Here is a 171,251-nt window from a genome sequence, read left to right on the forward strand (position 1 = left end):
CGGTCGTCCTGCTGGGCACCTTCGGCGTGCTGGCGGCCTTCGGCTACTCGATCAACACCCTGACCATGTTCGGCCTGGTGCTGGCCATCGGCCTGCTGGTCGACGACGCCATCGTCGTGGTCGAGAATGTCGAGCGGGTGATGAGCGAGGAAGGGCTCAGTCCCGTCGAGGCCACCCGCAAGTCGATGAGCGAGATCACCGGCGCCCTGATCGGCATCGCCCTGGTCCTGGCCGCGGTGTTCGTGCCCATGGCCTTCTTCGGCGGCTCGCAGGGCGTGATCTACCGTCAGTTCTCGATCACCATCGTCTCGGCCATGGCCCTGTCGGTGCTGGTGGCCCTGATCCTGACCCCGGCCCTGTGCGCCACCCTGCTCAAGCCGGCCGCCCACGGCCACGGCGAGGCCCTGAGGACCGACCATCCGGGCCCGCTGGGCGCGGTGACCAATCTCGCCAACCGCTTCTTCAACTGGTTCAACCGCAACTTCAACGACACCAGCCGGCGCTACCAGGGGACCGTTCGCGGCCTGCTGGGCAAGAGCGGCCGCTGGATGGTGGCCTACGGCGTGGTCATCCTGGTGATGGGCTTCCTGTTCATCCGCCTGCCCAGCGCCTTCCTGCCCGAGGAAGACCAGGGCACGATGTTCACCCTCGTCCAGCTGCCGCCCGGCGCGCCGGAAGAGCGGACCCAGGCGGTGCTGGACCAGGTCCGTTCGCACTTCCTGGTCGACGAGAAGGAGTCCGTGCAGGCGGTCTTCACCGTCGCCGGCTTCAGCTTCGCCGGCGCCGGCCAGAACGCCGGCCTGGCCTTCATCCGCCTGAGGGACTTCGACGAACGCAAGGCCGCCAACCTCAAGGCCCCGGCCGTCGCCGGCCGGGCCATGGCCAAGTTCATGCAGATCCGCGACGCCATGGTCTTCGCGGTCGTGCCGCCGGCCGTGCCGGAACTGGGCACCTCGTCGGGCTTCGACTTCCAGCTGCAGGACGTCGGCGGCGTCGGCCACGACGCCCTGATCGCCGCCCGCAACCAGGTGCTGGGCATGGCCGCCCAGGATCCCGCCCTGGCCGGCGTGCGTCCCAACGGCCAGGACGACACCCCGCAGCTGAAGATCGACATCGACCAGGCCAAGGCCGGGGCGATGGGCCTGACCACGGCCGACATCAACGCCGCGCTCAGCGCCGCGTGGGGCGGTTCGTACGTCAACGACTTCATCGACCGCGGCCGGATCAAGAAGGTCTACGTCCAGGCCGACGCGCCCTTCCGCATGCGTCCGGAGGACCTGGACAGCTGGTACGTTCGCACCAGCACCGGCACGATGGCGCCGTTCTCGTCCTTCGCCACCAGCCGCTGGATCTACGGCTCGCCGCGCCTGGAGCGCTACAACGGCCTGTCGTCGGTCAACATCCAGGGCGCGCCCGCCCCCGGCAAGAGCTCGGGCCAGGCCATGGCCGCCATGGAGAAGATCGCCGCCCAGCTGCCGCCCGGCATCGGCTTCGAATGGACCGGCCTGTCGGCCCAGGAGCGCGAATCCGGCAACCAGGCCCCGGCCCTGTACGGCATCTCGATCCTGGTGGTGTTCCTGCTGCTGGCGGCCCTCTATGAGAGCTGGTCGATCCCGCTGTCGGTGATCATGGTCATCCCGCTGGGCATCGTCGGCGCCCTGCTGGCCACTACCCTGCGCGGCCTCAGCAACGACATCTACTTCCAGGTGGGCCTGCTGACGACCATGGGCCTGGCGTCCAAGAACGCCATCCTGATCGTCGAGTTCGCCAAGGACCTGCACGAGCAGGGCATGGAGCTGGTCGAGGCGACGGTGGAGGCGGTCCGCATCCGTCTGCGGCCGATCATCATGACCTCGCTGGCCTTCGTCTTCGGCGTGCTGCCCCTGGCGATTTCCAACGGGGCCGGCTCGGGGAGCCAGCACGCGATCGGCACCGGCGTGATCGGCGGCATGATCTCGGCCACCCTGCTGGCGATCTTCTTCGTCCCGCTGTTCTTCGTGATCGTCGAGCGGATCTTCAAACCCAAGCCGCGTCGCCAAGGCGAGGCTGTCGCGACCCCGGCCGAGAGCCACTGAGATGCTTGTGCGTAACCTGACCCTCTCCCTGCTCGCCGCCTCGGCCCTGAGCGCCTGCACCCTGGCGCCCAGGACCGAGCGTCCGGCCCTGCCGGTGGCCAACGCCTGGCCGGTGGCGACCGCCGACGCCGGCCAGGCGGCCTCCGCCGCCGACCTGGCCTGGCGCGACGTGTTCATCGATCCGCGCCTGCAGGGCGTGATCGACCTGGCGCTGAGCAACAACCGCGACCTGCGCGTGGCGGTGCTCAACATCGAGAAGGCCCGCGCCCAGTACCGGGTCCAGCGCGCGGCCCTGCTGCCGGGCGTCGCCGCCACGGCGACCGGGACCAGGAGCCAGACCACCGAAGCCCAATCCGCCCTCCAGGGCGGCGACCGGACCACGACGGCCTACACCGCCGGCGTCGGCGTCACCGCCTGGGAGCTCGACCTGTTCGGCCGGGTCCGCAGCCTGAAGGACGCGGCCCTGCAGAGCTACCTGGCCACCCGCGAGACCAGCCGCTCGGTGCAGATCAGCCTGATCGCCCAGACGGCCAACAGCTGGCTGGCCCTGGCCGCCGACCAGGACCTGCTGGCCCTGGCCCAGGACACCCTGCGCACGCGGGAAGAATCGCTGAAGCTGATCCGCAGCCGGTTCGACGCCGGGGCGGCCAATCAGCTGGACCTGCGCCAGGCCGAGACCCTGGCCGAGACCGCCCGCTCGGACGTGGCGACCTATGTCGCCCAGGTCGAGCAGGACAAGAACGCCCTGCGGCTGGTGGCCGGCGCCGACGTGCCGGCCGACCTGCTGCCGGCCGGCGGCCTGGTCACCGCCCAGATCCTGCCGGACCTGCCCCCCGGCATCCCGTCCGACGTGCTGACCCGTCGCCCGGACGTGCTGGCCGCCGAGCACGCCCTGGCCGGCGCCAACGCCAATATCGGCGCGGCCCGAGCGGCGTTCTTCCCCAGCATCAGCCTGACGGCCCAGGCCGGCGTGGCCAGCGGTTCGCTGAGCAGCCTGTTCGATGGCGGCAATGGAACCTGGAGCTTCGCGCCGCGCGTCAGCCTGCCGATCTTCGCCGGCGGGGCCAATGTCGCCAATCTCGACAGCGCCAAGGCCAGCCGCGACATCGCCGTGGCCAATTACGAGAAGGCGGTGCAGACCGCCTTCCGCGAGGTCTCCGACGGCCTGGCCGTGCAGTCGACGATCCAGGACAGGGTCGGCTCGCAGGAGCGCCTGGTCGCCGCCGCCAACGACTCGGTCCGCCTGTCGCGGGCCCGTTACGGCGCCGGGATCGACAGCTCCCTGACCCTGCTGGACGCCCAGCGGACGCTCTACACCGCGCAGCAGGGCCTGATCGGGGCCCGCCTGGCCCGGGCCGCCAACCTGGCCACGCTGTACAAGGCGCTCGGCGGCGGGGCTCCCGCCGGCCGCTGAGCCACACCGATCCCCCGTCCCCAGCGGGGGAGGCTCGCGGCGTCGCCCCCCGACGCCGCCAAGCCGGAAGGGGCGCGCCCTCCCCAAATCCCGCGCGCCCCTTCTACCTTGGCCAAGGCCGAAGCGAACAAGTCGAGGCTGGCTTCAATTGACGGCCCCCACAGTTGTCATCCCGGAAGCCCCGCAGGGGCTGTCCGGGATCCAGGGGACTGGGCTGACGCGGCGCGGCTGTCCTGGATCCCGGACACGCGCTGCCCGCTTTCCGGGATGACAACTTGCTTTAAACTCAAAACCGCTCTCATCGCTCGCGCCGCCACGCCGAGATCGGCACCGAGCCGTCCGGGCGCGGCGTGGGCACCTGGTAGCTGAGGCTGTCGGCGGTCAGGACGTATTTGCGCCGCTGCTCGGTCCCCTCCCAGTTGGGATAGGACGCGCCCTCGATCCGGAAGACCAGCACGTGGGCGGCCGGGTCGACGGCGACGGTCCCGTAGTGGGTGGACGAACCCATCACCGCGCTGGCGAACTCCTCCGGCGTGGACGTCGCTTTGTCGCCCGAGGCGACGCGCAGGCGTTCGCCGTTGAAGATCTGCAGGCTGTAGCGCCCCTGGGCGTCGATGATCAGCCGTCCCTTCGGATGCTGGCCGTAGTCGCGGCTGCGCGAACCGTCAGGGGCCAGGCGGTCGGCCGCCGTCAGGGTCCAGGTCCCGGCCAGCGAGGGCTCGGCCGCCGTCGCGGCCGTGGCCAGCAGGGCCGTCGCCAGCGCCAGGCCAGCGCCGAGGCGGCGCCCGTGGATCGATTTCATGTCGCTCTCCAGTATGTAACCTGTTTATCAGGTTAGCTTGCCGACCCTTGGCGAAACACCGTAACCTGTCAATACGGTTCGGAGCAGGGCATGACGGCGAAGGCGGAGATCCGCGACGGCTTCAAGTTTCGCGGCGGCAGTCCGGCCCTGGACTTGGCGGCGACGGTGGTCGGCCGGCTGGGCGCCGCGCCGCGCGACCTGCTGGCCACGCCCGCCGACCTGGACCGCTGGCTGGTGGCGGCCGAGCTGGCCCAGGTCGCGCCGGGCTCGACCGAGGGGAATCTGGTCCAGGCCCGGTCGCTGCGCGAGGCGCTCTATCGCCTGGCCTTGTCGCGCGCCGAGGGCGCGGCCCTGCCCGACGCCGACCGCGACCTGCTCAACGGCTACGCCGCCCTGCCCGCCGCGCCGCTGCAGCTGGACGCCGAAGGCCGCGCCCGCCTGGCCGGCGACGTCCGCGGCCTGCTGGCGGAACTGGCCCGCGAGGGCGTGTCGCTGCTGGGCGGAGACTTCTCGGACCGCATCCGCCAGTGCGAAGGCCCGCCCTGCGCGGTGCTGTTCGTCGACACCTCGCGCAAGGGCGACCGGCGCTGGTGCTCGATGAGCGCCTGCGGGAACAAGGCCAAGGTGGCGGAGTGGCGAAAAAGGGAGCGGTCTCTCCCATGATCTTTCGCCCGAAACCGCTGTCATCCCGGACAAGGCCCGCAGGGCCGCCGATCCGGGACCGCCGCAAGCTCAGAGTTCACGTCCCGGTCCCGGATCTTCGCGCTGCGCGCTCGTCCGGGATGACAACGAAAGTGGATAGCGGCCCCTACAACGGCAGCTGCACCGTGTTCTTGACCTCTTCCAGCACCGCATAGGTCCGCGTCTCGCGCACGCCGGGCATCTTGACCAGGATGTCGCCCAGGAAGCCGCGATAGGCCTCCATGTCGCGCACCCGGGCCTTGATCAGGTAGTCGAAGCCGCCGGCCACCATGTGGCATTCCAGGATCTCGGGCGCGCGGCGCACGGCGGCGGCGAAATCCTCGAACACCTCGCCGGTCGTGCGGTCCAGCACCACCTCGACGAAGATCAGCAGGGCGCGGTCGACCTTGGCCGGGTCGAGCAGGGCCGCGTAGCCGGTGATGAAGCCCCGCTCGCGCAGCCGCCGCACCCGGTCGAAGGTGGCGGCCGGCGACAGGTTGCAGCGCTTGGCCAACTCGGCGTTGGTGATGCGGCCGTCGGCCTGCAGGACCCGCAGAAGCCGGCGATCGGTGTCATCCAGAGCAGACATCGCCTTTTCCCGTTTCCGCCGAAGATAGTTCGGAATTCCATATCAACAAACAAAGCACCTTCGCTACAACCGGGACTATACCCTCGATCGTCCTAGCGAGCTCGGCCGCCACTCCCCCCCGGCGCCCCGGCGAGCCCAGGATCCGCCTCCGCCACTCCCCCCGGCGGAGCGCAGACGCGGCGCCCTCTCCCCCGTCGGCGCCGTGCGAGAGCGGAAGGGACGCGCGACCTCCCCCCGTATCGCGTTCCTTCCCACCTCTCCCCTTCCCCATCCTGTTCAGGCCGATCATGCTCGCCCCGCGCCGCGACAGGCTGTCGCGCGCCTGGAGCCGATCGCGCCATCCCGCGATTCCACCGAAGATCATACTGCCCGATTACAAAACAAACGAAGCACCTTCGAACAAGGCGGCGATATAGCGGCGATATCCATCAACGAGGCGACCATGACCGATTGGGATTCCCTGGACGACGGCAAGTATCGCGACGAGGCGGCGGTGATCGCCGACCTGCTGGCCGCCCAGCCCCTGGACCGCGAGGACCGCGCCGCGGTCCGCGCCGAGGCCGAGGCCCTGGTGCGCGGCGCCCGCCGCAGCGTCCGCAAGCAGGGCGTGGTCGAAAGCTTCCTGCAGGAGTTCAGCCTCGGCACCCGCGAGGGCCTGGCGCTGATGTGCCTGGCCGAGGCCCTGCTGCGCACGCCGGACGACGACACCCGCGACAAGCTGATCGCCGAGAAGATCGGCTCGGCCGATTGGGCCAGCCACCTGGGCGGCAGCGACAGCCTGTTCGTCAACGCCTCGACCTGGGGCCTGATGCTGACCGGCAAGATCGTCGAGCCCGACGAGGACGCCAAGCGCGACCTGCCCGGCTTCATCAAGAAGATCGCCGGCCGGCTGGGCGAGCCGGTGATCCGCGCCGCCGTCGGCCAGGCCATCCGCATCATGGGCGAGCAGTTCGTCCTTGGGCGGACGATCGAGGCCGCCATCAAGCGCGCCGCCGGCGACGGCGACATCTGCAGCTTCGACATGCTGGGCGAAGGCGCCCGCACCGCCGCCGACGCCGCCCGCTACGAGAAGGCCTATGCCGACGCGATCCTGACCGTCGGCAAGCTGTCCAACGGCGCCGGCCCGGAAGCCGGCCACGGCGTGTCGGTCAAGCTGTCGGCCCTGACGCCGCGCTACGAGGCCGTGCAGGAGGCCCGCGTCTGGGACGAGCTCTATCCGCGCGTCCTGCGCCTGGCCCGGATCGCCGCCCAGTACGACATCAACTTCACGATCGACGCCGAAGAGGCGGACAGACTTGCGCTGTCGCTGAAGCTGCTGGACCGGCTGTGCCGCGAGCCCGAACTCGGCGCCTGGACGGGCCTGGGCCTGGCCGTCCAGGCCTACCAGAAGCGTTGCCCCGAGGTGATCAGACGCCTGACCGCCCTGTCTCAGGAGACCGGCCGCCGCCTGATGGTCCGCCTGGTGAAGGGCGCCTACTGGGACAGCGAGATCAAGCGCGCCCAGGTCGCCGGTCGCCCGGACTATCCGGTCTACACCACCAAGCCGGCCACCGACCTGTCGTACCTGGTCTGCGCCAAGGCCCTGATCGACGCGGCCCCGCACCTCTACGCCCAGTTCGCCACCCACAACGCCCACACCCTGGCGGCCGTGGTGCGGATGTCGAAGAACGCCGGCGTCAGGATCGAGCACCAGCGCCTGCACGGCATGGGCGAGGCGCTCTACAAGGCCGCCGACGACCTCTATGACGGCGTGACCCTGCGGGCCTACGCCCCGGTCGGCGGCCACGAGGACCTGCTGCCCTATCTGGTCCGCCGCCTGCTGGAGAACGGCGCCAACACCAGCTTCGTCCACGCCTTGCTCGACGAGCGAGTGCCAGTCGAGAAGGTGGTGGTCGATCCGATCACCGCGGTCGAGGCCCACCCCGACCGCCACGCCAAGATCCCGCCCCCGATCGACGTCTACGGTCCGCGCCGCCGGAACAGCGCCGGCCTGGACCTGTCGATGAAGGCCGACCGCGACCGCCTGGCCGCCCACGTGGCCGAGCTGGACGGCCTGACCCTGTCGGCCGGCCCGCTGGTCGGCGGCAAGCTGACGGCCGGCGCCCCGCCGATGCCGGTGCAAAGCCCGACCGACCACGACCGCGTGGTCGGCGTGGTCTCCGAGGCCCAGCCGCCGCAGATCGACCTGGCCTTCCGCCTGGCCCGCGCCGCCCAGCCGGCCTGGGACCAGGCCGGCGGTCCCGTGCGGGCTGAGGTTCTCCGCGCCATGGGCGACGCCCTGGAGGCCAATCTCGAGCGCCTGTGCGCCCTGCTCTCGCGCGAGGCCGGCAAGACCCTGCCCGACGCCGTCGCCGAGGTGCGCGAGGCCGTCGACTTCTGCCGCTATTACGCCAAGCTGGCGGAGGAGCAGTTCGGCCTGGCCGGCGAGGCGCTGACCGGTCCGGTCGGCGAGACCAACAGCCTGCGGCTGGCGGGCCGGGGCGTCTTCGTCTGCATCAGCCCGTGGAACTTCCCCCTGGCCATCTTCACCGGCCAGATCGCCGCCGCCCTGGCGGCCGGCAACGCCGTGCTGGCCAAGCCGGCCGAACAGACCCCGCTCATCGCCATGGAGGCCGTGAAGCTGTACCACGCGGCCGGGCTGGACCACCGCCTGCTGGCCCTGCTGCCGGGGCGCGGCGAGACGGTCGGCGCGGCCCTGACCGCCCACGAGGGCCTGGACGGCGTGGCCTTCACCGGCGGCACCGACACCGCCTGGCGGATCAACCAGACCCTCGCCCAACGGCAGGGCCCGATCGTCCCGTTCATCGCCGAGACCGGCGGGCTGAACGGCATGTTCGTCGACACCACCGCCCAGCGCGAGCAGGTGATCGACGACGTGATCCTGTCGGCCTTCGGCAGCGCCGGCCAGCGCTGCTCGGCCCTGCGCCTGCTGTTCCTGCCGACCGACACCGCCGACCACGTCATCGAGGGCCTGAAGGGGGCGATGGACGCCCTGGTGCTCGGCGATCCGGCCCTGGCCGTCACCGACGTCGGCCCGGTGATCGACGCCGACGCCAAGGCCGCCCTGGACCAGCACCTGGTCCGCCTGAAGCGCGAGGCCAAGATCCTGCACAGCCTGCCCGCCCCGGAAACCGGCACGTTCTTCGCCCCGGTCCTGGCCGAGATCCCGGCCGCCGACTTCCTGGAGCGCGAGGTGTTCGGCCCGGTGCTGCACGTGGTGCGCTACCAGCCCGAAGACCTGGAGCAGGTCGCTGGCGCCTTGGCGGCCCGCCGCTACGGCCTGACCCTGGGCGTCCACTCGCGGATCGAAAGCTTCGCGGCCGACGTCCAGCGCCTGGTCCCGGCCGGCAACTGCTACGTCAACCGCTCGATGACCGGCGCTGTGGTCGGCGTCCAGCCGTTCGGCGGCGAGGGCCTGTCTGGCACCGGCCCCAAGGCCGGCGGCCCCCACGCCCTGCTGCGCTACGCGGTCGAGCGGGCGCTGAGCATCAACATCACCGCCCAGGGCGGGGATCCGTCGCTGCTGAACCTGTAGGCCGGCGCAATCGCATATGGGCTGGCTGAAAAAGCTGTCGTCCCGGACAAGTCCGGCGCAAGCCGGGCGCCGATCCGGGATCGCCGGAAGCTCTGAGTTCACGCCCCGGTCCCGGATCTTCGCGCTGCGCGCTTCGTCCGGGATGACAGCCGTTTTGGGCCTATGCGATAGCCGCCCCTATCCGGCCAGCGAGGCCTCGAACACCGCCAGCTGATCGGCGAAGGCGCGCTGGTAGGCCGGACGGGCCTCGGCGCGGGCGACGTAGGCGGCGAGGTTGGGATATTCGTCCAGCAGGCCCGCCCCCCTCACCCGCAGCAGCACCGACGCCATCATCAGATCGCCGGCGCTGAACGCGCCGTCCAGCCAGTCGGCGTCGCCAAGGCGCTCGGAAAGCTGGCCCAGCTGCGCGCGGATGCGGTCGTGGACCATCGCCAGGCGCTCCTCGTACCAGCTCTTGTCGCGCTCGGTGAACATGACGAACTGCAGTTCGACGATCGACTGCTCGACCGTGCTGAGCGCGGCGAACATCCAGGTGATCGCCCGCGCCCGGGCGTTGGCGTCCTCGGGCAGCAGGCCGGCGTGAGTCTCGGCGATGTGGAGCACGATGCCGCCGGACTCGAACAGGACCAGCTCGCCTTCCTCGTAGGTCGGGATCTGGCCGAAGGGATGACGCGACCGGTGGGCCGGCTGCTTCATCTCGGGGAAGGTGACCAGCCGCACGTCGTAGGGCTGGCCCACCTCCTCGAGCGCCCAGCGGACGCGCATGTCGCGCGCCAGACCCTGGCCGCGATCGGGCGACTGCTTGAAGCCGGTGATGGTGGGGTTCATGGGCGACCTCCTTGCGAATGCATGACGCTTTCCAGCGCGACACGGCGATGATCTCCCGCATCGTCCCCCCGAGGACGCGCCAGGGGCGGGCCTCCCGACAAGCGCCGTCGATTTATTCATGGCGGCGTCCATGGACGCCAGGCCTCCCACGCGAGAGGGCTCCGGACATTCTGAAATCGAATTTGTTTAATCCCTTCCCTCGCGCCGTCGCCCTCCGCTAGGCTGCGCCAAAATATGGGAGGCAAGCATGCTGTCGAGACGCCATCTGCTGGCCGCGGGCGCCGCCGCCATGGCCGCGCGCCAGGCCCGGGCCGCGACCGCCGCGCCCGCCTCCGCCTTCGTCACGGTCAAGGACGGCCGCCTCAGCCTGGGCGGCGAGCCCTATCGCTTCGTGGGGGCCAATCTCTGGTACGGGGCCTGGCTGGGCTCGCCGGGCGTGTCGGGCGACCGGGCGCGGCTGGGCCGCGAGCTGGACCGGCTCAAGGCCCTGGGCGTCACCAACCTGCGCATCCTGGGCGCGGGCGAAACCTCGCCGGCCAAGGTGGCGATCGCCCCCACCTTCCGCGGTCCGGGCGAGGACTACGACCAGGACCTGCTCAAGGGCCTGGACGTGGTGCTGGCCGAAATGGCCAAGCGCGGCATGAAGGCGGTGATCTACGTCAACAACTTCTGGGACTGGTCGGGCGGCATGCCGGCCTATCTGCGCTGGACCGGCAACGGCCAATGGTTCCAGCAGGGCGACCCCGCCCATCCGTGGCCCGAGTTCGCCGATTATTCCGCCCGTTTCTACGGCGACGCCAAGGCCCAGGCGCTGTTCCAGCACTACCTCCGCGCCCTGGTCGGCCGCGTCAGCAGCGTGACCGGCAAGCCCTATCGCGACGACCCGACGATCATGGCCTGGCAGCTGGCCAACGAACCGCGTCCGGGCGGCTCAGACGCTTTCGGTGTTCCGAACCTGCCCACCTACTACCGCTGGATCGCGCAGACCTCGGCCCTGATCAAGCAACTGGACCCGCATCACCTGGTCACCACCGGCAGCGAGGGGGCCATGGGCTGCCTGGAGCGCGAGGCCTGCGTGGTCGAGGCCCACAGGCCGGCCAGCATCGACTACCTGACCCTGCACGTCTGGCCCAACAACTGGGGCTGGATCGATCCCAAAAACCAGCCGGCCACCTACGCCGCCGGCGAGGCCCGGTGCCGCGACTACGTGACCCGCCACATCGCCATCGCCAAGTCGCTGGGCAAGCCGCTGGTGATCGAGGAGTTCGGCCTGGTCCGCGACGGCCGCGCCTTCACGCCCGGCGGTCCGACCAGCGACCGCGACCGGTTCTACGGCATGATCTATGGCCTGGTCCTGGCCGACATGGAGGCTGGCGGGCCGCTGGCGGGAACCAACTTCTGGGCCTGGAACGGCGAAGGCCGCGGCCAGCATTCCGACGCCTGGTTCAAGATGGGCGACCGCTCCTATGTCGGCGATCCGCCGCAGGAGGAGCAGGGCCTGTTCGGGATCTTCGACACCGACGCCTCGACCCTGGCCGTGGTGCGGGCGCACGCCAAGGCTGTGAGCGCGCTTTAGATCCTCCCCCAGGGGGACCTGCGCACCTCAAAGAAAAAGGGAATGTCACCGGTGTCATGATCCGTGGTAGCGATTCCGCCGAGCGCGAGCCCAACCGCGCCGGAGGAAGCCCATGGATCCCCTTCACCTCGATCGTCGCGGCCTGATCGCCGGCGCGGGCGCGGCCCTCGCCCTGGCCTCGAGCCCGGCCCTAGCCGCCCGGCCCGGCCCGGTCGTGGCCACCACCCACGGCAAGGTGCGCGGCGCGGCCGGCGACGGCGTCCAGGTGTTCAAGGGCGTGCGCTACGGGGCCGACACCGGCCCGTTGCGCTTCAGACCGCCCCAGCCGCCAAGGCCGTGGACCGGCGTGGCCGACGCCCTGGCCTATGGCGCGGCCTGCCCGCAGGGCAAGGGCGAAGAGGGCGAGCGCCAAGGCGAGGACTGCCTGTTCCTCAACATCTGGACCCCGGCGACCGGCAAGACCCCGGCCGACGGCGTGAAACGGCCGGTGATGGTCTACATCCACGGCGGCGCCTACAACACCGGCTCGGGCGCCAGCCCCTGGTACGACGGAACCAGGCTGGCTAGGCGCGGCGACGTGGTGGTGGTCACGGTCAACCACCGGCTCAACGCCTTCGGCTATCTGTACCTGGCGCGGCTGTTCGACGATCCGTCCGTGGCCGACAGCGGCAACGCCGGCCAGCTGGACCTGGTCCTGGCCCTACAGTGGGTGCGCGACAACATCGCCGCGTTCGGCGGCGATCCGGACAATGTAATGCTGTTCGGCCAGTCGGGCGGCGGGGCCAAGATCGCCACCCTGATGGCCATGCCGGCCGCCAAGGGCCTGTTCCACCGCGCCGCCACCATGAGCGGCCAGCAGGTCACCGCCGCCGGTCCGTTCAACGCCACCAAGCGCGCCAAGGGCTTCATCGACAAGCTGGGAATCAAGGACCTGGCCGCCCTGCGCGCCCTGCCCGCCGACCAGCTCCTGGCCGGTCTGAAGGCCGTCGATCCGATCGCCGGCACGGGCGGGGTCTATATGGGGCCGGTGCTGGACGAGCGGTCGCTGACTCGTCACCCGTTCTTCCCCGACGCCGCGCCGGGGGGCCTGGGCGTGCCGATGATGGTCGGCAACACCCATGACGAGACGCGCGGCTTCGTCGGCTACGACAAGACCTTGCTGGACATGACCTGGGAGCAGGTGATCGACAGGCTGCCGGCCCAGTTCAACGCCCGCATCGACATCGACCCGGCCATGGTGGCGGCGACCTATCGCCGGATCTATCCACGCTACACGCCCGCCGACGTCTATTTCGCCGCCAGCACGGCCGGCCGCTCATGGAAGGCGGCGATCATCCAGGCCGAGGAACGGGCCAAGGCCGGCGCGCCCGCCTGGGCCTACCAGCTCGACTGGCGCGCGCCCAAGGACGGCGGCGTCTGGGGGGCGCCCCACACCCTGGACATGCAGCTGCTGTTCGGCAATTTCGACGCCCCCGGGGTGATCACCGGTTCGGGTCCGGACGCCGTGGCCATGCACGAGCGGCTGGCCGACGCGTTCATCGCCTTCGCCCGCACGGGAAATCCCAACACCCCCTCGATCCCGCGGTGGGAGCCCTACACCCTGCCCCGCCGCCAGACCCTGGTGTTCGACACCGCCACGCGAATGGAGGACGACCCGCGCGGGGCCGAGCGCGAGCTGTTCGACAAGGTCCCGTTCACCCAGTTCGGGACGTAGAGGGCGCGAGCGGGCGGTTCGATTTCAGCCGCGCTCCCCAATGACTCGTCATTCTCGTCCTTGTGGCGAGAATCTCTCTGTCCGCCGCAGGTGCGGATGAGTGGCGCGCCAGCGCGCCAAGGCGCTTGCCCGTCGGCTGAACCAGGGATTCCCACCATAAGGGCGGGAATGACGGATCAAGGGGGAGGGCTCGGGTGTTGGGCGATCCCCCTAAGCCGCCACCTCGTCTTCGTCTTCCTCGTCCTCGTCTGGCCAGACGCCCAGCGCGGCGTCGCGCAGGCTTTCCGCGCGGTCGGCGATCTCGGCGATGATCTCGTCGCCGACGCCTTGGGCCTCCAGCGCCAGGGCGAGGTGGCCGACCATGTGGTCCAGGTCCTCGTCCTCGGGGCCGCTGTCCGAAAGCCAGGCCAGGGCCGGGGCCAGGCGGGCCTCGTCGTCGTTGTCGAGGTCCAGGGCCGCGGCCATGAACGACCGGGCGCCCGCCGAGATCACCGGCCCGATCAGGTGGGTCAGCAGGTCGTCGTCCTGGGCGCGATGGAAGAAGTCGTCGATGGCGGCGTTGGCGATCGCCTCGCCGCCGATGCGTTCGTAGGTCATGGGATCCTCGTCGAAGGGTCGCAAGGGAACCGGAACGCAAGGAGGCTATCACGCACCCCCGCGGGGACCGTGATGGGGGCGTGACAATCTGGTCGTCGTTTTGTGAACCCCGCGAACGCACGACGCCCGCGGCGGGGGCCGCGGGCGTCGAACGGGTCCGAAGCCGGAGAAAAGCCTACTTCGCCGCGTCCATCAGGCCGGCGAAGCGCTCGAACAGGTAGAGGCTGTCGGTCGGGCCGGGCGAGGCTTCCGGGTGGTGCTGCACCGAGAACACCGGCTTGTCCGCCAGGGCGATGCCGGCGTTGGTGCCGTCGAACAGCGAGACGTGGGTCTCGGTCACGGCCGCGGGCAAGCTGGCGCTGTCGACGGTGAAGCCGTGGTTCATCGACACGATCTCGACCTTGCCGGTGGTCAGGTCCTTCACCGGGTGGTTGGCCCCGTGGTGTCCCTGCTCCATCTTCACGGTCTTGGCGCCCACCGCCAGGGCCAGCATCTGGTGGCCCAGGCAGATGCCGAACACCGGCTTGCCGCTGGCGACCAGCTTCTGGATCTCAGGCACGGCGTATTCGCCGGTCGCCGCCGGGTCGCCCGGGCCGTTGGACAGCAGCACGCCGTCGGGGTTGCGGGCCAGGATCGCCTCGGCCGAGGTGCTGGCCGGCACCACCGTGGCCCGGGCGCCGACATGGGCCAGGGCGCGCAGGATGTTGCGCTTGACGCCGTAGTCCAGGACCACGACCTCGTACTTGGGCTTGTCCAGCTTGGCGTAGCCTTCCGGCCACGACCACAGCCCTTCGTCCCAGGTGAAGGTCTGGGTGGTCGAGGCGTCCTTGGCCAGGTCCAGGCCTTCCAAGCCGGCCCAGGCCTTGGCCTTGGCGACCAGGGCCTCCAGGTCGAACTGGCCGGTCGGCGAGTGGGCGATCACGCCGTGCGGCATGCCGGTCTCGCGGATCTTGCGGGTCAGGGCCCGGGTGTCGACGCCGGCCAGGCCGATCATGTTGCGACGCTTCATCCAGCCGTCGAAATCGCTGTCGGCGCGCCAGTTGGCCTGGTCGGTCGGGGCGTCGCGGAAGATCGCGCCGCGGGCCGCCGTCTCGGCGCCGCCGGCCATCTGCTCCAGATCCTCGACGTTCGTGCCGACATTGCCCACATGCGGGAAGGTGAAGGCGACGATCTGGGCCATGTAGGAGGGATCGGTCAGGATCTCCTGGTAGCCGGTCATGGCGGTGTTGAAACACACCTCGCCGACCGCGTCGCCGACCGCGCCGCAGCCGACGCCCTGCAGGATCGTGCCGTCGGCCAGGGCCAGAACGCCGGTGACGCCCTTGAGCAAAGAAGGCTTGGAGAGAAGGTCTTGGGACATCTCGGAAAGCGCCTCCTGAAACGCATGCTGTGGGTGCCGATGTTCGCAAAAAGGCGGGCCGGGAGTAACCCCTGCCCGCCGCGCAAACGGCGGCGTGTCTAGGGGGGTATGACGGGGGGGTCAACCCCTCTGATCACGCGAGTCGAAGCTGCGCCCCACATTCCCGTGATCGACGAACGAGTCCTCTCGCGCGCAAGCCGCCTCAGCCCCTATGCTGGAAGGGTTAAGCGCCACAATCAGCATAAGAACACGGGAGGACGGCCCATGCTCGAACTGCGTCCCAATTGCGAGTGCTGCGATCGCGACCTGCCGCCCGACAGCGCGGACGCGCGGATCTGCACGTTCGAATGCACCTTCTGCGCCGACTGCGTGGAGACGCGATTCTCCGGGGTCTGCCCCAACTGCGGCGGCGACCTGTCGGCCCGGCCGATCCGGCCCGCCGCGGCCCTGCACCGGTTCCCCGCCTCGCTGAAGCGCGTCTACAAGGCCCACCCGGCCTGCGCCGCCGTGCGCCCGCCGCCGCCCTCGGAAAGGCCGCAACCGCCGTCTTCCTGGGCCTGACCGCCCCCTCTAGCGCCGAAAGCTCGCCCAAACCGTTGTCATCCCGGAAACCTCGCAGAGGCTGTCCGGGATCCAGGGGACTGGGCGAAGGCCTTGCGGCGCTCCTGGATCCCGGCCTTCCGCTTCGCTACAGCCGGGATGACAACGGTGGGGAGACCTCCGCTGAAAGTCGGCGCCTCGCGCCCAGGCCGGCTCTCCAGCGCCACGGCTGAAACAACTTGTCGCGGGGGGTGCGGCCGTTCGCGCGGTCGACGCATCAACGCCTAGGGGCTCATGGTCGAGCTTCAAAGGAGTTGCTCCCATGAGCCCGCCGGTTACCCGCATCGCCCCCGCCGCCGCCGACTGGTTCGGCCTGGTCGAGACGGGCCTGCGCGTGCTGCTCATGGCCGCCGCGCCGGTCAGCGCCGCCATCTTCCTGGCGCAGACCTTCTAGAAAAACCTATCTTGGCCGTGGGAACGTCGGGCAGCCGACATCGTTTGGTTGGGCACGGGCGGGGGCGCCCTAACCGTGCCTGTGGCTTTGCATGTCCGATTTCTATGACGATCTCGCCGAAGAGCCGGCCTCGGCCGTCTCGGCGAACCTGACCGAGCAGATGCTCCACCTGACCAACCGGTTCGAGGAAGAACGCCTCAAGCTGGAGGAACGGACGTTCCGGACCGACGGCGAAGACGATCGCCAAGGCGGCGGCGAGGAAGGCTGACCGCGACGCGTCGCGCCTTGGCCTCGGCCGGCGACGCGTCGTATCACCGGGCGAGATCCGGAGAGCCTTCCATGCCCGTCACCACCGTTGGCGTCGACGCCGACGACACCCTTTGGCACAACGAGACCATCTTTCGCCTGACCCACAAGCGGTTCGTCGAGCTGCTGGCCCCCTATGGCGACGCCGAGCGGATCGACGCCAAGCTGGCCGAGACCGAGAAGCGCAACCTGCGGCTCTACGGCTACGGGGCCAAGGGCTTCACCCTGTCGATGATCGAGACGGCGATGGACCTGACCAACAGCCAGGTCAGCATCGGCGTCATCCGCCAGATCCTGGCCGCCGGCCGCGAGATGCTGACCGAACCGGTCGAGCCCCTGCCCGGTGTCGAAAAGGCCCTGGCGGAGCTGTCCCAGCGCTATCGTCTGGTGCTGGTCACCAAGGGCGACCTGCTGCACCAGGAACAAAAACTGGCCGCCTCGGGCCTGGGCGACCTGTTCGCCGCCGTCGAGATCGTCTCGGAGAAGGACGCCGACACCTATCGCCGGGTGTTCGCCCGCCACGGCTCCGGCCCGGAGCAGGCGGTGATGGCCGGCAATTCGGTCAAGTCCGACATCATCCCGGCGCTGGAGGCCGGCGCCTGGGCGGCGCTGATCCCGTACCCGCTGGTCTGGGCGCACGAGGCGGCGACGGCGCCGAAGGAACACGCGCGCTATGCGGAACTGGGGTCGATCGGGGAACTGCCGGGGTGGGTGGACAGGCTCTCTTGAACCTTCTCCCAGAGGGAGAAGGAGGGGCCCGCGCCGTCAGGCGTGGGAGGACGAGGGGTTACGCCGTCAACCGGCGTGTCGGCACGCCGTCAGACTCACAAGCCCCTCACCCTCCCACCGCTACGCGGCGGGCCCCTCCCTCTCCCTCTGGGAGAGGGTCTTCTTCAGGCCCAGCCCTGAAATCCAATCCCGCGCCGGCCGCTCGAACAGCACCAGCGACAGATAGGCCAGCGGGATCAGGGCCAGCACCCAGAACAGCACCCACAGCCGCAGGGCGTCGCCGTTCAGGCCGAAGCGGGCCACCCCGACCCAGTTGATCCCCATCTTCAGGGCGATCGGGTGCAGCAGGTAGAGGCTGAAGCTCAGCTGAGCCCAGGGCGCCAGGCGGCGGCTGACCCCGCCCTGGGCGCCGGCCGCATCGGCGGCGACGCCGGCCAGACCCGCGGCGTAGACGATCAGCAGCAGCAGGGTCCGCTCGATCCGGAAGGTCGAGGCGACCAGGAACGCCGCCAGCAGCCCCCACATCCAGAACCGGGCCAGCGGCAGGCGGCCCAGCACGTCGCGCAGCTGGAACGCCAGCATGCCCAGCAGGAAGCCTGGCACGGCGCGCAGCACTCCGAAGTTCCAGGTCCACTGGTGGAAGGGCATGTCGCCGTCGGGGTTCAGCAGCAGCACGACGAAGCTGGCGACCGCCGCCAGGGCGGTGACGATCCGCCCGCGCCCGGTGATCCAGAACAGCAACGGCAGGGCCAGGTAGAGGCCCATCTCGGCGCTGATCGCCCAGCTGACGAAGTTCCAGGTCTGGCTGTGGCAGGTATGCCAGGCGTGGACGAACAGGAGGTTGGGCGCGATGCAGGCCAGGTCGTAGCGCCTGGGGTCGACATCCCCGCCCCAGCCCATGACGCCCGCCGCCCAGACGCCGACGAACACCAGCATTGTCGCCCAGTGCAGCGGCCCCAGCCGCGCCACCCGCTTCTTCAGGAAGGTCGCGTACTTGCTCCAGCTGGTCAGCCGGCCGGTATAGATCGCCGCCATCACATAGCCGGAGATCAGGAAGAACAGGTCGACGATCAGGCTGAAGCCCTTGATCATGTCGTCGGCCACCGGCCAGCGCCCGTCCAGGTTGATGTAGCGGTTGAAGTGAAAGACCACGATCATCAGCGCCCCGACGATGCGCAGAGCGTCGAGGTGCAGCATGTCCTCGGAGTCGGGCTTCAGGGCGGGGAAGACTTTCATCGCCCTGGGATGGGATGCGGCGGAGCGATGGTCAAGCTCGGGCGTTTCCTGTCTTGAGCGACCAAGCGGCGCCTTATGCTGCGGTCGATAACCTACGCCTATCTCATTCTGTCCGCCCTGTTGGCCCTCGGCCTGGCCGCACGTCTCGCCTGGCCACGGATTTCGCGACGGCTTGGACGCGTGCCGGCCGCCGACCAAGCGGCCATAGAGCTGTTCCTGGCCAATCGCGACGAGACGGCGTTGGAGGTGAAGCGGGAGATTTGGGTACGTAGTCCGCAAGGCGGCCTCGCTTCGGCGAGGATCTACGGATGGCCCACGCGAGGTCGCTTCTATCAGGTGGTGTCGCCCATGACCCCGAAGGCGCTCGCTACAGCCACAAACTCGCCGTCGCCGGCGATCAAAGACAGGGCGACTTGACGCTCTTCCAGCAAGACCAGGCCGGATACTGGACCCAGGTCCTGCAGTAGCGCCCTGGGACGCCTCGCCGTCGCCAGGCGTCAGCCGAGGGTGACGAAGCGCACCGCCGTGCAGTCGGCGCTGTAGCCGGTAAGTATGACGCGCTGGTTTGAGACCTTGGCGGTCAGCAGCAGCGAGAAGACGGCTTGGATGTTCAGCGCCTGGGCGCCCGCGTCCGCGCCCTGGGGAAAATAGCGCAGAAGCGTTCCAGCGGCGCAGGCCCCAAACGGCGCGTCGATCTTCAAGGTGATGGAATTTGGCATGTAGGTGGCCTCCAGGAAGGTCACCTTGGTCCCCGCCGCGATGTCCGGCGCAGACTGGGCGGTCGCGAAGCTGGGCGCGACACAGACGACGACAGCCGCGGCCAGCGCGACGAGTTTCGAACGAGACAAGACTACCCCCGGGGATGCGCGCAACGGATGCTCCGCCGTTCAGCCTGCAGCGAGACCATGGCGAGATCAACCCCAGAATGTATCGCGCATCCTACCGCAGCGTCGGCCCCTTGGACTTGTCCAGGCTGGCCAGGGCCAGTTTCGGCGCCGACGGATCCTGAACCGCGTCGCCGCCCTGCGCCAGCAGGGTGTCGATGTGGGCGCGCTGGGCCTTGAAGCGCGACAGCTCCGCGCCCGCCAGGATGGTGCCCTGCGGCACCTTGGCGCCGATCGGGTTGACCCGCTGGCCGTTCAGCCAGACCTCGTAGTGCAGGTGCGGGCCGGTCGCCAGGCCGGTGGAGCCTACATAGGCCACGACCTGACCCTGGCGCACGTGGACGCCGGGACGGATGCCCGGGGCGTAGCGCGAGATGTGGCCGTAGCCGGTGTCCCACTGGCCCGAATGGCGGATGCGCAGCCAGTTGCCGTAGCCGCTCCAGCGGCGGGCCTCCAGCACCACGCCGTCGCCGGCCGCCAGGATCGGGGTGCCCGTGCCGGCCCCGAAGTCGACGCCCTTGTGGGCGCGGGTGTAGCCCAGCACCGGGTGCTTGCGCTGGCCGAAGGTGGAGGTGATGCGGGCCCCGTCGACTGGAGTGCGCAGCAGGAAGCCCTTGATGTTCTTGCCCAGCTCGTCGAAGAACTGCGGCTTGCCGTCGTCTCCGGAGCGCTCGAAGGCGTAGAACTTCTGGCCCTTGACCTCGGCGTATTCCAGGTCGCCGGCCTCGACCGTGCGACCGCTTTCCGTGACCTTGCGGTCGAACACCAGGCAGAAGCGGTCGCCCTCCTTGATGTCGCGCGAGAAGTCGATCTTGTGCGAGAACAGCTTGGCCGCCTGGCTGATCACCGCCGGGGTGCCGCCCACGTCGGCCACGCTCTCGTAGAACGACCCCTTCATCTCGCCGCAGGCCACCTTGGTCTCGTCGGTGACCTTTTCCTCGAGCTCGCGCAGCTTCATCGCGCCGTCGAAGGTGCGCGAGACGGTCAGGGTCGAGGACGGGCCGGTGCGCATCGACAGGCCGATCAGGCGGGCCGAGCCGGCGCGGCCATTGCGGCGCTCGGCGATAGCGGCCTCGAAGGCCATGCCGGCCTTGATGTTGACGGTGTCGATCGCGCCCTGCAGGGCGGCCACCACCTGTCGGGCGTCGTTGGGGGCGATGCCGGTGCGCAGCACCGCGCCTTCCAGGGTCTCGCCGGGCCGCACCTGGACGGGGATCGATTCCGGACGCTCGAAGCCCGGCTGGGCCTCGGCGCTGGCGAAGGCGGCGTGCTGCAGGGCGGCCAGGGCGTTGGCGTCCAGCGGGGCGCGGGCCATCTGCACCGGCGCGTCCGGCGCGGTCAGCTTCCACCCCAGGCCCAGGGCGGCCAGGCCGGCGATCGCGGTGAAGACCTTCGGGGCCAGACGCAGGGTCGGCCGTCTCGGATCGAATTCCTGCATCAAGCCCCCGACTGGTAGCGATGCCGCGTGCGTTCAGAAGGACACGGCTGGGACGCCCCCCAGCAAAACCTCGCGCCGGAAAATGGCGGATGACGCCATGTTCGAGCAAGGACTATTCGGTGCTTCGGGCGATTTGTCACGGACAGGGTTAACGCCCTGTTCCTACAAAAGAAAACGCCCGCCTCCGAAGAGGCGGGCGCTCAACTTTTCGAATTTGGAGCCGTGCCGGCTTACGCCGCGTTGACCTGTTCGTTCGGGTCGCGCAGCACGTAGCCGCGGCCCCAGACGGTCTCGATGTGGTGCTTGCCCTGGGCGGAGGCCGCCAGCTTCTTGCGCAGCTTGCAGATGAAGACGTCGATGATCTTCAGTTCCGGCTCGTCCATGCCGCCGTACAGGTGGTTGAGGAACATCTCCTTGGTCAGGGTCGTGCCCTTGCGCAAGGAAAGCAGCTCCAGCATCTGATATTCCTTGCCGGTCAGATGCACGCGGTTGCCGTTCACTTCGACGGTCTTGGCGTCGAGGTTGACGATGATGTCGCCGGTCTTGATCACCGACTGGGCGTGACCCTTCGAACGACGGACCACCGCGTGGATGCGGGCGATCATCTCGTCCTTGTGGAACGGCTTGGTCATGTAGTCGTCGGCGCCGCCCGAGAAGGTCTTCACCTTCGTGTCGATTTCGGCGCTGCCCGACAGGATCATGATCGGCGTGTTCACCTTCGCCACCCGCAGGGTGCGCAGAACATCCAGGCCGCTCATGTCCGGCAGATTCAGGTCCAGCAGGATGAGGTCGTAGTCATAGATCTTGCCCAGATCCACGCCCTCTTCGCCAAGATCCGTCGTGTAGACGTTGAAGCCTTCAGACTTCAGCATCAGCTCGATGGTCTGCGCGGTGGCGCTGTCATCCTCGATCAACAGTACGCGCATGCAGCCCTCCCCGCCCTTGGGCGGCATTATTCGACAGCTAGGCGGAATACCGCCGGTGAAACCCGTCCTGCACTCTGCCGGACAGTTAATTTAAGACAGGTTAATGGTGAATGATCTCGCTGAGGAAATGGTTAATCTGATTTGCGAATCGGGCGCAAGCGGCCAGCGACTCATTTGGCGCAAAGGTCGCAGGGGGCTGTGGACAGGTCGTCAAGACGATTCCTTTCGGCCCGAAAGCCCGGAAATCGGGAGTTGTAAAGGGCCTGATTGCTTCCCCTCGCCCGCGTCCGCTAGGCCGCGCCGTTCACCTGTAAGGCGAGATTGCGGCGTTCTGTCGCGAGAAATTTACAGCCTTGGCCGCGCGTTTCGGAGCGTGGCCGCAAGCCTGACCGTTCGAGGCCCGCGACGTCCCGCCGCGGCGGGTTTCATCGTCGTTTTCGCCGGAAGTCGCTCGCGTCGGCGAACGGCGGGATCGGCGGGGTCGAGGGCATGGTCATAAAGCCGCAGCCCCCGGCTTAACCGCAATCCTCAAGGGCCGATTAACCATGTCGGTCTACTTCACTCCCCATTAACGCGCGAGGCCCAAAGCTGGGCTTCGAGCCGTCGGGAGCCCCGCTTGCGAAGCCTGATCGCCGCCGTCGAACGTATCGATCCGCTGACCATCTTCGGTCGCGTCGCCGCCGTGAACGGCCTCCTGATCGAGGCCCGCGGCGGGCTGACCCGTCTCGCCGTCGGCGCCCGGGTCGAGATCGAGCGCCTGGGCCTGCCGGTGCTGCCGGCCGAGGTGGTCGGCTTCCGCGAGACCCGCGCCCTGCTGATGCCGTTCGGCCCCGTCGAGGGCGTGGCTCCCGGCGCCGAGATCCGCATCATGCCCGAGGGCGCCGTGGTCCGCCCGACCAAGGCCTGGCTGGGCCGCATCATCAACGCCTTCGGCGAACCGATCGACGGGCTGGGCCCGCTGCCGCAGGGCGACGTCCCCTACCCCCTGAAGACCCCGCCGCCGCCGGCCCACGCCCGCGGCCGGGTCGGCGAGCGCCTGGACCTGGGCGTGCGGTCGATGAACGTCTTCACCACCACCTGCCGCGGCCAGCGCCTGGGCATCTTCGCCGGCTCGGGCGTGGGCAAGTCGGTGCTGCTGTCGATGCTGGCCAAGGAGGCCAGCTGCGACGCCGTCGTGGTCGGTCTGATCGGCGAGCGGGGCCGCGAGGTCCGCGAGTTCATCGAGGAGACCCTCGGCGAGGAAGGGCTCAAGCGCGCCATCGTCGTGGTCGCCACCTCGGACGAGCCGGCCCTGACCCGCCGCCAGGCCGCCTACATGACCCTGGCCGTCGCCGAGTTCCTGCGCGACCAGGACCAGGAAGTCCTCTGCCTGATGGACTCGGTGACCCGCTTCGCCATGGCCCAGCGCGAGATCGGCCTGGCCGCCGGCGAGCCGCCGACCACCAAGGGCTACACCCCCACCGTCTTCACCGAGCTGCCCAAGCTGCTGGAGCGCGCCGGCCCCGGCCCGATCCGCCCCGACGGCACCACCGCCGCCCCGATCACCGCCCTGTTCACGGTGCTGGTCGACGGCGACGACCACAACGAGCCGATCGCCGACGCCGCCCGGGGCATCCTGGACGGCCACATCGTCATGGAGCGGGCCATCGCCGAGCGCGGCCGCTTCCCGGCGATCAACGTCCTCAAGTCCATCAGCCGGACCATGCCCGGCTGCCAGACGCCGGAGGAGCGCGAGGTCGTCAAGGCCGCCCGCCAGACCCTGGCGGCCTATTCGAACATGGAAGAGCTGATCCGCATCGGCGCCTACCGCGCCGGGGCCGACCCGCTGATCGACCGCGCCATCCGCCTCAACCCGGCGCTCGAGGCCTTCCTCGGCCAGAGCCCCGACGAGGCCACCAGCCTCGACGACAGCTTCGGCTACCTCGCCCACATCCTGCAAAGCGACGCCGCCTGATGACCAAGTGGGCCGACTCCCTGATCCGCATCTCGAACCACGAGGTCGAGACCCTGCAGAAGCGCCTGGCCGACATCGTCGAGCGTCGCCAGACCGCCGAGATGAGGGTCGCCACCCTGGACGCGGAGTCCGAGGCCGAGGCGATGCGGGCCCAGGGCGACGTCGAGGCCGGCTGGTACATGATCGGCTTCCGCCAGGGCTCGAAGATCCGCCGCGACCAGGCCCTGCTGGAGATCGACCAGATCCTGATCGAGGAGGCCGGGGCCCGTGACGCCCTGGCCCTGGCCTTCGAGAACCTCAAGAAATACGAGCACGTCGCCGAGGCCGCCAAGGTCGCCAAGGCCAAGCTGGTGGGCAAGCTGGAGATCGCCGCCCTGGACGAACTGGGCCTGCGGCGGGCGGCGGCCGGTGGGCGGTGACAGCCTCTACTCCTCACCCGTGAAACGGGGGAGGTGGCGCGATGCGAATACGCATCGTGACGGAGGGGGCGTCCCGACGCCGACCTCGTCGCCACTAGACGCCCCCTCCACCGCTTCGCGGTCCCCCTTCCCCGTTGCGCTTCGCTCCACGGGGGAGGAGATATCGCGCCGCACGGTCCTGGCCGGCGCCCTCGCCCTGTCCGCCTGCGGCCCGAAGGCCCAGGGCCAGCCCATCCCCGCCGACCTGCCGCCGCTGAAGGCCGTCGCGCCGTTCCGGGTCGGCGCCTGCGTCCAGGCCCTGCACCTGGACGACCCGGCCCTGGCCGGCCTCCTGGCCCGCGAGGTCAGCCAGCTGACCCCCGAGTGGCAGATGAAGATGGAATACATCGTCCAGCCGGACGGGTCCTTCCACTTCGAGGCCCCCGACCGCATCGCCGCCTTCGCCCGCGCCCACGGCATGGGCCTGCTGGGCCACACCCTGGTCTGGTACGCCCAGGCGCCGGAGGCCTTTCAGCGGCTCGACGAGAACCGCATCGGCTTCGCCGACGCCTATCGCAACTACATCCTCGCCGTGGCCGGCCGCTATCGCGGCCAGGTGGTCGGCTGGGACGTGGTCAACGAGGCGGTGGCCGAGGACGGCGACGGCTGGCGCGACAGCCTGTGGGCCCAGCGCCTGGGCGCCTTCGAGCACATCGCCCTGGCCTATCGCACGGCCCGCGAGGCCGACCCGCAGGCCACCTTGCTGCTGAACGACTACAATCTCGAATACTATCCCAGGAAGCGCGCCACCTTCCTGAACCTGGCCGAGCGCCTGCTGGCCTCGGGCGCGCCGCTGACCGGCCTGGGCACCCAGATGCATGTGGCGGCCGACATCGCGCCGGGCGAGATCACGCGGATGATCCGCGACCTGGCCGGCCTGGGCCTGCCGATCCACGTGTCCGAACTGGACGTGTCGCTGACCCGCGCCGAGAACAAGCTGCTGTCCCGCACCGAGCTGCAGCGCCGCCAGGCGGCCGTCTACGCCGAGACCGCCGAGGCGTTCATGGCCCTGCCCGAGCGCCAGCGCTTCGCCTTCACCCTGTGGGGCCTGCGCGATCGCGATTCCTGGCTGACGGCGGAGAACGCCGCCGACGCTCCGGCCGCCTTCGACAACGCCGGCCGCCCCAAGGCCGGCGCGGCGGCCCTGGTCGGGGCGTTCAGGGGTTAGGGCGGATCGAGATTCAGCTGTCTCGGGCGACTCCGTCAGCACCCAAGGCCTTCGCCTTGATCCGTCATTCCCGCCCGTGTGGCGGGAATCCCTGGTTCAGCTGACGATGAAATGCCTTGGCGCGCCGGCGCGCCACGCCCCCGCACCTGCGGCGGACAGAGGGCTTCCCGCCACAAGGGCGGGAATGATGGACTCGTTGGGAGCGCGGCGGAAGGTCGCTCCGCCCTAAGCCTTGCTCGTCCCGCCCGGCTGGTCGTCATCGTCTTCGGCGCACAGCGTCTTGGCCAGGGCCAAGATCTGCCGGCGCTGGGCCGGCGGCAGCTGGGGCACCAGCGAGGCCAGCTCGACCCCCTCTTCGGTGGCCATGAAGCGGCGCACGGCCTCGATGCGCTTGTCGCCGTCGCCGTCCACCTCGGGCGGCATGCCCTCGAAGAACCAGGCCACCGAGGTCTGCAGGGTCACGGCCATGCCGTAAAGCTTGGAGGCGCTGACGCGGTTGGCGCCGCGCTCGTATTTCTGCAGCTGCTGGAAGGTGATGCCCACGCTGTCGGCCAGTTGCGTCTGGCTCAGGCCCATGGATTTGCGACGCATCCGGATGCGCGCGCCCACATGGATATCGACGAGGTGAGGTTCTTGATCGGCCAACGTGCGTCTCCAGGCGGAGACTCGACAGGTCTCCTGCCGCTTAGACGCCGAGGATGATCCTCGCCCTCAAGCTTTGCGATGAATTTTCGTAAACCGCGTTATTCGGTCGCAGGGATCGCCAGGCTCAGCCGATCGGCTTCTGGGCCGTCGCCTGAACCGGCGGACGGGTGGCGACGGCCACGGCGTGGTCGGCGTCGCTGGCCTGGCGCAGGGCGCGCAGGTCTTCGCTGATCCGGAAGATGGCGACATAGAACTCGCAGAAGGCGCGCCACAGCAGCACCATGGCGGCGGCGACCAGCAGGCCGGCGATCAGCACGGGAAAGGCCAGCAGCAGCGACTGCAGGCCGGGCTCCTTCAGCGCCAGGCCGACGGCGGCGCCGACCACCGAAAAGGCGAACAAGGCCACGACGCCCAGCCCGGCCCAGTAGATCAGGTGAATCACCGGCCCCGTGACGAGACGGTCGAACGTCAGCAAGTCCCAGAACAGACCGTTCGAGCCGCGCGCCTTGGAATTTCTGGCCGGAGCCATCCGACACCCCTCATGTCAGCGGGAGCTCCGCCGGGTACTGACGCCATCGCTAGCAGCGCGAAGCCCGCTCGGCAATGCCGAGCGGGCTTCGGATCGTCAGACGACGATCGTTGGTTATTGGGGCTTGGCGCCGGCCAGGGTGGCGTCGATCTGCGCCTTGGTGGCCGTGGTCTGCAGGCCGCCGGTGGCGGCGGCGCTGAAGCTGGCCTTGGGCAGGGCGAACTTCTTGTCGCCGCTGGTCACGACCACGTTGGTCGAGCCGTCGGCGCCGGCGGTGGTGCCGGCGATGGTGCCGACCACGGCGCCGGAGGGATCCTTGACCTCGGAGCCGACCTTCAGGTCCAGGGCCACATTGGCCGAGGACGGCGTACCCGCCGCGTCGGCGTCAGCCGCCGTGCCCGCGGTCCCGGTCGCGCCGGTCGGCGCGCCCGCGCCCGTGGCGGGGCTGGCGGGCGTGGCCGGAGAAGCCTGCGTGCCGGTTGAGGGCGACGCCGGCGTGGCTGGCGTGGCCGAGGTCGTTCCGGACGGGGTGGTCTGGGCGGACGGCATGGTGTGGCCCGAGGGCGTCATGGCGCCGGCGGCCGGAGTTCCGGTCGAGCTCGTCGATTGGGCGAACGCGGCGCCCGCCAGCGAAAGAGTCGCGGCGGCGGCGAACATGGCGATCTTGGTTTTCATTAGTAGCGCTCCGTCGTGAAGGCCCCCGCCTTACAAAACCGAACGCGACCTCTCGGCAACGGTTCCGAAATAATCAGTAACAACCCGTGACCATTTCTGGGCGCTTCCAGGCTTTTTCTAGGCGAGAGGGCCGAAAACTTGACCGTTGACTGACCTAGACCATGCCGACGGTGCGCAGGCGCGCGCGCGGATGGATTTCGTTCTGGCTCATCACCACGGTCTGGCCGCGGAAGCGCTCGATGATCGAACGGACGTAGGGGCGCACGCCGGGGCTGGTCAGCAGCACGGCGCTGTCGCCGGCCATGGCGGCGCGGTCGAAAGCGTCGCGCACGCCGCGGATGAAGTCCTGCAGGCGCGAGGGCGCCAGAGCCAGCTGCTTGTCCTCGCCCGGCCCGACCAGGGCCTCGGCGAAGGCCTGCTCCCACTCGGCCGACAGGGTGATGATCGGCAGCGCGCCGTCCTCGCCGCGATTGGCCCAGCACAGCTGGCGGCCCAGGCGGGCGCGGACCTGCTCGACCAGCTGGATGACCGAGGCGGTGTGCGGCGCGGCCTCGCCGATGCCTTCCAGGATCTGCGGCAGGTCGCGGATCGACACGCGCTCCTTCAGCAGGGCCTGCAGCACGCGCTGGATGGTCGTGGCGCTGACCACCGAGGGGATCAGGTCGTCGACCAGCTTCTTCTGGCCCTCGGGCAGGTCCTTCAGCAGCTTCTGCACCTCGGCGTACGAGAGCAGGTCGGCCATGTTTTCTTTGAGGATCTCGGTCAGGTGCGTGGTCAGCACGGTGGCCGGATCGACGATGGTGTAGCCGCGGAAGGTGGCCTCCTCGCGCATGGCCTCCTCCACCCAGGTGGCGGGCAGGCCGAAGGCGGGCTCGCGCACGTGCTCGCCCGGCAGCTCGACCTGGCCGCCGCGCGGGTCCATGGCCATCAGGCAGCCCAGGCGGACCTCGCCGGCCCCGGCCTCCATCTCCTTGATGCGGATCGCATAGCCCTGGTTGGCCAGGCGCATGTTGTCCAGGATGCGGACCGGCGGCATGACGAAGCCGAACTCGGTGGCCAGGGTCTTGCGCAGGGCGCGGATCTGGTCGGTCAGCTTGCGGCCGTCCAGGTCGTTGATCAGGGTCAGCAGGCCGTAGCCCAGCTCGATCTTGACGTCGTCGATGGCCAGGGAGGCGCTGATCGGCTCTTCCTCCGGCTCGGCGGAGGCTTCGGCCAAGGCCGCCAGGGCGGCGGGATCCAGCGGCTGCGGCTCCTTGGCCTTCTGCACGCGGCGATAGGCCAGGAAGCCCGCGCCGGCGGCCAGGGCCGCGAACGGGATGATCGGCATGCCCGGGATCAGGGCGATGACGCCGGAAGACGCCGAGACCATGCCCAGGGCGACCGGGTTCATGGCCAGCTGGGTGGTCAGGGCCTTGTTGGCGCTGCCCTCGACCCCGGCCTTGGACACGACCATGCCGGCGGCGATCGAGATGATCAGGGCCGGGATCTGGCTGACCAGGCCGTCGCCGATGGTCATGATGGTGTAGGAAGCGCTGGCCTCGCCGATCGGCATCTTGTGCTGGACGACGCCGATCAGGATGCCGCCGACGATGTTGATCGCGGTGATGATCAGGCCGGCGACGGCGTCGCCCTTCACGAACTTGCTGGCGCCGTCCATGGCTCCGAAGAAGGTGCTTTCCTGCTCCAGGTCCTTGCGGCGCTGCTTGGCGGTGTCCTGGTCGATCAAGCCGGTCGACAGGTCGGCGTCGATGGCCATCTGCTTGCCGGGCATGGCGTCCAGGGTGAAACGGGCCGCGACCTCGGCGATCCGACCCGAACCCTTGGTGACGACCATGAAGTTCACCACCACCAGGATGATGAAGACGATCACCCCGATGACGAAATTGCCCTGCATCATCAGGTTGCCGAAGGCGGCGATCACCGCGCCGGCCCCGTGCGAGCCTTCCTGGCCGTGGCCGAGGATCAGGCGCGTCGAGGCCACGTTCAGGCCCAGGCGATAGAGGGTGGCGACCAGCAGGACGGTCGGGAACGAGGTGAATTCCAGCGGCTTCTTGATCAGCACCGCCGTCATCAGGATCAGCACCGCGCCGGTCAGGGAGATGGCCAGCAGCAGGTCCAGCATGATCGCCGGGACCGGGATGATCAGCAGGACGATGATGCCCACGACGCCCAGGGCCAGTCCCATTTCGCCGCGCAGGATCCCTTCCCACAGCGACTTGGCGCTGGGGATCGAGGAGGCGGCCTTGGAGACGGCGGCGTCGGCCATGAAACCTTCGAGGCTGTTCAAGCTCTACCGCGCATGAAGCGATTTGCGCGCTAGTGCCATGTGCTTAATCGAAATTAGCCATGTCGGGCGCCGGACCGATGGTCGCGGGCGCCGAACACGGGTCTTCCGGTCAGGCGGCGGCCACGCCCCCCTGCGGCGGCGGCACCGAAACGCCGGCGTCCGAATATTCCTTCAGCTTGTTGCGCAGGGTGCGGATCGAGATGCCCAGGATGTTGGCCGCGTGGGTGCGGTTGCCCAGGCAGTGCTCCAGGGTGTCGATGATCAGCTGCTGCTCGACCTCGGCCACGGTCGAGCCGACGAAGGTGCGCGACACGGCGTCGGCCGCCATCTGGGCGCCGCGGGCCACCGCGACGTCCGGGGCCGGGGCCAGGGGCTGGCCGTCCGGCAGGCGGATGGCGAACTCCTCGATCTCGGCGCCCGGCGACAGCAGCACCGCGCGGTGCATGGCGTTCTCCAGCTCGCGGACGTTGCCCGGCCAGCGGTGGGCGATCAGCCGGCGCTTGGCCTCGGCCGAGATCGGCTTTTCCGGCAGGCCGTTGGCGGCCGAGTACTTCTTCACGAAGTGCTCGCACAGGGTGATCACGTCGCCCGGGCGCTCGCGCAGCGGCGGCAGGCGCAGGTTCACGACGTTCAGGCGGTAGAGCAGGTCCTCGCGGAACGTGCCGTCCTTCACCGCCTGGGTCAGGTCGCGGTTGGAGGTGGCCAGGATGCGGATGTCGACCTTGACCGGCTTGGAGCCGCCGACCCGGTCGATCTCGCGCTCCTGGATGGCGCGCAGCAGCTTGGCCTGCAGGCGGGCGTCCATCTCGCTGATTTCGTCCAGCAGCAGGGTGCCGCCGTTGGCTTCCTCGAACTTGCCGACCCGGCGGGCCACGGCGCCGGTGAAGGCGCCCTTCTCGTGGCCGAACAGCTCGCTTTCCAGCAGGTTCTCGGGGATGGCGGCGCAGTTGACGCTGATGAACGGGGCCTTGGCCCGGCGCGACTTGGCGTGGACGTAGCGGGCCATCACCTCCTTGCCCGAACCGCTCTCGCCGGTGATCAGGATCGAGGCTTCCGACGGGGCCACCTGGTCGGCCAGGCGCAGGACGTTCTCCATCGCCGGATCGCGGACGATCATCGGGCGGTTGTCGTCGGTGACGGCGGCCAGGACCGCGGCGATCAGCTCGGCGTCCGGCGGCAGCGGGATGAACTCCTTGGCCCCGGCCTTGATCGCCGCGGCGGCCCGCATCGGGTCGGCGTCGACGCCGCAGGCCACCACCGGCACCCGGATCCGCTCGGACTCGTTGGCGGCGATCAGGCCCGCGATGTCGAGCGTGTACTCGACCATCAACAGGTCCGCGCCCTGGCCGGCCCGCAGCGCGTGGGTCGCCGCCTCCGCGGTCTCGACGTGCGAGACCTTGGCCCCGGTGTTCATCGCCATCTTCACGGCGACCGAGAGCTGTCCGTTCAGTTTTCCGACGACCAGGAGGCGCATCGTTTTCTCTCCGTTGGGGCCTAGCGCGCCCCGTATTCCAACCGGTTAAGCTTCACTCGACGTCGCAGGCGGTCAGCCGGCGGCGTCGCCGTCCTTGATGATTTCCGTCATGGTCACGCCCAGGCGCTCGTCGACGACGACGACCTCGCCGCGCGCCACCAGGCGGTTGTTCACATAGATGTCGATCGCCTCGCCGACCTTGCGGTCCAGCTCGAGGATGCTGCCGGCCGACAGCTGCAGCAGCTGCGCCACCGACATGTGGGCCCGGCCCAGCACGGCGGAGATGTTGACCGGCACGTCGAACACCGGCGCCAGGTCGGAGGCGATCTTGTCGCTGAGTTCGACGGGCATCTCGGAGGCCAGCATGCTGCCGCCGAATTCGTCGAGGGTGAGGTTGTCTTCGGTCATGGCGGTCAGCTTTCGCTAGGCACGAGGGGTTCGGCGTGGAGACCCTCGGCCGCGATGGCGGCTTCGAGGGCTTGGGTGACGCGGGCGGCCGCGTCGTCGGGATTGAAGGCCGCGCGCCCGTCGCCCCAGTCGAGGAGGAAGGCGGCGGCCGGCACGGCGTCGGCCCGGGCGACGATCTGGCCGGGGAAGCCGATGGCCTGGGCCGTCTGCTCCAGGGCCGCCTGGGTGCGCTCGACCAGGTGGGCGGCGACGCGGACGGTCAGCTTGGGGCTGGCCTCGACCTCGCGGGCCAGGGCGACCAGGGCCGCCTGGGTCGGGGCCTCCGGGAACTGGTCCAGGGCGGCGTCGGCGATGGCCCGGCCGCAGGCCAGGGCCAGCATCGCCGAGCCCTCGCGGTGCTCGTGGGCCACGGCGGCCAGGGTCGAGAAGGCGCTGTGGATCGCCTGGCCGACCGTGTTCAGGGCCAGGGCGGCCTCGCGCTCGGCCTGGGCGACGGCCGACTGCTCGCCGGCGGCGTAGGCCTGGGCCTTGGCCTCTTCCATCTCTTCCAGGGTGAAGTTCTTCTTCACCCGCGGCGGCGCGCTCATGCCGCCGTGGTCGTCGAACACGGTGTCGAAGGTGAAGCGCTTGTGGGCGATGTCGGTCATTCAGCCATCCCCCTAGTAGATCAGTTCGTCTTCGGCGCCGGCGCCGGCCAGCATGATCTCGCCCTTGGCGGCCAGGTCCTTGGCGACCTGCACCATGGCGACCTGGGCCTGGTCGACGTCCTTCAGGCGGACCGGGCCCATGCTTTCCATGTCCTCGCGCATGATCTTCGAAGCGCGCTCCGACATGTTGGAGAAGAACATCTCGCGCAGCTTGTCCGAGGCGCCCTTCAGGGCCAGGGCCAGCTGTTCCTTGCCGGTGGCGCGCAGCAGGGTCTGGACGCCGCCCGGGTCCAGCTTGGACAGGTCCTCGAACACGAACATCAGGGCGCGGATGCGCTCGGCGGCCTCGCGGTTGCGCTCTTCCAGCGCCGCGATGAAGCGGGCCTCGGTCTGGCGATCGAAGTTGTTGAAGATCTCGGCCATCATCTCGTGGCTGTCACGCTTGGACGTGCGCGCCAGGTTCGACATGAATTCGGTGCGCAGGGTCTGCTCGATCTTGTCGAGGATCTCGCGCTGGACCGGCTCCATCCGCAGCATGCGGGTGACGCATTCCAGGGCGAAGTCCTCCGGCAGCGAGGCCAGCACGCGCGCGGCGTGGTCGGACTTCACCTTGGACAGCACCACCGCGACGGTCTGCGGGTATTCGTTCTTCAGGTAGTTGGCGAGCACCGCCTCGTTCACGTTGCCCAGCTTGTCCCACATGGTCCGACCCGCGGGACCGCGGATCTCTTCCATCAGCTGGTCGACCTTCTCCGGCGGCATGAAGGCCGACAGCAGGCGCTGGGTCTGCTCGTAGGAGCCCATGATCGCGCCGGTCGAGCTCATGCCCGAGACGAACTCGACCAGCAGCTCTTCCACGACCGAGGCAGAGACCGTGCCCAGGCCGGCCATGGCCTGGGAAACTTCCTTGATTTCCTCGTCGTCCAGGGCTTCCCAGATCGCGGTGTGCTCTTCGCCCAGGGCGAGCAGCACGATCGCGGCCTTCTCGGGACCGGCCAGCTTCTTGACGTCGTTGACGGAGGTCTTCATCGCCTACTCCGACTCGTGCAGCCAGGAGCGGAGGATCGCGACGGACTCGTCGGGGTGCTTTTCGACGAACTCCGAGACCCGCTTGATCGACGAGGCCTTCACCTGGCCCTCGATCTTGGCGATGTCGATGCGCTGGTCCATGTCGGCGGGACCGGCGATGGCGATCGGCTCGCCCGCCTGATCGACGATCACTTCCTGGGTCGTGCCGTCCGACAGGGTCACCATGCGGGTGATCTGCGGCGTGTTCAGCGCCAGGCCCAGCGGGGTCGGCGGCGGGCTCATCAGGCTCTTCAGGAACGGACGGACCGCGAACAGCAGGATCAGCAGGGCCACGATGGCCAGCACGCCCAGTTCGGCGATGCGCATCAGGTCGTTCTTGTCCATGCCGTCCAGCAGGCCGGCCTTGCCCAGGCCCTGGTCCTCGGGCTGCGGGAAGCGGACATTGACCACCGAGACCTGGTCGCCGCGGGCCTGGTCGAAGCCGACCGCGGTCTTCACCAGTTGCTCCAGCTGGGCCATCTCGGCGGCGGTGCGCGGGGTGTAGGCGCCCGGCTTGCCGTCCTTGCCCGGAGGGGCGGTGACGCCGTCGACGGCCACGGCGATGGCGACCTTGCGGACCTTGCCCGGCTCCTGGACGGTGGTCGTGGTGCTTTCCGAGATCTCGTAGTTGGTGACGCTCTCGTTGCTGTCCTGCTTGGAGCCCAGCGGCTGGAAGCCGTTCGGGGTCTGGCCCGGAATGTTCTGGGTCGAGGTGACGCCGCCGGTGTCGTCGTTCTTGGTCTCGCTGGAATTGTTGGCGTTGGTGCTTTCCGAGCGGATCACCTGGCCGTCCGGGTCGAACTTGCGTTCCTGGGTGGTGACGCGGTTCAGGTCGAGGTCGGCGGTGACGTTGACGCGCGCCTTGCCCGGGCCCAGCACGCCGTCGATCATGTCCTTGACCGTCTTGGCGATGCGGGCCTCGGCCTCGCTCTTGGCGTCCTGGGCCAGCTTGCCGGCCAGGCTCTCGTCGTTGCCGGCCGACAGGGTCTTGCCGTGCTGGTCGATGACGTTGACGGCGTCGGGCTTCATGCCGGCGACCGAGCCGGCCACCAGGTTCTGGACGGCGCGGACCATGTCGGCCGACGGCTCGCGGCCGGTGCTGATGGTGACCGCGGCGGTCGGCTTCTCGGCGTCTTCCTCGAACAGTTGACGCTTGGGGATCACCAGGTGGACACGGGCGGCGCGCACGCCGTCCCAGCCCTGGATCGTGCGCTCCAGCTCGCCCTGCAGGGCGCGCTGGCGGTTCAGCTGCTGGACGAAATCGGTCTGGCCCAGGGCGTTGCCGGTGTCGAAGATCTCGTAACCGACCGAGCCGGAGGTCACCAGGCCCTTGGTGAAAATCAGCTGGCGCGCGGAATTGACCTTGTCGCGGGCGACATAGATCGTCGAGCCGTCGGCCTTGGTCTCGTACTTGATGCCGGCCTGGTCGAGCGCCTGGGTGGCGGCGGCGGATTCCTTGGGGTCGACGTTCGACAGCAAGAGCTCGTTGGGCTGCTTGCTCATCATCATCATCACGGCGGCGACCACGGCGATCGCGCCCGCGGCGACGCCGATCAGGGCGGCCAGACGGCCGACGCCAAACCTTTGAATCGCGCTGAGGAACTTGTCCAACCTACGCCCTACCCCTGAACGGCGTCCCGAGAGGGGACGCCAGCCGCTGCGCGCCGGAGCACGCCGTCGCTAGGCAGGATTTACCCAGTGCAAGGTAAACGGGTCGTTTACAAAGGCCCCCTCCAAGGGGGACCCGGGGGCGCCAAAAGGTCGCGGCCGCGCCCCGGGGGGACGCGGCCGCTGAACTGTTCGACTGGACCGCCGAGGGCTCGAAAACCCTGGCGCGCCTTGGACTTCTGACGCCGCCGACTAGCGGTACTGCTGAAGCCGCGTGGTCCGCAGACCCGCCAGGCCGTGACGGTCGATCGATTGCTGCCACGCGAGGAACTCCTCGTTGGTCAACTTGTACCGATCGCACGCCTCGTCGAGCGAGAGGAGACCACCGCGGACGGCGGCCACCACCTCGGCCTTGCGCCGGATCACCCAACGCTGGGTTTCCGGAGGCGGCAAGTCGGAGAGAGTCAGCGGCGCGCCGGTCGGACCGATCACGTACTTCTCACCCCGGCTGTTCGTGCGCTGCTGCTGCAACATGGCTTTACGCCTTTCCCACAACCATCACTGTTGGAGAGGAATATACGCGCCGGGAAATAACAGGCGCTTAATTCCAATAGTAAAGAAAGACTGAAACACGAGGCTTTCTCCCTACTCCCGTGATGTATCAATGTGACACAGGACAATTAAGGTCAGTTAAGACCTGTAATTACCGTTTAATGCTCAGAAGCTCTTCTAGCATCTGGTCCGCGGTGGTGATGATCTTCGACGAAGCCGAATAGGCTCTCTGCGTCGTGATCAACCCCGTGAACTCGGTCGACAAGTCGACCGTCGAAGCTTCCAGCGTGGACGGAGCGATCACGCCCGCGCCCCCCTGCCCCGGAGTCTTCAAGCTATAGGTGCCGCTTTCGTTGGTGACGCGATATGCATTTCCGTTCACCCCCTTCAATCCGTTGGGGTTCGAGAAGGTGGCGACCGCAACCTGTGCGATCCGGCGGGTCACGCCGTTGTCGAAGATCGCCGAGACGTAGCCCTGGTCGTCGACCTCGATGTTGGTCAGGTTGCCAAAGGCCGTGCCGTTGGTGTTGACCGACTGGACCACCGACTGGCTGTTGTACTGGGTCAGGCCGCCGGCGGCGCTGGCCAGGTCGATCTGGATGTCCTGGGAGTCGATGCCCAGACCGTCGGCCCAGCGCGGGGGGGTCACGGCCGGCGGGGCCAGGTTGGCCACGGTCGGGTCCGAGGCGCCGATGTTGATCGCGGTCGGGGTGACGCCGCCGAACAGGTTGCCGACCGAGTTCAGCTTGCCGTCGGTGGTGAAGGTGATCTTGCCCGAGCTGATCAGGCCGTTGGTGTTGTTGTCCAGGTCGCCCGGTTTGGCGCGCAGTTCGGCGAACCATTCGTTGGGGCCCGGACCCTTCAGCAGCGACAGGGTGACCGTGCGCTGGCCGCCCTTGGAGTCGGAGACCGGGATCTGGATCTCGAAGTCCGGCTTGACGCCCGTGGTCGGATCCTCGGCGTAGTCAGACATCGAGCGGGTCGCCGGGTCGTAGGCGCCGCTGGCGATGGCGTCGGCCTTGGTGTTCACGCCCAGCTGGGCCTGGGTCACCGTCACGGCGGGCGGGCCCGCGGCGATCTGCACGTTCGGCGCCGTGCCCGGCAGGGTGGTGCTGAGCAGCGCGCCCGTGGTCGGGTCGTAGGTGTTGACCCCGGTCGCCACGGTCACGCCGGCCTGACGGACCTCGACGGCGTACTGGTTGCCGGTCCCCGTCGGGCTGTAATAGACCGAGAAGTTGCTGGTGGCGCCGCTGCTGTCGAGCACGCCGGTCTTGGCCGACACCGCGTTGGCCGCGGCCGAGACGGCCTGTTCCGAACGCAGGTTGGCGTTGACGCCGACCCGGGTGGTCTTCTCGGCGGTGCCGCCGACCGTGCCGACATTGATCGACGACAGCTGGGTCAGGTCCGACGGGTCGGGCGTGATCGTGCCGGTCACCGGGTCGGCCAGCCAGCCCTGCAGATAGAGGCCGGCGTCGTTCTTCAGATAGCCCAGGTTGTCCAGCTGGAACGAACCGGCGCGGGTGAACGAGCGGGTGTCGGTGGCGGTCAGGCCTTCCGGCTTCTCGGTGCCGACGAAGAAGCCCGAGCCGGCGATCGACAGGTCCAGGTTCGAGGTCGTGGCCTGGGTCAGGCCCTGCTGGCTGATGAACTGGTGGGTCTGGGCCTTGACGCCGCCGGCGCTGTAGGTGGCGTTCTTGCTCTGGGCGGTGACCAGCGTCGAGAAGTTGGCCGAGCTGCGCTTGTAGCCGACCGTGTTGACGTTGGCGATGTTGTCCGAAATCGCGGCCAGGGCCGACGAGTTGGAGATCAGGCCGGAGACCCCGGCGAGCATGGCGCTGTTGATGCTCATGACTGCGATCCTGCGATGAAGTTCAAAAACGAAAGGGTTTGAGGTTCAGCGCGGTTTGCGTTTGGGTCTCGAAATCCGGCGGAGCCGGGGGAGACCGCGACGGCGTCGTTCTGACGCCCGTTCATCTTGTCGCGACGACCGTCAGGCGGTCGTGGGATTGGTGACGCCGATCACGGAGTCGAGCGGGACCTTGGTGTCGCCGATCCAGACCATGTTGACGCCGCTCTCGTTGGTGACCTTGGTGACGACGCCTTCGATGCGTCCCTTGGCCGTGGTGGTGATCTTGCTCCCTTCGGCATCGGTGGCGGTCACCTTGATGGTGTATTCGCCGCCGTCGGGCTGCTTGGTTCCGTCGGCGCTCTTGCCGTCCCACTTGAAGGTGTGGTCGCCGCTCGACATGTCGTCGGGCAGGATCGTGGCGATGGTCTTGCCGAACTTGTCGACGACCTCGACCTTGACCCCGGTGGCCGCGCGGCTCTGGGTGTAGCTCCAGGTCGCCTCGCCGCCCTTGAGCACCGACTTGTCGGTCTCGGCGGTGACCTGCTTGCCCATCAGGTTGACGCCCTCGCTGATGCCGCCGCTGGTGTTCATGCCCACCAGGGCCGTCAGCAGGTCGTTGGTCACCAGCTGCTGCTCGACCCCGGTCATCTGGGTGATCTGACTGGTCATCTGGGTCGTGTCGGTGGGCGACAGCGGATCCTGGTTCTTCAGCTGGGTGGTCAGCAGCTTCAGGAAGGTCTGCTCGTTGTTGGCGAGCGAGTTCCGGGAGTTGTTGATCTTGTCGAGGGTGGCGTTGCCGGTGCTGCCGGTGGCGGTGACCATGGCGGGCTCTCCTAGATTCTGACGTCGACGCCGCTGCTCTCGGCGACGCGGAGGCCGGGCAGCAGGGCGGACGGGGACAGGGTGGGGATTTCCTCGCCCAGCGCCGATCGGAAGGCGCGGCCTTGGAAAGCCTGACGGCCGTTCTCGCCGTCGTGGAAGTTGAGGAAGGCGTTCTGGCCCTGGCCACCGCCCTGGTTCTGGCTCGAGCTGTCGAAGCTCAGGGCGTTGTCGGCGACGTTGAAGCCGGCGGCCGCCAGGGCCTGGCGCAGCTCGCCCGACTTGCCGCGCATGTCGGCGGCGGCGGCCGGGTTGTCGAAGTTCAGGGCGGCGGTCAGCTTGCCGTCCTTGGCGATCTCGATGCGCACGTCCACGCGCCCCAGGCCTTCCGGCTGCAGCACGACGTCGAAGCGGCTGGTCTTGCCGACCACCGCCTTGCTGGCGATCTCGGTCGTCAGGTGGTTGACGGTCTCCGGTCCGGCCTTGGGCAGTTGAGCCGCGACGATCGGGGCCGGCGCGGCGGCCGTGCCGGGGGCGACGAAGGTCGGGGCGGCGGCGGGAGTCTCGGCGGCGACGGCGACCGGCGCGGCGTCCTTCGAGGCCGAGCTCCGAGCGCTGGCCTGGTCCTGGGCGCCGTCGCCCATCGCGCCTTCGCCCGTCGTCGCGGCGTGGGCCGGGGCGGCGACCTGGCCGTGGGCCGGCTCGGCCGCGGGGGTGGCCACGGCCGCCGCGACGGCGGTGGCCGTGGTGGAGGCGGCGGCCTTCGGTTCGGCGGCCTTGACCACCTTGGCGGTCACCGCGGCGACTTCCGGCGCGGCGGACTGGACGGCGGCGGCCTGGACAGGCGCGGGTTCAGCGAGGTCGGCGGCCGACGCGGCGGCGGCTTCGGCGGCCGGAGCCGTCGGCGTCGCCGCGGCCTGCGGGGCCTGGGCGGTCGGGGCGGCGTCGGCCTTGGCGGCCTGCGGGGCCCCGGTCGTCTTGGACTTGGCGGCGGCCGCCGCAGCGGCGGCGAGCTCGGCGGCCGAGGCCGCCGGCGTTTGCGGCAGGTCGAGGGCCGGAGCGGTTTCGGCGGCGTCGGTGGCCAGGGCGGCGGCGGGAAGGGCCGACGCCAGCGCCTGCGCATCCTGGGCGACAACCGGGGCTGGGACGGTTTCGGTCGCGACGGTCTGTATCGCTTGAGACGCCTGGGCGGTCTGGCCGGCGGTCGCGGCGGCGTCCGCCACGAGCTTGGGCGTCTCGGCCGTCGGCGCCTGCATGGCGGCGATCAGGGCGGCGGCGGCCAAGGCGGCGGCGTCGGCCTGGCCGGTGGCCGCATCGGCCGCTTGGTTATCGGCGGCGGCGACGGCCTGGTCCTTGCTGTCGACCTTGCCGTCGGCCGGCTGAGCGTCCGGGGTCTTGCCCGCGGCCTGGGCGTCGGCGGCCTGGGCGGGCGCCTTGGCGTCGACGGCCTTGTCGGCGGCGTCCGCGACCTTGTCGGCCTTGGCGGCGGCGGCGCGGGCGACCGTCTTGGCGCCGGACGCCTTGTTGTCCCGCGCCCGGTCCGCGGCCCTTTCGGCCGAGGTGTCGGCGTCGCGGGCGTCTTGCGTCGAGGCCTTGTCGTTCGAGGCGCTCGCGCTTCCGGCCTGGGCCAGCAGCGCGCCGAAGCCTTCGGCCGCGTCCTTGTCATAGCCGCCGGCGAGGGCCGGGGCCGAAGGCAGGACGGAAGCGGGGGCGGCGATCGCGGTCATGCGTCGATGAAGTCCACGGCGGATGGCGGCCCGAAAAGGACACGCCTTGATCCGGACTTCCCTGAGCAACCGCCGGGCCAACTCGCAAACTCGCACTAACTATTTGTTTTATTTGATATTAATCTTGCATTTACACCTTCGGATAGGCCGACCACGGCGCTTTTTGCCGGGCTGAACGGGGCGGAAAGGGCCAGGCTTGCCGCGTCGTCGCGCCCCACCCGCAGTTGGCGCCCTCCTTGCGCATGGGTTTCTGTCGCTCGCTCGACGTCAGGAACGGATCGCCATGAATTTCAATGGCTTGCACATCGCCACGGGGGAGCAGCCCCGCTACGCCCGGCAGTTTTCGCCGGGCAAGGTCGCGTCGCGCCGTTCGTGGTTTGCCGAGCAGGCCGGAGAATAGACCATGTCGTTGAACACCATCTTGAACGTGGCGACTTCGGGGATGATGGCGGCCCAGACAGGCCTTCGCGTCACCTCCGACAACGTCGCCAACATCAACACCGCCGGCTATGTCCGCAAGACGATCGCCCAGTCCAACCTGGTGTCGAACGGCATGGGCGTGGGCGTCAACATCGACGCCATCAAACGGGCCACCGACAAGTTCATGGCCGCCGCCAGCCTGAACGGCGCCTCGGACGCCGGCCGCACCAGCGCGGTCGCCACCGCCATGGACAACGCCCAGAAGCTGTTCGGCGACCCCAGCGACAAGACCAACTTCTTCGCGACCCTGGACAATGTCTACGCCGCCTTTTCCATGGCGGCGGACGACCCGTCCTCGACCCTGCTGCGCAGCAGCGCCATCACCAAGGTCGAGGACTTCCTCGGCGAGAGCAAGCGCATCACCTCGTCGCTGTCGAGTCAGATCAAGGACACCGACAACCGCATCGGCGCCGACGTCGACCGCGTCAACGACCTGCTCAAGCAGATCGACGCCCTGAACGTCGACATCACCCGCGCCAAGATGGCGGGCGCCGACGGCACCGGTTCGGAGAACGTCCAGAGCGGACTGATCAACGAGCTGTCGACCTACATGAACATCCAGGTCAGCGACCGCGCCAACGGCGGCGTCATGGTCCGCTCGGCCGAGGGCGTCACCCTGGCCGGCAACGGCCCGGCCACGGTCACCTACAACCAGTCGGGTCCGGCCAACGGCTATCTGACCGTCGTCACCGCCAACAGCGGCGGCCAGGTCATGCCGCTGGCCGTCAGCAACGGCGAGCTGCAGGGCCTGCTGGAGCTGCGCAACAAGGAGCTGCCCAACCTTTCCGACCAGCTGGGCGAGTTCGTCAGCCGGGCCGCCGAGGAACTGAACCGCGCCTCGAACGCCTCGAGCTCGGTTCCGGCGCCCAACAGCATGACGGGCAAGGACACCGGCCTGGACGCCAACACCGCCTTCGCCAACTTCACCGGCAAGACGACGATCGCCATCACCAACGCCGCCGGGGCCATCGTCCAGCGCGTCGACGTCGACTTCGGCGCCGGGACCATGACCGTCAACGGCGCCGCCGGCCCGGCCTTCACCAACACCAACTTCCTGACCCAGCTGAACACCGCCCTGGGCGGCACGGCCACGGCGGCCTTCGCCAACGGCCAACTGAGCCTGAACACTACGACCTCGACCAACGGCGTCGCCATCGTCGACGACGCCACCACGCCCTCGACCAAGGCCGGCAAGGGCTTCAGCCAGTACTTCGGGCTCAACGACATCGTCCGCTCGGACGGCTACTCGCCCTACGAAACCGGCATGGTGGCCAGCGACCCCAGCGGCTTCACGCCCGGCCAGACCATCACCCTGCGCCTGACCGACAGCGAGGGCAGCCGCATCCGCGACATCGAGGTGACCATCCCCACCGGGACCGGCTCGATGCAGGAAACCATCGACGCCCTGAACTCCCGCAATTCGGGCGTGGGCCTCTACGGCGCGTTCGCCCTGGGCTCGAAGGGCGAGCTGACCTTCACCCCGAACGGCGCCACCCCGGTCAGCCTGTCGGTGGTCGAGGACACCACCCAGCGCGGCGTCGGCGGTCCGTCGCTGAGCCAGCTGTTCGGTGTCGGCATGAGCGAGCGCAGCACCCGCGGCGGCCTGTTCAAGGTGGATCCGGCCATGGACGCCAATCCGGCCAAGCTGCCGTTCGCCAAGCTGGACCTGACCGTGGCGGCCGGCGTCCCGGCCCTGGCGACCGGCGACGGCCGCGGCGCCCTGGCCCTGGCCAAGGCCGGCGACACCGCCACCAGCTTCGCCAACGCCGGCGACACCGCCGGCTCGAAGAAGACCGTGCTGAGCTACGGCGCCGACTTCAGCGGCTCGATCGCCCGCAAGGCCGCCGCCGCCACCAGCCGCAAGGAAGCGGCCGACTCCGTCAAGACCGAGGTCGACGCCCAGCGCCAGTCGCAGGAAGGCGTCAACCTCGACGAGGAACTGGTCAATCTGACCACCTACCAGCAGGCGTTCAACGCCTCCGCCCGCCTGATCCAGGCGACGAAGGACATGTTCGATGTCCTCACCAACATAGCTTGAGGTTAAGCCATGACCCGCGTCTCCACCTCCGGCAATTTCGGCGTAATGACCAGCAACCTGATGCGCGCCCAGGTGCTGCAGAACGTCGCCGGCGAACAGGTCTCCAGCCAGAAGAACGCCAACGACCTGAAGGGCTACGCCAAGAACGCCGAGGTCCTGACGGCCATGAAGACCGCCCAGGCCAAGGTGGCCGGCTTCCTGGACCAGACGACCCTGGTCTCCAACCGGCTGGACGTGCAGGACATCGGCGTCGGCCAGGTCGCCGACGCCACCCAGGACGCCCGCGACGCCATCGCCAACGCCATCGCGGCCGGCAGCGCCGAGACCCTGATGCAGCAGCTGAACGGCGCCTTCGGCGACGTGGTCCAGGGCCTCAACAGCAAGTTCAACGGCCGCTACGTGTTCGCCGGCGCCAAGTCCGACACCCAGCCGACCACGGCCACCAGCATGGCCGACCTGACCGCCGGCCCGCCGATCGCCACGCTGTTCCAGAACGACCAGTACATCACCAGCAACCGCGTGGACGACACCACCTCGGTCGACACCGGCCAGCTGGCTGACAAGCTGGGCACGGGCGTCTACGGCGCCTTCCAGCAGGTCCAGGCCTATGTCGACGCCAACGGCCCGTTCACCGGCAAGCTGACCCAGGCCCAGAGCGACTTCCTCAAGGGCCTGCTGCCGACCTTCGACACGGTCAAGACCGGCCTCACCACCGCCCAGGCCCAGAACGGCCTGAACCAGAAGCGCTTCGAGACCGCCAAGACCGAGCTGTCGGACCAGGCCGACACCCTGAGCACCATGGTCGGCGGCATCACCGACGTCGACATGGCCGAGGCGATCACCCGCCTGGAGTCGGCCAAGCTGGCCGTCCAGGCCTCGGCCCAGGTGTTCGCGAGCCTGCAGAACTCGTCGCTGCTGAACGTGCTGAAGTAGGGGGCGGAACCCTCTCAAAGGGTCAAGGCGGGCCTGGCGTTTCGGCGATCGCACGCGCACTCTGGCCGCATGCTCAAGGTTGCGTGCTCCGTCATTCTTCTCGCCCTCGCCTGCGGGCCCGCCGTCGCGGGCGGACCGGCGCGCCACGTCGTTCGTCCCGAGGGCTGCGCGGTTCCCAAGGGCGATCAGGTCCAGCCAGCCGAGTTCGGGGCGACCGAATGCTTTCCCTCGCCGGACGGCCGCAAGTTGGTAGTCGTTCGCGGCGGCCGCATCAGCGTCGATGACGGGGTCAGGACGACCGCGGCCGGCGTGATCGACTATGGTCGTCTGATCTGGAATCCGGCTTCGACCGGTTTCATCGTCTCCGACAACGCCGGCTCCGGACAGACCAGCTATCTCAGCTATGTCGACCTTCGACAGTCATCGCCGCACCGGATCAAGGCGCTGCGATGGACGGCGGCCAAGCAGTATGTCCGGCGCTTCAAGTGCGGCGGTCCCGGCGTCTACGTCCATTCCTGGTTCGACAGCTGGCAGGACGCCGATCACGCGAGAATTTTTGTGATCGAGGGCGTTCACAGCGAAGGCTGCCGCTATCCGGAGGACGGCGAGATCGGGATCGGTGTCGTCGGCGACCCCGTGACCGGCCGGATCGATAAAATCCTGACCGAGACGCAGGCCCGGACGGCATGGTGCACGCCGGGCCGCCGCGACGAGAGCGCCCTTTGCAACACCGCCCCCTAGGGCGCGCGCTCGCGAACCGCGACACGCCGCGACATCCGCAAACCTCGCAAAACCAGCCATAACTCGCTATATGGCCGCGATGGACGCCGACACCGCCCTCTTCGCCCCTGCCCCCTCCGCCCTCGACCGCGCCGTCGAGCAGGCGCGCGCGGCCGTGGGCCTGCCGGTCGGGACGCGGATCGTCGCGGCGATGTCCGGCGGGGTTGACTCCACGGTGACCGCGGCCCTGCTGGCCAAGGCCGGCTACGACGTGGTGGGCGTCACCCTGCAGCTCTACGACCACGGCGCGGCGATCTCGCGCAGGGGCGCCTGCTGCGCGGGCCAGGACATCCTGGACGCCCGCATGGCGGCCGAGCGGATCGGCATCCCGCACTACGTGCTGGACTACGAAAGCCGCTTCAAGGAACAGGTGATCGAGGACTTCGCCGACGCCTATCTGCGCGGCGAGACGCCGATCCCCTGCGTGCGCTGCAACCAGACCGTCAAGTTCCGCGACCTGCTGGACGTGGCCCGCGACCTAGGCGCCGAGGCGATGGCCACCGGCCACTACGTGCAACGGGCTTTCGCGAGCGGCGGCAACCGCCCGCAGCTGCGTCGCGCCGCCGACCCGGCCAAGGACCAGAGCTATTTCCTGTTCGCCACCACGGCCGAGCAGCTGGACTTCCTGCGCTTCCCGCTGGGCGGCATGGACAAGCCGACCGTGCGCCAGGTGGCGACCGAACTCGGCCTGGCCATCGCCGACAAGCCCGACAGCCAGGACATCTGCTTCGTGCCCGAGGGCAAGTACACCACGGTGATCGACAGGATCCGGCCGCAGGGCGCCCTGCCCGGCGACATGGTGCACCTGGACGGCCGCGTGCTGGGCCGCCACGAGGGCGTCACCCGCTACACCATCGGCCAGCGCCGAGGCCTGAACGTCGCCGTGGGCGACCCGCTGTTCGTGGTCCGGATCGACGCCGACAAGCGCCAGGTGATCGTCGGCCCGCGCGAGGCCCTGTTGACCCGGGCGCTATCGCTAAAGGAAGGCAACTGGCTGGGCGTCGAGGACAGCCTGGAGGCCGCCGCCGCCGCCGGCGCGCCGGTGCTGGCCCGCGTGCGCTCGACCCGCGAACCCGTCCCGGGCCGCCTGGCCCTGGTGGACGGTGAACCGCGCCTGGTGTTCGACGGGCTGGAAGAAGGCGTCGCCCCCGGCCAGGCCTGCGTGCTGTACGATCCCGCCGATCCCGAGCGCGTGCTGGGCGGCGGCTTCATCGTCGCGACCGAGCGCGCGGCGACCTAGGGCGGCTGGGCCAACACCCAAGCCCTCCGCCTTGATCCGTCATCCTCGGACTTGTGGCGGGAATCCCTGGTTCAGCCGACGGGCAAGCGCCTTGGCGGGCTGGCGCGCCACACGCTCGCACTTGCGGCGGCAAAAGGGATTCCCACCACAAGGGCGGGTGTTCACCGAGACCGACAATTCCTCGCAGTAGCGATCTGAATGTCTGTTCGCCGACAGGACGCTGGGGCGGACTACGGCCCTACTCGGACCGTAGCAAGTGATCTGGAGTTACTGTGTCGGGAGTGATGGCAGGTCATTCGAACCCAGCAGCGCATCTACTGCAGCCTCCGGGTGGAGCGGGTTGTCGGGAATGAGCAGGTCGGGCTCGATATAGGTGGGCGTCGCCGTTCCCGAGGGGCGGTCGAGCACAAACCGGGGATAGAATAGCAGAAGGCCGGTGTTTGGCAGGCGGAGGCTCTGAACGCCGCCCGACTGGCGTGCGCGGACCGCACCACCTACCCCGGCGACCTTGGCGAAGCGGTAATCTTGGACCACGTTGCTGAAGAGCACGGCGGAGGAATAGGTAAGCGGGCCGACCAGCACATACACCTCTCCCGCGAACCGTAGCGGCTCATCGGCCGGCGGCTTGGCTGCGGTCTCGATCACGCCGGAGACGATCTGGCCGGCGACCTCGCCAGGCGCATTCGGTTGAAGCACCCGCTTGATGTATCGTGAGCCATGCTTGTAAGGCCGGTTAGCGATGTAGCGGAGCAAACCGTCGCGCCACATGTCATCATCCCCGCCGCCGTTCTGGCGGATGTCGATGACCAGCCGGGGCGCGCCCGCCTTGGCGATTCTCGCAAAGCAATCGTGAGTAAAGTCAAAGAACTTCCCCTTGTCCGGCCATGAAAACGCAGCGGCTGTCAGGACGGCTCCTTGCTTACTCACATCGCATTTGTACGTGCGTTCGAAGCTCGCCTCCTCCTGCAGGATGGCCGGCGTCTCGCCGCTGCCCACTATGGTCTGGCGGCCGGCGGCGGCCAGGTCGATGTCGAACGCGACCGGCGATCCGTAGACCTTGGCGTAGAAGAGCCACCAGCGCTTGGCCAATAGAGCGGATCTGGATGCGGGAGTGTCGCCATGCGCGCGCGCCAACAACTCCCTCACCAATGGGCCCACGTCCTGCCCGTTGATGCGCCGAATGCGTTGGCCGGCGAACGGCGTTGGCGCACCGCCCAGGGCGGAGACGACCCGCAAAACGCCATGCGTGTCGAGACTGACCTCGAAGGGGAAGAACACATTGCCTTCAGCCTTCGCCTGGGCGCTCTCCTTCCGCCAATTGGGCAGGCCAATGAAAAGGTGGCCATCCGCGAGCACCGGATTGAGCCGCGCCAGCGCAGACCAGGCCTGCGCTTGAGTCATTGGACGGCCCAGCTGGCGGTCGATCCGCCGCGCGGCGCGCTCCAGCTGTAGCTTACTCACCGAATGGGAGAGGTCTGGATGGTTCCGCTCGATTGTGTCGACCGCCAGCCGCAGGTCGGCCCGGAGACCGGCGACGGAGATCGGCGCCTCCGCCGCCATGGCCGAACCGCCCACCAGAGCCGCAGCGACCAGGGCCAGACCCAGCCGCCTGAAGAGATGTGTTTGCAAAACCCGTTCCTGATTCCGACGGCGACGAGCTTGCCGACACGCCCATGTGTTGAAATAATACCAGTGAATTTCAACAAGAGTCCATGACGTGGTTGAATCGTTCGGTCAGCGCGCTGTTCGCGACCCGGCGCAGATCCGGCTTCTGAGTTCGGCCGTGCGGCAGGAAATCGTCGACACGCTGGCGGCCCTGGGCGGCGAGGCGAGCGTTGCGGCTATGGCGGCGCATCTGGGCCGACCGGCGGACGGCCTCTACTACCATCTGCGCGCACTGACCGATGGCGGGCTGGTGGAGGAGGTTCCCGTCGCGAGCAACGACGAGCGCCGCTATCGACTGGCCGGCGAGGGGGACGGCCCATTGCGGCTCGCCTATGACCTAGGGCCACAGGGTAATGGACGCGAACTGGGCGCATTCGCCGACGCGCTCCTACAGATCGCCGCCCAGGACTTCGAGGCAGCACTGACGTCCGAGGAAGTTCTGACCGAGGGACCCGAACGCGAACTTTGGGTTTCCCGCAACAAGGGCTGGCTGAGCAAGGAGGATATACGGGAGGTCTCAAGGCTGCTGGAGCGGCTCAGCGCGCTGACCAGCCAGCCTAGGGCGCTCGGACGCGAACGGCTATTGAGCTTCGCCTTCGCCCTCGCGCCGCTCTGCCCACGCTCCAAGCGCCGGCCAAAGGCAGCCGAACGGCGAGATCCAGGCGCAGCAGGCTAGGCCGATATTTTGGATTCAAGGCGCGAACGTTCCGCAACCCGCCACCTCAAACAGATGATCACCATTTTCATTGTCGATGCCGGCGACCGACCTTTGCCGGTGTCGGTCTATCCCCGTCATTTCAGGGCGAGAATGACGGACTCGTTGGAGAGCGCGGCTGAATTTCGATCCGTCGCAGGCCCTGCCCCTCCCGACTCGCTCGGCCGGGCCTTCGCCCCCAGGCGGATTTCGCCCCTCAAAGGGCCTTATGCACGCTAAGGGTGCACAAAGCCCTCAAACGCCTGAAAGACGTTATTTCACGCGATTATTTGACATCGATGACAAAAAATCAGGTCCAACTCAGGACGTGCAGCAAAATAATCGCCGTTTACGGTGAAAAATCTCCGACTAAGCGAGTGACATACGAAACTTTTGTGGCATGCATACGTATCTACTGTACGTCCGCCTCAAGTTTTTGACGCGGTTGTAGAATTCGGAGTTAAGGGCCCATGACGACCGCCGCCTACACTTACAAGCACCGCCACGAACGCCACGTCTCGCTGACCCGGCTGAGCGTGATCCTGGCCAATCTTGGTCTGTGGGCCGGCCTGATCGTCGGCCTGGCGGTCATCGCGCGCTGAACCTGGAGCGCATGGGCGAAAGCGTGAGCGGTCTCGCCCTCGAAACGCGCTCCGGCCTCTAGTCGACGCCCTGCTCCTCGCGGAACAGGCCCTGGATCGCATAGAGGGCCGCGACCCTCAGATCCAAAAACACCGACCATCGGACCACATAGTCCAGCTCGGCGTTCCAGGACGGTTCGCCCTCGGCGCCGCGCGGCCAGATCATCCCCGGCCTCGCCTCCAGGCGACGTGCGTAATCCGACCGCCCCTGGCGCAGATAGGCGTCCTGCCCGGGTGAATGCGGCCTGGGCCCGATCAGCGACATGTCGCCCTCGATCACGTTGACGGCCGACGGCAGGTCGGCCAGCCCCGCCCGCCAGAGCACCTGATCGAACAGAGTCCCGCCCTCGATCGGCCGATACAGACGCCAGCGCCCGAACGTGCGGCCATGCAGCCCGACGGTCTCCACGCGCGTGAAGATCGGACCGCGCCGGCTGCAGCGGATCCCGGCGATCATCACCAGGCCGACGGGCAGGAAGAACACCAGGACCAGGACCGCGCCCAGCACGTCCAGCATCCGCTTGCTTACGCTTCTGGCGGGGCCGACCACGCCCATCCGCCCCGTCGCTTCCACCAACGCCAACCCCACTGCACCCTGGGCGCCCCGCCCGAGCTTCACGCGCTCGAGGGCTCAAAACGCGGGGGTTGCGTCGGAGTTCCGACACAGCCGGCCAAACCTGTGGATCAAATGATCTCGTCGAATCCCAGGCCGATCTTGAACAGGCAATGGCCGGTTTCATCGACCAGTCGCGCCACGTCGGGATTGGTGTCGGCGCGCTCGCGCAGCCGGGTGAAGCGCCAGTCGTCGGGGTCGGCGCCGGCCGGAAACCCCGCCCCGTCCGCCGTCACCAGCCGGTAGGCCGGCTTGGCGCGATGGACGTGGAAGCGAAAGCTCACTCGGCGGCGATCCGGGTCGAGGCCTCCAGGGCTTCGCCGACGGTCAGAGCCTGCTCGTCGTGCACCACCCGGCCCAGGTCGCGGCCGTCGACGATCTGGCCGCACGCCTCGCAGGCCAGCTTGGGATGGAAGTCGCAGCCGCAGGTCTTGTGAACGAAGTGCACCGGTCCCTTGCCCAGGCCATAGACGTGCTGGTCGCCCCATTCGGCCATGGTCAGCAGCACAGGCGACAGGGCCCGCCCCTTGGGCGTCAGCACATATTCCTGGCGTGGCGGACGTTCCGAATAGCGGCGCGGCTCCAGCACCCCGTGGGCGACCAGGCTCTTGAGGCGGGCGGCCAGGACGTTGCGGGCCACGCCCAGGCGCTCCTGCCACTGCTCGAACCGCTTCACGCCCTGGAAGGCGTCGCGGAGGATCAGCAGGGTCCACGGATCGCCGACGACCTCGAGGGTGGCGGCGATGGCGCAGCGTTCGTTGGTGTAGTCGGCGGTGCGGCCCATCGCGCGAAGGTGAAGCCTTACGCCGGGGAATGCAAGGGTTGCTTTTGCAGACCTACGCGGGTAGGTTTTTTATAGCAATTGACTCTCTCGGTTGCGCACTGGGGGTTGCGGCGGAATCATCCGCGTTTCGTCGCGACCCGCTTTTTGCGCGAAAGACTTGCACTGACCGCGCCGAAGGGGGTCTATTCCGCCGCAAAATCCCCAGGGTGGAGTTCAAGCATGTCCAGCGCCGCCGATCCGGTCGTCATCGTTTCCTTCGCCCGCACGCCGATGGGCGGCTTCCAGGGGGCGCTGGCCGGGGCCAAGGCCACCGAGTTGGGAGCCGCGGCGGTGAAGGCGGCGATCGAACGGGCCGGCGTCTCCGGCGACCAGGTCGAGCAGATCTTCATGGGCTGCGTCCTGCCCGCCGGCCTGGGCCAGGCCCCCGCCCGCCAGGCGGCGGTCGGGGCGGGCCTGCCGCTGTCGGTCGAGGCGACCACGGTCAACAAGATGTGCGGCAGCGGCATGCAGGCGGCGATCATGGCCCACGACGCCCTGGCGGCCGGCAGCGCCGAGATCATCGTGGCCGGCGGCATGGAGAGCATGACCAACGCTCCCTACCTGCTGACCAAGCACCGCTCGGGCGCCCGCATCGGCCACGACCAGATGCTGGACTCCATGTACCTGGACGGGCTGGAGGACGCCTACACGCCCGGCAAGCTGATGGGCGCCTTCGCCGAGGACAGCGCGGCTGCCTACCAGTTCGGCCGCGAGGCCATGGACGACTACGCCGTCAAGGGCCTGGCCAAGGCCCAGAAGGCCGTCGAGAGCGGGGCCTTCAAGGCCGAGATCACGCCGGTCAGCGTCGTCACCCGCAAGGGGAGCGAGGTCGTCGACACGGACGAGCAGCCGCTGAAGGCCGACGCCGCCAAGATCCCGACCCTGCGCCCGGCCTTCGCCCGCGACGGCGGGATCACCGCGGCCAATTCCAGCTCGATCAGCGACGGCGCCGCGGCCCTGGTCATGACCCGCGAAAGCGTCGCCAAGCGCCTGGGCCTGCCGATCGTCGCCCGCGTGGCGGCCCACGCCGCCCACGCCCACGAGCCGGGCCTGTTCACCACCGCGCCCGTGCCGGCCATGCGCAAGGCCCTGAAGAAGGCCGGCTGGGAGGTCGCCGACGTCGACCTGTTCGAGGTCAACGAGGCCTTCGCCGTGGTCGCCATGATCGCCCAGCAGGAGCTGGGCATCGACCCGGACAAGCTGAACGTCAACGGCGGCGCCTGCGCCCTGGGCCACCCGATCGGGGCCAGCGGCGCGCGCATCCTGTGCACCCTGATCGCCGCCCTGCAGGCGCGCGGCGGCAAGAAGGGCCTGGCGTCCCTGTGCATCGGCGGCGGCGAGGCCACGGCGATGGCGGTGGAGCTGGTCTAGGGACGCGCCCTCTCCGTTGTCATCCCGGAAAGCGCGTAGCGCTTGTCCGGGATCCAGGTGAACCGCAACGCGCCAGCCCAGTCCCCTGGGTCCCGGACAGCCTCTGCGAGGCTTCCGGGATGACAATCGCTGGGGTGTTGAAGCACTAGAACCCTATCCGCCCGACACCGCCTTGGTCAGCAGGTTGATCCGCCGGCCGCCGGGCATCTCGACGTCGCCGCCGCTCCAGCCGGTCGGGCAGGCGCCCGACCACTCGGCGGTCATGCTCATCTTGTGCTCGCCGTTCATCGCCGGCTGGGCCGCGCCCGTCGTGGTGCTGGTCATGTCCATCACATAGCGGGTGTCGAAATCGCCCGAGACGCGGATGGTGCTGTCGGTCTTGCCGGCCGGGCCCATGTCGCAGGCCGAGACGACCGTCCAGCTTCCGTCGGCCCCGCGCGTCATCGACTTGCGCTGGCAACGCTTGTCGTCGCCCTGGCTGTCCAGGCCCATCTTCTCGTCGCTGGTCGCGTCGACGCAGAAGCGGAAGCTGCGCGTGAAGCCCTGCGCCTTGAGGGTCATGGTCTGGGTCCACAGGCCTGGCTTGCGCTTGGGCCAGGCCGTCGGGACCGGCGTCGCCGCGGCGGGCGCCGTCGCCTGCGAGGCCGCGGCCGCGGCCTTGGGCGCCTCCGCCGTCCCGGTTTCAGACTTCTGGCCGCAAGCCGCCACGGCGGCCAAGCTTCCGAACGCCACAAACATCCACAGAGCCCGCATCGCCCACCTCGCTCGCGCGTTAGCCCCCAAAGCCATTAACACTCCTGGCGCGGCGCGCCGTCCAGCCCATATGCGAGTCATGACCGACGCCTTCAGCCACAACCCCGCCAAGAGCCGCTACGAACTGAAAGTCGACGGGCGCCTCGCCTTCGCCGACTACCAGCGCAGCGGCCACCGCCTGGTGATCCCCCACGTCGAGGCCGACCCCGCCCTGCGCGGCGCCGGCGCGGCTGGCCGCCTGATGAAATACGTCGCCGACACGGCGCGCAGCGAGGGCATGAAGATCGTGCCGCTGTGCAGCTACGCCTCGGCGTGGCTGAGACGGAACGATCCGGAGATGATCGCTTGATTTTTGATCCGCTCATCCCGGCGAATGCCGGGACCCAGATGGAATGGCGCCTGGGCTGACGCCAGGAATGTCGAGGTCTTCCAATCAGCCACACCGCTTCAGGATCTGGGTCCCGGCATTCGCCGGGATGAGCGGTTCTAGGAAGGCTGCTCGATCATCCAATCCCGGAACGCCGCCAGGGCCGGCGTGACGGTCCGCGACTTGAGCCAGGTCAGCCAGTACATCCCCGACCCGACCTCCAGGGCGAACGGCCGCACGAGGCGCCCCTGCTCCAGGTCACGGGCGAACATCATCGATGGGGCCAGGGCCACGCCGGCGCCCTGCATCGCCGCCTCGACCATCACCCAGGAGCTGTCGAACACCGGCCCGCGGATCGGCGGCGGGACCAGGCCGGCGGCGGCGAACCAGTCGGGCCAGTCGTCGGCCCGGTAGCTGCGCAGCAGGACCTCGGAGACTAGGGCCTCGGGGGTCTTCAGGCGCTCGGCCGCGGCCGGGGCGCACAGCGGCGTCATCGGGGCGGCGAACAGCGGCGCGGCCTCGGTGCCGTGCCAGGCCCCGTCGCCGAAGCGCACCGCGCAATCCAGCCCCTCGCCGGCGATGTCGATGCGGTTGTTGTTGGTGAACAGGCGCAGGTCGACGAACGGATGGGCTTCGCGGAAGGCCGGCAGGCGCGGCAGCAGCCAGCCCACCGCGAAGGTGCCGACCACCCCGACGCTGAGCACCTCCATCACCCGCCCGGCCGAGAACCGCTCCAGCACCGCGCCCATGCGGTCGAAGCCGTCGCGCACCGTCGGCAGCAGGGCCAGCCCCTCGTCGGTCAGGGCCAGGCCGCGCGGCAGGCGACGGAACAGGCTGGCCCCCAGCCGCTGCTCCAGGCCCTTGACCTGATGGCTGACCGCCGCCTGGGTCACGCACAGCTCGATGGCCGCCCGCGTGAACGACAGATGCCGGGCCGAGGCCTCGAAGGCCCGCAGGGCGTTCAGGGGAAGCTGCGCGCGACTCATCTCGACACCCAAAATTTTCTAGGGTTTTGGCCGAAGTATCATCGTTTGATCCGGGGGTCATCTCTCGCCCATCCTGCGGGCCATGGAGGACCCGATGATCGATCGACGCCAGGTGTTAACGGCTATTTCCGCCCTGCCCGCCCTTTCCCTCGCGCGTCCCGCCGCCTCGGCCGCGACCGCGCGGCTGACCAGCGGCATTAGCCGGGATATTGCCGCCCTGGAGGCCCGCAGCGGCGGCCGGCTGGGCGTCGCCGTGCTGGACACCGCCGACGGCAAGGCCTTCGCCCATCGCGGCGACGAGCGCTTCGCCCTGTGCAGCACCTTCAAGGCCCTCGTCGCCGGCTTGGTGCTCAAGCGCGTGGACCAGGGCCAGGAACGGCTGGATCGCCGGATCCGCTACGGCAGGGGCGTGCTGACGGCCCATTCGCCGGCCACCGAGAAGCACGTCGGCGAGGGCATGACCGTCGGAGCGCTGTGCGAAGCGACGGTCACCCTCAGCGACAACGCCGCGGCCAACCTCCTGCTCCACACCTTCGGTGGCCCGCCGGCCCTGACCGCCTTCCTGCGCGGCCTGGGCGACACGGTGACCCGCCTGGACGGCTACGAGCCCGCCCTGAACGTGGTGCGGCCCGGCGAGATCCACGACACCACCTCGCCCAGCGCCATGCTGGCCAGCCTGCGCGCCCTAACCCTGGGTCCGGTCCTGTCGCCGGCCTCGCGCCAGCAACTGGCCGCCTGGCTGGTCGGCAACCAGACCGGCGACAAGCGCCTGAGGGCCGGCCTGCCCCCTGATTGGAAGAAGAGGGGTTGGAAGGTCGGCGACAAGACCGGCAGCTGGGGCGACGGCAGGGTCGGAACCACCAACGACATCGCCATGATCTGGCCGCCGGGGCGGCCGCCGCTGCTGATCACCGCCTATCTGAGCCGCTCGACGCTGGACGACAACGGCCGCAACGCCGTGATCGCCGAGGTCGCGCGGCTGGCCGTGGCGGCGGGTTTCGGCTCGTAGAGGCCGGGCGCGACCTCGAGCACGCGGCGACGGCCCGCGCCGCAAGCCACTGTTCCTTAAGGCCTTCGACCTATCCCTGCTTTACGGCGTCCCCGACCTGGGCGGTCGGGCGCCCCGCGAAAGCAGCATGACAGAGACCACATCCTCCGCCCCGACGCGGCCGATCTCCAAATGGACGGGCGGCGACATCCTGAAGACCACAGCCTTGGCCGTGGGCGCGGCGATCGGCTACGCCCTGCTGGCCTATCTCTGCGTCGAATTCCCCCAGAACATCGGCCAGGTGGCGCCGATCTGGCTGTCCAACGGCTTCGGCGTGGCCTGCCTGCTGTCGTGCCGCAACCGCCACTGGCCGGCGGTGCTGCTGGGATGCCTGGCCGGCGGCCTGGCGGCGGGGGCCCATGCCGGCGACCTCGCGGCGGTCAATATCGCGCTGGTCAGCTGCAACATGGTCCAGATCTTCGTCTGCGCCTGGGGCATGCGCCGCGCCTGCGGCCAGGAGATCGACCTGGGCCGGGCCCGCGACATGATCGCCTTCGCCCTGATCTGCGGCCTGGCCGTCCCGGTCGCCACCGGCGCCGTGGCCGCTTCGATCCACACCGCCATGCGCGGCGGCGCGCTGCTGGCCAATATCGGCGTCTGGTCGCTGGGCGACATCCTGGGCCTGATGACCATCACCCCCTGCCTGCTGGCCCTGGTGCGCGTGCGCCACTATCTGCGCGAGCGCCCGTTGTCGGCCAGCGGCGTCGCCTGCCTGCTGCTGCTGCTGGCGGTGACCGTCGGCGTCTTCCTCCAGCACCGGCCGCTGCTGTTCGTGATCCCGCCGGTGATGCTGCTGGTCGCCTGGCAGCTGGAGGTGCTGGGCGCGGCGCTGAGCGCGACCCTGGTGGCGGTGGTGGCGGTGATCTTCACCATGGCCGGCCGTGGCCCGATCACGCTTCTGCAGGCGAGTTCGCCCGACCAGGCGATCGTGCTGCAGCTGTTCCTGGCCACGGCGATCTTCATCAGCCTGCCCGTGGCCTCGATCCAGCGGCGCCGGCGCCAGATGCTGCAGGACATGACCGAGGCCAACGCCGCGGCGATCCGCAGCGAGGCGCGCTTCCGCCAGCTGGCTGAAGAAGCCCAGGACATGATCGTCCACAGCAACCTGCGCGGCGTCATCCAGTACGTCTCGCCGGCCTGTGTGGCCATGCTGGGCTACGCGCCGGACGAACTGGTCGGCCGCGAGGGCATGACCGCCGTGCACGAGGATGACCGCGAGGCCGTCCGGGCCATCGTCATCGAACAGATCGCCCACATGGCCGCCCACCACGACAACGGCCCGGCCCGCGTCGAGTACCGCGCGATCCGCAAGGACGGCCAGGTGATCTGGCTGGAATCCCGCCCCGGCCTGCAGCGCGATCCCCTGACCGGGATCGTCACCGGCATCACCGACATCGTCCGTGACGTCACCGAGCAGAAGGCCATGGAGCGCCAGCTGCGCGAGGCCCGCAACGCGGCCGAGACCGCCGCCGAGGCGAAGGGCGAGTTCCTGGCCAATATGAGCCACGAGCTGCGCACGCCCCTGACCTCGGTGCTGGGTTTCGCCCGCCTGGTCGACGACGAGCCGGACCTGTCGCCCGACGCGCGCCGCTTCATCGGCCGGGTGCTGAGCGGCGGCAAGGCGCTGCTGACCACCATCAACGACATCCTGGACTTCTCGAAGCTGGAGGCCCGCCAGCTGGAGCTGAAGCTGGAGCCTGTCGCCCCCGCCCCGCTGATCGAGGAGGCGCTGGACCTGTTCTCGCTGGAGACCGACGCCTGGGGCGTGGCCCTGCGCGCCGAGGGCCTGGCCGGCCTGCCCGCCGACCTGCTGATCGACGGCGGCCGCCTGCGCCAGGTGCTGCTGAACCTGATCGGCAACGCGGTGAAGTTCACCGAGGTCGGATCGATCACCGTCACCGCCGCCTATGACGACGCCGCCGAACGACTGAGCGTCTCGGTGCGCGACACCGGCCCCGGCATCGCCCCCGAGGACATCGACCTGCTGTTCCGCCGCTTCTCCCAGGTCGACGCCGGCCTGACCCGCAAGCACGGCGGCACCGGCCTGGGCCTGGCGATCTGCAAGGGCCTGGTCGAGGCGATGGGCGGCCGGATCGGCGTCGTCAGCGCTCCGGGCGCGGGCGCCTGCTTCAGCTTCGACATCGTCGCCCCCTCGACGGCCCGGGCCGAGGCCCACGCCCCCGGGGAGACCGTCGTTTCGCCGCTGCCACCCGCCTGCCGGGTGCTGATCGTCGACGACAACCCCGCCAACCGGGAACTGGTCACCGCCATCCTGACCGCCCTGGGGGCCGAGGTGGCCGAGGCCGTGGACGGCGAGGAAGGCGTAGCCGCCGCCGCTGTCCGCCCGTTCGACGCCATCCTGATGGACCTGCGCATGCCGCGCCTGGACGGCGCCCAGGCCGCCCTGCGCATCCGCGGCGGGGGCGGCCCCAACGCCGCCACGCCGATCATCGCCTTCTCGGCCGACGCCCGTCCCGAGGGCCTGGGCGGGGTCTTCGACGGGTCGGTGTCCAAGCCGATGACCGCCGCCGGCCTGGTCGACGCGCTCAACCGCGCCATGGCCGCCGCGCCGGCCGAGAGGCTGCGGACCACGGCCTGAGCGGTTTTTCGAAGAACATCGATCGTCGAGATTGCACGGCGGGCCGCGCGCGCTAGGATCGCGCCACCCGAGAGCGTGACAGCCGAAAGTGGATGCCGGTTTCGGCGCCTGTCACGCTCTCCCTGCTTGAACGAGCCTGTCCTTCGGACGGGCTCTCGGAGGGCCAGCCATGAGCGACGAACTCGTCTTCTACACCAACCCCATGTCGCGCGGCCGCATCGTCCGCTGGATGCTCGAGGAGGTCGGCGCGCCCTACCGCACCGTCGTGCTCGACTACGCCACGTCGATGAAGGCGCCCGAGTACCTGGCGGTCAATCCGATGGGCAAGGTGCCGGCGATCACTCACCGCGGGGTGACCGTCACCGAGGGCGCGGCGATCTGCGCCTACCTGGCCGACGCCTTCCCCGAGGCGGGCCTGGCCCCGCCGACCACCTCGCCCGAGCGCGGGACCTATTATCGCTGGCTGATGTTCGCCTGCGGGCCGGTCGAGGCGGCGGTGACCAACAAGTCGTTGGGCTTCGTGGTGCCGGACGACCGCAGGGTCATGGCCGGCTACGGCTGCCTTGAGGACACCCTGAACGCCCTGGAACGGGCGGTGGCCGGCAAGGCCTACATAGCCGGCGACCGGTTCTCGGCCGCCGACGTCTATGTCGGCTCGCAGATCGGCTGGGGCATGATGTTCGGCTCGATCGAGAAGCGCCCGGCCTTCGAGGCCTATTGGGCCGGGATCAGCCAGCGCCCGGCCGCCAAGCGGGCGGCCGAGATCGACGACGCGCTGGTCGCCAAGGCGAAGGAAGCCGCGGACGCCTGACGCCCCCTCCGCCACGATGCGTATCCGCATCGCGGCGCCTCCCCCGTGAAACGGAGGAGGTGGCCGGCGAAGCCCGACGGGAGCATCGACGGCTGCAAACCGCCCCCGTCAGTCCGGGACACCCGGATGACGGGGGCTCAGGCCTAGGACAGGACCTGGATCACCACGCGGCGGTTCTGGGCCCGGCCGTCGGGGTTGTCGTTCGGCGCCACGGGATCTTCCTCGCCGTACGAGATCGTCGCCATGCGGTTCAGCGGCACGCCCTGCTTGCTGAGGAACTTGCGCACGGTCTCGGCCCGCTCATTGCCCAGGGTCTCGTTGTACTGCGGATCGCCGGTGGCGTCGGTGAAGCCCTGGATCTCGAGATAGACGTTCTTGTTGTCGCCCTTCAGCTTCGAGGCGAAGTCGGCGAGGCGCTGCTCGGCTTCCGGCGACAGTTCATGCCGGTTCAGCGGGAACTTCACCGAGTCGTCGCTCAGCACCACCGAGTACAGGAACTTGCCCTCGGCCAGCTTGCCGGCGTCGGTCGCGCGTTTCAGCGCTTCCTGGCTGGTCCGGTCGACCTCGGCCAGCTTGGTCTCCGTCCCGTCGACCCGCGTGTTCACCACGCCGACCTGGTCGTTGACATAGCCCTTGGTCGCGCAGCCGCTGACCGACAGCCCGCCAGCCACCAGAGCGCTCACCATCATCATTTTATAATTCATGCTAATCATGGCACACCCTTCCGTCTTTTTTGTTTCAACACCGATCGCCAAGCTGAACTGTTCGACAGCCCAGCAGCGGCGCTTCGTTGGTTAAAAATCGACATTCGAAAGAGGCGAATTCTGGGCCTGTTCTAGACAGACTTGGCCATGGTCGCGAAAGTCTAAGCGACACTTTTAAATAGCGCGCGCGAACGCGGAGCTAGGGCAAAGGTTCCCAATAAATATTTGCAATGTACGGAGGTTGAGTGGCCATCCTGGACCTGTTTTTCCGTCTAGGCCAGACAGAAAAAACGGGCGCGCCTCTTGGACGCGCCCGTCTGGGATTCGCCGCGGCCGGCCTTACTGCAGCGTCGCCTTGCCGATCTCCAGGCCGTCCGGACCGGCGCCGACGGCGATCACCCCGCCGTCCTCCAGCTCGCCGGCCAGCAACTTCCTGGCGATCGGGTCGATCAGGTCCTTCTGAATCACGCGCTTGAGCGGCCGCGCGCCATAAACCGGGTCGTAACCCTTGTCGGCCAGCCACTGCAGCGCCTCGGCCTCCAGGGCCAGGGTCATGCGGCGCTCGGCCAGCATTCTATCGACCCGCTGCAGCTGGATGCGGACGATGTCGCCCATGTTCGCGCGCGACAGGCGCTTGAACAGGATGATCTCGTCGATCCGGTTGAGGAACTCGGGGCGGAAGTGGCCGCGCACCGTGTTCATCACCAGCGGACGAACTTCCTCCACATCGGAGCCATCTTCCTGACTGGCCAGGAACTCGGCCCCGAGGTTGGAAGTCATGATGATCAGGGTGTTGCGGAAATCGACCGTCCGCCCCTGGCCGTCGGTCAGGCGGCCGTCGTCCAGCACCTGCAGCAGCACGTTGAAGACGTCCGGGTGGGCCTTCTCGATCTCGTCGAACAGCACCACCTGGTAGGGACGCCGGCGCACCGCTTCGGTCAGCGCCCCGCCCTCGTCATAGCCGACATAGCCGGGAGGTGCGCCGATCAGCCGGCTGACCGAGTGCTTCTCCATGTATTCCGACATGTCCATACGGGTGATCGCATGCTCGTCGGCGAACATGAACTCGGCCAGGGCCTTGGTCAGCTCGGTCTTGCCCACGCCCGTCGGGCCCAGGAAGAGGAACGAGCCGATCGGCTTGGACGGGTCGTGCAGGCCGGCCCGGGCGCGGCGCACCGCGTCGGAGACGGCTTCCAGCGCCTCGTCCTGGCCGACGACGCGGCCGCGCAGGGCGTCCTCCATCTTCAGCAGCTTCTCGCGCTCGCCTTCCAGCATCTTCTCGACCGGCACGCCGGTCCAGCGGCTGACCACGGCGGCGATCTGCTCGGCGTCGACCACTTCCGGCGTCAGGGCCTTTTCGGACCCGCCGCCGCTCTCGCCGGCCTCGGCCTCGGCCAGGCGACGCTCCAGGGCCGGGATCTCGCCATACTGGATCTGGCCGGCGCGGGCGAAGTCGCCGGCCCGCTGGGCCGTCGCCAGGTCGGCGCGCAGGCGGTCCAGGGCTTCGCGAGCCTGGGCGGCGCCGCCGACCTTGTCCTTCTCGGCCTTCCAGCGGGCGGTCATCTCGTCGCTGCGGAACTGCAGGTCGTCGATCTCGGTCTCGAGGTTTTCGAGGCGCTGCCTGGAGGCCGCGTCGGTCTCCTTGCTCAGGGCCTCGCGCTCGATCTTCAACTGCACCAGGCGGCGGTCGATCTCGTCCAGCTCCTCGGGCTTGCTGTCGATCTGCATCCGCACCCGGCTGGCGGCCTCGTCGACCAGGTCGATGGCCTTGTCGGGCAGGAAGCGGTCGGCGATGTAGCGGTTGCTGAGCGTGGCGGCGGCGACGATGGCGCTGTCGCTGATCCGCACCCCGTGGTGCACCTCGTACTTCTCCTTCAGGCCGCGCAGGATCGAGACGGTGTCCTCCACCGTCGGCTCGCTGACGAACACGGGCTGGAAGCGACGGGCCAGGGCCGCGTCCTTCTCGACGTGCTTGCGGTACTCGTCCAGCGTGGTGGCGCCCACGCAGTGCAGCTCGCCGCGCGCCAGGGCGGGCTTGAGCAGGTTGGAGGCGTCCATCGCCCCGTCGCCCTTCCCGGCCCCGACCAGGGTGTGCATCTCGTCGATGAACAGGATGATCGAGCCCTCGGCGGCGGTGACCTCGCCGAGCACGGCCTTCAGCCGCTCCTCGAACTCGCCGCGATACTTCGCGCCGGCGATCAGGCTGCCCATGTCCAGCGACAGGAGCTTCTTGTCCTTCAGGCTCTCGGGCACGTCGCCGTTGACGATGCGCTGGGCCAAGCCCTCGACGATGGCGGTCTTGCCGACCCCGGGCTCGCCGATCAGGACAGGGTTGTTCTTGGTGCGGCGCGACAGGACCTGGATCGTGCGGCGGATCTCCTCGTCACGGCCGATCACCGGGTCGATCTTGCCGTCGCGGGCGGCGGCCGTCAGGTCGCGGGCGTAACGCTTGAGCGCGTCATAGCCTTCCTCGGCGCTGGCGCTGTCGGCCGTGCGGCCCTTGCGCACGGCGGCGGCGGCGGTCTCCAGCCCCTGGGCCGAGGCCCCGGCGTCCTTCAGGATCTTGGCCGCGTCGCCGCCTTCCTTGGCGATGGCGATCAGCAGGCGCTCGGTGGTGACGAAGGCGTCGCCGGCCTTCTTGGCGCCCTCCTCGGCCGCGCTGAACACCCGGGCGGTGTCGGGCTTCATGTAGAGCTGGCCGCCGGCCCCGTCGACGCGGGGCGTCTTGGCCAGCAGGGCGTCGGTCGCCGCGTCGGCCGCGTCGGGCCGGCCGCCGGCGCTCTGGATCAGGGCGCGGGAAAGCCCGTCCTTTTCCTCGAGCAGGACCTTCAGCAGGTGTTCGGGCCCCAGCTGCTGGTGCCCCTTGGCCAGGGCCAGGCTCTGGGCCGACTGGACCGCGGACTTGGCGCGGTCGGAATAGAGATCGATCTTCATGCGGTATCCCCTCCATGGGCGGATCTGGGCCGTCCGCCTCCTTTGAGCACGGGCGACCCAGGACGGGATTTAGGTGTGGCCGTTCAGCCACACAAGGGCCGCGCCGCAGGAACCTGCGTTCCTCACCTCCCCCGCTCGCGGAGGAGGTGAGACCCTACCACCCCCGCTGAGCAATATAGGCTTCCAACGCCGCGATCCGCGTGGCGTCCGACGGGTGAGTCGAGGCGAACTGCGGGGTGTTGGAGCCGCCGTTGGCCTGCATGTGCAGCCACAGGATCACCGCCTCGCGCGGGCGGTAGCCGGCCCGCTGCATGAAGTCGACGCCCAGGCGGTCGGCCTCCAGCTCCTGCTTGCGCGAGAACGGCAGCAGGAAGCCGTACTTGGCCGCGCCGCCGCCGTAGCTGGAGATCGCCCGGGCCGCGTCGGACGAGCCGGCGGCGGCGCCCAGCACGCCCAGCACCAGGCTGGAGGTCAGAGTCTGCGACTGACGCTCGGCGGCGTGGCGGGCGACGACGTGGCCAGCTTCGTGGCCGATCACGGCGGCCAGTTGGTCGTCGTTGTCGACGATGGTCAGCAGGCCCGTGGTGACCCCCACGTGGCCGCCGGGCAGGACGAAGGCGTTGGGCGCGGCGTCCTCGAACACCGCATAGTCCCAGGGCCGCTGGCCCAGGCCGGCGGCGTTGACGACCCGCTGGCCGACGGACCGCACGCGGGCGTTGGCCGCCCGGTCGCGGCTGACGGTGCTCTTGGCCAGGGCCTGGCTCCACGCCTGCTCGCCGGCCTGAGCCAGGCTGGCGTCATCGACGATGGTCATCTGCTGGCGGCCCAGTTCGGGATTGTAGGCGCAGGCGCAAAGGGCCAAGGCGGCGAGGACGGGAAAGGCGCGACGCAAGGGGAAACTCCGGCGGACAGGCGGCAGGTCCCCAACATGAAAGAGGAGGAACCCCATTGTCTATCGCCCAACGGGGCCAGCCGGACACCTGAAACCTAATCGACGGCCTCGATCACCCGGGCCAGTTGCCGCGGATCGATGGGCTTGGACAGGACGGGCGCGTCGCGCAGGTCGGCGCGCACGCCCTGCTCGCCATAGCCGGTGACGAAGGCGAAGGGGATCTGGCGACCGCGCAGCACGTCGGCGGCGGCGAACGAGGTCTCGCCGTCGAGATTGACGTCCAGCAGCGCGAAATCGATCTGCGCCGTCCGCGCGACCCTCTCGGCCTCGGTCGCCGACGCGGCGGACCCGACGATCGTGCAACCCAGGTCGCCGAGCATGTCCTCGACCAGCATGGCGACGAACAGTTCGTCCTCGACGATCAGGACTCGCAGCGGCTCAAGCCGCGCCCTGGATGAAGCGGCTGGGCTGGCCAGGTTTTGCGAGCGCGGCGCTGATCGTGCAGACGACGCCGGTTGGCGGATATTCGAGCCGGACGTCGCCGCCCAGTTCCCGCGCCAGCCCCCCGGTGATGAGACGACTGCCAAAGCCCTGGCGGCTTGGCGTTGTGACCGAAGGGCCATCGATTTCCTCCCATCGCAGATCCAGCCGCTCGGTTTCTGCGTCCTTCATTCGCCCCCAGGTGAGGGCCACGCGCCCCGCCTCGTTGGACAGGGCGCCGTACTTGGTGGCGTTGGTCATCAGCTCGTGCAAGGCCATCGACAGCGACAGGGCCACCTTGGGGGCCAGGCGGAACGCGGGCCCCTGCACCGCGAACCGCGCCGCGTCCCCGTGGGAGGCGATCAGCGAGTCGACTAGGTCGCGCATCTCGGCGCCGTCCCAGCTCTCGCGGGTCAGCAGGTCGTGGGCGCGCGCCAGGGCCAGCAGCCGGATGGTCAGCGAGTCGCGCGCGCCCTCCAGGTCGGCGGCGTTGCGCAGGGTCTGGCCCGCCACGGACTGCACCGTGGCCAGGGTGTTCTTGACGCGGTGATTGAGCTCGTTGACCAGCAGGCGCTGAAGCTCCTCGGCGCGCTTGCGCTCGGTGATGTCGCGCATCACGCCGGTGAAGAAGCGCTCGCCGCCCTCGCGCCATTCGGCGATCGACAGCTCCAGGGGGAAGGTCGAGCCGTCCTGTCTCCGGCCCGAGACCTCGCGGCCGATGCCGATGATCCGCCGCTCGCCGGTTTCACGGTAGCGCGCCAGGTAGCCGTCATGCTCGCCGTGATAGGGCTCGGGCATCAGCATGCGGATATTGTGGCCGATGATCGCCTTGGCCGAATAGCCGAACAGGCGCTCGGCGGCGGGATTGAAGGCCTCGACGCGCCCGACCTCGTCGATCACCACGATCGCGTCGACCGCCGTGTCGACGATGGCGCGATACCGCGCCTCGACGCCGCCCGCGACCCGGGCCCTCCTGGGCCGATGCTTCTCTGCCTTGAGATCGTCTTCCCTGGTGTCGACCATGGCGGTCTCGCCCCCTGCGATGCCTGGAACACTACCTTCCTAGTTGCGACACATCCAGAGACTTATCTTCCGCGACAGCTCCCATTCTACCGCCCTACCGCCCGTCTGCGTACAGCTTGACCACTTCGTAGAGGAACTGGCGGCCGTTCATCAGCGCCCGGACCTGGATGCGTTCGTTCAGACCGTGGATGTGGTCGCCGTCGACGCCGGCCATCAGGCCCGACAGGCCGTAGGTCGGCACGCCGGCGGCGTTGGTGAAGCGGCCGTCGGTGGCGCCGGTCAGCATGGCCGGGATGAACGGAACCCCCGGCCAGATCCTGGCCGCGACCTTGCCGGCCGGGGCCATGATCCGGGGCGTCAGCGGCGGCGGCGGGCTGACCGGGTCGGGGTCGGCGGCCAGGGTGATCTTGATGGCCGGGTCGGCGACGATCGTTTCCAACTGGTCGCGGATCGCCTTGGGGTCGTTGCCCGGCAGGATGCGGCAGTTGACGTTGGCCTTGGCGCGCTGCGGCAGGGCGTTGGGCGCGTGGCCGGCCTCGACCATGGTGGCCACGCAGGTGGTGCGCATCATGCTGTTGCGGCCCGGATCGCGGGCCAGGATGGCGGCGGCCGCCGCGTCGGTCGGGTCCTTGACCATGGCCCGCATGGCGCCGGCCACCTCGGGGTCCGGCTCGATCCGGGCGGTCTGCTCGTAATAGCCCTTGGTGGCGTCGTTCAGGGCGATCGGGAAGTCGTAGGCGCCCAGCCGCGCCAGGCCGTTGGCCAGATGGTAGATCGCGTTGTCCTTGACCGGGCGCGAGGAGTGGCCGCCGGCGTTGGTCACTTCGAGAGTGTAGTCCATGTAGACCTTCTCGCCGACCTGGATGCCCAGCAGCCGGGGCTGGCCCTTGTCGTCCAGCTGGCTGTCGTCGCCCTCGTTCAGCGCGAAGTCGGCCTTCATGGCCTCGGGATGCTTCTCCAGCAGCCAGGGCACGCTGTTGAACTGGCCGCCCTCCTCGCCGCAGGTCAGGGCCAGCTTGAGGTCGCGCCTGGGCTTGAAGCCCTCCTGCTTGTAGCGCACCAGGCTGTCGGTGAAGATCGCGGCCATGGCTTTGTCGTCGCTGGCCCCGCGAGCGTAGAAATAGCCGTTCTCCTCGACCAGCTTGAACGGATCGCGCTCCCAGTCCGCGCGCTTGGCTTCGACCACGTCGATGTGGGCCAGCAGCAGGATGGCGCCGGCCTTGGGGTCCTTGCCGTGCAGGGTGGCCAGCAGGGCGCCGGCCTTGGGGTGCTCGTCGGGGAAGACCACCCGCACGTCGCTGTCGGGAAAGCCCGCCGCCTTCAGCCGCGCGCCCATGGCCTGGGCCGCCGCCGTGCAGCTGCCTTCCGACGCCGTGGTGTTGATCTCGACCAGCTCCTTGTAGAGCCCGCGGAAGGCGGCTTCGCCGGAGTCCGCGGGGGCGGCCACGGCGGAGGTCGCGGCCAGGGCCGACAGCGCCGCGGCCGTCAGGAGAAAGGTCTTGGTCTTGCCGCGCATGCTCGCCCCCTAATGTGTCGGGGCGAGGCTAGGCGGGGTTTGGCGGTCAACGCAATGGGGGCGCGCCACGACGCGCCGCAAAAGACTTGTCATCCCGGCCGAAGCGCAGCTTAGGGCCGGGATGACAGCAGGAGAGGTGATCGGAAGAAGCCTAGACCTCTTCCGACTCCGGCGCGGCGCTGCCTTCGAAGCTGCGCGGGGCGCGGCGGCGCTTGGGCTTGGCCGGGGCCTCGCCTTCGTCCGAAGCGACGGACGGAGCGGCCGGCGCGGCTTCGGCCGGAGCCTCGGCGCGGGTCGACTTGCGGCCCAGGAAGGCCGGGGCGTGGCTGACGTCGCCGTCCTGGCCGCGCAGCAGCGGCGAGGCCGGAGCCTCGCTGGTCAGCGGCGTGGCCTGGGGCTCGATCACGGCCATCGGATCGCGGTCGCGCGGCGCCCGCTCACGGCGCGGACGCTCGCGGCGGCCTTCGGCCTGGGGCTGCTCGGCGCCCTCGGCGGCGGCCGGGCGATCCTCGCGCACGCGGTCCTCGCGCGGACGCTCGTCGCGGAAGCGGTCTTCCCGCGGGCGATCGTCGCGGGGACGGTCATCGCGCGGACGGTCATCGCGGGGCCGATCGTCACGCGGACGGTCGTCGCGGGGGCGATCCTCACGCGGACGATCATCCCGGGGACGGTCGTCGCGCTGGCGATCGTCGCGGTCGCGCCAACGGTCGCGGCGGCTCTGGCCCTGGCCGTCGCGGTTCTGGTTGTCGCGGGGACGGTCGTCGCGCTGCCCGTCTCTGGGACGGTCGTCCCGGGAGCGGTTCTCGAACCGGTCGCGGCGCGGCTCGCCGCCCTGGCCCTCGCCGCCCTCGCCGTCGGCCGAAGCCTCGGCCTGGGCCGCCTCCGGAGCCTCGGGCTGCTCCTCGGGCTCGGCCTCGAAGTCGATCTCGTAGGCCGAATAGGCGTCCTTGCCGATGATGTCGCTGACGGGGCGATTCGGCTGGATGGCGCGCAGGACGCGGAAATAGTGCTCCGCATGCTGCAGGTAGTTCTCGGCCAGGACCCGGTCGCCGGACGACGTCGCGTCGCGAGCCAGCTGCTGGTACTTCTCGTAGACGCTCTGGGCCGCGCCGCGCACCTTCACGCCCTCGGGGCCGTTCGAATCGAAAGCCCGGTTGGCGTTGTGCTGCTGAGGCTTGCCGCCGCTACCCGCTCCACCGCGATTGTTGCGGCCGCGCTGGCGCTTCATGCCCTTGAAATCTCTCATCTTCTCTTCTGAACCTGTCCGGCGGCGATCTGCGCGTCCGGTGTTTGGCCTCTGGAGCGGGGTGAACCCTGGTAGGTCCTGCCTTCGATGTTCTAGAGACGCTGGTTTCCGTAGAGCCTCCGCCCGGTTCGGGCGCGGCGATCAGCCAGGTCGGCCGTTCGCGCCTGCCGGGGGAGTCTTACGGTCATCGAGACAACCGCTTTTCCCGTCACCCGGCGTTTTGGAAGGAGACCTTATCCGTCTACCGCCTCACGCCAGGGTTTCCAAGGGATTTTTCAGCTCACTATTTGGTACCGGTGACAACGCGGTCGTTGACCGACAGATCCTTGATGGTCCGCACGTTCTGGGCGCCGGCCTCCCTGAACAGAGTCTCGACCGCCTCGGACTGGTCGTAGCCGATCTCGACGGCGAACATCGCGCCGGGCTTGAGCACCCGCAGGATCTCGCCGGCCAGGAAACGATAGGCGTCCAGGCCATCGGGACCGCCGTCCAGGGCCAGGCGCGGCTCATGGTCGCGGACCTCCGGCTCCAGGGTCTCGATCACATGGGTGGCGATGTAGGGCGGGTTGGAGACCACCAGGTCGAAGCTGTCGTCGCCCAGGCCGTTGGTCCAGTCGCCGCGCAGCAGGGCCACCCGGCCGCTGAGGTCGAGGTTGGCGGCGTTCTCGCGGGCCACGGCCAGGGCCTCTTCCGACACGTCGATCCCCAGCCCCTTGGCGGCGGGGCGCTCGGCCAGCACCGCCAGCAGGATCGTGCCCGAGCCGACGCCCAGGTCCAGCATGTTGAACGGTATCTGCTCGGGGAAGGCCTTCAGCACCTCGTCGACGATGACCTCGGTCTCGGGACGCGGGGTCAGGACGTGCTTGTTGACCTGCAGCAGGATCTTCCAGAAACCCTTGCGGCCGATGATGTGGCTGACCGGCTCGCGGCGGGCGCGGCGGTTCAGGAAATCGTCCAGCGTCGCCATCTGGGCCTCGGTCAGCACCCGATAGGGATCGGTGATGATGTCGGTGCGGGTGACGTCGGCGGCCACCTCCAGCAGCAGACGGGCGTCGATGGCCGGCTGGTCGATCTGAACGTTCTTCAGACGGTCCTTGGCGGCGTTCCAGGCTTTGACGAGGGTCAGGGTCATGGGCGGGTTCTTACTTCGCCTTTTCGGCGGGCGCGACATTGTCGTGGTGGCGAGGTTTGCTACCCTCGAGGTCGGAGTCCCCGATGAGCAGACCCACCTCTGTCAGGCTCGACGAACATTTTCAAACCTTCATCGCGACATTGCTGCGCGAAGGACGATACCGGTCAGCCGACCAAGTCGTCCACGCGGGGCGGGCGTTGCTCGAGCATCAGACCAAGCTGGAGGCGCTCAGAACCGCGCTAGGCAAAGGCGAACGGAGCGGCTTCATCGAGAACTTCGACTTCGACGCCTTCATCGAAGAAAAGCTGCAAGGCGAAGGTGTGGAAGCCATCGAGCCCCGCCCTCCTCCACACAGGTAGATCGTGCTAGGCTTGTCCCCATGAAGCCCGAACCGACCAATTTGCATGACTTGGACGAAGACGCCGAAGCGGCGGCCGACGCTGAAGGCCTGGCCGATCTCGACGCTGGCCGCGTCGTTTCGGGCGAGGCGGTGAAGCGCTGGCTTCGTTCGTGGGGAACGGCCGATGTGTTGCCGACCCCACGCATAGGCGATTGAAACAGCCCCCAAGACAGGGCGTCGTGACGCCACAATCGGCGCATGACCACGAAGCCTCAAACCTACACAGTCACGGTCTCCGCGCTCGCGCTCCACCAACTGAAAGAGGCTTGCGCCTATATCCATGCGCAAGGCGCACCACTCGCGGCCCAACGGATGGCGGCCCGATTTGACGCCGCCATCGAAACGCTGGAACGCCACCCGGAGAGGGGAAGGCGGGTCGCACACGGCGTGCATGAGCTCTTGATCGTGCAACCCTACCTGATCCGCTACCGTATCCGCGCGAACGTGGTTGAAGTCGTGCGTATCCGCCATGCGGCTCAGCGGCCCACCTAGGTCTCAAGGCTAGACCACCGCCACCTCATCCCCCTCGGCCACCGCTCCGCCCGCCTCCACCTTCAGGTAGACGCCGCAGAACATGTGGCCGTAGTGGTCGAACAGGGCCTTCACCAGTTCGATGTCGCGCTCGGCCGTGACCGGGTCGACGTGGGTGGCGGCGCAGCGGACGATCGGCTTGAGCACTTCGGCCCTCGCCCCGCCCACCCGCATCGCCCGGCCCGTCCAGTCGTTCTCGACCCAGGCCGGCCAGCCCTCGACATAGAGGTTGGCGCGAAAGCGCAGGGGATCCACCGGCCGGCCCAGCCTGCCCTCCAGGTCGCGGACGCTGGCCAGGTTGACGATCGAGACATAGCCGCTGCGGCTGTCCATGAACCGGTGGTCGCCCGGCCCCTCGATCACGCGCAAGGGGCCCTTGATCTCGCCCTCCAGCAACTTCGCCAGCCAGGCCTCGAACCCGCGCCGCCCCTCGTCGCCGCGCAGGTCGCCGGCGAAGTCGGCCAGGCCCTCGGCCCTGGCGCTGAACATCCCGGTCGCCTCGTCATAGGCCGTCCGCGCCTTGGCCACGGCCGGGATCTTGGCCAGGACCGTGAACTTCATCTTCGAGATGTGGTCGGGCGCTTCGGGGTCGAAGCCGCTGGGCCCCTCCTCGACCGCGTAGAGGCGGTCGCAGGGGAAGCACCGGCCCGCGGCCAGCTCGGCCCGGCCCAGGCGTTCGGGCGTGAATCCCTTGACGGGGTGGCGATAGAGGCTGGCGATCCGGGCTTGCATGGCGCGCAAGGTCGGCGACGACTCGGCGCTTGGCAAGGTATGGCTTGGGCCGGCGGAACGGAGGCGCGGCCGACGTGTTCCCCCAGCGGAGGGCCCAGACCATGACCGACCCCGTGCCGCGGCGCCCGATCCGGTCGTGGATCGCCTCTCGGCCCTATCATCTGGCCCCCTGGATCGCGCTGCTGGCCCTGGTCCCCTTCGTGCTGCCCAAGCCCGGACGTCCGCACGGGCCGCACGAGACGCCGCTGGACCATCCGCCGGGCCTGTCCGAGGACCGGGCCATGCCGCCGCACGACTTCGACAGGGCCGAGCCGATGCGCGGCCGGGCGGCCCGGCACCCGCACCGCATTCCCGTCCTGGGCTGGCGCGACATCCTCTGGCGCACCTTCCGCGAGATCAGCGTCGACCGCCTGCCCGCCGTGGCCGGCGGCGTGACCTTCTACACCCTGCTGGCCATCTTCCCGGCCATCGGCGCCTTCGTCTCGCTGTACGGCCTGTTCGCCGACGTCGGGGCGGTCGAGAAGCAGCTGCAGGAGATGTCCAACGTCTTCCCCGCCAGCGTCGTCAACATCATCGGCGAGCAGATGCTGCGCCTGGCCAGCCAAGAGCAGACCAAGCTGGGCGTGGCCTTCGTGCTCAGCCTGCTGCTGTCGATCTGGTCGGCCAACGCCAGCATGAAGGCGCTCTTCGACGGGCTGAACATCGCCTATGACGAGGACGAGAAGCGCCATTTCCTGGCCAAGACGGCCTGGACCTACGCCTTCACCTTCTGCGCCCTGCTCTACGCCGTGGTGCTGGCCGGCGTGCTGATCGCCGCGCCGGTGCTGTTCGAGCGGATCGGGCTGAGCTCGGCGGCGGCGATCTGGATCCCGCTGCGCTGGCTGATCGTGCTGGCGGTGACGGCGGTCGCCTTCGCCATGCTGTACCGCTTCGCCCCTTGCCGGGCCCGCCCCCGCTGGCGCTGGGTGATCTGGGGCGCGGTGTTCGGGGCGGCGGCCTGGCTGGGCGGCTCGCTGGTGTTCTCGGTCTATGTCAACCGCGTGGCCCATTACGACGCCACCTACGGCCCGCTGGGAACGGTGATCGCCTTCATGGTCTGGATGTGGTTCTCGATCATGACCGTCCTGGTCGGGGCCGAGCTGAACGCCGAGATCGAGCACCAGACCGCCATCGACTCCACCACCGGCCCCGAGAAGCCGATGGGCCAGCGCGGCGCGGCCATGGCCGACACGGTGGGCCTGGCCTTCCACCCCTGGGAGATCATCCAGCGCGAGGCGGGCGCGGTGAAGCGGGTGTCCGGCCGCTACTGGGGCCACGCCCGCGGGCTGGGGCGGACAAAGCCGCCGCCGGAACCGCCCAAGCCCTGAGGCGGGACTATCGCCCTGGCCCACGCTCGCCTATGTCCAGGCGGTGGCGTTCGGGGAGCATGGCCTTGGCGGGAACGAGAACGGCGCGGCCGACGGCCGCGGGGGGCGAAGTCAGGACGCCGGTCAAGACGGCCTGGACCTCGTCGATCAGCGCGGCCGTGCTCGCCGCCTGCGCGATCGGCGCGGCGGTCTGGAACCGCCTGACGCCCGATGTTTACGCCGATGGCCTGACCGATCTGATCGCGGCGGGCTTTGTCCTGGCGGCGGCCTACACCGTCGCCGCCGTCCAGGTCGGCTACACTCGCCTGCTGTCCGACCGCGTCGAGCATCGCGAACTGTTCCGCGAACGCGTCCTACGCCGCGCCCAGGTCGCCGGCTATCGCCCGCAGCTGGCGACCAAGCAGATCCGCCTGGTCGCCGTCCCCGGCGAGGCCAAGGATCTGGTCGTCCCCCTCAATGTCGTCGAGAACCCGGTCTGGGCCGCCTGGCTGGAGACCTTGAAGGACCTCGACATCGAGGACCATAACGCCGTCATCGACGTGATGGCGGCCGATACGCGGCTGGGTCGCAATCCCGAGCAGCGGCTCCAGGCCCTGGGGTCCCTGCACCGCCTGGCCGCCTACCTGACCTGGGGCGGCCTGGCCCTCGCGGCCTGGATCTTCGTCTATCCCCGCCCCTATGAGCTGGCGATCCTGGCCGGCGTCCTGACACCGCTGATCGCCCTGGCCGCCGCCAACCTATGGCCCGGCCTGGTGGTGTTGATCGGAGGGGACGACAACGACCCGCACGTCAATTTGACTATGTTCTGGCTCGCGCCCAGCGCCGCCCTGGCGCTTCGCGCCCTGTTCGACATCCACACCGTGGACTGGCTGCCGCCGATCGGCGCGGGCGCCGCCCTGGCCGCCGCGCCTTTCGCCCTGGCCTGGCGCGTCGAGAAAGCGGCCGGCCATCCATGGCGCGCGATCACCTCGGCGTTCGTGGCCCTGGCCTGGGGTTGGGGCACGATCAGCCTGGCCAACGCCCTGTTCGACCGGGCCCCGGCCGTCGTACATCCGGCGACCGTCGTCGAACGAACCGGCTCGGCCGACAAGGATCCGGGCCTCACCCTGCGCGTAGCCGACGCCGCGCCGTCCTTGCCCGTCCTGAAAGAACTCGGCGTCTCGCAGGCCCGCTACCGCGCCGTCAGGGTCGGCGACCGCGCCTGCGTGGCCATCCACCCCGGCTGGCTGGGTTGGCGCCGCGCCCAGGTCGTCGACTGCCCCTCCGCCCGCTGACCCACGCCTTCCAGGACCACCCCATGATCTTCGCCCCCGCCCTGCCTTCCGAATTCCCCGCCATCGTCGACCTGGTCAATTCCGCCTATCGCGGCCAGGGCGCCCAGGCCGGGTGGACCACCGAGGCCGGCTATATCGACGGCCAGCGCATCGACCTGGAGAGCCTCAAGCAGGACCTGGCCGAGGCGCCGAACGCCGTCCTGCTGACCCTGCGCGACGCGGAAGGCGGCCCGCTGCTGGGCTGCGTCTGGGTCGTACCCGACGCCGAGGTTCCGGAGGGCGACGCCTGGTACCTGGGCATGCTGACCATCCGCCCCGACCAGCAGGACCGCCAGCTGGGCCGGGCCCTGCTGGCCCACGGCGAGGCCTACGCCCGGGACCGGGGCGCCCGGCGCGTGCGCCTGACCGTCGTCCATCTGCGCGACACCCTGATCGCCTGGTACCAGCGCCGGGGCTACGCCCTGACCGGCGAGACCAAGCCCTTCCCGGTGGCCGAGCGGTTCGGACGGCCGCAGCGCGCGCTGGAGTTCGTGGTGCTGGAGAAGGGGCTGTAGGAGGGTCGGAGGTCTAGAAACCCTCTTCCAGGCTCGCCAGCCTGGCCGCCTGGTCCTCGGCGATCAGCGGCTTGATGATGTCGTCCAGGGCGTCGCCCTCCATCACCTTGGCCAGGTTGTAGAGCGTCAGGTTGATCCGGTGGTCGGTGACCCGGCCCTGCGGGAAGTTGTAGGTGCGGATGCGCTCGGAGCGGTCGCCGCTGCCGACCTGGCTCTTGCGGGCGTCCGAGCGGGCGGTGTCCAGCGCCTCGCGCTGCATGTCGTAGAGGCGCGCCTTCAGGTTCTTCATCGCCCGGGCGCGGTTCTGGTGCTGGCTCTTCTCCGACGACGTCACCACCACGCCGGTCGGCAAGTGGGTGATGCGCACGGCCGAGTCGGTCTTGTTGACGTGCTGGCCGCCGGCCCCGGACGAGCGGTAGGTGTCGATCCGCAGGTCGCTTTCGTTGATCTCGATCTCGACGTCCTCGGCCTCGGGCAGCACCGCGACGGTGGCGGCCGAGGTGTGGATGCGGCCTTGCGCCTCGGTGGCCGGCACGCGCTGGACGCGGTGCACGCCGCTCTCGAACTTCCAGCGGCCGAACACGCCGTCGCCGGTGACCGAGGCGATGATTTCCTTGTAGCCGCCCATCTCGCCTTCCGAGACGCTGTCGATCTCGACCCGCCAGCCCTGCAGCTGGGCGTAGCGCTGGTACATGCGGAACAGGTCGCCGGCGAACAGGGCCGCCTCGTCGCCGCCCGTGCCGGCCCGCACTTCCAGGATGGCCGAAGCGTTCTCGTCCTTGTCGCGCGGGGCCAGCATCAGAGCCAGCTCGCGCTCCATGACCGGCAGCTTCTCGTCCAGCGCCGCCTTCTCGTCGGCGACCATCGCCGCCATTTCCGGGTCGCCGGCCATTTCCTCCAGCTCGGCGCGCTCGGCGCTGAGCTTGGCCAGGGCCTCGACGGCCTCGGCCACCGGGCGTAGCTCGGCGTGCTCCTTGGAGAGCTTGACGATCTCGGCCCCGTCCGTGGCCGCGCCCATGCGGGCTTCGACTTCGCGGAAGCGGTCGAGAACTTGGTCGAGGCGGGCCTGGGGCAGTCGCAAGGGGAAACGTCACGCAGTGGAGGAACGGGCGGTCTCTCTACCGCTCCGGACGCGCCGCGTCACCCCTTGGCGGGAGCACCTGTAAAGCGCGGCCATGCGCCCCTATCTCCCGCACGCGGCCGTCTCATCCCCCAGGCCGCGCCTCTCCTCGGAGCTCTCCATGCCCCTGTCGATGCATCGCGCCTCGGTTCCCGTCTTCGTCCGCGCCCTCAAGGTGCTGGCCACCCTGCTCGAAAAGGGCGAGGCCCACGCCAAGGCCCAGGGCCTGGATCCCGACGCCCTGGTCGCCGCCCGCCTGGCCGACGACATGCTGCCGCTGTCGGGCCAGGTCCAGCGCGCCTCGGACGCCGCCAAGGGCGCGGTGTCGCGCCTGACCGGGGTCGAGGCCCCCGCCATGCCCGACGAGGAGTCGACCTTCGCCCAGCTCCAGAAGCGCGTGGCCGACACCCTGGCCTACGTCCAGAGCGTCGACCCCAAGGCCTTCGAGGGCGGCGAGGACCGCACCGTCGAACTGAAGTTCCCCGGCGGGACCCTGACCTTCACCGGCGAGGACTACCTGTTCGACTTCGCCCTGCCGAACTTCTTCTTCCACGTGGTCACCGCCTACGACATCCTGCGCCACAACGGCGTGCAGATCGGCAAGCTGGACTATCTGGGGCCGGCGCAGGGCTAGATCGCGGCGGAAGCCCACACACCGTTGTCATCCCGGAAAGCGCGCAGCGCTTGTCCGGGACCCAGGTGAACCGCAAGGCCTTCGCCCAGTCCCCTGGGTCCCGGACAGCCCCTACGGGGCTTCCGGGATGACAACGATTTTGGGTTCACTGAACCGCCTTCACCTCCACCGACGCCAGCATCCGCGGCGACCGCCCTGGGCGCAGGTCGCCGTCGACGACCAGGCGGTAGGGTCCTTCCTTGGCGTCCAGCGGCTGGCCGTCCTTGCTGTCGGCGATAATCACCGGATTGGCGCGGTAGATCGGGTCGGTCTCGCCCAGGGAATAGGTGCTGGTGAAGCCGTCCGAACCCTTGGCGATCACCACCTGGTTCAGGTAGCGACCCATCAGCCGGTCGCCCGACACCACCCCCGCCCGGCGCAGGGCCGCGTTCAGCAGCGCGCCCTCGTAGGTGATCTGCTTGCCGTGGGCGGTGAAGGTCGCCTTGGCGCGTGGCAGGGCCTTCAGGTCGGCCGGGGTCAGCACCACGGTGTCGCGACCCTGGACGGTGACCTTCAGGTCCTGGGCCAGGACCGGCGTGGCGGCCAGGGCGGCCAAAGGGGCGACGATGGCGGCGAGGAGAAACGTCGGGCGCATGGCGGGGACCTTCTGTGGAGGTTCGATCTGGGGCCGATGCGCGCCGCCGAGCAAGCCCCTTCCGCTCACCCCGGCATTCGCCGGGATGAGCGGATTTCAGGGAAAAGCTCAGTACAGCAGCGTCTTCCCGATCACCCCCGACCCGTCCGGCAGGGGCGAAAGCTGCTTGATCATCACCTGGCTGCCCTTGGCGAACCAGAAGCGGGTGATCGGCATTTCCGGGTGGTTGTAGTCGGCGGTCACCACCCAGCAGTCGACCTTGCCGCCGCCCGGCAGGTTCAGCACCTCCGACCCCGCCACCTTGAACAGATAGGCCGCCGGCGGGCCGCCGCCCGGATGGGTGAAGACGATGCTGGCCTCGTAGCCCGCCGCCAGGGGCAGGGCCTGGAGGAACTCCATGTCGGTCTCGAAGTTGAAGCTGGGTTGCGGCGAGGCGACCTCGAAATCCTTGGCGGCGTTGTCGGCCAGATCCTTCAGGCCGACGATCTTGTCGGGCTGGAAGGCGTAGCCCTCGACCTTGGCCGCGCCGTCCTTCTGGGTGCGGCGGACGTGAGTCAGGGGCCGGAAGGTGCCGAGCTCGAACCAGCTGTCCAGCTGGCGGTCGGACGGCGCGGCGCCGACCCCGTCCCAGTGCTGGACGATGTGCAGGCGGCGCTGGCCGTCCTGGTCCTCGAAGCGGACCTCGCGGGTCCAGACGTCGGCGACGCGGACCGTGTCGCCGGCCTGCTTGAAGCGCAGATAGCGGTGCACGCCCGGCTTGAGGTTGGCGAAACGGGCCAGCGGCTGGCCGACCGGCACGGGGGTGACGGCGGCCTGGGCCGAGCCGGCGGCGAGCAGCAGGGCGGCGCAGAGGGCGGAACGGACGGCAAGCGACATGGACGGCTCCGGATTTTCGTCGCCGCACCAGACCCCAACCGTCCGCGCCGGACCACTTACGGTTCGGTAATGCGGCCCCTATCCCCGCGACGACCAGCGCGGCGTCGCGGGCAGGTCGGCCAGCAAGCGCGGTGCTTCCTTCGGGGCCCTGGCGGGACGGGCCTCGACCACCAGCGGGTAGAGCGACACGACCAGCAGGGCGGCCATGGTCAGGTTGAAGGCCCGCAGCACCGGCGGCCGGTCCAGGAACCGCCGCATCCCCTGGCCGAAGCCCGCCCAGGCGGCGCTGCACGGCGCGCCGACCAGCATGAAGGTCCCGGCCACCAGGAACACCCCGGCCGTCGAGCCGTCGGGCATGTAGGTGGTGGCCGCGGTCAGGGCCATGGCCCAGGCCTTGGGATTGACCCACTGGAAGGCGGCGGCCTGCAGGAAGGTCATCGGCTTGGAGCTGGCCTGCTTGTCCGTCACGCCCTTGGCCGTGGCGATCTTCCAGGCCAGCCACAGCATGTAGGCCCCGCCCGCCCACTTCAGCACCTCGTGCAGCACGGGGAAGGCCTTGAACACCCCGCCCAGGCCCAGCCCCATGGCGGCCACCATCACGCCCAGGCCCGCGCTGATCCCCAGGATGTGCAGCACAGTGCGGCGGAAGCCGAAATTCGCGCCCGAGGCCAGCAGCATCATGTTGTTGGGACCGGGCGTGCCGGCGGTGGCGAAGGCGAACAGCACGAAGGCGAGCAGCAGTTGAGCGGTCATGGCGGACACTCCAGACATGGAATGTCACGGTCATCTTGCCAATTGCATCATGTGTCAAAAGCTATATTGTTCCAGTGACAATTTTGGAGATCCCTGATGGCCGGCTGGACCCCGACCCTCCCCCCTGGCGAGAGGCCCCTGTACGAGCGCCTGCTGGACGCCCTGCGGGAGGACATCGCCTCAGGGGCGCTGGGCGACGGCGACCGTCTGCCGCCGCAGCGCGACCTGGCCCACCGCCTGGGCCTGGGGCTGGGCACGGTGACGCGGGCCTATGTCGAGGCCGAGAAGGCCGGGCTGGTGCAGGCCCATGTCGGGCGCGGCAGTTTCGTGCGCGGGGTCGGGGTCGCGTCGCGGCCGGCGGCCGAGGATCCGGGGCCGATCAATCTGAGCCAGAACATCGCCCCCGTCGGCCCGGGCGGCGAGCGGATCGCCCAGACCCTGGCGCGGCTGCAGCGCCGCCCCGACCTGCTCGACAACCTCGCCTACGCGCCCTCGGCGGGCCTGGAAGCCCATCGCCGGGCCTTCGCGACCTGGTTGTCGCGCACCGCCGGCGTCGAGCGCGCCGACTGGCGCCAGCTGATCTGCTGCGCCGGGGCCCAGCACGCCCTGAGCCTAGCCCTGGCCGCCCTGTGCCGGCCGGGCGACGAAGTGCTGTGCGAGGCCGCCACCTTTCCCGGCGCCCGGGTCCTGGCCGCCCACGCCGGCTATCGGCTGACCGGCGTGGCCATGGACGGCGAAGGCCTGCTGCCCGACGCCCTGGACCAGGCGGCGGCGAACGGGGCCAAGGCGGTGTTCGTCCTGCCCACCCTGCAGAACCCCACCGGCCGGATCATGGGCGCCGCCCGCCGCGCCGACATCGTGGCCGTGGCGCGCCGGCGCGACCTGTGGATCATCGAGGACGGCATCTATGCGATCTTCGGCGGCGACGCCCCGCCGCCGCTGGTCGACCTGGCCCCCGAGCGGACGATCCACGTCTCGGGCGTCTCCAAGGCCCTGTCGCCCGGCCTGCGGGTCGGTTTCCTGCTGGCCCCGCCCGGCGACCTGTTCGAGCGGGTCGTCCACGCCGTGCGCGCCCAGTTCTACGCCCCGCCCAACTTCGGCGCCCTGATCGCCACCCAGTGGATCGAGGACGGCTCGGCCGAGGCCATCGCCGGCGAGATCCGTGACGAGATGACCATCCGCCTGGCACTGGCCCGCCGGATCCTGGGTGAGGCCGTCGAGAGGCCGATGTCGGCCAGCGCCCCGCACGTCTGGCTGCCGATGTCGGAACTGGAGGCCGAGCGCCTGGCCGGCCGGGCCCTGCGCGGCGGCGTCGAGCTGACCCCGCCCTCGGCCCCGATCGTCGCGCCCGGCGCGACCGCCGGCGTACGCCTGTGCCTGGGCGCGGCCCGCGATCGCGACGAGCTGGAGCGGGGCCTGGGGATTGTCGCCGCCGCGCTGGCGGGCGTGGACGAGCGCTCGCGGGCGATGATCTGAGGTCGCCGCCGATTTGTTCTAGCCCTCGCCGCCAAGGCGCCCGACATCATCCGGTCCAGGACATCACGAGGAGCCGCCATGGCGACCGCCACCGCCCGCATCAGCGACGCCCGCTACGCCACCGCCATCACCACCGGCCGCCACGCCCTGACGGCCGACGAGCCCGAGCGCAACGGCGGGGCCGACGTCGGCCCCGCGCCGTTCGACCTGCTGCTGGCGTCCCTGGGCGCCTGCACCGCCATGACCCTGAAGATGTACGCCGAGCGCAAGGCCTGGCCGCTGGAGTCGCTGGAGGTGCGCCTGCACTACCACGGCGGCGAGACCCCGCCCCGCATCGAGCGCGTGCTGGTTCCCACGGGGCCGCTGGACGAGGCGCAACGAGCCCGCCTGGCCGACGTCGCCGAGCGGACGCCGGTGACCCTGGCGATCAAGGGCGGCGTGCCGATCCAGACGTCGCTGGGAGATGCTCCCCCTCCGGGGGAGCTGTCGCGAAGCGACTGAGGGGGCCTTCGCGGCCCCCTCCGGCCCTTCGGGCCACCTCCCCCTGAGGGGGAGGATCTATTCCGCCGCGATCGCCTTGGCTTCGGCGTCGGCCTTCAGCTGGGCCGCGCGTTGTTCGACCAGCTCGACGATGTGGTCGATCATGCCGTCGTTCGACTGCTTGTGGTCGGGCTTGCCGGCCATGTAGATCATGCCCGACCCCGCCCCGCCGCCGGTGAAGCCCAGGTCGGTCATCAGCGCCTCGCCGGGCCCGTTGACCACGCAGCCGATGATCGACAGCGACATCGGCTGGCTGATGTGGGCCAGCCGCTGCTCCAGCGTCTCCACCGTCTTGATGACGTTGAAGCCCTGGCGGGCGCAGGACGGGCAGGCGATAATGTTGACGCCGCGGTGGCGCAGGCCCAGCGACTTCAAGATGTCGAAGCCGACCTTGATCTCCTCGACCGGGTCGGCGGCCAGGCTGACCCGGATGGTGTCGCCGATGCCGGCCCACAGCATCGAGCCGATGCCGATCGACGACTTGACCGTGCCGGTGCGCAGGGCCCCGGCCTCGGTGACGCCCAGGTGCAGCGGGCAGTCGATGCGCTCGGCCAGCTGGTAATAGGCCGCCACCGTCATGAACGGGTCCGACGCCTTCACGCTGATCTTGAACTCGTGGAAGTCGTGGTCCTGCAGGATGCGGGCGTGGTTCAGCGCGCTCTCGACCATGGCGTCGGGGCACGGCTCGCCGTACTTCTCCAGCAGTTCGCGCTCCAGCGAGCCGGCGTTGACGCCGATCCGCATCGAGCAGCCGTGGTCTCGGGCCGCCTGGATCACGTCGCGCACCCGGTCGGGCGAACCGATATTGCCCGGATTGATCCGCAGGCAGGCCGCCCCGGCTTGGGCCGCCTCGATGCCGCGCTTGTAGTGGAAATGGATGTCGGCCACGAGCGGCACCTTGGCCTCGCGGGCGATGGTCTTGAAGGCCGCCGTGGAGTCGGTGTCGGGGCACGAGACACGGACGATGTCGGCGCCGGCCTCCTCCAGTTGACGGATCTGCTCCAGCGTCGCCGCCGCGTCGCTGGTCAGGGTGTTGGTCATCGACTGGACCGAGATCGGCGCGTCGCCGCCCACCTCGACATTGCCGACGCGGATCTTGCGCGACGGGCGGCGCGCGATCTGGCGCCAGGGACGGATGTGGGTGTGGTCTGCGGCCATGCCGTCAATCTAAGGGGTTTGGCGGCGGAACCCAAGTCCGTCACGTAAATGTCGCGGGCGCCACGATCCTGACGCGGGCGGATGGTCTCTAGGTCGTTCCCACAGGCGGCCCTGGAGTTTCGATGAGCGGGCGACCGCAGCCGTACGACCCCTTGGTTCCGACGCCGGTCCATCGCCGGCGGGCGAGGGCGGACGGCCTGGTCGCCGGCCTGTTCAGCCTCGCGGCCCACGGCGCCCTGCTGCTGGCGATCATGGCCGTGCGGATCCAGCCGCCGATGATGGCCGAGCCCGATCCGATCGCCGTGGCGCTTTATGAACCGCCCCCTCCCCCGCCCGAACCGCCGAAACTGGCGCCCGAGCCGGCCGGCGATCCGGCCCCGGTCAAGGTCTCACCGCCCAAGCTGCCCGTCCGCCCGCCGCGCCTGGTCCCGCCGCCCCGGGTCGAGCCCCTGCCCGCCAAGCCCGCCCCGGCGCCCCAGGTGACGGCCGAGCTGGGCGAGGCCGACCTGATCGGCGCGGCCACGGCCGGCAGCGGATCAGGCACCGGGGGGATCGGGAACGGCGCGGGCGGCGGCGGCTGCGACATGGTCCGGCTGCTGCAGGACGCCCTGCGCCGGAACCCGCGGGTGCGCGCCGCCCTGGCCCAGGTCCATCCCGAGGCCGCGGCCCGGGGCAAGGCGGTGCTGGTCTGGAACGGCGACTGGGTGCAGAGCCCCGGCCAGGAGGGCAAGGGCCTGGCCGGCGTGCGCGAGCTGATCATGCTGGAGGTGGCCTTCGCCCCCAAGGCCTGCCGCGACGACCCGATGCGAGGCCTGGTCCTGATCTCGCTCAGCGACGGCCCGGGCGCGCCGCGCCTGGCCCTGGGGTCCAGCCGGTGGAACTGGTCGGACCTGCTGTTCGCGAAGTCGGGCGGGCGGCGGGGGTAAGGCGATCTTGCCCCCGGATTCGATCTCTCCACACGCCCCAACAGTTGCCTGTGTTTAACCCTGTGGTTTGGGCGCGGGGACCGCTTGCGGCGCGGCCGGCTTGGGCTGCGCGGTCGCCGCGACCGGCGCGGCCGGGGCCGTCGTCAGCTTGCCCAGCGCCGCCGTCGGGCCGGGCATGCGGCTGGTCAGGGCGCCGGCGTTGTAGACCTCGAAGGCGGCCGGATCGGAGACCTCGGCGACCAGGCCGCCGTTGCGCGGGGCCCGGAACGCCTCGCCGGCCGCCATCCAGCGGGTGAAGTAGATCGCGCCGGACGCGTCGTGCACGGTCAGGGCGCCGGGCTTGCGGGCCTGCAGAATCAGGCCCGAGGCCTCGGCCGGGGCCGCGCCGTAGACCGCGCCCTTGGCCCGGAACGGCGCGCCGACATTGAGCACCTGGTTGGGATCGACGCCGCTCTTGGCCGCCTCGGCCGCGCGGGCCTTGGAGGCGGCGCTGACCGCGTCGGCCGAACCGCCGTTGGCGGCGGCGTCGTCGAGGCCGGGAGTCTTGTAGGGCTCGGGCGTGGTCGACTCGACCGGAGCCGGCAGGGGCGCGCCCAGCGACACCGAGCCGGGCGCGGCGTTGGGATCGACCGGAACCGCGGCCGGGGCGCTGACGGCGGCGGTCGCCTGGGCCTGGGCCACCTGGGCCGGCGGGGCGCCCTTTGAGATGGCGCGCTGGGCGACGTTCCACAGCACGATGGCGGCCACCACCAGCACGCCCAGCGCCAGGATCAGGCCCAGGCGCGGGTCGCGCTCGTGACGCACGCCGACCGGGGCGCGCAGCGGCTCGCTGTCGTCGGGCGCGTCCAGCTTGAAGCGGGCCACGGCGGCGTCGCCATCCAGGCCCAGCACCTTGGCGTAGGATTTCACATAGCCGATGGTGAACGGGCGCGAGGGCAGCTCGTCCAGCCGCAGATCCTCCAGCGCCTCGATATAGCCCTGGCGGATGCGGGTGGCGTCGGCGACGTCCCGCAGGGTCAGGCCGCGGAACTCGCGCGCGGCGCGGAGGGCCGAACCGATGTCGGCGCCATAATCGACCGAAGGCTGGTGCGCGGCCATCGGCGCGTCCTCAGGCTCGCCGTCGGCGACCAGATGCAAGTGCGAAACCCTGCCCGTATCCAGTGGCATGGCTGCCATGATACCTCAAATTCGCGTCGCTGGAGAATCCTTCCCTACCGAAGAGAAGCACCCGACGACTAGCCCCACCCGTCCTAGCCGGGATTTGTTAATACTTTATGGTCGATATCAAAGTAAGTCGCGGGATTCAATAAACTATAAGGCGGCGCTTGGTTAACCGGAGCCGTGTCTAGATGGCCACGTAAAGCTTGCGCGCCAGGGTTTCGATCTCGCCACGGAGCGATCCGGCCGAGGTCTTCAGCAGGGCCTCGACATTGCGCCGAGCGGCCTCGCGATCGCACGACAGCACCATCTGCTTGACCGGCCCGATGCCGGCCGGCGGCATGGACAGGCGGTCGAAACCCAAGGCCAGCAAGGCGAAAGCCTCCAGGGGACGCCCGGCCATCTCGCCACAGACCGAGACCGGCGTGCCGGTGTCGAAGCACGCCTGCTGGATGGTCTTCAGGGCGCGCAGCGCCGCCGGAGACAGAGGATCGTAGCGGTCCGAAACCCTTGGATTGCCGCGATCGGCCGCGAACAAATACTGCATCAGGTCGTTGGTGCCGACCGAAACGAAGTCGGTCATCGGCAACAGCGCGTCGAGATGCCACAGCAACGACGGCGCCTCGATCATGGCCCCAACGTCCAGTCGGGCCGGCTCGGGCCGGCCGCGCTTCAGGGCCCAGGCGACCTCCTGGTCGACGAAGGCGCGGGCGGCGCGGAACTCGTCCACATTGGCCACCAGCGGGAACATGATCCGCAGCTCGCGGCCCCGCGCGGCCTTGATCAGAGCGCGAATCTGCATGCGCAGCAGGGCCGGACGGTCCAGGCCCATGCGCACGGCGCGCCAGCCCAGGGCCGGATTGTCCTCGCGCTCCAGCTCCATGTACGGCAGCAGCTTGTCGCCGCCGAGGTCCAGGGTGCGGAAGGTCACAGGCATGCCGGCGGCGGCCTCCAGCACCTTCTCGTAGAGGCTGGTCTGAGCCTCGAGGCGCGGCATCTCCTCGGCGACCATGAACTGGAACTCGGTGCGGAACAGGCCGATGCCCTCGGCCCCGGTCTCGCCCAGGATGTCCAGGTCGACGGCCAGGCCGGCGTTCATCAGCAGGGTGACCTTGTCGCCGTCCTTGGTGACGGCCGGCGTGTCGCGGATGCGGGCGAACTCGGCCTTGCGCTGGGCGCGGACCTCCATCCGGGCCTGCAGCGACTTGACCACGTCGGCGCGCGGCCGCAGCCAGGCCTCGGCGGTCTCGGCGTCGACCACGACGGGATCGCCCTCGCTCACCCGGTCGCGCAGGCCGGCCAGGCGGCCGACGCACGGGATGTCCAGCGCCCGGGCGACGATGCCGGCGTGGCTGGCGGCCGAGCCTTCCTCCAGCAGGATGCCCTTGAGCTTGGTGCGGTCGTATTCCAGCAGGTCGGCCGGCCCCAGGTTCCGGGCGATCAGGATCGCGTCCTCGGGCAGCACCCGCACGGCGTGGACGTCGCCCGACAGGTGGCGCAGCAGCCGGTCGTTCAGGTCCTCCAGGTCGTGCAGCCGCTCGCGCAGATAGGGGTCGCGGGCCTGGCCCAGGCGGGCGCGATGCTCGGAGCGCACGCGCTCGACCGCGGCCTCAGCGGTCAGGCCCGAGCGCACGGCCTCCTGCAGCGACCGGTTCCAGCCCCGGTCGTGGGCGAACATCCGGTAGGTCTCGAGCACCTCGTAGGAGGCGCCGACCAGGCCGTGCTGGCCTTCCAGCATCTCGTCGATCTGGGTCTGCAGCGCCTCAACGGCCCATTTCAGCCGGGCCTCCTCGGCCAGGGCGTCGTCGGACAGCAGTTGCTCGGGAGCCACCGGCTGCTCGTGCAGCACGGCCACGCCGTAGGCCAGGCCCTCGGCGAAGCGCGCGCCCTTCAGCCGCTCGGGCTTGTGCGGCGCGATCTCGACGTCCTTGAGCTCGCCCTGGCCCAGCAGCTCGCTGGAGCTGACCATCTCGGCCAGCACCATGGCGATGATCTGCAGGTCCTCGACCTCTTCCTCGTCATAGACCCGCTCGGTGCGGTTCTGCACGACCAGCACGCCGATCGTGCGGCCGCCGCGCAGCAGCGGCACCGCCAGGAAGGCGTGATACGGGTCTTCGCCGGTTTCCGGACGGTACGAGAAGGCCGGGTGACTGGCGGCGTCCGACAGGTTCAGGGGCCGCCCCAGGCGCATGGTCTCGCCGACCAGACCTTCGCCCGGCTTCATGCGGGTGACGTGGACGGCGTCGCGCGACAGACCCTCGGTGGCGAACAGCTCCAGGTCGCCCGAGGCGCGGCGCAGATAGATCGAGCAAACCTCGGCGACCATCGAGATGGCGATGGTGCGCACCACCATGTCGAGCTTGGCCTGGGCGGGCCCTCCTCCGGCCATGGCCTCGCGAATCTGCCGAAGCAGGCTGCGTGGTCCCCGAACAGCGATCCCGGACGCCGCCATGTCTGCGCGCGCACTCCCCTGGCTCGATGCGGCTGGTCCCGACAGAACGCGTCGAAGGTTAAGAAGCCGCATCGCCCTCAGCCGGGCTATAGCAGATTTCGCGCGCCGCACAGCGTTCGCTCGCGGTCAAATCGTGGTTCGCGCACGAAAAAGGCGCCGCCCCGAAGGGACGGCGCCACATCGTTCGACCGGGAAAGCCGTTAGCGGCGCTGGCCGTAGTAGCCGTCGTAGCGCCCGCCGCCGTCTCGACCGTCATAGCGGTAGCCAGTATCGTAACGGTTGTAGCGGTCGCCGCGATAGTCGCGACTTTCGTAGCCGGAACGGCCGTAGCCATTGTCATAGCCCGACCGGCCGTAGCCGCTGCCGTAGCTCGAGCTGTAGCCGGACCGGTAGCGGCTATCACGATAGCCGCTGGAATAGCGGTGGTCGCGGTCGTAGCGGTCGCTATGGCCCGTCGAGGCGCCCAGGGCGGCGCCGGCGACGGCGCCGATGGCGATGCCGCCCCTGTCGCCGTCCGACAGCGCCGCGCCGGCGATGCCGCCGATCACGGCGCCGAGGATGGCGCGCTCGGTCTTGTTGCTGCGGTCGCCGGCGAAGGCGGCCGAGGCGGGCAGGACGAGGGCGCCGGTCACGGCCGCGGCGACGGCGATCCGGGTGAACTGACCAAAGGTCTTCATGGCGTTGCTCCTTGAGAGCGTCAGGCCGGAAGAAGTCCGGTGCGGCGCTGTTGGAGCCTGTGTCGCATTCTCGCCTTGAACCCGATCTGAACGGCGATGTTCAGCTGACAGTCATGTTTGGGAGCGGCCTGCCAGCCCTACTCCGCCGGATGCCCTTCCGCCTCCGGCCGATGTAGGTGCACCGACCACAGCACGCCGGCCAGCATCAGGACGATGGCGGCCGCCTCCAGCGGCAGCGGCCAGCGGGCGTCGTGCAGGAAGCCGTACAGCAGGGCGAACAGGGTCTCGAAGACGATCAGCTGGCCCGACAGGCTGAGCGGCAGCAGACGGCTGGCGGCGTTCCACAGGCCGTTGCCGATCACCGAGGCGCCCAGCGCCACGGCCAGGCTGACGCCCCAGAACAGCATCCAGCCGCTTGGCAGATGCGGCGCGCCGCCCCCGAAGGCCGGGATCACTAGCAGCAGCGACAGCAGGCCGGTGACCAGGCCGGTCAGCAGCGACCATTCGTGGCTGTTGAAGCGCGGGGTGGCGGCCAGGCGGCGGGCGTTCCAGACGGCGTAGACGGTCCAGACCACCAGCGCCCCGACCGCCGCCAGCAGGCCCAGGACCAGCCGCCCGACGCCGACGTCGCGGGCGGTCTGGAAGGCGGCGACATTGATGCAGGCGACGCCGGCGGCGACCAGCAGCAGCGGCGCGGCCAGCCGGCGCAGGGCCACGCCCTCCCCCGGTTTCGCGCCCACCAGGGTGATGGTCACGGGCAGGAGGCCGATGATCAGCGAGGCCGGGGCGACGCCGGCGATCTGCACCGACACCGCCAGGCACACGTAATAGACGATATTGCCCAGCAGGCTCAGGCCGGCCAGGTCGCGCCAGTCCGCCAGGGTCAGGCGCGCCGCCACCCCGCGGAGGCTGGGCGCCAGCAGGACCGCCGAAGCCAGGCCGTAGCAGAGATAGCGCCCGGCGGTCATCTGCAGCGGCGTGAAGGCGTGGAGCAGCTTGGGCGCCAGGAACACCCCGCCCCAGAACGCCCCCGCCACGAGGCCGCAGAGAAGTCCGATCAGGAGTCGCTGACGTTGGTCCATGCCGGGGCATTAGCAGAGCCCTGCGCGAGATGCTCGGCGAAAGCGTCGGTGGACCTGGTGGAAGATCTCGGACGACGCCGAGGGGAACACCCCAGTCGTCGACTCGACAAAAACAGTGTCATCCCGGACAAGCGCGAAGCGCGCCGATCCGGGACCAACGCCTGGGCGTCGCGCTTCCGGCGATCCCGGATCTTCGCTTCGCTACGTCCGGGATGACACCTTCAAGGGCTAACCGAAACTCAGGCCACTGCCTGCGCTTCCTGGTAGGACGCCATCTGCGCCTCCAGCGCCCGCTGGAACGCCGGCCGCGCCTCGCAGCGGCGGACATAGGCGTCCAGCACCGGGTTTGAGGTCACCAGATCGGTCTGGCGCGGGAAGCGCAGCACGGTGGTCATCATCAGGTCGGCGGCGGTGAACCGCTCGTCCGACAGGTACTCGCGGCCTTTCAACCAGGCGGCCAGGCTGTCCAGCCTGGCGATCGTCAAGGCCTCTGCGGCGGGTCGGCGGGCCTTGGCCCAGGCCTCGTCGGCATGGAACAGGTCGATGGTGGTCAGGTTCTGGATGGCCGGCTCGACCGAGTTGAGCGCCGCGATCAGCCAGGTGTGCATCCGCAGCCGCGCCTGCGGGTCGGACGGCGACAGGGCGGGCGAACGGTCGGCGATGTGCAGCACGATCGCCCCGGTCTCGAACATCACGAAATCACCGTCCTGGAGGTAGGGCACCTGGCCGAACGGCTGCATCGCGCGATAGCCGGCGCTGCCCTGCTCGCCCTGTTCCAGCAGGTGAGTCCGGTACGGAATGCCGGCCTCCTCCAGGGCCCAGCGCACCCGCAGGTCGCGCACGATGCCTTGGGCGAAGGGGGGCACCCAGCGGAAAGCACTGATCGTGATCATCATCCAGCTCCTCGTTGCGGGCCCCGCACGGGGCCGTCGAGGAGAAGTCGCGCCAGGGGGCGCGATATCGACATCGGATGTGAAATTATCTCCGACGCCCGCCCGTCCCCGTGTTCGCCGGGATGAGCGGGGGTCGGCCAGTTGGCGCTTGTCTAGGCCGCTTTCGGCGCCAGCCGCAGTTCGATGACGGTGACGGCGGATCCGCGCGACGACGGGGGCACGGATAGGGTGTGACCCTTGGCGTCGGCGGTCCATTTGACGACGTCGCCCGAGAGGTTCCTGGCGCTCACGACCTTCCTGGGCAGGGGCGGCAGCGACAGCTCGTCCGCGGGCCAGCCGACGATGTGGATGAAAACGCTGTCGCCGGCGGTCGTCGCGCCATAGACGCCGTCGACCGGCTGGAGCGGCCCCGAGCGCGTGCCGTAGACGGCCCGGCCGTGGCGTTTCAGCCAGAGCCCGACGCCTTTCAGCGTTTCGGTCTGCTTCGGCGGAATGATCCCGTCCCGGTCGGGACCGACATTGGCGAGGACGTTGCCGTTGCGCACGATGGCGTCGGCCAGGTGGCGCACGACCTGGTCGGTGCTCATGACCTGGTCTTCAGGCGTGTAGCCCCAGGCGCCGTTGAGGCTGAACGTCTTTTCCCAGGGGCGGGCGCGGATCGGACCCTTGATCGGCGCGCCGCCTTCCTCCTCCTCGTAGTCGCCCTGCCATCCCGAGCGCGGGTTGATGAGGATCTTCGGCTGATACCTGCGAACCATGCGGTTCAGCTTGTCCGGCTCCCAGAACCAGGCGGCGTCGGCGTCCGTGCCCTTGTGCGCCAGCCAGCCGCCGTCCCACCACAGGATGTCGATGTGGCCGTAGCGGCGCATCAGCTCCTCGACCTGGCCATAGGTCTGACGCTTCAGCAGGGCGGCGTTCTCGGGCAGCTCCTTGGGGTGGAAATAGCCCGGGAAGCGCCAGTCCAGCGGCGAATAGTAGAGCCCGACGCGAAGCCCCTGGCCGCGGACGGCGGTCACGAAAGGGGCGAGCAGGTCGCGATGCGCCGCCGAATGCATCGCGTCGAAATGGCCATGGCTGGCCGGGCTGTCCCATAAGGCGAAGCCGTCGTGGTGACGCGCCGTCATCACCATGTAGCGGGCGCCGGCGGTCTTGGCCAACTTGGCCCAGCTGACCGGATCATAGTGACGGGGATTGAATTCCGCGGCGAGCTTGGCGTAGGCCTCCGGCGAGACCTTCTCGTTGTTCATGTACCACTCGCCCCGGGCCGGAATGGCGTAGAGGCCCCAGTGGACGAAGACGCCGAACTTGGCGTCGCGCCACCAGACCATGTCTTTTTCGGGCAGCAGCAGGTCCGGCGCCAGGGTCGGATCGGAACGCGAGGTCTTCAGCGCTGACCGCTGCTCATCGGTCAGGACCTGGGCGTTCAGCGCGGACGGCGCGAAGGCGGCGGCCGCGACGGCCCCGAGCAAGAGATGACGACGACCCAGCATGAAGTTCCCTCCGATTTTTCGGGCACGCTAGGCGATGCGGGGGAATTTTCAATGGCGAATAGTATTTCAAATATGAATTCGAGCTGCTTCGGACAGCGCAGGGCGTCCGACCGGGCCGCGGACCCCGTCGGGGCGCTCCGATCGAAAACCCTAACCGTGTCCCGGCCGGGCCAACGGTTCGCTGATCGCTTCCACCAATTGCTTGGCCTGTTCGACGGCGCCCTCGATGTCGCGCTCGATGAACGCGACCTCGGCGTCCGTCAGGGGGTGGGGGGCGGCGATGACCTCGCGCAGATAGGCGCGCTTCTCGGGTTCGGTCATGGTCCACCAGCCGACGGTGTGGCCTTCCTCGATCACCGCGTCGCCCATGGCCAGGAGATCGTCCTCGTCGAAGATCGGCCGGCCGGGTTGCTCGGGGAACCACTGGCCGTCGTCGGGCAGGGCCTTGTCCAGCTTGCGCAGCAGCGAGGCCAGCCAGGGGCTGACCAGCAGGGGCTTTTCATAACCGTCGCCGAACTTGGCGCGCAGAAGCAGGTCGTACAGCAACTCCAGCCCGGCCTCGCCCTCGAAGGTGACGGACTTCTTCTCGGGATCGAAATGGAAGACCGACATGGAGGCTCCTGGAGGCTGACGTTTCGACGTCATAACGTCAGAAGGCGACGTTTTGCTAACGGCGGGACGCCCCCCTCCGTCACGATGCGTATCCGCATCGCGCCGCCTCCCCCGCTGCGCGGGTGAGGAGGATTCGCGCCCAGACTTCTCCTCACCCGTGAAACGGGGGAGGTGGCGGGCGAAGCCCGACGGAGGGGGCGTCCCTCCGGCGCTCGATCCTACAGCTGATCCAGCCCGTACGCCGCGTGCAGGGCCCGCACGGCCAGTTCGGTGTAGGCCGCGTCGATCAGGACCGAGATCTTGATCTCCGAGGTCGAGATGACCTGGATGTTGATGTTCTTCTCGGCCAGGGCCTGGAACATCGACTGGGCGACGCCGGCGTGGCTGCGCATGCCCACCCCGATCACCGAGACCTTGGCCACGTCCTCGTTGACGGCCACGTCCTCGAAGCCGATCTCCTTCTGGGCCTTGCGGACGATCTCGACGGCGCGGGCGGCGTCGCGCTTGCCGACCGTGAACTCCATGTTGGCGGTGTCGGCGCTGCGGGCGCGCGACTGCACGATCATGTCGACATTGACGTTGGCGTCGGCCAGCCGGCCGAAGATCTGCGACGACACGCCCGGATGGTCGGGCAGGCCCAGCAGGGTGATCTTGGCCTCGTCGCGGCTATAGGCGACGCCCGAGACGATGCGCTTTTCCATGATTTCTTCCTCGTCGCAGACGATCGTACCTTGGCCGGGAGCTTCCCCGGGTTCGACGAAACTCGACAGCACCCGCACCGGGACGCGATGGGCCATGGCCATCTCGACCGAGCGGGTCTGCAGCACCTTGGCCCCCAGCGAGGCCATTTCCAGCATTTCCTCGTAGGAGATCTTGGCCAGGCGCTTGGCCTTGCTCTCGATCCGAGGGTCGGTCGTATAGACGCCGTCGACGTCGGTATAGATGTCGCAGTCGCCCTTCAGGGCCGCGGCGATGGCCACGGCGCTGGTGTCCGAGCCGCCCCGGCCCAGGGTGGTGATGCGCTGGTCGGTCGTCACGCCCTGGAAGCCGGCGATCACGGCGATCTGGCCGGCCGCGAAACAGGCCTCCAGATTAGCTGGCGGGATGTCCTCGATGCGGGCCCGGCCGTGGGCGTCGTCGGTCAGGATCGGCACCTGCCAGCCCAGGAACGAGCGGGCGTTCAGGCCCATGTTGCGCAGGGTCATGGCCAGCAGGCCGGCGGTGACCTGCTCGCCGGACGCGACGACGGCGTCGTACTCATCGTCCGACTCCGGCAGGCCCTGAGCGGCGCGGCCCGAGCCGTCGGTCCAGGCCACCAGCTCGTTGGTCTTGCCCGACATGGCCGAGACCACCACCGCCACCTGCTTGCCCGTGGCCACTTCGGCCGCGACCAGGCGCGCCACCCGGCGGATGCGCTCCAGGTCGGCCACCGAGGTGCCGCCGAACTTCATCACCAGACGTGACACGCCCTACCCCTGAAAAACCTAAGGTCAATTCTTGCGCCGAGGACGGACGAACCGTCGCCGTCGCGCAAGCCGCGGTCTTCTAGCGGCGCGACGGCGCAACGGCAATGTCGCGGAGGTGTCTTTTTCGTCGAGTGTGGCGCCGCGCCCTGTGCCGCTGGCGATGTCGTTGCTACATCAAGGTCATGAGTCCGCCCGCCGATCCGCCTCCCTCCGCTGGAAACGCCCCGTCCTGGAGCATCGACCCCGCCGACGTGGCGCGGTTCTCGGCCATCGCGGCGGAGTGGTGGGACCCGCGCGGCAAGTTCGCGCCGCTGCACGTGTTCAACCCCTGCCGGCTGGGCTTCATTCGCGAGCAGGCCCTGGCGCGGTTCGAACGCGACGGTAATGCGCGCGCGCCGTTCGAGGGCCTCAGCCTACTGGATGTCGGCTGCGGCGGCGGCCTGCTGAGCGAGCCGATGGCGCGGCTGGGCTTCACCGTCACCGCGATCGACGCTTCGGAGAACAACATCAAGACCGCCGCCGCCCACGCCGCTGGGCAGGGGCTGGAGATCGGCTACCGCCCGGCCACCGCCGAACAGCTGCTGGCCGAGGGCGCGGGGCCGTTCGACGTGGTGCTGACCATGGAGGTCATCGAGCACGTCGCCGATCCCGGCGAGTTCCTGCGCACCTGCTCGCGGCTGCTGGCGCCCGGCGGCCTGATGATCGTCGCCACCCTGAACCGCACGCTGAAGGCCCTGGCCCTGGCCAAGATCGGCGCCGAATACGTGCTGCGCTGGGTGCCGCCCGGCACCCACGATTGGAAGCAGTTCCTCAAGCCCGACGAACTGCGCGCCTTCCTGGCCGGCGAGCCGGTGACGATGCACGGCCCGTTCGGCGTGGCCTACAATCCCCTGACCGGCCGCTGGGGCCGTTCGGCCGATGTCGACATCAACTACATGATGACGGTGACCAAGGCCTGACGCGCCCAGGGTGACGGCGCTCCTGCCCGCCTGCCCGCCGCCTGACGGAACCTGTACCGCCGCCGCGCTTTCTATTGGCAAGGGACATCCTGCCAGGATTGGCGGCTCGCTTCGGGGGCCGAACGTCGATCCGTTCGTTGGAACGGAGAGAACATCATGATTTTGAGACCCCCCATGTGGCTGATGGCTTCGGCCGTCGCCCTGAGCACGGCCGCGCCTGTCTTCGCCCAGTCGCCCGACGCGGCCTACCAGCAGCGCCTGGATGCCTATGGCGACCAGCGCGCGGTCTATGACGCCCAGAGCGCCGATTATCAGCAGCAGCAGCGCGACTACGACCGCGACCGCGCCCGATACCTGAGCGACAAGGCCGACTACGACCGCCGCTACGGGGCCGGCGCCTATGATCGTCGCTATCCGGAATACGCCACGCGCTTCGATCGCTCGCGTTATTCCGACAGCTCGGACTATTATCGCGAGCAGGCCGCGTTCGACCACGACCGCCAGATCTACGAGGACGCCCGCCGCGACTACGATCGTCGCAACGGCTATGGCGCCTATGACCGCCGCTATCCCGACCAGGCGCGGCGCTTCAGCGCCAGCGGCCGGGTCTACAGCTCCGACAGCAGCGACTATCTGAGCCAGCGGGCCCAGTACGACCGCGACCGGGCCGAGTACGAACGCGCGCGGGACGACTACGACCGGCGCTACGGCTCCGGCGCCTATGACCGTCGCTATCCGGACTACGCCACGCGCTACGGCGCGCCCTACGCCGGCCGCTACGGCGACGACGTCTCGTACAACGCGCCATGCCGGATCGACGCCCGCAAGAACGCCACGGCCGGCGGCGTGATCGGGGCCCTGGTCGGCGCCGTGGCCGGCTCGAACCTGGCCGCCCGCAACGCCAAGCCGGAAGGCACGGTGCTGGGCGCCCTGGTCGGGGCGGGGATCGGCGCCAGCATCGGCAACGCCTCGGCCAAGAGCCGCTGCGACGCCAACGGCCAATACTGGACCTACGACGAGACCGTCGCCTATCGCGAAAGCCGCCGCTATCGCGCCAGCTCCAACGCGGACTACAGCAACTATTCCAGACGCTGCCGCCTGGCCCCGGCCGACACCGACTACAACGGCCGCGTCGAGACCCGCTATGTCCGCGTCTGCCCCGACAGCCAGGGCCGCTATCGCGTCCAGGGCTAGCGGCTGAACGGGGATGAACGGCGTGGTCGGCGCCGCTTCATCCCCCGTTCAGGTCGCAATCCCGACAATCATCGAACTCATTTGAAGCTTGAGCGTTATCTAGCGTTCAAGGATCGCCAACAAACCAGGGAGGTCGCCATGCGCGCCCATCTGAAAACTCTCGCCGTCGTCGTCGCCCTCGGCTTCACGGCGTCCACGGTGGCCGTCACCGCCGCCGAAGCGCAGACGCGCACCCACAAGGTCTGGGTGTGCAAGAGCACCAAGAGCGCCCGCAACAAGGGCACGGTGATCGGCGCCGTCGGCGGCGGCACGCTGGGCGCCGTCGTCGCGGGTCACGGCAACAAGACCGAAGGCGCCCTGCTCGGCGGCGCGCTGGGCGCGGTCGCCGGCAACCAGATCGCCAAGAAGAACTCCAAGAAGAAGAACTGCCACTACGAGTACCGTCGCTACTAGACGGGGCTCCGGTCTCCACGTCACGGGAAGCGAAGGGGGCGTCGACAGCGGTCGGCGCCTTCTTTTTTGCCTGATCGCGCCGGTCCGCCGTCTTGGAAACGGCGCCGAAGGAGATGGCGGCGGCTTAGGGGAACGCTCCGTTCCCGAAGCTTTTATCGTTGTGAGACGATCCTCTCAGTTCACCTCGGTCTTCTTCGGCGGCGCCGGCGGCAGGGGCGCGATCTTGATGCCGTCCTCGACCAGGGCCTTGACCTCTTTCGGCGAGGCCTCGCCGTAGATGCCGCGCTCCTCGGACTTGCCGTCGTGGATGTCACGCGCCTCCTTGGCGAAGCGGTCGCCGACATAGTCGAAGTTCTCCTCGACCTGGCGGCGGACCTCGCCCATGGCGTTCATCATCATCTCGCGCATGGCGGCGCTGGGCTCGGGCGCGGCCTTCTGGGCCTTGGTCCCGGCCACGGCCGGGGCCATGATCTGCTTGCGCACCGCCTTGGAGGCGCACAGCGGGCATTCCAGCAGCCCGCGCGCGGCCTGGTCGTCATAGTCGGACGACGAGCCGAACCAGCCTTCGAAGGCGTGGTCGTGATCGCAGCTGAGCGCGTACTTGATCATGAAGCTTATATGGGGTCAGGGACCCGTGAATTCACGGGCGTTCTTGAGGGCCGGGATCGCCGCTCGAGCCTTGTCGACGGCCGCGAGGTCGAGGTCGGCGATCAACACGCCCGGCTCGTCGTGGTCAAGCTTTCCGAGCACCTCGCCCCACGGGCCGATGGCGATCGAACGCCCCCACGTGCCGCGGCCGTCCTCGTGGAAGCCGCCCTGGGCCGCGGCGATCACGAACGAGCCGGTCTCGATGGCGCGGGCCCGCAGCAGGATGTCCCAGTGGGCCTCGCCCGTCGGCCGGGTGAAGGCGGCCGGCACGGTCAGGATCTGGGCCCCGCCCAGCGCCAGGGCCCGGTGCAGGGCCGGAAAGCGCATGTCGTAGCAGATGGTCAGGCCGAAGGTCCCCAGCGGAGTCTCGACCACGGTCGCCCGGTCGCCCGGCTCATAGGTCGCCGATTCCCGCGCGGTCTCACCCTTCTTGCCGTCTCTTGGGGGAAGGTCGACGTCGAACATGTGCAGCTTGTCGTAGGTCGCCACGATCGCCCCGGTCGGGTCGATCACCGCCTGGCGATTGGCGGCCTTGCCGTCTTCCCGCTTCACCAGGGCCGAGCCGACGTCGATCCAGACGGAAAGCTCGCGGGCCAGGTCGCGCAGGCCGCGCACCACCAGGTCGTCCTCCAGCGAGACCAGGGTCGGCAGCAGCCGCTCGCGGTCCTTCTGCAGCACGTTGACGCCCTCGGGCGTCAGGATGAACCGGGCGCCCTGCGCCGCCGCCTCGCGGACCAGGGGGGCGACGTGCTCCAGCGCCGCGGCGTGGGTGGCGGGCGTGCGGGTCTGGACCAGGCCGACGCGCAGGGGCGCTTGGGGCGTCGTCATGCGGCCAGCAGCGGGTCCAGCTTGCCCTCGCGCTCCAGGGCCATCATGTCGTCGCAGCCGCCGATGTGCTGGTCGCCGACGAAGATCTGCGGGAAGGTGGCGCGGCCCGAACGGTCCATCATCTCCTTGCGCAGCGCCGGGTCCATGCCCGCCTCGATTTCCGTGAAGTCGGCGCCCTTGTCGTTGAGCAGCTTCAGGGCGCGGGCGCAGTAGCCGCAGAACGGGCGGGTGTAAATGGTGACCTTGGCCATGGGGAATCCGTAACAGAAGTCGTTTCCGTCCTCATATAGGACGCGCCTGCATTTCTGTAACGCGCGCGACAACGGCGAGCGACACTTGCGTGGCGCCGGCCGCCAGGAGCGCCCGGGCGCAGCCCTCGGCCGTCGCCCCCGTGGTCAGGACGTCATCGACCAGCAGCAGCTTGCGGCCGATCACCCGATGGCGACGCGCCTCGGGCACGGCGAAGGCGGCGGCGACGTTGCGGCGGCGGCCCGTGGCCGACTTGCCGCCCTGGCTGTCGGTGTCGCGCTTCCGCACCAGGGCGTCGGCCAGATAGGTCCGCCCCGCCATGGCGCACAGCGGCCGGGCGATCTCGGCGGCCTGGTTGTAGCGGCGCTTCAGCAGGCGCGAGCGGTGCATCGGCACGGGGACCACCGCCTGCGCCTCGTCCAGCAGGTCGGCGGCGCAGCGCGACAGCCAGCGGGCGAACAGGCCCGACAGGTCTGTGCGGTCGGCGTGCTTGAGCTTGAGGATCAGGTCGCGCGAGTGCTCGTCATAGAGGCAGGCGGCCCGCGCCCGCGCGAAGGCGCGGGGCCGGGCCTGGCACAGGGCGCAGCGGAGCTCGCCGGCGTCGTAGGCGAACGGCGCGCCGCAGCCGTCGCAGACCGGACCGTCCAGGAAGGTGATGCGGCTCCAGGCCGCCGCCGACAGGCCCGAGGTCAAGGCCGCCCCGCCGTCGAAGGCGCGCGGCGGCAGGATCAGGTCCAGCATCCCCTGGGCGAACGCCGTGACGCGAGCCGGCGGCTTCGCAAAAGGTTTCCATGGCGCGCGGGAAGGCCCATCTTGCACGGACATGACCGCCGCTCCCCAGCTCTTCGACCGCGCCCTGCTGCGCGCCCGTCTCGACCGCGCCGCCCCGGGCTTCGACGCCGCCGGCTTCCTAAAGGCCCGCGCCGCCGAGGACGCCGTGCTGCGCCTGGAGGCGATCCTGCGGGAGTTTCCGGTGGCCGTCGACCTGGGAAGCCGAAACGGCGCTTTCTCGCGAGCGCTGGAGGGCAGCGACGCCCGCGCCAAGGTCGGGCTGCTGATCGAGACCGACCTGTCGGCGCGGATGCTGGCCCAAGACTCTTCGGAAGGGCGCCGCGGCGCACGGATCGTGGCCGACGAGGAGCGCCTGCCGTTCGGCGATGCGACGATCGACCTCCTGGTCTCGACCCTGGCCCTGCACTGGACCAACGACCTGGTCGGGGCCCTGATCCAAGTCCGCCGCGCCCTCAAGCCCGACGGCCTGTTCGTCGGCGCCCTGTTCGGCGGAGCCACCCTGACCGAGCTGCGCCAGGCCCTGCTGGCCGCCGAGGACGAGATCACCGGCGGGGCCTTCCCGCGCGTCTCGCCGTTCGCCGACACGGTCGACGCCGCCGGCCTGCTGCAACGCGCCGGCTTCGCCCTGCCGGTCGCCGATAAGGACCGGGTCAAGGTGCGCTACGCCCACCCGATCGCCCTGCTCAAGGACCTGCGGGCCATGGGCGAGACCAGCGTGCTGATCGACCGTTCGCGCAAGCCGCTGGGCCGCAAAGTGCTGCTGCGGGCGATGGAGATCTACCAGGACCGCTTCGCCGAGCCCGACGGCCGCGTGCCGGCCACGTTCGAGATCATCACCGTCACCGGCTGGGCCCCGCACGAACGCCAGCAGAAACCCCTGCGCCCGGGCTCGGCCAAGATGCGGCTGGCGGACGCGTTGGGGACGGTGGAGCAGCCGGCGGGGGACAAGGCGGGGGGGTAGGGTTCTGGCCAAATCACCGTTGTCATCCCGGCCGCAGCGAAGCGGAGAGCCGGGATCCAGGAGACTGCGCCAACGCGGCGCGGTTCACCGAGGTCCCAAACAAGCGCTGCGCGCTTTCCGGGATGACAGCCGAGTGAGGTTCCGAACCCGCCCTACCCTCAGTTCGCGGCGTTGGCCGTGTCCAGCGTGGTTTCGACCTTGCCGAACGAGATCTTCAGGTTGCCCTGCAGCGCCGTGAGGATTCCGATCAGAGCCACGCTGATCAAGGCGACCAGGACGCCGACCTCGATGGCCGTGGCGCCGCGTTCGTCGCGCCAGAAACGCCTCAGAGCAGATCGCGCAGCCAGGCGATCAGCGGCAGGTCGGCCGGCGGCATCGGATAGTCCGCCAACTGGTCCGGCTTCACCCATTTCAGCGCCTCGTGCTCCTTGGCGGTCACCAGTCCTTCCCAGCGCCGCAGCAGGTAGAGTGGCATGAGGAGGTGAAAGGACTCGTAACCGTGGGATGCAAAAACGAACGGAGCGAGGCACGCCTGGGCGACCTTGATGTCCAGCTCCTCGTGGAGTTCGCGGATCAGGCACTGCTCCGGGGTCTCGCCGGGCTCGACCTTGCCGCCGGGAAACTCCCACAAGCCGGCCAGTTGCTTGCCTTTCGGGCGCTGGCAGATCAGCACGCGGCCGTCGACATCGATCAGGGCGGCGGCGGCGACGAGGACGGTGGGCTTGGTCATGGGGCGTTAGTCCAACGCGTCGCGCGGCTTGGCAACACCTGTCTGCGCCGCGCCCCCTCGGTGATAGCGCCGCCTCACCCCACCTCCGCCTGATACTCCCGCTCCACATAGCCGAACCCATCGAAGTCGGCCGGACAGGCCGCGCCCGACAGGTCCTGGCAGGCCATGCCGACGAAGGCGCCGGTGAAGTTGGGGGCGCCGGGGGCGGTGGCCTCGTCCGACAGGATCGAGGCGTCGAACACCTGCGGCAGCCAGGTCCAGGCCTGGCCGTCCAGGCTGAAGGCGAAGCGCAGGCGCTCGAAATCGACCTCGACCCGCAGGTGGATCAGGCCCTGGTCCGGCAGCGGGATCGGCGCGGTGAAGGCGTCGGCCTGGGGGCTGTCGGGCAGGGCCGACATCACCTGCAGGCAGCGGCCGTGTTCCTCGTCGCGCGACACGAACAGATAGTGGAACTTGCTGGCCCCGTAGTAGCAGACGAGCCCGGCCGCCTGCTGGAAGTGCTGCGGCGCGAAGTCCAGCACCGTGCGGGCGCCGTAGCAAATCGCCTGCTGGCGGCGGGCGACCAGGGCCTGGCGATGCTGGCTGCCGATCGTCTCGCGCCCATGCAGGCGCAACCAGCCGGGACGGGCCGTCAGGCTGAACAGCTCGTCCGGGAACGGCGAACGCAGCCACTGGAAGTCGAGGGGCAGGCCGGGGCCGTCGAAGTCCTCCCAGGCCGGCGGGGCGGGCCAGGGCGCGGGCGGCAGGCCGGGCGACGGCGGGGCCAGCTCCGGGTCGCCCGAGCCGTCGCGGGTGCGCAGCCAGCCGTCGTCGCCCCAGGCCATCGGCTGGATCGCCGTCTCGCGGCCCAGCACGCAGCGGCCGCGATTGGGCAGGGGCCGGCCACACAGATAGGCCATCCAGGTCGTGCCGTCGGGGGTCTCGACCAGATCGGCATGGCCGGCCCGCTGCAGCGCCACGTGCGGCCGGTCGCGGGCGGTCAGCGCCGGGCCGTCGGGATGCAGTTCGTAGGGCCCCTCCAGCGTCCGCGAGCGGGCCATGGTCACCGCGTGACCGAAACCAGTGCCGCCCTCGGCGGTGATCAGGTGATACCAGCCGCCCCGCTTGTAGAGATGCGGCGCCTCGGTCAGGCCCAGGGCGGTGCCGGGGAAGATCAGCTTGCGCTCGCCGACCAGCCGGGCGGCGAAGGCGTCGTATTCCTGAGCCACGACGCCGGCGAAGCGATTGCGGCCCGGCCGGTGGTCCCACAGCTGGTTCAGCAGCCACTTGCGGCCGTCGTCATCGTGGAACAACGACGGGTCGAAGCCGCTGCTGTTGAGGAACACCGGGTCCGACCACGGCCCCTCGATGTCGTCGGCGGTGACCAGGTAGTTGTGGAAGTCGCGCAGGGAGGCGCCTGAGGCTCCACCCACGGTGGTGCGGCCATAGCGCTTGACGTCGGTGTAGATCAGCCAGAACCGGCCGTCGGCGTGGGTCAGGCAGGGGGCCCAGAGCCCGCAGCCGTCGGGCGCACCCAGCATGTTCAGCTGGCTGGGTCGGGTCAGGGGCCGGGTCAGCAGCCGCCAGTTCACCAGATCCCGCGAGTGATGGATCTGAACGCCAGGAAACCACTCGAAGGTCGAGGTGGCGATGTAATAGTCGTCGCCGACGCGGACGATCGACGGGTCGGGGTTGAAGCCCCTAAGGATGGGATTGTGGATCGTGTCTTGCGGCATGACTCTACAGGGCGGGAACGGTGACGGGCTTGGCGGTCGGGGTGTTGGCCGGATCGCGGACCAGGGTCCACAGCAAGGCGGCGCCGGCAAGGTCCAGCACGCCCAGGGCGACGAAGAACGGATCGTAGCCGACCGTGGCCACGAGGCCTCCGATCAGCAACGAGAAGACCAGCACGCCCAGATTGGCGAAGAACCCGGCCATGCCGGCCACCGTCGCCACCTCGTTGCGACGGAACAGGTCCGACGACATGGTGATCACCGTCACCGACAGGGTCTGGTGGGCGAAGCCGCCCAGGCACAGCAGGGCGATGGCGACATAGGGGCTCTCGACCCGGCCGACGAACATCATGCCGGTCATCAGCACCGCCCCCAGGGTGAAGGCCCCGCGCCGGGCGTTGATCAGGCCGACTCCGCGCCTCTGCAGGAACATCACCACCGCCGGCCCGAACAGGCAGCCGAGGTCGGCCGCCACGAACGGCAGCCAGGCGAACAGCGCGATCTGCTTCAGCTCGAAATGCCGGACCGTGGTCAGGTACAGCGGGATCCAGAACGACAGCGTGCCCCAGGTCGGGTCGGCCAGGAACCTGGGCAGGGCGATGCCCCAGAAGTTGCGACGGGCCAGCAGGCTCAGCATCGAGGGCCGCGCCCCGGCGGCCTCCAGATGGGCCTCCTGGCCGGCGGCGATCAGCTCGCGCTCGGCGTCGGACAGGGCCTTGTGCTTGTCGGGCGACTGGTAGGCGAAGAGCCACAGCGCCACCCAGGCCAGGCCCAGGACCCCAGCCACCACGAAGGCGGCCCGCCAGTTCCAGACCAGGATCGACCAGGCCACTAGCGGCGGCGCCAGCACCGAACCCATCGAGGCGCCGATATTGTAGACCCCGCCGGCCAGGCCGCGCTCGCGGGCCGGAAACCAGGTCGACACCGCCTTCATCCCGGCCGGATGGGCGCAGCCCTCGGCCACGCCCAGCGCCCCGCGCAGGCCGAGCAGCGCTTGCCAGTTTCCCGCCAGGCCGTGGGCCATGGTGATCAGCGACCAGGCGGTGGCGAACAGGGCGAAGCCCAGCTTCAGTCCGATGGAGTCCAGCACGTAGCCGCACAACGGCTGCAGCATGACCCCCAGCTGAAAGGCGCCGGTGATCCAGGAATATTCCTTGGGGCCGATATGCAGGTCGGCCAGCACGGTTGGAGCGGCGACGCCCAGAGTGCTGCGGGTCAGGTAGTTGAGCACCGCGCCCAACATCACCAGGCCGATCATCCACCAGCGCAGCGCCCGGATTTTGCCGATCATACGTCTCTCCCGGTCCCGCCCTGTGTCCCGGTCGCGCCGATGACGGTAACGCTAACATGCATAGCCCGCTCCGGGGCGGCCGCAAACCCCGCCAGAGGTCGTAGTCCGTCGTGGATCGATCCGCGCCGCGGCCGCGTTTGTTTGCGGACAACCCAAGGGAGCCCCCGATGAGCCTCGACGATCGCCTGGTGAAGAGCGCCGCCCTGATCGGGGTGAAGGTCAAGGACGCCGGCGGCCACAGGCTGGGCGTGATCCGCGAACTGTTCATCGATCGCGACGCCGGCATCGTCCGCTACGTCGCCGTCGAGCCCGCGGGCCTGTTCGCGGCCGGCGGCAAGTTCCGCCCCCTGCCCTGGCGCCTGTTGACCTGGGACGACAAGGACGAGGCCTATGTCGCCGACCTGACCAAGGACCGCTTCAAGGAGGTCCCGGCCTACGACCGCGACCAGCTCAATAGCGCCACCTATGGCTGGGGCGCGCAGGTGGAGCGCTTTTTCGAGGCGCCTTGAACGTTTGCAACTTCCGCGCGAAACGAACACCGGTCTCATCACCAACCTCGGGTCGGACCGGCCATCGACGCGACTTTCAATCTCTCGCTCGGCAATGACGTGGGAGGCGTGATCTCGTCCGGAGGCCCGATCGCCATCCAGATGGCGAACTCGCAAACGATCTGGAACCGCGGGACCATCGTCGGCGACGCGCTGCTCGGCTCCATGGACGACACGCTGATCGCCTCGTGAACTTCGAGAGCTTCGAACAGATCGGCGGCGGCAGCCTCAACTATGTCGGCGTCTTCGGGGCTGGTCCGATCGTCCTGAAAGACAGCTCGGCGGTCGTCCTGGCCGGCGACGGCGTGGTCACCACCGGCGCCGTCGCCTTCGCCGGCGGCGCGGGTGACCGGGGGCGGGGAACCTGACCCTGGCGCTCGACCAGAGCTGGAACTCCATCAGCCTGGCCGGCGCGAACGCCTGCCTAACCGCCGGATCCTAAACCGTGGGCCGCCTCTCGGGCGGCGACCAGGACGAAGCCGTCCGCATCACGGCGACCACGCCCGTGACCCTCGCGGTTCGCTGAGCGGCTTCGAGACCATCGCCCTGAACGGCGGCCAGATGGCCGTGTCCGGCGTGCTCGGCGCGGCCGGCGAGACCACGACGTTCGAAGGCCAGGCCGGCCAGACGCTGTCGATCCTGCCGGGCGGCGCGCTGGCGGGCACGGCCGACCTGGGGGCCGGCGACGACGTGTTCCAGCTGGCGGCCGGCGGCCAATTGCTCGGCACGGTCCTGAGCGGGACGGGCAGCGACAGGGTCGACATCGACCTGATCGCCGACCTGTCGCTGCGCGGCGACCAGCTTCAGCAGTTCGAGACCCTGCAGGTCACCGGCGCGCCAGCTCCGCCCTTGACTTCGCACCTGCAATAAACGACATAGGCCTCACGCCATCTGGCGTTATTGGCGCTCCAGCCGCGTGAGGGACCTTTCCGGTCCAGCCTGTCGAGCGCCCTGAAAGCTTCTCATCAGACCGCCCGTGTCACGCGGGGCGCTCCCCACCGACCCGCCGCCAGGCGAGCCGTGCGAGGACCGCATGCGCCGTCTCGTGCGGCTGCACGAAAGACACTGAGTGACTCAATTCTCCGATCTCGGCCTCGCCAAGCCCCTGCTGAAGGCTCTGGCCGACAAGGGCTACACCCAGCCCACCCCGATCCAGGCGCAAGCCATCCCGACCGTGCTGTCGGGTCGCGACCTGCTGGGCATCGCCCAGACCGGCACCGGCAAGACCGCCGCCTTCGCCCTGCCGATCCTGCATCGCCTGGCCGAAGACCGCCGGCCGGCCCCGCGCCGCGGCTTCCGCTGCCTGGTGCTGTCGCCGACCCGCGAGCTGGCCACCCAGATCGCCGACAACTTCAAGGCCTATGGCGCGCACCTGGGTTTGACCGTCGCCACCATCTTCGGCGGCGTGAAGTACGGTCCGCAGATGAAGGCCCTGGCGGCCGGCGTCGACGTGGTCGTGGCCACCCCGGGCCGCCTGATGGACCACCTGGGCGAAAAGTCCGCCCACCTGAACGGCGTCGAGATCTTCGTGCTGGACGAGGCCGACCAGATGCTGGACCTGGGCTTCGTGGTGCCGATCCGCAAGATCGCCAGCCAGCTGCCCAAAGAGCGCCAGAACCTGTTCTTCTCGGCCACCATGCCGTCGGAAATCGGCAAGCTGGCCGGTGAGCTGCTGAAGAACCCGGCCCAGGTGTCGATCACCCCGCAGGCCACCACGGTCGAGCGCATCGACCAGTCGCTGATCTTCATCGAGGCCCAGCGCAAGCGTCCGCTGCTTGCCGAGCTGCTGGCAGACCGCGCCGTCGAGCGCGCCATCGTCTTCACCCGCACCAAGCGCGGCGCCGACCGCGTGGCCAAGTACCTGGTCGCCAGCGGCATCGAGAGCGCCTCGATTCACGGCGACAAGACCCAGGGCCAGCGAGAGCGCGCCCTGGCGGCGTTCAAAGCCGGCCAGGTCAAGGCGCTGATCGCCACCGACATCGCCGCGCGCGGCATCGACGTCAACGACATCAGCCACGTGTTCAACTACGAGCTGCCCAACGTGCCGGAGGCCTATGTCCACCGGATCGGCCGCACCGCCCGCAAGGGCAAGGACGGCATCGCCATCAGCTTCTGCGCCGATGACGAGCGTCCGCTGCTGAAGGACATCCAGAAGGCCACCCGCCAGACCATCCCGACCTTCGACCGGCGCAACGACAAGGGCCTGGCGGCCGCCGCGGCCGTGGCCGACAAGCTGGCCCCGCCGGAGAAATACGTCGATCCGCGCCGCGCCGACCCGCGCAACAACGTGCCGTCGGAACTGCGCCGCCAGCGCAACCGTCCGAACAAGGGCGGCGGCCAGGGCCAAGGCCACGGCAAGCCCGGCGGCCAGCAGAACCGCGGCCGCAACGGCGGCGGCGGTCAGGGTAACGGCCAGGCCCAGGCGCAAGGCCAGGCCCGCTCGGGCGGCGGCGACTTCCGCGGCCCCAAGCGCGCAGCGGCCCCGTCGGAACGCTGGAACCCGATCGACTAAAGAGCCCCGCCTGACCTCTTCCTTCTCCCCTTGCGGGAGAAGGTGTCAGCCGAAGGCTGACGGATGAGGGGTCTCCCAAAAGCAAAAGCCGCGTCCGGTCTTTCGACTGGACGCGGCTTTTTCGTTCTTCAACCCCTCACCCGACCTCCTTCGGAGGCCCCCCTCTCCCCCAGGGGGAGAGGGAAAGAGCGCCTAAACCAGCGCCCCGTGGCAGTGCTTGAACTTCTTGCCCGAGCCGCAGGGGCAGGCGCCGTTGCGGGCGGTGTATTCCCAGCCCTCCGGCAGGACCGAGACCGGCAGGGCCTCGCGCTGCTGCGGCGACAGGCCCTCGGGCAGGGCGCCGGCCGTGGCGGCGTTCTCGCCGGTCAGCGGATCCAGGTGGACCTGGGTCAGCCCCTCGGGCGCGTGCAGCGGCTCGGGCTCGGCATAGGCGATCTCGACCGTCATCAGCCAGCGGGTGGTGTTGGTGCGCAGATCGCCCAGCAGCTTCTCGAACAGCGAGAAGGCCTCGGTCTTGTACTCGTTCAGCGGGTCGCGCTGGCCGTAGCCGCGCAGGCCGATAACGTTGCGCAGATGGTCCAGGTGCATTAGGTGCTCGCGCCACTGCAGATCGATCATCTGCAGCAGGAAGTTCTTCTCCACCGAGCGCATCTGCTCGGGGGTGATGATCACCTCGCGCTCGGCGGCGTAGGCGTCGGCGGCCTTGGTCAGGCGCTCGCGCATCTCCTCGTCGCCGAAGCCTTCCTCGGCGGCCCATTCCTTCAGCGGCAGGGTCAGGCCCAGCACCGCCTGGACGCGTTCGTCCAGACCCTCGATGTCCCATTGCTCGGCATAGGCCTTGGGCGGCATGTAGCGGGCGACCAGGTCGTCCACCACGTCCTGGCGCATCTCGGTGATGATTTCCGAGAGGTCGGTCGCCTCCATGAACTCCTGGCGCTGCTCGAACACGGCCTTGCGCTGGTCGTTGACGACGTCGTCGTACTTCAGGAGGTTCTTGCGGATCTCGTAGTTGCGCTGCTCGACGCGCTTTTGGGCCGTCGCGATGGCGTTGTTCAGCCACTTGTGGGTGATCGCCTCGCCTTCCTGGACGCCGAAGGTGCGCATGATCGCATCCAGGCGCTCGCCGGCGAAGATGCGCAGCAGGTCGTCCTCGCACGACAGGAAAAACTTCGAACGGCCCGGGTCGCCCTGACGGCCCGTCCGGCCGCGCAGCTGGTTGTCGATGCGGCGGCTCTCGTGGCGCTCGGTGCCCAGCACGAACAGACCGCCGGCGGCCAGGGCCTTGGCCTTGGCTTCGCCGATCTCGACCTCCAGTTCGGCCTTCTGGGCCAGTTCGTCCTCGTGGGTCGGGGTGATCCCCAGGCCCTTCTGCTGCTGGCGCCAGTTGGCCAGGCGCATGTCGAGGTTGCCGCCCAGCTGGATGTCGGTGCCGCGGCCGGCCATGTTGGTGGCGATGGTCACCGCGCCGGGCACGCCCGCGTCGGCGACGATGCCGGCTTCCTGCTCGTGGAAGCGGGCGTTCAGCACCTGGTGCGGGATGCCCTTGTGCTTCTTGCCGTCATGTTCCCAGGCGTAGGTCGACAGCAGCTTGGACAGCTCTTCCGACTTCTCGATCGACACGGTGCCGACCAGGATCGGCTGGCCGCGCGCGTGGCAGTCGGCGATCTGCTTGAGGATCGACTCGTTCTTCTCGCGCTCGGTGCGATAGACCTCGTCATCGTCGTCGATGCGCTGGACCGGGCGGTTGGTCGGGATCTCGCTGACGCCCATCTTGTAGATGTCGTCGAACTCCTGGGCCTCGGTCGCGGCCGTGCCGGTCATGCCCGACAGCTTCTTGTAGAGGCGGAAGTAGTTCTGGATGGTCACCGAGGCCAGGGTCTGGTTCTCGGGCTGGATCGAGGCGCCTTCCTTGGCCTCGATGGCCTGGTGCAGGCCTTCCGACAGGCGGCGACCGGTCATCATGCGGCCGGTGAACTCGTCGATCAGGATCACCTCGCCGTCCTTGACGATGTAGTCCTTGTCGAGCGTGTACAGCACGTTGGCGCGCAGGGCTTGGTTGACGTGGTGCACGACCGAGATGTTGGCGGCGTCGTAGAGGCCGGCGGTGTCCTCGGCCAGGTGACCGCCCGCCATCAGGATCTCTTCGATGCGCTCCTGGCCGTCCTCGGTGAGGATGACCTGCTTCTGCTTCTCGTCGTGATCGTAGTTGGTCTTGTCCTTGATGAGCTCCTTCACCAGGACGTCGATGGTCTTGTAGAACTCGCTGCGGTCCTCGGTCGGGCCCGAGATGATCAGCGGCGTGCGGGCCTCGTCGATCAGGATCGAGTCCACCTCGTCGACGATCACGTAGTGGTGGCCGCGCTGGACCATTTCCTCGACGCTGTAGACGAGGTTGTCGCGCAGGTAGTCGAAGCCGAACTCGTTGTTGGTGCCGTAGGTGATGTCGCTGCGATAGGCGCGCTGGCGCTCGCCCTGCGACAGGCCGTTGACGATCACGCCGTACGACAGGCCCAGGAAGTTGTGGATCTGGCCCATCCACTCGGCGTCGCGCTTGGCCAGGTAGTCGTTCACGGTGATGACGTGGACGCCCTTGCCTTCCAGCGCGTTGAGGTAGGTGGGCAGCGTGGCGACCAGGGTCTTGCCCTCGCCGGTGCGCATTTCCGAGATGCCGCCGCCGTGCAGGACCATGCCGCCGACCATCTGGACGTCGAAGTGGCGCATGCCCAGCACGCGCTTGCTGGCCTCGCGGACCGTGGCGAAGGCCTCGACCAGCAGGCTGTCGAGCGTCTCGCCCTTGGCCAGGCGGGCCTTGAACTCGTCGGTCTTGGCCCGCAGGGCCTCGTCGGACAGCGCGGCGTATTCCGGCTCCAGGGCGTTGATCTTCGCCACCTGGGCGGACATCGCCTTGACCTTGCGTTCGTTGGAAGAGCCGAAGAACTTTTTGGCGAAGCCGAGCATGAAGTGAGGGTTCCGGAGCGGGTGTCTGTGAGGCCGGCGCTAGGGCTTGAAGGCCTTCACTACGGTAAATTCGAGGCGTCGAAGCGCGCGGAAATTCCACGTCCTGTACGCGCGCGGAGACTTAAGCACCGGCCCAGCGGGTGTCAACGCGAGGCGGGGGGCCGTAGTGACGGTTTGCGCCGGGTTTAACCGCTTGGCGCGTTTTCCGATCCACATCGCGAAGCTGTTTCCTCTTGGCGTTAAACCGCGCTAGAGCGCTCAGTGAGATTCAGCCGGAGATCGGCCACAGATGAATATTGGCAAGCCCCGCGCATACGGCCTCGCGGTCGTCCTGGTCCTGACCCTGCTGGTCGCCGCCTGCGGCCGCAACAAGGCCGACGAGCGCCCGCCCGAGCCCGGCGACACCGCCGTCGCCCGGGTCGACGGCCACACGGTCTGGGCTTCGGACGTCAAGCGCGAGGCCGTGGCCCAGGGGCTGATCAGCGAGGGCGAGCCGTTGGACATCGGCTCGGACCTGTTCCGCCAGCGCCTGGACGAGGTGGTCGACCAGAAGCTGCTGGCCGCCGAGGCCCTGAAGCAGAAGCTGGACAAGGATCCGGTGGCCCAGCGCCGCCTGGCCGCCGCGCGCGAACGCATCCTGGGCGACATGCTGGTGGAGAGCGTCGTCGAGAAGGCGGTCAACGAGAACGCCATCCGCGGCCTCTACGCCGAGCAGCAGAAGCTGTCCAAGCGCTCGGAAGAGATCCGCGCCCGCCAGATCCTGGTCGGCAGCCAGGCCGACGCCGAGGCGGTCAAGAAGCTGCTGACCGCCGGCGCCTCGTTCGACGCCCTGGCCATGGAGCGCTCGACCGATCCTGCCACCCGCTTCAACGGCGGCGACCTGGGCTATTTCACCGTCGACGTCATGCCGCCGGCCTACGCGGTGGCGCTGAAGGACGCCCAGAAAGGCGCCCTGGTCGGCCCGTTCCAGACCGAGGGCGGCTGGGCCGTGCTGCGCGTCGAGGACAAGCGCCTGGAGGAGCCGATCACCCTGGAGGCCGCCCGGCCGCAGATCGTGCGCTTCCTGACCTATGACCAGGTCCGCGACCTGCTGGAGAAGCTGCGCGGCGGCGCCAAGGTCGAGATGCTGACCGGCAAGCCCCAGGACGTGCCCGGCGCGCCCCAGGAGCCGGCCTCGGCCCCGCCCGGCGCCGCGGCCGACCAGGCCCCCTCCTCCGACCTCGACGACGCCCCGCCGGCGTCCGCCCCCGCTCAAGCTCCGGCCAAGAAATGACCCGCAAGCCCGCAAAGCCCGCCGCCCCGAAAAAGGCCAAGGCCGCTCCCAAGACCCCCGCCGCCGCGCCCCCGCCCACCCCGGCCGAGATCGTCGGCCAGGTCGGCGCCAGCGTCGGCCAGACCCTGGAACGGGCGCTGGTCGACCCGCTGACCGCCGCCCTCAAGCGCGCGGGCCTGCGCCGCGCCCAGAAGGACGCCAACCAGGGCTCGCCGGAGGCGGTGCAGGCCGCCAAGCCGGCCGCCGCGCCCGCCGCCGGGGCGCCGGGCAAGCCGGGCCTGGCCGTCTCGCCCCTGGCCGTGCCGTTCCCGACCATCCCGCCGATCGCCGGGGTCGAGATCGCCACCGGCCGCGCCGGCTTCTACAAGCACCAGCGCGAGGACATGCTGCTGATGCGCTTCGCCGAAGGGACTTCGGCGGCCGGGGTCTTCACCCGCCACGGCGTCGGCTCGGCTCCGGTCGACTGGTGCAAGCGGCAGCTGGCCGCGTCCGGCGGCCAGGACGTCCGGGCCCTGGTGGTCAACGCCGGCTGCGCCAACAGCTTCACCGGCAAGCCGGGCGCCGACGCGGTGCGCCGGGTGGCCACGGCCGTGGGCAAGCGCTTCGACTGCCGCCAGCGCGACGTGATGATGGCCTCGACCGGGGTGATCGGGGTGATCCTGGACGACAGCAAGATCATCTCGAACCTGCGCGAGGTGGAGACCCGCTTCACCGAGGACGCCTGGGCCGGCGCGGCCTCGGCGATCATGACCACCGACACCTTCCCCAAGGGGGCCTACGCCACCGCCCTGATCGACGGCCACGAGGTGCGGATCGCCGGCATCGCCAAGGGCTCGGGCATGATCGCTCCCGACATGGCCACCATGCTGGCCTTCGTGGCCACCGACGCGGCCATCGCCCCGGCCGCCCTGCAGACCCTGGTCAGCCTCTACACCCGCACCACCTTCAACTGCGTGACGGTGGACGGCGACCGCTCGACCAACGACACCCTGTTGCTGTTCGCCACCGGCCAGTCGGGCGCGCCGAAGATCCACCGGGCCGGCGACCGCCGCCTGGCCGACTTCCGCGAGAAGCTGGAGGCCGTGCTGCTGGACCTGGCCCTGCAGCTGGTCCGCGACGGCGAGGGCGCGACCAAGTTCGTCAAGATCACCGTCAACGGCGCCGAGAGCCCGCTGTCGGCCCGCAAGATCGCCCGCACCATCGCCGAGAGCCCGCTGGTCAAGACCGCCTTCGCCGGCGAGGACGCCAACTGGGGCCGCATCGTCATGGCCGTGGGCCGCGCCGACGAGCCGGTCAACCGCGAGAAGATCAGCGTCCGGTTCGGCGACCTCTACGCCGCCCGCGACGGCCTGGTCTCGGCCGAATACGACGAGGCGGCGATGAGCCGGTACGTCAAGCGCGCGGAGTTCGAGGTCAGCGTCGACGTCGGCGTCGGCAAGGGCTCGGCCACGGTCTGGACCTGCGATCTGACCAAGCAGTACGTGGCGATCAACGGGGATTACCGGAGCTAGGCCGTGGCGACGGTTCCTGTCGTCAAGGACGAGCATCGTCAGCGGCCTATTCCCTCCGAATGGCGCGAGACGTTCCGGTCCGTCGTAGAGGCGTTCCGTTTCGGCGACCTGAGACTGAGCGCCGGAATCGAGCAGGTGGCTCCGATCAACGCCGGCCTCGCCGACCATATTGCGGAAAATCTCAAGGCCTATGGCGGCAGACTGGCCAGGCTGCCGGAGGAAACCTGGGCCACGTCGGTCTGCCAGTGGCAGATCGGCTACTGGGAGGTGCTGGTCGATCTCTTCACCGAAGAAGAAGGTGCGGCCGATCTCGTGCTGTCCGCGCGCGTCCAGGAAAACGGAGCGCGCTACGCCTTCGAAATCCTGCTGGTGTACGTCCCCTGAACGGCGCCGATGGCGAAGAAGCGTCTCGCGCGCTATTTGGCGTCTTCATAGCGCGATTGGATCCGACCATGGCGGACGAAACCCTTCCTCCCGATTTGAATGAAATCGCCGACGTCTGCCGCGAGGCCGGCTATGTCGTCGCCGAGATCGATCGCGGCCTGGAAGTCTCGGGATCCGACGACGGCGGGGCCTTCTACCTGTTCCGCGAGGGCGAGTGGCTGCAGGCGCGCTGCCAAGTGTTCGACGAGGCCGACCTGGAGCGGGCCCGCGACCTGACCGCCCTGTTCGAGACCGTCGCCCGCGCCCAGTTCCGCATGATCGGCTGCCGGTTCGGTTTCGACGAGCTGACCGGCCTGTGGCTGGTCGCCGACCTCTATCCCGGCTTCGAGCCCGAGCGCCTGCCCGCCGTGCTGGAACAGCTGGCCTTCGTCTGGGGTTCGCTGGGCGAGGTGCTGGACGCCGCGCTGAAGGGAACCGTCGTGGACGAGATCACCCTCGACGCGGCGTTCGAGCTGGAGCCCGACGGGCGGCCGAATTAGCCCCAGCTCCCCCCCGCCATCTGGCGGATCGCCACGTTCAGGCGGTTCCAGACGTTGATCTTGGCGATCGACAGCACCAGCGAGGCCAGCTGGGCCTCGTCATAGTGCTGGACGGCGGCGTTCCAGACGTCGTCGGGCACCGGGTCGGCGCGGTCGGCCAGGCGGGTGACGGCCTCGGCCAGGGCCAGGGCGGCCCGCTCGGCCTCGGTGAAGTAAGGCGTGTCGCGCCAGGCGGCGACCGCGAACAACCGCTCGTCGGTCTCGCCCAGCTTGCGGGCGATCTTGGGGTGCATGTCGGCGCAGACGCCGCAGCCGTTGATCTGGCTGGCCCGCAGATGCATCAGTTCCAGGGTGCGCTCCGACACGCCGGTAGCCTTGATCGCGGCGTCGAGGGCCATCAGGGCCTTCCTGGCGTCGGGCAGGACGAAGACAGGATGGGTCATGCGAGCTTGCGGAGTTTGGCGGGCTTGCAGGGTTTGGGTCGCGGACATGGCTTTTCTCTCCTGGGCTGGTCACATCGGCCGCTCTTCGACCGTCACCTCCTTGACGGACGATCTCGAAGGAATGTGACCGTGAGCCAGCAGAATTTTCTCAGCGACCAGTTCGAAGCCCATCGCGCCCATCTGGGTCGGGTGGCCTATCGCATGCTGGGCTCGTACGTGGAGGCCGAGGACGCCGTGCAGGAGGCCTGGATCCGGCTCAGCCGATCCGACGTCGCCCAGGTGTCCAACCTCGGCGGCTGGCTGACGACGGTGGTCTCGCGGGTCTGCCTGGACCTGCTGCGCGCCCGCCGGTCGCGGCGCGAGGATCTGCTGGGGCCCGAGGCTCCCGACCTGGCGATGGACGAGGACGACAGCCTGTTTCCCGGCCGCGAGATGCTGCTGGCCGACTCGGTCGGCCTGGCCCTGCTGGTGGTGCTGGAAGCCCTGCCCCCGGCCGAGCGGGCGGCCTTCGTGTTGCATGACCTGTTCGACCTGCCGTTCGACGAGATCGCGCCGATCGTCGGCCGCACCTCCGACGCCACGCGCCAGCTGGCCAGCCGGGCGCGGCGGCGGGTGCGCGGCGCCACGACGCCGGCCAGGACCGACTTGGAGCGCCAGCGCAAGGTGGTCGAGGCCTTCCTGGCCGCCTCGCGCGGTGGCGACCTGGGCGCCCTGCTGGACGTCCTCGCGCCCGACGTGGTGTGCCGCGCCGACCCGGCGGCGGTGCAGCTGGGCGGGGCCGCGGAACTGCGCGGCGTCGACGCCGTGGCGCCCGCCTTCGTGGGCCGCGCCCGCTCGGCTCGGCCGGTCCTGGTCGACGGCGGCCTGGGCGCGGCGGTCATGGTCGACGGCAAGCTGCTGCTGGTCCTGCTGGTCTCCGTCGCCGGCGACCGCGTGGCGGCCATCGAGGCGGTGGCCGACAAGGCCCGGATCGCCCGGATGGACCTGGTGATGCTGGACTAGCGCCACTCCAGCCTTCGGTGGCCTCGCGGCCCGGGCGGGCGTAGCCTGGCGCGGTCGAACGCGCGGAGGACGTGATGGGCGACGGAAGCTCCCTCGCCGTCCTGGGGTTTCGGCCCCACACCTACTGGACCGCCGTCGTCGCGCTGACGGGCCGCCCCGATGCGCTGCGGGTCGTCGCGCGACGACGGATCGACTTCGCCGCCGGACGGGAGCGGTTCGTCTATCATCAGGCGCGGGCCCTGGGCCCGATCGAGGGCCAGGCCCTGATCGGCCGCGTGCGCGCGGCCGTCGAGGCCAACGCCGCCCGGGAGATTGGCCGGCTGGTCGCCGACCTGCGGGGCGACGGCGCCGCCGTCCGCGTCGCCGTCGCCCCGGCCGCCGCCGCGAGGCTTCCGGAGGCGCTGGAGGACATCCTGCGGGTCCATGCCCGCATGCACGCCGCGGAGGGCGACTTCTATCGCGACGCGGTCGCCCAGGCCTGCGCGGCCCTGGGGCTGCGGGTTCACCGGATCGCCGAACGCGACCTGCCGCCCGCCCTGGCCGAAGCCCTGGGCGTCGACGCCGCCGGCCTGGAGGCCCGCCTGCACGCCCTGGGCGCGGCGCTAGGCCCGCCGTGGAACGAGGACTACCGGCTGGCGGCGCAGGCGGCGTGGCTGCATCTCTGAAGAGCCGCGGGGTGAGGAGCTTGAACCCTCGCCCCAATCGCGTTCACATGACCTGACGCCAAACCTCGGGGATCCCGCCGTTGACCGAAGCCTTGATCGTCCGCGGCCTCGACAAGACCTTCACCAAGCCGGCGGTCATGGACCTGGATCTTACGGTCCACGCCGGCGAGCTCTACGCCCTGCTGGGACCGAACGGGGCGGGCAAGACCACCACCCTGCGGATGGTCGCGGGCCTGACCAAGCCCGACAAGGGCGCGATCAGCATCTTCGGGATCGACGCCCTGGCCGATCCGGCCGCCGCCAAGGCGATCACCGCCTGGGCCCCCGACGAGGCCATGGTCTATGACCGGCTGACCCCGCTGGAATATCTGGAGTTCGTCGCCGGCCTCTGGAACATCGAGCCCAAGGCCGCCAAGACGCGGGCTGAAGAGCTGCTCTCCAAGCTGGGCCTGGCGGCCGAGGCGCGGACTCGCTGCGAGGGCTTCTCGCGCGGCATGAAGCAGAAGGTGGCCCTGGCCGGGGCCCTGATCCATGACCCGCGCCTGCTGATCCTGGACGAGCCGCTGACCGGCCTGGACGCCGGCGCCGCCCGGCTGGTCAAGGACATGCTGCAGGAGCGCGTCGACGCCGGCGGTACGGTGATCCTGACCACCCACATCCTGGAGGTGGCCGAGCGGATGGCCGACCGCATCGGCATCATCGCCGGCGGCCGCCTGCTGGCGGAGGGCACGCTGGACGCCCTGCGCAGCCAGGCGGGCGAAGGCCAAGGCGGCTCCAGCCTGGAGGACGTCTTCCTGCAACTGACCGCCGGCGACGCCAACGGGAAAGCCGCGTGACCCTGGCCGCGCCCGGCTCGATCCCCTGGCTGCTGGCCCATGAGATGCGGCTGTACTGGCGCAACTTCCGCGCCGGCCGGGCGGGCAAGGGCGCCCGGGGCCTCGTCAGCCTGGTCGTGGTGGCGACGATGTTGCTGGCTGGCGGCGTGGCGACGGCGCTGGGTCTGCACGAGGTCGAGGTCCCGATCAATCCGATCTCGATCAGCCTCGCGGCCCTGGCCAGCGCGGTGATCTTCACCCTGATGCTGTCCCAGACCCTGAGCGCCTCGAGCGAGGCGCTGTACGAGCGGGGCGACCTGGACCTGCTGTTCTCCTCGCCGATCGGGCCGGCCAAGGTTCTGTTCGTGCGCTCGCTGGGCGTGGCCGGCGGGGTGATCACCATCTTCCTGCTTGCCGTCACGCCGCTGCTGTTGCCGTCGGTGATCTGGGGCCATCCCGGCTGGATCGGGGTGTTCGGCGTGCTGGGCGCCCTGGCTCTGGCTTCCACCGCCGTCGGCCTCCTGCTGGCCATGGCCCTGTTCGCCCTGATCGGCCCGCGCCGCACCCGCACCGTGGCCCAGGTCATGGCGGCCCTGGTCGGGGCGGCCTTCTTCCTGGTCAGCCAGGCCCGCACCATCCTGGGCGCCCAGAAAAGCAACAGCCTGTTCGCCGAGATCGCCCGCCAGGCCCAGGAAGGCCGGCTGCATCCGGCCCCGATCCTGAGCCTGCCGCTGCGGGCCATGCTGGGCCAGCCCGCGCCGCTGCTGGCCCTGCTGGCCGGTTCGGCGGCGCTGTTCGCCCTGGCCGCCCTGGCCCTGGGCCGGCGGTTCTCGGACGCCGCCGCCGCCACCCAGGGCAAGACCGCGGCCCGCCCCGCCAGGGCGACCCGGGGCGAGGCCCGCCGCGCCTTCGCCGCCGGGCCGTTCCTGGCCACCTTGCGCAAGGAGCTGCTGCTGATCGGCCGCGACGCGGCGCTGCTGTCGCAGGTGCTGCTGCGGGTGCTGTACCTGATCCCCACCGCCCTGGTGCTCAGCCGCAACGCCGCTCACGGAACCGCCGCGGCCCTGGCGGGCGGGGCCGGGGTGGTGGCGTTCCTGGCCGGGCAGGTGGCCGGGAGCCTGGCCTGGATCACCCTGTCGGCCGAGGAGGCGCCCGACCTGCTGGCGGTGTCCCCAGCCCGAATCCGCACCCTGCGCCGCGCCAAGATCACCGCCGCCCTGATCCCGGTGGCGCTGTTCCTGGTCCTGCCGATCGCCGCCCTGGCCTGGTTCGCCCCGGCCGCCGGCGTCTGGACGGCCCTGGGCGCGGCCCTGGCCGCCTGGAGCAGCGGCCTGATCAACATCTGGCACCAACGGCCGGGCAAGCGGTCGGAATTCAAGCGGCGCGGCGGCGCCTCGTGGATGGCCACGATCGCCGAAATGCTGGTCTCCGCCCTGTTGGCCGGGGCGACGGGCGTCGCCGTGGCCGGCTTCTGGCCCTGGGCCCTGATCCCGCTGGGCCTGGCCGGCGCGGCCCTGCTGAGCCTGCGGCGCAGCGACGCCCAGATCGCCCGCAACCTGCGAACACGGTAAAGCCGAGATTAGGGTTTTACCCGATTTTCGCGGCCGGACGACGCCGCTAGGGTCGATGTCGGGTCGGGTGGGGAAAAAGTTTGAGAGCGCCCATGCCCGCCGTGCACGCCACGTTCCGCTCCCCTCGGGGACACCGCAAGGAATCCAAGGCCCTGGTCGTGGCCACCAGCGTGCTGCAACTGGCCCTGGTCGTGCTGGTCTGGCTGCTGGCCCTGGTTCCGGTGGCCCTGATGGCCCTGATCGCGACGGTGGTCGCCGCCCTGAAACCCGCGGCCGCCAAGGCGCCGACGCCCGTCGATTCCTGAGGAACCGAAGGCCCCTACCCGTCCAGCGCCGCCTCGATCCGGCACACCACCCCGTCCGGCCTGAAGTCGATATGCGCCTCGCCCGACAGCTCGGCCGCCAGGCCACGTTCGATCAGGCGCGAGCCGAAGCCGCGCCGGGTCGGCGGCGCCACCGGCGGGCCGCCGGTCTCGGTCCAGGTCAGCACCAGGCGGGACTGGACGGACCCCGGGACCACGCTCCAGGCGATCCGCACCTGGCCCGGCGGCGTCGACAGCGCCCCGTACTTGACCGCGTTGGTCGCCAGCTCGTGCAGCGCCATCGACAGCGACAGGGCCATGCGCGGCGACAGCCGCACCGGCCGGCCGATGAGCGCGAAGCGCTCGGGGCCGCCGTGCACGGTCTCCAGCCGGACCAGCAGGTCCAGGAGGTCGGCCCCCTCCCAGTTCTCGCGGGTCAGCAGGTCGTGGGCCTCGGCCAGGGCGACGACGCGGGCCGAGAACGCCTCCTGAGCCTGGGGCAGCGAGCGGGCGGCGTGGAAGGTCTGGGCGGCGATGGCCTGGATCGTAGCCAGCGAGTTCTTGACCCGATGGTTCAGCTCGTTGACCAGCAGCCGCAGATGCAGCTCGGCCCGCTTGCGGTCGGTGATGTCGACGGTGGCGCCGACCACCCGCGTCGGCCTGCCGGCCTCGTCGAAGAAGCCGCGCCCCTTGGCCGAGATCCAGCGCTCCCGGCCGTCGTCGCGGCCGATCGTGCGGTACTCGACGTCGATGTCGCGGCGCAGCGCCGGATTCATCGCGGCCCGCAACGCCTGGCGCGTGGCCTCGCGGTCCTCGGGATGCATGGCGGCGTAGAAGTCGTCCACGCCGACATCCGCGCCCGGCGTGATGCCGAACATGTCGTAGCCGCGCTCGGACCACCGCAGCTGGCGCTTGGCGACGTCGAAATCCCAGGTGCCGACATTGCCCGCGTCCAGGGCCAGGGCCATGGTCGCCTCCCGCAGCATCAGGTCGGCCTCGGCCTCCTTGCGCTCGGTGACGTCGGAGACCACGCCGACGAAGCGCACGCACCGGCTGTCGTGCAGGAAGGCGCGGCCGAAGGTCTCGATCCAGCGCACCGCGCCGTCGCCCCAGCGCCGGATCCGGTATTCGCGGTTGATCGTGTGGTCGCCGGCCGGGTCCATGGCGCTCCGCACGGCGTCCATCAGGCCCGGCAGGTCGTCGGGATGGACCAGTCGCTCGAAGGCGCCCGGCGGATCTTCGATCACGCCCTCCGACCAACCGTAGATCTCGCGGCAACGCTTGTCCCAGAAGCGCTCGCCGGTCTGCGGATTGTGGTCCCAGCGGCCCAGGCCGGCGGCGTCGACGGCGATGCGCAGGTCGGCCTCGGCCGCCTCCAGGGCCTGCTCGATGCGCTTGCGGTCGGTGATGTCGACCATCACGCCGCGATGGCGGACGGCCCAGCCGTTGGCGTCTCGCTCGACCCGGCCGCGAGTCTGCACCCACCGGACCGAACCGTCGGCCTGGATCAGCCGATACTCCTCGTCGAAGTCGCCCGTGGTCTTCAGGTGTGTGCGGCCCGACTTCAGCAGCCGTGCATGGTCGTCAGGGTGCAGGGCCCTGCTGAATTCCGCCAGCGGCGCCCCGGCGGCGGCCCGTTCGGGATCAACGCCGTGGAACATCGCGTAGCGGGCGTCGGCATAGACCTTGTCGGTGACGATGTCCCAGTCCCAGGTCCCCACGCCGCTGGCCGCCCGCAGGGCCAGCTGGTAGCGCTCCTCGCTGGTGCGCAGGGCCTGGTCGGCCTGCACCTTCCGCGTAACGTCGGTCAGGGCGATCAGCACCCCGCCCACGCCCGACGGCGCTGCGGCGTCGGGCAAGGGGCTGAGGCGGATGGTGAAGTAGCCGTCGGTGGTCGAGCCGTCCGGATGGGTGGTGGAAAGCGGCAGCTCCTCGATGATCGTGCCGCCGCTGGCCCCGGCCAGGATCGCCCGCTCGGGCCCCTCGGACTCGGCGGCCGAACTCGGCGGCGCCTCGGCGAAGGTCGTGCCCAGGACGTGTGGATGGCGCTCGCCCAGCATGGGCGCATAGGCGTCGTTGTAGATCAGCACCAGCTCGGGGCCCCAGCGCAGGGCGCTGGGAAACCGGCTGGCGACGATCGTGTCGACAGCGAACCTCAGGCAGGGCGACCAGGTCGCCCGCGGCCCGAGCGGCGTCGCCGCCCAGTTGAACGTGCCGATCCGCTCGCGCATTTCGCCCGGCGCGAACGTCTCGACGGCGAGCCCCTGGTCACGGGTTTTCACCATGCCCGTGTTCCTTCCCGACCGCGATCACGGCCAAGGTGCAGCAGACCTCATGGCAGGCGACGTTTCAAGCCGCGGCGCGGGAACCAGGGCCTTTCGGCCGACAAAAAGCCCCCGCTTCCACCTCAGATGGCGAAAAAACGGCCGTTATTTCATTCGGTTGCGGTCGACTGGCAGACCGACGGGCGCGGTCGGCCCTCGCTGCGCCAGGCCACCCAGGCGGCGGCGAGCAACACGCCCGCCGCGATCAGGCCGGAGGTCCGCAGGCCGGCGGCGATCCGATCGGGTCCGCCGGCCGCCAGGGCGCCCATCACCGCCACCCCGGCAGCTCCCGCCGCCTGGCGGCAAGCGTTCAGCACGCCCGAGGCCGTGCCCGAGACATGGCGGTCGACGCTGGCCAGCAGGGCGCTGGTCATGGCCGGCACGGCCGTGCCCATGCCGGCGGGGATCAGCAGGAAGCCCGGGATCATCAGCCAGTATGGCGTCGATGGCGAAAGCCGGCTGGTCAGGGCGTAGCCGATCGCCGCCACCAGCACCCCGCCGGCCATGGTCCGCGCCGGGCCGAACCGGTGGGCGATCCGCCCGCTCAGCAGGTTGGAGACGATGAAGGTCGCCGTCAGCGGCAGGAAGGCCAGGCCCGCCTGCACCACGCCGTACCCCGCCGACCGCTGCAGGAAGAGGCCCAGCACGAAGATCACACCGTAATAGGTGAAGTTGACGCCGACCCCGATCACCACCGCCGACCACACCATGCGGTTCTGGAACGCTTCCAAAGGTACGACTGGATGCGCGCTGCGCATCTCGACCGCCAGGAAGGCCGCCGCCGCTACAAGACCCAACAACAGGGCGCCCGGCGCCAGCGGGTCGCCCCAGCCGCGATGGCCGCCCTCGATCACCGCCCCGACCAGGCAGGCCAGGGCGACGAAGGCCAGGGCCTGGCCGGGCAGGTCCAGCGGCCGCTTCTCGCGCGGCGGGACCTCGGGCGCGACGGCCAGGGTCAGGGCCGCGCCCAGCAGGCAGAGCGGCAGGTTGACCAGGAACACCCAGCGCCAGCCCAGGGCGCCGATCAGCAGGCCGCCGATCACCGGTCCGGCGGCGATCGACACCCCGCCCGCCGCCGTCCACCAGCCCACGGCCCAGGCCCGCGCCCTGTCGTCGCCCGCCGCCGCGTGGGTGATCAGGGCCAGGGACGGCGGCACCAACAGGGCGGCGGCCGCGCCCTGGACCGCTCGGGCCAGGATCAGCTGCGGCGCGTCCTGCGCCAGGCCGCAGGCCGCCGACGACGCCGCGAACAGCACCAGCCCCGCCAGGAAAGCCCGTCGCGGTCCGAACCGGTCGCCCAGCGCCCCGGCCGACAGCAGCAGCGCCGCCAGCAGCAGGGTGTAGGCGTCGACCACCCATTGCAGACTGGCGGTCGGCGCCTGGAACTCGCGTCCGATGGCGTCCAGGGCCACATTGACGATGGTCACGTCCAGCTGGACGATCGTGAAGCCGAAGCTGGCGGCGATCAGGATCGGCGGCAGGCCGGCGGGACGGGCGGAGGACGCGACTCGGACGTTGGTCATGGGTCGATCTTCGCCGGGTTTGACCCGCGATGTTACAGCAACGACTGAAGCATCCCGTCCGCCCTTCGCCTATATTCCGCTCATCCCGACGCAAGTCGGGACAAGCGGAGTTTGGATCGCCATGGAAGCCAACATCGCCTCCCCCGCCGCCCTGATCGGCGATCCCGGCCGGGCGGCCATGCTGCAGGCCCTGCAGGACGGACGGGCCCATCCGGCCGGCGCCTTGGCCTGGGCGGCCGGCCTGAGCGCCCAGGCCGCCAGCAACCACTTGGCCAGGCTGGTCGACGGCGGGCTGGTCAGCGTCGAACGCGAGGGCCGCCACCGCTATTACCGCCTGGCCAACGCCGAGGTCGCCCACGTGCTGGAGGCCCTGGCCGTGCTGGCCGCGCCCGTTCGCTCGCTGGAGCAGCCGCGCTCGCCCCTGGCCCGCGCCCTACGCGAGGGCCGCTGCTGCTACGGCCACCTGGCCGGCCGGCTGGGCATAGCGGTGACCGACGCCCTGGTGGCCCATGACCTGATCCGGCCGATCGACGGCAAGCTTTACGAGGTCCCGCCCGCCGGCCGCGTCTGGTTCGAGGACCTGGGCCTGGACCTGGACGCCCTGCGCTCCAAGCGCGGCGCCGCCCGCCAGTGCCTGGACTGGACCGAACGTCGCCACCATCTTGCCGGCCCGCTGGGCGTGACCCTCCTGAGCCGCATGGTCGCCCTGGGCTGGATCCAGACCGTCGCCGGCAGCCGGGCGGCGCGGCTGACCGCGTCGGGGCGCGAGGAACTGAGGAAGCGGCTGAGGGTCGAGCTGGACGGTCTGGAGGGGCGCGAGGCGGCTTGCCCCTCCCGTCTCCCCTTGCGGGAGAAGGTGTCGGCGGAGCCGACGGATGAGGGGTCGCGCAAACGGAAACCGCCGCGACCGGCCTTTCCGCTGATCATGGCGGACGGGCCCTTCAACCCCTCACCCGACCTCCTTCGGAGGCCACCCTCCCCCGCAGGGGGAGAGGGAAACGCTCAATCGTTGGGCGGATCGCGAGGGGGGCGCCATCTTCCCAAAAGTGTCCCAAGCCAAAACACGCCTCATGATTGATACTGCCGCTCCCCGCTCCGGAGCCCCCGCCATGCCCGACTTCAAGCTCGCCCTCGCCCCGAACCAGCTGACCCAGACGATCAATCCGTGGTCCTGGACCTTCGGCAATGTCAGCCTGTTCAGCATCAACCTGGGCAAGTCGGCCGCCCCCGACGTCGAGGCGCGGATCCTCGACGAGGTCGGCAGCTACGGCCGCCAGCTGGGCCGGATCGGCGAGGCGCTGTCGGTGATCGTCGACTGGGCCGAGGCGCAGGGCCTGCCCGAGCACAAGGCGATCACCGACCTCAAGCTCCAGCTGGAGCATGTGGACGTGATCCGACGGGAGGAGAAGGCGGCGACGCCCACAGCCACCGCCGCCGAATAGCGCCCTTCCTCCCCTCGCGGCGCAAAAGACTAGGCCGCGCCCCGCAGCTTGCGCAGGCGGTTGGCGCCGCGCAGGCCGTTGTAGAACAGCAGCAGGCAGACCAGGTCCACCACCACCGCCAGGACCTGGCGCCAGACCGGGATCATGTGGGCGTGCGCGGTCGCGGGGTTGACCATGCCCAGGATCAACATCAGCAGGCTGTACAGCGCCAGCAGCCCCAGCAGCAGCGGGATGACCGGGTTGGGCTTGCGCCACTGTACGGCGCCCAGCACCACGAACACCGCCGCGATCCCGACGCTCAGGGCCAGCGTGGTGTAGACCATCGCCGGGCCCATCATCGCCATGGCCGCCTGCCCCGCCTGGCTGTTCTCGCCGTACATGGTCGCCGTCACCGAGCGCAGCTGAGCCAGGTAACCGTCGATGTTCACTGCGATCAGCAACGCGCCGAACAGGCCGTGCGCGGCGGTGACGAACGCGCCCACGGCGCCGGCGCGGCCCGAGGCCAGGGCCTCGTCCTCGGTGGAGATGGCGGCGGCCGGATTGAGCCAGCGCGACAGGTCGGTCATTGGAAAGCCCCCAGGGTTACAAGCTTGACCGCACCATCGGCAGTTGCGGCCGGCCGGTCAACGGGCCCCTAGGCCGCCTCCACCCCGAACTGCAGGCGCGCCAGCTTGGCGTAGAGCCCGCCCTGGGCCGACAGTTCGGCGTGGGTGCCCTGCTCCACGACCCGGCCGTCCTCCATGACCACGATGCGGTCGGCCTTGAGCACGGTGGCCAGGCGGTGGGCGATGACCAGGGTCGTGCGGTCGCTCATGGCGTCGTGCAGCGCCTTCTGGACCAGGCGTTCGTTCTCGGCGTCCAGGGCGCTGGTGGCCTCGTCCAGCAGCAGGATCGGCGCCTCGCGCACCAGGGCGCGGGCGATGGCCAGGCGTTGGCGCTGGCCGCCCGACAGGGTCTTGGCCCGCTCGCCGACCGGGGTGTCGAAGCCCTGCGGCAGGGCGTTGATGAAGGTCGTGGCCTGGGCGGCGTCGGCGGCGGCGCGGGCCTGGGCCTCGCTGGCGTCCTCGCGGCCGAAGCGGATGTTGTCCAGGGCCGAGCCCGAGAACAGCGGGCTGTCCTGGGCCACCAGGGCCATGCGATCGCGCACCTCGGCCGGGTCGGCTTCGCGCAGGTCGACGCCGTCCAGCCGCACCACGCCAGCCTGCGGGTCGTAGAAGCGCAGCAGCAGGCGCAACACCGTGCTCTTGCCCGCCCCCGACGGCCCCACCAGGGCCACGGTCTCCCCCGGCTTCACGACGAGGTCGAAGCCCTTCAGGGCCGGCAGGTCCGGGCGGCCGGGATAGGCGAAGGTCACGCCCTCGAAGGCGATGGCGCCCCGAGCCGGGACGGGCAGCGTCCGGGGCTTCTCCGGCGCGGCGATGCTGGGGTCGGAATTGAGCAGTTCGGAGATCCGCTCCATGGCCCCCGCGGCCTTCTGGACATCGCCCCAGACCTCGCCCAGCGAACCGACCGAACCGGCGGCCATCACCGCCAGCATGGCGAACTGGGCCAGGGTGCCGCCGGTCATCTCGCCCTTCAGCACCAGGTGCGCGCCGACCCACAACAGCAGGATGATGCCGCCGAACGCCAGGCTCATGATCACCGCCGTCAGGCCGGCCCGGGCGTTGATCCGGCGGACCGAGGCCCCGTAGGCCGCCTCGACGGCGCCGCCGAACCGGGTTCCGGCCGTGGCCTCCCGCCCGAAGGCCTGGACGGTGTCCAGCGCGTCCAGGCTCTCGCCGGCATAGCCGACCGCGTCGGCGAACCTGTCCTGGGCGGTAACCGACAGCTTGCGCACGCGCCGGCCCAGCAGGAACATCGGCGCCAGCACCACCGGCACCATCAGGACGATGAAGCCCGCCAGCTTGGGGCTGACCACCGCCATGTAGCTGAGGCCGCCGATCAGGCTGAGGCTGTTGCGCAGGGCGATCGAGACGCTGGCCCCGACCAGCTGTTCGACGATGGTGATGTCGGTGGTCATCCGCGACAGCACCTCGCCCGTGCGGGTCTTCAGGAAGAAGGCCGGATCCAGGGTCAGGACGTGGTCGTAGATGGCCCGGCGCAGGTCGGCGACCACGCGCTCGCCCAGGCGGGTGACGAACAGGAAGCGCAGGGCCGTGGCCGCGGCCAGCACCAGGGCCACGGCGCCCATCATCAGGAAGGCGCTGTCGACCACGTGCCCGGCGCCCTTGGCGAAGCCCTTGTCGACCACGCCCTTGAAGGTGGCGGTCAGGCCCAGGGTCGCGGCCGTGGAGAACAGCAGGAAGAACCCGGCCAGCAGGGCGTAGATCTTGTGGCGCGCCACGAACGGCAGCAGGTGGGCCAGCGGACGGACGTCCTTGCGGCGGGGACGGCGATTGGCCGCCTCGGCCAGGCTCTGCACCAGCTCCGCGCCCGCGCTCGGCCTGCCTTCGGCCGAAATCTCGCCCGCGTTCACGTCGCTCATCAACTGTCCCTTGCCAAATTCGCGCGCTTTCTTTATAGCCGCGCGTCTCCGAGAGCCACCCGCAAGGTTTGGCGCCCGCCCACATTACACGCCGCCTCAAGTCGGTTGGATCGCCCGATGAAACAAGACATTCACCCCGACTATCACTTCATCACCGTCACCCTGACCGACGGTTCGTCCTATCAGACCCGTTCGACCTACGGGAAAGAAGGCGCGACCCTGGCGCTGGACATCGATCCGCGCGTGCACCCGGCCTGGACCGGCGGCAACGCCCAGATGATGGACCGCGGCGGCCGCGTCTCGCGCTTCAACGCCAAGTTCGCGGGCTTCACCGCCAAGAAGTAAGCGTTCCACGCTTCTCGCCGTAAGGGCGACGAAAGGCCGGTTCCGCGTCGCGGGCCGGCCTTTTCCGTTTCTGGTCATGGCACGAGCGCATGCCAGAACCCTCTCCCCCGGGAGTGGGCGGGGCCCGCGCCGAAGGCGTGGGAGGGAGAGGGTTTACGCCCTCGCCGACTTGTAAGAATTCCGATGCGGGACAGGTGCGACGCCGTCGGCGCCTTAAGCCCTCTCCCTCCCATCGCTACGGGACAGGTCCTTCCCTCTCCCACGGGAGAGGGTCTCAAAAAGCGATCAAGCCGCCCCGAACGCCGCGCTCAGGCGGTCGAACTGGGCCTGCACCGGACGGGGGGCTTCTTCGTCGGCGGCGGCTTCGAGGTACATGCGCTTGTCCAGGTGGCGGACGCGGTCATAGAGCCGCTCGGAGCGCTGCAGCAGGTTGACGAGGCCGAAGGGCAGGTCCTCGACCGGGGCGGACTCGCCGGCCTCCAGGCCCAGGCGGTAGTTCTCGGCGCAGGCGTCCTGCGCGGCCATCTCGCCTTCCTTGACCGCCCGCTGGACCAGCAGCCACGAGGCCACCTGCATCAGGCGCGTGGTCAAGCGCATGCTTTCGCTGGCGTAGGCCAGGGCCGCGTTGCGCGAGAGGATCTTGCTGTCGTGGCGCCCGGCCCCGTCGAGATAGGCGGCGGTCTCCTCGACCAGCGTCATGCCCTCCTCGAACGTCCGGTCGAAGAGCTCGGAGCGAGCGAAGTCCTGGATCACGCCAGCACGCCAGGGGGCCGCGGCCACGTTCAACTCGGTCATAGCTACTCAATGCCCCTTCGAAAGGCCGCGGGATGGTCCCGCCGGACAGGAGGACTGCAACCCCCGTGCCAGACAGGATCGTCCCGTTTCGCGACCGCCCCGCCCCAAGATCCGATTCAAGCTCATATCCGAGTCAGGCGGGTCCGAGAGTCCGCCTGTAGCGTAAACCGATCGTTAGTCCAGGCGACCAAACAGCGCATTGGCCGCGTCGCGCCCCGCCTTCTTCTTGCTCAGTTGCGCGCGGGTGCGGGCGATTTCCGCTTCCAGCGCCTCGATCCGCTCTTCCAGTTCCGCCACGCCATAGGTGTCCAGGTCCTCGTGCGTCGTGGCGTTGAGCGCATCGCCACGGAAGGCGCGCGGCTCGACCGGTTCTTCGATCATCGGATCGGTCTCCCTTTGCTCGACCCCTTTTCGATCTGACATCTGACGCCTACCAAGGGCGCGACGCAAGCCTCACGGGATGCTCCACCATGTCCGAGACCATGACCGCCATCGCCATCGAAGGCGGCAAGGGGGCGGCCGACGCCCTCCGTCCGGAGACCGTGGCGCGTCCGCAACCCGGTCCGGGCCAGATCCTGATCCGCGTGCGGGCGGCCGGGGTGAACCGTCCGGACCTGTTGCAGCGCTTGGGTTTCTACCCGCCGCCGCCCGGCGCCCCGGCCACCCTGGGCCTGGAGGTCGCCGGCGAGGTCGTGAGCGAGTCGGGAAGGTGGCAAGTCGGCGACAAGGTCTGCGCCCTGCTGGGCGGCGGCGGCTACGTGCAATACGCCGTGGTCGACGCCCGCCACGCCCTGCCGATCCCCGAAGGACTCGACTTCGCCCACGCCGCCGCCCTGCCCGAGACGGTCTTCACCGTGTTCGCCAACGTGTTCGAACATGGCGCGCTCAAGGTTGGCGAGACGCTGCTGATTCATGGCGGCACGTCCGGTATCGGGACAACGGCGATCGCCATGGCCAAGGCGCATGGCGCGCGGGTGATCGCCACGGGCCGCGGCGCGGACAAGAAGGCCCAGGCCCTGGCCCTGGGCGCCGACATCGCCGTCGACGCCAAGGCCGAGGACTTCGCCGAGGTCGCCAAGGCGGCCGGCGGGGTCGACGTGGTGCTGGACATGGTCGGGGCCAGCTATTTCGACCGCAATCTCGACGCCCTGAACACCGGCGGCCGCATCGTCTACATCGCCGCCCTGGCCGGGCCGGTGCTGGAGGTTCCGGTGATGAAGATCATGCAGAAGCGCGCCGTGATCACCGGCTCGACCCTGCGCCCGCGCTCGGCCGACGAGAAGGCCCGCCTGGCCGCCGAGATCGAGCGCGTCGTCTGGCCGTGGATCGCCGCCGGCAAGCTCAAGCCGGTGATCGACGCCACCTTCCCCCTGGAAGAGGCCGCGGCCGCCCATGCCCACCTCGAGGCCGGCGAGCATGTGGGCAAGGTGGTGCTGCTGGCATGAGCGACACCGCCGCCGACAAGATCGCCGCGCGCCCGCCTGGCCTCCGGGTGGGCGAACCCGCCCCATGGTTCGTGGCGCGCTCGACCGCCAATCCCCGGTTCACCTTCCACACGGCCGCCGGACGCTACGTCGTGCTGGGCTTCGTCGGCTCGTCCCAGCATCCGCTGGCGGCCGCGGCCCTGGCCGAAGTCGCCGCCCGCCGGGCGCTGTTCGACGACGTGAAGGCCTCGTTCTTCGGCGTCAGCATCGACCCGGCCGACGAAGCCCAAGGCCGGGTCGCCGAAAGCCTGCCCGGTTTGCGCTGGTTCTGGGACGGCGATCTGGCGGTCAGTCGACTTTACGGCGCCGCCGCGGCCGAACCCGTCGCTCCGGAGGGCGTGGCCTATCGCCCGTTCTGGCTGGTCCTGGATCCTCAGCTGCGTTGCGTGTTCACCGCGCCGCTTGCCGAGACCGGCGCGGTGCTGGACTTCGTCGCCGCCGCGCCCGCCCCCGCTGACCACGCCGGCGCCCCTCTGCACGCGCCCGTGCTGATCCTGCCCCGGGTCTTCGAGCCCGAGCTCTGCCGCCGGCTGATCGCGGTCTACGAGGCCGCCGGCGGCCACGCGTCTGGCTTCATGCGCGACGTAGACGGCAAGACGCGGCTGATCGTCGATCCGACGCACAAGCGACGCAGCGATCACGATCTGGTTGATCCGGGCCTGCGCGCCGCCGCGGCCGCCCGCATCCACGACCGGCTGATTCCCGAGGTGGCCAAGGCTTTCCAGTTCAAGGCCACCCGCATGGAGCGCTACCTGGTCGGCTGCTACGGCGCGGCCGAGGGCGGCCACTTCCGGCCCCATCGCGACAACACCACCGCCGGCACCGCGCACCGGCGGTTCGCCGTGACCATCAACCTGAACGCCGAGGACTACGAGGGCGGCGACCTGTCCTTCCCGGAGTTCGGCCCGCGTCGCTATCGCGCGCCGACCGGCGGCGCGGTGGTGTTCTCCTGCTCGCTGCTGCACATGGTCGACCCCATCCTGGCCGGACGCCGCTTCGCCTTCCTGCCCTTCCTCTACGACGAGGTCGCGGCGCGCGAGCGCGAGGCCCGCAACGCCGAACTGGGGGAAGAGCTGGCGCCGTACGTGGCAGGGCGGACGGCGTGAACCGGCCAGGACGGCCGGCGTTCCTTCCCCATGCCCCATCGCCCACGCATCGGTTGCTCAGGCTGGACCTATGACGACTGGAAAGGGCCGTTCTATCCTGAAACGGTGAAGCTGAAGGACCGGCTGGCCTACTATGCCAGCCGCTTCGACACGACCGAGATCAACGGCAGCTTCTACCGCCTGCCTACCGAGAAGGCGGTCTCCGCCTGGGTCGACCAGGTCCCCGACGGCTTCCGTTTCGCCTGGAAGGTTTCGCGCTACATCACCCACAACAAGAAGCTCAAGGACTGCCAGGACAGCGTCGACCTGGTGTTCGGCCGGATGAAGCCGTTGGGCGACAAGCGCGGCCCGGCCCTGGTGCAACTGCCGCCGATGTTGCACCGCGACGACGAACGGCTGAAGCGCTTCCTGGGCTGGTTGCCGAACGGCCAGCATGTCGTCGTCGAGTTCCGCCACGCCAGCTGGTACGACGAAGCCGTCTACGCGATCCTGCGCGACCATGGCGTCGCCTTCTGCGTCTCCGACCACCACGACGCCCCCTCGCCCTGGCTGGCCACCGCCGACTTCGCCTATGTGCGCGGTCACGGACCGGGCGGCCGCTATCACGGACGCTATTCCGACGCCGAGCTGAAGGCCTGGGCCGAGCAGCTCGCGGCCTGGCGCGCCGACGGCCTGGAGACCTTCAGCTACTTCGACAACGACGTGAAGAGCGCCGCGCCCCAGGACGCCGACAAGCTGATCGCGCTCTCAAAGTGATCGCGACAGGCGGGCCGCACCGGCCTAAGCTGAAGCATGACCTGGATCGACGGCCTGGCCATTCTGACTTTCGCATTGTGCGCCATGGGCGTCTGGATGCGGTCCATCGTGACCCAGCCGTCTTTCTTGCGTGAGTGGTTGGTATGGGGCGTGTTCACATCCGCCGCGATGGGAGCCAGCCTTTATCGGATCGAAGTCGAACCCCTCCAGGCCCTTGGAGGCGGCTTGTTCTTTGGCTTCTTCATCACTGGCATGGGACTACTTCGCTACCATTCATTTCCGTGGAGCGCGGAGCGAGCAGACGATGAAACCTATCGGCGCGCGTCACGTGATCTGGACTCGGCGCGACACGGCGATTGATCCCCGTTCCCTTTCCCGCAGAACCGCATTATAGCTCCAGGCTGAACATCCCGCCCGGCCGCAAGGTCGGGCGCCGTCATTTCTGGAGGACCGCATGTCCGACATCCTGATGCCCAAGGCGACGGCCGTCTGGCTCGTGGACAACACGTCGCTTAGCTTTGAACAGATCGCCGACTTCTGCGGCCTTCACCCCCTGGAAGTCCGCGGCATCGCCGACGGCGAGGTAGCGCGCGACATCCGCGGCGCCGACCCGATCGGCAACGGCCAGCTGACCCGCGAGGAGTTGGACCGCGCCCAGGCCAATCCGGACTACCGGATGAAGGCCCAGGTCAGCCGCCACGCCGAACTGCTGAAGCCGCAGAAGAAAGCCCCGCGCTACACCCCGGTGTCGCGTCGCCAGGACCGTCCGGACGCCATCGCCTGGTTCCTGCGCCACCACCCCGAGGTGACCGATGCGCAGATCTCCAAGCTGCTGGGCACCACAAAGTCGACCATCGAGCAGGTTCGCGCCCGCACGCACTGGAACGCGGCCAACATCAAGCCGGTCGATCCGGTGACCCTGGGCCTGGTCGGCCAGCTGGAGCTGGACGCCCTGGTCAAGAAGGCCGCCGAGAAGAAGGCCAAGGACGACCTGAAGAAGGGCATCCTGCCGGAAGACCCGACCCTGCGTCCGGCCTCGGAAACCAGCGCCCTGCCGGAGGACCACGAGGACGAAGAGGCCGCCATCCGCGCATCGCGCATCGAGCCCAAGGCCGAGGACGTGTTCGGCAAGTCGACCTACGTGGCCGACGACGAAGAGGACGACGAGGACTGATATCCTCGCAGCCAAGCAAAAGGCCCGCCCCGTGTGCACGGCGCGGGCCTTTCTGTTTTCGGCCTCCTCTGGCGGCCACCGCCGTGTTCGACGCGGCGATGGCCAGAGGGGGCTAGTGAAGTCGCGCCCTAAGGCCTTCGATCTCCTCCTTGAGCCTGAGCTTCTGCCGCTTCAACTCCCTGAGCAGGGTGGTGTCACTGACGGGACGACGGGTCTCCTCCTGGATCGTGCGGTCGAGGCTCTCGTGACGGGACCCAAGCTCGCGGATACGGGATTCGATGGCCATGGCTGTCGGCTCCTTGCTGGTGGAGCGGCAAGTCAACACCCGCTGTTCGAAGCTGTCAGATCACATATGATTGCAATCGGCGGCGCTTGACCTGGCGCAGCTTGCTCCCAAGACGGACGAAAATTCACCATGTCGGACCTGCTGGCCCCGCCCGAAAAACCTCGTCTGGTCGTCGGAATCTCAGGCGCGTCTGGGGTTGTCTACGGTCTGCGGGCGCTGGACGCCTGTCGCGAACTGGGGGTGGAAAGCCACCTGGTCCTGTCGAAATCGGCCGCCCTGACCCTGTCGCAGGAAACCGGATTTTCCGTCGCCCAGGTCAATGAGAAGGCGGACGTTGTCCATCGCGTGGGCGACATTGGGGCGGCGATCGCGTCGGGCTCATATCGCACATTGGGCATGATCATCGCCCCCTGCTCGGTGCGCACGATGAGCGAGGTCGCCACGGGGGTCACGGCCTCGCTGCTGACCCGCGCCGCCGATGTGACGCTGAAGGAGCGCCGGCCGCTGGTGCTGATGGTGCGCGAGACGCCCCTACACCTGGGCCACCTGCGCACCCTGACCAAGCTGGCCGAGATGGGCGCGGTGATCGCCCCGCCGCTTCCCGCGTTCTATGCCAGGCCGCAGTCGATCGCCGAGATGGTCGACCAGTCGGTGGGCCGCGCGCTCGACCTGTTCGGCCTGTCCTGGCGGCCGGTCAAGCGCTGGGGCGAGGACCTGGCGACGATCACCGGCGACGCCTGAAAGAGGCTTGAGGGGTTAACGAAGATGCGGCTTTGGCAGTGGGCCCTGGAGGTCTATGTGCGACCGTCTGTCGCAGGGGCGTGCCTGGCGCTGCAGGACGGGCACGGCCAGAACGTGCCCTATCTGCTGTGGGCCGCCTGGCGGGCCAGCGAGGGCCGCGCCGCCGACGCCAAGGCCGCCGCCCAGTTGGTCAAGCGCTGGGACGCCGAGGTCGGCTCGCCCCTGCGCGCCATCCGCCGCACGATCAAGCCGGCCTGGCCCGGGATCGACGACGGCGCGCGCGAGGATTTCCGCAACGCGGTCAAGGAGGTCGAGCTGCACGGCGAAAAGGTGCTGATGGAGAGCCTGGAGGCCCTCAGCGGCGAGCCGGGCCCGGCGCTGGACGTGTTCGACACGCTGCTGGAAGCGGCCCGGGCGTCCGGCGACCCGCCGCGCGAGACCGCCCTGCGCGCCCTTTCCGACGCGCTTTCGTGAGGCTCTTTACCGGCTGTCAGGCTTTGCTATCTATCACCGCCCTACTGGCCGGCATGGAGGAGCGTCCATGAACGACGACGATCCTTCCGAAGAAACCGACATCGCCATCGAGCGGCGTCTGGCGACCCTGCGCGAAGAGCACCAGGACCTCGGCGACGCGGTCTCGGCCCTCGAGGAACGCCCCCAGCCCGACATGCTGCAGATCGCTCGCCTCAAGCGCCGCAAGCTGGCCCTGAAGGACGAGATCGTGCGGCTCGAGGATCAACTGACGCCGGACATCATCGCCTAGACGGATCGACCTTCCGCTCTGGAGCCATCACCTCGGCCAGCCACGCCCGCAAGGCGCCGACGGCCTGGCCGTCGCGGGCGGCGGGCGGATAGACCAGCTGAAACCGTCGCCCTGCGAGCGCCGGCCCGAACGGCTGGACCAGCAGGCCGCCGGCCAGCTCGTCGGCCACCAGCGTCAAGCTGGCCAGAACCACCCCTTGCCCGGCCACCGCCGCCTGGATGGCGTGACTGTCGTCGGTGAAACGCGGCCCCGCCTCGACGTCCAGGCCCGCCATCCCCGCCTGTCGGGCCCAAAGTCTCCAAGTCGGAGCGTCGGCGCCGGGATGGCGCCATTCGGCGTGGATCAAGGCGTGCGCGACCAGGTCCCTCGCGTCGGTCAAGCCCAGGCTCGGACTGCACACCGGTGCGAAACGGTCGTCGACCAGGGGTTCGGAGACCAGCCCAGGCCAGGGCCCCAGGCCGTAGCGCACCGCCGCGTCGGCGTCGCCGGCCCGCAGGTCGACCGGATCGTCTGTGGCCAGCACGCGCAGGTCCAGCTCCGGATTGGCGGCGCGGAACGCCTCGACCCGGCCGGCCAACCGCCGGGCGGCGAAGGCCATGGTCGTCGACAGAGTCACGACTCGGCGCCCGGAGCCGGCGCGCAAGCCGGCGACCGCCTGCTCGAAGGCGTCGAAGCCGTCCATGAGGACCGGGAACAGTCGCGCCCCGGCGGCCGTCAGGCTGACGCTACGGACGCCGCGCACGAACAGCGCCTGGTCCAGGTACGCCTCCAGCTGGCGCACCTGGTGGCTGACCGCGGTGGGCGTCACGGCCAGCTCCTCGGCCGCTAGGCGAAAGCTGAGCCGGCGGGCGGCGGCCTCGAAGGCGCGCAGCGCGGAAAGCGGCGGGAGACGACGCATGGATGATTTCATCTCATCTATCAGCTGCAGATTTCGCGTTTGTAGCGGATGTTTCGGCGCGCGATCCAGGGTGGCACCGAAAACGGATGAGATCAGCTCATTCAAAAGACCCGAGAGCGCCGCCATGACCGCCATCCTGCATATCGACTCCAGCGCCCGCGCCGGCCTGTCCGGACGATCGCCACACGGCTCGCATAGCCGCCGCCTGACCGCGCGTTTCGTCGATCGCTGGCGCGCCGCGCGCCCCGCCGATTCCGTGACCTATCGCGACGTCGGCGCCGCTCCTCCCTCGCCGGTCACCGGCGACTGGATCCATGCGGCCTTCACCCCGCCCGAGCGCCGCGACGGCCGGATGGCGCGGGTCCTGGCCGAAAGCGATCGCCTGGTCGACGAACTGCTGGCCGCCGACCTGATCGTGGTGGGCGCCCCGATGTACAACTTCGGCCCGCCCGCCCCGTTGAAGGCCTGGATCGACAACGTCGTCCGGGTCGGCCGCACCTTCGGCTTCGACCGCGCGCGGACGGGCGAGCCGTACTGGCCGATGCTGGACGCGATGGGCAAGACGTTGGTGATCCTGTCTTCCCGCGGCGACCACGGCTACGGGTCGGGCGGGCGCCTGGCGCACGCCAACCACCTCGAGCCCGCCCTGCGCACCCCGTTGAGCTATCTGGGCGTCACCGACGTCCACGAGGCCGCCATCGAGTACGACGAATTCGCCGACTCCCGCCTGGCCGCTTCGATCGTCGCGGCGGAGGCGCGGGTCGACGAATTGGTTGAGGCGTTGCTGGCCGCGAGGCCCGAGGCGGTAGCGGCCTAACCCGGCTTCACCTCGACGCTCGCCTCGTGCGCCACCGGGAAGTTCAGCGAGTTGGCCACGAAGCACTTGGCGTTGGCCTCGTGGTGCAGGGCCAGGGCCTTGGCCGGATCCGAGCCGGCGGCGATCGTCACGTGAGGCCGCAGGGTCGCGCGCTCGAAACGGCCGCCGCCGGTCTCGTCCTCGACCATCACCGCCTGGGCCTCGTCGCGATAGGCGACCACCACCACGCCGTTCACGGCGCACAGGTGCAGGTACCACAGCTGGTGGCACGCACTGATCGAAGCCAGCAGCAACTCTTCGGGATTCCACCGCCCCGGATCGCCCCGGAAGCTGGGATCGGACGAGCCCAGCAGCACCGGCTTGCCCTCGGTGGCCACCTCGTAGGCTCGTTCGTAGGCCCGATAGCTGGCCGTGCCCTCGCCGGTGTCGCCCGTCCAAGTCAGGGTCGTGGCGTAGCGGTGCGACTTGGACATGGATGGGCAGGCTCCTTTGAGGGAACAACCTAGCGCCGTGCGTGGTCCTCGTCCTTCGACAAGCTCAGGATGAGGACCATTTCGGACGCCGCATTCGAAAAACCTCATCCTGAGCCCCTCGAAGGACGAGGTTTTCGCTCTCGAATGGCTGCCCTACGCTTCCTTGCGCGCCCGCTTCTTCAGGAACATCGCGGCGTCGGCCTCGGCCAGGGCGACCTCGGGATCGGCGCCGGCCTCGATCTCGCGCACGCCCCACGAGATGCGCAGCGGCACGGACCACTCGCCCACCTGCACCGGCATGCCGCGCACGGCCGCCGCCAGCGTCTCGGCCTTGGAGGTGGCGGTCTGCTGGTCGGCCTGGACCAGCAGCACGGCGAACTCGTCGCCGCCGATCCGGCCCACCACGTCGCTCTCGCGGACGTGGGCCTGCAGGCGTCCGGCCACGGCCTTCAGGGCCTCGTCGCCGGCCGCGTGGCCGAAGCGGTCATTGACGGCCTTGAAGCCGTCCAGGTCGAAGAACACCAGGCTGGCGGGCGAGCCGTAGCGCTGGGCGAAGGCGGCCACCCGCTTGATTTCGCGCAGGAAGGCCCGGCGGTTCAGCACCGGGGCCAGCACGTCCAGATCGGCCAGGCCCTGCGCCTCGCCCAGTTTGAACTTCAGCCGGGCGACCTCGCCCCGCAGGTCGTCGATCTCGACCATCAGGGTCTTCAGCGCCGCCTGCACCTGCGGGGTCAGGTCGGCCTCCGACAGGCCCAAGAACCCGGCCGTGTCGGCCGCCACCACGGCCCGCGCCACCGCCGGCCCGGCGGCCTCGGTCAGGGCGCGGCGACGGATCGCCGAGAAGGATTCGGTACGGACGCTGGTGATCTTCATGGGACGTCGGGAACCACTTGGGGAATCACTTGCGGTGAAGCTCCGACATTTCTGCGTTCTTTCATTAACCATGACAATGGCGACACCCATGTGTCGCAGCGTCGCGGCGCCGCAGTATCTGCCCGGACCGCCTGGGCTTTCCCGGTGAGAACGGGCTTTGGCGCCCGGACGCCAACGGCTATAAGGCCCGCGATTCACGGCCGTCAGGTCACGGAGCGCCTCCGTCGCGCCTCCGCCGCCATTAGGGAAATCGTCGCCGATGCCCACCGCCACGCCCCCCGTCGCCATCATCATGGGCAGCCGCTCGGACTGGCCGACGATGAAGAAGGCGGCCGACGCGCTCGACGCCCTGGGCGTGGCCTACGAGGCCAAGGTGGTTTCGGCCCACCGCACCCCCCAGCGGCTGGTCGAGTTCTCCACCGGCGCCCAGGCCGCCGGCTACAAGGTGATCATCGCCGGGGCTGGCGGCGCGGCCCACCTGCCGGGCATGGTCGCCTCGATGACCCTCCTGCCGGTGCTGGGCGTGCCGGTGCAGTCCAAGGCGCTGAACGGCCTGGATTCCCTGTTGTCCATCGTCCAGATGCCCGGCGGCGTCCCCGTCGCCACCCTGGCCATCGGCGAGGCGGGCGCCAAGAACGCCGGCCTGCTGGCCGCTCAGATCCTGGCGATCTCGGACCAGGCCCTGGCCGCGCGCCTGGCCGCCTTCCGGGCCGAACAGACCGACAGCGTCGTCGAAAGCGTTGAAGACTGATGACCCATCCTCCCGCCTCCCCCTTGCCCCCCGGCTCCACGATCGGCGTCCTCGGCGGGGGACAGCTGGGCCGCATGCTGGCCCTGGCCGCCGCCCGCCTGGGCTTCGACGTGGTGATCCTCGATCCCGAGGAGAACAGCCCCGCCGGCCGCGTGGCCGCCCGCCAGATCGTCGCCCCCTATGACGACCGCTGGGCGCTGAAACGCCTGGCCGAGGTCTGCGACGTCGTCACCTACGAGTTCGAGAACGTGCCGGCTGATACGGTCGCCGAGCTGACCGCCCAGGGCGCGCGGGTCGCCCCCGGGGCCAAGGCCCTGGCCGCCGCCCAGGACCGGGTGGTGGAAAAGACCTTCTTGGCCGAGATCGGCGTCCCGACCGTCGCCTTCGCCGCCGTCGAGACTGCCGAGGACCTGGCCGCCGCCGTGGCCAAGATCGGCGCCCCGTCGCTGCTGAAGACCCGCCGCGAGGGCTATGACGGCAAGGGCCAGGCCTGGATCCAGCGTCCGACCGAGGCCGCCACCGCCTTCGACCGGATCGCCGGCCAACCGGCCATACTCGAGGCCCCGGCCGACTTCGTGCGCGAGCTGTCGGTGATCGCCGCCCGCGGCCGCGACGGCGAGATCGCCTGCTACCCCCTGTCCGACAACCACCACGAGGGCGGCGTCCTGCGCCGCACCAGCGCCCCGGCCAAGGTCTCGAGCGCCACCCGCGACCAGGCCGAGGCGATCGTCGCCAAGATCCTGACCGCCCTGGAATATGTCGGGGTGATCGGGGTCGAGCTGTTCGAGCTGGCCGGCGGCAAGCTGCTGGTCAACGAATTCGCCCCCCGGGTGCACAACACTGGCCACTGGACCCAGGACGGCTGCGAGGTCGACCAGTTCGAGCAGCACATCCGCGCCGTCGCCGGCTGGCCCCTGGGCCCCACCGCCCCGCGCGCCCATGTCGAGATGACCAACCTGCTGGGTCCCGAGGTCGAGGCCTGGACCAAGCTGGCCGCCGAACCCGAAACCCGCATCCACCTCTACGGCAAGGGCGAGGCCCGGCCGGGACGGAAGATGGGGCACGTGAACCGGCTGCGGGGGCTGAAGGACTAGGGTCCTCCCCCCTTTCAATCGTCATTCCGGGCTTGTGCCCGGGCGTCCGGGCGCGCCGCAGGACTGACCCCTCACGCCATGGCGATGATTTCCAGCTCGACCAGCCAGTCCTCGGCCAGGGTCTGGACGATGATCGCCGTGGTCGGGATGCGCCGGTCGCCCAGGGCCTTGACCCGGGCCGCGCCGTTGGCCTCGACATAGGCGGCGTCGCGCAGATAGCTGGTCAGGCGCACGATGTTGTCGACCGTCATGCCGGCGCTGGCCAGGATGGTCCGCAGGTTCGACCAGACCAGCTCCAGCTGGCGCTCCAGGCTGGTCCCCGCCACGCCCCTCGCGTCCAGCCCCATGGTCCCGGCCACGAACAGCATGCGGGCGGGGTTCCGCACCTCGATGGCGTGCACATAGTCGTCGGTCGCGGCGTAGATCCCGTCGGTGGGATTGTGGATCACGGTGTCCATGGCGAGGCCTCCGGGCTTTCGTTTTCTTCCGGCTTGGTGTCCAAGCTTAGCGGAAGGGCGCGCGATCGGTGTGACGGCCTTTGGCGGAGCGCCCCATGGCCGAACAAGCAGTGATAGGCCTGATCGGCGGCATGAGCTGGGAAAGCTCGGCCCAGTACTACCGGCTGATCAACGAGGGCGTCCGCGACCGCCTGGGCGGCGTGGCCTCGGCGCGGACCCTGATGTGGTCGTTCGACTTCGCCCGGATCGAGGCCCTGCAGCACGATGGCGACTGGGACGCCCTGGCCGGCCAGATGGTCGACGCGGCCAAGGCCCTGCAAAGGGGCGGCGCCGACTTCCTGGTCCTGTGCACCAACACCATGCACCGCTGCGCCTGGGCCATCGACGCGGCGGTGGACATCCCCCTGCTGCACATCGCCGACCCGACGGCGGCGGCGATCCAGGCGGCGGGGATCTCCAGGGTCGGCCTGCTGGGCACGGCCTTCACCATGGAGCAGGACTTCTATCGCGGCCGGCTGGAAGAGAAATTCGGCCTGGAGGTGCTGGTCCCCGACGCCCAGGACCGCGCGGCGGTGCACGGGATCATCTATCGCGAACTGGTGGCCGGCCAGATTCTGGACGCCTCGCGCGAGGTCTACAAGGCGGTGATCGAAAGGCTGGTCGAGCGCGGGGCGCAGGGGATCATCCTGGGCTGCACCGAGATCATGCTGCTGATCGAAGCGGCCGACAGCCCCGTGCCGGTGTTCGACACCACGACGCTGCACGCGACGGCGGCGGTGGAGCGGGCGCTAGGGGTGACCTGATCCCTCTCCCCTTGCGGGAGAGCAACCATGTCGCTCAAGCGTGGCGGGTCGGGTGAGGGGTCGAAGACAGCCTCAGCCGCGCAGGGCGGAAAATTCTGCGCCACCTTTTCCCGCAAAGGGAGAAGGAAAGCTAACCCCGCCCATATCGCATCCGCGCCAAGGCCGCGGCCACCTCGGCCGCCAGGTTCATCGGCTTGATCCCCGCCTTCCACTTCTCGAAGGCCATGACGTTGTCGATGCGGCCGTCCAGGTGCTTGAGCGCCGACTCGCGGCCCGAGGCCATGTCGACCGCCAGGGTCGAGACCAGGATCCCCGACAGGATCGCCCGCTTGGAATAGTGATTCTCGTCGGTCGCCGTGTCGCCGGCCCAACGCCACAGGGCGTCGGCGCTTTCCCAGACCAGGGTCAGGGCCAGCGGCATGTGGGTCGGGAAGGCCAAGAAGGCCGCCAGCTTGCGCAGGGCCTCGGCGTCCTGCCGGGCGGCGTCCAGGCGCGCGATCACGCCCGCCCGGATCTTGTCGCGGATCTTGGCCGGCGGCGGGCTCAGAGCCCCCAGCGCGGCCAGGGCGGCCCTGTCGTGGCGGCGCGACAGCAGGGCGGCCAGGTCGCGCGGGCCTTGCGGCAGCAGCAGTTGCGCCTCGCCGGCGTTGAGGCCGGCGGCGACGGCGGCGGCCCGGGCCAGGCCGGGGTTCCACCCCAGGCGCGGCGCCAGGCGCAGGGCCTCGTCCAGCACCCTTTGCTCGGCGGCGTCGGCCCAGTCGCCCGGGTCCTGGCCCGGGTCTTGGGAAGCTTCGGCGGTCTTGTCGCTCATGAATCCGAGTCTACACGGGAGTTTAGGCCGCGTCGCCATGGACAGAGGCCCCTGCCTCTGCTATCAGCCGCCCCTCGTCGCCCGGGAGATCCCTTTCCGGGCTTATCAGGTTTTGTTCGCCCGCCCGGCCCCTGAGAGGGACTCGGGAAGATGGTCGGGCCGTCGAATGGAGAGAGACCCCTGGTCCAGATTTTCGTCCGCGACAACAACGTCGATCAGGCCCTGAAGGCCCTGAAGAAGAAGATGCAACGCGAAGGCTCGTTCCGCGAAATGAAGCGGCACGTGCACTACGAAAAGCCGTCGGAAAAGCGCGCCCGTCAAAAGGCCGAAGCCGTCCGCCGCGCCCGCAAGCTGGCCCGCAAGCGCGCCCAGCGCGAAGGCCTGCTGCCGATGCCGAAGAAGCCGGCCGGCGCGCGTTAAGCGACGCTTTCCAGCTTTCTGGATGCAACAAACCCGCCCGGAGCGATCCGGGCGGGTTTTGTTTTGCCTGAGAGGTAGGTGGCTTACGCACTTGCCGCCACCTGACGGCTTCGCCGTCTGTCCGCCCCCATAGGGGGCGGAGCCTTCGCGCTTTAGGCTCTTCCCTCCTGGGGGGAAGACGACCGCGAGGCGGTCCGTAGGGGGCAAGTCTCAGCCGCCCTTCCCCGCCCCCGCCACGAAGTCCACCGCCTTGACGATATGCCCGGCGAACGCCTCGCCCAGCAGCCGCGTGTGGCTGGCCGCCTCGACGTGATCGACATAGCCGTGCTTCGACCGCTCGGCCGGCAAGGCCTGCATCGCCTTGCGCCGCTCGCGGCCCTTGACCGGTCCGGCCGTGACCACCGCCACCGGCCAGTCGGGATCATAGGCCGGCACGGCGATCGCCTGATCCGCCGACTGGGGCCACAGCGCCACCTCGGCGGCGGCGGTGCGGTTGTGGCGGCCGTCGGCGAAGGCCCAGCGCTTCTCGGCCCCCGCGGCGGGCGGCAGGCCGATCTTGTCGCCCAGGTTGGTGTAGGCCAGCGGCTTGAACAGCCCGATCGACGCCCCGCGCGCGGCCCAGCGCGATGCGGTGGTGAACGCCTTGACGAACGGCTTGAACGCCTGGGTCTCCGACGCGTCGGCTGTGGCCGCGTCGACCAGCACCAGCCCCGCCACCTTATCGGGATTGCGCCCGGCGTACTCGCGCAGGCGCAGGCCGGCCATCGAGTGGCCGACCAGGATGAACGGCCCCTCTTCGCCCGAGGCGGCGACCAGCTTCTCGAAGTCGGAGACGATGGCCAGGCCGTCGCGCGGCGCCGGTCCCGGCGGCGAGAAGCCCATGCCGGCCCGGTCGTAGGCGCAGGACCGCCAGCCGGCGGCGCTCAGGGCCTGCTGGGTGGCGCCCCAGTCGGCGGCGAAGCCGAAGGCGCCGGCCTCCAGCCACACCAACGGGCGGTCGCCGGCTTCGCTACGAGAGGGCCCCTCGCAGACCAGCCGCAGCTGACGCCCCTCGCCGATGTCCACCATCCGACCCCGCGGCACGGGATGACCGGCCGCCGACATCAGGCCGCCCACGGCGATGAAGGAAACAAGGAGAAGAGCGAATCCGGCAACGGCGCGTCCGACGAACTTGAGCATGCGGCCACTTTAGCCGAGCGACCATGTCCGTCGAGTGACGGCGACTTCCAAATTCGGTGCAAGGCTTGGCCTGGCGAGGTTTCAGCCGTCGACGACGTTGATCCGCGTGCGGATGCGGCCGCCCTTGACGCGGGTGACCACGCCTTCGCCGTCGGCCGCCGTCTTGCTCGCCATCTGAGCCTTGACGCCCTCGGGCCATTTCGACACTTGGGCCAGGCGCACCGTGCGGCCCACCTTGGCGGCGGCTTTCAGCGGCAGGTCGTCCTTTTCGGCGAAGGTCTTGCCCATGAACAGCGCCGGGTTCAGCGGTTTGCCGGCCTTGTTGCGCAGCTCGAAGTGCAGGTGCGAGCCGGTCGAGCGGCCGCTGCTGCCCACATAGGCCACGGTGGTTCCGCGCTTGACGTAGGTCCCGCGCTTGAGGCCCGCGTCGCGGCCCAGGTGGGCGTAGAGGGTGCGGAAGCCGTCCTTGTGGGCCACCTCGACGAAACGGCCATAGGTCCCGCTGACGCCGCTCTTCATGACGATGCCGTCGGTGGCCACATGTACGGGCGCGCCGGCCGGGGCGGCGATGTCAACGCCCTCGTGCAGGCGGCCGTTCTCTTCCCACGGCATCTGGCGCAGGCCGAACGGCGAATTGATCACCCGGCCCGGCAACGGGGCGTCGAACACGAAGGCTGGGGGCGGAGGCGGGGGCGGTTCGGGCGCCGTGACGGAGGCGATCGCCGGGGCCGGCGCGGGCTTGTCCAGGTCGGCGTTCATCGCGCCGATGGTCGTGACGGCGTTGATCGCGCCCCAGACCACGATGGCGCCGCCCACGGCGGCGAACGCGGCGAGCGAGTAGGGAGACGACGTTGCGGCCAGGACTCGTGACGCCAAGAGCGATCCTCACAGACGGTCGGTCGACCCGAAGTGACCGCGCCGAAGCGCGCTTCCATCCCACAGGCGACCTTTCGGGATGATGAAGGCAGGCTCTATGCAGCGTCCATGCGGCGAAAAGGCGGCGCGCCTTAACCATTGATCAAGCATGACCATAAATCAGACGCCGGAAGATTGGCCGCACATTACAAGAAATTCAGAATATTACTTTCAGTACACTTCTTTAATTACACGTCATGAATGAGACGTAACGAGTATTCCTGAGAAATCGCGAATATACCTTTGGACATGGGGCGCAGGGACGCGCCAGGACAAAGGGATAACTCAAATGCGCAAGTTCATGACCAGCCTGACCGCCGTGGCCACCGTCACCCTGGCCGCCGTGCCCGCCCTGGGCCTGCTGCAAGCCGCCCATGCCGCTGAGCCCACCGCCACCGTCTCCCTGGCGGACCTGGACCTGTCCAACCCCGCCCAAGCCGCCGAATTCAAGGCCCGCATCGACGACGCCGCCGACCGTGTCTGCCGCGCGCGCGCCAGCACCAATCCCGGCGGCGACTTCACGATCGCCGGCTGCAAGGTCGCGGCCCGCAAGCAGGCCGACGCCCAGTTGTCCTCGACCCAGCGCCAGAACCTGCAGATGGCCGCCCGCGCCACGCCGGTCGCCTTCGCCGCCCGCTGAGCGACCGCATGCCGCGCCAAAAGGAAAGCCCCCCGGACGGGAACGTTCGGGGGCTTTTACAGCGCCAAGCACCACCATAAAGACGATAAAACTTAGCTATTGACGAAGCATAACCGTAGACAATCGATACTAAAAATCTTCCATATCATCCATAATACTCAATATTGTCTTTTTCTAAATTCCTTGTCACAAATGAAATGTGATGAGTATTTGCAATGATACGAGAGTATCACCCTTTGGCGCCGGGAGAAACAAGCGCCAAATCAAGGGACAACTCCAATGCGCAAGCTCATCATCAGCCTGACCGCCGCCTCCGCCCTGGCCCTGACCGCCGTTCCGACCCCGGGCCTGACCCAGACTCCCGCCGCATCGACCGCCCGCATCTCGGTCGTCGGCCTGAACCTGGCGACCCCCGCCGACGCCGCCAAGTTCGCCGCCCGCATCAACGCGACCGCCGAAGACGTCTGTCACGACATGGCGCGCGGCAATCCGCATGGCGCGTTCACCATGGCCGGCTGCAAGGTCGCCGTCCGCCAGCAAGCCATGTCGCAACTGTCCAAGGATCAGCGCCGAAGCCTGCGGATCGCGTCGCGCGCCAACGCCGTCGCGCTCGCCAGCCGCTGAGACCCGCACAACCTCTGCGACCCGTCAAAAAGCAAAGCTCCGGACGGGGTTCCGTCCGGAGCTTCTTCTTTTCGAAAACACGCCGCCGCGCATTTGAGTTGCCTTGGCCCGTCGGCGCGCCACCCCTCCGCACCTGCGACGGATAGAGAGATTCCGGGCCCAAGGCCCGGAATGACGGAGCTAGTTTGGATCGCCTTGGGACAGCGACGACCCCGCCCCTCGCCGCCTCACAGCCCCTTCACGATCCCCTCGACCATCTTCTTGGCGTCGCCGAACAGCATCATGGTGTTGTCGCGGAAGAACAGCTCGTTCTCGACGCCCGCGTAGCCGCTGGACATGCCGCGCTTGATGAACAGCACGGTGCGGGCCTTTTCGACATCCAGGATCGGCATGCCGAAGATCGGGCTCTGCGGGTCGGTCTTGGCCGCCGGGTTGGTGACGTCGTTGGCGCCGATCACGAAGGCCACGTCGGCGGTCGAGAACTCGCTGTTGATGTCCTCCAGCTCGAACACCTCGTCATAGGGCACGTTGGCCTCGGCCAGCAGCACGTTCATGTGGCCCGGCATGCGGCCGGCCACGGGGTGGATGGCGTACTTCACCTCCACGCCCTCCTCCTTCAGCTTGTCGGCCATTTCGCGCAGGGCGTGCTGGGCCTGGCTGACGGCCATGCCGTAGCCGGGGACGATGATCACCTTGCTGGCGTTCTTCATGATGAAAGCCGCGTCGTCGGCGCTGCCCTGCTTGACCGGTCGGGTCTCGACCTTGCCGCCGCCGCCGGCCGCCGCGTCGGCGGCCCCGAAGCCGCCCAGGATCACCGAGATGAAGCTGCGGTTCATGCCCTTGCACATGATGTAGGACAGGATCGCGCCCGACGAACCGACCAGGGCCCCGGTGATGATCAGGGTGGTGTTTTCCAGCGTGAAGCCGAGCGCCGCCGCGGCCCAGCCCGAATAGCTGTTCAGCATCGAGACCACGACCGGCATGTCGGCGCCGCCGATCGGGATGATCAGGGTGACGCCGATCAGCAGGGCCAAGGCGAAGATCCCCCAGAAGGCCCAGATGGCGTGGCCGCCGCTCATCACCAGCACCACCACCAGGGCGACGATGGCCAGGGCGATGACGATGTTGATCAGGTGGCGGGCCGGCAGCAGGATCGGCGCGCCGCCCATGTTGCCGTTCAGCTTGGCGAAGGCGATGACCGAGCCGGTGAAGGTGATCGCGCCGATGGCCAGGCCCAGCGACAGCTCGATCAGGCTGTTGAGGTGCACCTGGCCGTCAGCGCCCAGGATGCCGTAGGCCGCCGGGGTGTAGATCGCCGCCACCGCCACCAAGCAGGCGGCCATGCCGACCAGGCTGTGGAAGGCCGCCACCAGCTGCGGCATCGAGGTCATGGCCACCCGGCGGGCGATCAGCGCCCCCACCGTGCCGCCGACCGCGATCCCGCCCAGGATCAGGCCGATGGTCACGGGATCCAGCGCCCCCTGCTTCCACAGCGTGGCCAGGGTGGTCAGCACGGCGATGGCCATGCCGATCATGCCGTTGCGGTTGCCCGTCTGGCTGGTCACCGGGCTGGACAGCCCGCGCAGCGCCAGGATGAACAGCACCCCCGACACGATGTAGAGGATGGCGGCGAGATTGGCGTTCATGTCAGGTCTTGGCCCCCAAGAGCGGCGAGGAGAGAGCGGCGACGCCGCGACGAGAATTGCATGTCATGGTTTGGCCGCTTCCGGCGGATCAACGCCATCAGCGTCCCGACCAAAGGTTTTGAAAATCCGGTAGATCGCGAAAGCGGCGTTCAGCAACGACACGACAACGACGGCGATCCAAAACATTGAGTAGTGCGCTGGGCGCTCATTCCACGCCTGAGCCGAGGCCAACGCCGCATAGAACAATCCGCCGACCGCCTCTCCCGCGAACCTGACGCGCGGACTACGTCCACTTGCCCAAAGGCAGAACATCGTCAGAAGGAGGCAGCCTGCGAAGAAGCTTCCCATGATGACGGCGGTCAGAAGTGGCGAGGCGCTGTCGCTCACGACACCTCCCCCTCGATCACAGTCGGCGCGGCGTTGACCCCGAACCGTGGCGGATGGCCCGAAGGCAGGCCGGAGAGGTCGTAGCGCGGCGGCTCGTAGTGGTTGGCCGCCGTATAGGGCGCGGCGAAGCGGGCCTGGCCGTCGGCCCCGGCCAGTTCGTCCTCGCGCACGAAGAAAGCGTTGGCGCCCGACAGGTTGCAGCCGACCAGGGCGTAGCCCTTGGCGCGGCCCAGGGCCTCCAGGCTGCTGAGGCTGGCGCTGTGATAGTTGCCGCCGTCCCAGACCCGGTCGGCCTTGTACTCGGCGACGAAGGCCACAGGCGGCGGATAGGCGGCGTTATATTCTATGATCACCACGCGCGGCCGGACGGCGCTGATCGCCCGCCAGATCCAGTAATCGTTGCCGTCGATGTCGATCGACAGCAGATCGACGCTGGCGGGCTTTTCGGCGGTTCCGCCGGCCCAGGGCCCCAACAGGCCGTCGATGTTCTCGGCGGTCACGAAGGCCTTCTGCACGGTCAGCCGCCCCTGGCCCACGGCCACGGCCTGGTGGCCCTTGGCGGCCTCGACATACTTGTCCGAACCGTCCAGCCACAGGCCGCTCCAGCCGGCCATCAGCAGCAGGGCGGTGTTGCACTCCACCCCGGCCTGGACGCCGAACTCGATGAACCGCCGGTCGCCCTCGCCGATGCGGTTGAAGATCTCCAGGACGATGCCGTCCTCGTCGTTCTGGCTGTAGGTCTTGCGGCCATGGGCGATCAGCCGCCCGGGCTCGCGGGCCCGGGGCGAAGCGCGCAGCTCGTCCCACCACCGCTCCAGCGCGATGCGGTTGGCGACCTGGGCCTGCTTGACGATGCGCTTGCCGCCGAACATGTCAGCTTCCCGGCGCGAAGACTGAAGGGACGCTCACCGTGAAGCCTCCTGCTTGGCGAGTTCCGCGTGCATACGCTTGAGGAACTCGGCCTTGGCCTCCCGGCTGGACTTCGTCAGGGACAGCGCGATGACGGCCACGCACAGGACGATCCATGCGCCACCCGCGATGGCTTCCTTATGGAAAAAGGCGTTAGCGCCCATCGCCAGGGTCAGCACGACCAAGAGGGGAGCCGCCAGCAGCCGCGGGCGCTTGCGATCCTCCCGACCAAAATCGAAGAACAGGAATCCTTTGACCTTCAGGAGCAGGATAACGAACGCCGTGCCGACGATCGGAAGAGCCACGCTCAACAGCAGTATGGTGGGATCGGGGCGCGCCGCGCTCACTTCTTCTCTTTCTTCTTGTACATGGCCAGCATCCGGTTGGTGACCAGGAAGCCGCCGAAGATATTGACCGCGGCGAAGGCGGCGGCGATGGCGCCGGCCCCCTTGGAGATCCAGGTCGAAGCGGCGACCGTGCCGCCGTCCAGGTCGCTGTGGGCCCCGTGGGCGGCGGCGGCCAGCAGGGCGCCGACGATGATCACCGACGAGATGGCGTTGGTCACGGCCATCAGCGGGGTGTGCAGGGCGGGCGTGACGCTCCAGACGACGTAGTAGCCCACGAAGATGGCGAGCACGAAGATCGCCAGGCGGAACACGGTGGGGTCGACGGCTTCCATCTCAATCCCTCTTTTTGAGAGGCGGTGCGACCGCCCTCGTCCTTCGACAGGCTCAGGATGAGGGCGGAATGAACCGCCCGTTCCTTGAAAACCTCATGCTGAGCCTGTCGAAGCACGAGGTTTTCACGCAGTGAACTAACCGGCCAGCAAGCTCGGATGCACCACCGCCCCGCCCTGGGTGACCAGGGCCGCCTTGAGGATCTCATCCTCGAAGTCGGGGGCGAAGGCGCCCTCCTTGTTCAGGAACAGGCTGGACAGGGCGAACAGGTTGCGGGCGTAGAGCGCCGAGGCGTCGGTGGCCACGCGGCCGGGCAGGTTGGGGATGCCCAGGATCTTGACGCCGTTGGCGGTGACCGCGACCTCGCCCAGCTTGCCGCCCTCGACGTTGCCGCCGGCCTCGATGGCCAGGTCGACCAGCACCGAGCCGGGCTTCATCGAGGCGACCTGGGCGGCGTTGACCAGCTTGGGCGCCGGGCGGCCAGGGATCAGGGCCGTGGTGATGACGATGTCCTGCTTGGCGATGTGCGAGGAAACCAACTCGGCCTGCTTGGCCTGGTATTCCTTCGACATCTCCTTGGCGTAGCCGCCGGCGGTCTGGGCGTTCTTGAACTCCTCGTCCTCGACGGCCAGGAACTTGGCGCCCAGGCTTTCGACCTGCTCCTTGGTGGCCGGACGGACGTCGGTGGCGGTGACCACCGCGCCCAGGCGGCGGGCGGTGGCGATGGCCTGCAGGCCGGCCACGCCCACGCCCATCACGAAGACCTTGGCCGCGGCGACCGTGCCGGCGGCGGTCATCATCATCGGCAGGGCCTTGCCATAGGCCTCGGCCGCCTCGATCACGGCGCGGTAGCCGGCGAGATTGGCCTGCGAGGACAGCATGTCCATCACCTGAGCCCGGGTGATGCGCGGGATGAACTCCATGGCCAAGGCGCTGGCGCCGGCCTTGGCCAGGGCGTTCAGCGTGTCCTTGTCCTGGTACGGATTGAGCGCCGCGGCGACGATCGCGCCCTTCTTCAGGGCGGCGATCTCGGCGGCTTCGGGGGCGCGGACCTTGAACAGGACGTCGGCGTCCTTCAGGGCGTCCTTCGCCGTCTTGGCCAGCTTGGCCCCGGCCGCCTCGTAGTCGGCGTCCGGATACGAAGCCGCGGTCCCCGCCCCGGCCTCGACCACGACCGAGAAACCGGCCGCGACCAGCTTCTTGACGGTCTCGGGCGTGGCCGCGACCCGGGTCTCGCCACCGCGGGTCTCTTTCGTGACGGCGATAACGGCCATCGGCATACCCCTCCCAAGGACGCTGCTTGCTCCGACGAGCTTGCGCGTCTCTCTAGGGGATGTTCTTGCCCGATGTCGAGCCTTACGCTTACGGCATGGGCAAAAATATACCGATGTCTACCGGTGTCAGTGGGCGGAGGCGGGCTTTTCGCGCAGGAACACGACGCCCAGGACCGCCAGGACGATTCCCGGGATCACGCCGCCGACGAAGCCGGCCGAGGTGCAGAACCACAGGGTGATGGTCAGCAGCAGGACGGCGACGGCCAGCGAGCCCCACTTGGTCATCTTGCCAAAGGCTTCGAAGGTCGCGGACTGTTCGTGGATGTCCATTTCACCGCGTTGGTAGTCGCCGGCCATGTCAGTTTCCCAGGTGGAATTAAAAAACGCCCCGCCGCTTACAACGTGCGGGGCGCGGGCTCAAGCCGCCGGGATGTCGCGATTGGCCCAGGCCTCGTCGGTGAACCGCGTTCGAACAGCCGCGACGGCCTGATCGACCGAAATATCGGCGATCCGCCCCTCCCCGCCGTCGAGGCGGCTGAGCCAGCGCGAATAGGCCGGCACGGGGCTGGTGCCCATCAGGCCGATGGCCGGCCGCCCCACCGAGGCGGCGACGTTCAGCGGCCCGGAGTCGTTGCCCAGGAATCCGGCCGACAGGGCGATCAGGGCGGCGGCCTGGTCCAGCGGCAGGTCGCAGGCCAGGATGTCGCGACCGGACCCGAACCGGGCGGCCACGCTCGCCTCCAGGCGCGGGGCGTCGTTCGGTCCGCCCAGCCAGAAGACCGTCGGGAACAGGTCGGCCACGGCTTGCGACACGGCGGCGAAGCGCTCGGCCGGCCAAGTGCGGGCCGGTTCGCTGGCCCCGACGCCCAGCACCAGCCACGGGCCGGGCAGGCGGCCGAACCGCGCCTGGACCGCCGCCACGGCCTTGGGGTCCAGCAACAGGCCCGGCTCGCGGCTGTCGACCTTCAGGCCGTGCAGGACCTCGAACGCCGCCAGCTTGTCCAGCCGATGGTCGGGCCGCATGGCCTTGGGCAGGAATGGCCCCTGCAGCCACTGCTCCTGGCTTCCGTGACCCAGGCCGAACCCGCGCCGCTCAGGCACGCCGGCCAGCCAGGCGGCCTGGGCGGGGCGGCCGATCTTCTCCAGGATCCACACGGCGCGCGGCCTCACCTCGCGGCAGATGCGCCAAAAGTCGAGCACCTCCTTCACGCCCTTCAGCGCGCCGGAGAAGTGGCGGGCATAGACCACCCGGCTGACCGACGGCTCGACCGCCAGCACCTCGGCGGCGCGACTGGACGGCCGCGCGGCCAGCACCACCTGGCCTTCGGGCGTTCGAGCGGCGATGGCCCGGACGGTCGGCAGGTGCCACATCAGGTCGCCGATGCCGCGGTCGGGCGCGTAGACGAGGACGGAGCCGGCGGGCTTGGAGGCGGTATCCATGCCTCTGGGCTTAGCGGGCGCTCCGGCGGTTGTCATCCCGCACGCCCTTTCGGCCCGTCGGCGGCCCATCCTCCCGACACGGCCCGTGCTGGAAAGCGCGTCCATGAACGCCTCGGACCGCCCTCTCTTTCAGCAATCGCCGCCAATCGGAGGCGAGTGACAAATATCATTCACCCAAAAAGAGCATTGTGTGATCACTCTACCATTCGATGCGTCGGCGTCGCCGATCCCACCCAGACATGAACCCAGGAGGCGTCGATGCCTGAAACCACCACCCTGAACCTCACGGTCTACAAGCCCGTCGTCATGGCCGGCCCGGAAGAACAGGTCGGCTTCGACTATATTCTGACCATCGTCGTCCCGGATCTGAAGACCGCGGTGAGCGGCGATCCTTCGCAGGCGTCTTCGGCCCGTTGCGACGTCGTGCCGGTCACCGGCACGCTGGAGTTTCCCAACCCGGCCCTGCCCGTCATCTCGCCCTACACCGGACTGATGTTCATCTACGACAACGCCCCGCTTATCGGCTTTCCGCTCACGATCATCGCGCAGAGCGCCGGGGAGGACTTGAAGTTCAACATGAACCTCAGCTTTCCGGCCTCGCCGCTCTATTTCTTCAGCGGCGCCATCATGTTCGGCGACTGGCCCGGACCGCTCAGCGACGTGACGGCCAGTTTCCTCTGCCCTCAGCCGACCTAGAGCGCGTTGGGCGAAAGTATGAGCGGTTTCGCCCGCCAAACGCGCTCTAAACTTCTGAATCTGGCGCCTGTCGTCAAATCTGGCGCGTGGTCCTCGTCCTTCGACAAGCTCAGGATGAGGACCATTGCTCAGGCCCAGTCGCTACCCCACCCCGCCAGCAGTCCCCGCAGCCCCGCCACGAAGGCCAGCGGCTGGTCGACCATCACGTGGTGGTCGGCGTCGGGGATCGGCGCGCGCAGGACGGCGTCGGGCATCTCGCCGATCATGTAGTCCAGGGTCTCGGCGTGCATCAGGGCCGAGCGCTCGCCCCACATCAGGGCCGCCGGGCAGGCGATGCGCGGCAGCAGCAGGCCCAGGTCCGGCATCGAGAACCGCTGCCAGATCGCCGGATCGAACTTCCAGGTCCAGCCGCCCTCGACTTGCTTGAGAGACCCCCGCGCGATGTAATCGGCGATGTAGAGGTTCTCGCAGCCCTGCGGCGGGGCCAGGCGGAAGCGGGCCAGGGCCGCCTCCAGCGTCGGATAGACCCGGTTGGCGGCGTCGGGGCGCGGCGGCGGGCCGCGCCAGCGCTTTTCCGGCGGCTGGATGCTGCTGTCGACCATGACGATCCCGCGCAGGCGGTCGGCGTGCTCGGCGCCGCAATAAAGGGTGGGAAAACCGCCGAACGAATGGCCGACCAGGATCGGCTTCACGCCGCCCGCCTCCAGCTGCGCCGCCTCCACCGCCGCGAAGATCTCGGCCGCGAACAGTTCGGCGGAATAGGCCGGACGCCAGTCCGAGCCGCCCATGCCCGACCATGAGATCGCCGCCACCCGCCAGTCCTGGGCGAAGAACGGCGCGATGAAGCTCCACCAGTCGGCGTGGGCGCCGTTGCCATGCAGGAACAGCAGGCCCGGCTTGCCGACCTCGCCCCAGGTCAGGAGCTCGATCTCCGCGCCCTGGACAGGAATGCGCGAGCGTTCGGGCGCGAGCGCGAGCGCCGCCTCGAACCAGGCGGGGGCTGGCGGCTTCTCGCCGTGGAACGGGCCGAGCAGCGACAGGGGCGCGGGATCGTCGGCCATGCTCAGGCCTTTTCCATGTAGGCGATCTCGCCGGGACGCGGGGTGCGCGGGGCCAGGGCCTTGAAGACCCCGGTTCCGGTCATCAGCGTCCGCTGGCCGGCCCAGATGCGGCCGCGCACGGTGAACACCAGGTCCTGCTCGGCGATCAGTTCGCCCCGCCCCTCGACGAAGTCGCCGAGCTGGGCCCCGGACAGGAAATCGCAGTTCAGCCGCACGGTGACCCAGCTGTAGGACTTCCGCAGCGAGATGAGCCGGCCCCAGGCCATGTCGGCGAAGCTCATCAGCATGCCGCCGTGGCAATTGCCCAGGCCGTTGGTGTGGTGCTCCTCGACCCGGAAACCCAGGGTCGCCTCGCCCGGGCCGGCGCGGTGTTCGTACAGCGGCCCGATCTGCCGGCCGAAGCCGCGCGACCAGTTCAGCTGGCTGTAGCCCTCGGGGATGGCGGCGGCCTGGGCGTCGGTGAGATCGTCGGACATGGGCAAAGTCTAACGAGCGTTTGAAGCGTGGCAAGCGCGACGCTGGGGAAGCCTTTGGGCAAACTTCGACGGGACCTTGTAAGGACGGCGCGGCCGCCGGCGTCTAACCTTTCGAAAACGGGGCATTCTTAAGAAAAGGCGGCCATGGGCGCTGGACGGCAGGAGGACGAGGCTTTCGCGGCGTGGCTGGCGCCGCACCTGGGCGCCTTGCGCCGGACGGCCCGCGCCTTCGCCGAGCCGGCCGACCAGCACGACCTGATGCAGGAACTGATGCTGGCGGTGTGGCGGGCCCGCCCCCGCTTCCGCGGCGAGAGCGCCGACCTGACCTTCGTCTACCGCGTCGCCCACAACACCGCCCTGACCTGGAAGCGCGGCGAGACCCGCCGCCAGCGGCGGCGCGCGGCGATCGAGGCCGAGACGGCCTTGCGCCTGGAGGTCGGCGCCACGCCGGAGGCCGGCCTGCTGGACAGGCTCTACGACGCCATCCGCACCCTGCCGCCGCTGGACCGCTCGCTGATCCTGCTGTCGCTGGACGGCCAGCCCTATGCCGAGATCGCGCGCGTGCACGGTCTCAGCGAAACCAATGTCGGCGCCCGCCTCAGCCGGGTCCGTCGACGGCTCTCGGACCTCGTGGAGGAGCGCGCCGATGGAGTTTGAGCGTCTCGAACAGGTCTGGCGGTCCCGGGCCAACACCCCCGATCAACAGGCCCAGGCCTATCTGATGGAGCAACTGATGCACGCGCTGAAAGCCCGCCGCCGCGGCGAGATCCAGCTGCTGGCGATCCCCGTCGCAGCCATGACTATCTTCACGGCCATCGCCGGACGGTCGATCCTGGTCGGCCAGACCCATATCGGCCGCGAGTGGGGCGCCCTGGCCATGCTGGGCGTCTGCTGGATGATGCTGGCGGCGGTGCTGGTCGCCGGCCTGCTGGCCAGGCGGCCCCCGCGCGACGGATCGCCGGTGCGCCAGACTCTGGAGGCCCTGCTGGCCGCCAACCGCCGGGCGCGGACCAACTACCGGATCTTCTGGTTCAGCCTGCCGGTGTTCCTGGTCCCCTTGGTGGTCGCGGTCGTCCAGCTGAACGACGTCGGCAAGACCACCGACCGCGACATGGTGCAGATGCTGCTGGTGTTCGGCCTCGCCCTGGGCGCCAGCGTCGGCTGGAACACGCTGCGGTTCTTCCGGGTGCTGAAGCCGGAGCAGCGGCGGCTGGAGAAGTTGCTCAGGGAGTACGATCAGTAAGGTTGTCATCCCGGACAAGCGCGAAGCCCGCAGATCCGGGATGACAGGCTTTTGTCGAGGGTCGTCAGCCCGCCACCGCCCCGAACTTCCCGGCGTTATAGTCGTCGATCGCCTGGATGATCTCCTCGCGGGTGTTCATCACGAACGGCCCGTGGGCGAAGACCGGTTCGCCGATCGGCTCGGCGTGGCCCAGCAACACCACCGCGCCGGCGGGCGCGTCGAAGGCCACGGCGTCGCCGTCGTCGTTCAGCTCGACCAGGTTCCACTTCGGAGCCATTTGGGGCGCGCCCCGGCCGCCGACCGCGATCTCTCCGGAGACCACGTACAGGAACACCGCCCGCCCCGGGGCGACCGGCAGGGTCACCGCTCCGCCCGGCGCCAGGCGCGCGACGCTCATCTCGACGCCGATCAGCGACGGGAACGGACCGGTCACGCCGTCGACCGCGCCGGAGATCACCTCGATCTTCGCGCCGCCGGCCTCGACCTTGGGGATCGCGTCGCCCTGCAGGCCCAGGTAGTTCGGCGCGGTCATCTTCAGCCGGCCCGGCAGGTTGACCCACAGCTGCAGGATCTCCAGCGATCCGCCCGCCTGCTTGAAGCTGGCCGGCGACAGCTCGGCGTGGACCAGACCGCGGCCGGCGGTCATCCACTGCACGCCGCCCGGTCCGATCACGCTCTCGTGGCCGCCGCTGTCGAGGTGCGAAAGCTCGCCCTCCAGGATAAAGGTCACTGTCTCGAAGCCGCGATGCGGATGCGGCCCGAACGGCAGGCCGCGGTTGTGGGGCGGATAGACCTGCGGGCCGTGGTGGTTGAGGAACAGGAACGGATCCAGCTGCGAGATCGCCGGCCCGGGCAGCGGGCGGCGCGTGGTCAGGTCGGCGATGTCGTCGCGCTGGGCGGGGTGGAGGCGCTTGAGGGTGCGTGGGGTCATCTGTTGTTCCTTCTCCTCACCCGCATAGCGGGGGAGGTGGCGCGATGCGAATACGCATCGTGACGGAGGGGGCGCGTGCGGCGGCCGGCCGCCCCCTCCGTCCGCTGCGCGGACACCTCCCCCGTTTCACGGGGGAGGAGATCAAACCACCCCCGCCGCGCTCAGCACCGCCGCCTGCCGCCGGGCCAGCCCCTCCTCCGAGAAGCCTTCCAGCGACGCCTCGAACAGGGCCTTCCAGTTATGTCGCGCCCCCAGGTGCAGGAAGGCCGCGCCCAGGCCGATGGCGGCGCGATCCATGAACACGAACTCGCGCGGGATCAGCACCGGCCCCTTGGCCTTCAGGGCCTGGCGCACCTTGAAGGCCTCGCGGCGGCCGTATTCGCCGGGCGGCACGTCGTCGGCGACGCTGCGCACCCGATCGTCAAGCAGCGGGCCGTAGATGAACCGCGCCCAGACGTTCAGCACGTCCACGAGGTCGTCGTTCAGATTGGCGAAGCCCCAGCTGCGATAGGCCTCGACCTGCTCGGCGCGGTCGTCGTTGGACAGGGCGCGGTACAGCCGCACCACCCCGGCCACGAAGCGCGGCGGAAAGATGCGGATGCAGCCGAAGTCCAGCAGGTTCAGGTGCGCCGCGCCGTCGCTCCCTTCGGGGCCGCCGAACGTGTAGTTGCCCAGGTGGGGGTCGCCGTGGATGATCCCCAGGTGGGTCATCGGACTCCACCAGGCCTCGAACAGCAGGGCGGCGATGCGGTCGCGGGTTTCCTGCGGCGCGTCCTTGAAGGTCAGCAGGCCTCGGCCGTCCAGCCAGGTCATGCTGAGCAGCCGCCGGGTCGACAGCGACGCAACGGGCTCGGGCACGCGGATGTCGTCGCGGCCGGTGAAGAAGCCGCCATAGACGGCCATCAGCCTGGCCTCGCGCTCGTAGTCCAGCTCCTCGCGCAGCCGGTCGCCGACCTCGACGATCATCTCGCTGGGGTCGATCGAGCCGTCCATCCGCTTGAACAGGCCGATCAGGGCGCGCAGCTGGGAGAGGTCGCTTTCGACCGCGCTCTGCATGTCCGGATACTGCAGCTTGACCGCCAGGGCGCGGCCGTCCGGGCCGACGGCGCGGTGCACCTGGCCCAGGGACGCGGCGGCGGCGGCCTCGTGCTCGAAGCTCTGGAACCGGCCGGCCCAGTCCGGCCCCAACTCGGCGGCCATCCGCCGACGGACGAACGGCCAGCCCATGGCCGGAGCGTTGGTCTGCAGCTCGGCCAGCTCGGCGGCGAACTCCGGCGGCAGCAGGTCCGGCACGGTGGCGAACATCTGGGCCGCCTTCATCAGCGGTCCCTTCAGCCCGCCCAGGGCCGCCCTCAGCGCCTTGGCGTTGCGGGCGTCGGCGCTGTCGCCGCCGAACAGGCTGTTGGCGCCGTAGCTGACCGCCGCGCCGGAGAGGCCAGCCCCGACCTTGGCGAAGCGCGACATGCGGCCGGTAAGGCGGTTGCGCTCGGGGTCGCGGGGGTCAGCGGCCATGCGGCGAGCCCCCTCCGGCCCTCCGGGCCACCTCCCCCAGAGGGGGAGGAGCTAGCTCGGCGCAGTTGCTCCCCCTCTGGGGGGGCTGTCGCCCTCCGGACCGGCCTTTGGCCGGCCGCAGGATAAACTCCGCGACCAAGGGGGTCTTCACACCAGCGCCTCGAACTCGTCGACCAGGCGTTCCAGCTGGGCGCAGCCCGCGGCCCAGAACGCCTTTTCGCGCGGGTTCAGGCCGAAGGGCTTGAGCGCTTCGACATAGGTGCGCGTGCCGCCGGCGGCCAGCAGGTCCTCGTAGAGCGGGGCGAAGGTGTCCGGATCCTCGCGGCGCTTCTCCATCAGGCCGCGCACCAGCAGGTCGCCGAACGCATAGGCGTAGACGTAGAACGGCGCGTGCACGAAGTGGCTGACATAGGCCCAGTAGTGCTCGTAGCCGTCGTTCAGCACGACGGCCGGGCCCAGGCTCTCGGCCATCACCTCCAGCCACAGCCGGCCGATCTGGTCGGGCGACAGCTCGCCGTCCTTGCGGGCCTCGTGGAAGCGCCGCTCGAAGCGGTGGAAGGCGATCTGACGCACGACGGTGTTGAGCCCGTCCTCGATCTTGCCGGCCAGCAGCCCCTTGCGGTCCTTGGGCGCAGCCTCGGCCAGCAGGCGGTCGAACACCAGGCCCTCGCCGAAGATCGAGGCGGTCTCGGCCAGGGTCAGGGGCGTGTCGGCCAGCAGGGTGCCCAGCGGCGCGCACAGGGTCTGGTGCACGGCGTGGCCCAGCTCGTGGGCCAGGGTCAGCACGTCGCGCCGCTCGCCCATGTAGTTCATGAACACATAGGGGTGCCGCTCGGCGGTGACCGGGTGCGAATAGGCCCCCGACTGCTTGCCCGCGCGCGGCCGGGCGTCGATCCACGGCCGGTCGAAGAAGGTGCGGGCGGTGTCGGCGAACTTCGGGGCCAGGGCCTGGAAGCTTTCCAGCACGATGCCCTGCGCCTCGGTCCAGTCGTAGCTCTTGGGCGCGGCGGCGGTCAGCGGCGCGTTGCGGTCCCAGTAGTCGAGGGTCTTGCGGCCCATGACCTTGGCCTTCAGGGCGTAGTAGCGGTGCGACAGGCGCGGATAGGCCTCGACCACCGCCTGCTCCAGGGCGTCGACCGCGTCGGCGTCGACCTCGTTGGCCAGGTGGCGCGACTGGGCCGGGCCGTCGAACCGCCGCCAGCGGTCCTCGACCTGCTTTTCGAAGGCCAGGGTGTTGAGGACCAGGCCTTGCGTCGAGGCGCGCTCCTCCAGCGCCTTGGCCAGACCGTCGGCGGCGGCCTTGCGGCGCTTGCCGTCGGGGTCGGACAGGCGGTTCAGGGCCTCGGGCAGGGTCAGGGTCTCGTCGCCGACCTTGGCCTGGAGCTTGGCCAGGGTCTCGTCATAGAGCCGCACCCAGTTGCTGACGGCCGGGCCGCGGTCGACGATGTAGCGCTCCAGGTCGGGCGTCAGCTCGTGCGGGCGCGACAGGCGCAGGCGGCGCAGCCAGGGCGTCCAGCGGACGGCGGCCGGATAGGCCTTCAGCGCCGCCTCCAGCTCGCCGTCCTCCAGCTGGTTCAGCTCCAGCGAGAAGAACAGGCTCTCGGCGGCGATGGCCGACGAGCGGGCCCGCAGATCGGCCTCGAACTTGGCCCAGGCCGGGTCGTCGCGGGCGGTCGAGGCGGCCAAGCCCGCATAGGCCCCCACGCCCCACAGGCCGTTGGTGGCCTGTTCGTACAGCTTGACGCCGCGGTCCAGCAGCACGCCCAGGCGCTCGGGCTCGCCGCGGGCCTGCAGGAACAGCCCCTCCAGCGAGGCCAGCTCGTCATTGGCGGCCTTGGCGGCGGCCAGGTCGGTCTCGATCCGGGGGTCGTCGCGACCGGCGTAGAGGTCGGCGAGATTCCACTCGGGCAGGGCGTCGGTCTTGAAGGGCGCGTTCATGGCCAACGGATATGGCCCCGTCGAAAGACGCGCGCAATCGTCGCCTTGGGCTTTCCGCCGTGCGGCGATCGCGCCGTCCGCATTACCGCGAATTAAAGAGCGCGCAGGCGAGTCGCGCCCTAGGATATCGCCGGTCGGCGAGGGGCGTCGACGAGGGCGAATCCGATGATCAGGCAGGCCGTTTCCGTCGCTCTGGCCGTGGGCCTCGTCGCCGCGCGGCCGGCGATGGCCGCGGACAAATCCCAGCCGATGGGCTGGCTGGCCCAGACGATCCGCGGCGTCGTGGTGTTCCACGGCTGCACCGAGCGCCTGAAGGAAAAGTTCAATATCGGGCCGCTGACCGACATCGACATCACCCACATGGACTCGGGCGGCGGCGACCTGTCGGGCGCGATGGACGTGAAGTTCGAAGCCGTCACCGTCGAGAAGAAGACCCAGCGCAGGAGCCGCTTCGTCGGCGTCTGCCACGTCGGCCGCGAGGGCGAGACGCGGATCGACGCGCGCCTGGTCAGCCAGAACGGCGGCGGCGAGGTCCGCCGCGTGCCGCCGGGCCGGATTTCGGGGTAAGGCCCGCGCCCGATCGTCACACCTCGTTAAGGGCGACCGTTAACGCCTGACTCACGTCTCCGAAACCCGGTCTTTACCCGGCGCCTGTATCACTCTGAACCAACAAGAGCCCTGTCCCATGTCGGACGCGGCCGGTTCTAACGGGTGTCTGCAAATGACCAAGACGGTCCTCGTCGTCGACGACGATCCGACTCAACGGCGGCTGATCCAGGCCGTCCTCGAGCGCGAAAGCTTCGCGGTCTCGCACGCCGAGAACGGCGACGCGGCCATGGCCCACCTGGCCAGCGGCGCCCCCGTGGACGTCGTGCTGCTGGACCTGGTGATGCCGGGCCTGTCGGGCCAGGACACCCTGAAGGAGATGCGCGCGCGCGGCTATGCGCAGCCGGTGATCGTGCTCACCGCCTCGGGCGGCGTCGACACCGTGGTCAAGGCCATGCAGGCCGGGGCCACCGACTTCTTCATCAAGCCGGCCTCCCCCGAGCGCATCACCGTCTCGATCCGCAACGCCCTGTCGATGGGCGACCTGAAGGGCGAGGTCGAGCGCCTGACCAAGCGCGCCGGCAACCGAACCACCTTCGCCGACCTGATCGGAACCTCGCCGGCCATGACCCTGGTCAAGCGCATGGGCGAGCGCGCGGCCAAGTCGTCGATCCCGATCCTGATCACCGGCGAGAGCGGGGTCGGCAAGGAACTGATCGCCCGCGCCGTGCACGGCGGCTCCGACCGGGCCGGCAAGCCCTTCGTGGCCGTCAACTGCGGCGCCATTCCCGAAAACCTGGTCGAGTCGATCCTGTTCGGCCACGAGAAGGGCAGCTTCACCGGCGCCACCGACAAGCACCTGGGCAAGTTCAAGGAGGCCGACGGCGGCACCCTGTTCCTCGACGAGGTCGGCGAACTGCCGCTGGACATGCAGGTCAAGCTGCTGCGCGCGCTGCAGGAAGGCGAGATCGATCCGATCGGCTCCAAGCGCTCGCAGAAGGTCGACGTGCGCATCGTCTCGGCCACCAACCGCGACGTGGCCCACGCCGTGTCGCAGGGCCGGTTCCGCGAGGATCTCTATTACCGCCTGAACGTCTTCCCGATCGAGGCCCCGTCCCTGCGCGAGCGCCGGGACGACATCCCCGCCCTGGTCGAGGCCTTCATCCGCCGCTTCAACGTCGAAGAGGGCAAGCGGGTGGTCGGCGCCGCGCCGGAAACCCTGAAGATCCTCGCCGCCTTCGACTGGCCCGGCAACGTGCGCCAGCTGGAGAACGCGGTCTATCGCGCCATCATCCTGGCCGATGCGCCGTATCTGCAGCCCTACGACTTCCCGGCCATCTCGGGGATCGTCGCGCCGCCTCCGGAAGCCGTCGGGCCGGTCGCCACCGCCCAGCCCGACCTGCCGGCCGTGCTGCAGGCCGCCCACGCCGCCATGGCCCGCACGCACGCCCCGGACTCGCCCGTACGCATCCTCGACGACCGCGGCCACCTGCGGACCCTGGAGGAGATCGAGCGCGACCTCATCCAGCACGCCATCGAGGTCTATGCCGGCCACATGTCGGAAGTCGCCCGCCGCCTGGGCATCGGCCGCTCGACCCTGTACCGCAAGGTCCGCGAACAGGGCATCGACGTGGATCTGAAGGAAGCGTCGTAAAGAGCCGCAAGCAGCGAAAACCTACAAGCGACCCGCATTCTTCAAGCGGAGTTGAACCTCGCTGGCGAAGGCGACCTCCTCGGGGTCGACCTCGCCGTCAGCATCGATCACCTTTCGCATGGTGCGCATCAACGCTTTTGGGTTTCCCTCCCCAGCGCACATGCGCGCCAGCGCCCGTTCAAATGCGCGCTCGTCAGGCACCCACGAGCGCACGCGCCTCCGCACCTCATGCTCGTCGAGCGGCTCGTCCGCGCTGAACAGGACGTGCTTGATGATCTCGTCCTGCTCGGCCTCGTCGAATTCGCCATCGGCGGCGCCAACGAAACTCAGAATGATGATTTCGTCGCGACATGATTGAACGGCCAGAAGTTCGGGACTGCGGGACGCCAGATCGTCCGCCGTCATCTGCCGTAGGAGCGGGTGTTCGCGGAAATACGCCAACGCGTTTTCGTGGACTTCGCCCGTTGCAAGATCAGTAGCTTCAGCCACTCTGGACGCCATAAACATGCGCATGGATCCGCGCATGTGACAGTAGGCTGTCAGCCGAACCTCCGCGACCTCGTGAAGAAGGTTTCGCAAGGTAATGCAGCGCCCTGAAAGTTGCTGCTTGGCGTCTGTATAGACAATGTGAAAAGCCATTGGCGGCGCAGGCGGATCATCGACTTCGACGAGCATTCCGTGATCGTCAAATTCGGCGCCGGCGACCTTTCGGCCCAGCCGTTCGGCGCGAACGTCCGACAGACGCCGCCGAAATGCGGCGCGGGCCGTGACGAAGTGATCGATATTCAAGTTGGTCATGCTTGCCTCCCCAAAGGCGAGCTTGAGCGCAACACACGCGAGTGTCGAGAGCCATCAATCGCCTTTCACGCTACCCGGGCGATCAATCTTCGCCTGTCTCGGTCGCCATCGCCCGCCCACGCCGGCCGAAGCCCTTGCCGCGCGACATCGGCTTGCGCTCGCCCTTGGCCTTGGCGGCGATTTCCTTGAGCTTGATCGTCTGGTTGACCGACATGGCCTGGCCGGCGCCGCCCTTTTCGGGATCGCCGAACGCGCGGCCGTAGGTCTCGATGCGCTGGGCGACCGAGCCCAGGAACTCGCCCTCCCATTCGGAAAGCTCGATTCCGGCAAGATCGGCCGTACGCTTGGCGCGCTTGAGGGCGTTCAAGGCGGCCTTGCGCGCCTGAGCACGGGGATCGGGCGGCTTCCTGGCGCGCATCCGCAGAGACTAGCGGGCGTCGGCGGCCGGACGCACGCGGAAAAATCACCATCTCAAACCCTCTCCCATGGGGAGAGGGAGGGACCCGCGCCGCAGGCGTGGGAGGGCGAGGGGGTAAAACATCAGACGGCGTGCCGGCAGGGCGCCGTGAGAAATCGGTGAGGGTGTAACCCCTCACCCTCCCACCGCTCCGCGGCGGGCCCCGCCCTCTCCCGCTGGGAGAGGGTGAAGTCTAGTCGTAGTCCTAGATCTCGCCGATGGCCGACAGGTACAGGTCCAGGATCGCGTCCTCTTCCTGGCGCTTGGCGCGGTCGGTCTTGCGCAGGCGGACCACCTTGCGCAGGATCTTGACGTCGAAGCCGTTGCCCTTGGCCTCGGCGTAGACCTCCTTGATCTGCTCGGCGATCTCGGTCTTCTCGACCTCCAGGCGCTCGACCCGGTCGATGATGCTCTTCAGCTGGCCCTGGGCGGTGGAGTTGAGCACGTCGGCGTGCGGGGCGGCGTCATCGGCCATGGCAAGGTCTCGCGAAAAGGCGGGAAACGGAAGGCGCGGAACCTAGTGGCAACGGGCTCCGAGTGGAAGGCCGATTCCCCGGTCTTTTTGCTTTAGCGCCCTTCCACGCGTCCGCGCGACACCTCGGCCAGGGCGGCCAGGTCGGGGGTTTCGCCCTCGCCCGCCAACAGCGCCTCCAGGCCGTTCTCGACCAGGTCGGCCAGCGGCAGGGCCAGGCCCTTCTGGTCGCCGGCGGCCTGGGCCAGGCGGACGTCCTTGAGGGCCAGGTCGGCGGCGAAGCCTGGCGGATGGTAGCGGCCTTCGGCGATCATGCCGCCGTAGATCTTGTAGACCGGGGCGGCGAAGATGGTGCTGGTCAGCACGTCCAGCAGGTCGGCGGCCGGCACGCCGTGGGCCGCGCCCAACGCCGTGGCCTCGCCCATCGCCTCGACGGCCGAGACGATCATCAGGTTGCCGGCGATCTTGACGACATTGGCGCGGACGGGGTCCTCGCCCATCGGCCAGACCTTGGCCGCCAGGGCCTCCAGCGCCGGCATGGCCGCGGCCACCGCCTTGGGCGCGCCGGCCGCCAACACATTCAGTCCGCCCGCCCGCGCTACCGGCGGACGGCCGAACACCGGCGCGGCCACATAGGCCAGGCCCAGCTCGGCGTGCCGCTCCGCCAGTTCGCGCGCGAAAGCCGCCGAGATGGTGGCCAGGTTGACGTGGACCAGGCCGGGACGGGCGAGCGGCAGAGCCTCCAGCAGGGCGTCGCGGATCGCCTGGTCGTGGGCCAGGATCGATAGGACGAGGTCGCCTTGCAACGCGTCCTCGACCGTCGCGGCCACTTGAGCGCCCTGGGCGGCCAGCTCGGCCGCCGGCCCAGGCGAGCGGTTCCACACCGTCACCGCGTGGCCCTTCTCCAACAGATTCTCGACCATGGCCTTGCCCATGGCGCCCAGGCCGATGAAACCGATGTGCATGGAGGTGCTCCTGAAGCCCCCTTCTCCCCTTGCGGGAGAAGGTGTCGGCGCAGCCGACGGATGAGGGATCGATGGGCGCCCGACGCCCAGCGTGACCGTCAACTGGTCGCGGCGGACGGGATCTTCAACCCCTCATCCGACCTGCTTCGCAAACCATCTTCTCCCGCAAGGGGAGAAGGGTCAAAGGAGGCCGTGCTTTTCCACGATGGGCCGCAGCATGGCTGGATCGGTGAAGTGGTGCACGTGGAAGCCCATCGCCGCGGCGGCCTTGATATTGGCCAGGCTGTCATCGACGAACAGCAGGTCGGCGGGCTCCAGGCCCGTGCGCTCCAGGGCGATCTCGTAGATCCGCGCCTCGGGCTTGATCACCCGCTCGTAGCCAGAGACCACGGTGTCGCGGAAATGGCTGAAGGCCGGGCTCATGGCCCGCACGCCGTCCCAGGTCTCGTGGGACATGTTGGTCAGGCCGAACTGCGGGACGCCGCGCGCGGCCAGGGCCTCGATGACGGATTCGGTCTCGGGGATCGTTCCGGAAAACATCTCGTCCCAGCGGTCCCACCAGGCGGCCAGGTGCTCGGCGTGGTCGGGATGCTCGGCGCTGCGGGCGGCGATGTTGTCGGCGAAGGTCACGCCGCGATCGGTCGCCGCGTGCCAGTCCAGGGTCCCGACATGCGAAAGGAACCGGTCGAGATCGGCCGGTTCCTTGAAGATCTTCGCGTAGAGCGTGCGCGGATTCCAGCGCACGATGACGTTGCCGACGTCCCAGAGCAGCGCCCTGGGAGGCCGGGCCGGCGTCATTAGCCTTGCTTGGCTTTGAAGCGCGGGTCGGTCTTGTTGATGATGTAGATGACGCCCTTGCGGCGGACCATCTTGCAGTCGCGGTGACGCGACTTCAGCGACTTCAGCGAGCTACGAACCTTCATGACCGTCTCTATACTCAGCGGAGAGGTTCGCGGCCGCCATGAGGGCGAAAGGAACATCCGGGATGTTTCGGAGGGCGTGCGTATAAGCAGGACGACCGCCGGAGTCAATGCGCGGCTTGGCCTCAAAGCGGGCATAGGCGTCGGGAATGGCGGTAGAGCTCCACGGCTCAAGCCCGATCCCGCGGGAACTTAACCGCTCTGTCGCCCCTTGTGATTGCAGCCCCCTCACGAACCCCGGTAGCCTGCCCTCATGGATAGACGCGTTTTCCTCGTTCTGCTGCTGGCCGGCTGCGCCGACACCTCGGTCAACGCGCCCCTGGCGCCGTCGGTCGCCCCGCCGGCCCCGCCACGCACGCCGCCGCCCGCCCCCGCCGCGCCCAGCGCCGATCCGGCCGCCTCGGGCCAGGCCGTCGGCTTCGACGCCTGGCTGGCCGCCTTCAAGCAGAAGGCCCTGGCCGCCGGCCTGACCCAGCAGCTGCTGGACCGCGAGCTGGACGGCGTGACGCCCGATCCCAAGGTGATCTCGCTGGACGGCCGCCAGCCGGAATTCTCCAAGCCGGTGGGCGACTATATCCGGGGCGTGGTCGGCGAGGACCGCATCGCCGTCGGCCGCGACAAGCGCCAGACCCTGGCCTTCCTGCCCGACATCGAGAGCCGCTACGGCGTGCCGCGCGACATCCTGCTGGCCGTCTGGGCCATGGAATCGGCGTTCGGCAAGATCCAGGGCAATTTCGACGTCGTGCGCTCGATGGCCAGCCTGGCCGCCGACGGCCGCCGACGCAATTGGGCCGAGGGCGAGCTGATCGCCGCCCTGAAGATCATCGCCTCGGGCGAGGACACCCGCGCCCAGCTCAAGGGCTCGTGGGCCGGGGCCATGGGCCAGACCCAGTTCCTGCCGTCCAACTACCTGTCGACCGCCGTCGACTTCGACGGCGACGGCCGCCGCGACATCTGGGGCAGCGACGCCGACAGCCTGGCCTCGGCCGCCAACCTGCTGAAGAAGGGCGGCTGGAAGCCCGGCGTCGGCTGGGCCAAGGAAGTGATCCTGCCGGCCGGCTTCGACTACGGCCTGGCCGAGGGGCCGCGCGAGGTCCCGTCCTGGTGGGAAGCCAAGGGCGTCAAGCGCGCCGACGGCCTGCCCTGGACGCCGGCCGACGCCGCCTCGCCCGCCGGCCTGATCCTGCCCGCCGGCTGGTCGGGCCCGGCCTTCCTGGCCCTGCCCAACCACTTCGCGATCCGCACCTACAACAACTCCACCTCCTACGCCCTGGGCATCGGCGTGCTGGCCGACCGGTTCGCGGGCGGCGGGCCGCTGGTCGCCGCCTGGCCGGCCGAGACGCCGCTGAACCTGGCCGACCGCATGGCCGCCCAGATCGCGCTGGGCCGCCTGGGTTTCTCCCCCGGTCCGGCCGACGGCGTGATCGGCGCGGGCACCCGCAAGGCCCTGCGCGCCTGGCAGGCCGACCGCAAGCTGCCCGCCGACGGCTATCTGTCGTCCGACATGGTGGTGCGGCTGAAGGCGCAGGCGGGGATCAGCTAACGGACGGTGATGTCCACCGCGATCCGCCGGACCGCGCCGTCGGGACTGGAGCCCTGCAGCACCATCCGGTCATGGCCGGCGTAGCCCGAGGCGGCGGTGTAGAAGGCTTGATGACCCGGCACCTTGCGGCTGTTGCAGGCCGCGCGGGGATTGCCCGGCGGAAAGGCCGCGAAATAGGGATCATCCTTGATCACCGCCGTGCCATGGGCCGGCGGCTCCAGGATGGTCAGGGACGCGCCGGGCTCGTGGACCGAACAGTCGGGATCGATGGCGGTATTGGCCCAGACCCGGATCGGATTGCTGCCGACCACGGCCTTGGCGATGCTAAGCTTCTGGTAGCCGGCCGCCGGCGCGACCGGCTTGACCGTCACGACATATCGGCTGGGCTGGGCGGAAGCGGCCGACACGACGGCCAGCCCCGCAGCGCAGGCCAGGATGAACAACTTGGAGCCCACGAGCGATCTCCCTGAGGCGTCACTTTCGGGAGGCTGCGCCGGGTTCGTTTCACGACTATTGCAGGCCCCGCGAGCCCTCAGTGCGGCCCGCTCGCGTCGATCGAGCTGGCGTCGACGACCTGGGCCTCGTCGCGGGCCTCGCGGGGGGCCGAGGCGTCGCCGACCCGGCGCATGATCGGGTCGAGCAGGGCGTAGGCGACCAGGCCGGCCAGCACCGCGACGTTCATCAGATAGGGCGAGGGGTGGGCCCACTTGTAGAGCGCCACGCCCAGCACCGGGGCGATGATCACCGAGGCGCCGTTGATGGCGCTGATCGCCCCGGCCACCGCCCCCTGCTCCTCGTGTCCCACCGACAGCGAGGCGCCGGCCGTGAAGCCGGGCCGGGCGAAGCCGTAGCCCAGGCTGCACAGGGCGAAGCCGACCACCAGGGTGTGGTAGTCGGGCGAGAAGGCGACGATCAGGTTGCCGGCGGCCGCGCTGCCCGCGCCCAGCCACAGCAGCTGGCGCGGGGTCAGGCGTAGCATGCGGATCAGGCCCCATTGCGCCAGCAGGCTGGCCACGGCGCCGGCCATCATCGCCACGCCGGCGAAGGCCGCCGCCTGGGCCGGCGAGATCTTCAGCTTGTCGATGACCATGAAGCCCAGGGTCTGCTGGTTCACCGTCTGGGCGCTGGCCAGCAGGAAGCCGTAGACGATGAAGGGCATGATCCGCCGGTCGTTCCAGCGCACGCGGGCCCGGGGCTTGTGGGCCGTGTCGCCGACACGCTCGGGGATCTCGTCGGGCGTCTCGGGCAGGCCGCGCACCACCAGGACCAGCACCACGATGGCGATCAGCGCGAACGAGAACATCGGCCCCGACAGGGTCAGCAGCGGGAACACCAGGAACGGCGCGACGGCCGGGCCCAGGATCGTGCCCAGGCCGCTGGCCGAGGCCATGGTGGCCAGGGCGTTGGTGCGGTCGGCCGGCGCGGTGCGGTCGGCGACATAGGCCTGGGCCGCCGGGTTCGAGGCGCTGCCGACCAGGCCGAAGATCGCCCGCGACAGGGCCGCCCCGGCGAACACCGCCAGCGGGACCATCAGCCCCTTCAGCCCCATCAGGATGAAGAAGCCGAAGCCCAGCATCGACACCGCGAAGCCGGCCATGCCCAGGATCACCATCGGCTTGCGGCCGCGCCTGTCGGACATCCGCGCCCAGACCGGCGACATCACGCCCCACGCCAGGGCCGACAGCGAGAAGATCGAGCTGATCAGCACGTCGGGGATGCCGACCTGGCGGCCGATGGCCGGCAGCACGGTCTGCAGGGCGGTGTTGCCGGCGGCGCTGGACAGTAGGACGGCGAACAGGATGGCGAAGGCGCGGCCCCTGGCCTTGTCGTCCAGGCGGACATCCGGGCTGGCGGCGCTCATGCTTCCCCTCCGGCGCGCGTGGCCGGTTGGTCCGGCCTATGGCGTCAAACATCTGTTAGGCGGGTGCGGCGAAAGGCGCAACAGGGCCGCAAACCAGCGCTCACCTTGGATTAAGCATTAACGGCGATGATCTCGGCGCAAGTTACCGGGGCTCTCCACGTCATGTTCCAGATCATCGGCATCGTCCTGCTGTTCGGCCTCGTGTTCGGCAGCTTCATCATGTCCGGCGGCAAGATGGACGTGATCATCGAAGCCGCCCCGCACGAGCTGATGTGCATCCTCGGCGCGGGCATCGCCTCGTTCCTGATCTCGAACTCGATGACCGTGATCAAGGCGACGGCCGGCGGCTTCGGCAAGATCTTCGCCGGCCCCAAGTGGAAGACCGGCGACTATCGCGACCTGCTGAGCCTTTTGTTCCTGCTGACCAAGACGATGAAGTCCAAGGGCGTCATCGCCCTGGAAAGCCACATCGAAAAGCCTAACGACAGCTCGATCTTCCAGCGCTATCCGAAGATCACCAAGGACCACTTCGCCGTCGACTTCATCTGCGACACCCTGCGGATGATGACCATGAACCTGGAGGATCCCCACCAGGTCGAGGACGCGATGGAGAAGCAGCTCGAAAAGCACCACCACGAGGGCCTGGCCCCGGCCCACGCCCTGCAGAGCCTGGCCGACGCCCTGCCCGCCCTCGGCATCGTCGCCGCCGTGCTGGGCGTCATCAAGACCATGGGTTCGATCACCGAGCCGCCGGCCGTGCTGGGCGCGATGATCGGCGGCGCCCTGGTCGGCACCTTCCTCGGCGTGTTCCTGGCCTACGGCCTGGTCGCCCCGTTCGCCACCCGCCTGACGGCCGTGGTCGACGAGGAGGGGGCGTTCTACAAGATCATCCAGTCGGTGCTGGTCGCCCACCTGCACGGCAACGCCGCCCAGATCAGCGTCGAGATCGGCCGCGGCAACGTGCCGAGCGAGGCCCAACCCAGCTTCCTGGAACTGGAAGAAGCCCTGCAGGCCATCCCCGCCGAACCTTGATAAGGGCGATCACGGACCGATCACGGATCCGTGAACAATTGTCTTGCCCCTGCTACAGAACTGATGTTCTGTGAGGTCGTGACGCGGCCCTCTCGGCCGCAGTCGCCAGACAAGCAGTCGCAAGGGAAGTCCCTATGACCACCAAGATTCTCCGCTCGATCCTGATCGCCGGCATGGCCGTCTCGGCCCTGTCGCTGGCCGCTTGCGGCAAGAAGGCCGAAGAGTCGGCCGACGCCTCGGCCCAGAAGGCCCAGGAAGCCGCCGCCTCGGCCAGCACGGCCACGGACGCGGCTTCGAACGCCGCGACGGCCGCCGCCGACGCCAACAAGGCCGCCGCTGACGCCGCCGCCGCCCCGGCCGCCCAGGACGCCACGACCGCCGCCGAAGCGCCCGGCACGACCACCACCACGACCACCACCGAAAAGAAAACCGAGCCGGCCGCCCACTAAGGCCAGTTCGCTTCGCAGCGATCGGAAGGGCCGTCCGCGAGGGCGGCCCTTCTTCTATGGGGGCGGGCGGCCCTATAAGCGGCGCATGAGCGCCCCTGCCGCCCCCCCTCCCGACGCCCCGTCCGCCTCGCCCCTGGTCTGGCGCGACGACGGCCTGCCGCAGTCGGCGTTGTACGGCGACGTCTATTTCTCCAGCGCGGACGGCCTGGCCGAAACCCGCGCCGTCTTTCTGGCCGGCTGCGGCCTGCCGGCCGCCTGGCGGGGCCGCGACCGTTTCGTCATCGGCGAACTGGGCTTCGGCACCGGCCTGAACATCGCCGCCCTGCTGGACCTGTGGCGGCGGGAGAAGACCCCCCAATCCAAGCAAGGGGGCCAGCGCCTGCACGTCTTCTCGATCGAGGCCCATCCGATCACCCGCGACGAGGCGGCCCGCGCCCTGGCCGTCTGGCCCGAGCTGGGCGAGGCCGCCCAGGTACTGCTCGACCACTGGCCGGGCCGGGCGCGCGGCTTCCACCGCATCGACCTGCCCGGCTTCGACGCGACCTTCGACCTGGCGGTGATGGACGTCGAGGACGCCCTGGCCGCCTGGGACGGCGCGGCCGACGCCTGGTTCCTGGACGGCTTCTCGCCGGCCCTGAACCCGGCGATGTGGCGCGAGGCAGTCCTGGCCGCCGTGGCCGCCCGCAGCGCCCCCGGCGCGCGCGCCGCGACCTTCACCGTCGCCGGCGCGGTGCGGCGCGGCCTGGCCGCCGCCGGCTTCCAGGTCGACAAGCGCCCCGGCTTCGGCCGCAAGAAGGAACGGCTGGAGGCGGTGGCGCCCGGCGTCGCGACCGCCCCCCCGCGTCCGCGCCGCCTGGCGGTGGTCGGCGGCGGGATCGCCGGCGCCGCCATGGCCCGCGCCGCCCGGGCCGAGGGCCTGGCGGTCACCGTGTTCGACGACGACCAGGCCCCGGCTTCGGGCAACCCCGCCGCCCTGGTCACCCCCGCTCTCGACGCCGGCGGCGGTCCGCGCGCCGCCCTGCCCGCCCAGGCCTTCGCCCGCGCCGTCGCCCTCTACGCCCAGCTGCCCCAGGCGGTGATCGCGCGCGGCGTGCTGAAACTGCCGGTCGGCCCGCGCGACGGCGAGCGCCACGCCGCCGTCGCCGCCCAGGACCTGTTCGAGCCGGGCGCGATGGCCCTGCCGGACCCCGAGGCGGTCGCCGCGCGCCTGGGCGAACCGGCCGCCGGTCCCGCCCTGGACATGGTCGACGCCCTGGTGGTGGAGCCCGCGCGCGTGATCGAGGCCTGGCGCGGGTCGGCGATCGCGGCGCGGGTCGCCCGGCTGGCGCGTGAAAACGGCGTCTGGCGATTGTTCGATCCGGACGACCGCCTGCTGGCCGAGGCCGAGGCCGTGGTGCTGGCCGGCGGCGCGGACCTGGCCAGGCTATGGCCCGCCGCTCCGATCCGTCCCGTGCGGGGCCAGGCGACCTGGACCGACCGCCCGGCTCCGGCTCCCGCCGCCTTCGGGGCCTATGCGGTTCCCACCCGCGACGGCGTGCTGTTCGGGGCCACCCACGATCGCGGCGACGTCGCGACCGAAGCCCGCGAGGCCGACGATCGGCGCAACCTGCAGACCCTGGCCAAGGGATTGCCCGGCCTGGCCGCCCGGCTGGCGGACGCGCCCCTGCGGGGCCGCGCCGCCGTGCGCGCGACGACGGCCGACCACCTGCCGCTGGCCGGCGCGGTCCCCGGCGCGCCCGACGGCCTGTTCGTCCTGGGCGGCCTGGGCGGGCGCGGCTTCTGCCTGGCGCCGCTGCTGGCCGAGCACCTGACGGCGCGGATCCTCGCCCTGCCTTCGCCCCTGCCCAGACCCCTGTCGGACCTCCTGGAGCCTTCGCGATTTCCATCGCGCGCCGCCCCTGGAGCGGTATAATCGGACGAAGAAGGACAACGCCGCATGAAGCGCAGGTTCCTCGCCCTCGCCGCCTCGACGGTCGCACAGGCCCGCTTCACGATGGCGCAAGTCCAGACCCGGCCCGCGGAGGTTCGCGACAGGAGCCGACACCCCAGAATGTCGGCCTGACCGGCGCCCGACGCCCTCTCGGGCTTTCCGGATGATGGCGCTCCCGACACCCTCGGGGGCGTCCTTCTTTTTTGGGATGGCCCCCATCTCCGGTCCCGCACGCCTCTTGGCGCGGCGCCGGCCTCCCCCGTCACGCCGCGCCATCTCGCTTCGCGGGGAGGCAGTCGCACATGACCCAAAATAAGGCTGTCATCCCGGACGAGCGCGCAGCGCGAAGATCCGGGACCGACGCGTGAACGCAAGCGCTTCCGGCGGTCCCGGATCTGCGCGCGACTTTCGCCGGGCTTGTCCGGGACGACAGCTCTTTTCTCGGAAAATCCATATGCGATCGCCCCGCGTCGAGGAGGAGGAGGAATGGAAAAAGGGCCCGGCGTCGCCGCCGGGCCCTCCATCTTCGTCGTGATCGCGATCTTTAGAAGTTGATCGAGATCGTGGAACGGCGGTTCAGCGGTTCCTTCACACCATCGCCGGTGGCGACGGCCGGTTCGCTTTCGCCCTTCCAGTCCACGGCCAGGGTGGTGGCCGCGACGCCGGCGCCGACCAGAGCGTCGGCCACGGCCTTGGCGCGGCGCTCGGAGAGCTTGGCGTTGTACTTCGGAGACCCCGAGGTGTCGGTGTGTCCGACCACGGTGATCTTCGTCGCGTTGCCGCCCTTGGCGTAGTCGGCCGCTTGCGAGACCACGGCCTGGGCTTCCGGCGTCAGCACGTACTGATCGAACGGGAAGTAGACGATGAACTCACGCGCCTCGTAGGCCGGAGCCGGGGGCGGCGGGGGCGGCGGGGGCGGGGGTTCCGGCGGCGGGGGCGGAGGCGGCGGAGGCGGCGGCGGCGGCGGCGGGGGCGAGCCGAAGGTGTAGCGGACGCCCAGCGTCAGCGAGGTGTCCTTGTACTTGCCTTCGTAGGTGCCGACGTCGGTCACCGCGCCGAAGTGGCCCGCGCCGCCGACATTGGTCGTCACCGAACCCCATTGCAGGTCGTCCGTCTGCAGGTAACGGCCGGTCAGGTCCAGCGACCAGTTCGGCGCGAAGTCCCAGGCGATGCCCAGGATGCCTTGATAGGCCAGGGCCTGGTCGACGTCGTCGAAGCTGGTGTTCTGGAACTGGGCCGCGCCGGCCGGCACGCCCGAAAGCTGGCCATAGACCTTGTTGTGGACCCAGGCCGTACCCACGCCGGCGCCGATGAACGGACGCCAGCTGGAATCGGGCATGAAGTCATAGATGACGTTGGCCATCAGGGTGGTGGCCTTCAGCTCGCCGTCCGGCTTGCCGCAGGTCGGGGCCGCCGCGGTGCGCTCGATGCCGGCGGTGCAGAGACCGATCGGCTGGGGATCGGCGGCCGAGCCGCGGACGCTCCTGATGTCGCCCGAGCGATAGCCATATTCGCCTTCGACGCGCCAGTTCGGGGTCAGCTTGTAGCCGATACGACCAAACGCCGCCCAGTCGTCCTTGGCGGAGAACGTCCAGTCGGACGCGCCCGTGGACGACGAAGCCTTGACGCCGTCGGTCGTGTGGTACCCGACGTCGCCGGCGACGTACCATCCGCTCAACGCGCTTTGGGCGGAGGCGCCTGACGCGGCGCAGAGCGCAAGCGTCGCGACACCAGCCAGCAACCGGATTTTCATGTTGTAACCCTCTACGTGAATGTCGTGAAATCGGATTGGAGCGATCTCACGACGACAAACGCGCCAGTAGCAAAATAAGGTGTGGCCAAGGCGCCACATTCGCGCCATTTCGTCGGAAAATCGACGCAGTGCCCGGGAACTGGGGGATCACGCCCCGAAGAATAGCGCCGTTCTTCCACGACGCGGCCCAATTCGCCCTCCCGACGGAGCCCCAAACCGTTGTGTCGTGAAAGTTGCGGGCGGATCACCGCCGAGGTCCCAGGACCTCTCGCGCCATGTCGATGAAGGCGCGCAGCTTGGGCGCCTGGGCGGCGCGACGCGGGAAATAGAGGAACAGTCCGGGCTCCTCGATCGCCGTCTCGGGCAGCAGCCAGCGCAGTCGTCCCTCCCTGACGGCCTCGCGGACCAGCGGCTCGAATACATAGGCCACGCCGACCCCCGCCAGGGCCAAGTCTCGGGCGTAGAGCGGATCGGTGACCCGGGCGCTGCCCCGCACCCGCACCGCAGTGTCGACGCCGTTCTCCCGCACCTCCCAGGCATAGTCGCCGCCCGTGGAGACCAGGCGAAAGCCGATGCAGTTGTGATCGCCCAGATCCGCCAGGGCGCCGGGAGCGCCTCGGGACTGGAGGTAGGCCGGAGCGGCGACCATGATCGCCTTGAACGGCAGGGTCAGGCGCACGGCGGTCATGTCCCGAGCGATCATCTCGCCCAGCCGCACGCCGGCGTCGTAGCCTCCGGCCACGATGTCGATCAGGCCGTCGTCGGACGTCACCTCGATGACCAGGTCCGGGTGGCGCCGAGCCATCTGGGCGATCACCGGGGTCAGGGCGATCTCCAGCGCCACCCGCGGGACGTTCAGGCGCAGCACCCCGGCCACCCTGCCCCGGCTAGCGCGCAGCCGCTCGATCGCCTCGTCCACCTCCGCCAGCGCCGGGCCGACCTCGGCGACGAACCGCGCCCCGGCCTCGGTCAGGGCGACGCTGCGGGTGGTGCGGATCAGCAGCGGCAGGCCCAGCCGTTCCTCGACCGTCTTGACCGCGTGGCTGACCGCCGAAGGGCTCATGCCCAGCACGGCCGCCGCCGCGGCGAAACCGCCTTGCCTGGCGACCGCCAACACCACGGGGAAATGGACGATCAGGTCTCGATCCATTCATGTACAATATCGAATAGACCCTTTCATTTAAACCATCTTGTCGTGTGATTGGCGCGTTGCGATCTTCACCCGGCGTTCGGACGGAACGCCTTGCCGCCTCTGGAGATCGACCATGACCGCCCTCGCTCCCAAAACCTGGCTCATCACCGGCGCCGCCTCGGGTTTCGGTCGCGCCTTCGCCGAGCACGCCCTGTCGCTGGGCGACAATGTCGTGGCCACCGCGCGTTCGGTCTCCAGGCTGGACGCCCTGGTCGACCTGGCCCCGGACCGGGTGCTGGCCGCCAAGCTCGACGTCGACCAGGCCGGCGACGCCGAGGCCGCCGTCGATGCGGCGGTCGCCCGCTTCGGCCGCCTCGACATCCTGGTCAACAACGCCGGCTACGGCGTGGTCGGCGCCCTGGAGGAAACCCCGGACGCCGAGCTGCGGGCGATCATGGACACCAACTTCTTCGGAGCCCTGGCGGTGATTCGCGCCGCCCTGCCGGTGTTGCGCGCCCAGCGCTCCGGCGCGATCGTCAACATCTCCAGCCTGGGCGGCCAGCTCTCGTTCGCCGGCTTCTCGGCCTATTCGGCCAGCAAGTTCGCCCTGGAGGGCGCTTCGGAAGCCCTGGCCCAGGAGGTCGCCCCGTTCGGGATCAAGGTGCTGATCGTCGAGCCCGGCCAGTTCCGGACCGACCTGGCCGGCGGCGGCATGCGCCACATGCCGATCCTGCCCGCCTACGACGACACCGTCGGCCCGACCCGGGCCTTCGCTCACGACATGCACGGAACCCAGCCCGGCGACCCGCGCAAGGCCGCCGCCGCGATCGTCACGGCGCTGGAAGCGGAGAAGACCCCGCTGCGCCTGCAGCTGGGCGCCGACGCGGTCGAGGCGGTGCGCGGCCATGCCGAAGCGCTGCTGGCGGACCTGGCGGCATGGGAGGCGGTCGCGAACGCAACACGCCACGACGACGCCTGAGCAGCGTCGGGTCGAGCTGGATTAGGGAGAAGGAATGGTGGACGCGACAGGGATTGAACCTGTGACCCCTACGATGTCAACGTAGTGTTGGCCTCTGAAACCCTTGCTGTTGCAGGGATTGGCG

178 protein-coding genes (1 of these 178 cut by a window edge) are annotated in these 171,251 nt (G+C 69.5%); 80 read left to right on the forward strand and 98 right to left on the reverse strand.

What is annotated here, in order from left to right:
- Window positions 1-2,075 carry the 3' portion of an efflux RND transporter permease subunit gene (locus tag BM066_RS02745; protein WP_018061421.1) on the forward strand. 1,120 nt of this gene lie to the left of the window's left edge, so only the last 2,075 of its 3,195 coding nucleotides appear in the window; its start codon lies off the left edge, out of view; its stop codon occupies window positions 2,073-2,075.
- 1 nt (window position 2,076) lies between these two features.
- On the forward strand, window positions 2,077-3,489 hold the full coding sequence (locus tag BM066_RS02750) for an efflux transporter outer membrane subunit (RefSeq protein WP_018061420.1): 1,413 nt from the start codon (window positions 2,077-2,079) through the stop codon (window positions 3,487-3,489).
- A 298-nt stretch (window positions 3,490-3,787) separates the two neighbouring features.
- On the opposite strand, the gene BM066_RS02755 is transcribed toward BM066_RS02750, so the two are convergent.
- A complete protein-coding gene (locus BM066_RS02755; protein ID WP_018061419.1) occupies window positions 3,788-4,291 on the reverse strand; it encodes a lipocalin-like domain-containing protein in 504 nt (167 codons plus the stop codon).
- A 90-nt stretch (window positions 4,292-4,381) separates the two neighbouring features.
- On the opposite strand from BM066_RS02755, the gene BM066_RS02760 reads away from it, so the two are divergent.
- The gene (locus tag BM066_RS02760) at window positions 4,382-4,954 is read left to right on the forward strand and encodes a CGNR zinc finger domain-containing protein (RefSeq protein WP_018061418.1); all 573 of its coding nucleotides are present in this window, start codon (window positions 4,382-4,384) and stop codon (window positions 4,952-4,954) included.
- Window positions 4,955-5,099: 145 nt separating this feature from the next.
- Here the strand turns inward: BM066_RS02760 and BM066_RS02765 are convergent, their stop codons facing one another.
- Window positions 5,100-5,561 (reverse strand): Lrp/AsnC ligand binding domain-containing protein, encoded by a 462-nt coding sequence (locus tag BM066_RS02765; RefSeq protein WP_018061417.1) that lies wholly within the window; start codon window positions 5,559-5,561, stop codon window positions 5,100-5,102.
- A 427-nt stretch (window positions 5,562-5,988) separates the two neighbouring features.
- On the opposite strand from BM066_RS02765, the gene putA reads away from it, so the two are divergent.
- The gene (putA, locus tag BM066_RS02770) at window positions 5,989-9,096 is read left to right on the forward strand and encodes a bifunctional proline dehydrogenase/L-glutamate gamma-semialdehyde dehydrogenase PutA (RefSeq protein WP_304441202.1); all 3,108 of its coding nucleotides are present in this window, start codon (window positions 5,989-5,991) and stop codon (window positions 9,094-9,096) included.
- Between the two features lie 177 nt (window positions 9,097-9,273).
- Here putA and BM066_RS02775 read toward each other — a convergent pair whose 3' ends face one another.
- The gene (locus BM066_RS02775) at window positions 9,274-9,924 is read right to left on the reverse strand and encodes a glutathione S-transferase family protein (RefSeq protein WP_089924171.1); all 651 of its coding nucleotides are present in this window, start codon (window positions 9,922-9,924) and stop codon (window positions 9,274-9,276) included.
- 247 nt (window positions 9,925-10,171) lie between these two features.
- Between BM066_RS02775 and BM066_RS02780 the strand changes: the two genes are divergently transcribed.
- Both BM066_RS02780 and BM066_RS02785 read left to right on the forward strand, forming a co-directional pair.
- The gene (locus BM066_RS02780) at window positions 10,172-11,500 is read left to right on the forward strand and encodes a glycoside hydrolase 5 family protein (RefSeq protein ID WP_089924173.1); all 1,329 of its coding nucleotides are present in this window, start codon (window positions 10,172-10,174) and stop codon (window positions 11,498-11,500) included.
- 112 nt (window positions 11,501-11,612) lie between these two features.
- The gene (locus BM066_RS02785) at window positions 11,613-13,214 is read left to right on the forward strand and encodes a carboxylesterase/lipase family protein (RefSeq protein WP_089924176.1); all 1,602 of its coding nucleotides are present in this window, start codon (window positions 11,613-11,615) and stop codon (window positions 13,212-13,214) included.
- Window positions 13,215-13,424: 210 nt separating this feature from the next.
- Here the strand turns inward: BM066_RS02785 and BM066_RS02790 are convergent, their stop codons facing one another.
- Together BM066_RS02790 and carA are read right to left on the reverse strand one after the other, a co-directional pair.
- Window positions 13,425-13,811 (reverse strand): globin family protein, encoded by a 387-nt coding sequence (locus tag BM066_RS02790; protein WP_089924180.1) that lies wholly within the window; start codon window positions 13,809-13,811, stop codon window positions 13,425-13,427.
- A 175-nt stretch (window positions 13,812-13,986) separates the two neighbouring features.
- A complete protein-coding gene (carA, locus tag BM066_RS02795) occupies window positions 13,987-15,171 on the reverse strand; it encodes a glutamine-hydrolyzing carbamoyl-phosphate synthase small subunit (RefSeq protein ID WP_089924182.1) in 1,185 nt (394 codons plus the stop codon).
- Window positions 15,172-15,435: 264 nt separating this feature from the next.
- Here carA and BM066_RS02800 point away from each other — a divergent pair, with 264 nt between their 5' ends.
- The 4 genes from BM066_RS02800 (at window position 15,436) to BM066_RS02805 (ending at window position 17,200) form a co-directional block, all read left to right on the forward strand.
- Window positions 15,436-15,732, forward strand: coding sequence for a DUF1272 domain-containing protein (locus BM066_RS02800; RefSeq protein WP_089924184.1), 297 nt, complete (start codon window positions 15,436-15,438; stop codon window positions 15,730-15,732).
- 301 nt (window positions 15,733-16,033) lie between these two features.
- Complete coding sequence (locus BM066_RS26795) at window positions 16,034-16,165, forward strand: hypothetical protein (protein ID WP_255367450.1); 132 nt, start codon at window positions 16,034-16,036, stop codon at window positions 16,163-16,165.
- Window positions 16,166-16,256: 91 nt separating this feature from the next.
- Window positions 16,257-16,433 carry a hypothetical protein gene (locus BM066_RS26320; protein WP_177218362.1) on the forward strand — a complete coding sequence of 59 codons (177 nt, stop codon included), beginning with the start codon at window positions 16,257-16,259 and terminating at the stop codon, window positions 16,431-16,433.
- A gap of 71 nt (window positions 16,434-16,504) precedes the next feature.
- Window positions 16,505-17,200 carry an HAD family hydrolase gene (locus BM066_RS02805; RefSeq protein WP_089924187.1) on the forward strand — a complete coding sequence of 232 codons (696 nt, stop codon included), beginning with the start codon at window positions 16,505-16,507 and terminating at the stop codon, window positions 17,198-17,200.
- A gap of 120 nt (window positions 17,201-17,320) precedes the next feature.
- Here BM066_RS02805 and BM066_RS02810 read toward each other — a convergent pair whose 3' ends face one another.
- From BM066_RS02810 to ctrA, 4 genes are all read right to left on the reverse strand, one after another.
- Window positions 17,321-18,436, reverse strand: coding sequence for an acyltransferase family protein (locus tag BM066_RS02810; protein ID WP_089924188.1), 1,116 nt, complete (start codon window positions 18,434-18,436; stop codon window positions 17,321-17,323).
- A 497-nt stretch (window positions 18,437-18,933) separates the two neighbouring features.
- Window positions 18,934-19,284: a hypothetical protein gene (locus BM066_RS02820; RefSeq protein WP_089924194.1), complete on the reverse strand. Its 351-nt coding sequence runs from the start codon at window positions 19,282-19,284 to the stop codon at window positions 18,934-18,936.
- 91 nt (window positions 19,285-19,375) lie between these two features.
- The gene (locus BM066_RS02825; protein WP_089924197.1) at window positions 19,376-20,758 is read right to left on the reverse strand and encodes a peptidoglycan DD-metalloendopeptidase family protein; all 1,383 of its coding nucleotides are present in this window, start codon (window positions 20,756-20,758) and stop codon (window positions 19,376-19,378) included.
- Between the two features lie 230 nt (window positions 20,759-20,988).
- Entirely contained in the window at window positions 20,989-21,684 is a 696-nt protein-coding gene (gene ctrA, locus BM066_RS02830; protein ID WP_029914069.1) for a response regulator transcription factor CtrA, read from the reverse strand.
- A gap of 616 nt (window positions 21,685-22,300) precedes the next feature.
- On the opposite strand from ctrA, the gene fliI reads away from it, so the two are divergent.
- Window positions 22,301-23,638 carry a flagellar protein export ATPase FliI gene (fliI, locus tag BM066_RS02835; protein ID WP_089924199.1) on the forward strand — a complete coding sequence of 446 codons (1,338 nt, stop codon included), beginning with the start codon at window positions 22,301-22,303 and terminating at the stop codon, window positions 23,636-23,638.
- Window positions 23,638-24,057, forward strand: coding sequence for a flagellar export protein FliJ (locus tag BM066_RS02840; protein WP_089924202.1), 420 nt, complete (start codon window positions 23,638-23,640; stop codon window positions 24,055-24,057). The genes fliI and BM066_RS02840 overlap by 1 nt, the downstream gene beginning before the upstream one ends.
- Before the next feature lie 6 nt (window positions 24,058-24,063).
- Here the strand turns inward: BM066_RS02840 and BM066_RS26655 are convergent, their stop codons facing one another.
- Window positions 24,064-24,219, reverse strand: a complete 156-nt coding sequence (locus BM066_RS26655) for a hypothetical protein (protein ID WP_143093638.1) — start codon at window positions 24,217-24,219, stop codon at window positions 24,064-24,066.
- Between the two features lie 91 nt (window positions 24,220-24,310).
- Here BM066_RS26655 and BM066_RS02845 point away from each other — a divergent pair, with 91 nt between their 5' ends.
- A complete protein-coding gene (locus BM066_RS02845) occupies window positions 24,311-25,264 on the forward strand; it encodes an endo-1,4-beta-xylanase (RefSeq protein WP_369823221.1) in 954 nt (317 codons plus the stop codon).
- Between the two features lie 225 nt (window positions 25,265-25,489).
- On the opposite strand, the gene BM066_RS02850 is transcribed toward BM066_RS02845, so the two are convergent.
- From BM066_RS02850 to BM066_RS02910, 13 genes are all read right to left on the reverse strand, one after another.
- A complete protein-coding gene (locus BM066_RS02850) occupies window positions 25,490-25,855 on the reverse strand; it encodes a helix-turn-helix domain-containing protein (RefSeq protein WP_369823220.1) in 366 nt (121 codons plus the stop codon).
- A 178-nt stretch (window positions 25,856-26,033) separates the two neighbouring features.
- Window positions 26,034-26,438: a DUF4282 domain-containing protein gene (locus tag BM066_RS02855; protein ID WP_089924209.1), complete on the reverse strand. Its 405-nt coding sequence runs from the start codon at window positions 26,436-26,438 to the stop codon at window positions 26,034-26,036.
- Between the two features lie 114 nt (window positions 26,439-26,552).
- Window positions 26,553-27,113, reverse strand: coding sequence for a superantigen-like protein SSL4 (locus BM066_RS02860; RefSeq protein ID WP_089924211.1), 561 nt, complete (start codon window positions 27,111-27,113; stop codon window positions 26,553-26,555).
- Window positions 27,114-27,267: 154 nt separating this feature from the next.
- Window positions 27,268-29,379: a flagellar biosynthesis protein FlhA gene (gene flhA / locus BM066_RS02865; protein WP_089924214.1), complete on the reverse strand. Its 2,112-nt coding sequence runs from the start codon at window positions 29,377-29,379 to the stop codon at window positions 27,268-27,270.
- 130 nt (window positions 29,380-29,509) lie between these two features.
- A complete protein-coding gene (locus BM066_RS02870) occupies window positions 29,510-30,874 on the reverse strand; it encodes a sigma-54-dependent transcriptional regulator FlbD (protein WP_018061393.1) in 1,365 nt (454 codons plus the stop codon).
- A 72-nt stretch (window positions 30,875-30,946) separates the two neighbouring features.
- On the reverse strand, window positions 30,947-31,282 hold the full coding sequence (gene fliN / locus BM066_RS02875) for a flagellar motor switch protein FliN (protein WP_018061392.1): 336 nt from the start codon (window positions 31,280-31,282) through the stop codon (window positions 30,947-30,949).
- A 5-nt stretch (window positions 31,283-31,287) separates the two neighbouring features.
- Entirely contained in the window at window positions 31,288-31,929 is a 642-nt protein-coding gene (locus tag BM066_RS02880) for a FliH/SctL family protein (protein WP_018061391.1), read from the reverse strand.
- A gap of 12 nt (window positions 31,930-31,941) precedes the next feature.
- Window positions 31,942-32,958 (reverse strand): flagellar motor switch protein FliG, encoded by a 1,017-nt coding sequence (fliG, locus tag BM066_RS02885; protein WP_018061390.1) that lies wholly within the window; start codon window positions 32,956-32,958, stop codon window positions 31,942-31,944.
- 3 nt (window positions 32,959-32,961) lie between these two features.
- Entirely contained in the window at window positions 32,962-34,608 is a 1,647-nt protein-coding gene (gene fliF / locus BM066_RS02890; RefSeq protein WP_018061389.1) for a flagellar basal-body MS-ring/collar protein FliF, read from the reverse strand.
- Window positions 34,609-34,857: 249 nt separating this feature from the next.
- A complete protein-coding gene (gene sciP, locus BM066_RS02895; RefSeq protein ID WP_007675208.1) occupies window positions 34,858-35,139 on the reverse strand; it encodes a CtrA inhibitor SciP in 282 nt (93 codons plus the stop codon).
- 169 nt (window positions 35,140-35,308) lie between these two features.
- Window positions 35,309-37,006, reverse strand: coding sequence for a flagellar hook protein FlgE (gene flgE / locus BM066_RS02900; protein ID WP_089924216.1), 1,698 nt, complete (start codon window positions 37,004-37,006; stop codon window positions 35,309-35,311).
- 141 nt (window positions 37,007-37,147) lie between these two features.
- Complete coding sequence (locus BM066_RS02905) at window positions 37,148-37,828, reverse strand: flagellar hook assembly protein FlgD (RefSeq protein WP_018062204.1); 681 nt, start codon at window positions 37,826-37,828, stop codon at window positions 37,148-37,150.
- An 11-nt stretch (window positions 37,829-37,839) separates the two neighbouring features.
- Window positions 37,840-39,552 carry a flagellar hook-length control protein FliK gene (locus BM066_RS02910; protein WP_018062203.1) on the reverse strand — a complete coding sequence of 571 codons (1,713 nt, stop codon included), beginning with the start codon at window positions 39,550-39,552 and terminating at the stop codon, window positions 37,840-37,842.
- A gap of 403 nt (window positions 39,553-39,955) precedes the next feature.
- Here BM066_RS02910 and flgK point away from each other — a divergent pair, with 403 nt between their 5' ends.
- The 4 genes from flgK (at window position 39,956) to mnmA (ending at window position 45,023) form a co-directional block, all read left to right on the forward strand.
- Entirely contained in the window at window positions 39,956-42,070 is a 2,115-nt protein-coding gene (gene flgK / locus BM066_RS02915; protein ID WP_026176567.1) for a flagellar hook-associated protein FlgK, read from the forward strand.
- Between the two features lie 9 nt (window positions 42,071-42,079).
- Window positions 42,080-43,003 (forward strand): flagellin, encoded by a 924-nt coding sequence (locus BM066_RS02920; protein ID WP_089924219.1) that lies wholly within the window; start codon window positions 42,080-42,082, stop codon window positions 43,001-43,003.
- Window positions 43,004-43,072: 69 nt separating this feature from the next.
- Complete coding sequence (locus tag BM066_RS02925; RefSeq protein WP_089924223.1) at window positions 43,073-43,744, forward strand: hypothetical protein; 672 nt, start codon at window positions 43,073-43,075, stop codon at window positions 43,742-43,744.
- A 70-nt stretch (window positions 43,745-43,814) separates the two neighbouring features.
- Window positions 43,815-45,023, forward strand: coding sequence for a tRNA 2-thiouridine(34) synthase MnmA (gene mnmA, locus BM066_RS02930; protein ID WP_018062198.1), 1,209 nt, complete (start codon window positions 43,815-43,817; stop codon window positions 45,021-45,023).
- 267 nt (window positions 45,024-45,290) lie between these two features.
- Here mnmA and BM066_RS02935 read toward each other — a convergent pair whose 3' ends face one another.
- Window positions 45,291-46,652, reverse strand: coding sequence for a S41 family peptidase (locus BM066_RS02935; RefSeq protein WP_018062197.1), 1,362 nt, complete (start codon window positions 46,650-46,652; stop codon window positions 45,291-45,293).
- An 88-nt stretch (window positions 46,653-46,740) separates the two neighbouring features.
- On the opposite strand from BM066_RS02935, the gene BM066_RS02940 reads away from it, so the two are divergent.
- A complete protein-coding gene (locus tag BM066_RS02940) occupies window positions 46,741-47,364 on the forward strand; it encodes a winged helix-turn-helix domain-containing protein (protein ID WP_018062196.1) in 624 nt (207 codons plus the stop codon).
- A gap of 488 nt (window positions 47,365-47,852) precedes the next feature.
- Window positions 47,853-47,984 carry a hypothetical protein gene (locus BM066_RS26800; protein WP_018062195.1) on the forward strand — a complete coding sequence of 44 codons (132 nt, stop codon included), beginning with the start codon at window positions 47,853-47,855 and terminating at the stop codon, window positions 47,982-47,984.
- Window positions 47,985-48,042: 58 nt separating this feature from the next.
- On the opposite strand, the gene BM066_RS02945 is transcribed toward BM066_RS26800, so the two are convergent.
- The 3 genes from BM066_RS02945 to BM066_RS02955 form a co-directional block, all read right to left on the reverse strand.
- Window positions 48,043-48,597, reverse strand: coding sequence for a sugar transferase (locus tag BM066_RS02945; RefSeq protein WP_255367458.1), 555 nt, complete (start codon window positions 48,595-48,597; stop codon window positions 48,043-48,045).
- Window positions 48,598-48,707: 110 nt separating this feature from the next.
- A complete protein-coding gene (locus tag BM066_RS02950; protein WP_018062193.1) occupies window positions 48,708-48,920 on the reverse strand; it encodes a hypothetical protein in 213 nt (70 codons plus the stop codon).
- The gene (locus tag BM066_RS02955) at window positions 48,917-49,420 is read right to left on the reverse strand and encodes a winged helix-turn-helix transcriptional regulator (protein WP_018062192.1); all 504 of its coding nucleotides are present in this window, start codon (window positions 49,418-49,420) and stop codon (window positions 48,917-48,919) included. The genes BM066_RS02950 and BM066_RS02955 overlap by 4 nt, the downstream gene beginning before the upstream one ends.
- 219 nt (window positions 49,421-49,639) lie before the next feature.
- Between BM066_RS02955 and BM066_RS02960 the strand changes: the two genes are divergently transcribed.
- Window positions 49,640-50,830 carry an acetyl-CoA C-acyltransferase gene (locus BM066_RS02960; RefSeq protein WP_018062191.1) on the forward strand — a complete coding sequence of 397 codons (1,191 nt, stop codon included), beginning with the start codon at window positions 49,640-49,642 and terminating at the stop codon, window positions 50,828-50,830.
- 153 nt (window positions 50,831-50,983) lie between these two features.
- Here the strand turns inward: BM066_RS02960 and BM066_RS02965 are convergent, their stop codons facing one another.
- Window positions 50,984-51,568, reverse strand: coding sequence for a DUF3617 domain-containing protein (locus BM066_RS02965; protein ID WP_255367451.1), 585 nt, complete (start codon window positions 51,566-51,568; stop codon window positions 50,984-50,986).
- Between the two features lie 94 nt (window positions 51,569-51,662).
- On the opposite strand from BM066_RS02965, the gene BM066_RS02970 reads away from it, so the two are divergent.
- Entirely contained in the window at window positions 51,663-51,932 is a 270-nt protein-coding gene (locus tag BM066_RS02970) for a GNAT family N-acetyltransferase (RefSeq protein WP_018062189.1), read from the forward strand.
- Between the two features lie 137 nt (window positions 51,933-52,069).
- Here BM066_RS02970 and BM066_RS02975 read toward each other — a convergent pair whose 3' ends face one another.
- Window positions 52,070-52,936, reverse strand: a complete 867-nt coding sequence (locus BM066_RS02975; protein WP_018062188.1) for a LysR family transcriptional regulator — start codon at window positions 52,934-52,936, stop codon at window positions 52,070-52,072.
- 94 nt (window positions 52,937-53,030) lie between these two features.
- Between BM066_RS02975 and bla the strand changes: the two genes are divergently transcribed.
- The 3 genes from bla to BM066_RS02990 all read left to right on the forward strand — a co-directional run bounded on the left by bla (window position 53,031) and on the right by BM066_RS02990 (window position 57,394).
- Window positions 53,031-53,945: a class A beta-lactamase gene (gene bla / locus BM066_RS02980; protein WP_049801113.1), complete on the forward strand. Its 915-nt coding sequence runs from the start codon at window positions 53,031-53,033 to the stop codon at window positions 53,943-53,945.
- Window positions 53,946-54,072: 127 nt separating this feature from the next.
- The gene (locus BM066_RS02985; RefSeq protein WP_018062186.1) at window positions 54,073-56,583 is read left to right on the forward strand and encodes an MASE1 domain-containing protein; all 2,511 of its coding nucleotides are present in this window, start codon (window positions 54,073-54,075) and stop codon (window positions 56,581-56,583) included.
- 169 nt (window positions 56,584-56,752) lie between these two features.
- Window positions 56,753-57,394: a glutathione S-transferase family protein gene (locus BM066_RS02990; RefSeq protein WP_018062185.1), complete on the forward strand. Its 642-nt coding sequence runs from the start codon at window positions 56,753-56,755 to the stop codon at window positions 57,392-57,394.
- Between the two features lie 143 nt (window positions 57,395-57,537).
- On the opposite strand, the gene BM066_RS02995 is transcribed toward BM066_RS02990, so the two are convergent.
- From BM066_RS02995 to prmC, 8 genes are all read right to left on the reverse strand, one after another.
- Window positions 57,538-58,107, reverse strand: coding sequence for an OmpA family protein (locus tag BM066_RS02995; protein WP_026176566.1), 570 nt, complete (start codon window positions 58,105-58,107; stop codon window positions 57,538-57,540).
- 330 nt (window positions 58,108-58,437) lie between these two features.
- On the reverse strand, window positions 58,438-61,032 hold the full coding sequence (gene clpB, locus BM066_RS03000; RefSeq protein WP_018062183.1) for an ATP-dependent chaperone ClpB: 2,595 nt from the start codon (window positions 61,030-61,032) through the stop codon (window positions 58,438-58,440).
- Between the two features lie 154 nt (window positions 61,033-61,186).
- Window positions 61,187-61,924, reverse strand: a complete 738-nt coding sequence (locus BM066_RS03005) for a M48 family metallopeptidase (RefSeq protein ID WP_018062182.1) — start codon at window positions 61,922-61,924, stop codon at window positions 61,187-61,189.
- Window positions 61,925-62,019: 95 nt separating this feature from the next.
- Complete coding sequence (locus BM066_RS03010; RefSeq protein WP_255367459.1) at window positions 62,020-62,358, reverse strand: response regulator; 339 nt, start codon at window positions 62,356-62,358, stop codon at window positions 62,020-62,022.
- Window positions 62,359-62,362: 4 nt separating this feature from the next.
- The gene (locus BM066_RS03015) at window positions 62,363-63,427 is read right to left on the reverse strand and encodes a sensor histidine kinase (protein WP_018062180.1); all 1,065 of its coding nucleotides are present in this window, start codon (window positions 63,425-63,427) and stop codon (window positions 62,363-62,365) included.
- A gap of 94 nt (window positions 63,428-63,521) precedes the next feature.
- Window positions 63,522-64,943 (reverse strand): M20/M25/M40 family metallo-hydrolase, encoded by a 1,422-nt coding sequence (locus BM066_RS03020; protein ID WP_018062179.1) that lies wholly within the window; start codon window positions 64,941-64,943, stop codon window positions 63,522-63,524.
- Between the two features lie 151 nt (window positions 64,944-65,094).
- On the reverse strand, window positions 65,095-66,189 hold the full coding sequence (locus BM066_RS03025; RefSeq protein ID WP_026176564.1) for a DUF4167 domain-containing protein: 1,095 nt from the start codon (window positions 66,187-66,189) through the stop codon (window positions 65,095-65,097).
- A 283-nt stretch (window positions 66,190-66,472) separates the two neighbouring features.
- The gene (gene prmC, locus BM066_RS03030; protein WP_018062177.1) at window positions 66,473-67,321 is read right to left on the reverse strand and encodes a peptide chain release factor N(5)-glutamine methyltransferase; all 849 of its coding nucleotides are present in this window, start codon (window positions 67,319-67,321) and stop codon (window positions 66,473-66,475) included.
- 83 nt (window positions 67,322-67,404) lie between these two features.
- On the opposite strand from prmC, the gene BM066_RS03035 reads away from it, so the two are divergent.
- The 3 genes from BM066_RS03035 to BM066_RS03045 are packed head-to-tail and all read left to right on the forward strand — an operon-like array spanning window position 67,405 to window position 68,213.
- Window positions 67,405-67,680 (forward strand): type II toxin-antitoxin system ParD family antitoxin, encoded by a 276-nt coding sequence (locus BM066_RS03035; RefSeq protein WP_049801112.1) that lies wholly within the window; start codon window positions 67,405-67,407, stop codon window positions 67,678-67,680.
- Window positions 67,681-67,700: 20 nt separating this feature from the next.
- The gene (locus BM066_RS03040) at window positions 67,701-67,877 is read left to right on the forward strand and encodes a hypothetical protein (RefSeq protein WP_018062175.1); all 177 of its coding nucleotides are present in this window, start codon (window positions 67,701-67,703) and stop codon (window positions 67,875-67,877) included.
- A 42-nt stretch (window positions 67,878-67,919) separates the two neighbouring features.
- On the forward strand, window positions 67,920-68,213 hold the full coding sequence (locus BM066_RS03045) for a type II toxin-antitoxin system RelE/ParE family toxin (protein ID WP_026176563.1): 294 nt from the start codon (window positions 67,920-67,922) through the stop codon (window positions 68,211-68,213).
- Window positions 68,214-68,222: 9 nt separating this feature from the next.
- Here BM066_RS03045 and BM066_RS03050 read toward each other — a convergent pair whose 3' ends face one another.
- Window positions 68,223-68,984 (reverse strand): MOSC domain-containing protein, encoded by a 762-nt coding sequence (locus tag BM066_RS03050; RefSeq protein WP_018062173.1) that lies wholly within the window; start codon window positions 68,982-68,984, stop codon window positions 68,223-68,225.
- A 101-nt stretch (window positions 68,985-69,085) separates the two neighbouring features.
- Between BM066_RS03050 and BM066_RS03055 the strand changes: the two genes are divergently transcribed.
- From BM066_RS03055 to BM066_RS03065, 3 genes are all read left to right on the forward strand, one after another.
- Window positions 69,086-70,351, forward strand: a complete 1,266-nt coding sequence (locus BM066_RS03055) for a YihY/virulence factor BrkB family protein (RefSeq protein WP_018062172.1) — start codon at window positions 69,086-69,088, stop codon at window positions 70,349-70,351.
- Between the two features lie 65 nt (window positions 70,352-70,416).
- Window positions 70,417-71,625, forward strand: coding sequence for a hypothetical protein (locus tag BM066_RS03060; protein ID WP_026176562.1), 1,209 nt, complete (start codon window positions 70,417-70,419; stop codon window positions 71,623-71,625).
- 23 nt (window positions 71,626-71,648) lie between these two features.
- Window positions 71,649-72,179: a GNAT family N-acetyltransferase gene (locus tag BM066_RS03065; RefSeq protein ID WP_018062170.1), complete on the forward strand. Its 531-nt coding sequence runs from the start codon at window positions 71,649-71,651 to the stop codon at window positions 72,177-72,179.
- 13 nt (window positions 72,180-72,192) lie between these two features.
- Here BM066_RS03065 and prfA read toward each other — a convergent pair whose 3' ends face one another.
- Window positions 72,193-73,260 (reverse strand): peptide chain release factor 1, encoded by a 1,068-nt coding sequence (gene prfA / locus BM066_RS03070; protein WP_089924227.1) that lies wholly within the window; start codon window positions 73,258-73,260, stop codon window positions 72,193-72,195.
- Window positions 73,261-73,420: 160 nt separating this feature from the next.
- Here prfA and BM066_RS03075 point away from each other — a divergent pair, with 160 nt between their 5' ends.
- Entirely contained in the window at window positions 73,421-73,933 is a 513-nt protein-coding gene (locus BM066_RS03075; protein WP_018061070.1) for a DUF1993 domain-containing protein, read from the forward strand.
- Between the two features lie 145 nt (window positions 73,934-74,078).
- Here the strand turns inward: BM066_RS03075 and BM066_RS03080 are convergent, their stop codons facing one another.
- From BM066_RS03080 to BM066_RS03090, 3 genes are all read right to left on the reverse strand, one after another.
- Window positions 74,079-74,567, reverse strand: coding sequence for a molybdopterin-binding protein (locus BM066_RS03080; RefSeq protein WP_089924230.1), 489 nt, complete (start codon window positions 74,565-74,567; stop codon window positions 74,079-74,081).
- A gap of 108 nt (window positions 74,568-74,675) precedes the next feature.
- The gene (locus tag BM066_RS03085) at window positions 74,676-75,443 is read right to left on the reverse strand and encodes a DUF3108 domain-containing protein (RefSeq protein WP_089924233.1); all 768 of its coding nucleotides are present in this window, start codon (window positions 75,441-75,443) and stop codon (window positions 74,676-74,678) included.
- 78 nt (window positions 75,444-75,521) lie between these two features.
- Window positions 75,522-76,196 (reverse strand): LysE family translocator, encoded by a 675-nt coding sequence (locus BM066_RS03090; protein ID WP_089924235.1) that lies wholly within the window; start codon window positions 76,194-76,196, stop codon window positions 75,522-75,524.
- 96 nt (window positions 76,197-76,292) lie between these two features.
- Here BM066_RS03090 and BM066_RS03095 point away from each other — a divergent pair, with 96 nt between their 5' ends.
- Both BM066_RS03095 and BM066_RS03100 read left to right on the forward strand, forming a co-directional pair.
- Window positions 76,293-77,672, forward strand: a complete 1,380-nt coding sequence (locus BM066_RS03095) for an aminotransferase-like domain-containing protein (protein WP_089924236.1) — start codon at window positions 76,293-76,295, stop codon at window positions 77,670-77,672.
- Window positions 77,673-77,750: 78 nt separating this feature from the next.
- A complete protein-coding gene (locus BM066_RS03100; RefSeq protein WP_089924239.1) occupies window positions 77,751-78,173 on the forward strand; it encodes an OsmC family protein in 423 nt (140 codons plus the stop codon).
- A 57-nt stretch (window positions 78,174-78,230) separates the two neighbouring features.
- Here BM066_RS03100 and ispG read toward each other — a convergent pair whose 3' ends face one another.
- The gene (ispG, locus tag BM066_RS03105; RefSeq protein ID WP_089924241.1) at window positions 78,231-79,370 is read right to left on the reverse strand and encodes a flavodoxin-dependent (E)-4-hydroxy-3-methylbut-2-enyl-diphosphate synthase; all 1,140 of its coding nucleotides are present in this window, start codon (window positions 79,368-79,370) and stop codon (window positions 78,231-78,233) included.
- Between the two features lie 122 nt (window positions 79,371-79,492).
- Between ispG and BM066_RS03110 the strand changes: the two genes are divergently transcribed.
- The gene (locus tag BM066_RS03110; protein WP_089924243.1) at window positions 79,493-80,296 is read left to right on the forward strand and encodes a hypothetical protein; all 804 of its coding nucleotides are present in this window, start codon (window positions 79,493-79,495) and stop codon (window positions 80,294-80,296) included.
- A 54-nt stretch (window positions 80,297-80,350) separates the two neighbouring features.
- Here BM066_RS03110 and BM066_RS03115 read toward each other — a convergent pair whose 3' ends face one another.
- The 8 genes from BM066_RS03115 to BM066_RS03155 form a co-directional block, all read right to left on the reverse strand.
- Complete coding sequence (locus BM066_RS03115) at window positions 80,351-81,472, reverse strand: helix-turn-helix domain-containing protein (RefSeq protein ID WP_089924246.1); 1,122 nt, start codon at window positions 81,470-81,472, stop codon at window positions 80,351-80,353.
- 169 nt (window positions 81,473-81,641) lie between these two features.
- Window positions 81,642-83,906, reverse strand: a complete 2,265-nt coding sequence (gene ptsP / locus BM066_RS03120; RefSeq protein WP_089924250.1) for a phosphoenolpyruvate--protein phosphotransferase — start codon at window positions 83,904-83,906, stop codon at window positions 81,642-81,644.
- Between the two features lie 200 nt (window positions 83,907-84,106).
- Window positions 84,107-84,583 carry a glycine zipper 2TM domain-containing protein gene (locus BM066_RS03125; protein WP_089924252.1) on the reverse strand — a complete coding sequence of 159 codons (477 nt, stop codon included), beginning with the start codon at window positions 84,581-84,583 and terminating at the stop codon, window positions 84,107-84,109.
- Window positions 84,584-84,720: 137 nt separating this feature from the next.
- A complete protein-coding gene (locus tag BM066_RS03130; protein ID WP_089924255.1) occupies window positions 84,721-85,665 on the reverse strand; it encodes a DMT family transporter in 945 nt (314 codons plus the stop codon).
- Between the two features lie 239 nt (window positions 85,666-85,904).
- Entirely contained in the window at window positions 85,905-86,558 is a 654-nt protein-coding gene (locus BM066_RS03140) for a glutathione S-transferase family protein (RefSeq protein ID WP_089924429.1), read from the reverse strand.
- Between the two features lie 152 nt (window positions 86,559-86,710).
- Entirely contained in the window at window positions 86,711-88,048 is a 1,338-nt protein-coding gene (locus BM066_RS03145; protein WP_089924260.1) for an alpha-L-fucosidase, read from the reverse strand.
- Between the two features lie 150 nt (window positions 88,049-88,198).
- Entirely contained in the window at window positions 88,199-88,660 is a 462-nt protein-coding gene (locus tag BM066_RS03150; RefSeq protein ID WP_018061063.1) for a hypothetical protein, read from the reverse strand.
- A 218-nt stretch (window positions 88,661-88,878) separates the two neighbouring features.
- Window positions 88,879-90,126, reverse strand: coding sequence for an aspartate kinase (locus BM066_RS03155; RefSeq protein WP_089924262.1), 1,248 nt, complete (start codon window positions 90,124-90,126; stop codon window positions 88,879-88,881).
- Between the two features lie 182 nt (window positions 90,127-90,308).
- Here BM066_RS03155 and ubiG point away from each other — a divergent pair, with 182 nt between their 5' ends.
- The 3 genes from ubiG to BM066_RS03170 all read left to right on the forward strand — a co-directional run bounded on the left by ubiG (window position 90,309) and on the right by BM066_RS03170 (window position 92,732).
- The gene (gene ubiG / locus BM066_RS03160; protein ID WP_089924265.1) at window positions 90,309-91,085 is read left to right on the forward strand and encodes a bifunctional 2-polyprenyl-6-hydroxyphenol methylase/3-demethylubiquinol 3-O-methyltransferase UbiG; all 777 of its coding nucleotides are present in this window, start codon (window positions 90,309-90,311) and stop codon (window positions 91,083-91,085) included.
- 156 nt (window positions 91,086-91,241) lie between these two features.
- Window positions 91,242-92,279, forward strand: a complete 1,038-nt coding sequence (locus BM066_RS03165) for a glycine zipper 2TM domain-containing protein (RefSeq protein WP_089924268.1) — start codon at window positions 91,242-91,244, stop codon at window positions 92,277-92,279.
- Window positions 92,280-92,417: 138 nt separating this feature from the next.
- On the forward strand, window positions 92,418-92,732 hold the full coding sequence (locus BM066_RS03170) for a glycine zipper 2TM domain-containing protein (protein ID WP_035072319.1): 315 nt from the start codon (window positions 92,418-92,420) through the stop codon (window positions 92,730-92,732).
- A gap of 174 nt (window positions 92,733-92,906) precedes the next feature.
- Here the strand turns inward: BM066_RS03170 and BM066_RS03175 are convergent, their stop codons facing one another.
- Genes BM066_RS03175 through BM066_RS03190 form a run of 4 tightly spaced genes read right to left on the reverse strand, consistent with a single transcriptional unit; the run spans window position 92,907 to window position 95,282 of the window.
- On the reverse strand, window positions 92,907-93,341 hold the full coding sequence (locus BM066_RS03175) for a DUF1178 family protein (RefSeq protein ID WP_089924271.1): 435 nt from the start codon (window positions 93,339-93,341) through the stop codon (window positions 92,907-92,909).
- A gap of 15 nt (window positions 93,342-93,356) precedes the next feature.
- Entirely contained in the window at window positions 93,357-94,208 is an 852-nt protein-coding gene (locus tag BM066_RS03180; RefSeq protein ID WP_089924276.1) for a carbon-nitrogen hydrolase family protein, read from the reverse strand.
- The gene (gene grxC / locus BM066_RS03185) at window positions 94,205-94,459 is read right to left on the reverse strand and encodes a glutaredoxin 3 (RefSeq protein WP_056753479.1); all 255 of its coding nucleotides are present in this window, start codon (window positions 94,457-94,459) and stop codon (window positions 94,205-94,207) included. The genes BM066_RS03180 and grxC overlap by 4 nt, the downstream gene beginning before the upstream one ends.
- A 31-nt stretch (window positions 94,460-94,490) precedes the next feature.
- Complete coding sequence (locus BM066_RS03190) at window positions 94,491-95,282, reverse strand: ComF family protein (protein ID WP_255367452.1); 792 nt, start codon at window positions 95,280-95,282, stop codon at window positions 94,491-94,493.
- Between BM066_RS03190 and BM066_RS03195 the strand changes: the two genes are divergently transcribed.
- Window positions 95,281-96,210: a methyltransferase domain-containing protein gene (locus BM066_RS03195; protein WP_089924431.1), complete on the forward strand. Its 930-nt coding sequence runs from the start codon at window positions 95,281-95,283 to the stop codon at window positions 96,208-96,210. The two genes, BM066_RS03190 and BM066_RS03195, sit on opposite strands and share 2 nt — an antisense overlap.
- Window positions 96,211-96,368: 158 nt before the next feature.
- Here the strand turns inward: BM066_RS03195 and BM066_RS03200 are convergent, their stop codons facing one another.
- From BM066_RS03200 to BM066_RS03215, 4 genes are all read right to left on the reverse strand, one after another.
- Window positions 96,369-96,620: a Flp family type IVb pilin gene (locus tag BM066_RS03200; protein WP_177218365.1), complete on the reverse strand. Its 252-nt coding sequence runs from the start codon at window positions 96,618-96,620 to the stop codon at window positions 96,369-96,371.
- On the reverse strand, window positions 96,536-96,940 hold the full coding sequence (locus BM066_RS03205; protein WP_089924279.1) for a (deoxy)nucleoside triphosphate pyrophosphohydrolase: 405 nt from the start codon (window positions 96,938-96,940) through the stop codon (window positions 96,536-96,538). The genes BM066_RS03200 and BM066_RS03205 overlap by 85 nt, the downstream gene beginning before the upstream one ends.
- A 74-nt stretch (window positions 96,941-97,014) precedes the next feature.
- Window positions 97,015-98,655, reverse strand: a complete 1,641-nt coding sequence (locus BM066_RS03210) for a glycoside hydrolase family 43 protein (protein WP_089924282.1) — start codon at window positions 98,653-98,655, stop codon at window positions 97,015-97,017.
- A 4-nt stretch (window positions 98,656-98,659) separates the two neighbouring features.
- Window positions 98,660-99,943: an MFS transporter gene (locus tag BM066_RS03215; protein WP_089924284.1), complete on the reverse strand. Its 1,284-nt coding sequence runs from the start codon at window positions 99,941-99,943 to the stop codon at window positions 98,660-98,662.
- A 167-nt stretch (window positions 99,944-100,110) separates the two neighbouring features.
- Between BM066_RS03215 and BM066_RS03220 the strand changes: the two genes are divergently transcribed.
- The 5 genes from BM066_RS03220 to BM066_RS03235 all read left to right on the forward strand — a co-directional run bounded on the left by BM066_RS03220 (window position 100,111) and on the right by BM066_RS03235 (window position 103,003).
- On the forward strand, window positions 100,111-100,452 hold the full coding sequence (locus tag BM066_RS03220) for a PRC-barrel domain-containing protein (protein ID WP_089924287.1): 342 nt from the start codon (window positions 100,111-100,113) through the stop codon (window positions 100,450-100,452).
- Between the two features lie 108 nt (window positions 100,453-100,560).
- Window positions 100,561-100,683 carry a hypothetical protein gene (locus BM066_RS26805; protein WP_255367453.1) on the forward strand — a complete coding sequence of 41 codons (123 nt, stop codon included), beginning with the start codon at window positions 100,561-100,563 and terminating at the stop codon, window positions 100,681-100,683.
- Window positions 100,680-100,859, forward strand: a complete 180-nt coding sequence (locus BM066_RS03225) for a hypothetical protein (RefSeq protein ID WP_089924289.1) — start codon at window positions 100,680-100,682, stop codon at window positions 100,857-100,859. Before BM066_RS26805 ends, BM066_RS03225 begins: the two co-directional genes overlap by 4 nt.
- Before the next feature lie 193 nt (window positions 100,860-101,052).
- Complete coding sequence (locus tag BM066_RS03230; RefSeq protein WP_089924291.1) at window positions 101,053-101,361, forward strand: hypothetical protein; 309 nt, start codon at window positions 101,053-101,055, stop codon at window positions 101,359-101,361.
- A gap of 199 nt (window positions 101,362-101,560) precedes the next feature.
- The gene (locus BM066_RS03235; protein WP_089924294.1) at window positions 101,561-103,003 is read left to right on the forward strand and encodes a DEAD/DEAH box helicase; all 1,443 of its coding nucleotides are present in this window, start codon (window positions 101,561-101,563) and stop codon (window positions 103,001-103,003) included.
- A gap of 192 nt (window positions 103,004-103,195) precedes the next feature.
- On the opposite strand, the gene secA is transcribed toward BM066_RS03235, so the two are convergent.
- Window positions 103,196-105,961: a preprotein translocase subunit SecA gene (secA, locus tag BM066_RS03240; protein WP_089924298.1), complete on the reverse strand. Its 2,766-nt coding sequence runs from the start codon at window positions 105,959-105,961 to the stop codon at window positions 103,196-103,198.
- 289 nt (window positions 105,962-106,250) lie between these two features.
- Between secA and BM066_RS03245 the strand changes: the two genes are divergently transcribed.
- From BM066_RS03245 to BM066_RS03260, 4 genes are all read left to right on the forward strand, one after another.
- Window positions 106,251-107,234 carry a peptidylprolyl isomerase gene (locus BM066_RS03245; RefSeq protein ID WP_089924301.1) on the forward strand — a complete coding sequence of 328 codons (984 nt, stop codon included), beginning with the start codon at window positions 106,251-106,253 and terminating at the stop codon, window positions 107,232-107,234.
- Window positions 107,231-108,745 carry a bifunctional glutamate N-acetyltransferase/amino-acid acetyltransferase ArgJ gene (gene argJ, locus BM066_RS03250; protein WP_255367454.1) on the forward strand — a complete coding sequence of 505 codons (1,515 nt, stop codon included), beginning with the start codon at window positions 107,231-107,233 and terminating at the stop codon, window positions 108,743-108,745. The genes BM066_RS03245 and argJ overlap by 4 nt, the downstream gene beginning before the upstream one ends.
- 3 nt (window positions 108,746-108,748) lie before the next feature.
- Window positions 108,749-109,129 carry a DUF7668 domain-containing protein gene (locus BM066_RS03255; protein WP_089924303.1) on the forward strand — a complete coding sequence of 127 codons (381 nt, stop codon included), beginning with the start codon at window positions 108,749-108,751 and terminating at the stop codon, window positions 109,127-109,129.
- A 68-nt stretch (window positions 109,130-109,197) separates the two neighbouring features.
- Window positions 109,198-109,668, forward strand: a complete 471-nt coding sequence (locus BM066_RS03260) for a hypothetical protein (RefSeq protein ID WP_089924437.1) — start codon at window positions 109,198-109,200, stop codon at window positions 109,666-109,668.
- On the opposite strand, the gene BM066_RS03265 is transcribed toward BM066_RS03260, so the two are convergent.
- Window positions 109,665-110,159: a carboxymuconolactone decarboxylase family protein gene (locus BM066_RS03265; protein ID WP_218150890.1), complete on the reverse strand. Its 495-nt coding sequence runs from the start codon at window positions 110,157-110,159 to the stop codon at window positions 109,665-109,667. The two genes, BM066_RS03260 and BM066_RS03265, sit on opposite strands and share 4 nt — an antisense overlap.
- An 81-nt stretch (window positions 110,160-110,240) precedes the next feature.
- Between BM066_RS03265 and BM066_RS03270 the strand changes: the two genes are divergently transcribed.
- The 5 genes from BM066_RS03270 to BM066_RS03290 all read left to right on the forward strand — a co-directional run bounded on the left by BM066_RS03270 (window position 110,241) and on the right by BM066_RS03290 (window position 114,469).
- The gene (locus tag BM066_RS03270; RefSeq protein ID WP_089924442.1) at window positions 110,241-111,113 is read left to right on the forward strand and encodes a sigma-70 family RNA polymerase sigma factor; all 873 of its coding nucleotides are present in this window, start codon (window positions 110,241-110,243) and stop codon (window positions 111,111-111,113) included.
- Window positions 111,114-111,187: 74 nt separating this feature from the next.
- The gene (locus BM066_RS03275; protein ID WP_089924307.1) at window positions 111,188-111,778 is read left to right on the forward strand and encodes a hypothetical protein; all 591 of its coding nucleotides are present in this window, start codon (window positions 111,188-111,190) and stop codon (window positions 111,776-111,778) included.
- A 137-nt stretch (window positions 111,779-111,915) separates the two neighbouring features.
- On the forward strand, window positions 111,916-112,614 hold the full coding sequence (locus BM066_RS03280) for an ABC transporter ATP-binding protein (protein ID WP_255367460.1): 699 nt from the start codon (window positions 111,916-111,918) through the stop codon (window positions 112,612-112,614).
- Entirely contained in the window at window positions 112,611-114,164 is a 1,554-nt protein-coding gene (locus BM066_RS03285; RefSeq protein WP_089924314.1) for a hypothetical protein, read from the forward strand. Before BM066_RS03280 ends, BM066_RS03285 begins: the two co-directional genes overlap by 4 nt.
- Before the next feature lie 92 nt (window positions 114,165-114,256).
- A complete protein-coding gene (locus BM066_RS03290) occupies window positions 114,257-114,469 on the forward strand; it encodes a hypothetical protein (RefSeq protein ID WP_089924317.1) in 213 nt (70 codons plus the stop codon).
- Window positions 114,470-114,483: 14 nt separating this feature from the next.
- On the opposite strand, the gene BM066_RS03295 is transcribed toward BM066_RS03290, so the two are convergent.
- Entirely contained in the window at window positions 114,484-116,751 is a 2,268-nt protein-coding gene (locus BM066_RS03295) for a PAS domain-containing sensor histidine kinase (RefSeq protein WP_089924319.1), read from the reverse strand.
- A gap of 149 nt (window positions 116,752-116,900) precedes the next feature.
- A complete protein-coding gene (locus BM066_RS03300; RefSeq protein WP_089924322.1) occupies window positions 116,901-118,313 on the reverse strand; it encodes an MFS transporter in 1,413 nt (470 codons plus the stop codon).
- A 121-nt stretch (window positions 118,314-118,434) separates the two neighbouring features.
- Between BM066_RS03300 and BM066_RS03305 the strand changes: the two genes are divergently transcribed.
- Window positions 118,435-119,391, forward strand: coding sequence for an ArsR/SmtB family transcription factor (locus BM066_RS03305; protein WP_255367455.1), 957 nt, complete (start codon window positions 118,435-118,437; stop codon window positions 119,389-119,391).
- Between the two features lie 31 nt (window positions 119,392-119,422).
- Window positions 119,423-119,755, forward strand: a complete 333-nt coding sequence (locus BM066_RS03315; protein WP_089924445.1) for a hypothetical protein — start codon at window positions 119,423-119,425, stop codon at window positions 119,753-119,755.
- A 29-nt stretch (window positions 119,756-119,784) separates the two neighbouring features.
- Here the strand turns inward: BM066_RS03315 and BM066_RS03320 are convergent, their stop codons facing one another.
- Both BM066_RS03320 and BM066_RS03325 read right to left on the reverse strand, forming a co-directional pair.
- Window positions 119,785-120,321 (reverse strand): hypothetical protein, encoded by a 537-nt coding sequence (locus tag BM066_RS03320; protein WP_089924325.1) that lies wholly within the window; start codon window positions 120,319-120,321, stop codon window positions 119,785-119,787.
- Window positions 120,322-120,389: 68 nt separating this feature from the next.
- A complete protein-coding gene (locus BM066_RS03325; protein ID WP_177218367.1) occupies window positions 120,390-122,243 on the reverse strand; it encodes an ABC transporter transmembrane domain-containing protein in 1,854 nt (617 codons plus the stop codon).
- A gap of 114 nt (window positions 122,244-122,357) precedes the next feature.
- On the opposite strand from BM066_RS03325, the gene rpmE reads away from it, so the two are divergent.
- The gene (gene rpmE / locus BM066_RS03330; RefSeq protein WP_035072266.1) at window positions 122,358-122,585 is read left to right on the forward strand and encodes a 50S ribosomal protein L31; all 228 of its coding nucleotides are present in this window, start codon (window positions 122,358-122,360) and stop codon (window positions 122,583-122,585) included.
- Between the two features lie 285 nt (window positions 122,586-122,870).
- Here the strand turns inward: rpmE and BM066_RS03335 are convergent, their stop codons facing one another.
- Window positions 122,871-123,380, reverse strand: a complete 510-nt coding sequence (locus tag BM066_RS03335; RefSeq protein ID WP_089924329.1) for a protease adaptor protein RcdA — start codon at window positions 123,378-123,380, stop codon at window positions 122,871-122,873.
- Between the two features lie 174 nt (window positions 123,381-123,554).
- Complete coding sequence (locus BM066_RS03340) at window positions 123,555-123,761, reverse strand: DUF1192 domain-containing protein (protein ID WP_056751782.1); 207 nt, start codon at window positions 123,759-123,761, stop codon at window positions 123,555-123,557.
- An 89-nt stretch (window positions 123,762-123,850) separates the two neighbouring features.
- Between BM066_RS03340 and BM066_RS03345 the strand changes: the two genes are divergently transcribed.
- The 5 genes from BM066_RS03345 (at window position 123,851) to BM066_RS03365 (ending at window position 127,900) form a co-directional block, all read left to right on the forward strand.
- On the forward strand, window positions 123,851-124,825 hold the full coding sequence (locus tag BM066_RS03345; RefSeq protein WP_089924333.1) for an NAD(P)H-quinone oxidoreductase: 975 nt from the start codon (window positions 123,851-123,853) through the stop codon (window positions 124,823-124,825).
- Window positions 124,822-125,970 carry a 2OG-Fe(II) oxygenase family protein gene (locus BM066_RS03350; protein ID WP_089924335.1) on the forward strand — a complete coding sequence of 383 codons (1,149 nt, stop codon included), beginning with the start codon at window positions 124,822-124,824 and terminating at the stop codon, window positions 125,968-125,970. The genes BM066_RS03345 and BM066_RS03350 overlap by 4 nt, the downstream gene beginning before the upstream one ends.
- Window positions 125,971-126,000: 30 nt before the next feature.
- Window positions 126,001-126,726 carry a DUF72 domain-containing protein gene (locus BM066_RS03355; protein WP_089924338.1) on the forward strand — a complete coding sequence of 242 codons (726 nt, stop codon included), beginning with the start codon at window positions 126,001-126,003 and terminating at the stop codon, window positions 126,724-126,726.
- 36 nt (window positions 126,727-126,762) lie between these two features.
- Complete coding sequence (locus tag BM066_RS03360; RefSeq protein ID WP_089924341.1) at window positions 126,763-127,086, forward strand: hypothetical protein; 324 nt, start codon at window positions 126,763-126,765, stop codon at window positions 127,084-127,086.
- 94 nt (window positions 127,087-127,180) lie between these two features.
- Window positions 127,181-127,900, forward strand: coding sequence for a DUF1013 domain-containing protein (locus tag BM066_RS03365; RefSeq protein ID WP_089924345.1), 720 nt, complete (start codon window positions 127,181-127,183; stop codon window positions 127,898-127,900).
- A 112-nt stretch (window positions 127,901-128,012) separates the two neighbouring features.
- Here BM066_RS03365 and BM066_RS03370 read toward each other — a convergent pair whose 3' ends face one another.
- Window positions 128,013-128,186, reverse strand: coding sequence for a YdcH family protein (locus tag BM066_RS03370; protein ID WP_035018606.1), 174 nt, complete (start codon window positions 128,184-128,186; stop codon window positions 128,013-128,015).
- A gap of 129 nt (window positions 128,187-128,315) precedes the next feature.
- Between BM066_RS03370 and BM066_RS03375 the strand changes: the two genes are divergently transcribed.
- The 3 genes from BM066_RS03375 to BM066_RS03385 all read left to right on the forward strand — a co-directional run bounded on the left by BM066_RS03375 (window position 128,316) and on the right by BM066_RS03385 (window position 129,690).
- Complete coding sequence (locus BM066_RS03375) at window positions 128,316-128,927, forward strand: UbiX family flavin prenyltransferase (protein ID WP_089924347.1); 612 nt, start codon at window positions 128,316-128,318, stop codon at window positions 128,925-128,927.
- Window positions 128,928-128,951: 24 nt separating this feature from the next.
- On the forward strand, window positions 128,952-129,401 hold the full coding sequence (locus tag BM066_RS03380; protein ID WP_089924351.1) for a TIGR02444 family protein: 450 nt from the start codon (window positions 128,952-128,954) through the stop codon (window positions 129,399-129,401).
- A gap of 67 nt (window positions 129,402-129,468) precedes the next feature.
- A complete protein-coding gene (locus BM066_RS03385; RefSeq protein ID WP_035072246.1) occupies window positions 129,469-129,690 on the forward strand; it encodes a YdcH family protein in 222 nt (73 codons plus the stop codon).
- Here BM066_RS03385 and BM066_RS03390 read toward each other — a convergent pair.
- Window positions 129,680-130,588, reverse strand: a complete 909-nt coding sequence (locus tag BM066_RS03390) for a LysR substrate-binding domain-containing protein (protein WP_089924353.1) — start codon at window positions 130,586-130,588, stop codon at window positions 129,680-129,682. The two genes, BM066_RS03385 and BM066_RS03390, sit on opposite strands and share 11 nt — an antisense overlap.
- Window positions 130,589-130,712: 124 nt before the next feature.
- On the opposite strand from BM066_RS03390, the gene BM066_RS03395 reads away from it, so the two are divergent.
- Window positions 130,713-131,405, forward strand: coding sequence for an FMN-dependent NADH-azoreductase (locus tag BM066_RS03395; protein ID WP_089924356.1), 693 nt, complete (start codon window positions 130,713-130,715; stop codon window positions 131,403-131,405).
- Here the strand turns inward: BM066_RS03395 and BM066_RS03400 are convergent.
- Window positions 131,402-131,878 (reverse strand): OsmC family protein, encoded by a 477-nt coding sequence (locus BM066_RS03400; protein WP_089924357.1) that lies wholly within the window; start codon window positions 131,876-131,878, stop codon window positions 131,402-131,404. The two genes, BM066_RS03395 and BM066_RS03400, sit on opposite strands and share 4 nt — an antisense overlap.
- 153 nt (window positions 131,879-132,031) lie before the next feature.
- A complete protein-coding gene (locus tag BM066_RS03405) occupies window positions 132,032-132,751 on the reverse strand; it encodes a GGDEF domain-containing protein (protein WP_089924359.1) in 720 nt (239 codons plus the stop codon).
- A gap of 259 nt (window positions 132,752-133,010) precedes the next feature.
- Here BM066_RS03405 and purE point away from each other — a divergent pair, with 259 nt between their 5' ends.
- Window positions 133,011-133,502, forward strand: a complete 492-nt coding sequence (purE, locus tag BM066_RS03410) for a 5-(carboxyamino)imidazole ribonucleotide mutase (RefSeq protein WP_089924361.1) — start codon at window positions 133,011-133,013, stop codon at window positions 133,500-133,502.
- Window positions 133,502-134,596 (forward strand): 5-(carboxyamino)imidazole ribonucleotide synthase, encoded by a 1,095-nt coding sequence (locus BM066_RS03415; protein WP_089924364.1) that lies wholly within the window; start codon window positions 133,502-133,504, stop codon window positions 134,594-134,596. Before purE ends, BM066_RS03415 begins: the two co-directional genes overlap by 1 nt.
- Before the next feature lie 71 nt (window positions 134,597-134,667).
- Here BM066_RS03415 and BM066_RS03420 read toward each other — a convergent pair whose 3' ends face one another.
- Window positions 134,668-135,054: a RidA family protein gene (locus tag BM066_RS03420; RefSeq protein ID WP_089924366.1), complete on the reverse strand. Its 387-nt coding sequence runs from the start codon at window positions 135,052-135,054 to the stop codon at window positions 134,668-134,670.
- A gap of 95 nt (window positions 135,055-135,149) precedes the next feature.
- Here BM066_RS03420 and BM066_RS03425 point away from each other — a divergent pair, with 95 nt between their 5' ends.
- Window positions 135,150-135,857 (forward strand): aspartate/glutamate racemase family protein, encoded by a 708-nt coding sequence (locus BM066_RS03425; RefSeq protein ID WP_089924369.1) that lies wholly within the window; start codon window positions 135,150-135,152, stop codon window positions 135,855-135,857.
- Between the two features lie 130 nt (window positions 135,858-135,987).
- Here the strand turns inward: BM066_RS03425 and BM066_RS03430 are convergent, their stop codons facing one another.
- A complete protein-coding gene (locus tag BM066_RS03430; protein ID WP_089924375.1) occupies window positions 135,988-136,668 on the reverse strand; it encodes a COQ9 family protein in 681 nt (226 codons plus the stop codon).
- A 180-nt stretch (window positions 136,669-136,848) separates the two neighbouring features.
- Here BM066_RS03430 and rpsU point away from each other — a divergent pair, with 180 nt between their 5' ends.
- Complete coding sequence (rpsU, locus tag BM066_RS03435; protein ID WP_089924448.1) at window positions 136,849-137,088, forward strand: 30S ribosomal protein S21; 240 nt, start codon at window positions 136,849-136,851, stop codon at window positions 137,086-137,088.
- A gap of 210 nt (window positions 137,089-137,298) precedes the next feature.
- On the opposite strand, the gene BM066_RS03440 is transcribed toward rpsU, so the two are convergent.
- On the reverse strand, window positions 137,299-138,267 hold the full coding sequence (locus tag BM066_RS03440) for an alpha/beta fold hydrolase (protein WP_089924378.1): 969 nt from the start codon (window positions 138,265-138,267) through the stop codon (window positions 137,299-137,301).
- An 81-nt stretch (window positions 138,268-138,348) separates the two neighbouring features.
- Window positions 138,349-139,143: a M23 family metallopeptidase gene (locus BM066_RS03445; protein WP_089924380.1), complete on the reverse strand. Its 795-nt coding sequence runs from the start codon at window positions 139,141-139,143 to the stop codon at window positions 138,349-138,351.
- Window positions 139,144-139,471: 328 nt separating this feature from the next.
- Here BM066_RS03445 and BM066_RS03450 point away from each other — a divergent pair, with 328 nt between their 5' ends.
- Together BM066_RS03450 and BM066_RS03455 are read left to right on the forward strand one after the other, a co-directional pair.
- On the forward strand, window positions 139,472-139,822 hold the full coding sequence (locus tag BM066_RS03450) for a UrcA family protein (protein WP_089924383.1): 351 nt from the start codon (window positions 139,472-139,474) through the stop codon (window positions 139,820-139,822).
- Between the two features lie 279 nt (window positions 139,823-140,101).
- Window positions 140,102-140,446 carry a UrcA family protein gene (locus tag BM066_RS03455; RefSeq protein WP_089924386.1) on the forward strand — a complete coding sequence of 115 codons (345 nt, stop codon included), beginning with the start codon at window positions 140,102-140,104 and terminating at the stop codon, window positions 140,444-140,446.
- 227 nt (window positions 140,447-140,673) lie between these two features.
- Here BM066_RS03455 and BM066_RS03460 read toward each other — a convergent pair whose 3' ends face one another.
- The 8 genes from BM066_RS03460 to BM066_RS03495 all read right to left on the reverse strand — a co-directional run bounded on the left by BM066_RS03460 (window position 140,674) and on the right by BM066_RS03495 (window position 146,779).
- Window positions 140,674-142,092, reverse strand: a complete 1,419-nt coding sequence (locus tag BM066_RS03460) for an NAD(P)(+) transhydrogenase (Re/Si-specific) subunit beta (RefSeq protein WP_089924389.1) — start codon at window positions 142,090-142,092, stop codon at window positions 140,674-140,676.
- A gap of 63 nt (window positions 142,093-142,155) precedes the next feature.
- Complete coding sequence (locus BM066_RS03465; RefSeq protein ID WP_089924391.1) at window positions 142,156-142,479, reverse strand: hypothetical protein; 324 nt, start codon at window positions 142,477-142,479, stop codon at window positions 142,156-142,158.
- The gene (locus tag BM066_RS03470) at window positions 142,476-143,351 is read right to left on the reverse strand and encodes a hypothetical protein (protein ID WP_089924394.1); all 876 of its coding nucleotides are present in this window, start codon (window positions 143,349-143,351) and stop codon (window positions 142,476-142,478) included. The genes BM066_RS03465 and BM066_RS03470 overlap by 4 nt, the downstream gene beginning before the upstream one ends.
- 33 nt (window positions 143,352-143,384) lie before the next feature.
- Window positions 143,385-143,735, reverse strand: coding sequence for a hypothetical protein (locus BM066_RS03475; protein ID WP_089924397.1), 351 nt, complete (start codon window positions 143,733-143,735; stop codon window positions 143,385-143,387).
- Window positions 143,732-144,067 (reverse strand): NAD(P) transhydrogenase subunit alpha part 2, encoded by a 336-nt coding sequence (locus BM066_RS03480; protein ID WP_057186238.1) that lies wholly within the window; start codon window positions 144,065-144,067, stop codon window positions 143,732-143,734. Before BM066_RS03480 ends, BM066_RS03475 begins: the two co-directional genes overlap by 4 nt.
- Window positions 144,068-144,202: 135 nt before the next feature.
- The gene (locus BM066_RS03485; RefSeq protein ID WP_177218368.1) at window positions 144,203-145,345 is read right to left on the reverse strand and encodes a Re/Si-specific NAD(P)(+) transhydrogenase subunit alpha; all 1,143 of its coding nucleotides are present in this window, start codon (window positions 145,343-145,345) and stop codon (window positions 144,203-144,205) included.
- 120 nt (window positions 145,346-145,465) lie between these two features.
- Window positions 145,466-145,696 (reverse strand): aa3-type cytochrome c oxidase subunit IV, encoded by a 231-nt coding sequence (locus tag BM066_RS03490; protein ID WP_089924400.1) that lies wholly within the window; start codon window positions 145,694-145,696, stop codon window positions 145,466-145,468.
- A 60-nt stretch (window positions 145,697-145,756) separates the two neighbouring features.
- Complete coding sequence (locus BM066_RS03495) at window positions 145,757-146,779, reverse strand: glycosyltransferase family 9 protein (RefSeq protein WP_089924401.1); 1,023 nt, start codon at window positions 146,777-146,779, stop codon at window positions 145,757-145,759.
- A gap of 258 nt (window positions 146,780-147,037) precedes the next feature.
- Here BM066_RS03495 and BM066_RS03500 point away from each other — a divergent pair, with 258 nt between their 5' ends.
- A complete protein-coding gene (locus tag BM066_RS03500; RefSeq protein ID WP_089924404.1) occupies window positions 147,038-147,475 on the forward strand; it encodes a hypothetical protein in 438 nt (145 codons plus the stop codon).
- Between the two features lie 128 nt (window positions 147,476-147,603).
- On the opposite strand, the gene BM066_RS03505 is transcribed toward BM066_RS03500, so the two are convergent.
- Together BM066_RS03505 and BM066_RS03510 are read right to left on the reverse strand one after the other, a co-directional pair.
- Window positions 147,604-148,536, reverse strand: a complete 933-nt coding sequence (locus BM066_RS03505; RefSeq protein ID WP_089924405.1) for an alpha/beta fold hydrolase — start codon at window positions 148,534-148,536, stop codon at window positions 147,604-147,606.
- A 2-nt stretch (window positions 148,537-148,538) separates the two neighbouring features.
- Window positions 148,539-149,012, reverse strand: a complete 474-nt coding sequence (locus BM066_RS03510; RefSeq protein ID WP_089924408.1) for a PaaI family thioesterase — start codon at window positions 149,010-149,012, stop codon at window positions 148,539-148,541.
- Window positions 149,013-149,156: 144 nt separating this feature from the next.
- On the opposite strand from BM066_RS03510, the gene BM066_RS03515 reads away from it, so the two are divergent.
- Both BM066_RS03515 and BM066_RS03520 read left to right on the forward strand, forming a co-directional pair.
- Window positions 149,157-149,669: an RNA polymerase sigma factor gene (locus BM066_RS03515; protein WP_089924410.1), complete on the forward strand. Its 513-nt coding sequence runs from the start codon at window positions 149,157-149,159 to the stop codon at window positions 149,667-149,669.
- A complete protein-coding gene (locus BM066_RS03520) occupies window positions 149,659-150,255 on the forward strand; it encodes a hypothetical protein (RefSeq protein ID WP_018061013.1) in 597 nt (198 codons plus the stop codon). Before BM066_RS03515 ends, BM066_RS03520 begins: the two co-directional genes overlap by 11 nt.
- Window positions 150,256-150,319: 64 nt before the next feature.
- Here the strand turns inward: BM066_RS03520 and BM066_RS03525 are convergent, their stop codons facing one another.
- The 3 genes from BM066_RS03525 to BM066_RS03535 all read right to left on the reverse strand — a co-directional run bounded on the left by BM066_RS03525 (window position 150,320) and on the right by BM066_RS03535 (window position 154,636).
- The gene (locus BM066_RS03525) at window positions 150,320-151,186 is read right to left on the reverse strand and encodes a pirin family protein (protein ID WP_089924412.1); all 867 of its coding nucleotides are present in this window, start codon (window positions 151,184-151,186) and stop codon (window positions 150,320-150,322) included.
- 141 nt (window positions 151,187-151,327) lie between these two features.
- Window positions 151,328-152,698, reverse strand: coding sequence for an ABC1 kinase family protein (locus tag BM066_RS03530; RefSeq protein ID WP_089924415.1), 1,371 nt, complete (start codon window positions 152,696-152,698; stop codon window positions 151,328-151,330).
- A 147-nt stretch (window positions 152,699-152,845) separates the two neighbouring features.
- A complete protein-coding gene (locus BM066_RS03535) occupies window positions 152,846-154,636 on the reverse strand; it encodes a M3 family oligoendopeptidase (protein ID WP_018061342.1) in 1,791 nt (596 codons plus the stop codon).
- 165 nt (window positions 154,637-154,801) lie between these two features.
- On the opposite strand from BM066_RS03535, the gene BM066_RS03540 reads away from it, so the two are divergent.
- Both BM066_RS03540 and BM066_RS03545 read left to right on the forward strand, forming a co-directional pair.
- The gene (locus tag BM066_RS03540; RefSeq protein WP_018061343.1) at window positions 154,802-155,203 is read left to right on the forward strand and encodes a hypothetical protein; all 402 of its coding nucleotides are present in this window, start codon (window positions 154,802-154,804) and stop codon (window positions 155,201-155,203) included.
- A gap of 154 nt (window positions 155,204-155,357) precedes the next feature.
- Window positions 155,358-156,836 carry a sigma-54-dependent transcriptional regulator gene (locus BM066_RS03545; RefSeq protein ID WP_018061344.1) on the forward strand — a complete coding sequence of 493 codons (1,479 nt, stop codon included), beginning with the start codon at window positions 155,358-155,360 and terminating at the stop codon, window positions 156,834-156,836.
- Window positions 156,837-156,857: 21 nt separating this feature from the next.
- Here the strand turns inward: BM066_RS03545 and BM066_RS03550 are convergent, their stop codons facing one another.
- The 6 genes from BM066_RS03550 to ykgO form a co-directional block, all read right to left on the reverse strand.
- On the reverse strand, window positions 156,858-157,634 hold the full coding sequence (locus BM066_RS03550) for a tellurite resistance TerB family protein (RefSeq protein ID WP_018061345.1): 777 nt from the start codon (window positions 157,632-157,634) through the stop codon (window positions 156,858-156,860).
- Between the two features lie 82 nt (window positions 157,635-157,716).
- Window positions 157,717-158,052 (reverse strand): hypothetical protein, encoded by a 336-nt coding sequence (locus BM066_RS03555; RefSeq protein ID WP_018061346.1) that lies wholly within the window; start codon window positions 158,050-158,052, stop codon window positions 157,717-157,719.
- 244 nt (window positions 158,053-158,296) lie between these two features.
- Window positions 158,297-158,566: a nucleoid-associated protein GapR gene (locus BM066_RS03560; RefSeq protein WP_018112952.1), complete on the reverse strand. Its 270-nt coding sequence runs from the start codon at window positions 158,564-158,566 to the stop codon at window positions 158,297-158,299.
- Window positions 158,567-158,658: 92 nt separating this feature from the next.
- Entirely contained in the window at window positions 158,659-159,528 is an 870-nt protein-coding gene (locus tag BM066_RS03565) for an NAD(P)-dependent oxidoreductase (protein ID WP_018061127.1), read from the reverse strand.
- A gap of 180 nt (window positions 159,529-159,708) precedes the next feature.
- A complete protein-coding gene (locus BM066_RS03570) occupies window positions 159,709-160,326 on the reverse strand; it encodes an HAD family hydrolase (protein WP_018061126.1) in 618 nt (205 codons plus the stop codon).
- Window positions 160,326-160,451 carry a type B 50S ribosomal protein L36 gene (gene ykgO / locus BM066_RS03575; RefSeq protein WP_018061125.1) on the reverse strand — a complete coding sequence of 42 codons (126 nt, stop codon included), beginning with the start codon at window positions 160,449-160,451 and terminating at the stop codon, window positions 160,326-160,328. The genes BM066_RS03570 and ykgO overlap by 1 nt, the downstream gene beginning before the upstream one ends.
- Before the next feature lie 250 nt (window positions 160,452-160,701).
- Here ykgO and BM066_RS03580 point away from each other — a divergent pair, with 250 nt between their 5' ends.
- Window positions 160,702-161,991 carry a lytic murein transglycosylase gene (locus tag BM066_RS03580; RefSeq protein ID WP_018061365.1) on the forward strand — a complete coding sequence of 430 codons (1,290 nt, stop codon included), beginning with the start codon at window positions 160,702-160,704 and terminating at the stop codon, window positions 161,989-161,991.
- On the opposite strand, the gene BM066_RS03585 is transcribed toward BM066_RS03580, so the two are convergent.
- Both BM066_RS03585 and BM066_RS03590 read right to left on the reverse strand, forming a co-directional pair.
- Window positions 161,988-162,446, reverse strand: a complete 459-nt coding sequence (locus BM066_RS03585) for a hypothetical protein (protein WP_018061366.1) — start codon at window positions 162,444-162,446, stop codon at window positions 161,988-161,990. The two genes, BM066_RS03580 and BM066_RS03585, sit on opposite strands and share 4 nt — an antisense overlap.
- Before the next feature lie 77 nt (window positions 162,447-162,523).
- A complete protein-coding gene (locus tag BM066_RS03590) occupies window positions 162,524-163,852 on the reverse strand; it encodes an MFS transporter (RefSeq protein WP_018061367.1) in 1,329 nt (442 codons plus the stop codon).
- Window positions 163,853-164,014: 162 nt separating this feature from the next.
- On the opposite strand from BM066_RS03590, the gene motA reads away from it, so the two are divergent.
- From motA to mnmD, 3 genes are all read left to right on the forward strand, one after another.
- The gene (gene motA, locus BM066_RS03595) at window positions 164,015-164,884 is read left to right on the forward strand and encodes a flagellar motor stator protein MotA (protein WP_018061368.1); all 870 of its coding nucleotides are present in this window, start codon (window positions 164,015-164,017) and stop codon (window positions 164,882-164,884) included.
- A 134-nt stretch (window positions 164,885-165,018) separates the two neighbouring features.
- Window positions 165,019-165,333: a hypothetical protein gene (locus tag BM066_RS03600; protein WP_018061369.1), complete on the forward strand. Its 315-nt coding sequence runs from the start codon at window positions 165,019-165,021 to the stop codon at window positions 165,331-165,333.
- An 85-nt stretch (window positions 165,334-165,418) separates the two neighbouring features.
- A complete protein-coding gene (mnmD, locus tag BM066_RS03605; protein ID WP_089924418.1) occupies window positions 165,419-167,245 on the forward strand; it encodes a bifunctional tRNA (5-methylaminomethyl-2-thiouridine)(34)-methyltransferase MnmC2/FAD-dependent 5-carboxymethylaminomethyl-2-thiouridine(34) oxidoreductase MnmC1 in 1,827 nt (608 codons plus the stop codon).
- Window positions 167,246-167,807: 562 nt separating this feature from the next.
- On the opposite strand, the gene BM066_RS27255 is transcribed toward mnmD, so the two are convergent.
- Together BM066_RS27255 and BM066_RS03615 are read right to left on the reverse strand one after the other, a co-directional pair.
- A complete protein-coding gene (locus tag BM066_RS27255) occupies window positions 167,808-169,016 on the reverse strand; it encodes an OmpA family protein (RefSeq protein WP_089924421.1) in 1,209 nt (402 codons plus the stop codon).
- Window positions 169,017-169,260: 244 nt separating this feature from the next.
- On the reverse strand, window positions 169,261-170,166 hold the full coding sequence (locus BM066_RS03615; protein ID WP_018061891.1) for a LysR substrate-binding domain-containing protein: 906 nt from the start codon (window positions 170,164-170,166) through the stop codon (window positions 169,261-169,263).
- 115 nt (window positions 170,167-170,281) lie between these two features.
- Between BM066_RS03615 and BM066_RS03620 the strand changes: the two genes are divergently transcribed.
- The gene (locus BM066_RS03620; protein WP_018061892.1) at window positions 170,282-171,127 is read left to right on the forward strand and encodes an oxidoreductase; all 846 of its coding nucleotides are present in this window, start codon (window positions 170,282-170,284) and stop codon (window positions 171,125-171,127) included.
- Window positions 171,128-171,251: the final 124 nt, after the last annotated feature.

It is taken from the genome of Caulobacter sp. UNC279MFTsu5.1 (assembly GCF_900114015.1).
In the GTDB taxonomy this organism is placed as follows: Bacteria; Pseudomonadota; Alphaproteobacteria; order Caulobacterales; family Caulobacteraceae; genus Caulobacter.

Excerpts from the sequence above, each read along its gene's own strand:
- BM066_RS02780 (WP_089924173.1), top strand. The coding sequence starts at position 10,172 with ATGCTGTCGAGACGCCATCTGCTGGCCGCGGGCGCCGCCGCCATGGCC.
- BM066_RS02785 (WP_089924176.1), top strand. The coding sequence starts at position 11,613 with ATGGATCCCCTTCACCTCGATCGTCGCGGCCTGATCGCCGGCGCGGGC.
- BM066_RS02920 (WP_089924219.1), top strand. The coding sequence starts at position 42,080 with ATGACCCGCGTCTCCACCTCCGGCAATTTCGGCGTAATGACCAGCAAC.
- BM066_RS03470 (WP_089924394.1), bottom strand. The coding sequence starts at position 143,351 with ATGTTCGGCGGCAAGCGCATCGTCAAGCAGGCCCAGGTCGCCAACCGC.
- BM066_RS03385 (WP_035072246.1), top strand. The coding sequence starts at position 129,469 with ATGAACGACGACGATCCTTCCGAAGAAACCGACATCGCCATCGAGCGG.
- BM066_RS02850 (WP_369823220.1), bottom strand. The coding sequence starts at position 25,855 with ATGCGTCGCAAATCCATGGGCCTGAGCCAGACGCAACTGGCCGACAGC.
- BM066_RS27255 (WP_089924421.1), bottom strand. The coding sequence starts at position 169,016 with ATGAAAATCCGGTTGCTGGCTGGTGTCGCGACGCTTGCGCTCTGCGCC.
- BM066_RS03510 (WP_089924408.1), bottom strand. The coding sequence starts at position 149,012 with ATGTCCGACGATCTCACCGACGCCCAGGCCGCCGCCATCCCCGAGGGC.
- BM066_RS03620 (WP_018061892.1), top strand. The coding sequence starts at position 170,282 with ATGACCGCCCTCGCTCCCAAAACCTGGCTCATCACCGGCGCCGCCTCG.
- BM066_RS03130 (WP_089924255.1), bottom strand. The coding sequence starts at position 85,665 with ATGGACCAACGTCAGCGACTCCTGATCGGACTTCTCTGCGGCCTCGTG.
- BM066_RS03335 (WP_089924329.1), bottom strand. The coding sequence starts at position 123,380 with ATGACCGAGTTGAACGTGGCCGCGGCCCCCTGGCGTGCTGGCGTGATC.
- BM066_RS03110 (WP_089924243.1), top strand. The coding sequence starts at position 79,493 with ATGAGCGGGCGACCGCAGCCGTACGACCCCTTGGTTCCGACGCCGGTC.
- BM066_RS03205 (WP_089924279.1), bottom strand. The coding sequence starts at position 96,940 with ATGACCAAGCCCACCGTCCTCGTCGCCGCCGCCGCCCTGATCGATGTC.
- carA (WP_089924182.1), bottom strand. The coding sequence starts at position 15,171 with ATGTCCCAAGACCTTCTCTCCAAGCCTTCTTTGCTCAAGGGCGTCACC.
- BM066_RS02965 (WP_255367451.1), bottom strand. The coding sequence starts at position 51,568 with ATGTTTGTGGCGTTCGGAAGCTTGGCCGCCGTGGCGGCTTGCGGCCAG.
- BM066_RS02905 (WP_018062204.1), bottom strand. The coding sequence starts at position 37,828 with ATGGTCACCGCCACCGGCAGCACCGGCAACGCCACCCTCGACAAGATC.
- BM066_RS02870 (WP_018061393.1), bottom strand. The coding sequence starts at position 30,874 with ATGCGCCTCCTGGTCGTCGGAAAACTGAACGGACAGCTCTCGGTCGCC.
- BM066_RS02790 (WP_089924180.1), bottom strand. The coding sequence starts at position 13,811 with ATGACCTACGAACGCATCGGCGGCGAGGCGATCGCCAACGCCGCCATC.
- BM066_RS03535 (WP_018061342.1), bottom strand. The coding sequence starts at position 154,636 with ATGAACGCGCCCTTCAAGACCGACGCCCTGCCCGAGTGGAATCTCGCC.
- ispG (WP_089924241.1), bottom strand. The coding sequence starts at position 79,370 with ATGGCCGCAGACCACACCCACATCCGTCCCTGGCGCCAGATCGCGCGC.
- BM066_RS03550 (WP_018061345.1), bottom strand. The coding sequence starts at position 157,634 with ATGACCAACTTGAATATCGATCACTTCGTCACGGCCCGCGCCGCATTT.
- BM066_RS03555 (WP_018061346.1), bottom strand. The coding sequence starts at position 158,052 with ATGCGCGCCAGGAAGCCGCCCGATCCCCGTGCTCAGGCGCGCAAGGCC.
- BM066_RS03025 (WP_026176564.1), bottom strand. The coding sequence starts at position 66,189 with ATGAGAGATTTCAAGGGCATGAAGCGCCAGCGCGGCCGCAACAATCGC.
- BM066_RS03395 (WP_089924356.1), top strand. The coding sequence starts at position 130,713 with ATGACCGCCATCCTGCATATCGACTCCAGCGCCCGCGCCGGCCTGTCC.
- BM066_RS03190 (WP_255367452.1), bottom strand. The coding sequence starts at position 95,282 with ATGTCCGTGCAAGATGGGCCTTCCCGCGCGCCATGGAAACCTTTTGCG.
- BM066_RS02925 (WP_089924223.1), top strand. The coding sequence starts at position 43,073 with ATGCTCAAGGTTGCGTGCTCCGTCATTCTTCTCGCCCTCGCCTGCGGG.
- BM066_RS02955 (WP_018062192.1), bottom strand. The coding sequence starts at position 49,420 with ATGGGCCGCACCGCCGACTACACCAACGAACGCTGCGCCATCGCCGCC.
- BM066_RS03455 (WP_089924386.1), top strand. The coding sequence starts at position 140,102 with ATGCGCAAGCTCATCATCAGCCTGACCGCCGCCTCCGCCCTGGCCCTG.
- BM066_RS02970 (WP_018062189.1), top strand. The coding sequence starts at position 51,663 with ATGACCGACGCCTTCAGCCACAACCCCGCCAAGAGCCGCTACGAACTG.
- BM066_RS02960 (WP_018062191.1), top strand. The coding sequence starts at position 49,640 with ATGTCCAGCGCCGCCGATCCGGTCGTCATCGTTTCCTTCGCCCGCACG.
- BM066_RS03125 (WP_089924252.1), bottom strand. The coding sequence starts at position 84,583 with ATGAAGACCTTTGGTCAGTTCACCCGGATCGCCGTCGCCGCGGCCGTG.
- BM066_RS26320 (WP_177218362.1), top strand. The coding sequence starts at position 16,257 with ATGTCCGATTTCTATGACGATCTCGCCGAAGAGCCGGCCTCGGCCGTC.
- BM066_RS02860 (WP_089924211.1), bottom strand. The coding sequence starts at position 27,113 with ATGAAAACCAAGATCGCCATGTTCGCCGCCGCCGCGACTCTTTCGCTG.
- ptsP (WP_089924250.1), bottom strand. The coding sequence starts at position 83,906 with ATGGCGGCGTCCGGGATCGCTGTTCGGGGACCACGCAGCCTGCTTCGG.
- BM066_RS03145 (WP_089924260.1), bottom strand. The coding sequence starts at position 88,048 with ATGCTGGGTCGTCGTCATCTCTTGCTCGGGGCCGTCGCGGCCGCCGCC.
- fliN (WP_018061392.1), bottom strand. The coding sequence starts at position 31,282 with ATGACCGAAGACAACCTCACCCTCGACGAATTCGGCGGCAGCATGCTG.
- BM066_RS03180 (WP_089924276.1), bottom strand. The coding sequence starts at position 94,208 with ATGACGACGCCCCAAGCGCCCCTGCGCGTCGGCCTGGTCCAGACCCGC.
- BM066_RS03340 (WP_056751782.1), bottom strand. The coding sequence starts at position 123,761 with ATGATCGAAGAACCGGTCGAGCCGCGCGCCTTCCGTGGCGATGCGCTC.
- mnmD (WP_089924418.1), top strand. The coding sequence starts at position 165,419 with ATGAGCGCCCCTGCCGCCCCCCCTCCCGACGCCCCGTCCGCCTCGCCC.
- BM066_RS03050 (WP_018062173.1), bottom strand. The coding sequence starts at position 68,984 with ATGCAAGCCCGGATCGCCAGCCTCTATCGCCACCCCGTCAAGGGATTC.
- BM066_RS03540 (WP_018061343.1), top strand. The coding sequence starts at position 154,802 with ATGATCAGGCAGGCCGTTTCCGTCGCTCTGGCCGTGGGCCTCGTCGCC.
- ykgO (WP_018061125.1), bottom strand. The coding sequence starts at position 160,451 with ATGAAGGTTCGTAGCTCGCTGAAGTCGCTGAAGTCGCGTCACCGCGAC.
- BM066_RS02840 (WP_089924202.1), top strand. The coding sequence starts at position 23,638 with ATGACCAAGTGGGCCGACTCCCTGATCCGCATCTCGAACCACGAGGTC.
- clpB (WP_018062183.1), bottom strand. The coding sequence starts at position 61,032 with ATGAAGATCGATCTCTATTCCGACCGCGCCAAGTCCGCGGTCCAGTCG.
- fliG (WP_018061390.1), bottom strand. The coding sequence starts at position 32,958 with ATGAAGACCTCCGTCAACGACGTCAAGAAGCTGGCCGGTCCCGAGAAG.
- BM066_RS03370 (WP_035018606.1), bottom strand. The coding sequence starts at position 128,186 with ATGGCCATCGAATCCCGTATCCGCGAGCTTGGGTCCCGTCACGAGAGC.
- BM066_RS03430 (WP_089924375.1), bottom strand. The coding sequence starts at position 136,668 with ATGAGCGACAAGACCGCCGAAGCTTCCCAAGACCCGGGCCAGGACCCG.
- BM066_RS03300 (WP_089924322.1), bottom strand. The coding sequence starts at position 118,313 with ATGACCAACGTCCGAGTCGCGTCCTCCGCCCGTCCCGCCGGCCTGCCG.
- BM066_RS02755 (WP_018061419.1), bottom strand. The coding sequence starts at position 4,291 with ATGAAATCGATCCACGGGCGCCGCCTCGGCGCTGGCCTGGCGCTGGCG.
- BM066_RS02910 (WP_018062203.1), bottom strand. The coding sequence starts at position 39,552 with ATGACCGCGATCGCCGCCCCCGCTTCCGTCCTGCCTTCGGCCCCGGCC.
- BM066_RS03260 (WP_089924437.1), top strand. The coding sequence starts at position 109,198 with ATGGCGGACGAAACCCTTCCTCCCGATTTGAATGAAATCGCCGACGTC.
- BM066_RS03560 (WP_018112952.1), bottom strand. The coding sequence starts at position 158,566 with ATGGCCGATGACGCCGCCCCGCACGCCGACGTGCTCAACTCCACCGCC.
- BM066_RS03215 (WP_089924284.1), bottom strand. The coding sequence starts at position 99,943 with ATGATCGGCAAAATCCGGGCGCTGCGCTGGTGGATGATCGGCCTGGTG.
- BM066_RS03415 (WP_089924364.1), top strand. The coding sequence starts at position 133,502 with ATGACCCATCCTCCCGCCTCCCCCTTGCCCCCCGGCTCCACGATCGGC.
- BM066_RS03080 (WP_089924230.1), bottom strand. The coding sequence starts at position 74,567 with ATGCGCCCGACGTTTCTCCTCGCCGCCATCGTCGCCCCTTTGGCCGCC.
- BM066_RS03305 (WP_255367455.1), top strand. The coding sequence starts at position 118,435 with ATGGAAGCCAACATCGCCTCCCCCGCCGCCCTGATCGGCGATCCCGGC.
- BM066_RS03525 (WP_089924412.1), bottom strand. The coding sequence starts at position 151,186 with ATGACCCCACGCACCCTCAAGCGCCTCCACCCCGCCCAGCGCGACGAC.
- BM066_RS02995 (WP_026176566.1), bottom strand. The coding sequence starts at position 58,107 with ATGATTAGCATGAATTATAAAATGATGATGGTGAGCGCTCTGGTGGCT.
- BM066_RS03245 (WP_089924301.1), top strand. The coding sequence starts at position 106,251 with ATGAATATTGGCAAGCCCCGCGCATACGGCCTCGCGGTCGTCCTGGTC.
- BM066_RS03520 (WP_018061013.1), top strand. The coding sequence starts at position 149,659 with ATGGAGTTTGAGCGTCTCGAACAGGTCTGGCGGTCCCGGGCCAACACC.
- BM066_RS02975 (WP_018062188.1), bottom strand. The coding sequence starts at position 52,936 with ATGAGTCGCGCGCAGCTTCCCCTGAACGCCCTGCGGGCCTTCGAGGCC.
- BM066_RS02855 (WP_089924209.1), bottom strand. The coding sequence starts at position 26,438 with ATGGCTCCGGCCAGAAATTCCAAGGCGCGCGGCTCGAACGGTCTGTTC.
- BM066_RS02805 (WP_089924187.1), top strand. The coding sequence starts at position 16,505 with ATGCCCGTCACCACCGTTGGCGTCGACGCCGACGACACCCTTTGGCAC.
- BM066_RS02800 (WP_089924184.1), top strand. The coding sequence starts at position 15,436 with ATGCTCGAACTGCGTCCCAATTGCGAGTGCTGCGATCGCGACCTGCCG.
- BM066_RS03515 (WP_089924410.1), top strand. The coding sequence starts at position 149,157 with ATGGGCGCTGGACGGCAGGAGGACGAGGCTTTCGCGGCGTGGCTGGCG.
- BM066_RS03450 (WP_089924383.1), top strand. The coding sequence starts at position 139,472 with ATGCGCAAGTTCATGACCAGCCTGACCGCCGTGGCCACCGTCACCCTG.
- BM066_RS02880 (WP_018061391.1), bottom strand. The coding sequence starts at position 31,929 with ATGACCGACATCGCCCACAAGCGCTTCACCTTCGACACCGTGTTCGAC.
- BM066_RS03600 (WP_018061369.1), top strand. The coding sequence starts at position 165,019 with ATGACCACCAAGATTCTCCGCTCGATCCTGATCGCCGGCATGGCCGTC.
- BM066_RS02765 (WP_018061417.1), bottom strand. The coding sequence starts at position 5,561 with ATGTCTGCTCTGGATGACACCGATCGCCGGCTTCTGCGGGTCCTGCAG.
- BM066_RS26800 (WP_018062195.1), top strand. The coding sequence starts at position 47,853 with ATGACGACCGCCGCCTACACTTACAAGCACCGCCACGAACGCCACGTC.
- BM066_RS03040 (WP_018062175.1), top strand. The coding sequence starts at position 67,701 with ATGAAGCCCGAACCGACCAATTTGCATGACTTGGACGAAGACGCCGAA.
- BM066_RS03020 (WP_018062179.1), bottom strand. The coding sequence starts at position 64,943 with ATGCGCGGCAAGACCAAGACCTTTCTCCTGACGGCCGCGGCGCTGTCG.
- BM066_RS03115 (WP_089924246.1), bottom strand. The coding sequence starts at position 81,472 with ATGGCAGCCATGCCACTGGATACGGGCAGGGTTTCGCACTTGCATCTG.
- BM066_RS26795 (WP_255367450.1), top strand. The coding sequence starts at position 16,034 with ATGAGCCCGCCGGTTACCCGCATCGCCCCCGCCGCCGCCGACTGGTTC.
- argJ (WP_255367454.1), top strand. The coding sequence starts at position 107,231 with ATGACCCGCAAGCCCGCAAAGCCCGCCGCCCCGAAAAAGGCCAAGGCC.
- BM066_RS03085 (WP_089924233.1), bottom strand. The coding sequence starts at position 75,443 with ATGTCGCTTGCCGTCCGTTCCGCCCTCTGCGCCGCCCTGCTGCTCGCC.
- ctrA (WP_029914069.1), bottom strand. The coding sequence starts at position 21,684 with ATGCGCGTACTGTTGATCGAGGATGACAGCGCCACCGCGCAGACCATC.
- BM066_RS03170 (WP_035072319.1), top strand. The coding sequence starts at position 92,418 with ATGCGCGCCCATCTGAAAACTCTCGCCGTCGTCGTCGCCCTCGGCTTC.
- ubiG (WP_089924265.1), top strand. The coding sequence starts at position 90,309 with ATGAGTCCGCCCGCCGATCCGCCTCCCTCCGCTGGAAACGCCCCGTCC.
- BM066_RS03220 (WP_089924287.1), top strand. The coding sequence starts at position 100,111 with ATGAGCCTCGACGATCGCCTGGTGAAGAGCGCCGCCCTGATCGGGGTG.
- BM066_RS03490 (WP_089924400.1), bottom strand. The coding sequence starts at position 145,696 with ATGGCCGGCGACTACCAACGCGGTGAAATGGACATCCACGAACAGTCC.
- flgE (WP_089924216.1), bottom strand. The coding sequence starts at position 37,006 with ATGAGCATCAACAGCGCCATGCTCGCCGGGGTCTCCGGCCTGATCTCC.
- BM066_RS03615 (WP_018061891.1), bottom strand. The coding sequence starts at position 170,166 with ATGGATCGAGACCTGATCGTCCATTTCCCCGTGGTGTTGGCGGTCGCC.
- BM066_RS03035 (WP_049801112.1), top strand. The coding sequence starts at position 67,405 with ATGAGCAGACCCACCTCTGTCAGGCTCGACGAACATTTTCAAACCTTC.
- BM066_RS03405 (WP_089924359.1), bottom strand. The coding sequence starts at position 132,751 with ATGAAGATCACCAGCGTCCGTACCGAATCCTTCTCGGCGATCCGTCGC.
- BM066_RS02825 (WP_089924197.1), bottom strand. The coding sequence starts at position 20,758 with ATGCAGGAATTCGATCCGAGACGGCCGACCCTGCGTCTGGCCCCGAAG.
- BM066_RS03485 (WP_177218368.1), bottom strand. The coding sequence starts at position 145,345 with ATGCCGATGGCCGTTATCGCCGTCACGAAAGAGACCCGCGGTGGCGAG.
- BM066_RS03375 (WP_089924347.1), top strand. The coding sequence starts at position 128,316 with ATGTCGGACCTGCTGGCCCCGCCCGAAAAACCTCGTCTGGTCGTCGGA.
- BM066_RS02990 (WP_018062185.1), top strand. The coding sequence starts at position 56,753 with ATGAGCGACGAACTCGTCTTCTACACCAACCCCATGTCGCGCGGCCGC.
- BM066_RS03275 (WP_089924307.1), top strand. The coding sequence starts at position 111,188 with ATGGGCGACGGAAGCTCCCTCGCCGTCCTGGGGTTTCGGCCCCACACC.
- BM066_RS03230 (WP_089924291.1), top strand. The coding sequence starts at position 101,053 with ATGGCCGTGTCCGGCGTGCTCGGCGCGGCCGGCGAGACCACGACGTTC.
- motA (WP_018061368.1), top strand. The coding sequence starts at position 164,015 with ATGTTCCAGATCATCGGCATCGTCCTGCTGTTCGGCCTCGTGTTCGGC.
- BM066_RS03165 (WP_089924268.1), top strand. The coding sequence starts at position 91,242 with ATGATTTTGAGACCCCCCATGTGGCTGATGGCTTCGGCCGTCGCCCTG.
- BM066_RS03095 (WP_089924236.1), top strand. The coding sequence starts at position 76,293 with ATGGCCGGCTGGACCCCGACCCTCCCCCCTGGCGAGAGGCCCCTGTAC.
- BM066_RS03195 (WP_089924431.1), top strand. The coding sequence starts at position 95,281 with ATGACCGCCGCTCCCCAGCTCTTCGACCGCGCCCTGCTGCGCGCCCGT.
- BM066_RS03350 (WP_089924335.1), top strand. The coding sequence starts at position 124,822 with ATGAGCGACACCGCCGCCGACAAGATCGCCGCGCGCCCGCCTGGCCTC.
- BM066_RS03100 (WP_089924239.1), top strand. The coding sequence starts at position 77,751 with ATGGCGACCGCCACCGCCCGCATCAGCGACGCCCGCTACGCCACCGCC.
- BM066_RS02985 (WP_018062186.1), top strand. The coding sequence starts at position 54,073 with ATGACAGAGACCACATCCTCCGCCCCGACGCGGCCGATCTCCAAATGG.
- BM066_RS03420 (WP_089924366.1), bottom strand. The coding sequence starts at position 135,054 with ATGGACACCGTGATCCACAATCCCACCGACGGGATCTACGCCGCGACC.
- BM066_RS03210 (WP_089924282.1), bottom strand. The coding sequence starts at position 98,655 with ATGCCGCAAGACACGATCCACAATCCCATCCTTAGGGGCTTCAACCCC.
- BM066_RS03400 (WP_089924357.1), bottom strand. The coding sequence starts at position 131,878 with ATGTCCAAGTCGCACCGCTACGCCACGACCCTGACTTGGACGGGCGAC.
- BM066_RS02775 (WP_089924171.1), bottom strand. The coding sequence starts at position 9,924 with ATGAACCCCACCATCACCGGCTTCAAGCAGTCGCCCGATCGCGGCCAG.
- BM066_RS03580 (WP_018061365.1), top strand. The coding sequence starts at position 160,702 with ATGGATAGACGCGTTTTCCTCGTTCTGCTGCTGGCCGGCTGCGCCGAC.
- purE (WP_089924361.1), top strand. The coding sequence starts at position 133,011 with ATGCCCACCGCCACGCCCCCCGTCGCCATCATCATGGGCAGCCGCTCG.
- BM066_RS03365 (WP_089924345.1), top strand. The coding sequence starts at position 127,181 with ATGTCCGACATCCTGATGCCCAAGGCGACGGCCGTCTGGCTCGTGGAC.
- BM066_RS03495 (WP_089924401.1), bottom strand. The coding sequence starts at position 146,779 with ATGGATACCGCCTCCAAGCCCGCCGGCTCCGTCCTCGTCTACGCGCCC.
- secA (WP_089924298.1), bottom strand. The coding sequence starts at position 105,961 with ATGCTCGGCTTCGCCAAAAAGTTCTTCGGCTCTTCCAACGAACGCAAG.
- sciP (WP_007675208.1), bottom strand. The coding sequence starts at position 35,139 with ATGTTGCAGCAGCAGCGCACGAACAGCCGGGGTGAGAAGTACGTGATC.
- BM066_RS03090 (WP_089924235.1), bottom strand. The coding sequence starts at position 76,196 with ATGACCGCTCAACTGCTGCTCGCCTTCGTGCTGTTCGCCTTCGCCACC.
- BM066_RS03015 (WP_018062180.1), bottom strand. The coding sequence starts at position 63,427 with ATGGTCGACACCAGGGAAGACGATCTCAAGGCAGAGAAGCATCGGCCC.
- BM066_RS03045 (WP_026176563.1), top strand. The coding sequence starts at position 67,920 with ATGACCACGAAGCCTCAAACCTACACAGTCACGGTCTCCGCGCTCGCG.
- BM066_RS03355 (WP_089924338.1), top strand. The coding sequence starts at position 126,001 with ATGCCCCATCGCCCACGCATCGGTTGCTCAGGCTGGACCTATGACGAC.
- BM066_RS03320 (WP_089924325.1), bottom strand. The coding sequence starts at position 120,321 with ATGACCGACCTGTCGCGCTGGCTCAATCCGGCCGCCGCCATCTCCACC.
- BM066_RS03055 (WP_018062172.1), top strand. The coding sequence starts at position 69,086 with ATGACCGACCCCGTGCCGCGGCGCCCGATCCGGTCGTGGATCGCCTCT.
- BM066_RS02760 (WP_018061418.1), top strand. The coding sequence starts at position 4,382 with ATGACGGCGAAGGCGGAGATCCGCGACGGCTTCAAGTTTCGCGGCGGC.
- prmC (WP_018062177.1), bottom strand. The coding sequence starts at position 67,321 with ATGACCCTGACCCTCGTCAAAGCCTGGAACGCCGCCAAGGACCGTCTG.
- BM066_RS03200 (WP_177218365.1), bottom strand. The coding sequence starts at position 96,620 with ATGGGTGAAGCCGGACCAGTTGGCGGACTATCCGATGCCGCCGGCCGA.
- BM066_RS03315 (WP_089924445.1), top strand. The coding sequence starts at position 119,423 with ATGCCCGACTTCAAGCTCGCCCTCGCCCCGAACCAGCTGACCCAGACG.
- BM066_RS03505 (WP_089924405.1), bottom strand. The coding sequence starts at position 148,536 with ATGGCCGACGATCCCGCGCCCCTGTCGCTGCTCGGCCCGTTCCACGGC.
- rpmE (WP_035072266.1), top strand. The coding sequence starts at position 122,358 with ATGAAACAAGACATTCACCCCGACTATCACTTCATCACCGTCACCCTG.
- BM066_RS03440 (WP_089924378.1), bottom strand. The coding sequence starts at position 138,267 with ATGCTCAAGTTCGTCGGACGCGCCGTTGCCGGATTCGCTCTTCTCCTT.
- BM066_RS02810 (WP_089924188.1), bottom strand. The coding sequence starts at position 18,436 with ATGAAAGTCTTCCCCGCCCTGAAGCCCGACTCCGAGGACATGCTGCAC.
- BM066_RS03390 (WP_089924353.1), bottom strand. The coding sequence starts at position 130,588 with ATGCGTCGTCTCCCGCCGCTTTCCGCGCTGCGCGCCTTCGAGGCCGCC.
- BM066_RS03545 (WP_018061344.1), top strand. The coding sequence starts at position 155,358 with ATGACCAAGACGGTCCTCGTCGTCGACGACGATCCGACTCAACGGCGG.
- BM066_RS03530 (WP_089924415.1), bottom strand. The coding sequence starts at position 152,698 with ATGGCCGCTGACCCCCGCGACCCCGAGCGCAACCGCCTTACCGGCCGC.
- BM066_RS03065 (WP_018062170.1), top strand. The coding sequence starts at position 71,649 with ATGATCTTCGCCCCCGCCCTGCCTTCCGAATTCCCCGCCATCGTCGAC.
- BM066_RS03140 (WP_089924429.1), bottom strand. The coding sequence starts at position 86,558 with ATGATCACGATCAGTGCTTTCCGCTGGGTGCCCCCCTTCGCCCAAGGC.
- BM066_RS03150 (WP_018061063.1), bottom strand. The coding sequence starts at position 88,660 with ATGTCGGTCTTCCATTTCGATCCCGAGAAGAAGTCCGTCACCTTCGAG.
- BM066_RS03360 (WP_089924341.1), top strand. The coding sequence starts at position 126,763 with ATGACCTGGATCGACGGCCTGGCCATTCTGACTTTCGCATTGTGCGCC.
- grxC (WP_056753479.1), bottom strand. The coding sequence starts at position 94,459 with ATGGCCAAGGTCACCATTTACACCCGCCCGTTCTGCGGCTACTGCGCC.
- flhA (WP_089924214.1), bottom strand. The coding sequence starts at position 29,379 with ATGGCCGACGCCGCCGTCTCCAAGGCCGCCTCCTCGATCCCCAGCGCC.
- BM066_RS03280 (WP_255367460.1), top strand. The coding sequence starts at position 111,916 with ATGGACCTGGATCTTACGGTCCACGCCGGCGAGCTCTACGCCCTGCTG.
- BM066_RS02750 (WP_018061420.1), top strand. The coding sequence starts at position 2,077 with ATGCTTGTGCGTAACCTGACCCTCTCCCTGCTCGCCGCCTCGGCCCTG.
- BM066_RS03295 (WP_089924319.1), bottom strand. The coding sequence starts at position 116,751 with ATGGTGAAAACCCGTGACCAGGGGCTCGCCGTCGAGACGTTCGCGCCG.
- BM066_RS03480 (WP_057186238.1), bottom strand. The coding sequence starts at position 144,067 with ATGGAAGCCGTCGACCCCACCGTGTTCCGCCTGGCGATCTTCGTGCTC.
- BM066_RS03425 (WP_089924369.1), top strand. The coding sequence starts at position 135,150 with ATGGCCGAACAAGCAGTGATAGGCCTGATCGGCGGCATGAGCTGGGAA.
- BM066_RS03460 (WP_089924389.1), bottom strand. The coding sequence starts at position 142,092 with ATGAACGCCAATCTCGCCGCCATCCTCTACATCGTGTCGGGGGTGCTG.
- BM066_RS03345 (WP_089924333.1), top strand. The coding sequence starts at position 123,851 with ATGTCCGAGACCATGACCGCCATCGCCATCGAAGGCGGCAAGGGGGCG.
- BM066_RS03565 (WP_018061127.1), bottom strand. The coding sequence starts at position 159,528 with ATGCACATCGGTTTCATCGGCCTGGGCGCCATGGGCAAGGCCATGGTC.
- BM066_RS03175 (WP_089924271.1), bottom strand. The coding sequence starts at position 93,341 with ATGATCAAGTACGCGCTCAGCTGCGATCACGACCACGCCTTCGAAGGC.
- BM066_RS03380 (WP_089924351.1), top strand. The coding sequence starts at position 128,952 with ATGCGGCTTTGGCAGTGGGCCCTGGAGGTCTATGTGCGACCGTCTGTC.
- flgK (WP_026176567.1), top strand. The coding sequence starts at position 39,956 with ATGTCGTTGAACACCATCTTGAACGTGGCGACTTCGGGGATGATGGCG.
- bla (WP_049801113.1), top strand. The coding sequence starts at position 53,031 with ATGATCGATCGACGCCAGGTGTTAACGGCTATTTCCGCCCTGCCCGCC.
- BM066_RS03265 (WP_218150890.1), bottom strand. The coding sequence starts at position 110,159 with ATGTCCGCGACCCAAACCCTGCAAGCCCGCCAAACTCCGCAAGCTCGC.
- BM066_RS03075 (WP_018061070.1), top strand. The coding sequence starts at position 73,421 with ATGCCCCTGTCGATGCATCGCGCCTCGGTTCCCGTCTTCGTCCGCGCC.
- mnmA (WP_018062198.1), top strand. The coding sequence starts at position 43,815 with ATGGCCGCGATGGACGCCGACACCGCCCTCTTCGCCCCTGCCCCCTCC.
- BM066_RS03590 (WP_018061367.1), bottom strand. The coding sequence starts at position 163,852 with ATGAGCGCCGCCAGCCCGGATGTCCGCCTGGACGACAAGGCCAGGGGC.
- BM066_RS03290 (WP_089924317.1), top strand. The coding sequence starts at position 114,257 with ATGCCCGCCGTGCACGCCACGTTCCGCTCCCCTCGGGGACACCGCAAG.
- BM066_RS03570 (WP_018061126.1), bottom strand. The coding sequence starts at position 160,326 with ATGACGCCGGCCCGGCCTCCCAGGGCGCTGCTCTGGGACGTCGGCAAC.
- BM066_RS03500 (WP_089924404.1), top strand. The coding sequence starts at position 147,038 with ATGCCTGAAACCACCACCCTGAACCTCACGGTCTACAAGCCCGTCGTC.